This window comes from Mesorhizobium sp. WSM1343, assembly GCF_055901535.1.
Window position 1 is genome coordinate 5,065,806 of the sequence record NZ_CM148370.1, and the last position, 228,220, is coordinate 5,294,025.

Consider the following 228,220-nt stretch of genomic DNA (forward strand, 5'->3'; position numbering starts at 1 on the left):
CCGCCGTCTTGCCGTCGAACTTCTTCAACCCATCCCATGTCAACCCGACGATCTTGTCGGCGCTCATGTTCGGCTTCAGGCCGAGCGCAATCGCCGAGGAATTCACCCTGGCTGCGTGGAAGTCGAGATCCGGCGCCACGCCTTCGAACCAGCGGCCGCCGTCAAAGACGCTGGTGCCGAGCCACATGGCGTGGCTGCGCGGCCCCAGAATGGCGACGTTGCCTTCGTGCCAATCACCGTCGACGAAAGTCCATGTCGTGGATTGCGCCGCAGCCGCCAGTGTCATCATCTCGTCCCGTCTCAATCGGTCTCGTGTGACAGCCATTGGAAGATGCTTTGGCGGGCGCCGTCAACCGGCATCATGGAGTTTTGTTGGGGCCAGTGCCGGGGCGCAATGCAATCAAAGCTTGCACCTTGTCGCGCCTGCCCTCAAAACTGCTGTCATGCAATACGCCGCCTATGTCTTCGACGCCTATGGCACGCTGTTCGACGTGCATGCCGCCGTGCGCCGTCATGCCGACCGGATCGGGCCGGACGGCCAATTGTTGTCCGAGATCTGGCGCGCCAAACAGCTCGAATATTCCTGGGTGCGCACGCTGATGGGCGCCTATGCCGATTTCTGGCAACTGACCGAACAGGCGCTCGATTTCGCCTTGCGCAAGGTTCCCTCGGCCGACCCCGGTCTCAAGGCGATATTGCTGGATGCCTATTGGCGGCTCGATTGCTATCCGGAAGTGCCGGCCGTGCTCAAGGCGCTCAAGGCTTCGGGAGCGAGGCTGGCGATCCTGTCCAACGGCTCGCCCGAAATGCTGCAGGCGGCGGTCAAATCCGCCGCGCTCGACCAGGTTCTGGACGATATCTATTCCGTCGATACGGTGCGGCGCTTCAAGACCGATCCGGCGGTCTACGACATGGTCGCCACCGGCTGGCGCCTCTACCCCGGCGCGGTTTCCTTCCAGTCGTCCAATCGCTGGGACATTGCAGGCGCCACCAAATTCGGCTTTCGCACGGTGTGGATCAACCGCTCCAACCAGCCCGAAGAATACCGGGACTTCCCACCGGCCCTGATCCTGCCGTCGCTCGAAGCCCTTGTGCCCGGCAGCTAAGAGACCTGTGTCTCTGGCGCCACAGTAGCAGCCTGGTCACAGCTTCGCCTTTCTTTGCCCACGTTCGGGCCAGAATCGGAACCGCCTATCGCCCCAGGTGTTGTCAGGCACCCGCGTAACTGTCGGCGAATTCACGCCTTGTTGCGATTTGAGACTTAAAGAAGGCAACCATGTCCATAACCGAAATCGAATCTTTTCGCCTGAGCCGTCGCGGCTTTCTCAATGCCGCAGCCCTGGGCGCCGCTTCGATCGCGGTTTCCGCATGCGCCACCACCGGGCCGGGTCCGGTCGAGCCGCCGCCACCAACCTATGTCGAGCCGCCTCTGGCGGACTATGTGACGATGTATGCAGCAGTCAGCGACGGCGGCTTCGATTTGCCGGCCATCCCAGTCGACAAGATCGATCCGCAATTCCTGCGTCAGATCGTTCCCGACCCGACGGGACAGAAGCCGGGAACCATAGTCGTCGATACGACCGGCCACTTCCTTTATCTGGTTCGTCCAGGCGGTCAGGCGATACGCTACGGTGTCGGCCTTGGCCGCGCCGGCTTCGAATGGTCCGGCGACGCCGTCGTTCAGTGGAAGCAGAAATGGCCAAAATGGACGCCGCCGGACGAAATGATAGCCCGCCAGCCGGAACTGAAACCCTACAGCGCCGACAATGGCGGCATGCCCGGCGGCCTGAAGAACCCGCTCGGTGCACGCGCGCTCTATCTGTTCCAGGGCAATGTCGACACGCTCTACCGTCTGCACGGCTCGCCGGAGTGGCGCTCGATCGGCAAGTCGGTGTCGTCAGGCTGCGTGCGTCTGATGAACCAGGACATTATCGACCTCTATGATCGCGTGCCCTCGAAGACGCCGGTCATCGTGACCAGCGACGCCAGCCAACCCATGGTGGCGACGGCCAACCGACAGGCGATCCCGATCGATGCCGGCGTGCCGGACGGTTCGGTGCTGCTTGGACCGGTCAAGGCGATCACGAATTCGATTTTCTGAGCTGACTAGGCAGCGGCGCCCGCTGCCTCCAGTCACCGCCCGCGCGACAAGCTCCCCAGAATGCCGCGCACGATTGCCCGACCGACCGAGGAGCCGACCGAGCGCACCACCGACTTGATCGCCGCCTCTGCGACCGTCTGGCGGTTGGACGGGCGCGGTGCAGATGTGCGCCTGCCACCGGATTGCGGCGCGGGATCGTCATTGCCGAAGCCCGGAATGGTCCAGCGCGAGCCGCCGCTGCCGGCCTGCTGGGCCTGCTCTTCGGCATCCTGCGCGTCCTTGGCCTTTTTCTGCAGCATTTCGAAAGCCGATTCGCGATCGACGGCCTGATCGTACTGGCCGGCGACCGGGCTTTCCTGGATCAGCTTTTGCCGCTCAGCGGCCGTTATGGGCCCAAGCCGCGAGGATGGCGGGCGGATCAGTGTCCGCTGCACCATGGACGGAACACCCTTGGCTTCCAACGTCGAGACCAGCGCCTCGCCAGTGGCAAGCTGTGTAATGGCGGTCATGCAGTCGAAATCGGGATTTGGCCGGAACGTTTCGGCCGCCGTCCGGACTGCCTGCTGCTCGCGCGGTGTATAGGCGCGCAGCGCGTGCTGGACGCGATTGCCGAGCTGGGCCAGGACTTTTTCAGGGATATCCAAAGGGTTCTGGGTGACGAAATAGACGCCGACGCCTTTCGAGCGGATCAGTCGGACGACCTGCTCGACGCGATCGATGAGCACCTTGGGTGCTTCGTCGAACAGAAGATGCGCCTCGTCGAAGAAGAACACCAGCTTCGGCTTGTCGGGGTCGCCGACTTCCGGCAGCACCTCGAACAGCTCCGACATCAGCCATAGCAGGAAGGTCGCGTAGAGCCGCGGATTCATCATCAGCTTGTCGGCGGCAAGCACGCTGATGGCGCCGCGTCCGTCGCGGGTGGTGCGCATGATATCGGCGATACGCAGTGCCGGTTCGCCGAAGAAGTTTGCGGCCCCCTGCTGTTCGAGGACCAGCAGCGTGCGCTGGATAGCCCCGACCGATGGCTTCGTCACGTTGCCATAGCGCGAGCCGATCTCGTCGGCGCGCTCGGCGATGTTGGCGAGCAGCGCCTGCAGGTCCTTCATGTCGAGCAGCAGCAGACCTTCCTCATCCGCCAGGCGGAAGGCGATGTTCATGATGCCTTCCTGCGCCTCGGTCAGGTTCATCAGGCGCGATAGCAACAACGGCCCCATTTCCGAGACCGTGGCGCGGATCGGATGACCCTGCTCGCCGAACAAGTCCCAGAAGATAACGGGAAATTCCTGGAAGTCATACGGATCGAGCTTGACCTGTTCGGCCCGCTTGACGAGGAAATCCTGTGCCGTGCCCATCATCGCGATGCCCGACAGATCACCCTTGATGTCCGCGCAGAACACCGGCACGCCGGCGTTGGAAAATCCTTCGGCCAGGATCTGCAAGGTGACGGTCTTGCCGGTGCCGGTGGCGCCGGTCACCAGGCCGTGACGATTCCCATATCGCAGCAACAACTGCTCGGCACGCTGATAGCTGTCGTCGGGCTTTCGGCTGGCGCCGATGAAAATACTGGTCTCGTCAGCCATATGTCCGGTCTCCGCAAACTGATGTGTCTAAAGCCAGTGGCCTTGCCGCAGGTATAGTGAGGCCATTGCACAGCGACAATGCCATTCGTCCAAATCGGGGCCATTCGTCCAAATCGGGGCCATTCGTCCAAATCCGGGCCATTCGCCCAAATCGGCCCCATTCGTTCAGATCGGGTTTTTGGAGCTTGCGGATTTTGCCGCTGTTTGGCAATCGTCGTCCACGCGGACTGACCTATATCTGATGGATCGAATCCGGTCTCTGAAAGCGCATTGCATTGCGATATCGGACCGGGGACCGTAGACTGAACCGCTCCCGGCTGGTGCGGCCGCATGAAACGAGGAGGACGGATGGGCGCCGGAGCCTTGATCCAGGACGTGGAACCCGAGAACGCCGAGCGTCAGCGATGGCTCGCCTTGGCGGAAAAGGCATTGGCAGGCGCTTCCTTCGAGGAAAAGCTGGTCTCGCACAGCGACGACAACATTCGTATCGAACCGCTCTACGACCGCAGCACCGCGGCGGAACCGATCGTGCGTACAAACCCGAAATCGCCATGGATCGTCAGCCAGCGCATCGACGATCCGGACATCGACCGTGCCAGAAGCCAAGCGCTGGAGGATGTTGCACAGGGTGCCACGGGATTGTCGCTGGTCTTCGAAGGGGCGCCCAACGCGTTCGGCTACGGCTTGCCGAGAACGGCGGAGGCGCTGGAGGCGGTGCTGGACGGCATACCGCTCAACCGCATCCAGGTTCGCATCGACGCCCATCCCTGGAGCCGCGCCGTGGCCGACTGGCTGGTCGCATTCCTGAGCAAGCGGCGGTCGGACCCGGCAAAACTCAACCTCTCCTTCGGCATCGATCCAGCGGCGATCTTCGCGGGAACCGGTCGGCTGCGCATGTCGATCGAGGCGCTGCAGGCCTCTATGCCGCAGTCGCTGGCGCATTTCTTCGCGATGGGCGTTCCGGGCGTGCTGCTGGAAGCTGACGGGCGCGTGTTCCACAATGCCGGCGCGACGGAAGCGCAGGAACTTGGCATCATGCTGGCTTCGGCTGTCTCCTATCTCAGAATGTTCGAGACGGCGCGGCAGCCGCTTGTCTATGCCGCACCGCATATCGGTTTTGCGCTCAGCGTCGACCAGGACCAGTTGCTGTCGACGGCCAAGATGCGAGCACTGCGCAGGCTATGGGCGCGGGTGCAGGAGGCTTGTTCGATCCCGACATCCACCGCCAATATCCATGCCGAGACGTCCTTTCGCATGATGACGGCGATGGATCCGGAGACCAACATCCTGCGCACCACCATTGCATGCTTTGCCGCGGCGTGCGGCGGCGCCGATTCGATCTCCATCCTGCCGCACACGATCGCGCATGGTCTGCCGGCGGGTTTTGCCCGTCGTGTTGCCCGCAACACGCAGCTGATCATGGCCAATGAAAGCCATATCGATCATGTCACCGATCCCGCCTATGGTTCCGGCGCCGTCGAGGCGTTGACCGCGGAGTTGTGCGAGTTGGCGTGGGCGGAATTGCAGACGATCGAAGCCGAGGGCGGTGTCCTGTCCAGCCTTCAGGACGGACGCATCCAGAAGCGCGTCCACGCAGCTGCGGAGCAGCGCAATGCAGCCTACCGCACAGGCCAACGGGCCATCATCGGCACCACGCTCTATCCATCGAAAGACGAACGTCCGGTCGAGACGCTGGCGGCGGAACGGCGGCCGGCCTTCACCGAAGGCGTTGCCGTCTGCGAGGCGCTGTTTCCAGTCCGCATCGACCAATCGATCGGAGCCGGCTCTTGATCCCGGACTTCGGCCAGATCGGCTGGGTCCCGCCACGCCGCGCTCCCGTCGAGGTCAAAGGCCAGCGGACCACGCCGGAAGGGCTCGTCGCCAAGCATCTGTACAATCAAAGCGACCTCAAGGGGTTGCCGCATCTCGACACCTATCCCGGCCTGCCGCCCTTCGTGCGCGGCCCCTACCCGACCATGTATGTCCAGCAGCCCTGGACGATCCGGCAATATGCCGGCTTCTCGACGGCCGAAGAATCCAACGCATTTTACCGACGCAACCTTGCCGCTGGTCAAAAGGGCCTGTCGGTCGCCTTCGATCTCGCCACGCATCGCGGCTATGACAGCGATCATCCGCGCGTTGCCGGCGATGTCGGCATGGCTGGCGTCGCCATCGATTCCATTCTCGACATGCGGCAGCTCTTCGACGGCATTCCGCTCGGCGAGATGACGGTATCGATGACGATGAACGGCGCGGTGCTGCCGATCATGGCGCTCTACATTGTCGCGGCGGAAGAACAGGGCGTTGCGCAGAAAGATCTCGCCGGCACCATTCAGAACGACATTCTGAAGGAGTTCATGGTCCGCAACACCTACATCTATCCACCAAAGCCCTCGATGCGGATCGTGTCGGACATCTTCTCGTACACATCGAAGAACATGCCGAAGTTCAATTCGATATCGATCTCCGGCTATCACATGCAGGAGGCCGGCGCGACGGCCGACCTTGAACTCGCCTATACGATCGCCGATGGCATCGAGTATGCTCGCGCCGGCGTCGCGGCCGGCCTCGACATCGACCGCTTCGCGCCGCGCCTGTCCTTCTTCTGGGCCATCGGCATGAATTTCTTCATGGAAGTCGCCAAGCTGCGGGCCGCGCGCCTGTTGTGGGCGACCCTGATGCAGAAGAATTTTTCGCCCAAGGACGAGCGCTCGTTGTCGCTGCGCACCCATTGCCAGACTTCTGGCTGGTCGCTGACGGCGCAGGATCCCTACAACAACATTGTCCGCACCATGATCGAGGCAATGGCTGCAACGCAGGGCCACACCCAATCGCTGCACACCAATTCCTTCGACGAGGCGATGGCGCTGCCGACCGACCATTCGGCGCGGATCGCCCGCAACACCCAGCTCATCCTGCAAAAGGAATCCGGCACCACGCGCATCATCGACCCGTGGGGCGGTTCGGCCTATCTTGAACGGCTGACGCATGATCTGGCGGCGCGCGCGCTTGCCCATATCGAGGAGGTCGAGGCGCTCGGCGGCATGGCGGCGGCGACCGAACAGGGCATTCCCAAGCTGCGCATCGAGGAAGCTGCCGCGCGCACGCAGGCGCGGATCGATTCCGGCGAGCAGATGCTGGTCGGCGTCAACGCCCATCGGCCCGAGACCGACATCGAGGTCGACGTGCTGAAGATCGACAATGCCGAGGTCAGGGCCCGGCAATTGTCGAAGCTGCAACGGCTGAAGGGCACGCGCGACGTCGCCGCCGTCGAAAGCGCACTCGATGCGCTGACCCGTGCCGCGCAAGGCAATGAAAACCTGCTGGAATTCGCCATCCGAGCCGCGCGCGCCAATGCAACGGTCGGCGAGATTTCATTCGCGTTGGAAAGGGCGTTTGGGCGCCACGTCGCTACGGTGCAGACCATTTCCGGCATCTATCGCAAGGCGCTTGGCGATCATCCCGTGGTCGACGGGCTGCAGGACAAGCTTGACGCCTTCGAGAAGAAGACCGGCGGCAAGCCGCGCATTCTCGTCGCCAAGATGGGCCAGGACGGCCACGACCGTGGCCAGAAGGTCATCGCTACGGCCTTCGCCGATCTCGGCTTCGACGTCACCGTCGGCGCGATGTTCCAGACACCGGATGAGATCGCCAGGCTGGCGGTCGCACAGGACGTCCACATCGTCGGCGCCTCGTCGCTGGCGGCGGGACATCTGACGCTGATCCCCGAACTGCGCGACGCGCTTAAAAAGCTCGGCCGCGGCGACATGCTGATCGTCGCCGGCGGCGTCATCCCACCGCAGGACTATGACGCGGTGCGGCAAGCCGGCGCTGCCGAGATCTTCCCGCCGGGCACAGTCATTCCAGAGGCAGCGGATCGCCTGCTGGACCGCCTCCTGGCCACGGACTAGGACTGCTGTATCTCTGAAAAGGTTGTGCTAGACTGACACTGCAACCAAGGTGCGGTAACCGTGAAGACGACCATCCACAAGCTCGACGACGGATCAGATGCCCTGATCTTGCCACGGGAAATGCTGGACAGCTTGAATCTGCAATCGGGCGATCAGCTCCAGATCATCGAAACTGATCACGGCATCATTTTAAGACCGGTGGCCGACAGGTTCGAACGGCAGATGAAGGCCGCGCGCGAGGTCATGGACAAATATCAGGTCGGGCTTCAGAAACTCGCCAAATGACCCGCCAATCAGTGCGGCGGATTTGAGACGTCCTAGCTCTCGGACAACTTGACGATTTCCCACTCCTTGCCGTTGACGCTGGCCAAGTCGCCGATCTTCTTGCCGAACAGGGCGACAGCCATTGGCGAAACATGCGAAATGCTGCCCTTGGTGGGATCAGCCTCGTCCTCGCCGACGATCTTCCAATGCACCTTCTTGCCGTCATCGCTCTCGATCGTGACGCCCATGCCGAAGCGCACAACGTCACTGCCCGGCTCCGGCACCGAGAGTTCGGCGCTTTCGCGCCGGGCGGTCCAGTAACGCAGATCGCGCGACACGACCGCTATGCGCTCGCGGTCGGCTTTGCGTTCGGCCTTCGCCAGTATGTCGCGCAGATCGGCCAGATTTTCCTCGATCTGCGCCAGGCCGCGTTCCGTCACCAGATTGCGATGCTGGCTGACCGGCCGCTCACCGACACCGGCGATGGCATTTTCGCTGTCTTCCTCGCGGGTGAAAGCTCTGCTCATTTCCTGAACTTAGGCCCGCAGAGGCTGCTCGACAAGCCATTGTCGTTTCCGTCCCGAGGAGAGGCAAACCGTCTGGCACGATTCCTGCGACGCCAAGGTTGAACGCTGGGATTTTGTGCCGATGTTGAACAGACGAACGCTGCTGACTGGAACCGCCGGCTTTGCCGTCATGGGGCTTGCGCTCGGCAAGGCGGTAGCCGCAAGCTTGAGCGGCATCGAGAAAGCCTCGATGCGCGGCTCGATCAATGCCACCGAACTCGGCGTGCAGCCCGGCACATCAGACGATCAGAGCAAGGCCTTCGCCAAACTGCTGCGTGACGCAAACAGCCGCGACATGCCGGTGTTCCTGCCGCCCGGCACCTATGTCGTCTCCAATCTTTCGCTGCCCGGCCGCGTACGTCTTTCCGGCGTGCCGGGCGCGACGCGCATCGTTTACGGCGGTGACGGCCACCTGTTCATGGCCGAACAGGCCGACCATATCGAACTGAGCGGGCTGGTCTTCGATGGTTCGAACCGCGCGATGGGCGATTACACGCAAGGGCTGCTCGATCTGCGCCGTGTCGCGCACCTCGCCATCGACAATTGCCAGATCACCGGCAGCGGCAAGAACGGGCTGGCGCTGGAACACGCGATCGGCCGGATCGAGCGCTGTGAGATATCGGGCGCCGCCGATGCCGGCATCTATTCGGTCGAAGCCGGCGGGCTGGCCATCACGGGCAACACCGTTTCCGACTGCGCCAATGGCGGCATCCTCGTACACCGCTGGCAGGTGGCCGAAGACGGCACCATGGTCACCGGCAACCGCGTCCAAGGGATCCAGGCACGCAGCGGCGGAACCGGGCAGAACGGCAACGGCATCAATGCCTTTCGCGCCGGCAATGTCGTCATCTCGGGCAACATCGTCTCGGACTGCGCCTTCTCGGCCATCCGTGCCAACAGCGCCAGCAACCTGCAGATATCGGGCAACACCTGCTCGCGCTCTGGCGAAACGGCGATCTATTCCGAGTTCTCGTTCGAAGGCGCCATCATCAGCAACAACATCGTCGACGGCGCCGCCAACGGCATCTCGATCGTCAATTTCAACGAAGGCGGCCGCATGGGCGTCTGTTCCGGCAACATCGTGCACAATCTGTCGACCAGCGGCCCCTACCCCGCCGACTCGCCGGGATTTGGCGTCGGCATCGGCGTTGAGGCCGACACCACCGTTTCCAACAATGTCATCGAGAACGCGCCACTCTATGGCATGCAGATCGGCTGGGGCCCGTACCTGCGCAATGTCGTCGCCACCGGCAACATCATCCGCAAGGCAGGAACCGGGATCGTCGTATCCGTGGTCGAGGGCGCCGGTACGGCCGTCATTTCAGACAATGTCATCGACGGCGCCCTGAACGGTGCGGTTGTCGGCCAGCGCTGGGCGGAGCCCGCGACAGGCGATCTCGCCTCGTCAAACGGTAGCGGCTACGCGCATCTGACCGTCGAGCGCAATCACGTCACTTGAGAGTTGCCGTCGGCCTCAGCGCTCCGACTTTGGCACCGTTGCGATTTTCGATGGGCGTGTTTGCCAATTCGAGCAGCTTCGCCGCCAAGGCCTCGTCGGCACGCAACAGTTTGGCAAGGACGGCGGCAACCATGGCTTCGCCGGCGCGGCCGGCGCCATCATCGCATTTGAGTGCGATGCCGAGGCCAAGTTCCGGAATTGCGGCACAATGGACGCCTTCGGCGCCGCCCTTCGTGAAAATCCGCCCTGGTGCGGCCTCCATCAACGCGACGTCTTCGCGGCCGCTGCCGGAAACGAAGAAGGGCTCGGCCATGCAGGCGGAAAGCAGCCGCTTTGCAGCCTTGGCTCGCTCTGGGCCAAAACCTGATGTCGTGGCCATGCGGGCAAAGCCGAGCGCGAAGCTCCTGAGCGGCACCGCGTAGGTCGGGATCGAACAGCCGTCGATGGCACGCTGGTCCTCACCATGGACAGCGCCCGTCACCGACTGCATGGCGTCGCGCACCATGTCCTGCAGGCCGTGTCCCGGCTTGACATAGCCGCGATGCGCAATGCCGGCGTGGACGCAGGTGCAGAGGAAGCCGGAATGTTTGCCGGAACAATTGTTGTGCAAGGCGTTCGGCGAGCCGCCGGCGCGGGCGAGCGCAATCTCGGCGTCATGATTGGATGGCCAATGCGTGCCGCATTCGAGCGCCGATCCGTCCAGCCCAGCCTTGGCCAGCATGGATCGCGCAAGGTCGACATGTGCCGGCTCGCCCGAGTGGGAGGCGCAGGCGAGCGCCAGTTCGCGGTTGCCGAAACCATAGGCATCCGCCGCCCCGCTTTCGACCAACGGCAAGGCCTGGATCGCCTTGACCGCCGAGCGCGGAAACACCGGCTTGGCCGTATCGCCGATCTCCCACACGGGCTTGCCGTCGCCATCGAAGACCGCGACTGAGCCGCGATGCGCGCTCTCGACGATCGCGCCGCGCAAGACTTCGATCAGAACCGGATTTGTCATGTCACCTCCCGCAAATGCGGGCGGTTTATCTGATCCGGTCGAGAATGGAAACGTAGTTGGCGACCGCCGCACCGCCCATATTGAAGATGCCGCCCAGTTTTGCGCCCGGCACCTGGATGCCGCCGGCCTCACCGACAAGCTGCATGGCGGTCAAGACATGCATGGACACGCCAGTGGCGCCGATCGGATGGCCCTTGGCCTTCAGCCCGCCGGATGGATTGACCGGCAGGCGACCATCCTTGGCCGTTGTGCCGTCCAACGCCAGCTTCGCCCCCTCTCCCGGCTTGGCAAGGCCCATCGCCTCGTACTCGATCAGTTCGGCAATGGTGAAGCAGTCATGCGTTTCGACGAAGGACAGATCGTCGAGCGTCACGCCGGCCGATTTCAGCGCCCGGTTCCAGGCCTGCTCGCAGCCTTCGAAGGTCAGAATGTCGCGCTTCGACATCGGCAGGAAATCCTGCACATGTTCGTTGGCGCGGAAGGCAACGGCACGGCGCATCTTCAGCGCCGTGCCGGTGTCGGCAAGGATAAGGGCGGCGGCGCCGTCGGAGACCAGCGAGCAGTCGGTGCGCTTCAGAGGACCGGCAACGAAGGGGTTCTTCTCGCTCTCCTGGCGGCAGAACTCATAGCCGAAATCCTTGCGCATCTGCGCATAGGGATTGTCGACGCCGTTCTTGTGGTTCTTGGCGGCAATCATGGCCAGCGCATCCGACTGATCGCCATAACGCTGGAAATAGGCCTGCGCGATCTTGCCGAAGACGCCGGCGAAACCCGCGGGTGTCTCGCCGTCCTCGGGCAGATAGGACGCCTTGAGCAGGTTTTTGCCGATCTCCGGCCCCGGCGTCGTCGTCATCTGCTCCGCGCCGACCACCAGCACGATGCGAGCGGCATTCGCGTCGATGGCGCGGATGCCCTGGCGGACCGCCGCCGATCCGGTGGCGCAAGCGTTCTCGACACGCGTCGCCGGCTTGAAGCGCAGCCGGTCGTCGGCCTGAAGCACCAGACTGGCGGTGAAATCCTGCGCCGAAAAACCGGCGTTGAAGTGGCCGAGCACGATCTCGTCGACCTCGTCGGGACCGATGCCGGCATGGTCGAGCGCGTCCGTTGCCACCTTGACGATGAGGTTTTCGAGCGTTTCGCCCTCAAGCTTGCCGAAGCGCGAATGCGCCCATCCGACGATGCATGCGGTCATGGCGGTCTCCATCCTTGGCGCCGGCCTGGCATGTCGGCTCACGGCGCATTTCGCATCTATTGTTCAAAGATAAACAATCGTGCCGGTTTCGTGAAGGGCTGGAGGCCTACAATCGCTTGGTACAGCCGAGATCGGGGCCGATTTTTTTGTTGATTGACGCGTCAATAAAAAATAATCCTGTTTTCTCAAAGGATCATGGCGAGATGCCGAAAATCGGAATGGAACCGCTGCGCCGCAAGGCGCTGATCGACGCGACGATCTCGGCGATCGGCGAGCGCGGTTCGCTCGACGTGACCATGTCCGAGATCGCCGGACGCGCCGGCGTGTCGTCAGCCCTTGCCCATCATTATTTTGGCGCCAAGGACGAGCTGCTCTTGGCGACGATGCGGCACATACTGGCGGAGCTTACAGCCGATACGTTGCGCGCCCTTGGCTCGGCCAATAGCGCGCGCGAAAGGGTCTCGGCGGTGGTCGCTGTCAATTTCTCCGACATCCAGTTCCAGCCGGAAACCATCGCCGCCTGGCTCGCCTTCTATGTCGAGGCGCAGAAATCATCGGCCTTGCGCCGGCTGCTCAAGGTCTACGCGCGGCGGCTGCACTCGAACCTGATGAGCGGGCTGACCGGGATCTTGCCCAGAGCCGAAGCCGACCGCGCCGCCGAAGCGACCGCGGCGATGATCGACGGGCTCTACATCAGGCGGGCGCTGAAAGACGGCGTGCCCGATGCCGCGACCGCGATCGCGCTGGTCGAGGACTATCTCGAAACCAAACTTGGCGAGCGGCGCAAACAGTGACAATGAAGCGAACCAATTTCCTGATCGTCATGGTCGACCAGCTCAACGGAACCCTGTTTCCGGACGGACCGGCGGAGTTTCTGCATACACCGCATCTGAAAGCGTTGGCCGCGCGTTCGGCGCGCTTTGCCAACAACTACACGGCCTCGCCGCTCTGCGCGCCGGGCCGTGCCTCGTTCATGAGCGGGCAATTGCCGTCGCGCACCGGCGTCTATGATAATGCCGCCGAATTCGCCTCGTCGATCCCGACCTTTGCCCATCATTTGCGCGCCGCCGGCTACTACACCTGCCTGTCGGGCAAGATGCATTTCGTTGGGCCGGACCAGTTGCATGGTTTCGAGGAGCGGCTGACGACCGACATTTATCCAGCCGATTTCGGCTGGACGCCGGATTACCGCAAGCCCGGCGAGCGTATCGACTGGTGGTATCACAATCTGGGCTCGGTGACCGGTGCAGGCGTCGCCGAGATCACCAACCAGATGGAGTATGACGACGAGGTCGTGTTCCTGGCCACGCAGAAGCTCTATCAGCTTTCGCGCGAACAGGACGATGCGAACCATCGGCCTTGGTGCCTCACTGTCTCGCTGTCGCATCCGCACGATCCCTATGTCGCGCGCAAGCAGTATTGGGATCTCTATGAGCATTGCCAGGCGCTGGACCCGGAAACCGGGTTCATCGCGTATGACCAGCAGGATACGCATTCCCGGCGGCTGTACCACGCCAGTGACTACCCCTCTTTCGAGATCACACCGGAGCAGGTGCGTCGTTCGCGGCAGGGCTATTTCGCCAACATCTCCTATGTCGACGACAAGCTTGGCGAGATCCTCGACGTTCTCGAGCGTACACGCATGGCGGACGACACAATCATCCTGTTCTGCTCGGATCACGGCGACATGCTCGGCGAGCGCGGCCTGTGGTTCAAGATGAGCTTCTTCGAGGGTTCGGCGCGGGTGCCGCTGATGATCGCCGGCAAGGACATTCCTGCCGGGCTGATCGAGGCGCCGGTCTCCAATCTCGATTTGGCGCCGACGCTTTGCGATCTCGCCGGCATCGACATCGCTGCGATCGCGCCGTGGACCGATGGCCAGTCGCTGCTGCCGCTCACCGAGGGCATCGAGCGCACCGCACCGGTGTTGATGGAGTATGCGGCCGAAGGGTCCAACGCGCCGTTGGTGGCGATCCGCGACGGCAGATACAAATTCGTCCACTGCGAGCTCGATCCGCCGCAACTGTTCGATCTCGAAGCCGATCCGCTCGAGCGAAACAATCTGGCCGACGACCCCGCCAATGCCGGCTTGGTGGCGGCATTCATGGACAAGGTCCAGGCGCGCTGGGACATGGCCGGCTTCGACGCCGCTGTCCGCGAAAGCCAGGCGCGCCGCTGGGTCGTCTATCCGGCGCTGCGCAACGGCGCCTATTACCCCTGGGATTTCCAACCCCTGCAAAAGGCGTCCGAGCGTTACATGCGCAATCACATGAACCTCGACAATCTCGAAGAGAGCAAACGGTATCCGCGAGGCGAATGATGTCAGACCTTCTCGTCCCCTCCCTTGACCATCTCAAGCAGGCCTATGCCGTCACCTCCAGGGCGACGCAGATCACGCCGCTGCTGGAATCGACGGCACTAGCCCGCGAGACCGGCGCCGCCCGCGTCTTCATCAAGCCGGAATCGCTGCAATGGGCCGGCTCATTCAAGGTGCGCGGCGCCTATTGGCGCCTGAAGCAGCTTTCAGTTGACGAAGCGAAGAAGGGCGTCGTCGCCTACTCCTCCGGCAATTTCGCGCAAGGGCTGGCGGCTGCCGGCCAGGCGCTTGGCATTCCCGTCACCATCGTCATGCCGATCGACGCACCGGCCGCCAAGCGTGATGCCACGGCGGGCTATGGCGCCCGCGTCGTGCTGACCGACCATGGCGAGCGCGCGCGGGAGGAAGTCGCCGCCGCCAAGGCGCGCGAGATCGCCGAGACAGAGGGCCTGGCGCTGCTGCATCCATTCGACGATCCGGAGATCGTCGCCGGCCAGGCGGGCGCCGGCCTCGAAGCGCTTGACCAACTCGAAGCCAAAGGTGCCAGCGCCGACCTCTTGTTCTGCTCGGTCGGTGGCGGTGGGTTGATCGGGGGCGTTTCGCTCGCCTTCCATTATCTGTCGCCCGCCACAGAGATCATCGGCGTCGAGCCGGAAGGTTTCAATGGCATGGGCTCGTCGCTGGCGCATGGCAGCATCGAGACGATGCCGATCGGGCCGAAATCGATCTGCGACGGTTTGATGTCACGACGGCCGGGCGATGCTCCGTTTGCCGCGGTCAAGACGGCGGGTGTTCACGGCATCACCGTCGACGACCAATCGGTGCGGCGCGCGATGCGGATCGCCTTCGAGCGCATGAAGCTGGTGCTCGAACCGTCGGGGGCGGCGTCGATCGCGGCATTGCTCGGCGGCAAGGTGGATGTGAAGGACAAGACCGTCCTTGTTGTGGCTACCGGCGGCAATGTCTCGCTCGCCGATTTCATGGCGCATATGAACCATGCTTGAAGCGGATTTCGTCATCATCGGCTCCGGCTCGGCCGGCTCGGCCATGGCCTATCGCCTGTCGGAAGACGGCAAGCATTCGGTCATCGTCATTGAATTCGGCGGCAGCGATATCGGGCCGCTGATCCAGATGCCGTCGGCGCTGTCGATCCCTCTCAACATGAGCCTCTACGACTGGGGCTTTGCCAGCGAGCCGGAGCCGCATCTCGGCGGCCGTGTGCTGGCGACACCGCGCGGCAAGGTTATCGGCGGCTCGTCCTCGATCAACGGCATGGTCTATGTGCGCGGCCACGCCCGCGACTTCGACCATTGGGCCGAAGAGGGTGCGGCCGGCTGGGGCTTCGCCGACGTGCTCCCCTATTTCAAGCGCATGGAGGATTCGGATGGCGGCGAAGATGGCTGGCGCGGGCACGGCGGCCCGCTGCATGTGCAGCGCGGCTCGCGTAAAAATCCGCTCTATGGTGCCTTCGTCGAGGCTGGCCGCCAGGCCGGGTTCGAACTGACGGAGGACTATAACGGTTCCAAGCAGGAAGGTTTTGGGCCGATGGAGCAGACCATCAGCGGCGGCCGCCGCTGGTCGGCGGCATCGGCCTATCTGAAGCCGGCGCTGAAGCGCAAAAACGTCAGTCTGGTCAAGGGCTTTGCGCGGCGGGTGATCATCGAGAATCAGCGCGCCATCGGCGTCGAGATCGAAGCTCACAAACAGATTCAGGTCGTTAAGGCGCGACGTGAGGTAATCGTCGCCGCATCGTCGATCAATTCGCCCAAGATCCTGATGCTGTCCGGCATCGGTCCGGCCGAGCATCTGCGCGAAAACGGCATTCCGGTGGTGGCCGACAGGCCCGGCGTCGGCCGCAACCTGCAGGACCATATGGAGCTCTACATCCAGCAGGAATCATTGCTGCCGATCACGCTCAATTCGGTGCTGAATCCGTTCTCGAAAGCGCTCATCGGGGCGCAGTGGCTGTTCCTCAAGAACGGGCTAGGCGCCACCAACCATTTCGAAGCGGCGGCCTTCGTGCGATCGCGTGCCGGCGTCGACTACCCCGACATCCAGTACCATTTCATCCCCGCGGCAGTCCGCTATGACGGCAAGGCGGCGGCCAAGTCGCACGGTTTCCAGGCGCATGTCGGACCGATGCGCTCGAAGTCGCGGGGGTCGGTGACGCTGCGCTCGCCGGACCCGAAATCGAAACCGATGATCCACTTCAACTACATGTCGCATCCGGACGACTGGGCGGAGTTCCGCCACTGCATCCGGCTGACGCGCGAGATCTTCGGCCAGTCGGCGTTCGATCCCTATCGGGGCAAGGAGATATCGCCGGGCAGCCACGTGCAATCGGACGACGATCTCGACATCTTCATCAGGGATCACGCGGAGAGCGCCTACCATCCTTGCGGCACCTGCAAGATGGGCCGCGCCGACGACATGATGAGCGTCGTCGATCCGGAGTGCCGGGTCATCGGCGTCGAAGGATTGCGGGTCGCCGATTCCTCGATCTTCCCGCGCGTCACCAACGGCAATCTCAATGCGCCGTCGATCATGACCGGCGAGAAGGCATCCGATCACATCCTTGGCCGCACGCCGCTGGCGCCGTCCAACCAGGAACCATGGATCAATCCGCGCTGGCAGGCGTCGGACAGATAGAGCATGATCGTGTGACTGCACGATCCGCATGCCGCGAAAGACAATCTGGAGACTTCCATGCGCGCTCAGCCCACGGCATCGCACTATGTCAACGGACGCTACATCGAGGACGAAGGCGGCGCCCCGCTGCCGGTCATCTATCCGGCAACCGGCGAGACCATCGCCATGCTGCGTTCGGCAACGCCGAACGTGCTGGAACTCGCCGTCGAGGCAGCACGAGCGGCGCAGCCCGCCTGGGCGCGGCTGAAGCCGGTCGAGCGCGGGCGCATCCTGCGCCGCGCTGCCGACATATTGCGCGCCCGCAACGCCGACCTCGCTCGCATCGAGACGCTGGATACCGGCAAGGCGATCCAGGAAACGTTGGTGGCGGATGCGCCCTCGGCTGCGGACTGCCTTGAATATTTCGGCGGTGCCGTTGCCGCCTACAACGGCGAGTCGGTCGATCTCGGCGGACCCTTCGCCTACACAAGGCGCGAAGCGCTCGGCGTCTGTGTCGGCATCGGCGCATGGAACTACCCGATCCAGATCGCCGGCTGGAAATCGGCACCGGCGCTCGCCATGGGCAATGCCATGGTGTTCAAGCCGTCGGAAAACACGCCGCTGTCGGCGCTGGCACTGGCCGAGATCTACAGCGAAGCGGGGCTACCCGACGGCTTGTTCAACGTTGTGCAGGGCTATGGCGATGTCGGCGCCGGGCTTGTCGGCCACGATGTCGTCGCCAAGGTCTCGGTGACCGGTTCGGTGCCGACCGGCCGCAAGGTGCTGTCGCTTGCCGGCTCGAAGATGAAGCACGCGACGATGGAACTCGGGGGCAAGTCGCCGCTGATCGTGTTCGACGATGCCGACATCGAGAACGCCATTGGCGGCGCCATGCTCGGCAATTTCTATTCGACCGGACAGATCTGCTCCAACGGCACGCGCGTCTTCGTGCAGAGCGGCATCCACGACCGCTTTGTCGACCGTCTGATAGAGCGGACCAAGAAAATCCGCATCGGCGACCCGCTCGATCCCGAAACCCAGATGGGACCGCTGGTCTCCAAGGCGCAGCACGACAAGGTGGTCGGCTATATCGAGATCGGCAAGCAGGATGGAGCGACGCTTGCTTGCGGCGGCAATGTGCCTTCGCTGCAGGGCTTTCAGGGCGGCTTCTTCGTCGAGCCGACGGTGTTCACCGGCGTGACCGATGGCATGCGCATCGCCCGTGAAGAAATTTTCGGACCAGTGATGAGCGTGTTGAAATTCGACGGTGAGGACGAGGTGATCGACCGCGCCAACGACACCGAATTCGGCCTCGCTGCCGGCGTCTTCACGCGCGACCTGCCGCGCGCCCACCGCGTCATCGCCGAACTGCAGGCCGGCACCTGCTGGATCAACGCGTATAATCTGACGCCGGTGGAAATCCCGTTCGGCGGCTTCAAACAGTCAGGCATCGGGCGTGAGAATTCACTGGCCGCACTGGCGCTCTATTCGCAGCTGAAGTCGATCTATGTCGAGACGGGTGACGTGGCGAGCCCGTACTGATCCAGCCCTCTACGCCTTCAGGTCGGCCGTGCTGTCCAGATATTGCGTCAGCGCACAGACCAGATGATAGAAGATGCTGGCCGGAACGTCCGATGCCAGCGAGCGGCCGCGTTCATCGATGCGGTCGATCCACAGTCCGAGCGGCGCCGGGTCGATGTGCCAGCGGAACAACCGGCCGACACGCGCTTCGATCTCGGGCTTGAGATCGGGCCCGCCCGAACCATCCAGCGCGATCGCCGCCTTCACCGCTTCGGCCTGCGGCCAGCTGCGCGATATCAGGTCGAGCGGCAGGCCCTGTCGCGAGACGGCGCCATAGGCAAGGCCGGTGGCGCGGTTGAGGCCATTGGCGATGGCCGAGGCGTAGAGTTTCCTGGCAAAGCCGCTCAACTCGGCCTGGCCGCTGCGCCCGGCGAAATCGACCAGCAAAGAGGCCCATTCGAAATGGTGGCCAGGCTCGGTCCACGAGCCTTTCTCGCCGGCGGATGGTTTCCATTCGGCATCGAAATACTCGCCAAGCGTCCAGCTTTCCGGATCGAAGAAATGACTGCGGAAGAGGTCGATGATACGCGCTGCGCGGCGCAGATGGGCGCGCTCGCCGGTCGCCTGGTGCCAGGCCAGGAAGGCCTCGAGCAGGTGCATATGCGGGTTGGAGCGGCGCTCGCCTTTGCCGTCCGATGTCTCAAGGAAGCCGGTCATGCGGCTGTCTTCGAGATGCGCATCTAGAAAGGCGAAGGTTTCCTCGCCGAGGCGCAAAGCGTCGGGATTGCCAGACATATGCGCATGCGCCAGTGCCAGGAGCACGCAGGAATGATCGTAGGCATCCTCGGTGGCGTCGGCAACCGAACCGTCGACATTCAGCGTCCGAACCCAGCCGCCCTTGTCGGTGCGGCCCTTGCCGGCCATGAAGGCGATGCCGTGGCTGATCAGCCGGTCGGCCGGACCGTCCCAGCCGCGCGCCCGGGCGACGGCGAAGGCATAGACCTGCCTTGCCATGGTGCGCATGCGCTTGGGCTTCATCAACGGCGAAGCGTCCAGGCCAAGCGCTTCGTGAAAGCCGCCATGGCGTTCGTCGACGCCCGATGTCGACCACAGCGGCAAGGTCTCCTGAAACAGCCAGTGATGCACGCGCCGCCGCCAGGCGCCGCTTTCGATGACGCGGTCATGCGCCGGCGTGAACCTGGTTTCCAGGCGACCCGATTTTTCGAGCTGCTCGACGATCTTCTTGACGTGCTGGCTGTGGCTGACCGGAGCGACGAAGGTGGCATCCGATGTCGAAACGATGGCGATGTCCTTCATGCCGATCGCCGACAGCAGGCGGCCGTCACTGCGAATGTAGGAATTCTCGCAATCGATGGAGACGACATCGCCGATGATGACATTGCCCCGGTCGTCGGCGGGGCCGACATCGAGCAGCGACTGCCATGAGCCGAGATCGTTCCAGCGGAAGCCGGCCGGCACCATCGCGATGTCTTTTGCCCGCTCCATGATGGCGTAGTCGATCGAGTTCGACGGAATGGCGGCGTAGAGTTCTAGCGGCATGTAAAGGCCGGACAAATCCGATGTCGCTGCCTTGTAGGCTGCTTTGGTGGCCTGCCAGATATCCGGCTGGAACGCTATGAAGGCATCACGCATGGCGCTGGCGCGAAAAAGGAAGATACCGGTGTTCCAGTAGAAATTTCCGGCCTTGAGATAGCTTTGCGCAGTCGCAAGATCCGGCTTTTCGACGAAGCGCGACACGTCGAAGATGCCGCCGCTTTCGGCCGCAACCTCGATATAGCCGTAGCCGGTCTCGGGCTGTGTCGGCCTGATGCCGAACACCACCAGCCGGCCGCTACGCGCTGCCTCGGTGCCGGCTTCGACGCTCTGCCAGAACTGGCGCGGGGTCGATATCTCATGGTCCGACGGCACCACCAGCACCAGGCTGTCGCCGAACTCGGACATTGTGCGCAGTGTCGCCAGTGCGACGGCGGCGGCTGTGTTGCGCCCGGTCGGCTCGAACAGCGGCCCGCCGCCGGCGAGGTCGAGGCCGGCAAGATCGGCGTGAACGCGGTCGGCATGGCGCTCCGCGGCAATCAGGAAGATCGGCGTTTCGCCTTCCGGCCGGGCCGTCAGCCGGCGCAAGGTCTTGGCCAGCATCGAGCCGTCGCCGGACAGATCGTGGAACTGCTTGGGATTGTCCTCGCGCGACAGCGGCCACAACCGCGAGCCGACGCCGCCGCTCATGACAAAACTGACAATCCGCTCGGTCATTCGACCACCATTCAAAAGGTCTGGTTGTAGGCGCCCACCTCGGGGCTGCGGCGCAGCACGGTGTCGACAGCCTCGAACATCTCCCGTCGACGCTGCGACGACACCGGGCTTTCGACGACCACGACCAGTTCCGGCTTGTTCGACGAGGCGCGCACCAGTCCCCAGGTGCCGTCTTCGGCGACAACGCGCGCACCGTTGACGGTGATGAGGTCGGCGATCTTCTGGCCCGCAAAAACCGTTCCATCCCGCTTCATGGCCTGAAAGTCGGCAACCACCCGCTCGACAACGCCATACTTCACATCGTCCGCGCAGTGCGACGACATGGTCGGCGTGCCGAAGGTCAGCGGCAGCGCGCGGTAGAGATCGGCCATCGAACTGCCGGGGCTGCGGTCCAGCATCTGGCAGATGGCGATGGCGGTGACCAGCCCATCGTCATAACCCCGCCCGACTGGCGGGTTGAAGAAGAAATGGCCCGACTTTTCGAAACCGGCGACGGCGCCAAGCTCGGCGACGCGGCGCTTGATGTAGGAGTGGCCGGTCTTCCAGTAGTCAGTGACGGCGCTGTTGGCGCGCAGCACGCTGTCCGTGTTGAACAGGCCGGTCGACTTGACGTCGACGACGAAGGTCGAGCCCGGATGCTGGCTGGAGATATCGCGCGCCAGCATCACACCGACCTTGTCGGCAAAAATCTCATTGCCCTCATTGTCGACGACGCCGCAGCGGTCGCCGTCACCGTCGAAGCCAAGGCCGACATCGGCTCCAGTCTCAAGCACCTTGTCCCTGATGGCATGCAGCATCTGCATATCCTCGGGATTGGGATTGTAGCGCGGAAAGGTGTGGTCGAGTTCGACATCGAGCGGGATGACCTCGCAGCCGATGCGCTGCAGCGCTTGCGGCGCGAAGGCGCCGGCGGTGCCGTTGCCGCAGGCGGCGACCACTTTCAGCTTTCGGGTGATGCGCTTGTCCTTGGTCAGATCGTCGAGATAAGTAGCGCGAAAATCGCGAACGAAATCGTAGGAGCCGCCGCCGACGAGATCGAAATCGCCGGCCAGTACAATCTGCTTCAGCGCGCTCATCTCTTCCGGCCCGAAAGTCAGCGGCCGCGCCGCACCCATCTTGACGCCGGTCCAGCCATTCTCGTTGTGCGAGGCGGTGACCATAGCGACCGAAGGCACGTCCAGTGCGAACTGGGCGAAATAGGCCATCGGCGACAACGCCAGTCCGATGTCCCTCACCCGAGCGCCTGCAGCCATCAAACCGGACACCAGCGCCAGCTTGATGCCAAGCGAATAGGAGCGGAAATCGTGCCCGGTGACGATATCGGGACCGGCACCGACACGGCGGATCAGCGTGCCAAGCCCCATTCCGAGCGCCTGGACGCCAATCAGATTGAGCTCCGGCAGTTGCGCGGAGCCGGGATGGCCAAACCACCAGCGCGCATCATATTCTCGAAAGCCGGATGGCTTGATCAGCGCTTCGGTTTCGAACTCGAAACTGTTGGGCCGGGCGTCGCCAACGATGCTGAAGGACAAGACTGGAAAACTCCGAGTGGCGGAAATTACGAGTTGTCGAGGACTGCGGCTTAGCACAGAAGGCTTTAAGCCGCGTTTATCCCAGGAGGGAATCCGAGCCTTTCGGGCTATGCTCGACGAAAGCCGATGAAATGCGACAGAAGTGCTGCCATGCCGCTTGCAGGAACGAAGTGTGGCGGCTATAAGCCCGCGGTCTGGTCACGGAGTGTAGCGCAGCCTGGTAGCGCACCTCGTTCGGGACGAGGGGGTCGCAGGTTCAAATCCTGCCACTCCGACCAGAAAAAACAAAGAGTTAGCGCATCCCGACTTCGGCGCTCCACCTGCCCCTCAAGCGAGATTACTCGCGTCTCCCCGCCGGCCGACAGCGATGCCTGTTGCACTGAACAGCAACCAGACGGTCAACCGGCCGCTTTATGCCTTCATGCGTGCGCTCGCGGACAGATTCCGGAAAACATCTCAACTGGTACGCGCGTCCGGCTAGCGGAGGCCAAAAAAGCTCAAGATCGCTATCACGATGACCACAGCTCCAACGAGCCAAATGATATTGTTCATGATCTCTCTCCTGTTGCCTGGGGGAAGCCCGCGCCTCTGGCGGAGAACGCGGGCCGACCAGTCTTTGCCGACTGATCCGCAGCAGACACCAAATCGTGATCCCGGCTGCGAGAAATAAAACCATCAGGCACGTCTAATGTTCCGTCGTTGACGAGATCCGGCGGTGACAGTGAACGTTCGGGCCGATGCCGGACCACCGGAACCAAAGCGATCAGGGGCAGTTAATCCAATGAAGGGCTAATTAAGAAAACGGAGAAATTGCAATGAAAACAATGATCATGTGCGCGTTGGCGCTTTCCATTGGACTGCCCGTCGTGGCTTCGGCAGCCGAAGCCGATGTGGTTGTTAGAACCCATCATCGACATCACGGCAGCGTCAAGATCATCAACGAAGACGGTCAGCGCTTGCACCACCGCCGCCATGGTACTGTGGCGTTCTACGACCATGGGCGCCGGCATCATCACCGCGATACCGTTGTCGTGACAGGTTCCGTCTCCACCCATCGCCACCACCATCGGCACCATCCCGTGGTGATCGAGAACGACGGGTACTGACCACAGATCTCCGGCCCGATTCTTGAAGGAATCGGGCCACGAGAGGCCCTTTGATCATGCTTTTGGCAGCACCGTCGGCAAGACAATTGCCCCTAGCCAGACTTAGGTCTGACCCCTGCCCGACCGAAGTCCAGGTTGGAAACGCATGCGCTTGCCCCAAATTCGGGGTGGCGGGCAAAAATGATCGATGAAACCAAGAGCAGCAGCATGTCGAACCGTGAGACCAAACGATCCGATGCCCTGAGCACGCGAGTAACAGAGATCAAGGCCAGGATGCAGCAAGCCCAGATTACCGAAGACGAGATGAAGACCTTCCAGAAGGTCGCGGCCATCATGGAGGGCGGCGAGGGCCGAATCGAGGTTGACGACCTGATTGCCGCGTCATTCCTCACCGACACGCTGCTGAACAGCCCGAAGCGTTAAGCGACCATGCCGACGATTAGCAGACTTTTTGATTCCCACGCCGATGCGACGCGGGTCGCTAGCGACCTGGTGGCGGCCGGAATTCCTCGCGTACAGATCGCGATCATCGGGCCTTACAATGACGGGGCAGGATCTGTTTGGGTTTCCGCTTTGGGATCGGTACTGGGCGCTGCTGCCGGCGGGTTGGCATGTCTGAGCGCCGTTGCGGCAGTTGGCATCAATCCTGTTGCTGCGAGCGTATTGCCAACAGCGGTGGCTGGCGCGGTCTGTGGCGGCGTTGCCGGCGGTCTGTTTGGAACATTCGCCCTGCGCGCCATGAAGGCGGATGATGAGGACGTGGCCGAGGGGGTCGTCCTGGTGACGGCGCATGTCGATGAAAATGACGCCGAGATCGCTCAGACAGTGCTCGGCGGTCCCCCGTCGACGTGGGTGGCCGAAGCAGCTTAGGAAAGCCGCCTCGACGTCGCCGGAACCGGCACTCTCCGTTCGCCAGCGATTGAACTCCACACTCGGCAAATAGCAATTCAGACTGGGGATGTCCCTGCCGTCGGCCGCATGGCCGAACCCTGTGGCAGGTTCCTTCGCGGCCGCATATTTTGACGAAAAGGCCCGTCGGCTCTAGGGTCGATGGACCTGATGGAATGAGTGAAACGGCGGGCCGAGTGCGACATGAATTTGAATTCAACCACAGCCCCGCCCTTGATTCTTGTGATGACGCTGGTTCTCGTCGCTGGCTGTTCATCGCTCGGCAGAACCGTCGATCCGGCGAAATACGATTCAATGACGTGCACCGACCTTAACAGCGCGATGGGAGACGTCGCCCGTGACATCTCGCAAACGGCAATCACGCGCGGCAAGGTCACCAACACCAATGTTCCACGCTGGCTGCTCGGCGGCTCACGCGTGAAGACCGCGGTAGCCAACCGTGAAACAGCCAGGATCGACCGGCTTAAGCAGCAACAGGATGCCATTGCCGCCGTGCGAGCGCGCAAGTGCCAGAGGTCCGCGAATTGAGCGGACAGCCAACGCCTCGGTGCAGAGCCCGGTTCAGGCGCTCAGGCGAAATCGCGTCACGTCGATCGCGGCGGCCATCAGCGTCTGTGTGTAGGCGTGCTGCGGATTGCTGAAGATCGCCTCGGTCGGCCCTTCCTCGACGATCTTGCCCTGTTTCATGACGATGATGTAGTCGGCCATGGCGCGCACGACCGACAGATCGTGGCTGATGAAGAGATAGGACAATTCGTGGTCCGCCTGCAGCTTGCGCAGCAGTTCGACGATCTGTTTCTGCACAGAGCGATCGAGCGCCGAAGTCGGCTCATCCAATACCACCAGCCTGGGCTTCAGGATCATGGCGCGGGCAATGGCGATGCGCTGCCGCTGACCGCCGGAGAATTCGTGCGGGTAGCGGTTGCGGGCGTTGGGGTCGAGGCCGACCTCGCGCAATGCCTCGACCGCGCGTTGATCACGCTGCTTGCCCGAAAGGTCAGGCTCATGCACCAGAAGTCCTTCGGTGATGACCTGGCCGACAGTCATGCGCGGCGACAACGAGCCGAACGGGTCCTGGAAGACGAGCTGCATCTGGCGCCGCAGCGGCCGCATCGCCTGCCGGTCGGCTTGGGAAATGTCGCGATCGCCGAAACGGATGAGCCCGTCACTCGGCAACAGCCGCAGCAAGGCGCGGCCAAGAGTCGATTTGCCCGAGCCGGATTCACCAACGATGCCGATGGTCTGGTTGCGCTGCAGCCGGATCGAGATGTGATCGACTGCACGCAGCATCAGCGGTTCGCCAGCAAGAAACCCGCCGCCGATCCTGAACGTCACTTCGACATTCCTGCCTTCGAGCAGCACTGGGGCGTTGGCGGGCGGCGGCGCCTTGCTGCCGGTCGGCTCGGCCGCCAGCAGCATTTTCGTGTAGGCATGCTGTGGGTTGACGAAGATGGTCTCCGCCTCCCCCTCCTCGACAACCTCGCCCTGGCGCATGACATAGACCCGATCGGCAAAGCGGCGGACGATGCCAAGATCGTGGGTGATGAAGACGATCGCCATGCCGAGCTTGCGCTGCAATTCGGCCAGAAGCATCAGGATCTGCGCCTGTATGGTCACATCGAGCGCCGTCGTCGGCTCGTCGGCGATCAATATGTCAGGGTCGTTGGCGAGCGCCATCGCGATCATCACACGCTGGCGCTGGCCACCCGACATTTCGTGCGGATAGGATTTCATCCGCCGCTCGGGATCGGGAATATGCACCAGCCGCAGCAGTTTGAGCGCTTCTTCACGTGCCTCGGCGACATTCAGGCCCCGATGCCGGCGGATCGGTTCGATCAACTGGTTGCCGATTGAATAGAGCGGATCGAGCGAAGTCATCGGCTCCTGGAAGATCATGCTGATCTTGCGGCCACGGACCTTGTTGAGCTCGGATTTGCTGAGCGTTAGAAGATTGCGGCCACGATAGTCGACGCTGCCTGTCGCTTCGCCATTCGACGCCAGCAGGCTCATCGCCGCCATCATCGTCTGGCTTTTGCCGGAGCCGGATTCGCCGACCACGGCAACGGTCTCGCCCGATTTGACATGGATGTTTATGCCCTTGACCGCCTCGACGGCGCCGTCGAGCGTGCGGAAGCGGACACGCAAATCCTTGACGCTGAGGATCGTTTCGGAAGCAGCCATCTCAGCGGTTTCCCTCTTTATCGATCCCCATCTTAGCGATCCCCATCTTAGCGATCCCTCGGGTCGAGTGCGTCGCGCAGGCCGTCGCCGACGAAGTTCAGCGCAAACAGCGTCGAGACGAGGAAGAAGGCGGGGAACAGGAGCAGCCAGTTGGCGGTGCCGATGTTCTTGGCGCCGACCGAGATCAGAACGCCCCAGCTGGTCATCGGCTCCTGCACGCCGAGGCCGAGAAACGATAGGAAGCTTTCCAGTATGATCACCTGCGGCACCAGCAGCGTCATGTAGATGACCACCGGGCCGAGCAGGTTGGGGATGACGTGGCGCAGCAGGATGCCGCGCTGGCCGACGCCCATGGCTTCCGCCGCCTGGACATATTCCTGGCGGCGGATCGACAGTGCCTGGCCGCGCACGATGCGCGCCATGTCGAGCCACAGCACGGCGCCGACGGCCAGGAACATCAGCACGAAGTTGCGGCCGAAGAACACCACCAGCATGATGACGAAGAAGATGAAGGGCAAGGAATAGAGCACGTCGACGATGCGCATCATCACCTCGTCGACCTTGCCTCCGGCAAAACCGGCAGCGGCCCCGTAGACCACGCCGATGACCACCGCCACGACGCCCGCGAGCAGGCCGATGGCCAGCGATATACGCCCGGCCATCAGCGTGCGCGACAACAGGTCCCGTCCGGTGTTGTCGGTGCCGAACAGGAAATATTGCTGCTTGATCGAGGCGCTCATCGTCACTTCGAGACCGTCCGGCGACTTGCTCTCGATCTTGGTGTCGTCAAAGGCATCGGATCGGTCAAGATAGCGGATGTTGCGATCGTCGATCGGCCTGGTCGACTTGACGGTGACGAAGACCTGGTTGCCTTCCTGCCGCCATTCCTTGATGTCGACCCGCATGCGCTTGATCGCTTCGGTGAGCGCCGTCTCGATCATGTCGGCCTTCGGATAGGCTGACAGGCTTGGCGGCATGCGCACATAGTCGGCATAGATGGTGGTGTATTGATGCGGCACGAACCACGGCCCGAACACGCTGACGACACCGATCAGGGCAAGGTAGTACAGGCTGAACATGGCGGCGCGATTGGCCTTGAGCCGCGCCCAGGCATCCCCCCAGAGCGAACGGCCGATGACGGTGGGGGCGACTGTGGCCGCGATGTCAGTCATAGCGCACCCTCGGATCGACGACCGCGTACATGACGTCGACGATCAGGTTGAAGACAATGGTAAAGATGGCGATCACCACCACCGTTCCCATCACCAGCGTGTAGTCACGATTGAGCGCGGCATCGACGAAATAGCGGCCGACGCCTGGGATGGAGAAGATCGTCTCGACGATGACCGAGCCGGTCAGCAGTGCCGCCGCCGCCGGACCGGTGAAGGAGACGATCGGCAGGATGGCGCCGCGCAACGCATGCTTGACCACCACCGACCAGTCGGACAGGCCCAGCGCGCGCGCCGTGCGGATGTGGTGGGACCGCAAGGATTCGATCATCGAGCCACGCATCAGCCGGGCGACGATGGCGATCTGCGGCAGGGCGAGCGTCAGCACCGGACCGACCTTGTTGATGAAAGCGCCATCGCCCCACCCACCGATCGGCAGCAGCCTCCAGGTCAGCCCGAACAGGAGTTGGATCACCGGCGCGATGACGAAGGTTGGGATGGTGCTGCCGGCCGTCGCCAGCGCGATCACCGTATAGTCGCCAAGCTTGTTCTGATTGAGCGCCGCAATGGTGCCGAGCACGGAACCGAGCAGCAGCGCCAGGACGAGCGCCGAGGCGCCGAGCTGAACCGAAATCGGCAGCCCCTTGGCGAACAGTTCGGTGACGGTGAAATCCGGCATGTTGTAGCTCGGGCCGAAATTGCCGCGCAACAGATTGCCGAGATAGTGGACGAATTGCAGCCAGAGCGGGTCGTTGAGGCCGAACTGGGCTTCGAGATTGGCCCTGATCTCGGGACTGAGCCCCCGCTCCTGGTTGAAAGGACCGCCCGGCGCGACGCGCATCAGGAAAAACGCCATTGTCACGATGACGAACAGCGTTGGAATGGCGGTCAGAAGCCGCCGTAATACGTATCGCAGCATCGGTGCCCCGCTTGATCCAGAGCCGCGCGCGTCCAGTTGGACGGCCGCGCTCCAGCTTTCAAATCTTCGCACCGACATTTGCCGAAATCGAATTCCGGTACCCGGGCCGATGCGATGGCAAACCATCGCCACCGCGCCTGGAGGGCGCGGTGGCTTGGCCAGGGTTAGTCCTTGCTGACGAAGCGCGACGGATGCACGTCCATCACGTTGTCGACGAAGCCATGCAGCTTCGAGGAGACGATATCGTGGTAGCTGTAATAGAGGAGCGGTATCTGGCCGACGTCGTCGACCAGGATACGTTCGGCGTCGGCCAGTTCCTTCATGCGCTGTTCGGGGTTGCCGCCGGCGGCGGCCGCCTTGTCCATGGCCGCTTCATAGGCCGGGCTGTTGTAGTCCGAATAATTGTTGCCGCTGGCTTTGCGCGAGATGCCGAGGAAGGTTTCCGGATCCTTGTAGTCGGCGATCCAGGCGGCACGTGCCAGATCATAGTTGCCCTTCTGCTCGAGGAAGGAGTAGTGGGTCTTGGTGTCGGTGTTGAGCAGCGTGACGTCGACGCCAAGCGGCTTCAGCTGTTCCTGGATCGCCACCGCAGTGTTCTTGTGGTTTTCCGACGTGTTATAGCGGATTTCCATCTTCAGCGGCTTTTCGGGCGTATAGCCGAGTTTCTCGAGGATCTTCTTGGCCGCATCCTCGCGGTCGATCTGCGGCATGTCCGCATATTTGGCCATTGCCGGCGTGTAGCCTTCGATGCCGGGAGGCACCATTGAATAGCCGGGCAGCATCGAGTTCTGCCAGACTTTTTCGGCGAGGAAGTCGCGGTCGATCGCCATCGAGATGGCATTGCGCAGCTCTACATTATCCCACGGCGCCTTGTCGGTCTTGATCGCATAATAATAGGTGCCGAGATACGGTCCGACGTGGATCTGGTCGCCAAACTTGGTCTTGAGATCGGCGAGCTGTTCAGTCGGAAGGTCGTCGTAGCTGTCCAGTTCGCCTGCCTCGAAGCGCTTCATCGCCGAAGAGCGGTCCTCGGTCGGGATGTAGTTGACGACGTCGAACTTGACGGTCGCCGCATCCCAGAATTTCGGGTTCTTGACCAGCTTCATATGATCGTTGGGAACCCATTCGGCCAGCGTATAGGCGCCGTTCGAAACGAGATTGCCGGGCTTGATCCAATCGGCGCCGAGCTTTTCGATGGAGGCCTTGCTCACCGGATAGGTCGCCTGGTGGGTCAGCATCTCCAGGAAGTAGGGCGTCGGCGCCTTCAGCGTGACCTCCAGGGTATTTGCGTCAATCGCCTTGACGCCCATGTCCTCAGGCTTGCCCTTCTTGGTGTTGACGTCCTCCGCACCCTTTACCGGATAGAGCATCGAGGCGTATTCGGCGCCGGTCGCCGGATCCTCCAGCCGGTGGAAGGCATAGACGAAATCGTCCGCCGTAACCGGGCTGCCATCCGACCACATGCCGTCCTTGCGCAGCTTGAACGTATAGACGGTTCCGTCGTCCGAAACCGTCCAGCTCTCGGCGGCACCAGGAATGAGATTGGCCTTCTGGTCCTGCATGACCAAGCCCTGGAACAGGTCGCGCAGGACATTGGCTTCGTAAACCGTCGAGGTCTTGTGCGGATCGACCGACTCCGATTCAGCGGCGGTGCCCCTGTTATAGACGGTCTCGGCAAAGGCCTGCGTGTAGAACGTCCCGGCGGCCAGCGTCATCGTCGTGGCGAACACAGTCGCCTTCAGCATGTTTTTCAGCATGAAGTTCTCCCTGTCGGCGCCGCCGTTGGCGCGCCTATTAAGTGTTGACGCCCTGGAGCCGATATCTGACCCCTTTGAGCGCGCCGCTGGTCCCGTCCTGCGGCTCGTGCCCAGACACTAACGCGGAGAATTTTTATTTCAACAGACTCTCTGGGTCACCCAAAGTAAGGCCGACGAAAGCTATGGTGTGGCCGCTGAAACACCAGCCGAAACCAAAAGCTTGACTTGGTTTCTTCACCTCGACGCTATTTTTCACCGCGAATCGGGAGCCATGCCAGTTTGCCGGAATGTCTTAATGCGTTCTTAAGCAACCTGAGGTTACATTACGAGTACCTTCTATACAGTTCGAGCTTCAGACGCGCGGCGGCTATGAGTAACGGAGCAAGTAAATTGCCCAAAATCCGTCAACTAATGCGGAAATTTCAAGAAGAGCGCGGTACCTCTGCGGTTGAGTTTGCCTTACTTTCACCGATTTTCATTCTTCTTCTACTCGGAATGGTTGCATACGGTATATACTTCGGCGCCGCCAACTCGATCCAGCAGATCGCAGCGGATGCCGCCCGCACGGCAATTGCCGGGTTGAACCAAACCGAACGTCAAACGCTCGTAGCCAGCTTCGTCACCAACAATGCCGGCGGATATCCCTTCGTGGATGTCAGCAAGTTGACCTACCAGGCCAACGACAGCTCGGCCGATGGAAGCCAGTTCGTGGTGTCCATACAATACGACGCCCGCAACCTGCCGATCTGGAACCTTTTCCCGGGCATAGCCATGCCCGGGACCACGATCAGGCGCCAGTCAACGATCAGGGTCGGGGGCATTTGAATGCTGCTGCATGCGTGCAATGGGATCGGTCGGCTTGCCCGGTTGATGCTGAGTGACAGGAAAGCAAACTTCACCGTCATGGCGGCATTGAGCGCGCCGGTGGCGCTGGCGCTGGCCGCAGTGGCCATCGACGAAGCCTCGATCTACACCGAGCGCCGCGAAGCGCAGGCAATGGTGGATCTGGCGGCGATCACCGCCGCCTCGAACATGACCAATGTCAATACAGCGGTCGTTACCACGCTGACCGACAACGGCATGCCAGGGGTTGTCGTTCAAAGCTCGGGACAGACGATCGAGCCGGCGGTCGGCAAAACCGTCGTGACGGTCACGCCCGGGCGATATGTGGCATCCGGGGCCAATGTGGGCCAGCGTTTCCAGGCCAGCATAACCCCCTACAATGCCGTCCGTGTCACCCTGAAGAAGATCCCCGCCCGCTATTTCGCGAGTTCGCTGATCCCCACTCCCGTCATCGGCACCCAAGCCACCGCCAGCATGACGCCACAGGCGACGTTCTCGGTCGGATCGAGGCTCGCCAGCCTCGATGGCGGTATCCTCAACGCGCTTCTCGGCGGACTGCTCGGCAGCAACATCTCGCTCAGTGTCATGGACTACAACGCGCTGATCTCCGCGGATGTGAGCGTGCTCTCCTTCGTGGACGGCCTTGCCACACAGCTGAACCTAACTGGCGTCTCGTATTCGGATGTGTTGGCATCGAAGGCGACCGTCGGCCAGATCGCCACGGCCATGGCCAATGTGCCTGGGCTTGGCAACACGGCCAAGGTCGCCCTGCAGACGATCGCGTCCAAGTCGACCAGCACGGTCCAGATCCCGCTCAGTCATCTGGTCGATCTCGGCTCCGTCGGCAAGTTGGGCCTCGGCCAAAGGCCCGCCGGCCTCGGCGTCGACGCCAGCGCCTTGGGAATGCTGACGGCCGCCGCCGGACTGGCAAACGGTTCAAAACAGGTCGACGTCGCCCTCGGCGCCACCATTCCCGGGGTGCTGTCGACCACGCTCGCCATCGCCATCGGCGAACCGCCGCAATCCTCGCCATGGCTGGCGGTTGGAGAAGCCGGCACCGTGGTGCGCACCGCGCAAACGCGCATCAAGCTGCTGTTCACCCTTGGGGTCGGCAGTAATCCGAACCTGAGCGGCGGCATCAGCCTGCTGTCGGTCAGGTTGCCACTGAATGTCGAAGTGGCCTATGCCGAGGCCAAGCTGACCGACATCAGCTGCCCGACCGGCCCCGACAGCCTGAAGGTTACCATTGCCGCGAAGCCTGGCGTCGCCGCGCTGAAACTTGCGGCCAGCGATACCGATAACAACCCCACTGCCTTTGCCGATTTCAGCAACGAACAGTCGTTCTCCGACGCCAACATCGCGGATGCCAGCCTCAATCTGCTGCTGCTAAAAATCCCGCTGCTACAGGTGAAGGGTTCGGCTGGGGCCGACGTCACCAACGTCAACCCGACCAACCTGGTCTTCAATAAAACCGAGATCGCTGCCAAGATCATAAAGGCGACGCCAACACGGGACCTGACCCAGACGCTGACCGCGTCACTTGTCAACGATCTGTCGCTCTACGTCGGTCCGCTTGGCATCATCGGGCTTGACCTAACCGCCATACTCGGCGTCGTAAAGCAGCCGGTCTTAGCGCTCTTGAAAACCGTGACCGCACCAGTCGACACATTGCTTTACAGCCTGCTCGATACGCTCGGCGTGCATCTCGGCGTGGCCGATGTCCGGGTCACCGGCGCGACATGCGGACGTGCCGTGCTGGTGCAGTAACGTCGGGATATCAGTCGAGCCTGCCCAAAAAGGCTCCGAGCGCTGGCAGCAAAAGCTCAGTCTCGACGACCGCGGCATTGCCATCCAGCTGCGCAACCGCTCCGATGTCCCCCGGCAACGGCCAATTGGCCGGTCCTCCGGCGAAATTGAAGACACAGAGCAGTCTTTCACCGCCGCCGTCGCGGATGAAAGCGAGCAGGTCACCCTCGGCGTCGAGAAAGCGGATCGAGCCGGATATCAGCGCCTCATGCTCCCCGCGCAAGGCCAGCGCAGCCCGGTAGGACGCGAGCACAGAGACCGTGTCGGCATTCTGGACGTCGACGGCGCGAGCGCGATGGCTGGCCGGTATCGGCAGCCAGGGCCTGGCCGTGGAGAAGCCTGCATTGTCGGCGCCGGCCTCCCACACCATCGGCGTGCGGCACCCATCCCTGCCCTTGACGCCTGGCCAGAAGCGGATGCCGACGGGATCGCGCAGATCTTCATAGGCCAGCTCCGCCTCCTCCAGCCCGAGTTCCTCGCCCTCATAGAGGCAGATCGAGCCGCGCAGGCAGGCGAGCAGCATGATCGAGAATCTTGCGACCGCGTCGGGCTCGCTGTCCGGCCTTGTCCAGCGGCTGACATGGCGCGCCACGTCATGGTTGGAGAAGGCCCAGCAGACCCAGCCGTCGGAGACGGCCGCCTCGAAGGCTTCGACGCAGCCACGCACATGCGCGGCCGAGAACTGCGGACCGAGCAGGTCGAAGGTGTAACACATATGCAGCTTGTCGCCGCCTGAGGTATAGGCGGCGAGCGTCTGCAGCGAGCGGCCTTCATCGCCGATCTCGCCGACGGCAGCACGGTCGTCATATTCGTCGAGCAGCGCCCTGAAGCGGCGCAGGAACGCCAGGTTTTCCGGCTGCGTCTTGTCGAACAGGTGCTCCTGGTAAAAGTAGGTGTTGGTCTCGCTGTTGGTGCCGGCGACGCTTGATGCCAAGGGTGGATTGCTGCGCAGCCAGCGGTCGTGGACATAGTAATTGACCGTATCGAGCCGAAAACCGTCGACGCCGCGCTCCAGCCAGAAGCGCACGGTTTCCAGAAGCGCGTCCTGAACCTCCGGATTGTGGAAATTCAGATCGGGCTGCGAGGGGAGGAAATTGTGCATGTAATACTGCCGACGGGTCGAATCCCATTCCCAGGCCGGGCCACCGAAGACGGAGAGCCAGTTGTTTGGCGCGCTGCCATCTGGCTTGGTATCGGCCCAGACATACCAGTCGGCCTTGGGGTTATCGCGGCTGGCGCGGCTTTCGACAAACCAGTCGTGCTTGTCGGATGAATGCGACAGCACCTGGTCGATGATGATCTTCAGGCCGAGACGATGCGCCTCGGCGACCAGCGCATCGAAATCCTCGAGCGTGCCGAACATCGGATCGACATCGCAGTAGTCCGACACGTCGTAGCCCATATCGGCCATCGGCGACTTGAAGAAAGGCGACAGCCAGATGGCGTCGACACCGAGCGAGGCGACATGGGCGAGCCTCGATGTGATACCGGCGAGATCGCCGCTGCCATCGCCGGTCGTGTCCTGGAAGGAGCGCGGATAGATCTGGTAGATGACGCAACCGCGCCACCATCCCTTCTTGTCACTCGCCGCCATTGCGCTTCTCCCTTGTGCCGGCCTGCGCTCGTTCGATCATGAAGATCATCGTCCGCCCGGATATTGGCCGCGAGATATCCGCCGCATCCGGCGCTTCGATATCTGGGGCCCAGAAGAATCCGTCTCGTTCAGGCAAGGTGAACATGCAGGCCCGGCGATCGCCGTTGATAAGCACCGCAAGACGGCGGCCGTCATCGCTGGCGCCACTCAGGACCATGACAAGACGGTGCCGCTGCGGATCCTGCCAGCTCTGTTCATCGAGCGGCGCGCCCGTCTCAGCAAGCCATGCGACGTCCGGTATCTCCGAACCTGCCGGCGGCTGGCCAGTGAGGAAGCTTGTGTCGGAAAGCGCCGGCATCGATCGGCGCAGCCTCGAGAGTGCCGCTGTGTAGCGCTCCAGCGCCTGGTCGCGGCCGGCCCAGTCGAGCCAGGTGATCTCGTTGTCTTGGGCATAGGCGTTGTTGTTGCCTTGCTGGGTGCGGCCGAATTCGTCGCCCGCGGTCAGCATGATGATGCCGCGCGAGGCAAACAACGTGGCGAGCAGCGCGCGCTGATCGTTCTGGCGAGCCGCTGCCACGGCCGGGTTGTCCGCATCACCTTCCACGCCGTTGTTCCAGGACAGGTTTTCATTGTGGCCGTCGCGGTTCTGCTCGCCATTGGCTTCGTTGTGCTTGCGCTCGTAGCGCACGATGTCGGCGAGCGTCATGCCGTCATGGGCGGCGATGAAATTGACACTGCGGCTGGCGCCTTGCCCGTTCGCGGCAAACACATCTGACGAACCGGCGAGCCGGGTCGCCAGGGCGCCGACCATGCCGGCGTCGCCGCGCCAGAACCGTCTGACATCGTCGCGATACTTGTCGTTCCATTCGAGGAAGGGCGCTGGAAAATTGCCGAGCTGATAGCCGTCGGGGCCGATGTCCCACGGCTCGGCGATCAACACGCGATCGGCCAGCAGTGCGTCATCGCGCATCGCTCTCAGCAGCGGCGCCTCGGCATCGAATGTGCCCTCGACCCGCCCCAGAATGGGAGCGAGGTCGAAGCGGAAGCCATCGACACCGGCATCCCTGACGAAATGGCGAAGCGTGTCGAGGACCATCTCCTGGACCACAGGATGGTCGCAAGCGACTGTGTTGCCGGTACCGGTGTCGTTGGCCAGCCTGCCATCAGGTGTGTGCCGGTAGTAGGCCTGGTTGTCGAAGCCGCGCAGCGACAGCGTGGGACCAAGCCTGTCGCTCTCGCCGGTGTGGTTGAAGACGAGGTCGAGGATGACGCCGATACCAGCCTGGCGCAGCACAGCGACCGTGTTTCGCAGTTCCATGATGCCGCCCGGCGCAAGGCGCGGATCGAGGGCCATGAACGTCACGGGATTGTAGCCCCAGGCGTTGCGCAGCCCGAGCGGCGGCAGATGCCGTTCGTCGATCGACGCGGTCACCGGCATCAGTTCGACCGCGCCAACGCCGAGTTTTTTCAGGTGCTCGACGATCGCCGGTTGAGCAAGTGCGGCGACTGTTCCGCGCAATTTTTCGGGAACGTCCGAATGCAGCATGGTGAAGGCGCGCACCGGAATTTCGTAGACCAGGCCGCCGGCGCGGAAGAGCGGCGGCGCAGCCTGCACAGGCTTCGGTAGCGCAGCCGCGATCGCCTTCGGCATCAGCGACGCGGTATCGCCCCCCTCGCCCCGGCGATCGGCCAGCCGCCAGTCGTAGGCATAAGGCCTGTCAATCTCGACGGCGTAGGGATCGGTCAGCAATTTGTCGGGGTCGAACCACAGTCCATGCTCCGGCGCATAGTCCCCGTCGGCGCGGAAACCGTAGCGGGTTCCGGAGCCAAGACCTGCAACGAACAGCGCGTGGACGCCCTCGCCTTCCCGCTGCAGTTCGAGCCGTTCGATTTCCCGCATGCCCTGCTCCTCGAAGATCGAGACCCAAAGCCGACGGGCGGCCTGCGACCAGGCGGCAAAGCGGATGCCTTCGCGGGTGACTGTGGCGCCGAGCTGGGTCATGCCCGCGCCTCACCTTCTCCCCTTGCGGGAGAAGGTGGATCGGCGCGCAGCGCCGAGACGGATGAGGGGTGTTGGAAGGACCGCGGCGTTGGTGATCTGGACATCGGTTTGCGCCAAGCTGGAGCACCCCTCATCCGACCGAGCTTCGCTCGGCCACCTTCTCCCACAAGGGGAGAAGGTGAAACGCGCGCAGCCACTCTCAAGTGATCACGCTCGGCTTGGGGCGGCCGGTATGGCTGTGAATCCCGGCAATATCGTCAGCCGCGGCAATCAGATCGGCAAGGGCGGCCTGGGTGTCGAGATCGTGCCGAGACTTGTCCGGCTCGTAGCGCTCGATGTAGACGCGCAACGTCGCGCCCGACGTGCCGGTGCCGGACAGCCGAAAGACGACCCGCGAACCACCTTCGAACAGAACCCTGATGCCCTGATGCTCGCTGATCGAACCGTCGACCGGATCGTGATAGGCAAAATCGTCGGCGCTGGCGATTTTCAGGCCGCGCACGCTGGTGCCAGGCAGCGAGCCGAGCTTGGCACGCAGTTCGTCGACCAGCGCGTTGGCGCGGTCGCTCTCGACCTCTTCATAATCGTGCCGCGAATAGTAGTTGCGACCGTAGGTCGCCCAGTGCTCGGTGACGATCTGCTTGCAGCTTTCGCCACGCGCGGCAAGGATGTTGAGCCACAAAAGCACCGCCCACAGGCCGTCCTTTTCGCGGACATGGTTGGAGCCGGTGCCGGCACTCTCCTCGCCGCAGATCGTCGCCATGTCGGCATCGAGCAGATTGCCGAAGAATTTCCAGCCGGTCGGAGTCTCATAGATGCCGACGCCGAGTTTTTCAGCAACGCGATCGGCCGCGCCACTGGTCGGCATCGAGCGTGCAATGCCTTTCAAACCGGCCTTGTAGCCGGGCGCCAGACGCGCATTGGCGGCGAGCATGGCGACCGAATCCGACGGGGTGACGAAAATGCCCTTGCCGATGATCAGATTGCGGTCGCCATCCCCATCCGAGGCGGCACCGAAATCCGGCGCGTCCGGTCCCATCATCTCGTCATAGAGGTGTTTGGCGTGGACAAGGTTCGGGTCCGGATGGTGGCCGCCGAAATCCGGCAGCGGCTTGAAATTGCGGCAGGTGCCATTGGGCGCGCCGAGCCGGTTTTCCAGGATCTCCTTGGCGTAGGGACCGGTCACCGCGTGCATGGCGTCGAAGCGCATGCGGAAGCCGGACTTGAAGAGTTTGCGCAGGGCGTCGAAATCGAACAGGCTTTCCATCAGCGCGGCATAGTCCACGACCGGATCGATGATCTCGACCGTCATGCCGGCGGCCTTGACCGTTCCCGTTATGTCGATGTCGATCGGATCGATATCGGCGATCTTGAAGCTCGAAATCGCCTTGGTCTTTTCGAAGATCGCGTCGGTGAGCTTTTCCGGCGCCGGGCCGCCATTGCCGGCATTGTACTTGATGCCGAAATCCTCATGCGGGCCGCCCGGATTGTGGCTGGCCGACAGGATGATGCCGCCGAAGGTCTTGTATTTGCGGATGACATGCGAAGCGGCTGGCGTCGACAGGATGCCGCCCTGCCCGACCATCACCTTGCCGAAGCCGTTGGCGGCTGCGATGGCGATGGCCTTCTGGATGACCTCGCGGTTGTAGAAGCGGCCGTCGCCACCGATCACCAGGGTCTTGCCCTTGAAACCGTCGAGCGCGTCGAAGATCGACTGGATGAAATTCTCGGCATAGTGCTCCTGCTGAAAGACAGGCACCTTCTTGCGCAGGCCCGACGTGCCGGGCTTCTGGTCGGAATAAGGCTTGGTGGGAACGGTCCGTATCATGCTTCAGGCAACCCTTTTCGAAAGCAGCGAACGATAGAGTTCGACGTATTTTTCCGCGCTCTTGTCCCACGACACATCGGCTTTCATGCCCTGGCGCTGCAGCGATTCCCAGACCGTCGGACTGGCATGGGCGTCGACGAGGCGGCGGATAGCGTGCAGCAAGGCGCCGCCATTGTTGGGCGCGAACTGGAAGCCGGTGGCGACGCCGGCAGAGACGGCAGCCTCATTGGCGTCGATGACCGTGTCGGCGAGGCCGCCGGTGCGCGCGACCACCGGCACGCAGCCATAGCGCAGGCCGTAAAGCTGCGTCAGCCCGCACGGTTCGAAGCGCGAGGGAATGACGATGGCCTCGCAGCCGCCCTGCATGATGTGCGACAGCCCCTCGTCGTAGCCGACGACCACACCGATGCGGCCGCGATGCCGGGCGGCAGCGGCAAGCAGCGCGCCTTCGAGACCGGCATCGCCCGATCCCAGGATGGCGAGCCGCGCACCCGTCGCGACAATGCCGTCGACCACCAGCGCCAATATGTCCATGCCCTTTTGCCAGGTCAGGCGGCTGACCACGCAGACGATCGGGCTGTCATCGCGCTCAAGGCTGAAGCGATCTTCCACGGCAGCCCTGTTGGGTGCGCGCGCCTTCAGCGTGCTGCCCGTGTAGTTGGACACCAGATGCTTGTCGGTTTCCGGATCCCAGATGCCGGTGTCAATGCCGTTGACGATGCCATAGAGATCGCTGGAGCGCATGTTGACGAGGCCGTCGAGGCCCATGCCGAATTCGGGCGAGCGGATTTCCTGCGCGTAGGTCGGACTGACCGTGGTGATCGCCCAGGCGGCCTGCAGGCCCGCCTTGAGGAAGCCGACACCACCATAATATTCGATGCCGTCGAGCGCCATCGCCGCCGCCGGCAAGCCAAGCTCGCCGAAAATGCCGGCGCCGAACTGGCCCTGGAAGGCGAGGTTGTGGACGGTCATCATCGAAGGCACGCCCACCGCCTTGCCATAGCGCATATAGGCCAGCGTCATCGCCGACTGCCAGTCATGGGCGTGCACGATGTCGGGCTGGTAGCCCGAGATGGCGCCGCCGGCGATGTCGCCGCCGACCTGGCTCAGTGCCGCGAAACGCCGCCAATTGTCTGGCCAGTCGACGCCAGTCGCATTGCCATAGGGGCCGCCGGGACGGTCGAACAGATGCGGCGCATCGAGCACGAACAGTTCGAGCCCGGCGAGTTGGACGGAATGGACAGAGGCCTTGCCGCCCTGCAGCAAGGGGTATTGCAGAACCGCCCGCTTTTTCTTGAAGGCAGCCATGACGGTCGGAAAGCCGGGAATGAGCGTGCGCACGGTCACGCCCTTGGCCGCCAAGGCAATGGGCAGCGCGCCGGTCACGTCGGCAAGCCCACCGGTCTTGATGAGCGGGAAAATTTCCGGCGTGACCGACAGAACCTGCATGCGTCAGAGCCCCAGCTTGTCGATCATGTCCTGGGTGACCAGGCAGATGCCCTTTTCGGAAACGCGGAAGCGCTTGGCGTCGAGAATAGGATCTTCGCCGACCACCAGCCCTTCCGGTATCCTAACACCATGGTCGATGACCACGCGCTTCAACTTTGCGTTCCGGCCGACATGAACGTCGGGCAGCATGACGACTTCTTCGAGCGTCGAATAGGAATTGATGCGCGCGCCGGTGAAGATCAGGCTTTTTTTCAGCGAAGCCCCCGAGACGATGCAATCACCCGAAACCAGCGAAGACACAGCCGAACCGCGGCGGCCATCCTCGTCATGCACGAACTTTGCCGGCGGCTTCAATTCGGCATAGGTCCAGATCGGCCAGTCGCGGTCGTAGAGGTCGAGCTCCGGCGTGATATCGGTCAGGTCGATATTGGCTTCCCAATAGGCGTCGACCGTTCCGACATCGCGCCAGTAGGCCTCGTTCTCGGCGGTCGAGCGGACGCAGGACTTGGCGAAGCGGTGCGCGATCGCCTTACCGTGCTGGACGATATAGGGGATGATGTCCTTGCCGAAGTCGCGGCTCGACCCCGGCTCGGCCGCATCGCGGCGCAACTGCTCCATCAAAAACTTGGTCTTGAAGACGTAAATGCCCATCGAGGCCAAGGCAAACTCCGGCTTATCGGGAATGCCGGGCGGATCGGCGGGCTTTTCGACGAAGGCGATGATGTTGTCCTTGCCATCGACATGCATGACGCCGAAGCCGGTGGCTTCCATGCGCGGCACTTCGAGGCAGCCAACGGTGACGTCGGCATTGGCGTCGACGTGCTGGCGAAGCATCATCTCGTAGTCCATCTTGTAGATGTGGTCGCCAGCCAGGATGACCATGTATTCGGGTCCGTAGGCCTCGATGATGTCGATGTTCTGATAGACGGCGTCAGCCGTGCCCTCATACCATTGCGTTTCCGAGACGCGCTGGCTGGCCGGCAGGATGTCGAAGCTTTCGTTTCGCTCGGGGCGCAGGAAGTTCCAGCCGCGCTGCAAATGACGGATCAGCGAATGTGCCTTGTACTGGGTGGCAACGCCGAGGCGTCGAATGCCGGAGTTAAGCGCGTTGGAGAGCGCGAAGTCGATGATGCGCGTCTTGCCGCCGAAATACACGGCCGGCTTGGCGCGCCGGTCGGTCAGTTCCTTGAGGCGGCTGCCACGGCCGCCGGCCAATACATAGGCCATGGCATCGCGCGCCAGCGGCTGGGTCCGTTTCAAGTCTGCCATTTCTACCCTCCCAAGTTACTCGATCTCGACATGTTACTCAGTGTCGATGGGTTCAGTCGGCGACGAGCTCGAGCATGATCGTGGACAGCGGCGGCAAGAGCATCGTCGCGGCGATGCTTCCTTCCTCCGCCCGCGCCTCGACCATGCCGCCATTGCCCTTGCCGGAACCGCCATATTCAGAAGCGTCGGTGTTGATGATCTCGCGCCATTTGCCTGATGTCGGCAACGGCACGCGATAATTATCGCGCGGCACCGGCGTGAAATTGGAAATGACGGCCACCGGGCTGCCGCCCGGCGCGCTGCGCAGCCAGGCAAAAACCGAATTCTGGCTGTCGTCGACGATCAGCCAGGAGAACCCTTCCGGTTCGCAGTCGCGGCCATGCAGCGCCGGGCGCGAACGGTAGAGATAGTTGAGATCGCGCACCGTCTGCCAGACGCCGCGATGCGGCCTGAACTCCAGCAGATTCCAGTCCAGCGCGCGCGCCTCGCTCCATTCTCGGCGCTGCGCGAACTCCTGTCCCATGAACAGCAGCTTCTTGCCGGGATAGCCCCACATGAAAGCGTAGTAGGCACGCAGCGTCGCAAACTTCTGCCAGTCGTCGCCGGCCATCTTACCGAGCAACGTGCCTTTGCCGTGCACGACCTCGTCATGCGAGAGCGGCAGCACGAAATTCTCCGAGAAGGCGTAGGTCAGGCCGAAGGTGAGGTCGTTGTGGTGGTGTTTTCGGAAGATCGGCTCCTTGGAGAAATACTCCAGCGTGTCGTGCATGAAGCCCATATTCCACTTGAAGCCGAAGCCGAGGCCGCCTTCATGCACCGGTGCCGAGACCTTCGGCCATGAGGTCGATTCCTCGGCGATGGTCATGACGCCCGGATGATGGCCATAGACCTCCTTGTTCATCTTCTGCAGGAAGCTGACCGCCTCGAGATTCTCGCGGCCGCCCTTCTCGTTGGGGATCCATTCGCCGGCTTTGCGCGAATAGTCGAGGTAGAGCATCGAGGCGACCGCGTCGACGCGCAAACCGTCGACATGGTATTTCTCGGCCCAGAACAGCGCATTGTTGACCAGGAACGACACCACCTCGCGGCGGCCGAAATTGTAGATCGCGGTGTTCCAGTCGGGATGAAAACCCTTGCGCGGATCGGCATGTTCATAGAGCGCGGTGCCATCGAAATTGGCCAGGCCATGCGCGTCGACCGGGAAATGTGCCGGCACCCAGTCGAGGATGACGCCGACGCCGGCGCGGTGGGCGCCATCGACGAAACGGGCAAAGCCGTCCGGGTCGCCAAAGCGGGCCGACGGCGCGTAAAGGCCGGTCGTCTGGTAGCCCCAGGACGGGTCGTAGGGATGTTCAGAGATCGGCATGAATTCGATGTGGGTGAAACCGGTCTCAACCACATAGGGGATCAGCCGGTCGGCCAACTCGTCCCATGACAGGAACGTTCCGTCGTCGCGAAGCTGCCAGGAGCCGGCATGGACCTCGTAGATCGAGATGGCTTCTCGCCGGTGATCGGCATTGCGCCAGAAATTGCGATGCGCCTCGTCGCCCCACTCGTGCGCCGGCGGCACCGCCACGACCGAAGCAGTAGCCGGACGCAGTTCGGATTTGAAGGCGAACGGGTCGGCCTTCAGCGGCAGCCTCACACCATCGGGGCCGATGATCTCGTATTTGTAGGGTCGTCCGGCACCGATGTCGGGTACGAACAGTTCCCAGATACCGGTGTCGCGGCGGTCTCGCATGGTGTGCCGGCGGCCGTCCCACTCGTTGAAGTCGCCGACCACAGAGACGCGCCGCGCATTGGGAGCCCAGACGGCGAAATGCACTCCGGTGGCGCCTTCGTGATCGATGACATGGGCGCCGAGTTTGTCGAACAGCCTTAGATGCGAGCCTTGGGCGATGTAGTAATCGTCCATCGGGCCCAGCACCGGACCGAACGAATAGGGATCGGTCAGCCACCAGTCGCCGCCGGCGTTCCTGGCATGATAGCGCAGGGGTTGCCGCTTCTTGATCGAGAGCTTGCCTTCGAAAAAGCCGCCATCGTCGCGCCTGGACAATTCACCCGCGATGGTGCCGGTCAGCGTGTAGGCGGTGACGAATTCGGCATTCGGAACAAAGCACCGGGCATACAGGCTCTTGCCGACCTCATGGACACCAAGGACGGCGAAGGGATCTCCGTGCGTGCCGGCAACAATCGCCGCGACATCGCCGGCTGGCGCCAGTCCATCCGGCCCGCTTGTCGCAGCGGTCGCGCGCGGCTTCTTCATCAGGCAGTGTCCCTCCCCGGGCACCAAGTGTTTGTTTCTAGTGATGTGAATCCAACATTCAAATTCACATCACCGGGACCACATTGTTTGCGGCCTCATGCAATCACATCAGACAGGCACGTTCCAGATTTCTTTCGCATATTGGCGGATCGTGCGATCGGAGGAGAACCAGCCGACACGCGCAACATTGCGGATTGCCCGGGCGTACCAGTCGGGACTGTTGCGCCAGACCGCATCGACCTCGCGCTGGGCGGCGGCATAGGCATCGAAATCGGCGGCAACCATGAACCAGTCGCTGTTGTAGAGACCGTTGATGAGATCGCGGTAACGCTCCGGATCGTCCGGCGAGAAGACGCCTGACGAAACAGCCGCAACCGCTTGCGCCAGCTCAGGCGAGCCTTCGATGACGGCGCGCGGATCGTAGCCGTTGTTGCGCCGCTCGGCGACCTCGGCGGTGGTCAGGCCGAAGATGAAGATGTTGTCGTCGCCGACGCATTCCTTGATCTCGACATTGGCACCGTCGAGCGTGCCGATGGTCAGCGCACCGTTCAGCGCGAACTTCATGTTGCCGGTGCCCGACGCTTCCATGCCGGCGGTCGAGATCTGTTCGGACAGATCGGCGGCCGGCATCATGATCTCGGCAAGGCTGACATTGTAGTTCGGCACGAACACCACCTTCAGCAGACCGCGCACGGCCGGATCGCGGTTGATGACCTTGGCGACATCGTTGGCGAGTTTGATGATCAGCTTGGCATTGTGGTAGCTGGGCGCCGCCTTGCCGCCGAAGAATTTCACGCGCGGCATCCAGTCGCGCTCGGGATGCGAGCGGATCTGGTCGTAGAGGGCGATCGCCTCGAGGATATTCAGAAGCTGGCGCTTGTATTCATGGATACGCTTGATCTGGATGTCGAAAAGCGCCGAGGGATCGACCTTGATGCCGAGCCGGTCGGCGACGAGGTTGGCCAGCCGCGCCTTGTTGGCTCGCTTGACGGCGGCGAACTTGTCGCGAAAGGCGGCATCGCCGGCGAAACCGTCGAGATCCTTGATGGCGTCGATGTCATCGAGAAAGCGGTCGCCGATCGCCTCGCGGGCAAGCGACGTCAGCCCGGGATTACACTGGATCAGCCAGCGCCGCGGCGTGATGCCGTTGGTCTTGTTGTTGATGCGATCGGGATAGAGCTTGTGCAGATCGGCGAACACCGTCTCCTTCATCAGGTCGGTGTGAAGCGCCGAAACGCCGTTGATCGAGTGCGAACCGACAAAGGCCAGATTGCCCATGCGCACCCGGCGGTCGCCATTTTCCTGGATCAGCGAGATGCGGCCGATCTGCTCGTCCGAGAACTGGTTGGACGCACGCGCCTCCAGAAGCACTTCAGCGTTGATGGCATAGACGATCTGCATGTGGCGCGGCAAAAGCCGCTCGAACAGCGGCACCGGCCAGCTTTCCAGTGCCTCGGGCAGCAGCGTGTGGTTGGTGTAGCCGAAGGTGCGCTGGGTGATGTCCCAGGCCTGATCGAAGTCCATGCCGTGGACGTCCATCAACAGGCGCATCAACTCCGGCACAGCGATGGCCGGATGGGTGTCGTTCAGGTGGATCGCAGCCTTGTCGGGCAAGGACTTCAGGTCGCCATATTGGCTGAGATGGCGCTGGACGATATCCTGCAGCGATGCGGTGGAGAAGAAATATTCCTGCCGAAGCCGCAGTTCCTGCCCGGCCTTGTGGGAATCGGCGGGATAGAGCACGCGCGACAAGGCATCGGCCTTGTTGCTTTCGGCGAGCGCGCCGATGTGGTCGCCGGCATTGAACTTGTCGAGCAGGATCGGATCGACCGGCATGCCCGACCAGAGCCGCAGCGTGTTGACGCGGTTGGCCCGCCAGCCGACGACGGGCGTATCATAGGCGACGGCCAGCACATGCTCGGTCGGCTTCCAGACATGGCGTTCGAGGCGGCCGTCCTTGGAGGTGATCGATTCCACCGAACCGCCGAAACCGACCTCGAACGAGCGCTCACGGCGTTCGAATTCCCACGGGTTGCCGTGATCGAGCCAGGTTTCAGGCAATTCGACCTGCCAGCCGTCGTGAATCTCCTGGCGGAACATGCCGTTGGCGTAGCGGATGCCGTAGCCATGCGCGGGAATGTCGACGGTCGCCATGCTTTCCATGAAGCAGGCCGCAAGCCGCCCGAGGCCGCCATTGCCAAGTGCGGCATCCGGCTCGAGTGCGGCGATGAGATCGAGATCGACGCCCAGGGACGACAGGGCCTCGCGCATGTTGTCCATCAGGCCGAGATTGGAGAAGGCATCGCGCATCAGGCGGCCGATGAGGAACTCCAGAGACAGATAATAGACGCGTTTTTCCTTCTGATCGTACGCCTCCTTCGTCGCCTGCATCCAGCGATCGACGATCCGGTCGCGCACGACCTTGATCGAGGCGGTCAGCCAGTCGTACTGGGTCGCAACGGTGGTATCCTTGCCGACCCGGTATTTGAGGGCCACCAAGACTTCACGTGCGAGTGTCTTGGGATCAGGATTTTCGAGCAGTGGAGGAAGGGGTTCGGATGTCATCGCGCTCGTCATGATGCCTCTCGTGCGGTTGCCATGATCATACCGGCTTTCATCGCTCCTCCCAGCCCATGCTAGCTGATACCGCTATATATTCAATCGATTTAAACATGCCCGAACCGGCATGCCCCCTGCGGCAATTTGGCAATTCGCAAGTGTGACGCGCCAAGACGGTCGCGCGACGCGCTTCAAATTCCTGTTCCGTGCTTGCCGTGCCGCCAACCCTCCAGCACTTGGGCGACATGTATCAGGCCGCCAGCGCTGCCTCGGGCGGAACCTTTGCTCCGGTCATGAAGGCCACGGCATCGGACATCGTATATTGCTTGGGATCGATGACGCAGAGGCGACGGCCGAGCCGGTGGATGTGAATGCGGTCGGCCACTTCGAAGACATGCGGCATGTTGTGCGAGATCAGCACGATCGGCAGGCCGCGCTTCTTGACGTCGAGGATCAACTCGAGCACGCGGCGGCTTTCCTTGACGCCAAGGGCGGCCGTCGGCTCGTCCATGATCACCACACGACTGCCGAAGGCGGCCGCGCGCGCCACCGCAACGCCCTGCCTCTGGCCGCCCGAGAGCGTTTCCACAGCCTGGCTGATGTTCTGGATGGTCATCAGGCCAAGCTCGGTAAGCTTGTCGCGGGCGCGCTTTTCCATCGCCGGACGGTCGAGCATACGCAGCCAATCGCCCAGAAAACCCGGTTTGCGGATCTCGCGGCCAAGGAACATGTTATCGGCGATCGAGAGCGCCGGCGACAGTGCCAGATTCTGGTAGACGGTCTCGATGCCGGCTTCGCGTGCCTCCATCGGCGATTTGAAGGCGACGGGTTTGCCTTCAAGCCGGATCTCGCCTTCGTCGGGCACGGCCGCGCCGGAAATCGCCTTGATGAGCGACGACTTGCCGGCGCCGTTGTCGCCGATGACGGCGAGGATTTCGCCGGGATAAAGGTCGAAGTCGGCATTGTCGAGGGCGGTGACACGGCCATAGCGCTTGATCAGGCCACGCGCGGTGAGGATGGGTTCCTGGGTCATGGTCATGCCGACACCTTTCTGATCCATTGGTCGACTGCCACGGCGCCGATGATCAGCACACCGGTGAGCAGCACCTTCCATTGCGGATCGGCGCCCAGCATGTTGAGGCCCATGGAAACGACGCCGACGATCATCGCGCCGAACAGCGTGCCCAGGATGGAGCCGCGTCCGCCGAAGAGGGAAATACCGCCGATCACCGTCGCGGTGATGGCCTGCAGATTGTAGTCGGTGACGGCAGCCGACGGCGAGATCGAGCCGTTGCGGCCGATGGAGACCCAGGCCGCGAAAGCGGCGATCAGGCCGGCCAAGGTGTAGACCGTCATCAACACCTTCTTGGTCTGGATGCCCGACAGCTTCGCCGCCTCCTGGTCATCGCCAACGGCGTAGACATGGCGGCCCCACGCCGTGTGATTGAGCACGTACCAGAGGATCATCACGAGCAGGACCGTGGCAATGACGCCGAGCGTCAGCACCGCAGTGCCGACCTTGAAACTGATGGCAAAGAGATGCAGCAGCGGCGCCTGGGTATCGACGTCGGTGTCGCGGATCGTCTCGTTGGCCGAATAGATGAAGTTCGTGGCCATGACGATGTTCCAGGTGCCAAGCGTCACGATGAAGGGTGGTAGCTTCATGTAGGCGACAAGCACCCCGTTGAGCAGCCCGCAGGCGGCGCCGGCGGCAAGCCCGATCGCCACTGCGAGCGCGCTCGGCATGCCGTAGGAGACCGCGCAATTGCCCATGATCACCGCTGAAATCACCATGATCACACCGATCGACAGGTCGATGCCCGCGGTCAGGATGACCAATGTCTGCGCAGCCCCCAGAATGCCGATGATGGCGATCTGCTGCAGGATAAGCGTCAGCGTGTAGGACGAAAAGAAACGCCCACCGATGGTGATGCCGAAGACGATGATCGCCAGAACCAGGACGATCAGCGGCACCGCGGCCGGCGTCGAATGCAAGAAATGCTGGATACGCTTGACGGCCGATTTGTGCTCGTCAAAAGCAGCAACGCTGGTGTCGCTGCTCGAGAGAACCTTCTCGAATTCCTGAGCTTGAGCCATGTTTTCTCCCCGTAGGCTTCAGCCAAACGCCGACGCCAGTCCACGCCTTTCCGGTCTGCTGCCGGGATTGTTCGCGGTCACGCGAGCCATCGTCCACCCGAAGCGGCCGGGGATCAAGCCCCGACCGCTCAGGTTCCTTGGATGCCGGTCAGAACGGCATCAGCCCCAGCACTTGGCGAGGCCTTCCTTGGTGTCGATGGACTTGACGCCGGTGGCCGGCTTGTCGGTCACCAGGTTGACGCCGGTGTCGAAGAAGTTCTTGCCTTCGGTCGGCTTCGGCTTGGTTCCGTCCTTGGCAAAGGCGGCGATCGCCTCGATGCCGAGTGCAGCCATCTGCAGCGGGTATTGCTGCGAAGTGGCGCCGATGACACCTTCGGCCACCGACTTCACGCCGGGGCAGCCGCCGTCGACGGAAACGATCAGCACCTGGCTTTCGAGGCCGACAGCCTTGAGCGCCTGGTAGGCGCCGACAGCGGCCGGCTCGTTGATGGTGTGGATGACGTTGATGGTGTTGTCCTTCTGCAGGAGGTTCTCCATCGCCTTGCGGCCGCCCTCTTCGTTGCCGTTGGTGACGTCATGGCCGACGATGCGCGGATCGGTCTCGTCGCCGATCTTGTTGGGATCCTTCACGTCGATGCCGTAGCCCATCATGAAGCCTTGGTCGCGCAGCACGTCGACAGTCGGCTGCGAAGGCGTCAGGTCAAGGAAACCGATCTTGGCGTCCTTGGCCTTGTCGCCGAGCGTGGCGGCGGCCCAGGCCCCGATCAGCTTGCCTGCCTCGAGATTGTCCGTCGCGAAGGTCGCATCGGCGGCGTCGATCGGATCGAGCGGCGTGTCGAGCGCGATCACCAGCAGGCCGGCATCACGCGCCTTCTTCACGGTCGGCACGATGCCCTTGGTGTCGGATGCGGTGATCAGGATACCCTTGGCGCCGTCGGCGATGCAGCTTTCGATCGCCGCGACCTGGCTCTCGCTGTCGCCGTCGATCTTGCCGGCATAGGTCTTGAGGTCGACGCCGAGCTCCTTGGCCTTCGCGGTCGCGCCTTCCTTCATCTTGACGAAGAAGGGATTGGTGTCGGTCTTGGTGATCAGGCAGGCGCCGACACCGGCCGCGGATGCGGACGAGGCAAACGCCATCAGCCCCAGAGCCGCGGCGGCAAACACGGTCGATTTCAACAATTTTGTATTGGTCACGATTTTCCTCCCAGTGGAACCATTCCGATGCCGGCCAACCGGCACCTGCAGCGCATCCAACGAAATTCTCCCAGCGTGGACGCTGCCTTAACAGACACCAGGCCGAAGCCCCTGTCAATAATTAAATCACTCTTATTTATTATTGACAGCATTGCTTCGTTCACCCATTCTGGCCCAAAAGCATTGAGGGGAAACGACGGGAGGAACAGGGTGGAAACGGCCATTGCGAGGCACGGTTCGCCCGAGGTGAATGACAGTCTCATTCACCGCGGCACCAACCAGAGCGGCATGCGCGATCACAATGAGCGGTTGGTGCTGTCGCTGGTGCGTCAACACGGCAGCCTGGCAAAATCCGACATCGCCCGCATGACCGGACTTTCGGCGCAGACGGTTTCCGTCATCATGCGCGAGCTGGAGGAAGAAAGCCTCCTGCTGCGTCAGGCGCCGTTGCGCGGCAAGATCGGCCAGCCTTCCATCCCGATGGCGCTCAATCCCGAAGGCGCTTTCTTCATCGGCCTGAAGATCGGCCGCCGCAGCGCTGAACTGGTGTTGATCGACTTCCTTGGCAATGTCCGTTCGATGCTGCAGCATTCCTATCGCTACCCGGCGCCGCGCGAGACGGTGGACTTCGTCAGCAACGGCATGCGGCAGATGCGCGGCGAGCTGACGCCCGCGCAAGACAAGCGCATCGCCGGGCTGGGCATCGCCATGCCGTTCGAATTGTGGAACTGGGCCGATACCGCCGGCGCCCCGCGCGACGTGATGGACGAATGGCGTCACCGCGACATCAGGGCCGACATCCAGGCGCAATGCGATTTTCCGGTCTATTTGCAGAACGACGCCACGTCGGCCTGCGGCGCCGAACTCGTCTTCGGGCAGGCGGGCGCTGCGCGTGACTTCGTCTATTTCTATATCGGCGCCTTTGCCGGTGGCGGCATCGTGCTGAACGGCCGGCTTTTTGGCGGCCCGACCGGCAATGCCGGAGCGCTCGGCTCCATGCCCGTGCCCGGGCCGGACGGCAAGCCGACCCAACTGATCGATGTCGCTTCCATCGCCATGCTCGAAAAGGCGCTCAATGCGCGCGGCATCGAGGCCTCGCATCTGTGGACCTCGCCGGAAGACTGGGGCGAGATCGGACCCGAACTCGACGGCTGGATCGCCAGCGCCTCAAGGGCGCTCGCTTACGCCATCGTCGCCGCATCCTCGATCATCGATTTCGAAGCGGCGGTGATCGACGGCTGGATGCCGAAGGCGGTGCGCCGCCAGCTGGTCGACGCCATCATTGCGGCAATCGCCACGATCGACGGCGAAGGCTTGAAGCTGCCCGCCATTCGCGAGGGAACCGTCGGTATCCATGCCCGGGCGCTCGGCGGCGCCAGCCTGCCGCTTTCCGAACGCTTCCTGATCGGCTCGACGACGATTTCCAGGAGCGCCTGATGCTGGTCGGAATCCCGGCGCTGCTCGGTCCGGAGCTTCTGGCGATCCTGCGCGGCATGGGCCATGGCGACGAAATCGCCCTTGTCGACGGAAACTATCCGGCGGAACAGCAGGCAACCCGACTGGTACGCGCCGATGGCCACCCTCTTATCCCGGTACTCGACGCGATATTGAGTGTCCTGCCTGTCGATGACGCCGTGCCGGAGGCGCTGTTTCGCGCCTCGGTCCGAGGCGATCCCTCGCTTGCCGATCCTGTCCATCATGAGATCGAAGCGATCTGCGCCAAACGGGCGCCAGGCCGCAAGGTGGTTGCGCTGGCCGGCGCCGACTTCTATGCACGGGTCAAATCGGCGCATGCCATCGTCGCGACAAGCGAGCCGCGGCTCTACGCCAACATCATCATACGCAAGGGCGTGATCTATCCGCCGGAGACCAAGAAGCCATGATCCTCTGCTGCGGCGAAGCCCTGATCGACATGCTGCCGCGCACGACGACAGCGGGCGAGCCGGCCTTTGCGCCTTATGTCGGCGGCGCCGTGTTCAACACGGCAATCGCACTTGGCCGGCTCGGCGCGCCGGCCGGCTTCTTTTCCGGCCTGTCGTCGGATCTGTTCGGCGGCCAATTCCGGGATGCGCTTGGGGCGAGCAAGGTCAGTTCCACCTATGCACACACCTCGCCACGGCCAACCACGCTGGCCTTCGTCAAGCTCACCAACGGCCAGGCGACGTACACTTTCTATGACGAGAACACCGCCGGACGCATGCTGACGATCGACGATTTGCCGCAGCTCGGCAACGAGATCGAAGCCATGCTGTTCGGCGCCATCAGCCTGATTTCCGAGCCCGCCGGCAGTGCCTATGAAGAGTTCATGCGGCGCGAGCATGAAAGCCGCGTCATGATGCTCGACCCCAACATCCGGCCGAACTTCATCCCGGACAAGGCCAAGCACCTCAAGCGCATTCGCACCATGATGGCGATGGCCGACATCGTGAAACTGTCGGACGAAGACCTGAACTGGTTCGGCGAAGCCGGCTCGCATGAGGATGTCATCCGCAATTGGCTGGACCGCGGCCCGAAGCTGATCGTCATCACCCATGGCGGCGAAGGCGCGGTCGGCTATACCAGGGAACATGCGGTTGCCGTCGTGCCCGAAAGGGTCGAGGTGGTCGACACGGTCGGCGCCGGCGACACGTTCAACGCCGGCATCCTCGCCTCGCTGCACGAGCAAGGCCTGCTGACGAAAGCGGCGATTTCCGGACTGTCGGAAGACGCCATCCATAAGGCGCTGGCGCTCGGCGCGAAGGCGGCGGCAGTGACCGTGTCGCGGGCCGGCGCCAATCCACCCTGGCGACATGAAATCGCCTGAGCAACGCTCAACATAAGTTGAGCCCAATCGATCACTTTATGTTTCGCAGGGGCTCTTTCCAAGGCTATAAGGGCCGGATGGCGCCCGACGAAGCCCGGATTTCCGGCATCTGACTGACATTCGCCGGGAAAACTGGTAACGGGCTGCGACACTTCCGCAATTTAGGGCTCCGCCTGCCCGGCTTTCTCGGCAAGCGCAACTCTGGTACCAGCGGCCGATTATCTGGCTAACCCATTTTGAGGCCGACATGCAGTTCATCGATCTTGGCGCGCAGCGCGAACGAATCCGCGACCGGCTGAAGGCCGCGATCGACCGTGTCGTTGACGAGGGCCGCTATATTCTTGGCCCGCAAGTCACCGAATTCGAGAACAAGCTTGCCGCCTATATCGGCACCAAGCATGTCGTGGCCTGCGCCAACGGCACCGACGCGCTGCTGTTGCCGCTGTTTGCGGCCGGCGTCGGCCCGGGTGACGCGGTGTTCGTGCCGAGCTTCACGTTCGCCGCCACCGCCGAAGTGGTGGCGCTGGCCAAGGCCGAGCCGGTGTTCGTCGATGTCGACCCGCACAGCTACAACATCGACATTGCCAGCCTCGAAGCGGCCATTGCCATGATCAAGAAGGAAGGAAGGCTGAAGCCGAAGGCAATCATTCCCGTCGATCTGTTTGGCCTTGCCGCCGATTACGAGGCGATCATGGCGATCGCCAACCGCGAAGGCCTGATGGTGATCGAGGATGCCGCCCAGTCGATGGGCGGTTCGCTCGACGGCAAGATGTGCGGCTCCTTCGGTGCGGTCGGCTCGACCAGCTTCTATCCGGCAAAACCGCTTGGCTGCTACGGCGACGGCGGCGCGATGTTCACCAATGACGATGCGCTGGCCGAACAGCTTCGCTCGTTCGCCTTTCATGGCAAGGGCGAGACGCAGTACGACAATGTCCGCGTCGGCATCAATTCGCGGCTCGACACGATACAGGCGGCGATCCTCATCGAGAAGCTGGCCATTCTCGAAGACGAGATGGTCGCCCGGCAGGTCGTGGCAAAGCGCTATGCCGATGGGCTTGGCGACGTCGTTACCGCCGCCCGCAATCTGGACGGCAGCCGTTCGGCCTGGGCGCAATACGCCATCGAGACGCCGAAGCGCGACGGGCTGAGGGCGCATCTCGGCGAAAAGGGCATTCCGTCTGTCATCTACTATGTGAAGCCGCTGCATGCCCAGGTCGCTTATCGCGACTATCCGCGCACGCCGACCGGCCTTGCCGTTTCGGAAGACCTGCCGAAGCGGATCCTGTGCCTGCCGATGCACCCTTATCTCAGCGAAGCCGACCAGGACCGCATCATCGAGACGATCCGCAACTATATAGGCTCGAATTCGGCGCAGGCAGCGGCCGAGTAAGCTACCGGGCCTTCTCAGGCGGGGCTGACCCCTGCCCCGCCGCTGGCAATGAAATGCGGATTGGCGAAATCCTCGTCGTCGCTTTGCCGGCGCTTCCCATAGACCAGAGGCTGGCCATCGAGCGTGCGCGTCATGCCACCGGCGGCGCGCAGGATGGCGTCGCCTGCCGCCGTGTCCCATTCCATGGTGCGGCCGAAGCGCGGATAGACATCAGCCTCGGCACTGGCGAGAAGGCAGAATTTCAAGGACGAACCGACCGAGACGATTTCGGCGGCACCAAGGTCGCGAATATAGGCCTCGGTTTCCGGCGTGTTGTGGGAACGGCTGGCGACGACGGCCAGAGGCGCCACGGCCGTTCTCACCGAGATCGGCTGTCGGCCGACGATCTGGTAGCCGCCATCGATTTCGAGAGATTCCGCCCTTCCCGGCAGGCCGGAAAAGAAGCGGCCCGTGCAGGGCGCATACACGACGCCGACTTCCGGCACGCCATCGCGAACCAGCGCTATGTTGACGGTGAAATCGGTGCGGCGGTTGACGAATTCCTTGGTGCCGTCGAGCGGATCGATCAGGAAGAAAGCCCCATTTAGGTCGGGCGGCACGATACCGGCGGAAGCTTCTTCCTCGGCCACGCAGGGGATATCGGGAAATGCGGCACGCAGTCCGGCGAGAATGATCTTTTCGCTCTCGCGGTCCGCCTCGGTCACCGGCGAGGCGTCGGACTTGCGGTCAACCGCACAGCCGGCGTGGAACACGCGCATCACCTCGCGCCCGGCCGACAAGGCCAGGCGCTCGAAGATTTCGAGCATCAGCCTGTCGTCAGATGCCGCCGCCGCTATCGTATTGGTCTTCGGCAATGTCGCGCTCGTTCAGCCAGTGTTCCAGGGCGTCGACCATCTCTTCGGCCGATTTGCCGAGTGTCTGCAGATGGATCTCCGGGGTTTCCGGCGCTTCATAAGGGGAATCGACGCCGGTGAAATTCTTGATCTCGCCATTCAGCGCGCGCGCATAGAGGCCCTTCGGATCACGCCTGGCGCATTCCTCGAAGGGCGTATCGACGAACACCTCGACGAATTCTCCGTCGGCCATCAATTCACGTGCCATGCGCCGTTCGGCGCTGAACGGCGAAATGAACGAAACAATGACGATCAACCCGGCATCGGCCATCAAACGCGCCACCTCGGCGACGCGGCGGATGTTCTCGACGCGATCGGCATCGGTGAAGCCAAGATCGCGATTGAGACCGTGACGGACGTTGTCGCCGTCGAGGATATAGGTATGACGGCCGGTGGCGAACAGCTTCTTTTCGAACAGGTTGGCGATGGTCGACTTGCCGGATCCCGACAGCCCGGTGAACCAGAACACGGCGGGCCGCTGGTTCTTCATGTCGGCGCGCACGCGCTTGCCGACATCGAGCGACTGCCAATGGATGTTTTCGGCACGACGCAGCGAGTGCAGGATCATGCCGGCGCCGACCGTGGCGTTGGAGATGCGGTCGATCAGGATGAAGGCGCCGGTTGTGCGGTTTTCGGCGAAGGGATCAAAGGCGATCGGCGTCCGCGTCGAGATGTTGCAGATGCCGACTTCGTTCATTTCGAGCGACTTGGCCGCTTCATGGGCAAAGTCGTTGACGTTGATCCGGTATTTCAGGTCGGTGACGGTGGCGCTGGTCTGGTCGGTCTCGGTGCGCAGGATGTAGGAGCGGCCCGGCAGCAGCGCATGCTCGTCGAACCAGACGATGTTGGCGGCGAACTGGTCGGCGACCTGCGGCCGTGCGGCAGGCGAAACCAGCATGTTGCCGCGCGAGATTTCGACTTCGTCGTCGAGGACGAGCGTGACGGCCTGTCCGGCAGCCGCCTGGGCGAGATCGCCGCCATACGAGACGATCCGCTTGACGCGCGAGGATTTGCCCGACTTGGCGACAACGACCTCGTCGCCGGGCGCAACCGAGCCGGAAGCGACCGTGCCGGCAAAGCCGCGAAAGTCGAGATTGGGACGATTGACATACTGGACCGGGAAACGGAACGGCAGTTCGACCATCGCTTGGTCGACCGACACGGTTTCGAGATGCTCGATCAGCGTTGGGCCGGAATACCATTCCATGCTTTCCGACCGACGGCTGACATTATCGCCATAACGGGCCGACGTCGGGATCGGCACAATGGTCTGGAAGCCGAGATCGCGCGAGAATTGCCCGTAGTCTTCGACGATCCGGTCGAAAACCGTCTGATCGAAATCGACAAGATCGATCTTGTTGACGGCCAGCACGACGTGGCGGATGCCGAGCAGCGAGGCGATGATCGAATGTCGCCTTGTCTGGCGAAGCACACCCTGCCGGGCATTGATCAGCACGATCGCCAGGTCGGCGGTCGAGGCGCCGGTGGCCATGTTGCGGGTGTATTGCTCGTGGCCAGGTGTGTCGGCGACGATGAATTTGCGCTTCGGCGTGGCAAAGAAACGGTAGGCGACGTCGATGGTGATGCCTTGCTCGCGCTCGGCCTCGAGGCCGTCGACCAGCAGTGCGAAATCGATGTCGTCGCCCGTCGTGCCATGCTTGCGCGAATCGCGTTCGAGCGCGGCGAGCTGGTCCTCGAAAATCTGCTTGGTGTCGGACAGCAGGCGCCCGATCAGCGTCGACTTGCCGTCATCGACCGAGCCGCAGGTCAGGAAGCGCAGCAGCGACTTCTTCTCCTGCGCCGCCAGATAGTCGCGAACGCCGTCGGTGGGGGCGAGGCTCTTTGCCATGATGTGGCGCATGGTCAAAAGTACCCCTCGCGCTTCTTCTTTTCCATCGAGCCGGCTTCATCGCGGTCGATCAGGCGACCCTGCCGTTCGGATGTCCGTGCCGTCAGCATTTCGCCGACGATGGCTTCCAGCGTGTCGGCTTCCGATTCGATGGCGCCAGTCAGCGGATAGCAGCCAAGCGTGCGGAACCGCACCAGCCGGTTCTCCACTGTCTCGCCGGGGCGGAGTTTCATGCGCTCGTCGTCCCGCAGGATCAGCATGCCGTCGCGTTCCACCACCGGCCGTTCCTTGGCGAAATAGAGCGGCACGATCGGGATACTTTCCTGCAGGATGTACTGCCAGATATCCAGCTCGGTCCAGTTCGACAGCGGAAAGACGCGGATCGATTCACCCGATGCGATGCGGGTGTTGAATATCTTCCACATTTCGGGGCGCTGGTTCTTCGGATCCCACACATGCTGGGCATTGCGGAAGGAAAAGATGCGCTCCTTGGCGCGCGATTTCTCCTCGTCGCGACGTGCGCCGCCAAAGGCCGCGTCGAAGCCGTATTTGTCGAGCGCCTGGCGCAGCGCCACGGTCTTCATGACATGGGTGTGGGTGTTCGAACCATGGTCGAACGGATTGATGTTGTCGCGCACGCCGTCTTCGTTGACATGAACCAGGAGATCGAAGCCGAGTTTCTGCGCCATCTGATCGCGAAAGGCGATCATCTCGCGGAACTTCCACGTCGTGTCGACGTGAAGAAAGGGAAATGGCGGCTTGGCGGGATAAAACGCCTTCATCGCCAGATGCATCAACACGGATGAATCCTTGCCGACCGAATAGAGCATGACCGGCTTGGCAAAGGCGGCCGCAACCTCGCGGAATATATGGATGGACTCGGCCTCAAGCCGCTGAAGATGCGTAAGCGCTGTTGTCATGGACCGTGGGCGTTCTTTCGTATTTCCAACAGAAGACCTTGCCTCAAATCATCGAGCTTTTGCGCCCGGTTCGAGCCTTGTTTCTGGACAATCTTCCTCGTGCCGGCGTTCTAGCAGATCGCCGTTGCCAAGAACAATGCAAGACTGGCCCGGCCGCACATGGTTCGAGAATGAATTTTCCACAGATACCATCAAACCCGGAAATTCCTGCCCGCAAGCTCAACAACCGAGAAAACGCGGGGAAAATATTGCTTGAATGACCGGCTACGGCTTTCAAGCGACTTCCCTTGGCCGACCGTCGCCTGCCGCCGATTTTCGGGGGCAATCCACCAGATACACTATCGAAAACGGGGGGCGGCCGCTATACCAGCTTCGGCAGCGGGCAAGCGCTTTATGAGGCCTGGGCAATTTCGAGGCGAGCGCATTCAACTTCGCTAAACAAGATCCGCCGCATGAAACTTGCCGAAAACAGCGAGCCCGAAAATTGAGCCGGCTTTCATCCCTCACACAGCAATTCTCGCCTTCGCGGATCAACAACTACTTCTCCATCCTTTGCTTCTTTTTTCCACCGGTTCTGGGGTCGGTGGTCAGCTTTGTGTTCAATGGCGGAGGCCTTTCGTCCGCCCTGCTGATTGCTTTAGGGAAAAGGCGCTTCAACGCCGACCGGCCCATGATCTGGATGACGGTCGCGATCTATGCCTACTGCGCCGCCAATCTCCTGGCGTCCATCGTCAACAACTCGTTTGTCCGGGATGCGCCGCATCTTATCCCGCTCGTCACCTTCCTGTTTTTTCCCGTGTCCTATTCGACCTGGAGCAACACGCAGAAAACCAAGCTTGCCCGCATCGTCGTGCTTTCCAGCATGGCCGCCTGCTTTGTCGCGCTGCTCATGGCCGTCATCCAGCAATATTGGATTGGCGTCAGGGCGGAGGGGGGAGCCGGAAATCCGATCGTCTTCGCAACCGTCGTCTGCCTTGCCGTGGTGATGTGTGTGGCTGGCGTCTTGTCCAGTATTGAGCAAGCCCGGACCCCCCTCTTCTACGCGACACTGGCCGGGACGATCGCCGTGATCTATTCCGGCTCGCGTACCATCTGGCTGGCACTGCTGATCGCCGGCATAGCCGTCATGTTGATCAACCGGCACAGGCTCAGGGGCAGGAATGCCGTTCGCCTGCTGCTGCTGCTGGCGGCAGTCGGCGTCGTGATCGCCGCTTCCAGCTTCCAGGCGATATCCGGGCGAGTCGACTTTTTGCGCTCCGATTGGGGTGCGCTTGGAGCTAGCGGCAACTACGACACCTCGTTGGGAATACGTGTTGCGCTTTGGGAGATCGGCCTCAAAGCATTCCATGACATGCCACTGTTCGGGCACGGTGTGGGTGCAACCCAGCTTCTGATCAAACAGGGCTTTCATGAGCAGTTCGCGATGGACACAGGCTTCAACCATTTCCACAACGGCTTCCTGACCGCCTTGGTGCAAGCAGGAATTCTGGGCGCCGTGACGCTGGCAGCGATCTTTATCGTTGCTGCTGGAAATGCCGCCCGGGTCTTGCGAAACAGCAGCGATCCGAACGAGCGGTTCGGCGCCACCATGATTATCGTTGTGGTGATCACCTATCTGACGGCCGGAATGACAGGCATCCTGGTCGGCCATGACATTCTGGACTCGGTGCTGATGGTCTTCCTGGTGAGCGGAACATATCTCGCCTCCGGACGTCATGTTCCTTTGCTGGACGAACCGGCACTTGCACCAGTCACGCAAGACCTGTCTCGGGCAAGGCCATGAAGGTTCTGGTCACGGGCGCGACAGGTTTCATCGGGCGTCTTGTCGTGCGCCACTTACGCGAAGCCGGTGCCGAGCTTCGCCTCGCCTCCCGCCATCCCGAGAGGCTTGGTTCGGAGAACGAGACTGTGCCGATGCCCGGCTTCGATGCGCCGGCCGCCGCCTTCCTGGAACTGACCCGGCATATGACTGACGTCGTCCATTGCGCTGGCCTCAACAATGATCGGGGAAATGCAACCGAAGCCGATTACCAGGCGGCCAATGTGGAACTGAGCGCAAGGCTGGCGCATGCAGCGGCGGCCCAGATAAGCGGACGTTTCATTCATCTCTCCTCGATCCGGGCGGTGATCGGCGCGCACGTCAGCGCAACGATCGACGAGGACACGCTTCCTGCCCCACAATGCGCCTATGGACGCTCGAAGCGCGAAAGCGAGATCACGGTTTTGGACGCCTATGCGTCGCATGGCCGCTCCGACGCCGCCGTGTTGCGCCTGCCTCCGGTCTATGGAAGCGGCATGAGGGGAAATCTGGCAACGCTGATGCGCCTTGCCGATACGCCGCTGCCGCTGCCGACGGGTGCCCTGACCGGAATCCGCTCGCTGATGTCTTCCGAGGCCGCGGTGCGAGCAGTGTCGCACCTGCTCAGCCATTCCGGGCCGCTTCGCCCGATCTATGTCGGCGCCGATGTGCCGCCGGTCGCCGTCGACGCCGTCATCACCGCCTTTCGCAGAGGTTTGGGGCGGCCTGTGCGCCTGATGGCGGTGCCGGCCGGGCTGATACGGCCGGTGGTGGCCGCACTCGGCAGGCGGGCGTTCTGGGACAGCCTGACCGCCACACAGATATGCGACCCCGCCCTGCTGGTATCGCAGGGGTGGACGCCCGAAGCCGGCACGCTTGAGCGGCTGGCCGAGCTGGCGCGGCTCAGCAGATCCTGACTTTCTTGCTTGACCATGATCTTTTCATGGTCTGCTCAGCGGTAGAGCGTTCCAAACAGGATCCGAAGATCGAGCCAGAACGACGCGGTGCGGAGGTAGGCAGCATCCGTTTGCGCCAAGAGTTCCGGGTTAGACATGTCGATGCCCCTGATCTGGGCCAGGCCGGTTATGCCCGGCAGCGCCGCCAAAACCCCCAGCCGCCTGCGACACTCGATCAATTCCGTCTGGGTCGGCAGGCAGGGCCGCGGCCCGACCAGGCTCATTTCGCCCTTCAAGACGTTCCAGAATTGCGGCAGCTCATCCAGCTTGAACTTCCGCAAGACCTTTCCAACCGATGTCACGGAATCCGCCGGCGCCTCATGCGAGGGTAGCGACGGCGTCCCGACATACATCGTGCGCAACTTGTGGCAGCGGAAAAGCCGACCGTCACGGCCGACCCGCACCTGTGAAAAAATAGCCGGGCCCGGCGACGATGCCCGAACGGCAAGGACGGTGAGCGCCAAGACAGGAGATGTCGCCACCAGCAGCAGAGCCGCACCGGCAAGATCGAAGATTTGCTTGGCTGCCTTCATGAACGGCCGATAGTGCTCCCTGCCGAAGTCCCGAGGCAAAGCCGCAGGCCAATGCCGTCAATCCGGTCGACGTAGCATGAGCCGATCTCTTGACCAAGCGCGCCACGCAGCCGTCGCAATGTTCAGATGCGCCCCAGGATGAAGGCGAGATAGAGCCCCAGGTTTCCGGAAACGGTCTGCCGATAGACGCCGCTTCGGCGCAAGCCTGCCAAGCGGCGGAAAAGGCCGCCGTCGCGCCCGCGGGTGAAAAGGTCGAGGCACACCATCGCGTCCTCGGTCAGGAGGTCGCGATTGACGGCAAGACCGTCAAGGTTGAGGTCCGTCCAGCCGGCGAATTCCCCCTTGAACAGGCGGCCAAGCCGGGACACCCTTGCTTTCCAGGATACGTTGGCGCCGACCAGGTTTGCCGCATGCTGCCGGTAGCGCACCAGCGGCCGCGGATCGTAGCGGACGATGCCGCCGGCAGCGGTCACGATGAGATAGGCCCACCAGTCGTGGCTGACGAACCCGGTCCGCATGCAGGCCCTGGCCAGCAGGTCGCGTGCCGCTGCGTTGAGCAGGATGGTGTTGCCGCCGGCGATGCTTTGCACAAGCGCGTTGCGAAAGGTTGGCGGCCGGGCAAACAAAGGCGAATGGCCGACAAGGCTTCCTGTTTCCGTCATGGTCGCGGTTCGCGAACAAAACATCAGCGGGATTTTCGCATCCTGGGTCCGCATCCAGTCGATAGCGCTCTCCAGCCTGTCGGGCTCCCAGATATCGTCCTGGTCGCAGAAGGCATAGCAGTCCGCCTCGATGCGTCGATCGACGATCATCGAGCGGAAATTGGCGGCGAAGCCTTGCCGCGGCCCCTCGACGAGCGTCATTCGACCCTTGGGCCGCCAGCGGGATTTCCATGTCTCGATGATGGCGGTCGTGCCATCGGTGGAGCCATCGTCGGATATCCACAGGTCGACCAGAGGGTGCGACTGCTCGAGCAGGGACTGCAGCTGCTCCCCGATGAAGGCGGCGCCGTCTTTCGTGCCCATCAGGACCGCGATGCGCAGATCATCTTTGCTCACGAGCAAGATCGCTTTCTGATTCTGATTGGATCTATCTCTTTGATTTGGCGCAATTCCCAAGCGCCGTGCGCTTTTCCCGGAATTGTTCTAGGTCGCCTGCCCGGCCGTCTTCGGAATCACGTCTTGACGTGCACTTGCCCTGGCCTTCTTGGCGCGGTCGAGACCTGCCAATGCGGCGAGCGCGGCAGCCTTGTCCTGGTTTTTCGCCGACTGCTGCAGCGCCGTGAGCGCGACCTGGACATCCGACCATTCCACGACGTCCGTGCTGAGGCCGAAAATCTTCGAGATGCCGAGTTCGACGAGTTCCTCGTCTTCGCCATGCAGCGTTTCGTGGAGTTTTTCACCCGGCCTTATGCCGGTGAACCGGATCGCGACGTCCTTGTATGGGCTCTTTCCGGACAAGCGGATCATCGTTTCGGCCACTTCAAGGATCGGTACCGGCTTGCCCATGTCGAGCATATAGACGGCATAATCGTCTCCGCTCTGCCGCGACGCGGCATCGGCCGCCGACATGATGACGAGATCGACGGCTTCGGCCACGGTCATGAAATAGCGCGTCATGCGCCGGTCGGTGATGGTGACGGGCCCTCCGGCCTCGATCTGCGCCTGGAATATGGTCGCCACCGAACCATTGCTGCCGAAGACGTTGCCGAACCGCACTGCAATGAACTTGGTGGCCGGGCGACGCCCGCTTGTCTCGCCTGCCGGCGTGCCATGCAAGGCGCTGATGATCTGTTCGGCGGCCCGCTTCGTCATGCCGAGCACTGACGAGGGATCCACCGCCTTGTCGCTCGATATCAGGACAAATTGCGCAACCCCGCACTTGGCAGCAACCTCGGCACAGACGAGCGTTCCGAAGATATTGGTCTGGATGGCCGAATCCCAGTTTTCCTCGAGCAGCGGAACATGCTTGAGGGCCGCGGCATGAAAGATGATGTCCGGCCGGAATTCCGTGACGACACGCGTTATCTGGCGCCGGTCCGCGACATCGACGATGCGGACCTTGAGGCGGTCGTGGTCCTTCTCGTCAACATACTGGCTCAGCTGGAAAATGCCGAACTCGGAGTTGTCGGCGACCAGCACCGCCTCGGCTCCGAGTTCCAGCGACCGCCTGACCAGCGTCTGACCGATAGAACCGGCACCGCCGGTCACCAGAACGCGTTTGCCGCCGACAAAGGCGCCGATACGCTGGATATCGGACGCGACCGTCGGCCGGCGCAGGATCGTTTCCATCTCGACGGTGTCGAGAACCAGCTTTCCGTGCTGTTCCAACTCCGAAAGGCCTGAGAACTGCACCACATTTATGTCGCCGTGCCGGGCAATGCGCACAAGTTCCGAATAGTCCTCGATTTCGTGCTCGGCGCCGCTACCGAAAATCAGCAAGTCCAGGCTCTTGGTGCCGGTCGCATAGTCTTCCAGGACATCGATCAGGCGCGGCATTGTCGCCACCACGGGAACACCTTGAATCCGCGTGCCCAACGGTGCGCCGCGCTCGGTGGCCATGATGCCTGCGATGGAATAGTCCGCCGGTTGCGCCGTGCGGGTGAAGCGAATGATCAGGTCGGCCTCGCCGAGCCGGCCGACGAACAGAGCGCGCTTGGCCTGCTGGTCGGTCTTGCGGCTCAGAATCCCCCAGCTCGCGCCGTCACGCAGGAAGCGGTAGAACAGCCGGGGTGCCGATATGATGGTGAAGGAGACGAGGAAGAAGACGATGAACTGACGCTCGTTGAGCCCCGCCACCGGCCGGTAAAAACGCAGCAGCAGCGACGCCATGTAAAGAGTGAACGTCAAAATCGCGCAGCTCTTCAGGATGTTGAAAAAGTCCGGCGTCGAGGCGAAGCGCCACACGGTGGTGTAGAGGCCACTGTAGCGGAACAGCAGATGGCTGATGACGACGATGCCCGCCCATGTCGCCAGACCCTCGTTGGAGAACGCTTCGAACGAAAGATTCGACCGCGAAAGAATAAGGCTGAGTGCCACGGCGACCAGGACCATGACCACGTCCTGGACCATGATGAAGGCGCGCCGCATCTGTGGCCTGAGCCCGAACACAGCTTCAAGGTGGGAATTCATTGGACGGCACTAGACTCCAGGCTCAAGGGCATCGACACCAGCGAAGTGCGAACACGAAGATACTTCGCGACCAATCACCTTACTCAAGTGCCATCCCCGGCCCCCGCCGTCCTGTATCGCATACTGCGGGGGCGAGGGCATAGCTAGAGGTTTTTTCGGGAAGAGGCGTCCAGTGGAGAACATGGATCATGCTCGGGCGATTGCCGTAAAGTCAACATTACCAAACGCTAATAGATAAGCCGCACAGCATCAGCATGCGTTCAGTTTTGCCGCAGTTGACTCTGCTCTCGACCTCATTACGACGCAATGCGTTGCCATATGCCCCTCGAAATGGCTATTAGAGAGGGGCTTGGTGGTTCGCTATGGCCAGCGAAGGACAATGCGCCGGAACAACAGATTGCGATACTCCCAACATGATTGCGGCACTAAACGGCGCTTTTGACGACATCTCAAAGGCCATGAGATTACACCGTGTCTGGATCGCGCTGGCCCATGAGGACATCGGCGACCAGCATAGACGCACGACGCTCGGTCCACTTTGGATGCTGGTCAATTATTTCGCTTTCGTCGGCACATTTGCCTTTGTTTTCGTAACCAAGGACGCAAGCAACCCAAGCTATATAGCATATGTGGCCATCGGCATGCTGGTGTGGTTCTACCTCACCGAGACCATCACCATGAGCGTGTCTCTCTTCCAGCGCGAAGCGAGCTTCATTCAAGGCACGACGCTACCGTTGTTCGTATATGTGATGCGATTGACGATGCAATGCATCATCAGGGCTGGTTATTCGCTGGCGGGTTGCGTTCTTATTTTGCTTTTGAGCGGTTACGGAACCAACACAAACTGGCTGCTGTCCTTGGTGGGACTGTTGCTCCTCATCCTGGCAACCCCTGCATTTGTGGTGGTTTTTGCGTTCCTGGGCGCTTTCTTTCCCGATAGCGAATTCATCGTTGGCAACCTGATGCGGGTGGGTATGTTCTTCACACCGGTCTTCTGGGTCTATAGTGGGCAAGAGGGCGTTCAAAAATATGCCTATCATTGGAACCCGTTCACCTATTTCCTGGAGGGCGTGCGTGAGCCGATCACGGCGGGCATATTTCCGGGGCATGCCTTGATGGTGACAGGTTATTTCTGCCTCGGCCTGTGGGCTATTGCGTTGCTGCTGCTGGGCCTTTATCGCAAGCGCATCGTTTTCCTGATCTGAGTTCCATGACCTCCATCACACTGAACAATGTCAGCCTTGTCTATCGCCTGTTTGAAAAGTTGACGCTTTCGGCGCCCGGCCGGCGTCGCAGCGCTCTCGGCGGCAATATAGCCAAGTCGGGCACCAAGCAGGTCGTGCAGGCGCTCGACGATGTCAGCTTTGAACTCAAGGCGGGCGACCGGCTGGGGCTTGTCGGCCCGAATGGCGCCGGCAAGACCACCCTGCTCAAGGTTCTATACGGAATCTACCAGCCATCGGGTGGCACGATATCGATCACCGGCAAGGTCGATGCCCTGTTCAACATCCATATAGGGTTTCGTCCCGAGGCCACCGGGCGCAGAAACATCGTGCTGAGGGGGTTGATCAGCGGTTGGACGGCAGCCGAGATCGAAGAGAAGATGGAAGAAATAATCGATTTCAGCGAACTGGGCGATTTCATCGACCTGCCGTTCAAGGCGTACAGCCAGGGCATGGCGGCACGCCTGGCATTTGCAGCGGCGACCACGCTTGAGCCTGAAATTCTGCTGATGGATGAATGGATTGGCGCCGGCGACGCGTCATTCAAGGAAAAGGCCAAACGACGGATGGACCAACTGGCGGAAAAGGCCGGCATCATCGTGCTGGCCAGTCATGACGATTCGCTCATCCAGCGCGTCTGCACGAAGAAACTCACACTTCGAGCCGGCCGGGTGGAATCGCTGACTTAAAGGCGCCCTCGCCGCCGCTGGGCGATGACGGCGAAATGCGCAGATGGAACAAACCTGTATGACTATCTCACTATTCTTAAGCCAATGGTAGGTATCATGAAACTTAACGATCATGAATACAAAGTAGCTGTTCTTATCCCCTGCTACAATGAGGCCTTAACCATTTCTGATGTAGTTAGCAAATTTAGATCGTATCTACCGTGCGCCGATATATATGTATATGATAATAACTCAAGTGATGGAACGCATGACGCGGCTGTTCGATCCGGCGCGATAGCACGCAAGGAAAAAAATCAAGGGAAGGGCAACGTCGTTAGGCGAATGTTCAGCGATATTGACGCTGATATTTATGTTATGGTCGATGGCGACGGCACTTATGATCCGTCTGTGGCCCAGCGCCTAATTGATGAGCTTCGTTCCGGCCCGTATGACATGGTAAATGTCGCGCGCATACCTGAGAATTCCGACGCATATAGAAGCGGCCACGAATGGGGGAACAAGCTCCTGACCGGCCTCGTTCGACGAATCTTCGGCGAGGCAACTACAGATATGCTATCGGGATACAAGGCGTTTTCGCGACGTTATGCCAAATCGTTTCCTGCCCTATCAAGCGGATTCGAGATTGAAACCGAACTCGTAGTTCATGCACTCGATCTGCGTTTACCTCAATCAGAGATCGCAGCGCCATATCGCGAACGACCAGCCGGCTCCACGAGCAAGCTACGGACCTACAGTGACGGCTTGCGAATACTGCGCTTGATCGGTTTTCTGGTAAAGGAAGAGCGGCCGCTTGCATTCTTCTCTATTGTCGCGGGCATTTTGGCGATGCTCTCCCTGCTTGTTGGCTGGCCTGTCCTCTTCGAGTTTATGGAAACCGGCCTCGTACCCCGCTTGCCGACAGCGGTCCTTGCGACGGGCATCATGGTGTCCGCGTTGCTCTCGCTATCCAGCGGCTTCATTCTTGACACCGTTACTCGCGGCCGGCGCGAGGCGAAGCGCTTGGCCTATCTGCGGTATTCGGCGCCGTGATCGACCGAGGGCGTGCGCAAGCAAATCGGACGAAGCAGCGCATCCGAATGTTCCCCAGTTTCCTCGGCGTTGGGGCTTTGGGGTTCATAGTTGATGCCATCGTGTTCTTCGGGTTGACGCTGACCTTTTCCACTCAGTACTGGCGCGCGCGGATCATAGCCTCCCTAGTCGCGATCGCAGCAACATGGGCAATCAACCGAGTTGCCACTTTTTCGGCATGGCGCGGCTATACCGCGTTTGCCGAGTTTTTGCGCTACTTGGTGGCAAGCTCTGTCGGAGCAGGAGCCAACCTTACCGTGATGTCCGCAATTGCCCCCTACGACGCGAATCTACAGCACGTTCCTGCCTATTGTGTGGGCGCAGCCGTTGGCCTGGTGGTCAATTTTCTTCTCTACAACACGTTTGTCTTTCCCGGTAACAGGAAAGCGCAACGATGAACCCAGTAGATAATGGAGAGGATGTTGTGAATAAGACGGACGATAGCAGAGGAAACATTGACTCGATTTACTATCGAGACGGCGTGAATAATTCATTTTCCATGCGGCTTCTAAAACGCGCGCGCATGTCCATGATGAATTTGTTCATGCAAGCGCTATCTCCAAGTGATACTTCTAGCATCTTGGATATTGGCGTCTCTGACGACGAGAACGATGGGGCAAATTTTCTTGAGAAGCACTACCCGTGGCAACACAATATCACTTGTGTCGGCCTGGGTGACGGAAAGCAGGTCGTCTCCAATTACCCGAAAATCCAATTCAAACAAATACGCGCTGGAGAACGGTTGCCCTTCGAGGATCAAAGCTTTGACATCGCATGTTCCAACGCAGTAATAGAGCACGTTGGAGGGCCTGCACAGCGGACCGAGTTTATCTCCGAACATCTAAGGGTGGCAAAAAAGGTTTTTATTGCCTTTCCTAATCGCTGGTTTCCTGTTGAGCATCACACAGGTCTTCCGTTTTTGCACTACACCCCCCAACTCTTTCGGAGAGTGCTCAACGGAACCAGATATTCGTACTGGACGCACCCAGAGAATATGGACTTTTTAGATGGTCGATCCATTATGAAAGACTGGCCAAAAGCTGGTAAAAGTCCGGCCGCAATGGTTAATACCGGTATCTCCCTTGGTCCTTTTAGCTCCAATTGTGCCGTTATCGTACGATAACTTAAGATCCTTGCGGCGTTATGAAACGCATTCCAGCGAGAAGAGATTTGATGACCGGGGCCACTGTGGAATTACAGAAACGGAGCTTACTTGGGCTCAGTTGGACTGAAGCGCAAACCGCGCGGGTACTCCTGATTTCGCTTCTTGCAGTTGCTGCCGTCTATGTCGGATTGGCGCTCACGCCGTCGCACTATGCGATGGGCTTGCGATACCTTGGCTCGGATGCAAGTCCCTTGCTTCTGTCAGCCCGCCCCATTCGATCGGACGAATGGATCGTCCTAACGCCACTATTTCAAACTGCCGTCCGTGGCGGCTTTTCGACCTTCAACCAAATTTCCCCTTATCATGAGTCCCTGAAAGGGTTCTGGGCTCTGCCTATTCTGGATTGGTCTCTTGTCTTCAAGCCGCAGCTTTGGGGTTTTTGGGTCTTGCCGCCAGCCTATGCCTACTCTCTGTATTTTGCCGTGCTTTGGACGGCGTTTTTAGCTGGATACACCATCCTTCTGCGGCAATTTGGTGCCGATTTGTGGATTGCAGTGTTCGGTGCCGGCTGTCTTTTCTGCTCCCATTTGGTGCAAGTGTGGTGGACGTCACACGGTGCAACATTTGCTTTCGCCCCCTGGCCGCTAATAGCATTCTTGCTTCCGATTCGTCCGTGGCTGAAATTGCCGCTTCTTTTCTGGGCCTGTGCCGTCTGGGTATTCAGTTTCGTCTACCCCCCTTTCATGATCCCCGCAGCGTTTTCGCTGGGAATACTGCTCCTTGCCTTCCGACGAGATACGATCACGCTTGCGAATGTTGCTGTCGCAGTTTTGGCGGTCGCCTGCCTTGGCATCAGTTTTGTTTTGTATTTCGGCGATCTCATTCAGATCATGCAGGCCACTGTCTACCCAGGCCAACGGGACGTATCGGGCGGCGGCGTTAACGAAATGAGGTTGCTTGCCTATCTCTTTCCTTTTTTTACGACGGTGCGCTTCTCGCCGCTTCTCGCAACTAACGAATGCGAGGTTGCAGTTGTTTCGACCCTCCTGCCTCTGACAGTGCTCGTTTTTGTCAGCTATCGGTCATTGGCTAAAACCTTGAGGAACAACGTCGTTTCCTTTGGGGTGGTAGGACTGGGTTTGATTTTGATGCTAGCGTGGATGACACTGCCGATACCTTCCAGTATTGGAAAGATCTTGCTCTGGAACAAAGTTCAACCTGGACGTATGGTCTGGGGATTTGGATTGCTTCTTACTATATCTATAATTATTTTTGCGTCCAAGTGTGTCTTTATAATTTCAAAAGAGCGAATTGCAGCTTTTTTTCTAATTATGGTATCGACTTGGATTCTATCGAAGGTAGGACTTACTTGGATTTTGGGGGATTCTGATAAAAAGACCCTCGACGCCTTGGTGCATGGTTACTTCGAATGGATTGCAATCGCTCCATTTATTCTGGGCGCCGGATATGTCTGGTACCTCGGTCAACCGACAAGAAATGGTGGGAGGATATTATTTGGCTCCGCATTTCTCTCTGGCGCGATTACGTTCGGCATGTTCAACCCTTTTCAGCAGGCCTTTCCGATTTTCGACATTCCGGAAACGCCTTTTCTGACCGCGCTTCGCGAGCAGGCAAAAACCAATCCTAACGGATGGGCCGTCATGCCTGGTATGTATGGCGCTCTATTCTCGGGCGCGGGTGTGCCGGCAATCAATCACACGCTCACGGCACCGCAGCTTTCGTTCTTCCAGCGAGTGTTCCCCTCAATGCCGGAAGCAGCGTTTAATGATGCATTCAACCGGTATGCACACATCATTCCAACTGACGTCCCGGAGCCTCGTTCGCCTTCGCCCGATCAAGCTTGGGTTCCGATCAAGGCGTTTGGAGTCAAAATACCAGGCTAGCGCGGCTCATCGAGAGCCGGAGTTTGCGCCGATTTGTTAGCACTACTTTGGCAGATTTTGGCGGCGGGCGAGTTTTTGGAATTCCCAAGAGAGAGTTGGCGTGATTCATAGGAGGTCGGCTTGTGGAGGACCGATCATGGATTTGGACTGGCAAGCCGTCTCGAGCACTGGCTGAAACGATCTTCCTCTGGGCGCACTACAACAACGGCTCGCTGCGCACCCAAAAAATCTGGCGACGCAGTTCGAGATCGAGGTCGGTAGCAAGGCCTAGGCGCAACTGTCAGGAGCCGCTCAAATGGGCCGGCTTCTGCGGCGGAAAGCCTTTGGCATCCTGGCTTACCCGGGATTCCCCTGATGCGGGCGATCGTCGATTCCGGCTTCACCGTGGAGGCAATCGACCACCCCGAACATCCGAATGGCCCTGCATTGGCCGTGGTAGCTCGCAAAATGTGAGGTAAATCAAGGCTGAAGTTCAGGCGGCTTTTCCGATATCAGCATAGCGAGAAATCTTCACGCGCTTTGGTCAGATTCGGCGAGTAGAAAGGATCACGCTCGATGATCTCCTTCCATCGTCCTTGCATGTACTCGATTTCACTGTTGAAACGCGCTATTTTCTCCGGGGCGTCCTCAATACCACGAGACACGCTTTCAAGGTGATAGAGTTCGGCATAGGGCGTCCAGACGTTTGAATAACCGGCTTCCCCGACTTTCAGACAAAGGTCCACATCATTGAAGGCGACTGTCAGGTCGACCTCATTGAGGCCCCCCACTTCTTCGTACACACTTTTGCGGATCAGGAGACAGGCTGCGGTGACAGCGGAGAAATTCTGCAGGACCTTCAGCCTGCTAAAATACCCTGGATGATGGCGGGGGAAATGCTTATGCGAATGATTTGCGACACCGCCCACTCCAACAATCACCCCGCCATGCTGAATCGTATCATTGGCATAATAGAGCTTAGCGCCGACGCAACCCACATCCGGCTGAGCAGCCCAGGAGGCCATTTCCGTCAGCCAGTCCGGTGAGATCACCACGATGTCGTTGTTGACGAGGCCGATGATCGATCCCTTCGCTTTGCCTACGGCGAAATTGTTGATCGCGGAATAATTGAACGGCTTGTCGTAACGGAGTACGCGAACATTCTTCACCTTCTTCAACTCGCTGAAATAGGCAAGCGTTTCCTCTTCCACCGAGCCGTTGTCGACCACCAGAATCTCGTAATTCCCGTAGGTGGTTTTTTCGCGGATGGACTCCACACAGCCGCGAAGGAGTTCAACCTTGTCGCGTGTTGGAACGATGAGGCTTACAAGCGGCTGCGGTTCGGGGACGAAAAGCCGAAGACGGTAACAGGCTGTGCTAGGAGCGCCCTCAGCTTTCGCCGGAATATTCATGCGTTCGACATGTTCCTCCAGCGCACGCAACCCGGCCACATAGGCGTAGCTCTTCTGCGAACCGTCGAGCGCCGTCGAGCCTTCCACCGCGCGCCAATGGTAGAGCACTTTCGGAATGTGCCGAATTCTTTCAGAGTCAATGCGCTCGAAGACGCGCAGATTGAGATCATAGTCCTGGCTGCCCTCGAAGCCGGGGCGCCAGCCGCCGACGGCGCGGATATTTTCCGCCCGATGCACGGTGAGGTGGTTCAGATAGTTCTGTGAGCGGAAAAGCTCTCGCGAGAAATCCGGCTTGAAACAGGGATCGTAGCGCCTGCCTTCCGCATCGATCTTGTCTTCGTCACTGTAGATCAGTTCGGCGTCAGGATGACGATCGATTTCCAGCACGATTTCGGCCAGCGCGTGCGGGCGCAGAATATCGTCGTGGTCGAGCAACGCAACCCACTCGCCGGTGACCAGTTGCAGGGCAGAATTGGATGCATGCGAGATATGGCCGTTCTTCTCGCGAAAGACGACTTTGATGCGCGGATCGCGTTTCGCGTATTCGTTCAAAACGCGCCGCACATGCGGCTCCGTCGAGCAATCGTCCGCTATGCACAACTCCCAGTTCTCGTGGATCTGCGCGCGGACGCTCCCGATCGCTTCCCGCAGGAGCCTCTCTGGCGTATTGTAGACTGGCATCAGCACCGAAATGAGCGGCTTCCTCTCCAAGAGAGCCAACCGCCGCCTCAAATCCGCAACGTCTTGTTCCGTCGGCGTGTCGTTGAGTGCAATCCACCCGTCATACGTGACGCTGCCCAGAGCGCCTCGCGCCTCCGCCTGCCGGAGGGTGGACGCAAATCCCCGAAGGCCGCCTTCCCTCAAGATTTTCACACCACGCGCCGCAGACCGTACGAGGGAACCCGGGCTTTTCACCTGGAGGGCGACTATCCTTCCGATGAGGGAGGCATAAAATTCAACCCGCCCCAGCCGACGCAACCGAACGCGGCCGATCGTGATCTGACCGGAACGGTCGCTTGGATCGAAACGCAGTTTCAAGGTCGCCAAGTTAAGCGGGAAGGTCGCCGCGGCCAAATCTTTGCCGTTCGAACGAAACCGCAGATCGATCCGTTCGACTTCGTTGTACCCTCTACCGCTGTCGACATAGAGGCGCGCGTCAATCAACGCGGCCGGTTCAGCCGACACATGCGCGCTGAGCTGGTAATGCCCAGGAGGCAATGGCAGGGATCCCGACCAGAGGAGTTCGAACTGCGGATCGTCGCCGGTTATTGTCCACTCCGTAGCTCGCGTACCCAGCGGCACGCCTTCCAAATGATTGAGCGCGCGCAACGCGGCGGTCCGTCCGGCATAGAGAGTCGCCGCTTTCGCAATAGACGCAAGTCTTCGCAAGAACGATCTAAAACGCCAGGTTCGGCTGCTGTGAATCAATTCGATTTCGTGACTCAACACGGCCAGCTGTTGATCGCGTTCCTGCACCTTATGCTCGTGCTCCTTGAGCTCACGCTCGAGCGCCACGATGTCCCGGTCGGCTAGCTTCAGCGCTTGCTTGACCACATGGAGTTGCTCGCGCTCGACCGTCAGCGCAGCGATCTCTTCTTCGCGATTCCTAATTTGCTCGCGTATTTCGACTATCTCACTGGAAAAAGTCGCGATGCGTGCTTCCTGGCGCATCGCCAACGTCCTGTTGGTTTCAATTTCCATAGCTTGCTTGTCGGCAAGATGCCGAACCTGCGAATATCTCTCCTTATCCATAGCCGATCGAGCGCGCATCTCAGGAAAGACGGCCTCGCCGAAGATCGGACTAAATTTATTGAAGGCATCTCTTATCGCATCAAGCCGCGCCATCGCACCAGCATCGCTCGGATTCTCTTCAAGCATCATCAGCGCATTGTAGCTGTCTTTCACCCATCTCGCCGTGTGCGGATCTGTCTCGAGACTCTCTCTGCTTGCGACATGATGTTGATGCACCACAGAGAAATGCGCCGAAAGCGCCAACTGCGCCCTAGCAATTGGCCGGGGCCATTCCATCTGGAGAACATCTGTCATTCGTTCCACCCCAGATCGCCAGTCATCGAGCATAGCCTCGTATGACAAGAAAACCCGTGGCTGATCGCGCGTCGCGTACTCCGCGTCCAATTCATGACGCAGCCACAAAAGTGCGCTGAAGCCATGCGTAGAATTGTCCCGCCTTTCGAGCGAGGCAGCCACAGCGAGCGGGTTGCGCTCAGTCACCACGTAGCGAACGTCGATGCGCATGCGCTTCAAGATCTCCGCATAAAGCGGCACGAAACGTGAGATACGCGGCTCCTTGAGCACAAAAAACGGCGCGCTGCCGTATTCCTCGTCGATCAGCCGCGCGATCTCTGCTTTGTAGAAGCGCAGACGCGGCGCGCCGAGATCATTGGGATCAAAGGATCGCCAATCATACCAGCTGCTTCCCGCTTCGGTCAGCATCTGGTCGTGCAGTTTGATGAGGCGTGCTGGCTCCCAGTGCCCAGCTGGATTGGAGGGGTTGGCGCCAAGTAAATTCTTCGGCAGCTCCGCGCCAAGCAGACTGATCGCCCTCGTCAGCGCGCTGGTGCCGGAGCGATGCATGCCAAGCACCATGATGCAGACGCGTTTGGCCGTCTTCGGCTTTGCCTTGCTTGCCTTCGGCGTCGCCTCGACAACGGGCGTGGCATCGCGCATGTTTTCAGGTGCAGGGTGCCTGTTCATGCTATCAGCGCCTGTTTCGTCTCACCGACGAGAAGCCGGCGCACCACCACTTCCGTCGATTGCCGCCAAACGGGCGCATCCCAGCCGAAGACCGAGGCGAACTTCGCGCTCGATAGCCGGGAATTGGCGGGGCGGCGCGCCTTGGTTGGGTAGTCCATCGTAGCAATGTCCCGTACCCGCGCCCAGGGACCACCCAACACGCGGCTTGTGTCGAGGATATGGCGGGCAAAGCCGCTCCAGTTGGCCTCGCCGGTTCCGGCCAGATGATAGATGCCGGATGTGGCGGCGCCCTCGTGCAGCCGTGCCGCCGCATGCAGGATCGCGTCGGCGATATCAAGTGCCGATGTTGGATTTCCCCACTGATCGGCCACAACCGAAATCTCGTCGCGGTCGGCGGCCAGCCGCAGCATGGTTTTCACGAAATTCTTGCCGAACGGGCTGTAGACCCATGCCGTGCGCAGGATCAGATGGCGCGGATTGGCCGATGCAACCGCCTGTTCGCCGGCAAGCTTGGAGGCGCCATAGACGCTGCGCGGTGCAGTGGCGTCGGTCTCGACATAGGCGCCAGGGGCGGTGCCGTCGAAGACATAGTCGGTCGATAGATGGATGATGGGAACGCCAAGCTCCGCCGCGGCTTGCGCCACCTTGCCGGCGCCGACGGCGTTCACCGCGAATGCCAGATCGGGCTCGTCCTCGGCCTGATCCACCGCCGTGTAGGCGGCAGCCGACACGACGATATCCGGTTTCGCGGCCGCGATGGCTTCGATCACCGTGTCGGGTCTTGCAAGGTCGAGTTGCGGACGGCCAATGGCGATGACCTCAACGCCGGCGGCCGCCTGGCCGGCCTCCAGAAGGCTTGCCGCGACCTGTCCGTCGCGCCCGGTGACAACCAGCCTCACGCCGCCCCCTTGCGTGCTTCGCCCAGCCGTTCACCGGCATAGCGCTGCTCGCGGATCGGTCCCCACCACCATTTGTTGTCGAGAAACCAGTCGACGGTCTTGGCGAGGCCGCTGTCGAAATTCTCATTGGGCGTCCAGCCCAGGTCCCGGCCTATCTTCGAGGCGTCAATGGCATAGCGGCGATCGTGACCGGGGCGGTCGGTGACGAAGGAAATCAGGTCGCGATAGCTCTTGCCCCCTGCCCGCGGCCGCCTGCTGTCGAGGAGATCGCAGATCGTCTCGACGACGCCAAGGTTCGTCCGCTCGGAATTGCCGCCGACATTGTAGCTTTCGCCCGGCAGTCCCCTGGTCGCGACAAGTTCCAGCGCGCGCGCGTGATCCTCGACGAACAGCCAGTCGCGCACATTGGCGCCGGCGCCATAGACCGGCAGCGGCTTTTCGTCGAGCGCATTGAGGATGACCAGCGGGATCAGCTTTTCGGGAAAGTGATAGGGTCCGTAGTTGTTCGAGCAATTGGAAAGCACGACCGGCAGGCCATAGGTTTCGTGCCAGGCCCGCACCAGATGGTCCGAGGCCGCTTTCGAGGCGGAATAGGGCGAGGATGGCGCATAGGGCGTTTCCTCGACGAACATGCCGCCATCGAAAGGAAGATCGCCGAACACCTCATCGGTCGAGACATGATGGAAGCGGAAATGGCTCTTCCTGTCCTCGGGCAGGCCGCGCCAGTACTCCAGCGCGGCATTGAGCATCTTGTAGGTGCCGACGATGTTGGTCTCGATAAAAGTGCCCGGCCCATCGATCGAGCGGTCGACATGGCTCTCGGCGGCAAGGTTCATGACGATGTCGATATCGTCGCGCCGGAGGATATCGAGCACGGCCCTTTCGTCGCAGATATCGGCCTGCGCGAAGCGATAATTGTGTGCGTTCTCGATCGGCCGCAGCGAGGCGAGGTTTCCCGCATAGGTCAGCTTGTCGAGATTGGTCACCCGATAGGCCGGGTTGGCGCATAGATGCCGGCACACCGCCGAACCGATAAAGCCAGCACCGCCCGTCACCAGAAAATTCATGCCGCTGTCCTCAAATAACCCATCAGGCGAACACCTCGGCGGCAGCCAGCAGCGGCGCCTTGAGGTCCTTGTCCGAGAGCTGGAACCCGCCGGTCAATGACGGCCATTCGATGCCGATGGCGGGATCGTCGAAACGGATCGACCGGTCATGCGCCTGCGAATAGGTGTCGGTCACTTTGTACAGGACCTCGGTGTCGGGCACGAGCGTCACGAAGCCGTGCGCGAAACCTTTCGGCACCAGAATCTGGTTGCCCTTTTCGGCCGACACTTCGAGAGCGACCCATTTTCCGAAAGTTTTGGAGCTGCGGCGAATGTCGACCGCAACGTCGAGAATGCTGCCCCGGATGACGCGCAGCAGCTTGTCCTGGGCGCGCGGCGCAAGCTGATAATGAAGCCCTCGCAAGACGCCCGCCGCGGCGGAATAGGAATGATTGTCCTGCACGAAAGCCAAGTCTATGCCGGCCTGCGAAAAGCGCTCGGCATTGTAGGTTTCGACGAAGAAGCCGCGCGCGTCGCCATGTCGCTTCGGAACGATTTCCAGCACGCCATCGATGCCAAGGGGCCTGACTTCCAGCACCTAGGCCTCCGACAGGTCGACGACACGCCGGCGCAGATAGGCGGCATATTCGTTCTTGCCCAAATGATCGGCGCGACGCAGAACCTGGTCCACAGTCAGCCAACCCTGTTCAAAGGCGATCTCTTCGGGACAGGCGACCTTGATGCCCTGGCGGTGCTCGATGGTGCGCACGAAGGACGAGGCCTCATGCAGGCTGTCATGGGTGCCGGTGTCGAGCCAGGCATAGCCGCGCCCCAACCGATGCACATGCAACTGGCCGCGCTCGAGGTAGACGTTGTTGACCGCCGTGATCTCGAGCTCGCCGCGCGCCGAGGGACGGATGGCAGGGGCAATGTCGACGACGTCGTTGTCGTAGAAGTAGAGACCGGTGACCGCCCAGTTGGATTTCGGCACCTGCGGCTTTTCCTCGATCGTCAGCGCCGTTCCCGTGGCCTTGTCGAAGGAAACCACGCCATAACGCTGGGGATCCTCGACATGATAGGCGAACACCGAAGCGCCCTTTTCGCGCGAGGCAGCGTCGCGGCAAAGCTGCGACAGCCCATCGCCGAAATAGATGTTGTCGCCGAGAATCATCGACACGTTGTCCTTGCCGATAAAATTGCGGCCGATGATGAAGGCTTCCGCCAGCCCGTTGGGCTGCGGCTGCTCGGCATAGGACAGGTCGAGCCCGAACTCCGATCCATCGCCAAGCAGATCGCGAAAAACCGGCAGGTCACGCGGCGTCGAAATGATCAGAATCTCTCGGATACCCGCGAGCATCAGAACGCTCAGCGGATAATAGATCATCGGCTTGTCGTATATCGGCAGAATTTGCTTAGAGACTGCTAATGTTAGTGGATAAAGACGCGTTCCACTGCCTCCAGCAAGGATAATTCCTTTCAAGAAGCTCTCCTTGACATGCCTGAACCCCCCGGCCCTAGCCGCCCGTGCTTAGGTTCCATGCACTGGCTTGTCAATCTCGGCGTTCGTCAAATGACTGGGTCACGATCCGGCGCCAATCCATGGCCAATTCAGGCGACGCATTGCTATCGTCTTGCCAAAGCCGGCCTGACGGGAACAAGCAGATTGTCATCATGGGCGGCGGTCGACTCGCCTCTCTGGCTCAGCCGCTCAGCAAGTCCCTTGTGAAAGATAACGCCATTCATATAGGCGAAGGTCATCGCCAGTGCCGCCGTTCGCAAGGGATAATCGACCAGGGAATGAACGAGCAGAAACGATACTGAGAGAAACGCCATTTTCTGCAGCGGATCTCGCCGTGCCGTAACGGAAAACGCAAAAAGCAATATCGCGTAAGCTGCGACCAGAAAGACAACAGGAGCGCCACCTTCAAGTGCCAATTCCAGATAATCATTGTGGGCGTGATTGACGTAGGGCTTGAAGATCATCTCTCCCTTTTCGTAAATCTGATAGACCTTCGGAAAACTCCCAAAGCCGACGCCCGTCGCCCAGTTCTCTTCAATTCCCGCGATCGTCGTGCGGGCAAATTCGGCCCGTCCAAAGGCCGGGTCAACCACTTCCGCATCGATCTTCGTCCACGCCCCGATCGTGTAGAGTGAAAGCCCGATGAAGACAGCGGGTATTCCATACCCGCCCAGCCTCGAGCGCGCGGACAGAAAGACGACTGATACCATGGTGATCGCCAGCCCTATCAGAATACCGGCGCGCGAACCGGCGGCCAGAAGCAACAGCAGCAGCGTTATCAAGCCGAGCGACCCGGACAGAAGGTGCCCGCGAAACAGGCCGTAGTAGACAACGAAGGGGATGGAGACGAAGAGCAAAGCTGAAAAATGGTTCTGGTTGGCAAACAGTCCCGCATTGATCGTGAACGGCAACAAACCCTGTATGGCAACCGTATCGGAGAGTGAATACTGGATCGCCGCAGCCAATCCGTTACAGATGACACCCATGAAAAAGAAGGGCAGAAGGCCGTAGACCTGATCTGGGCGCAAGCGGGTGACGCTCAGAAAGAATGCAGCCATCGCCACGAAATACAACAGACACTCGATCGTACGTCCCACGCCGACACTGACGAAACGCAGCCGGGTTTCACCGCTCAGCCACGGATTTGCAAGTAGAACCTCAGGCCGCAATCCGCTCAACAGAGCGGCGGACAGCGGCACGATTTGAAAACAGAACACGGCAAGGCCCAGAGCAAGCAACCACAGGGCCGAGCGAGGGATGCCGCGTTCCGACGGCCCTGAAAAGACGGCCGCGGCCGAGACGATCGCCGCCACCTCGATCAGCGCTTCGGTGTAGAGACCGCTCGCGGTGCCGCCGCCAATCAGCACCGACAGGAAGAGAACCGACCCAAGCAGATATTTTTCCCATTCCGTGGTTGACCGCTCTCTCAAGATGAAACTCTTTCGATGCTCAATTTGTGCATGACCAACGTGCCAACGTACCGAAATCGCCAACTCTCAGCGATGGCAGCTGTTTCCAGCCGCAACAATTGCATGGGACACGCGCTTGGTCCGATCGCGAAATCCAGGCTCAACTCCCGCCGATCGAACGTGCCTTCCGGAATGTCGAACCGAGCTATTTCGCCCGCCGGATCCGCGCATCTGATGGACCAGAACAGCTGCTTGGGCAGCTTCAGGTTTCTCGCGGAGGCGATCAGGGAAATCCTGTAGGAGCCGGGAGGCAGTTCGACATATTGCTGGAGCGCGGCGTTCTTCACCGGCGTATTCAGGAATCGGACAGTCGCTCCGCTATCGCCTTCGCCGGCATCGCGCGCCCCGGCAAAGGTAATTTCCAGACCGGAGCGGTCGCGAACCTGCCAGTCGAATGGCTTGCCGCTGAGGATCTGTTCAAAGCCGCCGTTGAAAATGTATCCGGCCAGTGTCCGCTCCTGATCGGACAGACTGAACAGGAACAGCCGGTAGGCCGCCTCGTATTCCTTCTGCCTGATATATCCGTTGATTACGGCAGACAGTTCCTTCGACGTCGGTTGTGAGATCGATCCGGCAAGGTCCAGCAACAGTTGATTTGCGACGCGCAGGCCCCGCGGATCCTTACCAAGCGCGGTGAAAAGACTGGATCTCCACGGTGCCTCGATCGTCAAGGCTGCCAGGACAGCCTGGTATCCGTCCGGGTTTGAAAGAATAGCCGGCAAGCCCGCCGCAATGACTGGAAATCTGTCGGGCCACCGGCGCAGCAACGTGTCGATCTCGGCAACGGCCTTTGACAGATCGCCCACCTCGATCGAGCGATCGATCGATCTCTGAAGTGAATGGATTTCAGTCTTGGACAGCTTTCGAGCCTGGTCGAAGAGTTCGAAAGCCTTGTCTTTCTCGCCTTGTCGATACTCAATCTCGCCTATCAGGCTGTAGAGCCGGGCATCCGCGACATTGAAACGAAGCGCGCCCTTCGCCTTTGTTGCCAAGACATCGAGATCAGCACCGTCGCCTGTTTCGCTCAACCGACCGGCAATTTCGCCTATCAAGGCATCTACGTTGAACGGATCGAGCGCAAGCGAGACGGCCGGCGTTTCCGACTCAAGAAGCCGACTTAGCCCTACCGACGAAACCGCCAACACCAGAACGGAGGCGACGAACCAAACGCCTGAACGCCGGAGATTTCGCGTGAGCGGGCTGGCCTGCTCCGTCATCGACTTTGCCCTCAATTTTCGGGGTACTCGCGCCATAGTCGTAGTACTGATAGTTCATGTATTTATAGGCGTAATTGTAATCGAACTTGTTGACCGTAAATTTCGACATCGCCGCTCCGATCACATTCGCACCGGCTGAGCGCAGACGCTTGAGTGCCGTTTTGGCTGACTTGCGTGTGACCTGATTGGTCGAAACGACCATCAATGTGCCTTCGGCAAGCCGGCTGAGGATTGGTGCGTCGGAAAGACCGACGACCGGCGGTGCGTCGATGATGACCAGATCGAAGCGTTTGCCTAGATTGGTCAAGATCAACGCCATCTTCGGCGACGAGAGCAGGTCGGCCGGATTCGGCGGAATCGTTCCGGACGTCAGCACGGTGACATTGGGATATTTCGTCGGTCTGAAAATGCCCGGCAGATCGTCCTTGCGAACGGTATTTGTCAGCAGGTTGCTCAACCCGATCGAATTGTCGAGGCCGAACAGCCGGTGCAGGTTGGGTTTGCGGAGATCGCCGTCAACAAGCAGAACCCTTGCGCCGAGTGCCGCGAAATCCTGGCCAAGCTTGAACGACGTGGTCGACTTGCCTTCCGACGGTTCCGAACTGGTCACCAGCAGCGATCGCGGCGCGCCCTCCGCACCGGAGAACTGCAGCGATGTTCGCAGCGAACGATAGGCCTCGGAGAGCCCGGATTTTTGATCGGCGATGCTGGCTATGAGTTCGCGATCACCAACAAGCGGCAGGATGCCGAGCATCGTCAGCCCCAGCTCTTTCTCGATCTGCTCCGGATTGGTGAAAGTGTTGTTCAGCAACTCGATGATGTAGATGATCGATGCAGCCAGGGCCATGAAAAGCGCGAGAGCGACTGCAAGATTGATGCTCAGACGTGGAGAATAGGGGGCTGTGGGCAGCGAAGCGAAATCGACTATCGCAGCGCTTTGCGTCTTGAGTTCCGAGCTAACACCGACTTCATTCAGCTTGGCGATAAGGCTGTCATACTGCGACCGGTTGGAGTCGACTTCGCGCTTCAGGATCGTGTATTTGATATTCTTGTCGTTGAAGACAACCTGCTGCCTCTCCATCTCCGCGAGCTTGGACTTGAGGTCGCTTTCCTTGTTCTGCGCTTCCTGATATTTCAGCCGCAACGAATCGGTTATCGCCAGCACGCCGTTGTTGTAGAGTCGCTGCAGTTCCTTGATCTGCGATTGCAATTGCTGCATTTCCGGAAAACCGGGTTTCAGGATGCCCAATTTCTGCTGATACTGGCTGGTCAGATCCGCCAGTTTATCGCTAAGCTTCTGCAGACCTTCGCTTTCCAGAACCGGACCGAGGCTCGACCCGCGGCCCTTTTCTATCTGATCGACCACCCGTCCCGCATCAAGACGCTCCTGGATTGCGGTGGCCAGGGCGGTGTTCAGGGCTTCGATGTTCGAGCCGATCAGCGATTTGTCGTCGCCGGTAACAGTGATGCCGGCATCTTTTGCATAGGTGACCAGTTCCTTTTCGGAGGTCTGCAGCTTTTGCCAAAGCCGTAGCTGCACCGAATTCCCTTCTGGTGTGATCCAGCGGCCTCGCCCGCCGCCTGGCCACCCAAGAAGCCGATTTCGACGTCCCAGTCGGGTCGTCTCGCGAGTGCGCGCGCAACAAGTTTCAAGATGGTTTCGGCACCGCCTCTTCTGTCGAGCGGAATGGCGATCAGCGCGAGCTTCCTTTTCATGAGCCGCGGGAACTCACTGTTTTCGCCGAAAGACATAGGCGTAGGTTTCAGCGGCATCCTTGCGGAAAAGCAGGGCCGAAACGCCTAACCAGATGCGCCAGGCAAGAAAGGCCGGCACGAAAAAATAGAAGTAGGAGCTTTTCCAGAACAGACGGCGCTCGACAAGTTCCAGGTCGTTCCGTTTTGCGATTGTCTCGACGTCACTGGGCAAGCACTTGTCGTAGAAGGCCGGAAACCCGTCATGACCCATGCCCTTTTCAGGATAGATCGCAAAAAGCAGCCGTCGTTTCATCCCCTCCGGCAGGACCCGATTCAATCTGGCAAAAACGGCGTTGCGCGAGGGCGAGAAAATGGCAACCACGCCTCCCGGCTTCACGCAACTGGCAATGCCGCGCAAGGCACCCTCGCCATCACGGACGTGTTCGAGCGTTGCCTGGCAAATGACGACGTCAGCATCGCCCCTCCCCCTAAACGAGGTAAGGTCCGCTTCAATCTCCTCGTCGTATATTCCGCGCGGCGCTTTCGACAACTCTTCCGCGTCGAGGTCGAGCCCAACGACAAAAAGCCTCAGGCGCCGCTTCTCCGAAAGACTGACGAACGGCCTGGCACCCCCGCCAAGGTCGTAAACCCGTGCATTTGAGGTAAGTAAGGGAGGTGCTATCTCCGTCGCAAAGGTCCGGTTGCCGTCGATGCGAAGGCGTCGCGGCAGAGCTCTGTCCAGGAACTCGGAAACAGCCACATTCGCACGAACAAACTTTCGCAATATCGATACTGCTTCACCACCGGTTTCGTTTGGCGATCTGCGCCCACTCGGATTTGACATCCGCGCTATATCCTGTGGAAGACGTAGAGCCGCGTATGATGCGAAAATGGGCCGAGCAACCGGTCCGCGGCAGCACGCAAACCTCTCAGGATTCCATTCTTGCTGTCGTACCAGGCCTGCATCGGCTTGGAGAAAAATGTTTCGTCCTTCAGCCCCTTGAAGCCTCCCCTTGGCTGGGATCCCAGAAGCTTGAAGCCGTGCTGTTCGAAACTGGAAACAATCGAAGACGGCCCAAGAACGAACTGGTAAAATCCGGCCTGTTCACCTGAAAACCTGGGATAGAGACCCATTCTGATCTTCAACTGTCGGAGAGGAGAAATGCTCGGCACTGTCACGAAGGCAACTCCTCCTGATCGGATGATGCGCCTCATCTCCAATGCGATCTCATCGTAACCGTCGAAGAAGTGCTCGATCACCCCCAGGGACCACACCCCATCGAAGAATTCGTCCGCGAAGCCCGTTGCTCGAACATCCCCCACGGTCACTTGCAAATGGGGCGCGGCACGGTTCACCATCCCCACGGTCTTCTGCGCGAAGTCGATCCCGTAGGCGGAAAAGCCTGCCTGGTGGAGGCCATGGACCGTATTGGCCAAGCCACATCCAGCGTCCAGGACCTTGGCCGATCCGGTCAGATATCGCTTGGTGGTTTCAACGACAAAGCGATCCGGCCTCAAGACAATCCCGTCGGCCCAGTGAGAATCCCAATAGTCGTCATCGGCCACCGTGCCGACATGGACGATGCGCCTGTTTTTCTCGTCGTAGAATGCTTTCTTCTCATTCATTTCTGGCATCCGGCCCGACCATCAAAACCGTGCGCTGTTTCGCACCAGGCCCTTGGTCTGCAATCACATTCCTCAATGCGAAAAAGGAACAGGCCGCGGCAACGACATATCCGAACAAAAATGCCATTTCACTGCCAAGCGGCACCCGCCACCAAAGGCCCAATGCCGCCAGACAACAGCAAGCCAACGCCCCTATCGCGTAGGAATAGGTCAACGTCATCGCTTTGTTCGACCGAAGCGCAAACGGGTCGATGATCACTTTTTTCGTCCTGTTGACCAGAACAGCACAAGAAACGATCCCGAACACCGCAGGATCAAAAGACTTCCCCAGCCATCCGGAGGCATGGCCCGAGAAAAACAGGCCAACTATTCCGGCCGCAGCCGCAGCCGCAAAAATGAGTGCGATGGCCGCTCCTTCCAACAGTCCGCGCCGAAACTCCCTGACGTTTCCATTTGCGGCACTGAGAAACGCCCTTGGCACGAAAACGAAGCTGGCCGCATTCATGAAGAAGCCGACAGACCGTTGTGAAAGATCGACACAAAACGAGAAGACTCCGAGATGGGTCTCGGAGCCAAGCAACAAAACAATGTATCGAATGCCGACAAACACGCCGCTCTCGGCCAGATTGCTCAACACAAATCCCCAGCCTGTGACCAGAGACCCGGCAAGATAGGAAAAGCCAGGTCGTCTCAGATTCCTAGGTCCCAGCAAGGCAAATGAAATCAGCGCTCCGACGAAATAGGAGAGCGAAAAGGCGGCAAGAGCCGATCCTACTTTCGCATCGCCGACAAGCAGGATTATGGCTCCTGCCTGGTATGCTACGGCCTGGCCAATCGCCGACCAACCGTACGCCCACAAACGCAGTTGTGACCTCAAAATCTCTTGAAGTGCGGTGTGCAAGCCGAAAGAAATGATGATGGTCGCGGCAACGGCATTGCCAAATCCCAGCCACGTCAGTGCCAGCCCAGCCAGGACGACAAACAACGCCACAACTGCAAGCACGGTCAAAATGGACGACACGTACTCTCTACCCATTCCCGCGGCATGCATTTTTGCGGAAACCGGCATTATCGAATAGGTCGCGACTCCAAAAACAAGTGTCGAAATAAATGAAACTGTCGCAATCGTCGTGCTGAAAATACCGTACTGTCCAGTCTCCAGATGGCTTCCGATGTACAGCAATGTCGCTATGTTCAGAAGACCAGGAACAATTCGTATTACGATGGCTTCCACCAACTTCCACAGGCTGGCTTCTTTCATGAAGTCACCCGCACGAATGATCTCTTGAGCAAGAACGGGAAACTCAAGATACCAAAGCTCAAACAGGCAAGAACCGCCTTACCCAGGAACCGAACCGACCGATATCGTCCTAGCCAGAATGCCTTGATGTAGATCAAGTTCAGCAACAACATCGGGTATGCATTTTGTCGCTGAAGAAGCCGAATCCTTGCCGTCATCCCCTCCGGCAAATATCGTTTTCGTCCAATCTCGACATTGACACAGATAACGTCGTATTCGATCGCCAATCTGGACCAGAGAAGAGATGTTGGAACACGGCGGAACCGCCCCGCAGGGGGCACGGCAACCCGTTTAAGCAAAGGAGTTCTGATGACCTCCTTCTTGTCGCCGACCACCCGTTCGTCGGCCCGCATCTTTATCAGGTTTGTCCGCTCCAACGGAAACGGCTCTGCTGCCGTCTCTGGGTGGCCAAGAGCCATCGAGAACACAAAACCCGCAATCTTCTCATCGACACCTCTCTGCGAAAGGTGCTCACAGACTTCCGGCAAGCGATCGGCGAAGAGATCGTCGTCATCATCGAAGACCATGCAATAGTCGCCAGTGGCGGAAGCAATCGCCGAAAACATTGCGCGGCCTCTGCCGTCATTCGGGCCAGTGGTGACCACCAAACTGGAATCGCGAGACGCGATTTTCGCAAGCGCTTCGTTCGTTCCGTCGGTCGAACCGTCGACATGGACGCATATCTGCAATGGGCAGTCCGCACGTAGCAGTTGCTGAACCAGCGCGGCAACGCGATCCCGCCGATTGAACGTGGGGATGCAGACGCTCAATAGCGCCTTGGACTGCAATGGATTGCAGACTGCCTGTTTGCGAGCCGTGTCGATTCCATCTGCTCCTGGTTACGTGATCATGGAACAGCGCGGATCAGCCGAGAAACGCCGAGCCTTATCCCCGCCCGAAATAAGCCTTGTACCACTCGACGAACCGCCCGACGCCCTCGGTCACTGTCGTCGTCGGGCGGTAGCCGACCGCCTGCTCCAGCGCCGAGGTGTCGGCGAAGGTATCGGGCACATCGCCGGGCTGCAGCGGCAAGAGTTCGACGATGGCTTTGCGGCCGAGCGCGTTTTCCAGCGCCTCGACATAGGCGGTCAACTTAACCGGGTTGTTGTTGCCGATGTTGAAGATGCGCCAGGGGGCGCTGCTTGTGGCCGGATCCGGACGGCTGGAGTCCCAGGCGGCATTGCCCGTGGCCGGGCTGTCGCTGGCACGGATCACGCCTTCGGCGATGTCGTCGACATAGGTGAAGTCGCGCGTGTGGTTGCCGTGGTTGAACAGTTTGATCGGTTCGCCAGCAAGGATGTTTTTGGTGAACAGGAACAGCGCCATGTCCGGGCGTCCCCAGGGGCCATAGACGGTGAAGAAGCGAAGCCCGGTCGTCGGCAGCCCGAACAGATGGCTGTAGCTGTGCGCCATCAGCTCGTTGGCGCGCTTGGTCGCGGCGTAGAACTGCAGCGGGTGGTCGGCCGGACGATGCTCGGAAAACGGCATGTCGGTGTTGGCGCCGTAGACACTCGAGGTGCTGGCATAGGTCAGGTGCGCGACGGCGCTGTTGCGGCAGGCCTCCAGCATGTTGGTGTAGGCGATGATGTTGCTTTCGACATAGGCATGCGGATTTTCCAGGCTGTAGCGAACCCCGGCCTGGGCGGCGAGATGGATCACCCGGTCGAATGCGTGGTCGGCAAAGCAGGCGTCGACCACGCTCTTGTCGGCGAGATTGCCGCGGATGAAATGGTAGCCGGCATTGGTCTTGCGGCTCGCTTCGTCCAGGAGCCGCAGTCTCGCCTCCTTGATTTCCGGATCGTAGTAGTCGTTGACGTTGTCGATGCCGACGACCTCGTCACCGCGCTCCAGCAGCCGCTTGGCTACGTGATACCCTATGAAGCCGGCCGCGCCGGTGACCAGAACCTTCATCAGAAGCGCCCATCCGTGACATGCCTGGGAAACAGACCCTTGATGTCGTAAATGACGCCGGGGGTCTTGCAAAGAGCCTGCAGGCCGTCGACGCCCAGAGCGCGGAACTGCCTGTGGCCGACGGCCACGATAACGCCGTCATAGCGCTGGTCGGGAATGTCCTTCATGCTCGCTACGCCGAAGGCACGCGCGCATTCCTGCGCGTCGACCCAGGGGTCCCATATGTCGATGCCGGCATTGTATTCCTTCAGTTGGGCAACGATATCGGCGACCTTGGAATTCCTCAGGTCCGGACAATTTTCCTTGAAGGCCGCGCCCATCACCAGAATCCGGCTGCCAACGACAGGTATTCCCTTGCGCATCATCAGGCGGGCCGTCTGATCCGCCGCATGCTGACCCATGCCGTCATTGATACGGCGGCCGGCAAGAATCACCTCCGGATGATAGCCGAGTTCCTGGGCCTTGTGGGTGAGATAGTAGGGATCGACGCCGATGCAGTGGCCGCCGACCAGACCAGGCGTGAAGCGAAGGAAATTCCATTTGGTGCCGGCGGCTTCCAGCACTTCGGAGGTGTCGATGCCGAGCTTGCCGAAGATAAGCGACAGCTCGTTCATCAGCGCGATGTTGAGGTCGCGCTGAGTGTTCTCGATGACCTTGGCCGCTTCGGCGACCGCAATGCTCGAGGTACGGTGTGTGCCTGCCGGCACGATCGAGGCATAGAGCGCATCGATACCTTTGGCCGCTTCCGGCGTCGAGCCGCTGGTGACCTTGACGATCGTTTGCAACCGATGCTCCCGGTCGCCCGGGTTGATGCGCTCGGGACTGTAGCCGAGGAAGAACCCCTCATTGTAGCGCAGGCCCGAATGTTTCTCGATCAGCGGAGCGCACACCTCTTCCGTGCAGCCGGGGTAGACCGTTGATTCGAAGATCACCACCGCGCCTGGCGAGATGACCTCACCGACCAAAGTCGAGGCCATGATCAGCGGTTTCAGATCCGGACGGTTGGCCCTGTCGATCGGCGTCGGAACCGTAACGATGAAAATCCCGCAATCGCGCAGATCGGCCTTGTCGGTGGTGAATGTCAGCCGCGACGCAGCACTGATCTCATCGCTGCTGGCTTCCAGCGTATGGTCGTCGCCACGCTTCAGCGCGTCCACCCTCGGCTGGTTGATGTCGAAGCCGACGACATCCCTGGTGACGCCGAAGGCGACCGCCAGCGGCAGACCGACATAGCCAAGCCCGATGATTGCTATTTTCCCGGAGGCGAGATCCATCTGCTTCCTGCGCTTGCTATTCCAGAGCCATGCTTCGCATTGGTCATCTCGCACCAAAGCCTGTAAGCATCGTTTTCATTGTCTTGAGAGTTATCAAAACATCCAGCCAAGGCGAAAAGTTCTTTATGTAATAGAAATCATAGTGCAATTTTTCCATAACGTCATCGACAGCAGCCACATGCCCCTGATTTACTTGTGCCCACCCGCTTATGCCTGGCCTGACGATATGTCTGTAGCGATAGAATGGCAACTCAGCCTCGTACCACTGTGACAGCACGACAGCTTCCGGTCGCGGTCCGATCCAACTCATTTCGCCACGCAGGATGTTGATGACCTGCGGCAGTTCGTCGATCCTGGATTTTCGCAGAAAACGCCCGACTCGGGTGATGCGATCATCGTCGTGCCTGGTGATCGCCCTCTCCTTGTCGCTGCCGGCGCCAGAGTGCTGGCGCATCGAGCGAAACTTGTAGACCGTGCAGATCTTGCCCCGGTAGCCCATGCGTTGCTGGCGAAACAGCGCGGGACCATCGGAATCCAGCCGGATCAGCAGCGCAATCAACGCCAGAACGGGGGAAAGAACGATAGTCAAGACAAGTGCCGAGACCCAGTCGACCGCCTGCTTGATCTTGAGGTAGGCCTGGTTCGGATTGAGCGAACCAAGCGTGTTTTCCGACAGGTGCTCGATCTCGACCCGACCGGTCAGCGACTCGCTGACCTGCTTGACGTGGTATACGGGCGTTCCCGAAAGGGCCCGATCCGCGATGTATCGTTCCCACTCCGCGCCAAGATCGGCACGCAGATCAACGACCACGCCGCTGGCTCTTTCGATTATCGTACTGGTCGACTTGATCCAAAACCAATGCACACCCGGTAATGTCTTGAGGCGCTCGACATCTCCGCCGGGAATCACGACGAGCCGGTACGGATCGAGACGCCGCGTCAACAGGCTCAGGCCGAAATACCAGAGCGTGGACTGCGTGAAACTGGCGGCGGCCTGAAACCGGCTGTACTCGAACCGAAAAAAGAAGATGGTCAGGAAAACAGCCCCGTAGGACAGGGCAAATGTCGGCAAGATGTAACTTGCGGCGGCCACGCCCGGGAAATTTCCGATGCGGCGATAAGATAAGAAGCCCACAAGGTGAGCGATGACCGCAGCGGCTACTGTTACCTGAAGATTGGCCGAATAGATGAATTCAGGATTGAAGACAATCCGGATAATCGCCGGCGCAAAAACCGCGAATGTCAGTCCGCCAAGCAGTTGAAACCGAATCCTAAACAGGAAGTGCCGGCTTCCGACGATAGTCGACGCTGCGACATTCAATGTCTTCCCCCCTTCCCCAAGGCTGCCGTGTCGGCGACAGACCAGCGCGATAGTGGATCTGACCTGCTCGCGCACAAAAACGAATCGGACGTCTCGCCCCCCGGCGATTCGATATACAGTCGGAGACCAAGAGCTACGACAGCGCGGCTGCTCCAGCAAGCATCTATTTCTCGGATCAACAGTGCGGGAACTTTTGATCAACAGCATTGCTTGATGCGATTGAAAAGATACCGTCTGCAACGCACCAACGCCGAACGATAGGGCCAATAATGCGATGTAATTTCCAGCACCGCTTCGGCGATCAACCCCTTGGCAAGTCGCCTGGGAGCCGAGACAGATCGATCTAGAGAGCGGAGATATTGCGTTCCGAAGCAGCTGTATGTTGGTGTCGTCGGGACGGCAACCTAGTCAGATGCGTATGGCCGGCGGAAGCCGGCACGGTACCGATCATCGGCCATAAGATCGGCCAAATATCCGGGCAAATTCGAAATATATCTTTATACGTATTTAGCAGAAGCCAAGATCGGCCAGACATGGAAGAAACCGTTTCAACTACATTCACCCGTTCCCCGACGGCAATGGCCGCGTCAGGCGTTTGATGAGCCACGCCATGGCCCATGAGGCTGGGATCGCCGCGCACGGGCTGTGGTCGATCTCACGCGGTCTAGCGCGCGGCGTGAAAAGCCGCACGGACTACAAGCGCATGATGGATCATGCCGATATGCCCCGCCAGGGTGATCTCGACGGACGTGGCAACCTCTCCGAGCGCGCACTCGGCGACTTTACGCTATGGTTCATGCAGGTGTGCATCGATCAGGTGAACTTTATGACCGGCTTGTTCGATCTCGACACGCTCGCGAAGCGGCTGCGTCGCTACGTCGAGCGCAGTGGCCTCAAACCCGAAGCCGCCCGCCTCCTGGAGGAAGCGCTAATGCGCGGCGAATTTGAACGCGGCGAAGCGTCTCGCATTAGCGGACTGCCCGAACGCACGGCGCGTCGCGTGTTCAATGAGGTGATCGCGCTCGGTCTGTTGGCGTCGGAAACACCCAAAGGTCCGGTGTCGCTACGCTTTTCGGCCGACGCATTGGATTCACTGTTTCCGAAGCTGTTTCCAGAAACCTAAGTGTGATTACTTGGCAGACGCCACGCTGAAATCCGCCAATCACCCCATGCCAGCCAAGGCTTGATTGCTCAAGCCGCTGGCCTGCTCGGGCTTCAGCCGCGCTTGAGCAGCGTCCAGACGGCCGGCACCAGGCTTGCCGCGAGAGCCACCTTGATCAGGTCGCCGACGATGAACGGCACGACGCCGAACTGCCACGACTTTTCCGGACCGATGAGCAGCGCCAGCCAGGCAAAGCCCATCGCCATCATGACGACTTCGCCAACCAGCATGGCGTTGAAAAGCTTGATCGGATGGCGGTCCCAGCCGCGATCCGCCGCCCAGCCGACAATGGCCGCCATGACCACGAAGCCGGCGAGATAGCCGCCGGTCGAGCCGAGCATGTAGGCAATGCCGAGACCCTTTTCAGGCGTGCTCTGGAAGACGGGGAAGCCCATGGCTCCCTCGGCCATGTAGAGCAGCAGGGTGGCGACGCCGAGACGCATGCCGAAGGCGGCGGCGATCAGGAGGACGGCCAGCGTCTGCATCGAAATGTCGACCGGCCCGAGCATCACCTTGGTCTTGGCCGACAGTGTCAGCACAAGCGTTCCGGCGATGGCCAGGAAAAGCTGCGTTGCCAGCCGCGCCGCGCCGCTTTGCGGCAGAGCCAGAGAAACAAGCGGACGCATCGTAGTTGCAATTGCCATGGTATTTCCCCAATCCGATTGCCGCTACCAGATGTTCGCGGCCTCACATCCTCCTATATTGGCTTGCGTGTTATGCGGCAATCGGTTTTGCCGTTTCCCGAAACAAGGCACCGATGCATGGCACTGAAGTTCGATACCGGCTTCGACCCCCTCTATGGCCAGGGGGTGAGCGTCGCCCCCGATGTCCAGCGCATCACGGCCCGCAATCCAAGCCCCTTCACCTTTCACGGCACCAACAGCTACATTGTTGGCCGCGATACGCTGGCGGTGATCGATCCGGGGCCGGATGACGAGGCGCATCTGCGGACCCTGCTCGAGGTGATCGCAGGCCGGCCGGTCAGCCATATCTTCGTCAGCCATACGCATCGCGACCACTCCCCGCTGGCGGCCCGGCTGAAAGAGCGCACCGGCGCCATCGTGCTGGCCGAGGGGCCGCACCGGCCGGCAAGAGCCCTGCATATCGGCGAGACCAATGCGCTCGACGCCAGTGCAGACATGGCTTTCGTTCCCGACATCGCCCTTTCCGACGGCGAGGCGGTCGATGGCGACGGCTGGTCGATCAGGACGGTTCTGACCCCGGGCCACACCGCCAATCATGCGGCATTCGCGCTGGAAGGAACCGGCATCCTGTTTTCGGCCGATCATGTCATGGCCTGGGCAACCTCCATCGTCGCCCCGCCGGATGGAGCGATGGCCGATTACATGGCCTCGCTGGACCGGCTGATCGAACGCGAAGACCGCTTGCTGCTGCCCGGACATGGCGGGCCGGTGACGGCACCGCGCGCTTTCATGCGCGGGCTGAAGACGCACCGCAAGATGCGCGAGCGCGCCATCCTGGAGCGGGTCAGAGAAGGCGACCGGACGATTCCCGACATGGTCAGGGCGATCTACAGGGATACCGATCCGCGGCTGCATGGCGCCGCCGGATTGTCGGTGCTTGCCCATCTCGAGGATCTGACGGCGCGCGGTCTGGTTGTGACCGATGCCGCACCGGCCATCGATGGCATTTTCACGCCGGCCGGATAGGCAACGCAGCCCACTGCCAAGTGCCCGTGCCTCACTCGGCCGGCGCGGCGCCAACCTGACCGGCGACTTCCTGGTCGAGCTCGGCAAGGAAATCGACAATACGCGCGGCATTGTCGCCAAGGTCGTAGCGACCGTAGCGGGACGCCGACCGCATGTCGACGATGACCGTATCGCCATCGTCCGTCACGCGGATCGCCACATCAGCGGGAAGGCCGATCACGAAGCCCTTGGCGACGGCGGTGATGGTCACCTCGCTTTGCCCGGCGAGATCAGGATAGGGTTCCGATAGATCCCAGTCGCGCCGGTCGAGTACGGTTTCGACGGCATTGACGACAGTCTCGAACGGCAGGTCGTAGCTGCGTGCGCTGACCAGCGGATAGCTATCGGTCTGCAGCCGCTGTTCCCCAGGCGTCGACGGCGCAAGCACGTTCATATCCTTCGTGCGGTCGCTCACGTCCAGCGCCGGCGGTTCGTCGAAATCCGTCGAGATATCCCTGAGCGGCGGATAGATCGTCGCCCAGTAGGCGGCGACGCCGTAGGGTGCGAGCACCAGCAGCGCCAGCAGCGCGCCGACCGTCAGGTCGCGACCGCCGCGGTCGCCGAAATTCCAGAGCCGCGAAAAGGCAAACCCGGCAAACAACAGCGCCATCGCCGCCAGCAGCGCGACAATGCCGAGCACCCACAGAAAGACAGGTGTTTCGACGAGATCGAAGCGATGGCCGACAAAGACCGTCAGCAGCAGCACCAACGAAAAAGCGGCCGTGCGCCGCGACCATCCGGCCGCCCTCGACGTTTGCCGTTCAGGAATACTTGCCATCGATTGCCGCACCACCCCAACCCGAACGGAGACTTAGAACCTTTTTGCGATGCCATGAAGCCGAAACATGCGACATCGCGTCAATCCGTCGGCAGGCGATAATCCTTGAACTGCTGGCGCAAGGTGATCTTCTGGATCTTGCCGGTGGCGGTGTGCGGAATTTCACCGACGAAGGCGACATCGTCCGGCATCCACCATTTGGCCACCTTGCCGTCCATGAAGTCGAGAATATCGGCCTTGCTCGGTTCCTTGCCCGGTTTGCGGACGACGACCAGCAGCGGCCGTTCGCCCCATTTCGAATGGTGGACGCCGATGGCTGCCGCCTCGGCGACATCGGGGTGACCGACAGCCAGGTTCTCGAGGTCGATGGTCGAAATCCATTCGCCGCCGGACTTGATGACGTCCTTGGCGCGATCCGTGATCTGCATATAGCCGCCCGCGTCGATGTGGGCGACGTCGCCGGTATCGAACCAGCCATCCCCGTCGAACTGCTCCACGCCGGCGCCGCCATAATAGGCACGGGCAACGGCCGGCCCACGCACTTTCAGGCGGCCAAATGTCTTGCCGTCCCAGGGTTGCGCATTGTTGTCGTCGTCGGTCACCTTCATTTCGACCCCGAACGGCGGATAGCCCTGTTTCTGCTGGACATCGAGCCGGGCTTCGCCCTCAAGACCAGCATAGTCCGGCTTCAGGGTGCACAGCGTGCCGAGCGGCGACATTTCGGTCATGCCCCAGGCATGGATGACCTGGACATCGTAGTTCTGCTGAAACTTCGTCATGATCGCGCGCGGGCAGGACGAGCCGCCGATGACGACCTTATTGAGATAGGGAAGCTTCTTGCCGGTCTCCTCCAGATGCTGCAGCAGCATCATCCAGACGGTCGGCACGGCCGCACTGAAGGTCACCTTCTCGGTATCGAGCAGTTCATAGATCGAGGCGCCGTCCATCTTGCAGCCGGGCATGACCAGCTTGGCGCCGATCATCGGCCCGCTCTGGCCAAGGCCCCAGGCATTGGCGTGAAACATCGGCACGACAGGCAGGATCGTGTCGCGCGACGACAACCCCATGGCGTCGGGCATGGCGGCGATCATGGCGTGCAGCACGTTCGAACGGTGGCTGTAGACGACGCCCTTGGGATCGCCCGTGGTCCCGGAGGTGTAACACATGCCTGCGGCGGTGCTTTCGTCGAAGGTCTTCCAGGCGAAGTCGCCATCCGCCTCGTCAAGCCACTCTTCATAGGCGACCACATTGGGCAACGTCGTCTGCGGCATGTGTGCCTTGTCGGTCAGCACGATCACCTGTTTCAGCGACTTGACGGCGCCGGCGATCTTCTCGAGCAGCGGCACGAAAGTCAGGTCGACGAAGACTGCCTTGTCCTCGGCATGGTTCATGATCCAGACGATCTGCTCGGGAAACAGCCGCGGATTGAGCGTGTGGTAGATGGCGCCGATGCCCATGATGCCGTACCAGGCCTCGATGTGGCGGGCGGTGTTCCAGGCCAGCGTCGCGATGCGGTCGCCCAACCCATAGCCGTCGCGCTCCAGCCGCTGGGCGACCTTCAGGGCGCGACGATGGATGTCGGCGTAGGTGGTGCGCACGATCGGCCCCTCGATCGACCGTGACACGATCTCGCGCATGCCATGCTGCCGCTCGGCATTGTCGATGAGCTTATGGCAAAGCAGCGGCCATTCCTGCATCAGTCCCAGCATTCGGTCCTCCCTCACGCTTTTGCGTTGTGCTTTTTGTCCCATTGTGGAGCGAACCGACGGATTGTCCAGCCGCCAATACGGCCGAGCACTGCATTGGGAACAACCGCCACAATCCGGCCATCGTCGGCGTTAAGCTTCGTTAACGGGCAAAGGGGTGCGATTGGCGACTGAAAGAGGTTCGCATGGACGCGCAGCTCGACGACAAGGCTCTCGAGAGTACGCTTGCCGAAAGTCTGGCCGATCTGGTGCCGGACACAAAGACTGTTTCCGAAGATGAATTTGTTGAAGTTGTCGGCGGCGCGCTGGAAGCGGTCGGCGGCACGTTGCTGTTCAAGATGTGCGTCCAGAACCAGGGCGAGGACCAGCACGTCGCAGCCGCGTCAGTCGGCGATGGCGGAAACCGCCAGTTCCTGCTGCTCACCTTGCCGACCGGCGGTGGTTCCCTGAAGGTCGAGACCGTATCGAGAAGCAGCAACCCGGTCGCCGGTATCGCTGCCGCCTATGCCGGTCTCATGGACGTGTTCAAGGCCGCTGCCTGACAGCTGACGACAAGTATCGAGGATATTCGGAGGCGCGATCCGGCAGTGCCGGCCTGGGCAGGTGTTTGCGTGTTGCATGGCGACGGCAGGCCTTGAACAATGCGTTTGCGCGACACATCTCAAAGTCGACGCAAGGAGAGCCGCCGCATGGATCAGATCGCCAACCCCGCACCCGGTTTCCAACGCAACCCGGACAAAATCATCACCATCGAGCCCTATGCCGGCACCGTTACCGTGCGCGCCGGAGACGTGGTCATCGCTTCAACAGCGAAGGCCAAGGTGCTGACCGAAGCTCCCTATCCGGCGGCCTTCTACATTCCGTTCGCCGACATCGATTTCGGCAAGCTTGGCCGCACCGACCACTCGACCCATTGCCCCTACAAGGGCGATGCAAGCTATTGGAGCGTGCTGCCTGCCGGCGAGACCGGCCAGAACGCCATGTGGGCCTATGAACGGCCTTTCGACGAGATGGCTGAAATCGGCAACCACGGCGCATTCTACGCCAGCAAGGTCACGATCGAAGCCAAACCGGACTGAGCCAACGCCGAAGCGGGATACGCTCGGCTGGCCACTCACTCCGTGGTGCCGTTATTGCCGATGCCCTCGGCATCGTCGAGCCGCACAAAGGTCAAGCCCTTGGCCTTGAGCGCCAGCAGCCCCTGCACCACGCCTTCGCCTGCCGCATGGGTCGGCTGGTTGATGTGCGAGATAATGACGTCGCCGTCCTTGGCCGCCGCGATGCGCCGCGCGGTTTCCTTGGCGCCGAGCAAGGAGCCGCCGTCGCCGTTTATCGAGAATCCCGCGACCTTGAAGCCAAGCTTGCGGATCATGGCGATTGCCGACGGGCTGTATTCGGCGGTTGCGCCACGAAACCATTTCGGCGCCGGCTCGCCGGTCCCGGCAAGAGCGGCGGCTCCCGATTCGACCTCGGCCAGCACCGCATCCGGGCTGCCGGCGCTGCGGATGCCGTAGATTTTCCGCGGCGTGTCGACCGCCGGGATGTGGTGACCGCCGTGATTTTCCAGTTCGAACAGATCGGGATGCGCCCGCATGATCTCGACGGCGGCGGCGTTCCGCTTCAGCCAGATGCCGGTCACGAAAATGGTGGCGGGGATCTTGTTGTCCACCAGCGCCGAAAGGATCCGGCTGTCGGTCTGTCCGCCGCAGGCATCGAGCGTGAGTGCCACACGGCCGGCGCCGCTCGCCTGCGGCCTGATGTGCAGCGTCGGCTCGACGAGCGGCGCGGCATGGCCGGCGGATGCCATCGCCAACGACATGGCGATCATCCAGAGATTTTTTTGCAGCAGGCGCATCAAACCGATTTCCTGACCCGTCATTTCAAGCAGGCATCCCAAAGACCCGCATGAAGGCGGAAATCAGGATGATGCATAGCAGAAAAGCGCTCCACGCGACAATGTGACCGTGCCTGTGGCGAAGGGGTCATTCCACCGCGTCGAGAGTCGTGCATGCGACCCATGATCTCAGATGACGCATTCCAGCTGCATTTCGGTGCGCGAAAGAACCTCGCGCACCGCGTCGACCACAGGCTTGACCTCCAGGCCCCAGACGCAGCATGCCTTGCTGGGATCCGGCGCGCGGCAAAGGTCCTCGGCCATGCAGGCGCAAGGCATCGGCGGCTGGAGCGAGATGCTGGGCACGCCGACAGGACCCCAGCGCGACGGCTCCGTCAGACCGAACAGCCCGACAACCGGGGTCCCAGTGGCTGCCGCCATGTGCATCGGGCCGCTCTCATTGCCGAGAAACAGCCGGGCCTGTTTCAGCACCGCCAGCAGGCTTCCAAGCGACAGGTCACCGACGAGATTGACGACCGGCGGCGCGGTCCTGGCGACGATGCGTTCGGCGATCTCGCGCTCGTCCGGGCCGCCCACCAGCACGACGTCCAGGCCGGTCTCGCCGGCAATCTCGACGATCGCTGCTGCAAACCGCTCCGGCTGCCAACGTCGCCCCTCGAAGCTTGCACCCGCATGCACGGCGATGAAGGCATTTGGCCGCAGATGGTGCTTATCCAGCAGCGCCAATGCTTTCGCCGTCTCCAATGGCAGCGGCTGAAGGTTCGGAATCACCGTGCGAAGTTCAATGCCGAGCGCTTCGAGCGGCGAGAGGTAGCGGTACAGGAAATGCTGGCCATCAAAGCCGTAGGGCTTGGCAAGGACGTTGGCGGGCTGCCGCTCCAGCATACGCAAGGGTCTTTCGGAGGGATTGTATCCGACACGGGTCTTTGCGTGGACGAGCCCGGTGAGGATGCGCGACGTCTTCGAATCGGTCAGGTCGATGGTCAGGTCGAAGCGGAAGCGGCGCAACGCCCGCACCATGGCGTAGAGCTCCTTCCCGCGCTCCAAGGGCGTGCCGCGCATGCGGTCGCGCCTGAATGCGACCACCTCGGAAGCGATACCATGGGCGATCACGAAGCTCTCGAAGCGGGTCTCGCACAGAAAGACGATGCTGGCGCCGGGGAATTCGAGCCGCAGGTTCTTGGCGAGCGCCGAGGCGAGGACGAGATCTCCTATGAACTTGGTTTGAATGACCAGGATCGAGCGGAGCGGCGCGGGAGAGATCTGCAGCATCTGTTTCCGGGAGCAATTTGCGGATGGCCGCAAATTGGGCAGGAACAATGTCGAGATTACGCGACGCCGCCAGCACGTTCGCGTGAATTGTCTTACAAAACGGTAAGCTGGATGGATCCTATCCGCGGCCTGTTTTCGCAACCAGCACCGCTGCCTGCGCTGCCGCCAGCCTGGCGATCGGCACGCGATAGGGCGAACAGGACACGTAGTCGAGGCCGACCTCTTCGCAAAAGCGGATCGAGGCCGGATCGCCGCCATGTTCGCCGCAAATGCCGAGCTTGATGTCGGGCCGCGTCGCCTTGCCCTTTTGCGCGGCCATGCGCACCAGTTCGCCGACGCCCTCGATGTCGAGCGAGACGAACGGGTCCTGATCGATAATGCCCTTCTGGCGGTAGGTTTCCAGGAACGAGGCCGCATCGTCGCGCGAAATGCCGAAGGTCGTCTGGGTCAGGTCGTTGGTGCCGAAGGAGAAGAATTCGGCTGATTCTGCAATGACATGCGCGCGGATGGCGGCGCGGGGAAGCTCGATCATCGTGCCAGTGAGATAGTCGATCTTGACGCCGGTTTCCTCCATGACGCTCTTGGCAACCGCATCGATGCGCGCCTTGACGTAATCGAGCTCCTTCACCAGGCCGACGAGCGGCACCATGATCTCGGGGACCACCAGGGCGCCGGCCTTCCTGCCGGCCTCCACGGCCGCCTCGAAAATGGCCCGTGCCTGCATCTCGGCGATCTCGGGGTAGGAGACGGCCAGGCGGCAGCCACGATGGCCGAGCATCGGGTTGAACTCGTGCAGCGCCTCGGTGCGCTGCCTGAGCTTGTCGGGCGACACGTTCATGGCGGCGGCGACCTCGGCGATTTCAGCCTCGGTCTTGGGCAGGAATTCGTGCAGCGGCGGATCGAGCAGTCGGATCGTCACCGGCAGGCCGGCCATGATCTCGAACAGTTCGAGGAAATCCGAGCGCTGCATGGGCAGAAGCTTGGCGAGTGCGGCGCGCCGGTCCTTTTCGGTGTCGGCCAGGATCATCTCGCGCATGGCGACGATGCGGTCGCCGTCGAAGAACATGTGCTCCGTGCGGCAAAGCCCGATGCCTTCGGCGCCGAAGGAGCGCGCCATGCGCGCATCGAGCGGTGTTTCGGCATTGGTGCGCACCTTCATGCGCCGCACCGCGTCCGCCCATTCCATGATGGCGGCAAAATCGCCTGACAGTTCAGGCTGCAGCATGGCAACCGCGCCCTTCAGCACCTGGCCGTTGCCGCCATCGATGGTGATGATGTCGCCTTTGCGGAAGGTCTGCCCCATCGAGAGCAGCGTGCCGGCCCTGTAGTCGACGCGCAGCGAGCCGGCACCCGAGACGCAAGGCTTGCCCATGCCGCGCGCCACCACCGCGGCGTGGCTGGTCATGCCGCCGCGCGTGGTCAGGATGCCTTCCGCCGCATGCATGCCGTGGATGTCTTCGGGACTGGTTTCGATGCGCACCAGGATCGCCTTGCGCCCTTGTGTCTTCAAGTCCTCGGCGTCAGCTGAGGAAAAGACGATCTCGCCGGTAGCGGCACCGGGCGAGGCCGGCAGTCCGATGCCGATGACGTCGCGCGCGGCCTTGGGGTCGATGGTGGGATGCAGCAACTGGTCGAGCGAGGCCGGGTCGATACGGGCAACGGCTTCCTCTTTCGTGATCAGCCTGTCGCGCGCCATCTCGACGGCAATTTTCAGCGCCGCCTTGGCGGTGCGCTTGCCGGAGCGGGTCTGCAGCATCCACAATTTGCCGCGCTCGATGGTGAATTCGAGATCCTGCATGTCGCGGTAGTGCTTCTCCAGACTATCGGAGATGGTGACGAAGGACTGGAACGCGTCAGGCATCAGCTTCTGCAGCGACGGCTTGTCCGAGCCTGCTGCGATACGCGCCGCTTCGGTGATGTTCTGCGGCGTGCGGATGCCGGCAACGACGTCCTCGCCCTGCGCGTTCACCAGGAACTCGCCATAGAGCATCTTTTCGCCGGTCGACGGGTTGCGCGTGAAGGCAACGCCGGTGGCCGAGGTTTCGCCCATATTGCCGAACACCATGGCCTGGACGTTGACCGCCGTGCCCCAGCTTTCGGGAATATCGTGCAGGCGGCGATAGGTGATGGCGCGGTTGTTCATCCAGCTCGAGAACACGGCTGATATCGCGCCCCAGAGCTGCTCATGCGGATCCTGCGGAAACGGCCTGCCAAGCTCTTCCTCGACTTTGGCCTTGTAGAGCGCGATGACGCCCTGCCATTCGAGCGCCGTCAGTTCGGTGTCGAGCTCGTGCCCGAGACCGCCCTTCTGGTCCTCCAGGATTTCCTCGAACACTTCGTGGTCGAGACCCATGACGACATCGGAATACATCTGGATGAAGCGGCGGTAGCTGTCATAGGCAAAGCGCGCATCGCCGGAATCGGCGGCCAGCGCCTCGACCGTCTCGTCGTTCAGGCCGAGATTGAGGACGGTGTCCATCATGCCGGGCATCGAGGCGCGAGCGCCGGAACGCACCGACACCAGCAGCAGTTTCGACGGGTCGCCGAACCGACGACCGGTCAGCCGGCCGATGTGATCGAGCGCGACCGCGACATCGTCTTCCAACCCGGCCGGATAAATACGGCCGTTGGCGTAGTAGGCGTTGCAGACCTCCGTGGTGATGGTGAAGCCCGGCGGCACCGGCAGCCCCAGGCTGCACATCTCGGCCAGGTTGGCGCCTTTGCCGCCCAGGAGATTCTTGTCGCTGGCACGGCCCTCCGCCGCACCATCGCCAAAGGTGAAAACCCATTTGGTCATGCATCGCTCTCCGGTTGCAGGAGATTGGAAAGATTGGCGAAACGGAAAGTTCCGCCGGTCCGCCCTTGGAGCGATATGATGCTGCAGTGCGAAAGGCAAGGCGTCGGCAAAGCCGCCCGGCCACTACAATCGATTAAGCAAAGCCGTGCCTCAGGATGCGGCAAAAAGACTTGCTATGCCGGGGATTCTGGAGTAGAACATACAGTGAACAAAGAGATGGCTATGAAACTGTCCGGAAAACTCGACTATCTGGAAATGCCGGCTACGGGCGGGACGCTGGACCGGCTGAAGGCCTTCTACAGTTCCGCCTTTGCCTGGTCGTTCACTGACTATGGGCCGACCTATTCGGCCTTTGCCGAAGGCCTGGACGGGGGTTTTCAGGCCGACGCCGCCGAAGCGCCATCAAAGCCGCTGCCGGTGCTCTACAGCAGGGATCTGGAGGCGACCCTCGAGGCTGTCGAAAACGCCGGCGGCACGGTCGTCAAACCGATCTTCGCGTTCCCTGGCGGCCGCCGTTTCCACTTTGCCGATCCGGCCGGCAACGAGATGGCGGTGTGGTCCGAATAGCCAGCTCGTGCCGTCTGGCGGCGTTGCTTTTGCTGCCCAAACAGGCGTTCTCACCACCATTCATGGGGCATTGTGCTTTTTGGCTGCTCTGCTAATAACGCGCCGCACAAGCGACTCTGACGGCAATTGGGGCGTCGCCAAGTGGTAAGGCATCGGTTTTTGGTACCGACATTCCCAGGTTCGAATCCTGGCGCCCCAGCCATCCCGCTCAGGTCCGTTCCGGACACTTAGGACCGAGAGTACCTTTGCGATCTTCCATGAAGCCGATCGGCTAACAGTTCGATTGTGTCATAAATTCAGATGAGCCAAAGCCATCGCGGCAAATTCAGGTCTTGCACATGATCTGGACAGTGTCGCCTTGAACATCTCCTTCTTTCCATACATAGGTCGGCCGGGTGGGTGGCGGCTCAACATGGAACTTCAATGAACCTTCCTATCTTCGCCATCAACCTCGATCGCGAGACCCAGCGCTGGAGCGAATTGCTCGCAAGCGCCGAAGCGGCAGGCCTGACCTTGCAGCGCATTGCCGCCGTCGACGGCCGTGCGCTTGCCAAAGAGGCCTGGACGGAGATCGATCTGCCAGCCGCACGCAAGCTGAGCGGGCGCGACATCCTTTCCGGCGAATATGCCTGTTACCGCAGCCATATCCAGGCGCTGGAAACGTTCGTGGCCGGTGGCAGCGCCCATGGCCTGATCGTCGAGGACGACGTCCTCTTCAGAGAAGACACCATGCGGCGCATCGAGGCCATCATCGCGGCGGTGCCGGATTTCGACGTCATCAAACTGATCAACCATCGCATCAGCTTCTTCATGCGCGCCGTCGAGACGGCGGAAGGCGACGAGATCGGTCGTGCGCTGCATGGCCCGCAAGGCTCGGCCGCCGCCTATCTGGTGACGCGGGAGGGCGCGCAGGGTCTGTTGTCGGCGCTCGCCGTCATGAAAATGCCATGGGACGTCGCGCTCGAACGCTTTTGGGATACCGGCCTGAAGGTCTATTCCGCCCGCCAAAACGTGCTTGGCTTCGCCGCCAGCAGCGAGATCTCCGGCATAGCCGGTCCCTCGGGAAGCTACAAATCCGCAAGGTTGGGCGGGCCGAGCCGGCTACGTGCCGGGGTGTTGCGGGCCAGTGACGAGCTGCGCCGCCTGCATCACGTCCTGCTGCGGCCCCCTTTGCCGCGAGATACCCTGGACTATGCCAAGGACAACGCGCCGCGCCACATCTTGCTTCTGTTGCTTGCGGCACTCGCCATTCTCGCCATGGTTTCCGCGGTGTGGCGTGAGGCAGACACCTACCGCTATGCGGGCCTGGCGCTGGCCCTGGTCGCGGTCATCCGCTGGTTCAGGGTGGATCTGTGGACCTACAGCAAACCACTGATCGGTTGGGTCGGCTTCCTGTGTCTGGGCTGGTCGCTCTATGTCTTCATACGACTGGCGATCGTCTATTTCGGCACCCAACAGTTGGGTGGCGCCGAAGGCATTTACATGTTTCCGCTGTTCTATGCGACGACCGGATTCGCCTTTCTGCTGTTTGTCAGGCAGCCCGCACGGCTGGTCCTCTGGTTCATGATCCTCAGTCTTGTCTTTCTGGCGGCGGACACCGCCTGTTCGAACATGTTTCAGGATATCCAACCGGCCCCGTGGCTTTTCAACAATCCCATCCACGCGTCGGTGGCGGCCGGTTTCATCTTCCTCTGCACGCTGCAATTCATGGCTTACACGGCCCAGAGAACGGACCTCGGGAAAGCAACCAAGAACCTTTATTGGGCGCTGTCGACAGCCGTCCTGCTGCTTGCCGTCGTCAATATCATCGAGATGCGGTCAAAGGGCGTGTGGCTTGCGCTTGCGCTTGCGCTGCTCCTGTTGACGGTCATGACCCTGGCGAGAGGCCATCGCCGCGAACTGTTGGTTTCGGGTGGCGTGCTGGCGATCGTGGCGGCCGGCATTGTCGCAACACACAACATCTTCTCGTCCACCGCCGGCGACACCATGACCTTCGTCAAAACCCTGGTTCCGGATGTGTTCAGGCATGGCGTCCTTCCCGCATTCGACCGCGCCATCGCGAGCGATGCGGTTCCGCTTGCAGCCAAGGAAAGGCTGATGCTGTGGGCGGATGCGATCGATATCTGGAAACGCCACCCGATCTTCGGAGCCAGTTCCAGCTGGCTGACCGAGTGGGAGAACAGAACCTATCATCCCATGATCTTAAACGTCTTCCACAATGGTTATCTGGAAATTGCCGTGCGCTATGGTCTGGTCGGACTGGCGTTCTTTGCCTTTCTCTACACCTGGTCGGCCAGGCAGGTTCTGCTGGCCATGCGAGCCAAGCTTGTCGCTCCGGCCGCATGGTCCTGCTACATCTCCACACTGGTTTTCTTCGCCCTCAGCATCCTTACCAATTCCAACAACCGGCTGGCCATGGGTGAGGCCTTCATGTGGTTTGCCGCGGCGTTCGGCTTCTATTGTTTTTATGTTCGCCAGCAGAAGAACCTTGTCGCGCCGCGAACCTATTTTTAGGGCCTGCCGGCGCAGCACGTATCTGATCAGCCGGTTGCGGCCAATGCACCTTTGAGGCCCCGCTCAATTTCCCGATAATCGGGAAAGTCGATGCCAAAATCCACGGCTTATCGCCGGCAACCCGTTTGTTACGATCGACACAGATCACAGACGGGGGTTGTCACGGATATGCTGACGGACAGGCAGGCACGCGAAGCGGTGGAGCAGTACCGCGAGGAAGGATATGCGGTCGTTCGACAATTTGTCGACGGCGACGAGATGATCCGGCTGAAGAAGGAAACCGATGCGGTCTATGCCGAAGGCCTCAAGCATCACGCCACTTTCCGGCACGGCAACCTGAATTTCCAGATCCTGCCTGAATCGGACTTTGGCCAACGCTATGTGCTGCAGGCTTACTGGTTTTCCTGGATCAATTCCTATTTCGAGCAATTCCGCCGCAATCCCGACTATCTGAAGCTGCTCGAGGGTCTGATCGGCCGCGACATAAAACAGATCGCCCAACAGCTGCACTGGAAGCCGCCCGGCGCCAATGTCACGGGTTATCGCTTCCACCAGGATCTGCGCTTCCGTAACCAGGCCGCCTTCGACAATGTCGCCGACGCCACCGTGACAACAGGCCTCGCGGTCGATCGGGCGACGCTGGACAATGGCTGCCTTCAGGTCGTGCCCGGCAGCCACAAGCTCGGCTATCTCGGCCTGTCGGACGAGGGAACCGGCGAGCTGATGAAGGGTCTGACCGCCGAAGAAGAGTTGCGCAAGGTCGGCATCGACCCGGCGACCATCGTTCCGCTGGTGCTGGAGCCGGGCGATCTTGCTTTATGGGGGCTGCTCACCGTGCACGGCTCCTCGCCCAATAGGTCACAGCACGACCGCGCCTTTGCACTGTCCAGCTATGTGCGGGCGGATACGACGCAACGTGGCGAATGGGCGTTCAGGGACGGTGTTTCGGTGCCGCTCGGCAAGACGCCGGCACTGTGCAAATACGAAAAGCTCTTCGAGGAGCCGGGACCGATGTACGACACCACCGCCTGGTGGAAATGACGCTGCCGCGTCGGGCGACGGGGGCAGCAGGGGCCTGGCGTTCGCGCCAGGCCCCGGACGGCGTTGGCCGGCAATCGGGCAGCATTTCAGGCGGTGAAGTCGGCCGACAGTTCGCGGATCAGGAAATCGACGAACGCGCGCACCTTGGCCGCAATATAGGTGCGGTGCGGATAGAGTGCGTAGATCGGGCTGGAGCCGGGGCGAAACTCATCCAGCTGCACTTCCAGCCGGCCGTCGCTGATCGCAGCGTCGACCAGCAGGCTGGGCAGATTGCCGATGCCGAAACCGGCGGTGGTCATCTGGTAGGCGGCCTCAACGCTGTTGGTCGAGATGCGCCCGCCGACAGCCGCATCGAAAGGGCCGTCTGGTCCGATGAAAGGCCATGTGCCAAGCCGCTTGGCGAAATTGCTCAGCACGCAGGAATGGCTTGCCAGCTCATCCGGGTGGACCGGGCGGCCCTTTGTGTCCCAATAATCGGGCGTGGCGCAGACATAGTTGCGAACTTCCCCAAGCCGGCGGGCAATCAAGGCGGAATCGGCCTGACCGCCGAAGCGGATGGCGACATCGTAGCCTTCCTCGACAATGCCGACGACATAACGCGCGGTGAGGTCGAACTCGATCGTGGTGAGCGGGTTCTCTTCGAGGAATTTCGGCACCAGCTTGGTTATGCGCGTGTGGCCCAGAACATTGGAGCAGGAAACCCGGATCAGGCCGCGCGTCTCCTTGTGCAGGCCGCGCGTCGAATCCTGCAGTTCGGAAATGTCGTCGAGCAGGATGCGGGCACGCGGAGCATAGTCGCGGCCCGCCTCTGTGAGGCTGAGGCGCCTTGTGGTGCGATTGATGAGCCGGACGCCGAGGTCGTCTTCCAGTTCCTTGATGGTGCGGCTGACGGCCGTCGTCGACATGTTGAGATCGCGCGCCGCCGCCGACAGGCTGCCCAGCAGGCAGACCCGATCGAACACCCGCATCGCCGTCAGAAGATTCATCTTGCCTTCCCCTCGCCGTCGCGGCCCCGCCGCCATCGGCTGGGTCTTGTAGAAAACAGCGCCCAGCAACGACGCGGCAAGGGCATTCCACCGAATTTGGGCGTAAAATCAACAATGGGAGAACCGATATGACATCCAGACCTCTTCATCCGGCGATCGGCACATTTGCGAAAGGCGCGAAGAGCGGCGCGCTTGGCCGCCGCGAGTTCCTGGCGTTGGCCAGCGCCTTCGGCGCCAGCACGGCGATTGCCTATGGGCTCATCGGTCAACCGGTCCCGGCGCGGGCCGAGGAAGCCGCCCAACCCAGAAAGGGCGGCGTGCTGCGTGTTGCCATGCAGGTGATGGAGCTGGAAGACCCGCGCAAGTTCAAGGTTTCGCAGATGGGCAACATCGCCATGCAGTTTCTCGAACCGCTGGTGCGCTGGAAGCCGGATTTCACCTTCGAGCCGGTGCTGCTGCAGAGCTGGGAGATCAATGCGGACGCCACGGAATATGTGCTCAAGGTGCGCCCAGGGGTGAAGTGGTCGAACGGCGACGATTTCACCGCCACGGATGTCGCCTTCAACATCACGCGCTGGTGTGAGAAGGATGCCGCCGGCAACTCGATGGCGGGGCGCATGACCGCCCTGATCGATCCCGACACCAAGGCGGCGCGCACTGGTGCCATCGAAGTTCGCGACGACCACACCGTGGTCCTGAAACTGTCGCAGCCCGACATCACCATCATTCCTGCGATGACCGACTACCCGGCATTGATCGTCCACCGCACGTTCAATCCGAAGGCAGCGCCACTGTCGGCCAACCCCGTTTCCACGGGTCCATTCGAGCTTAAAAAACTCGATGTCGGCGTTGCTGCCTCGGTGCGCAAGCGGCCGGACGGGTCGTGGTGGGGCGGCGAGGTGTTCCTCGACGGCATCGACTGGACCGACTACGGCACCGACTCGGCCGCCACCGTCTCCGCCTTCGAATCCGGTGAGATCGACCTGAACGGACAGACGCAGTCCTATGATGTCGCCATGCTCGACAGGCTGGGCCTGAAGAAAAGCGAGATCGTCACTGCCGCCACCCTGGTCTCGCGCTGCAACGTCAACGCCAAACCCTATGACGACAAGCGCGTGCGCAACGCCATACAGCTTGCGGTCGATAACGAAGCGGTGCTGCAACTGGGCGCCGACGGCATGGGCATCGTCGCGCAGAACGATCATGTCGGACCGATGCATCCCGAACACGCCGACCTGCCGCCGATCAAACGTGATCCGGCCCGGGCCAGGGCATTGCTCAAGGAAGCCGGCCAGCTCGATTTCGAGTTCGATCTGATCTCGGTCGAAGCCGACTACCGCAAGGAAAGCTCCGATGCCGTCGCCCAGCAGATGCGCGACGCCGGCTTCAAGGTGAAACGCACCGTCATCCCGGAATCGGCGTTCTGGAACGACTGGACGAAGTATCCCTTCGCGACGACCAATTGGAACGCCCGACCGCTCGGCATCCAGACCTATGCGCTTGCCTATCAGACCGGTTCGGCATGGAACGAGACGGGGTTCGCCGATCCAGACTTCGATGCCAAGGTCCACAAGGCCAATTCCATCGCCGATCCGGAGCAGCGCCGTGTGGTAATGAAGGAACTCCAGGTCATGCTGCAGGATTCCGGCATCATCGTTCAGCCTTACTGGCGAAAGCTGTTCTGCCATATGAAACCTTCCTTGATGGGCTACCAAATGCACCAGGCCTATGAGCAGGATTTCACACGGGCCTGGCTCGCCGCCTGATCGCGGACGACCCCTCCGACAGGGCGGCGCATTTTCTGGCGCCGCCCTTAGAGCAGTTCACCGTTTCACGGAAACGGCGAGCTGCTCTAACTCTTTGTTTTGAGGCAATTTTGGCCGGAAAACCGCTTCACACTTTTCCTAGAATTGCTCTGGCCTGCTCACCGGGGACGTTGCGCCGAAGCGTCGGCCTCAAGGGCGTTCGAGGAGCAGTGCGGGCTTTGTATCGGGCATGATGCGCAGACACGCCCACACATGCCCTGCCTTGTCAGGTCGGCCGGGATTGCAGGCCGCCACACCGGACCGGCTGGCACATCAAGCGTGTGAAACATTCTGGTTTCTGCCTCTGTCATCATCTAGCTCCGGTTCATGGCTGGAGCTTACTTTTGACTGGGGGAAGCGAAACCCGCTTTCCCGGGCAACGACCTTCCCGAAAACCGGGAGAATTCGTGCTCTTGGTGCCGAGAGGGACCCGAAGCAGCAAGACGACCGCATGAGCGGTCTGCCGCACCGGGTTCTATTGCCGGATCTCGACAGGTCTCTGCCGCTCAGTTGAAGTGAATTCGCCTGCCTATTGTGCGGAACTCCAGCCTGTCTTGGACGTTAGACCCGCCATCTGAAAGATATTTCCTACCGACGCGATAGGCAGTATTACGAAGCGGGTGGGACGCCCCGAGCCACACGGCCTGTCGGATATGAAGCAATTTTGCGGTTGAGATCGCGGAACATGCAGCGTTATTTCCATCCGATCTGGAGATCTTAAATTGCCAGCTCGAATATGCTGCGTCTTTGGCAGCTGGCAATTGCTCAGCCTGGTTGCCTCACTTCGCCAATCAACAATGGATGGAAGCTCCCCGGCGGATCAGGAGCATGAGGACTATCTCCTGCTTTATGAAACGGCCGGCGTTTCCGAGCATTTCAAGACCGGTCTTGCTGAACTTGCGTCTAAAGTATGGACCTGGAGACGGATCATATGGGCGTACGACCTTCTGACGTCCGAGCGTAAATATGGGCAACTGCAAATTTTCCGGATCCATCGTCTGATCCGAGACACAATTGGTCTCGACGCGAGTTCCGTAGCTGAAATCTGGGCCTGCTTCGTTAACCGGCCGTCGGAAAAAATACTGCTGGATTCATACCCTGAAGCCAAGATCGTTTTGTATGAGGATGGCTTGACGTCATACCTTCCATTCGAGATGGCAACCATGTCACGGCCGCCGGGCACAAGGTTTCGACGACGCATCACCGCGGTCTTGATTGCAGGACTCTCTACAATTTCACCGGCGTTCCGATTGAGGAAAGCGGCCGACAGGATAGAAAGACACCATCTGAGACGGGTGACGAAGTTTTATTCTTTGCTTCACGAAATCCCCATTCACGATGCACTGGAGAACGTACCAAGATTTCAGGTCGGCGCTTCGCTGATGCGCGACGTAATAGATGAAGCCTGCAGGGATGCGCTTTCCGGCGGCGATGAACATTGCCGTGCGTCAGCCAACCCACGGATCCTGCTGCTCGGCCAGGCATTGTCGCGAAACCGCATAATGTCGTACGCGCAAGAGGCGGCGATCTATAGACGAATTGCGGAGCAGATCGTCGAGAGGGGATACGACGTCGTCTGGAAGGAACATCCCAGAATAAGCAAGCCCTTCTTCCCCGAATTGCTGGATACAGTTGGCAATGTGACGGCCGACGCCAACACCAGGATCATGGAAGCTAACCTGCCACACATATATCCGATAGAGCTTGTCGTATCCCGGATGAACATCGTTGGCTGCGTCTCCGGCACGTCAGCTGCCCTTCTTTACCTGAAGTGGCTTTACGGCATCAAAACATACACATTTGCGGAATCCCTGGTCCCCCTCATGACTGGCGCGGATATTCTAATGAGCGAAATGGTAAAAGCCCATGCGGAGCCCTTTTCAACGCTCCAATCTTTGAACGAGACGCAGAAAGGGATCCGTTGAAAGGCGGTAACCCGAACAGGTTGAACACGATCCTCGCTGTCCAAATTCGGACAAACTCGATCTGGGACATCATCGATGTCAAAGCCGCTTTCAGTCCTTCAACGAGCCACCAAGGCCGACGTTCGATCGGAGCCGTTTCCACACATCATCCTGCCTGACGCCCTTCCCCTCGATCTCTACCAGGAATTGGCCGGCACGTTTCCCGCTCCGGAAACGCTCGAAATCGATACACGCCGCAACAACACCAGGTGGGATTATGAGGCCCACCGCGTTCGGTCGAACGAAGCCGTGCCGCAAATATGGCGCGATTTTATCGCCTACCATGTATCGCAAGCATTTTTCGGCGAGGTCGCCGACCTGTTCTACGACGATATTCACAAGCTTTACCCTGATTATTACCCCAATTATGAACGCCTCAAGAATATGAAAGCGGGCACCAGGTTTAGTGACACCTATGCAACGCGCGACATACTGATGGATGCGATGCTCAGCGGGAACACGCCGGTGACCAATGCCGGATCGGTGCGGACAAGCCACATCGACAATGGCGACAAGCTATTTTCTGGCCTGTTTTATATGAGGCCGGAAGATTATGATGCCGTTGGCGGGGACCTGACAATTAGTCGTTTCCAGTCCAAATACGCCACGCTGAAAGCCAAAGCGACACTCTTCAATGATGCCTATGTCGACGACACCCATTTGGAATGCGTCGAAACAGTTCAATACGACAAGAACATTCTTGTATTGTTCATCAATTCGATTGAATCGGTCCACGGCGTCACAGTCCGCCAACCCACCAACAAATCCCGGCTTTTCGTCAATCTGGTTGGAGAAGTCGAAAAGCCATTCTACATCAAAGGAAAAAAGATACGGCCGCGCTACGTCCCGGCGCATCAAAATCAGGATGAGGCGGAACAGACCTGGCTGAAAAAGCTCAAGCAAAAATTGCGGCTTTAGAAGAACAACGCCGTCGATCCGAGTTTCAGCCTGAACTGCCAATACCGAGCCGGATTCGACTTTCCCGGCGGCCGGGCAAAGATTGGAACAGAATGAGATTTTATCCAGCCGTCGAACGGATCGCCTTTTTCGCCACGCTTGCCGCTGTTCTTGCCCTTGCACTGCTGCCTATACCCCGCCTCGAAGAGTACGGGATCGATATCGGTTTCCGTTCCGACAAGCTGAACCACGCCAGCGCCTTTGCCGTCATGACTTTCCTTGGAGGGCTCGGCTGGCCCGATCGAAAAGCAAGACTAATCGTCTTCCTGGCCATGATTGGAGCGGCGATCGAGGTCCTGCAGGGCACGGCGCTGATACGGCGCGATCTGGATGTGTTCGACTGGTTTGCCGATTGCGCCGGCATCGCATGTGGCCTCGTGGCCGTGATCTGTGTGAACTGGATCTTGCGGCGCAGAGGTTGAGCCCGCTCTCAAGCCTTATCTGCACGGCGCCGATAGCCACAGGAGTTCGCCCTCGGCTCCATTGACTCAGCGAAATCGGATTGCAACGATCCGATCCGAGAGTGAGCAATTTTTCTAACTTGGCCGGACAGATATTTTGGGCGCGGCACCCAGGAAGTGCGCCATCAGTATTGAGGGACGATGACGATCAAGATCAGGCTTCCGGGCGGTGTATTGAAGGTCAAGCAACGTCATGAGTTGCGGCGGCGGGAGCACAAGGGCGAAGTCCCGGTCTGGCAGTTTGGCAAATATTTCGTCATCTGGTGGCCCAGTACAATTCCTGATCGACCATCCAGGAGCTCGAATACTGATGAGGAACTTGAAATGAATCTTCCATCGTCTGGAGAAAGCACGTAAGCTCTATGCATCATGGCTTTGCGAATCAGATTGCCGGGGGGCACACTGAAGGTGAAGACCTACCGGGAACTGCGTGATCGCGAGCGGGATCGCAGGGTGCCTGTGCTGAAACTGGGCTCGCTCTATTTCGTCTGGTCCCCGGCCAAACATCATTCGCACAGGCACAGTCCGCGGCCCTGACATTTTTTGCCGGGCGAGAACCGCTTGCACCCTTTTCCTGAAATTGCTCCGGTGCGGCCCATTCCAGCCAGCGCGACCTGGGTCAGCTTGCCTCGCGCATGGCCTCGGCCGCCTGCAGGTCGACCGATACCAATTGGCTGACGCCCTGTTCGGCCATGGTGACGCCGAACAGCCGGTTCATGCGCGCCATGGTGATGGGATTGTGGGTGATGATGACGAAGCGCGTCTCGGTGGTGGCGGCCATTTCGTCCATCAGGTTGCAGAAGCGCTCGACATTGTGGTCGTCGAGCGGGGCGTCGACTTCGTCGAGCACGCAGATCGGCGCCGGATTGGTCAGGAACACCGCGAAGATCAGCGACATCGCCGTCAACGCCTGCTCGCCGCCCGACAGCAGCGTCATGGTCTGCGGCTTCTTGCCGGGCGGGCGGGCCAGGATTTCGAGGCCGGCCTCGAGCGGATCGTCGGATTCGATCAGCTGCAATTCCGCCGTGCCGCCGCCGAACAGATGCGAGAACAGCCGCTGGAAATGGCCGTTGACGACATCGAAGGCGGCAAGCAGCCGCTCGCGGCCTTCGCGGTTGAGGCTCTGGATCGCCTGCCTGAGCTTGCGGATCGCCTCGATGATGTCCTCGCGCTCCGACACGATCGCCTCCAGCCGGTCGGAAAGCTCCTTCTGCTCTTCCTCTGCGCGCAGATTGACGGCGCCCAGCCGTTCGCGCTCGATCTTCAGCCGGTCCAGCTGACGCTCGATCTCGGGCATCTCAGGCATCGGGCTGTCAGCCTCCAGACCGGTATGGCGAATAACCAGATGCGGCGGTGTGTTCAGCGTTTCCTGGATGCGCGCCTCGACCTCCAGCCGGCGTTCGTCGGCCGCGGTCAGCCGCTCTTCGGCGCGAACGCGGGTCTCGCGAGCCTCGGCCAGGAACTGGATGGCGCCGGTGGCGGCCTTGTCCAGTTCGGATTGCCGGTTCTCCGCTTCCTGCAGACGGTCGGCCGCCGCCTTGCGCAAGGTTTCGGCCTCGGTGAGCTGCGACAGCAGGGCGCGCCGCTTGGCGTCGATTTCATCGGGCGCATCCGCCAGCCGCTCGCGTTCGGCCTCGGCCTCGGCCTTGCGTTCGCCAAGCGAGGCGATCTGCGTCGAGGCGTTTTCGGCCCGCTCCAGCCAATTGCTGCGCTCGGCGCCAATGGCATCGAGCCGGCGCGCGCGCGCCTCGGCTTCGCGGCGCAGCCCCTCATGCACCGCACGCGCATCGGCAAGCGCGGCGCGGTCGCGCGCGACATTGGCCGAGGACTGTTCGAGCTGCAATTGCAGATCGCCAAGATCGGGCGCGTCCTGCAGCAGCATTTCCGCCTCGGCGAAGGCGGCCGAAATCTCCTCATGGCTGTCAACGATGCGGGCGCGCGCTTCATCGAGTGCTGCGCGCCGGCTCTGCAATTCGCCGCCGGCCCTCTCGGCCTCAGCCAGTGCATTGCGGGCGGCGTCCAGCCGATGCTGCGCGTCACGACCGGCCTGGCGCGTGTTGCGCTCGGCCTCGCTTGCCAGGCGGAGCGCCTGTTCGGCCTCCCCCAGCGCCTCCTCGGCCTGGCGCAGGACGAGCGTCGCCTGTATCGCCTCGGCATCGAGCTCAGCCAGCCGGTTCTTCTGCGCCAGCCGTTGCGCCGCGGCGGTCGGCGCGTCGGCACTGGCGGTAAAGCCGTCCCAGCGCCACAGCGCGCCCTCGCGGCTGACCAGCCGCTGGCCGGGAGCAAGCAGCGGCTGCAACCGGCGGCCATCGCCGGCGGCATCGACGATACCGATCTGCGCCAGGCGGCGGGCGAGCTGTGCCGGCGCGTGGACCACGCTGGCCAGGCTCTTCACGCCTTCCGGCAGAGCCGCGTCGCCGGGTTGGATCGCGCCTTCGCCCCAATGCACCGGCGCGCTGCGGTCGAGCGGCACGTCGAGGTCTTCGCCAAGGGCTGCACCCAGCGCCGTTTCGAAACCGCGATCGACGCTGATCTGCTCCAGCACGGCCGGGAAGAGATCGCCGCTGGCGGCATTGAGGATTTTTGCCAGCGTGCGCGCTTCGGTTTCGATCCTTGCCAGCTCGGCCCTGGCATCCTGAAGCGGTGGCCGGGCAGCGCTTTCGGCAGCGCGGGCATCGATGACCGACTGCTCGGCCTCGGACACGGCAGCCTCGGCCTCCTCCAGCAGCGCCATGGCCTGTTCGACCAGCACGCGCTTCTCGGCCGGATCGGGCAGGCCAGCGACCTTGGAGAGTATCTCCGACAATTCCCGGTCGACATCGGCAAGCTGACGCGCGAAGCGGTCGCGGCGCTCGGCGGTATCGCGCAGCGTCCGTTCGATCTGGTTGCGCGAGGCGGCAGCCTCGGCCCGCTCGGCAGTCAGCGCGGCGAGTTTGGCTTCGCTTTGTGAAAGCGTAGATGCCGCTTGTTCGAAAGCCGCGCGGGTGGTGGCCTCGCGCTCGGCGGCACCAGCATTTTCCGAATTGAGTGCCGCCTCTTCGGCGCGCAGGCGCTCGAGAATGTCCGCGTTGTCGCGGACCATGCGCTCCTCACGCGCGATATCGCCGTCGAGCTGCTGCAGCCGGCGCTCGAGTTCGCTCTGACGGGCGCGGATGCGGCCGGCTTCCTCTTCGATCTGCGACTTGGCGATCGAGAGGCGCTGGAAGGCAGCGGCGGCGGCGGCTTCCGCGTCGCGCAGGTCCGGCAGCCGATGGGCGCCTATGCCTTGCTCCCTGGCGGCGGCCATCTGGGCCGCGGCGCGGTCGCCGACCAGTGCCGTGGCAACCGCCAGCGCCGATCGCGCCTCGCCTTCCTGGGTTTTGGCCAGCGTCCAGCGCAGATGCAACAGCGTTGCTTCGGCCTTGCGGATATCGGCCGACAGGTTCTTGAAGCGGGAGGCCTGGCGCGCCTGGCGCTTCAGGCTTTCGATCTGGCTTTCCAGCTCGCCGACGACGTCGTCCAGTCGTTCGAGGTTCTGCTCGGCCGCCTTCAGCCGCAGTTCTGCCTCGTGGCGGCGGGTGTGCAGGCCGGAAATGCCTGCCGCCTCTTCGAGCAGGGCGCGGCGTGCCTGGGGCTTGGCCTGGATCAGTTCGCCGATGCGGCCCTGGCCGACCATCGACGGGGAACGCGCACCGGTCGACTGGTCGGCGAACAGAAGCTGCACGTCCTTGGCGCGGGCCTCCTTGCCGTTGATACGGTAAAGCGAGCCGGCCTCGCGCTCGATGCGGCGCGACACCTGCAGTTCGTCGGCATCGTTGAAGGCAGCAGGCGCCGAGCGGTCACTGTTGTCGAGGAAAAGCGTGACTTCGGCGGTGTTGCGGGCGGGCCGAGTGCCCGAGCCGGAAAAGATGACGTCGTCCATGCCGGACGCGCGCATGTTCTTGTAGGAGCTTTCGCCCATCACCCAGCGCAGCGCCTCGACAAGGTTCGACTTGCCGCAGCCATTCGGTCCGACAATGCCGGTCAGGCCGCGTTCGATGACGAACTCGCCGGGCTCGACGAAGGACTTGAAACCGAGGAGGCGAAGGCGCGAAAACTTCATTCGCGCCGCCCGCTAAGCGGATTTCGGTGGTTTTGCGAAAGGAAGTCGCGGCACGACGAGAAGCCGCGCACGCCGAAGCGCCGCCGCCTCAGGGCTGACTGGGCGTCAGAGCAGAGGGTCGATGATGGCCGACATTTCCTCAATCGACATCGCCCCCTTGTAGGTCTTACCGTTGATGAAGAAGGTCGGTGTCGAGTCGACCTTGAATTCATTGGCGCCGCGCTTCTGGACCGATCTCACATCGTCCAGAAGTTTCTGGTCCGTCAAGCAGGCCTCGAAGGACTCCTGTGTAAAACCGGCGAGCTTCGAGATTTGCAGCAGCGCATCCTTGGTATTCTGGACGCCAACCCAGTTCGCCTGCTGCCGGAACAGGACGTCGACCATGGGGTAATAGTTATCCTTGGCGCAGCGCGCCAGCATAAAACCGGCTTCGGCGCTCGGGTCGAACGGGAATTCGCGCAGGATGTAGCGAACCTTGCCGGTGTCGATGTACTTGGTCTTCAGGTCCGGAAAGGTGGTCTCGGCGAAATGCGCGCAATGCGGGCAGGTCATCGAGGCGTATTCGACGATGGTGACCTTGGCGTCGTCCTTGCCAAGCTGCTTGTCGGGCAGCGCGCCAGGCTTCATCAGTTCCGTCATGTCCACGGTGCCCTGGGCTTCCGGCGCGGTGGCGGCGGCCGGCGTGGCCGGCTTTGCGGGAGCGGCCGGCTCAGCGGGCTTCACATTCGCAGCCTTCGCCTCCTCGCCAGAGTCGCTGCAGGCCGCGAGCAGGGCCACCGCCGGAATGGCGGCCAGCGAAGACAGGACGTTTCTGCGAGACAAGCTTTGGCCAAACGGGGGACGGTTCATACGAATCACCTGACAAGGGTTGGATTTTGCAATGCAAAGACACGAAAAGGCGAGAGTTGGCGCGAATTAAGGCATCTCGATCCCCAATCCAATCGCGAAACCTGACAAGGGCGATCACGAAAGCGAGATATTGACGACGAATCCATGACTTTCTTCAAGACGCCTATGATTTTCTCTCCCCAATAATGGTCGCGCCAAGTTTCTCCAGCGAGGCGCGCAGTCCTTCATTATCGACCAGGCCGACAGTCCCCGACAATTTCGTCTTCTCAGCCGCGGTCAGCGGTCTCAGGGCCGGTCTGCGCTTTCCTTTGTCGGCTGTCACCGGCTTCTGCAGGATCCGGATGCGGTTGATGGCGGTGAAGCCGAGGAAGGCGTTGACCCGGTTGATGATCTCGCCCGTCTCGTGCTGCAGATGAAGTGCCGCCATGCCTTCGCAGGCAATGACCAGCACGGCCGGCTCGAACGGATCGTCCTCATGCATACGGCGCGGCCACTGGATTTTTTCGGGACGCGAGTGGCTGGCCAGCCGTGGACCAGCGATCTCGTCCCATGACTGGACGAGGCCGATCGAAATGCCGGCCCGCTTGCGCAGCACCGGATCGAGGATCCTGGTCGCGAGATCGCTGACCGGGACGGGATTGCCGTAGGGCGTTCTCCCTGCCATGTACGTCCTCCAGCGACGACCCAGCAGATACCGGCCAGGCCAATACAAGATCAATGGCACCAGCAGACCAGACCCGCAAGACCGCATCCTGGGATAGTGGCAAAGCCACATCCGGAGATAGCAGCATAGCTGCATCTGGAGATAGCAGCACAGCTGCATCCGGTGTCAGCGACGATATCGCATCCCGCCTGCTCGGCTGGTATGATGTGCATCACCGTGAATTGCCGTGGCGCATCACGCCCCGTGAGCATGCACGCGGCGTGCGGCCTGATCCCTACCGCATCTGGCTCTCCGAGGTCATGCTGCAGCAGACCACCGTCGAAGCTGTGAAGGCTTATTTCCGGATTTTCGTCGAGAAATGGCCCGATGTCGAGGCGCTGTCCGCGGCGCCGGCGGAGGACGTGATGAAGGCCTGGGCCGGGCTCGGTTACTACTCCCGCGCCCGCAATCTCAAGGCTTGTGCCGATCTTGTGGCCGAGCGTGGCGGCCGGTTTCCCGACACGGAGACGGGTTTGAGAGAGCTGCCCGGCATCGGCGCCTATACGTCGGCGGCCATCACGGCGATTGCCTTCGATCGCCCCGCCGCGGTTGTCGACGGCAATGTCGAACGTGTCATCTCCCGGCTGTTTTCGATCACAACCCCGCTCAGCGAAGCCAAGCCCGAGATCCGCGCCCATGTCGAGCGCATGGTGCCCGGGATAAGGCCTGGCGACTTCGCCCAGGCGATGATGGATCTCGGCGCCACCATCTGTACGCCACGCCGGCCGCGCTGCATGCTGTGCCCGCTACGCGAAGACTGCAGCGCGGTCGTTTCAGGCGATCCCGAGCACTTCCCGGTGCGCCTGCCCAAGGCCGACAAGCCGCAGCGGCACGGCGCGGCCTTTGTCGCCGTACGGGCCGACGGCGCCATCCTTCTGCGCAAACGGGCCGAGAAGGGCTTGCTCGGCGGCATGACCGAGGTGCCGACGACAGGCTGGACCGCGCGGATCGATGGGGCAACCACGCAAGCGGCCGCGCCGTTTCCCGCCGACTGGCGGCATGCGGGCCGCATTGCGCATGTCTTCACGCATTTCGCTCTCGAACTCGAAGTCTTTCACGCTCACATCAAAGGTGATGCGCCAGACGGGCATTTCTGGTCGCTCGCTCACGAGATTTCCGGCGAGGCGCTGCCGACTGTCATGAAAAAGGCAATCGAGGCTGCGATACCCGGCGCGACGAAAAAGCCGTCGCCACACAGTGCAAAGAGGCCCCATGACTGAAATACGCCACATCGTTTTCGACATCGGCCGCGTGCTGATACACTACGATCCCAACATTCCGTTCAGCCGCCTCATTCCGGATGCCGAAGAGAGAAAGTGGTTTTTCGACAATGTCTGCACGCATGATTGGAACATCGAGCAGGATCGCGGCCGGACCTGGGCAGAGGCCGAGGCGCTGCTGATCGCGGACCACCCCGATCACGCGGAAAACATCCGCGGTTTCCGCCGCCACTGGCACGAGATGGTGCCGCATGCCTATGAGGACAGCGTCGCCATCATGGTCGGTCTGATCGAGAGCGGCCACGACGTGACCATGCTGACCAATTTTGCCAGCGACACGCTGGCCGAGGCACGCGAACGCTTCGATTTTCTCAATCGTCCGCGCGGCGTGACGGTGTCGGCTGACATCCGCCAGATCAAGCCCGACCGGGCCATCTACGATCACCACGTCGCCGCGTTCGGCCTCGAGCCGTCGGCCACGCTGTTCATCGACGACAGCCAGAAGAATGTCGACGGCGCCAGAGCGGCTGGCTGGCAATCTGTGCTGTTCACCGACGCAAGGACGCTTCAAGCAGACCTTGAACGTCTCGGAATCAAGGCCTGATTTGAATCGCTTCGCGCGATCCGTTGAGCCTTTGAATCAACGGCATTCGAAGCAATTGGCAGGGGCTCAGGCCCCTGCCCGCTCCATGCCGAGCCGCGCGATGCGGCGAAGCTCGTCGATCGGGGTCAGGCCACCGCTGCGCTCATAATGCCAGAAGGTCCAGCCGTTGCAGGCATCCAGCCCCTGCACTTCGGCGCCGACCTTGTGGATCGAACCGGCGCTGTCGCCGATCGCCACCGTGCCGTCGGCCCGCACCTTGGCCGCCCAGCGCTTCTTGGCATCGTAGAGCGTCGCACCCGGCATCATCAGCCCGTTGTCGATCAGGCTGACGAAGGCAACGCGCGGCTCGGCGCGCTTGCCCGTGAGAACGGTCAAGTCGGCCTCTTCCAGCGGCCGCACTGCGTCGATGCGCTCGTTGGCGGCGTCGATATAGGCCTGCTCGCGTTCGATGCCAACGAAATGGCGGCCGAGACGCTTGGCCACCGCGCCTGTGGTGCCGGAGCCGAAGAAGGGATCGAGCACGATGTCGCCCGGTTTGGTCGAGGCCATCATGATGCGGGCAAGCAGCGCTTCCGGCTTTTGGGTCGGATGCAGCTTGTCGCCATTGTCGTTTTTCAGCCGCTCGCCGCCGGTGCAGATCGGAAACAGCCAGTCGGAGCGCATCTGGATGTCGTCGTTGGACGCCTTCATCGCTTCGTAGTTGAAGGTATAGCCCTTGCCCTTCTGATCGCGCGTGGCCCAGATCATCGTCTCATGTGCGTTCTGGAAGCGGCGGCCGCGGAAATTCGGCATCGGGTTGGTCTTGCGCCAGACGACGTCGTTAAGGATCCAGAAGCCAAGATCCTGCATCTTGGCGCCGACACGGAAGATGTTGTGATAGGAGCCGATGACCCAGATGGTGCCGTTGGGCTTCAGCACCCGGCGCGCCGCCAGCAGCCAGGCACGGGTGAAGGCGTCATAGGCCTCGAAACTCTCGAACTGGTCCCAATCGTCGTCAACGGCGTCGACCTTCGACTGATCAGGGCGGTGCAGGTCGCCGTCGAGCTGCAGATTGTAGGGCGGATCGGCGAAGATGACGTCGATCGATTTTTCGGGCAGCCGGTCTAGCGCGGCGACGCAGTCGCCCTTGAGGATCGTGTCCAGCCATTCGGATTGCTGGGGAGCGTGGGAAAGCTCGTCGAGAAGACGCACGGCAGACATTCTGACACCCAAGGCACGCGTTACTGTTTACTCCTGGTTATGGTTACCGATCAGCGTAAATATTCCGTGAAGGCCAAGGGACGGGTGTGGCGAATTTGCGAAGGCGGCCCTGTTGGTGTATGCCGCGCCGCCTGAGCCTTCCGAGGCCACTTCGCCCTCCCATTGTCCGGATCACCATGCCCCAGCCAGACCTTGTCATCTTCGATTGCGACGGCGTGCTCGTCGATTCCGAGATCATCGCCGCCCGCGTCGACGCCGAGCTTTTGACCTTGGCCGGATACGAGATATCGGCTGAGGAGATTTCGGAGAGCTATGCCGGCCTGACCTTCAAGGACATCATGCTGCGGGTCGAGGAAAAGTCCCGCATTCCCTTCCAGGCCTCTCTTATCGACAGGGAGGAACAATTGGTCGACCGCAAACTGCGCAGTGACGTCCGCGCCATCGATGGCGCGCGCGAGGCCGTTGCCGCGGTAACCGTGCCGCGCTGTGTTTGCTCGAATTCACGCTCCGAGAGGATCGAATTCATGCTGGAGAAGGTGCATCTTCTGCCGTTTTTCACCGACCGGATTTTTTCGGCGATGGAAACACCGACCGGGAAAACGAAACCGGCGCCGGACGTGTTCCTGTTTGCGGCGGAGAAACTCAGCGCCAACCCGGCGAACACTTTCGTTATCGAGGATTCCGTGCACGGCGTCCACGGCGCAAGGGCGGCGGGCATGCGGGTGATCGGCTTCACCGGCGCGGGACACAGTTATCCCGGCCATGCCGACGCGCTCACCGAGGCCGGCGCCGAAACGGTGATCCGCCGCTGGGCAGAGCTGAAAAGCGTGATCGCCGCGCTGTCGGAGTGGTCGGACGCCTGAGAAGCGTGCGCCGCGACGCACGCCTCATGCAACTGCCGAGACCTAGTTCGTCGCGGCAGCCCTCTTGCGGCGGGTCTTCTTCGACTTGTCGGCCGTTGCCTGATGCGCGGTTTCGTCATAGCCGGCAAAGGCCTGATAATCCTGGGCCGTCGGCTCGGGCACGACGACATTGGAATCGGTGAAGACGAACTGCGTGGCAACCGAAGGATCGGTGACCTGGACCTGATACTGGTGGAGCTGCGAGTAGAGGACCTCGGTGCCGTGCATCACCGCCGTTCGGATCGGCATGGTGATCGTGCCTGGAGAAAACTTCGGTCCGGGGACAATCTTGCCGGCGACCGCAATCTTCATCGTCAGTTGGCCGTTGGCACGGCTGCAGTCGCGTGTCACGTCGCTGACCGACGCCTGGTAGATGATGTTGGCCGATTCGTCGGGCGGCGTTGCAGCAGCGGCGTCAGCCTCGGCCTGGGCCGCGGCATCCTGCGCGGCATCGCCGGTCTTCTTGATCCTGGGCTTGGGCTTCTGAGCTTCCCTGGAATAGGTGTTGAAGAAGGCCGTGCCGTCCCGCACCGTCACCCTGGGACAATAGGCCTGCAACTGGCTGGCCAGGATCTTCGGATCCTGCGGCGGCGGTGGCGCCGTCGGGTCCTCCTTCTTGCCGATGCCGAGGTTCAGGATGCCATTGTCGCCCGATTGGCAGCCGGCGGCGGCAAGCATAAAGCCGGTGAGCGCAAGACCCGCCAAAAAGCGACCACTGAATGTACGAAACGCCATGAAACTGCACTTCCCTCTCGCAAAGCTGGTGACGTATATCAACCGCGCGGCAAAAATGCGACTGAGCCAGTGCAGAATTAACCACCTTGCGGTGGACGGAAAAAGCCAGGCAGTAACGGAATTGTGACATGCACTATGTGAGTACCCGCGGGGAAGCCCCCGTTCTTGGATTTTCCGACGCCGTGCTGGCTGGGCTGGCGCGCGACGGCGGGCTCTACGTGCCGCGCGAGTGGCCACAGTTTTCCGCCGCCGAGATCCGCGCCATGCGCGACCTTGCCTATCCCGACCTTGCCATCCGCGTGCTGTCGCCGTTCCTTGGCGGCGAAATCCCAGCGCCCGTCTTCGAGCGGCTGGTCCGCGAAGCCTATGCCACCTTCCGCCACGAGGCTGTCTGCCCGCTGGTGCAGACCGGCCCCAACACCTTCGTCCTGGAACTCTTCCACGGGCCGACGCTCGCCTTCAAGGACGTGGCGATGCAGCTTCTGGCCCGGCTGATGGACCATGTGCTTGCCGAACGCGACCAGCACGCCACCATCGTCGGCGCCACCTCGGGCGATACCGGCGGGGCTGCCATCGATGCCTTTGCCGGTCGCAGCCGGACCGACATCTTCATCCTTTTCCCGCATGGCCGCGTCTCGCCGGTGCAGCAGCGGCAAATGACGACGTCGACGGCTGCAAATGTCCATGCGCTGGCGATCGAAGGCAATTTCGACGATTGCCAGGGCCTGCTCAAGGACATGTTCAACGATCACGGCTTTCGCGACCGGGTGGCGCTTTCGGGCGTCAATTCGATCAATTGGGCCCGCATCATGGCCCAGATCGTCTATTATTTCTCCTCGGCGCTGTCGCTCGGCGCGCCGGACAGGCCGGTTTCCTTCACCGTGCCGACCGGCAATTTCGGCGATATCTTTGCCGGCTATGCCGCCAAGAAGATGGGCTTGCCGATCGATCGGCTGGTCATTGCCACCAATGACAACGACATCCTGGCGCGCACTTTTTCGACCGGCGAATACCGCACCAAGGGCGTCTTTGCGACCACGTCGCCGTCGATGGATATCCAGGTGTCGTCGAATTTCGAACGCTTGCTGTTCGAGGCCTCCGGCCGTGACGCCGCGACCGTGCGGCGCTACATGGACGGCCTGAAGCAGTCCGGTGCTTTCACCATCGAACCCCACCAAATCGCCGGGATGCGGTCCGAATTCGACGCCGGCCGCGCTGATATGGACGAGGTCGCCGCCACCATCCGCTCGACGCTCGCGACCAGCAACTATCTGCTCGATCCGCACACTGCGGCAGCCGTGCATGTCGCCGCAGGCAAGGCGTCAGGCGCCGTGCCGATGGTGGTGCTGGGTACAGCACACCCGGCAAAATTCCCGGCCGCCGTCGAAGCCGCCAGCGGCGTGTCGCCCGCACTGCCCGCATGGCTAGGTGGGTTGATGACATCGGAGGAAAAATACACGGTACTTCCATCCGACCTGAAAATGGTGGAAGATTACGTCGGCCGCCGCGCGCGGGCGGCGCGTTAGGGAGTAGTAGCCATATGGGTGTTGAGGTAAGCCGTCTGTCGAACGGCCTGACAGTCGCCACCGAAACCCTTCAAAGCATCGAATCGGTTGCCCTTGGTGCCTGGGTCAAGTCGGGTGCCCGCAATGAACGTGACGACGAGCATGGCATGGCCCATCTGCTCGAGCACATGGCGTTCAAGGGCACGAAAAGGCGGAGCGCCTTCGAAATCGCCTCGGAGATCGAGGACGTCGGCGGCGAAATCAACGCCGCCACCAGCGTCGAGACCACCTCCTACTATGCCAGGGTGCTCTCCGACGACGTGCCGCTGGCCGTCGACATTCTTGCCGACATCCTGCAGGAGTCCGAATTCGACCCGCAGGAACTCGAACGCGAACAGCATGTGATCCTGCAGGAGATCGGCGCCGCGCACGACACGCCCGACGACATCGTCTTCGACCGTTTCACGGAAACCGCCTATCGCCATCAGACGATTGGGCGCTCCATTCTCGGCACGCCCGAAACCGTCAAATCCTTCACCTCGAAACAACTTCACGACTTCATAGAGCGGCAATATGGCGCCGAGCGCATGGTGATTGTCGCCGCCGGCGACATCAAGCATGACAATTTCGTGCGCGAGGTCGAAAAGCAGCTCGGCGGCTTCCGCAGCAAGGCCGACAGCACCATCCCGCAATATGCGCAATATGTCGGCGGCGATTTTCGCGAGGACCGCGACCTGATGGACGCGCAGATCGTGCTGGGGTTCGAAGGCCGCGCCTATCATGTGCGCGACTTCTACGCCTCGCAGGTGCTGTCGATGATCCTCGGCGGCGGCATGTCGTCGCGCCTGTTCCAGGAGGTCCGCGAGAAGCGCGGCCTGTGTTACTCGGTCTATGCCTTCCATTGGGGCTTTTCCGACACCGGCGTCTTCGGCGTCCATGCAGCGACCGGCCAGAGCGACATCGCCGAACTGGTGCCTGTCATCATCGACGAACTGCAGAAGGCCGGCGAGAAGATCCTGCAGGAAGAACTCGACCGGGCGCGCGCCCAATATCGCGCCGGACTGATCATGTCAGCCGAAAGCCCGGCCAGCCGCGCTTCGCAGATCGCACGGCAACTGCTTCTGTTCGGCCGGCCGATCGCCAAGGAGGAACTGATGGAACGGCTGTCGGCGCTGACGATCGAGCGGCTGACCGATCTATCGTCGCGTTTGTTCTCGACCAAGCCGACGCTTACCGCTGTCGGGCCTGTGGGCACACTGGCGCCCTATGAGGCGATTCTCGAATCGCTGGCGGGCACGCAGACCGCGGCCCGCAAGCTCGCCGTCTAAGCCCCTCAAAGCGCCATGTTCGCGCTCCCTTTCTTTCGCCGTGACCTGCCGGCACTGAAGGGCGACCGTGTCACGTTGCGCGTGCCGTTCACCAACGACTATCGCGAGTGGGCGGCGGTGCGCGGGGAAAGCCGCGCCTTCCTCGAACCATGGGAGCCACGCTGGACTCCCGACGAACTCGACCGCAACGCATGGCGGCTGCGCATCAGCCGCTACCGCGAGGATTATGCTCAGGGAACCGCTATCGCCTTCTTTATCTTCGAGAGGAGCAGCGGCAAGCTTGCCGGCGGCATCACGCTCGGCAACATACGCCATGGCGTCTCGCAAAGCGGCCATGTCGGCTACTGGATCGGCGAGCGCTTCGGCGGCCGCGGCCTGATGACCGACGCGGTCAAGGTGGTGACCCGCTTCGCCTTCGATACGCTGAGGTTGCACCGGATCGAAGCGGCCTGTATTCCCGACAATATCAGGTCGATCCGCGTGCTTGAAAAAGCCGGATTTCGGCGCGAAGGACTGCTGCGATCCTATCTCAGGATCAACGGCATCTGGCAGGACCACTACCTCTACGCCCGGATCGCGGACGATCCGCCGGGCGTTGGAACGAAGGACTGATTTTTGACGAAATTCCTGCGCAACGGGCCGCTGTTCGCCATTGTCCTCGCGACACTCCTGACGCTGTGGGCGGCATCGTCGGCCTTCGCCGTCGAGCCGATCAAGATCGCCCGCGACGACGTCGCGCTCGACCTTTCCGGCGCCGTCGAGATCTACCGCAACCAGGGCGAGAATTTCCAGGTGTCGACCGCGCCGGGTCCGGACGGCATCGTGCGGCGCATCGAGGTCGAGGCCAATGATGCCCGTTCGACCGGTGACTGGGCTGTCTTCGCGCTCGCCAACACCACCGACCAGCAGCTCGACCGGCTGATCGTCGCACCGCATTTCCGCCTGGTGAATTCCGGCATCTTCTGGCCGGATCTGGGCTCGACCCGCATCGCTGCCATCACGCCCAGCGAAGGCTTCGCGCTCGACCGCCAGACCAGTCCCGACGCCGACGTTTTCCGGGTGACGCTGAACCCCGGCACGGTGATCACCTTCATCGCCGAACTGGCCTCGCCGAAGCTGCCGCAGGTCTACCTCTGGGATCCCGAATCCTACAAGGACTCGGTCAATTCCTACACGCTGTTTCGCGGCATCGTCATCGGCATTGCGGGCCTGCTGGCGCTGTTCCTGACCATCCTTTTCGTGGTCAAGGGGACCTCGATGTTCCCCGCGACCGCCGCGCTTGCCTGGGCGGTACTGGCCTATATCTGCGTCGATTTCGGCTTCCTCAACAAGGTCATCGAGATCTCGCCCGGCAATGAGCAGATGTGGCGGGCGGGAACGGAGGTGGCGCTGGCGGGAACCTTCGTGGTGTTCCTGTTCGCCTATCTCAACCTCAACCGATGGCACGGCCATTTCAGTTATGGCGCGCTGGTCTGGATACTCGGGCTGGTGCTGATCGCCGGCGTCGCGATCGTCGATCCCGCGGTCGCCGCCGGCATCGCCAGGCTGTCCTTCGCCGCCACCGCACTGACGGGGCTTGGCCTGATCATCTTCCTCGGGATTCGTGGTTATGATCGTGCGATCATGCTGGTGCCCAGTTGGGTCATGGTGCTGTTGTGGTTATGCGGGTCGTGGATGGCGATCACCGGCATGCTCGACAACGACATCGCCCAGCCGGCCCTGGGCGGCGGGCTGATCCTGATCATCCTGCTGATCGGCTTCACTGTCATGCAGCATGCCTTTGCCGGCGGCGCGCTGCATCAGGGCCTGTTCTCCGATCTGGAGCGGCAGGCGCTTGCCGTCGCCGGATCGGGCGACACGGTGTGGGACTGGGACGTGCTGCGCGACCGCGTCGTCACCAAGCCCGATGTCAGCATCCAACTCGGGCTGGCGCCGAACAGCCTCGGCGGTGCGGCGCGTAACTGGCTGCCGGTGCTGCATGCCGACGACCGCGACACGTTCCGCACGACGCTCGACGTCGTGCTCGAGCACCGGCGCGGCCGGGTGTCGCAGAACTTCCGACTGCGCGGCGCCGACGGCCACTATCACTGGTTCTCGCTGCGTGCGCGCCCGGTCATCGGATCCGACGGCGAAGTCATCCGCTGCGTCGGCACCATGGTCGACGTGACGGAGCAGAAAAAGTCCGAGGAAAGGCTGCTGCACGATGCCGTGCACGACAACCTGACCGGCCTGCCGAACCGCGAACTTTTGATGAACCGGCTGGAAGCGATCATCTCGATCGCGCGCACCGAAGAGAAGGTGCGCCCGACCGTCTTCGTCATCGACATCGACCGTTTCAAGCAGGTCAACGACGGGCTCGGCATCTCGGCCGGCGACACCATCCTCTTGACCATCGCGCGTCGCCTGCACCGGCTGCTCAAGCCGAAGGACTCGCTGTCGCGCTTTGCCGGCGACCAGTTCGCGCTGATGCTGTTGTCCGAACAGGACCCGGCCCGCATCGCCGCCGTGGCGGATGCCATCAAGCATGCCATCAACAATCCGATCACCTTTGCCAAGCGCGAGATCGTGCTGACCGCCTCGATCGGATTGATCACCTGGAATTCGCCACAGATGTCGGCCGAGGACATGGTCAAGGATGCCGAGCTTGCCATGCATCAGGCCAAGCGCTTCGGCGGCGACAGGATCGAGCCGTTCCGTCCGGCTTTCCGCACTGTCGGCACCGACAGGCTGCAGTTCGAATCCGACCTGCGCCGCGCCATCGAGCGACGCGAATTCACCCTTGCCTACCAGCCGATCGTGCGGCTCGAGGACGGCAGTGTCGCCGGCTTCGAGGCGCTGCTGCGCTGGGACCACCCGCGCCGCGGCATGATCCCGCCGGCGGATTTCATCCCGGTCGCCGAAAGCTGCGGCCTGATCGTGCAGCTCGGCCTGTTTGCCATGCAGCAGGCGGCGGAAGACCTCGCCAGCTGGCAAAAGCAGATCGGCGACGCGCCGCTGTCGGTCTCGGTCAATCTGTCCAGCCGGCAGTTGATCCGCCGCGACCTGGTCAGCGACGTCCGCTCGGTCATCGCTCGGGCCAACCTGAAGCCGCGCTGCTTCCGGCTCGAACTCACCGAATCGCTCGTCATGGACAATCCCGAGCAGACCGCCCATGTGTTGACCAAGCTGAAGCAGCTCGGCATCGGCCTGTCGCTGGACGATTTCGGCACCGGCTATTCCTCATTGGCCTATCTGACGCGTTTCCCCTTCGACACCATCAAGATCGACAAGAGCTTCGTCGACGACAACACGCCCAAGCGCGCGGTGCTGCTGAAATCGATGGTCAACATGGCGCATGAACTCGGCCTGTCCGTCGTCGCCGAGGGCATTTCGGACGAGAGCGACGCGCTGGAACTGCGCCAGATGGGCTGCGAATATGTCCAGAGCTTCATGTTCGGCGCGCCAATGCCGGGCGACCAGGTGCTGAAGACGCTGAAAGAGCAGTATCCGCTGACGCAAGCGTAAACGGATCAGGCGTGTCCGGCAGCGAGGCTGAGATGCGCAAGGTCGATACCGATCGAGGCGAGGATCCGGTCGTATTTGCGCTCGATATCGGTGTCGAACAGAAGCTCGGCACTGGCCGGACAGGTAAGCCAGCCATTTTCTGCGATCTCGGTCTCCAATTGGCCGGCACCCCAGCCGGAATAGCCGAGCGCCATCAGCGCATGACGGGGTCCGCGGCCGGACGATATGGCGCGCAATATGTCGACGGTCGCCGTCAGGCAGATGTCGTCGGAAACGGTCAGCGACGATTCCACCCGATAGTCGCCCGAATGCAGGACGAAGCCCCGGCTGCGATCCACGGGGCCGCCATTGCGCACGACGAAATCGCGGGCCTGAGCCGGCAAGCGGATTGCCTCCTGCTCGTTCATGATGCCCAGTTGCACGAGCAAGTCCGGAAACAGCATCTGCTGCGTCTGGTTGATGATCAGGCCCATGGCGCCTTCATCGGAATGGGCGCAGACATAGATGACCGAGCGCGTGAAACGGTCGTCCTTCATGCCGGGCATGGCAATCAGGAACTGATCGTCGAGAAAGCCGCGACTAGCGACCGTCTTCTTGTGGCGCAACAAGTCCATGAAGGGAGCGTAACGCGTTTCCAAAGCGCCGAAAAGATGCGCCGTGCTGGATTCGACCAAAGCCTGTGGCGGCGGCTCGAACATTCTTCTCCCTCGAAGTCACGCAAATATGATACCGGCAAGGCCATGAAATCATTGCGCGGCCACGAACGGACGATCAAATCACCGCCATGCGAACCTTGAAAATCCTGCTGCTCGGCGCCGCCATCGGATCGGCCACCGCTCTTCCCGCCGCCGCCTCTTCGTCGGCGTGGTACAACAGCGAAGGCGGCAAGGTCCGGCTGGTTACATCAGGCAAAGCCGACGATGCCGGCCGCATACAGGGCGTTCTCGACATAGCGCTCAAGCCCGGCTGGAAGACATATTGGCGCGATCCGGGAGACGCGGGCGTGCCGCCGCAACTCGACATTTCGGCCAGCACCAACATCGCCGACGCCGCTCTGTCGTTTCCGGCGCCGCAGCGCCATGACGACGGCTATGGCAAATGGGCGGGCTACAACTATCCGGTCTCTCTGCCGGTGACATTCACGCTGGCGACGCCGAACCAGCCGGCGGTGATCGATGCCGACATCTTTCTCGGCATCTGCGAAACGATCTGCATTCCGGTGCAGACGCGGCTGACCGTCGACCCCGCCTCCGATCCGGACAATGCCGAGGACGCGGCGCTGGTGAAGGCGAGTTTTACGGCACTGCCAGCGCCCGCGAGGTCCGATTTCGGCATCAATGTGCTGCCGGGCGACCATGAGACGCTGATTGTCGAGGCGAGCTTTCCCGGCGATCCGGCGGCGGCGGATTTCTTCGTTGCCGGCGAGCGGGATTACATGTTCGGCACCCCGGCCCGCAGCGAAAAGGACGGCAAGCTGATTTTCACCGTGCCGATCCTCGACCGCCCCTCGACGACGCCGACCGATGGCGGGCTTCACTATACGCTGACGAGTGCGGCGGGCGCTGTCGAAGGGGTTCTGCCTTTCCCTTGATCCAGCCCATCGCAACGGTTGCAGGAAGCCGTTGGGTTCGCTACGCAAAGACACGCCCTTCCCCATTTTCCCAAGCGAGGAATCCATGACCATTTCCGTTGGCGACAAGCTGCCTGACGTGACCTTCAAGACGATGACCGACGACGGCGCCAAGCCGATCACCGGGGCCGAGATCTTCCCGGGCAAAAAGGTCGTTCTGTTTGGAGTTCCCGGCGCCTTCACGCCGACCTGCAGCAACAACCACTTGCCCGGCTATCTCGAGAACCATGACGCCATCCTGGCGCGCGGCGTCGACACCATCGCCGTCGTTTCGGTCAATGACGTCCATGTCATGGGCGCCTGGGCGCGCTTCACCGGCGGCGAGGGCAAGATCCTGTTCCTGGCCGACGGCAGTGGCGATTTCGCCAAGGCAGTGGGCCTCGACAATGACCTTTCCGCCAGCGGCATGGGGCTGCGTTCGAAGCGATTTTCGATGATCGTCGACGACGGCAAGGTCACCGCGCTCAATGTCGAGACCAAGCCCGGTGTCGACGAGTCCGGCGCGGCCCATATTCTGGGACAGCTCTGAACTTCAGTGCGCCTTCGGCCGCAACGGCGATGGCGCTTGTGGTTCATGGGTTGCTTTGGGGGGATCCTAGCGATGTTTGACATCTTCTGGCGCGCTATCGCGATCGGCGTCGGCGCCACCGTGCTGATGGATCTCTGGGCCATCTTCCTGCACAAGGCGTTCGGCCAGCCACGGCCGAACTGGGGGCCGGTCGGCCGCTGGGTCTGGCATCTCCGTGACAAGGTCTTTCACGACGATATCGGCGATACAGCACCATACGCGCATGAAAAGGCGCTGGGTTGGGCCTTTCACTATTTTGTCGGCATCATCTACGGCATCATCCTGGTGGTGCTGGCCGGAGCGGGCTGGCTTGCCGCGCCGACATTTCTGCCGGCCTTCATCCTCGGCATTGTCACCGTCGGCGCCGGCTGGTTCCTGCTGGCACCCGGCATGGGCGCCGGCTGGGCCGCCTCGAAGCGGCCCAACCCGATGCGGATCCGGGCGCTGAACCTGGTGTCGCACACGGTGTTCGCACTTGGGCTTTGGGGCACGGCGCTGCTGATACGATAAGCGCTTACGGCTGTGTCGGCCTGTCGATCGGCTGCCAGCCGTAGACAACGGAATGCGCGCCGATATCGTAGTAGTTGCCGCCGCCCGCTGGCTGATCCGCTTCTTCGTACCCGAGCCGCGCCGCTCCTGAAATTCAATAGCTCTGGGTCGAGCGCCGCACCTTCGCGATTGCCGGCGCAGCAGGCTTTGGCGCTGCTGCAGGCTTGAACGGGCCTTTCTTGAACGGCGCCATGCCTTCGCGCGCGAGTTCGTCGGCGCGCTCGTTCTCGACATGGCCGTCATGGCCCTTGACCCAGTTCCAGGTGACCTTGTGGCGCTTGTTGGCCTCGTCGAGCGCCTGCCAGAGTTCACCGTTCTTGACAGGCTTCTTGTCGGCGGTCTTCCAGCCGTTCTTCTTCCAGCCGTGGATCCACTTGGAAATGCCGTCCATGACGTATTTGCTGTCGGTGTGAAGCTCGACCGTGCACGGTTCCTTCAGCGCGTTCAGCGCCGAGATAGCGGCCAACAGTTCCATCCGGTTGTTGGTCGTCTCGGCCTCACCGCCGGAAAGCTCCTTGGTGGTGCCGTTGAAGCGCAGGATCGCGCCCCAGCCGCCAGGGCCGGGATTGCCCGAACAAGCGCCGTCGGTGAAGATCTCAACCTGTTTGCTCATGATATCAGGCCAATCCATATTCCGAAGGAGATTTGATCGCCCGGTGGAACCGCATCCTTCTGATGTATTCGGTCGGATCGCGTTTCATCACCAGCCCGCCATCGGGGACGGTCAGCCAGTCGTATAGCCGGGTCAGCATGAAGCGCAACGCCGAACCGCGCGCCAGCATCGGCAGCGCAGCCTTTTCCTGATCGCTCAGGGGCCGGACGCTCTGGTAGCCGGCGAGCAGCGCTTTGCCCTTGGTCAGGTTGAAGGAAAAATCCTTCTCGAAGCACCAGGCGTTGAGGCAGGTGGCGACATCGTAGGCATAGAGGTCGTCGCAGGCGAAATAGAAGTCGATCAGGCCGGAGAGCTTTTCGCCGAGGAAGAAAACGTTGTCCGGGAAAAGATCGGCATGAATGATGCCTTGCGGCAGGTCTTTGGGCCAGTTGCGCTCAAAATCGGCAAAGTCGGCATCAACCTCGGCCGCCAGGCCCGGCTCGACCTCGTCGGCGCGGTCGCGCGCTGCGTCCCAGAGCTTGCGCCAGCCGTCGATGGCCAGGGCATTCGGACGCGTCATCGAAAAATCGGCGCCGGCCAGATGCAATTGCGCCAACGCCTTGCCGACCTCGGCACAATGCGTGGCTGTGGGCCGCCGCAACGAAAGCCCTTCCAGGAAGGTGATGATGACCGCCGGCCGGCCGGCGAGCGTGCCGATGACGCTGCCGTCATGGGCGGTCACCGGCAGCGGGCAGGACACGCCCTTGTAGGCGAGATGGCCCATCAGTCCGAGGAAAAACGGCAGATCCGCCTTCTCGACGCGTTTCTCATAGAGCGTCAGGATGTAGGAGCCGCTCGAGGTGTGCAGCAGGAAGTTCGAGTTCTCGGTGCCTTCGGCGATGCCCTTGTAGGACAGGAGATCGCCGACCGGATAGTGCTTCAGGAATGCGCCGAGTTCGCCTTCCGCGACGTCAGTGTAGACCGCCATGTGCCTTACGCGGCTCCATTGACGAAGGCCATGTCGGCCCGCGTCAGTTCGACATCGCGCAGTACCCGCATGACCGGAAAATCCTCCGTTTCCGTGGCCGTGATGGCCAGATCGATCGTGACATCGAAGCGCTGCCGGAACGCGTCGATGATCTCGTCGACGATGATTTCGGGCGCCGACGCGCCGGCCGACAGGCCGAGCGTCGAAATGTTGCCGATGTCATTCCACGGAATCTCGGCGGCGCGCTGCACGAGAAGCGACATGGTGGCGCCTGCACGCTCCGCCACTTCGACAAGTCGTCGCGAATTGGATGAATTCGGCGCGCCGACGATCAGATAGAGATCGGCGCCCGGCGCGGTGTCCTTGACGGCTTCCTGGCGGTTGGTGGTGGCATAGCAGATCGATTCCGCCGCTGGCGCCTGCAGCGCCGGAAAGCGATCCTGCAAGGCGCGGATGATGCCGGCGGTGTCCTCGACCGACAATGTGGTCTGGGTAACGAAGCCTAGCGCCTGCGGATCGACGGGCGAGAGCTTTGCGGCATCGGCTTCGGTTTCGATCAGGGTCACCGCTCCGTCCGGGAGCTGGCCCATGGTGCCGATCACCTCGGGATGTCCGGCGTGACCAATCAACAGCACATGACGGCCGAGCCGCTGATGGCGCATCGCCTGCTTGTGGACCTTCGACACCAGCGGGCAAGTGGCATCGAGATAGAAGAGATTGCGCGCCTTCGCATCCGCCGGCACCGATTTCGGCACGCCATGCGCCGAGAACACGACGGGCGACTGCCGATGTTCGGCCGGGATCTCGGAGAGTTCCTCGATGAAGACGGCGCCAAGGCTTTGCAGCCCCTCGACGACGTAGCGGTTGTGCACGATTTCATGGCGGACGTAGACCGGCGCGCCATATTTCTTCAGCGCCAGCACGACGATCTGGATGGCACGGTCGACACCGGCGCAAAAACCGCGCGGCTGGCAGAGCCGGATCGTCAGAGGTGGTTTGGTGGTTGTCTGAAGCATTAAATCCGGGCCGGTTGATCAAAGCCGAAATGAGGTGCGCACCCCTGCCCTGTCAAGGGCATCGGTAGAAAGGGGGCGTCGCTCGCGTTCATTCCTTTTTCGCGGGGCGACGAAGCCGCAGGATGAGCACGGCGGCGAGCGCTGCGGCAAGCCCGTACCAGGTGACGGCATATTGCAGATGGCTGTTCGGCAGGTCGATGATGGTGACGCCGCCAACCGGCAATCCGCCTGGATTTGGAGTCTTGTCTGCGTCGATGAAGATCGGCACCAGCGTGAACCCAGCCGGCAGGCCCGCGCTCGCCGCCATGACGTCGCGGTCCTTCCAGTAGAAGATGTTCTTCGCCACATCGTTGTCGGGCAGCATCATCGACGGCTTTGCTGGCAGGGGGTTGCGGGCGAGCCCCGTGACCGTCACTCTGCCAGTCACCTGTCCCTTGGCGCGCTTGGCGGCATCCTTCAGATCGTAAGGCACGAAGCCGCGATTGATCAGGACGAAGCGGCCGTCGTCGAGCGCCAGCGGCGTGTAGACATTGAAGCCGGCATCGCCTTCCCAGGTCGCGTAAAAATGCCGTTCGCCTTGATGCAGGAACGTCCCGGTGACGGCGACGGGCGTATAATCGACGTCCCCGGTGGCTGCGAATTCTTTCTCGACCTCGGCCAGCGGCCGCGGCGCTGAATGAGTGCGCCGGTCGATGGTCTGCAGAAGGCCTTCCTTCCAATAAAGGCGCTGCACCTGCCAGGTGCCGAGCACCAGCAGGATCAGGAACAGCACAAGGCCAAGGCCGAGCAGCAATGCCGTCCTAGGCCGCGATCGGCCATCGGCTTTAACGGTTGCCTCGCTCATTCGCCGCGATCCAACCGGCCTTCGGCCGCCTTGTTGCGGTATTGCAGCGTCAGCAGCACGCCTTTGATCAGCCGCAGCGCCGCCAGGCACAGCACGACAGCCAGCGGAATCCAGACCAGCAGATGCAACCAGAGCGGCGGGCTAAGCGTGACTTCAACCCAGAGCGCCAGGCCGACGATAAGGAAGCCTATGATCAGGATGACGAACACCGCCGGCCCGTCGCCGGCATCGGCGTAGGAATAATCGAGGCCGCAATTGACGCAGCGCTTGCCGACAGTGAGGAAGCCGGAGAACAACCGCCCCTCGCCGCAGCGCGGGCAGCGGCCATGCAGGCCGGCCGAGATCGGATCGATCGGCGGCCAGATCGCTCTGTCTTCACTCATAGGAGCGTCGTCGCTCATTGCTTACCGCTCGATTTCGATCGGTGTGCCATCGGCCACCAGCGCCCAGATTTCGTCCATGTCGGAGTCCGTAACCGCAATGCAGCCGTCGGTCCAGTCGACCAATTGAAGCAGCCAGCCCCACCAGCCATAACCATTCGGCTGGCCGTGGATCATGATCATGCCGCCCGCGCCGACATTGCGCGCCTTGGCGGCGGCCTCATCATCGGCATTGGGGTACGAAATATGGATCGATTTGTGCGCGATGCTGTTCGGGTTGCGCCAGTCGAGGACATAGTTCCCCTCGGGCGTGCGCTGATCGCCCTCCTGGTGCTTGTGCCCGACGGGATCGCCGCCGAGCGCGATGCCGTAGTTTCGCAGGACCTTGCCGTCGCCGATCAGTTCCAGCCGGCGTTCGGCCTTGTGAACACGCACCAGGCCCACCTTCTCGCCGGCAAAGGCCGGGAGTGCCCCGATCATCAATGCGCAAATAGCCCGGAAGATTGTCAGTCGCATTGGCTATCGATCAGCGATCATTGCGCCAAAAAGAAGAAGGCGGCCACGTTGCCGCGGCCGCCTCCAGAAATGAAAATCCCTCAGGCCTGGATCAGTGGCCCTCGATCACCGCGCCGACCGATCCCCAGACGTAGATCGAGGCGAACAGGAACAGCCAGACCACGTCGACGAAGTGCCAGTACCAGGCGGCCGCCTCGAAGCCGAAATGCTGCTTGGGGGTGAAATCACCCTTCATCGCCCGGATCAGGCAGACCAACAGGAAGATGGTGCCGATGATGACGTGGAACCCGTGGAAGCCGGTCGCCATGAAGAAGGTGGCGCCATAGATGGAATCCTTGAAAGCGAACGGAGCGTGCATGTACTCGTAGGCCTGCACCATGGTGAACAGCATGCCGAGGCCAACGGTCAGCACCAGGCCGTTGATCAGCCCCTTGCGGTCGCCGTGAAGAAGCGAATGGTGCGCCCAGGTCACCGTGGTGCCCGACAGCAGCAGGATGACGGTGTTGTAGAGCGGCAAATGGAAGGGATCGAGAACCTCCATGCCCTTCGGCGGCCAGACGCCACCAGTAAATGTGGCGCGCGCGTAGTTCTGTGCCTCACCGGCAAAAAGGCTGGCATCGAAATAGGCCCAGAACCAGGCAACGAAGAACATCACCTCCGAGGCGATGAACATGATCATGCCATAGCGCAGGTGCAGCGACACGACCCGCGTATGATGACCCTCATGCGCTTCCTTGATCGTGTCCGACCACCAGGCGAACATGGTGTAGAGGACGATCACGAGGCCGATGAAGAACAGCCACGGATTGGCGATGTTGAAGCCGAAGACCGGGAACGACCCGCCCTTCAGATATTCCATCAGGGCGACACCGCCAAAGGCCATGACGAGCGCCCCTACCGAGCCTAGGAAAGGCCATGGGCTCGGGTCGACGAGATGATAGTCATGCTGTGGTTTTGCGTGCGCGTCTGCCATATCAACCCCCGAGATTTGCTTCGGTATTCGAAATTGTCTTGCTGTTGCCATCGGCCGGCGCCGAGGAGGCGACCGGCTTGGTCTTCTCGACCGGGAACATCGTGTAGGACAGCGTGATCGTCTTCACGTCCTTGAGCTCCGGCACATTGACGATGTCGGGGTCCACATAGAACAGGACCGGCATGTCCAGCGTCTCGCCGGGCTTCAGCGTCGTGTCGGTGAAGCAGAAGCACTCGACCTTGTTGAAATAGGGTCCCGCCAGCTCAGGCTGCACGTTGAAGGTGGCGCGGCCGGTCACGGGACGATCGAACTTATTGGTAGCCTGATAGTGCGCCTGCACGGTCTCGCCGATCTTCATCGTCATCGAGCGCTGGACCGGCTGGAACTCCCACGGCACGCCGGCGACGTTGGCATCGAAGCGGACGGTGATCTCGCGGTCGAGCACGCGGCCGGCATACTGCTTCTCGGCACGTTGCGTCGTGCCGCCATAGCCGGTCGCCTGGCAAAACATCTTGTAGAGCGGCACCGCGGCATAGGCCATGCCGATCATGCCGGTGAAGAAGGCGAGGCAGACAGCCGCGACGATGACGTTGCTGTTCTTGCCCGCCGCTTTCCTGGACTTCTCGACGCTCATCACATCGTGCCCAGATTGTGGCCGAACTTCACGATCGTCGCGATGTAGAAAATGACCACCAGCAGCGCCAGCGCCACGCCGATGGCGATAGAACGGCTGCGCTGCGCCTTCTTCTGACGCTCGGTCAACGTGACGGTCTCGAGCTTTTCCTCGATCATGGTCATGCTCCACCCATGGCAAGCGCGCGTTCGACAACGCTGTCGGCCAGATAGGCAGCGAAGATGGCGAAGAGATAAAGCAGCGAATAGGCGAACAGGGCCTTGGCCGGTTTCATGACGCGGTCATCGTCGGCCATGCCAAGCACTTTCCACGCGTACCAGGCAAAACCGACCCCGAGCAGCAGGGCGGCCACGCCATAGAAGGGCGTGGTGTAGCCGAGCAGCCACGGCAGCACGCCTACCGGGGCCAGCACCAGGGCATAGGCGAAGATCTGGCGGCGGGTCGAAGCGTGGCCGGCGACGTTGGGCATCATCGGAATGCCGGCCTTGGCATAGTCCTCGGACTTGAACAGCGCCAGCGCCCAGAAATGCGGCGGCGTCCACAGGAAGATGATCAGGAACAAGACAACGCTTTCGAGGCTGACCGTCCCGGTCACCGCGGCCCAGCCGATCACGGGCGGAATGGCACCGGCGGCCCCGCCGATGACGATGTTCTGCGGCGTCCAGCGCTTCAGCCACATCGTGTAGACGACGGCGTAGAAGAAGATGGTGAAGGCCAGCAGCGTCGCCGCCAGCCAGTTGACCAGCACGCCGAGCGTCATCACCGACAGCACCGACAGCACCAGCCCGAAGGTCAGCGCTTCGTGCGGCTGGATGCGACCGGCCGGGACCGGGCGGCTGGCGGTCCTGGTCATCACGGCATCGATGTCGGCATCGTACCACATGTTGAGCGCGCCGGAGGCGCCAGCACCTATCGCAATAGCCAGGATGGCGATCACCGCCAGCAGAGGGTTGATGGTCACGGGGGCGGCGACCAGGCCGACAAAGGCGGTGAACACCACCAGCGACATGACGCGCGGCTTCAGCAGCGCGAAGAAATCGCCCGCCGTCGCTTCCGACATGCGAAAGCCCGCTTCGTCAATCAATGGGTCGTCGACAAGGGCCATGCGTACTTAAGTCCATCATCCGTTGGCCAAAACCGCCGGCGGACCGGCGGTTTCGTATTCGAGCGGGCAGCCGCCTTACTTGATCTTCGGCAGCTGTTCCCACTGGTGGAAGGGCGGCGGCGAAGGCAGCTGCCATTCGAGCGTCGTTGCGCCCTCGCCCCATGGGTTGGCGCCGGCGATCCGCTTCTTCTGGAAGGCCTCGAACACGCCATAGAGGAAGATCAGGACGCCGACGGCCGAGATGTAGGAGCCGATGGACGACACATAGTTCCAGCCGGCAAACGCATCGGGGTAGTCGATGGTGCGGCGCGGCATGCCGGCGAGACCGAGGAAGTGCTGCGGGAAGAAGATCAGGTTCACGCCGACGAAGGTGACCCAGAAGTGGGTGTTGGCGATGACGGGCGAATACATGTAGCCGGTCATCTTCGGGAACCAGTAGTACCAGCCGGCGAAGATGGCGAACACCGCGCCCAGCGACAGCACGTAGTGGAAGTGGGCGATGACGAAATAGGTGTCATGCAGCGAGCGGTCGAGGCCGGCATTGGCCAGCTGGACGCCGGTGACGCCGCCGATGGTGAACAGGAAGATGAAGCCCAGCGCCCACAGCATCGGCGTCTTGAACGAGATCGACCCGCCCCACATCGTCGCGATCCAGGAGAAGATCTTCACGCCTGTCGGCACCGCGATGACCATGGTGGCGAAGACGAAGTAGCGCTGCGTGTCGAGCGACAGGCCGGTCGTGTACATGTGGTGCGCCCAGACGATGAAGCCGACGGCGCCGATCGCCACCATGGCGTAGGCCATGCCGAGGTAACCGAACACCGGCTTCCTCGAGAAGGTCGAGATGACGTGGCTGATGATGCCGAAGCCCGGCAGGATCAGGATGTACACTTCAGGGTGACCGAAGAACCAGAACAGGTGCTGGAACAGGATCGGGTCGCCGCCGCCATCGGGCGCAAAGAAGGTGGTGCCGAAATTGCGGTCGGTGAGCAGCATGGTGATGCCGCCGGCCAGAACCGGCAATGACAGCAGGAGCAGGAAGGCGGTGATCAGCACCGACCAGGCAAACAGCGGCATCTTGTGCAGCGTCATGCCAGGCGCGCGCATGTTGAAGATGGTGGTGATGAAGTTGATGGCGCCGAGGATCGACGAGGCACCGGCAATGTGGATCGACAGGATCGCCAGATCCATGGCCGGCCCGGGCTGGCCCGAAGTCGACAATGGCGGATAAAGCGTCCAGCCGCCACCGACGCCATAGGCACCCGGTGCGCTCGGCATGAACATCGAGGTGAGCAGCAGGATGAAGGCCGGCGGCAGCAGCCAGAAGGAGATGTTGTTCATGCGCGGGAACGCCATGTCGGGCGCGCCGATCATGATCGGGACCATCCAGTTGGCGAAACCGCCGATCAGCGCCGGCATGACCATGAAGAAGATCATGATCAGGGCGTGCGCGGTGGCGAAGGCATTGTACATGCTCTTGCCGCCGTCGATCGCGGCGTCACCGTTCATGCCGTAGACCATCTGCGCCAGACCGCTGAAGATCTGGATGCCAGGCTCCTGCAGCTCCATGCGGATGGCGACCGACAAGGCGCCGCCGATGATGCCGGCCATGATCGCGAAGATCAGGTAGAGCGTGCCGATGTCCTTGTGGTTGGTCGAATAAACCCAGCGCACCCAGCCGTGATAAGGCTTGTGGTCGTGCCCGTCGTGAGCTGCAGCGTCTGCCATGTTCCGCTCCGTTCCCTAAATCTTGCTAACCCGCGGCATCAGTTGCCGGCGGCCGCTACCTTGTTCTGGCCGTCGACCTCGGCCATCAGCGTCTTGTTGGCGCCGGGCAGATCGGTCTTGGCTGCCGCCAGCCAGGTCTTGAACTGCGCATCGGAGACGACGCGGATGGCGATCGGCATGAAGGCATGGTCCTTGCCGCAGAGCTGCGAGCACTGGCCGTAAAAAATACCTTCCTTCTCCGCCTTGAACCAGGTCTCGTTGGTGCGACCCGGAACGGCGTCGATCTTGATGCCGAACGACGGCATGGCGAAGGAGTGGATCACGTCGGTCGCGGTGACGAGCACGCGGGTCATGGTGTTGACCGGCACGACCAGCTCGTTGTCGACGGCCAGCAGGCGCGGGTAGACCTTGCGGTCCTCCTTGCCGGCAGCGGCGCGTTCGGCGTCCTGGAGGATCGCGGAGTTGAAAGAGAGCGTGTTGTCGGTCTGGTACTCGTAGTCCCAGTTCCACTGGTTGCCGGTCGCCTTGACGGTCAGCTTTGCTTCTTCCGGCGGCGTGTATTGCGCGGTCAGCAACTGGAACGAGGGGATAGCGATGAGGAGCAGGATGACGACAGGTCCGATCGTCCAGATCAACTCGATCCACGTGTTGTGGCTGGTCTTGGACGGAACCGGGTTGGCGCTCGCGCGGAATCTGATGATGCAATAGGCGAGAAGAATCAGCACCAGGATGGTGATCGGGACGATGAACCACATCGTGTAGTTCCCGAACCACTCGATCTGCCGCATCATGTCGGTCGCCGGCGCCTGGAAGGTTGTCTCCCAGTTCTTGGGCTGGTCGGCATGGGCGGATGCGCCGGCGAAAAACGTGATAGCGGCACAAGCACTTAGAAACTTGGCACTTGCTGGAACCTTGGCGTTTGCCAGGAAATTTCTCATCGCCCTCATCGTCTCCCAGTTCCTCGCTGTGGTACCCACGAGAATAACGAACAATGCCGGGACGGGAATCCCGACAGTTTCAAGCTGGTTCAAACCATACTCTTTTTCCCTCCGCAAGAAAGGAGCGGACGAAACCGTGCGGCATTTTTGCGCGCAAGCCCGGATGTGCCTTTGGAGGCAGCCGCGGCAGCCCCGAATCGCCTACATTGAACCCACAGCGGCATTCCCGCGGCGCGCACGTGCCGAACGTCGCAATTCGGGCGAAATTGGCAGGGAAAAGCGCCGTATTGGCTTTTTCGGGGCAGACCTGGTGCGGTCTCGTCCTTTACTTGGCTTTGGCGCGGCTTAAAGTGCCGTGATTCGCAATGGAGCCGTCATGAATTACTGGCTTTCGAGAAACTCTCGGTTTTCGAGAAACTGGGCGAAGGTCATCTTTTTCGCCGCCCTGTCTGGCATCGGCTTATCCGCGATCGTGTCCGGCACGGCGAACGCCGCGCAACCGAGCGGTACCGTTCGCTCGACGCATGGCGCATGGTCGATCATCTGCGACACGCCGGCCGGTGCCACCTCGGAACAATGCGTGATGATGCAGAACGTCGTCGCCGAGGACCGTCCGGAGATGGGACTGTCGGTCGTCGTGCTGCGCACCGCCGACAACAAGGCGGAGATCCTGCGCGTGCTGGCGCCGCTCGGCGTGCTTTTGCCCAACGGGCTTGGCCTCAATGTCGACGGCAAGGACATCGGTCGCGCCTATTTCGTGCGCTGTTTCCAGGACGGCTGCTATGCCGAGGTTATCCTCGAAAAGCCGCTTCTCGACACGCTGAAGACCGGCACGTCGGCCACCTTCATTGTCTTCCAGACCCCGGAAGAAGGCATCGGCATCCCGGTCGACCTCAAGGGTTTTGCCGACGGCTTCGCCGCCCTCCCCTGAAAGCCCGGCGACATCACCGGCTTCATCAACCAGAAGTGACGTCGACGGTCTGCTGGCAAACCGCTTTTGTCTTCACAATGCGGCTGAGCGATTGTCTCGGCGCACCTTCGCGCCTACATCGTGGCAAAGACCCATTCCTCCTGTGAACGGACGCGCCATGAACAGCCTGATCGGCCAATTCGACATTTCAGACGATCGCATCAAGCAGATCGTCGCCGAAACCATCAACGGCGCCGATGACGGCGAGCTGTTCCTCGAATACAGCGAGAGCGAAGCGCTGATGTTCGACAATGGCCGGCTGAAGACCGCCAACTTCAACACCGACCAAGGGTTTGGCCTGCGCGCGGTTGCCGGCGAAGCCAGCGGCTATGCCCATTCCAGCGATCTCTCCGAAGCTTCGCTGCTGCGCGCGGCCGATGCCGTTTCGACCGTCAAGGGCGGCTATTCCGGCACGCTTGCCGCCGCACCCGCCCGCACCAACCGCCATCTCTATGGCGAAGAGAATCCGATCCCCTCGCCCTCCTTCGAGGCCAAGGCAAAGCTCCTGCAGGAAATCGACGCCTGGCTGCGCGCCGAGGACCCGCGCGTGCGGCAGGTTTCGGCATCGCTCGCCGCATCCTGGCAGCATGTCGAGATCGTGCGCGCCGACGGCCAAATGGTGCGCGACATCCGCCCGCTTGTCCGCGTCAACGTCTCCGTCGTTGTCGGCAATGGCGACCGCCAGGAGAGCGGCTCCTACGGCATGGGCGGCCGCAAGGCGTTTGGCGAATTCCTGGTCGAGGACAGCTGGAAGCACGCCGCCAAGGAGGCGCTCAGGCAAGCTCTGGTCAATCTCGAGGCGATACCGGCGCCGGCCGGCACTTTCGACATCGTCTTGTCCAGCGGCTGGCCGGGCGTCATGCTGCACGAGGCCGTCGGCCATGGGCTGGAAGGCGATTTCAACCGCAAGAAGACCTCGGCCTTCGCCGGACTGCTCGGCCAGCAGGTCGCCGCCAAGGGGGTGACCGTCGTCGACGACGGCACGATGCCCGAGCGGCGCGGCTCGCTGACAGTCGACGACGAAGGCACGCCTTCAGCCCGCAATGTGCTGATCGAGGACGGCAAGCTGGTCGGCTACATGCAGGATCGCCAGAACGCCCGGCTGATGGGCATGAAGGCAACCGGCAACGGCCGCCGCGAAGGCTACGCACACCAGCCGATGCCGCGCATGACCAACACCTATATGACGGCGGGCGACATGGAGCCGGACGAAATCATCGCCTCGGTCAAGAACGGCATCTATGCCGTCTCCTTCGGTGGCGGCCAGGTCGACATCACCTCGGGCAAATTCGTGTTCGGCTGCACCGAGGCCTACATGATCGAGAACGGCAAGGTGACGCAGCCGATCAAGGGCGCGATGCTGATAGGCAACGGTCCGGACGCCATGCATCGCGTCTCGATGATCGGCAACGACATGAAGCTTGACACCGGCATCGGCATGTGCGGCAAGGCCGGACAGGGCGTGCCGGTCGGCGTCGGCCAGCCGCATCTGCGCATGAACCAGATGACGGTGGGCGGCACGCGGGTCTGAGCGAACGGCCCCGATGGCCGGGCCGTTATGCCTTGCCGATAGACCGGCGCGAAGTCGTGTAGAGAATCAGGAAGGCGATGACGCCACCGATCGCATATTTGACCCAAGCACTCAGGCAGTCGACGGTCCCGTCATGGCCGGAGACATACAGCGCAGCTGCGACAAACGTCATGGCCGCGATGCCAAGTGCATAGGACGGCAATAGCCCGGTTCGAGCGATCTTTCGCAAAATCCAGGCGACGAGCGCACCCGAGAGCGCCATCATGAGAGTTGCGCCGGCGCTTACGTTATGCGGCGCCTGACATCGCGCTGCGGACATTTGGCGGGCTCTCAACAGTAGAGGTCGCGGACAGCGCGGTGGTGTCGTCCGCACTCGACCTCGCGAAGAAGGGAATGGATTTCGCAGATGCTCTGCATCTGGGGAAATCAGCTCATTGCGCTGGCTTGCAACCTTTGATCGTAATTTCCCAAGGCTGCAAAGACGGCGGGATATGACAGCTTGCAGGAAGCATGACAAAGGTCCGTCGCTGGCGCCTGATGGTCGCGTCAGACCGAATGCGCCCGCTGATGCTTGCGTTTTCCAGTTTGAATTCCCGGCTGCACCTTGAAGTGAACACAATCGGCATTAGGAAATTGTTAGGTGTTTAACTGCCTGGGCTGCCGTTTCCGCACGAACGCAGTGCCGGCCCTCTGGTTGCGGTGGTGTTGGCAATGCGGCATTTCCCCGGCGTCCTGACCTCCTCTTTCCTGCTTGGCTTCGTTTCGTTGATTGGCGCGACATGGTTGCAAGCCAGTCCAGCGGCGGCACAGTCGACATCGTTCAAGTCGCGATCGACGCAATCTGCCGCAGTTGGTGGAAGCACCAGCGTCCCCTACGGTTGGGTCGATTTCTGCCATCGCCGGCCAAAGGAGTGCAAGGTGCCCGCTCTGCCGGCGGCGAATGTCAAGCTGACCGCGCAGAACCTACGCATCCTCAAGCGGATAAATCACAAGGCGAACAGCGCCATCAAACCCGTCAGCAATTTCGATCACTGGGGTACGATGGCGGATCACTGGGACTATCCGGTGGACGGCAAGGGCGACTGCAAGATCTACGCGCTCTACAAGCGCAAGCTTCTTCTGGCAGCGGGATTCCCCCGGCAGGCGTTGCTGATGACCGTGGTGCGCGACCTGGACAATGAAGGCCACACCATTCTGACGGTGAAAACCGACAAGGGCGATCTTGTCCTGGACAATCTGGTCAATGAGATCAGGCCCTGGAACGCGACGGGCTATTACTTCGTGAAACGCCAGTCGCAGCAGAACCCAAACACCTGGGTGTCGATCAACCAACGCGGCGGCACGTCGAAACGACTGTCGCCAAGTTCGTAGGGCCGAAGCCTCCAGGCTATCGCCGCTTCTTCGGCTTCTCCAGCAGTGCCACCGCTTCGACATGCGGCGACCACAGGAACTGGTCGATCGGCGTCACGCTCTTCAAGGCGTAGCCGCCGTCGATGAGGATGCGCAGGTCGCGAGCCAGCGTCACCGGATTGCAGGATACCGCAGCAACGTAGGGAACATCCGAGCGGGCGATCTGCTTCGACTGGTCCTCGGCGCCGGCGCGCGGCGGGTCGAACACCACACCGTCGAACGCATTCAACTCCTTGAACGTCAGCGGCCGGCGGAACAGGTCGCGGCGTTCGCCCGTCACCCGCTTCAAGCCGGTGGCGAAGCGCGATCCACGGTCGAGCGCTGAAAGCGCTGCCGCATCGCCTTCCACCGCATGGACTTCCGACTTCGCGGCCAGGCGCAGAGCAAAGCTACCGCAACCGGCGAAAAGATCCGCCACCTTCTTGGCACGCTTCAGATGTCCGCCGACGATGTCGGCCATCGCCTGTTCGGCGGCCTCGGTTGCCTGCAGGAACGCGCCCGGGGGCAAGGCGACAGCGACGCTGCCGAACATGACCACCGGCTTTTTCGGCTCGATGATGATTTCGTCATCGATGGACAGCCTGGCAAAGCCCTGCGCCATGACGAAGTTAGCCGCGATCCGGCGCTGGTGCTCCCCGAGCTTGCCGGATTCGTGAACCGCGACATCAAGCCCCGAACCGGTCACGGTGACCGCCAGCCGGAACGATTTGGTGGTTGCGCAGACCAATTCGGCGAGCGCCTTCAAGCGATCGAGGGCGGCAACGATCTCCGGCAGCGAGATCGGGCATTCCGATATGGCGACGATCTCCGGCGACAGATGGCGATGGAAGCCGAGCAGCATGCCTGTCTCGGTGCGCCGGGCGGCAAGCACGACACGGCGGCGCGTCTGCGGTGCGCAGGCGACCAGGTCACCGATCTCGCAATCGATGCCCTTGCCCTTCAGGATGTGCGCCACTTTTTCGCGCTTCCACCGGCGATAGGCTTCGGCTTCGAAATGCTGGAGCGCGCAACCGCCGCATTCGGTGAAGTGGCGGCAGGCGGGATCGATGCGCAGCGGCGATGCTTCCAGCACCGCCATCAGCATGGCGCGATCCCGTTCGCGCGCGGCGGTGACCGTTTCACCGGGCAGTGTGAAGGGAATGAACAGATCGCCTGTCTCGGTCTCGGCGACACCGTCGCCCTGAGCGCCAAGTTTCCTGATGCTGAAGCGCGCGCTCATCGGTCCTTGATCCCACCGAGCAGGAATTCGCGATTGCCGTCGCCGCCATCGATCGGCGACAGATGCAGCCCCAGCGAGCGCCAGCCGGGAACGGAGTCCAGCCAATCCTGCAGCAGGCCGGCGACACGGGCGGCATCGAAGGGATCCTTCAACAGACCACCCTTGCCGATCGCTTCCCTGCCGGCCTCGAATTGCGGCTTGACCAGAAACATGGCCTTTGCGCCAGCCTTGGCCAGACCAAGGGCCGGCGGCAGCGCCAGTTTCAGCGAGATGAAGCTGACGTCGGAGACGATGAAATCCGGAATACGCCCGCCGAGATCGGTGACGGCGAGGTCGCGGGCGTTCAGCCCTTCGATCACCGTCACACGCGGGTCGCCGCCGATATCAGGATGCATCTGGCCACGACCGACATCCACGGCGGTGACATGGGCCACGCCGCGCTCGAGCAACACCTGGGTGAAGCCGCCGGTCGAGGCGCCGATGTCGAGCGCTTCACGGCCGGCAGGATCGAGGCCGAAATGATCGAGCCCGCCGATCAGCTTGAGTGCCGCGCGCGACACATAGCCTTGCGCCGGATCATCGATGGTAACGTGACATTGCGGCAAAACGCTCTGGCCGGGCTTGCGCGCAATGACGCCGTCGACGGTCACAGTGCCGCGCTCGACCGCGTCGCGGGCACGCGAGCGGCTGGCAAACAGCCCGCGCTGGACGAGCAGGTCGTCGAGCCGCTGGCGTGCGCTGGCTGGCAGAGGCGAATTCATCGGCCTTCATGGCCAAAGCCGACGACGATGGCAAGAGCGCCAGCTGGAAGCATTTCGTCTCCCGTTCCCATCATCATGCTCAGCATCTTGCACGGCGACGATGGTGAGGCGTCCCGTCCCGCCGACCATCCTTATGAATACCCATGCGTTACGCCCGTTGAGACGGATGACCGCCGAAGCATGAGGTCTCACCGCCTGCGGGTAAATACCAACAATCTAGAAAGCCTCATGATTTCTTAACCAATTTTCATCGCATTTGCTTGAGGACTTCAATGTTATGACCGCGACGACGGGAAAACCCGGATGGAGAGGCGGCAACTTTGGAAATGGCCAGCGACATCGTCTACAAGGTTCTTGACCGGATTTCCGGCGCCGGCCTGCTGGCGACCGGACTTCTGTTGCTGACTGCTTTGGCCAGTGCCCTGGTCGCCTATTGGCGCACGGTCGAGAAAAAGAGCTGGAAAGAGTTCTTCGAGTTCGCGGTCCCGCATGAGGTCATCACGCATCCTTCGGCGAAAGCCGACCTTTTGTTCTGGGTGACGCGGAAGGCGCTGATGCCATTCCTCATGCTGCCCGCCGGCGTCGTCTTCGTCAGCGCCGTCGGCTATGCGACGAACTGGTTGCTCTCCACGCTGCTGGCAATCCAGCCGCCTCTGATCGAGGGGCCGGCGGGGCCTGTGACGGTGACGATCTTCACCCTCACCATGCTGCTTGCCTACGACATTTCGTACTATCTCTATCATGTCGCCCAGCACCGCTACCCGGTGCTCTGGGAACTGCACAAGGTGCACCATTCGGCCGAGGTGATGGTCGGCATCACCAAAGATCGCGTCCACCCGCTCGACGAATTGATGAACCGGGCCTGGGACGGCGTCATTCCCGGCATCTGCTTCGGCATCTGGTCGCTGGTGTCGCTGAACCTGGTTGAACTGACGGTCTTCGGCGTCAACGTCTACATCATACGCAACATCCTGATGATGGATTTCGTCAGGCACACGCATTTCAAGATCTCGTTTGGGCCGTTGAACAATCTGATCCTGTGCCCACACTGGCATCAGTTGCACCACAGCACCGACCCGCGCCATTACGACAAGAACTTCGGGCTGCTCTTCTCGTTCTGGGATCGGCTCTTCGGAACTCTGTGCGTTCCGAGACCCGACGAGGACTTCAAGTTCGGTTTGATCGAACGCAACGTGCGCGACTACCAGTCGCTCGCAGGCCTCTATGTCATGCCGCTGCAGCGGATGTGGCGGCAGATCGCCAGACATTTCCGCGCCGACAAGCCCGAGCCACAGCAATCGCCGCAGGGGGGCAAGCCATGAACGGACCGGCCGTGTTCCGGATGCAGCAAGCGCACCGGATCGAAATTGCAACCTCGCCAGAGCGACTGGCAGAAATCGCGCCCGCCTGGGCAGCGCTCTGGCAACGCGCCGGCGGCCTCGTTTTCCAGCATCCCGACTGGATCTCGGCCTGGTGGCACACCACACCGCATCAGGACCGCCGCGGCCTCAGGATCGGCCTGGTCTGGAGCGGCGAGCGCCTCGAGGCGGTCATTGCGCTCGCGACCTTCTGGCGCTCGGGCATCCGTATGCTGGAATGGGCGGCGAAGGATCACTGCGACTATGGAGATGTCCTGCTTGCTCCCGATGCAGAGCCACAGATCCTGCCGCAACTCTGGCAACATATCCTCGACGATGGCGGCTTCGATCTTGCGTATCTCAATCGGCTGTTGCCCGATGCTCGATTCCGGACCCTGCTTGGTCCCGCCGCCCCAGGCCAGGGCAGCATTTTGCAGCCGAGCCACCGCAGCGAGGTCAGCTACCGAGTTTCCAGCGCCGGACAACGCGGCGCACAATGGTTTGAAAGCCAGTCGAAGAAAACCCGGCAAAACTATCGCCGTGGTTACAAATTCATGGAGGAAGGCGGCGCGCTGCGTTTCCGCCTGATGGATGCGCACGAAGCCCGCGAGCCGGTGCTGGAACGCGTCGCCGCGCTGAAGCGGCTATGGCTCGCAAAACACGGCCGCGTTTCGGACCTGTTCGACGAAGGTTCCCCCGCGCTGCCGGCACTGATCTCGGTTCTGGCCGGGCTTGGGTTGCTGCGCATTTTCGTGCTCGAACGCGAAGACGAGATCATCGCCATATCGATCAATTTCGAGCAGCATGGAACGATGATGGCTTTCGTCACCACCTATGATCCGGCCTTCGAACGGGCCTCGCCGGGCATGGTCTTGATGATGGATTACATCCAGTGGTCGTTCGACAGGGGCTTGACCACGATCGATTTTCTCTGCGGCGGCGAGGATTTCAAGCGCCGCTTTGCGACGCATTCGGTGATCTTGTCGTCAGTGGTGGGTGGACGAAACCTGCGCGGACGCCTTGCCGCCCTGGCAGACCGCGCCCGCCACGCGGCGCAATCCTGGCGCCCCGAGAAACCGGCGCAACAAGCGGAGCTGGTGGCGGCGGAGTAGCAGTGCCGACGCCTTTAGATCACCCGCACAGCGGCAAAGCACGATGAAACGATCGGGCAATCCCGATCAGGGCTTGCTGGTCTCTAGCTCAGAATACGCTTCGCGAAACCGGGCGCTCGACGGCCGGAGACAACCCATCCGCACGCCCTCCCGATGCTTGCTCGCGTGAAGGCTCGATGGCAAGCGCAGGTGCGGGAACGGGGGCCGGCAGAACCACCAGTTGCGGCACCTGCTTGAAGGAAAAGCCGCCGCGGATGTCGCCCATCTTGCCGGCGACGATGCCCATGGCCGCCTTTTCGAGGCTGCGATCATAGCGCGTTTCGGCTGTGGCCGGCGCGACGATGACGGCGCAAAGCGCTGCGCCGCACAGAAGCGTTTTCATTGTTGCTGTCTCCCTGCCTGATCACGATCTAGCAGGGCGCCGTTGAAAAACGGCCAAGAGACACGGTAAGCAAAGCGCCAAACGGCAGCGTAAACAACGCGTTAAGAACGTTGGCCGGCAAACTGATTCAAGTCACTGAGACTTTGATTCAGGCGCGCTGGGCGCGAACCGTATGCCCGAGCGCGACGAACACGGTGCGCACGATGCCGGCAGCATCGAGCCCGGCATCGGCATACATCTTTTCCGGCTTCGCGTGGTCGGTAAACACGTCGGGCAGCACCAGCGGGCGCACCTTCAGGCCGCTTTCCAGCAGGCCTTCATGGGCGAGGAACTGCAGCACATGGCTGGCGAAGCCGCCGACGGCGCCCTCCTCCACCGTCACCAGAACCTCATGCGAGCGGGCCAGCCGCCGGATCAGATCCTCGTCGAGCGGCTTGGCGAAACGGGCGTCGGCGACCGTGGTGGAAAGCCCGGCAGCCCCTAGCTCCTCGGCGGCGATCAGGCAATCCTGCAGCCGTGTGCCGAAGGACAGCAATGCTACCTTGGTGCCCTCCCTGACGATGCGGCCCTTGCCGATTTCGAGCACGGAGCCACGCTCCGGCATGTCGACGCCAACGCCATTGCCGCGCGGATAGCGAAAGGCGATCGGGCCGTCATCATAGCTTGCCGCGGTGCGTACCATGTGGCGCAGCTCCGCCTCGTCGGCCGCCGCCATCACCACGAAGCCCGGCAGTGTCGCCAGGAAGGTGGTGTCGAAGGCGCCGCAATGGGTGGCGCCATCGGCGCCGACGAAGCCGGCGCGGTCGATGGGAAAGCGCACCGGTAATTTCTGGATGGCGACGTCGTGGACGACCTGGTCGTAGGCGCGCTGCAGGAAGGTGGAATAGATGGCCGCGAACGGCTTGTAGCCTTCGGTGGCGAGGCCGGCGGCGAAGGTCACCGCGTGCTGTTCGGCGATGCCGACATCGAAGGTCCTCGACGGGAACGCTTCGCCGAACAGGTCGAGGCCGGTACCGCTCGGCATGGCTGCGGTGACGGCGACGATGCGGTCGTCCTCGCGGCCCTCCTGGACCAGGCTTTCGGCGAACACCTTGGTGTAGGCCGGTGCGTTGGCCGGCGCCTTGGCCTGCGCGCCGGTGATGACGTCGAACTTGTTGACGCCGTGATATTTGTCGGCGGCGGCTTCCGCCGGCGCATAGCCCTTGCCCTTCTGGGTGACGACATGGATGAGCACCGGGCCTTCGCCATTGTCTCGGACATTTTTCAGGACCGGGATCAGATGCTCCAGATTGTGGCCGTCGATCGGGCCGATGTGATAGAAGCCGAGTTCCTCGAACAGCGTGCCGCCGGTGACGTAGCCGCGTGCATGCTCGACCGCCCTTGTGATCGCACGATCCGCACGCTTGCCGAGATAAGACGTCAGTTTTTTGCCGAAATCGCGCAGGCCGATATAGGCCTTGCCGGAGGCCAGCCGCGCCAGATAGGCGCTCATGGCGCCGGTTGGCGGCGCGATCGACATGTCGTTGTCGTTGAGAATGACGATCAGCCGTGCATCGAGCGCGCCGGCATTGTTCATCGCCTCGTAGGCCATGCCGGCAGACATGGCGCCGTCGCCGATGACGGCGATGACATTGTTGCGGCCGCCGGAGAGATCGCGGGCCGCGGCCATGCCGAGGCCGGCCGATATCGATGTCGAGGAGTGGGCAGCGCCGAAGGGATCGTACTCGCTCTCGGCGCGGCGGGTGAAGCCGGATAGGCCGCCTTCCTGGCGCAGCGTGCGGATACGGTCGCGGCGGCCGGTCAGGATCTTGTGCGGATAGGCCTGGTGGCCGACATCCCAGATCAGCCGATCATCGGGGGTGTTGAAGACATAGTGCAGCGCCACTGTCAGCTCGACCACGCCAAGGCCGGCGCCCAGATGACCACCCGTGCGGGATACCGCGTCGACCAGCTCGGCGCGAAGCTCGGACGCCAGTTGCGGCAGCTCACTCTCGGCAAGCATGCGCAGGTCGGCCGGGATGCGGGCCTTGTCGAGAAGCGGCGTATGCGGCGTTGCGTTCACGGTGCTCAGGCTTTCGGTTGATGGGCGAAATAGGCCGCCGGCCGGCGAAAGTAAATGCGTGTCAGTGACGCGGATCAGACTGTGGTCTTTTGCTTCTATGCAGGTCGTTTCCCCAAAACCGGGCCACTTTGGGCGACAGGCATCAGCTTTCCGGCAGCGGAATGAACTCTTCCTCGTCTCCTGGAACGATGTCGAAGCGGCCTGTCTTCCATTCCTCTTTCGCCTGTTCGATACGCTCTTTCGACGACGAGACGAAATTCCACCAGATGTAACGCTTCGAACCAAGAGAGGCGCCGCCGAACAGCATGAAATGCGCCCCGGTCTGCGACGACACGACGATCTCGTCACCGGGACGGAACACCAGCAGCCGTTCGGCTGGGAACACATCGCCCGAAATCGAGACCTCGCCTTCCAGCGTGTAAATGGCGCGCTCTTCCGCATCGGCAGGGATTTTCACGCTGGCGCCGGGCGCCAGGCGCAGGTCGGCGTAGAGCGTCTCCGAATCGGCCCTGACCGGGGACCGTAATCCTTGGAAATCGCCGATGATGAGGCGCCCGTTGACGCCTTCGGCATCAATCTCGGGAAGCCTGACCGCTCCTGTGTTCTCGAACACAGGAGCCACCTCTTCCTTGTCGTCCGGCAGCGCCAGCCATGTCTGCAGGCCGGATACCGACATCGGCGCGCCACGCAGTTCCTCCGGCGTACGCTCCGAATGGACGATGCCGCGGCCGGCGGTCATCAAATTCACGTCGCCGGGCTGAATGACCATTTCGGTGCCGAGGGAGTCGCGGTGCCGGATCTTGCCGTCGAACAGATAGGTGACCGTCGACAGTCCGATATGCGGATGCGGACGGACGTCCAGCGCCTGGCCGGCCCGCAGGATCGCGGGACCCATGCGGTCGAAGAAGATGAACGGACCGACCAACCGCCTTTTTGCCGTTGGCAGGGCACGGCGCACCTGAAAACCACCGATGTCCTTGGCGTTCGGAACGACCATCAATTCGATCTGATCGCTGGCGAACGCATCGCCCACCTCAGGGTCTTTCCCGGGGAAGAAGCTCATGGACTCTCCTTGTCGGTGGTCGAAGGCCGCCTGGCCGCATCAGGCAAAGCGGATGGCCGCCTTTGCCCGCAGCTTGGCCGCCACCTCTTCGCGATTGCGCGGATGCTGATGGGTTTCCAGGGAATCGAGCAGTTCGCGCGCCGAGGCCGCGATGGCGTCGACGGCATGATCGAAGGCGTGCTGGTTCTGCTTCGAGGGTCGCGTCGTTCCGCTCAGCTTGCGGACGAACTGAAGGGCCGCGTCGCGCACCTCGTCATTGGTTGCCGGCGGATCAAAATTGAACAGGGTCTTGATGTTTCTGCACATCGCTTCCGTATCTCCTCTTGTCCTTGAGCTGTTTCAATCGCAACGAGTTATAGCCTCGATCATGATCATGTCCAAAAACCGGTGAGGCGAGGCCATCGTTCGGACCGGCCTCAATCTGCGTCGAGCGGCTCCGTTCCAACCGGCTTGCCGTCGCGCGACAGCCTGATCTTCTCGACCTTGTCCTCGGCGGCCTTCAGCAGCCGGTCGCAATGCGCCTTCAGCGCCTCGCCACGTTCATAGATCCTGATCGACTGGTCGAGCGGCACGTCGCCACGCTCCAGATCATCGACGATCTTCTCCAGCGCATCGAGTGCCTGCTCGAAGCTCATCGCCTTGACGTCTTCGTTGGTCTCACCAGCCATCATTCATCCTTTCATCAGTCGCCCGACATGGGCGGCGACCGAAAATGCCAATCCCTGCAGATCGTAGCCGCCCTCGAGCAGGCTTACGAGCCGGTTGCCGCTGTGGCGTGCCGCGCGCTGCATCAACTGGCCGGTCGCCCAGTCGAAATCATCCTCGGTCAGATTGATCTCGGCCAGCGGATCGCGGTGGTGCGCGTCGAACCCAGCCGAAATGATGATCAGGTCGGGCGCGAAATTGTCGAGCGCGGGCAGGACGCGCGACAGGAAGGCATCGCGAAATACTTCGCTGCCGGTCTGCGGCGCCAGCGGTGCGTTGACGATGTTGCCGGCGCCCGTTTCGGTCTTCGCTCCGGTGCCGGGATAAAGCGGCATCTGGTGTGTCGAGCAATAGAGCACCGAGGGATCGTCCCAGAAAATATCCTGCGTGCCATTGCCGTGATGCACGTCCCAGTCGACGATGGCAACGCGCTCGACACCGTGTTTCTTCTGCGCATAACGCGCCGCGATCGCCGCCGTGTTGAACAGGCAGAAGCCCATGGCCGTGGTCTTTTCGGCATGATGGCCGGGCGGCCGGGCGGCGACGAAGACGTTGTCGGCGCGGCCCGAAAAGACATCATCGACGGCGGCGTTGGCGGCGCCGATCGCGGTGATCGCCGCTTGCCAGCTCTTCGGACTGGCAGTGGTGTCGGCATCGATGCGGGCAATGCCTTCGTCGGGAATGGCGGCGCGCACGCGGGCGACGAAATCGGCGGGATGCGCGTAGAGGATGGTGGCCTCGTCGCCTTCCGGCGCCTGGATACGATCGAGCCCGGCAAAGGCTTCCTCATCGAGCACGCGCTCGATGGCGCGCAAGCGGTCGGGCCGCTCGGGATGTCCGGGCGGCGTGAGATGCTCGAGGAAGATCGGATGCGTGTAGAGACGGGTGGTCATCGTCCTAATCTAGTGACCCGGATCGACAAAGGCCATGCACGGGCGGCCGATGACTGGGGAAAATCGCGCCTGCGTCCATTCGCGTCGCCGCGGGCATTGGCCTCGCCGGCGCTTCGGCGTAAGGTCCCTGGGTACTGCCTGGTGCCCGCCGCAAGCGGGAGAATCGGGAACACGGTTGAATTCCGTGGCGTGCCCAACGCTGTGAGGGGGACCGCGCCGGTAAATGCCACTGTCGATGACGGGAAGGCACCGGACGCGGGTTGATCCCAAGCCAGAAGACCGGCCTGGCAGGCATCGTCATCCGCATGGTCGGGCGGATGGCATCAGAGCGACGTGCGTCCATTTGGACGCACAAAGTACGCTCTGACCGTTTTGAATCTGCAATCGCAAGGGGACAAGCGATGCCGGAACATATGACCGCTGCCATTGACGATGGATTCGACCAGAATGCGCGCGATGCGGTCTATCGCGCCATGTTCACGCGGCGCGACGTGCGCAGCCATTTCCTGCCCACCGCGATCGATGACGACGTGCTGGCGCGGCTGCTGCTTGCCGCTCATCATGCGCCATCGGTCGGCTTCATGCAGCCATGGAATTTCATTGTCATTCGTGACATCGAGCGACGCGAAAGGGTGCGCGACCTGTTCCTGGCCGCGCGCGAGCAGGAACTGCCGGCGATCGAGGCGGAAAAACAGGCGCTGTACCGCAAGCTCAAGCTGGAAGGCATCTGCGAAAGCGCGCTCAACATCTGCATCACTTGCGACCGGCAGCGCTCGAAAGGTTCGCCGCTGGGACGCTGGCACAATCCGGAGATGGATCTCTACAGCACCGTCTGCGCGGTGCAGAATTTCTGGCTGGCCGCGCGTGCCGAGGGCGTTGGCGTCGGCTGGGTGAGCATCATCGAGGCTGAGGCGCTGAAGCGGCTGTTGGCCATTCCGGATCACGTAACGCCAATCGCCTATCTCTGCGTCGGCCGTGTTTCCGAGTTCGCTTCCAAACCGGACCTTGAAACGCATGGTTGGGGACGGCGGCTGCCGCTGCCGGAACTGATCATGAGCGAGACGTTTTCCGGGCAAGGCGAGACACAGCTCAAGTCCACCGTGGCGCGCCTCAACACCGTTTCTGCCTCACCAGACACCATCTGCCCGGCCGATCAGGGTGTGGCGCCGGCCGTACCCCAGCGCGAACCGCCGAAGGAGGCGAGCGCCTTGTCCTTGAGCTCCCTGAACTTCGACGACGCCTCGGCCAGCCGGGCGTCCCAGGCCGGATCCGGCACCTGGCCCGCGATGGTCTTGAAATAGACCTGCATCAGGCAAGCGATGGCGAAAGGCTCGATGAAGGCCGCCTTGAACGCCCAGGCGAAGACGATGGCGAGCACGAAAGCCCAGCCGGCGAGCTGGCCAGGCATCAGGAACAGAATCGCACCAGCAGGCGCCAGCATCATCAGAAAGATGACGAACGAAACGCCCCACATGATGACCGCCAGCCAGACGGCGTTCTTGACCATGACCTTGCCGTTCTGGGCATAGAGCACGACGCCTTGGCGCGCCGTCTCGAAGGGTGAGGCTGAATTGATGCGGATGTTGTAGCCGAGGATGATCTCGTCGACATAGGTCAGCGACAGGCGGATCACCGTGTTGATGAAGGAGACCAGGCCGCTCAGGCCCGGTATAGGCAGGAAGGCGGCGATGCCGCCGAGCAGGCCGGTGATGGCGCGGATGGCACCCTTGACGAGTTGGTCGACGACGAAAAGGATGTTGGCCTCGGCAAAACGCTGGGTCACGATATCCCTGGCGTAGGCGATCTGGTCCTGACCTGCGGGAATGTCGCGGCCGTCGATCAGATGAACCATGACGGCGATGTGGCCGGCCTTGACGATATAGAGGATGTATTCGCGGATCCAGTAGACCGCGATCGAGACGATGCCAAACCCGACCACGCCGCCCCACAGGGCAAAGGACATGGGCCCGTCGGGATCGGTGGAGATATGGCCGACGCCATAGCCGACCGAGGCACCGGTGCCGGTCGCCATGATGTAGGCCAGCGTGATGCCGAAATAGACGATCATACGAAAGACGATGAACGGCCAGGTCCGCATCATGATGGACACCGACCGGCCGATCTCGAAATCCCACATGTGCCCCGAATCTCCGCCTCAGAGATGGTGGAAGAGGATGAACTCAACCCGGCGATTGTCAATTGCCGGCCCTGGCACCACAGGGCGACGAATTCTGGGCAACGGTTTTCTTTCGCAGCCTTTCGCCGGCGCGTTGTCTGACGGAGCATCAAACGAAAAACCCGCCTGTGCGGCGGGTCACCGGCGCAAATCAGCACCATGGACGAATATGTACCTTAGCTGAGGGCAGGTGTCAAGAAAAAATTCCTATCGGGAACAGCTGCCGGCACGAAAAGCTCCGGTGGGAACTTCAATTCGACTGCGGATCCGGCTTCTTGAGCAGGCCTTCGAGCAGTTGCTTGAACGCCGTCACCACCTTCTTCGACGTCGCTTCGGGGTCGTCCGAATTGGCGATCCGTTGCGCTGCCTGGCTGCTCGCTCCGTTGATCAGTCGCGAGGCCGTCTCGGGGTCGAGGCTCGAGACAACGACCCCCTCCTCCTGCAGCGCGGTCAGATGGTCGGTCATTGACACGATGCACGCACTGGCATTCGGCCATTGCGCTGGATCCCCCAGCACGGCCGGGCCATCCCGGAACATGATGCGCTGGATTTCCGGCTCCAGCGCCATCTCGATATAGGTCGAGCACTCGTCGACGAAATGCTGCCAGCGGGTCGGCGCTCTCGACGCGACCTCATTGATGCGCGCCGCCATCTCGCCGTCGATCTGGGCTATGACCGCCTGCAGCAGCCCCTTCTTGTCGCCGAAATGATGATAGAGCGCGCCGCGCGTCAGCCCGGCCGAAGCGGTGAAATCATCCATCGAGGCTTCCGCATAGCCTGTTGTGCCGAAGGCATGGCGGGCCGCCGCGATCAGCTTTGCGCGCGTCTCGGCGATCATCTCCTTGCGGGGTCTGTGCATGGCTTCTGGCCCTATTCACATACGTAACGTATGCCAATTGACATACGCGGCGTATGCTCTATTTAACAATCATACGCTTCGTATGTAATTGCCGAATCGTCCTTTGTCGAGGAACCACCCATGCAAAATCCCTATTCGGAAATCTTTCGTGCCCCCGGAGCCAAGGGCTTTGCGGCCGCCGGATTCATGGCGCGCCTGCCGATCGCCATGGCGCCCATCGGCATCGTGGCGATGCTGTCGCAGACGCGTGGCGAATACTGGCTGGCCGGAGCCGTCTCGGCAACATACGCGCTGGCCAACGCTTTCGTTGCGCCGCAGATATCCAGACTGGTGGACCGCCTGGGCCAGACACGGATCGTCGTGCCCACCACCATCATCGCGGTGCTGGCTTTCGCCGTCCTGATAGCGGCGGCCAACCAGGACTGGCCGGTGTGGACGCTGTTCGTGTCGGCCTTACTGGCCGCGGCCATGCCAAGCATGCCGGCGATGGTGCGGGCGCGCTGGACAGAGATTTTCCGCGGACGGCCGCAGATGAACACCGCATTCGCCTTCGAGTCCGCGGCCGATGAACTGGTCTATATCGCCGGGGCATCGCTATCGGTCGGTCTCAGTGCTGCCCTGTTCCCGGAAGCCGGCATTCTGGTGAGCACATTATTTCTCGCATTCGGATCAGCGGCCTTCATCCTGCAACGTTCGACGGAGCCGCAAGTGCGGCCGGTGGACCATGGCTCAAGCGGCTCGGCGATCCGCCTGCGGCCGGTTCAGATCATCACCTTCGCCCTGATCTTCATCGGCGCGACCTTCGCGACGACGGAAGTCAGCACCGTGGCGATTACCAAGGAGCTTGGCCAGCCCGGCGCCGCCAGCCTTGTCATCGGCGTTTACGCGCTGGGATCGTTCGTGCTCGGCATCATCGTCGGCGCGCTCAGCCTGAAGGCGCCGCTGCAACGCCAGTTGGCCATCGCGGTCGCCCTCGTCGCGCTCGGCACGCTGTTGCCGCTCACCGCCGACACCGTGCCACTGCTGGCGCTGACCGTGTTCATCAGCGGCGTGGCGATCTCGCCGACCTTCATCACCGCCTTCGGCCTGATCGAGCGGCATGTGCCGGAGGCGATGCTGACCGAAGGCATTACCTGGGTCATGACCGGCATCGGCATCGGCATGGCGCTCGGCTCGTTCGCGGCCGGCGCGGTGGTCGATGCGTTCGGTGCCCAGAACGGGTTCTGGGTCTCTGTGGCTTCAGGCACGATCGCGCTGGCCACGGTGCTGCTTGGCCAGCGCAGCCTTGCCACGGCTGAGTGCGAGATGGACGGATGCGAAGCAGCCGCGATTGCTGCGGAATAGTTCCGGCGCGCCCGGGCCTTAGGCCGGGCGCGCCGCTCTAGGCGGCCGGGCCTGAAAATATTGACTCTTCTTGGGTGCGCCAATGCCAAAACTATCGTTGGCGCCCCATGCAACATCACCTCTTTTTCGAAGACGAAGCCACATTTCTCCAGCACCCGTCGCGAAGCCGGATTGGCGGGGCGGACGAGGCCGACAACCCGATCGGCACGCAAGGGGCCGAACGCGGTGCGCAGTGCTTCCATCACCAATTCCGTGGCATAGCCATGTCCCCAGCTCGCCGGATGAAGATGATAGGACAGGTTCAGACCGTCGAAATCCGCCGATACCGTGACGCCGCCGAAGCCGACCAGCTTTTCGTCCGCCTCGACCGCCCAGCGGCCAAAGCCGTGCTTGTCCCAATGGCCGATGTCGCGCGTCAGCCGCGTGGCGCTCTGCTGGGGTGTATCCGGAACAGGGTCGGGGCGATGCGCAACAAGTTCCCGGCGCGAAAAGAGATCGATCAGGAAATCCAGATCAGTCTCTTCTGGGCGGCGCAGCAAAAGCCGCTCGCTGCGCTGGCTGGTAGGCAGAGACGCATTCATCCGTCTTCTCCGGCAACCGGATCGGCGGGAGGCTCAGAGGATCTCCGTCTTGGCGATGTGGATGCCAAAACCTTCGAGGCCGACATAGTGGCGTTCGCGCGAGGCGATCAGGTTGATCGAGGAGATGCCGAGATCCTTGAGGATCTGGGCGCCTAGCCCGATCTCGCGCCACTCGTTTTCGCGGCGGCGCGCCTCTTCGTGATCCTCGCGGTCGCCGCTTGCCGGCCGCTTGCGCTCCTGATGCGCAACGCCGACGGAGCCTTCTCTGAGATAGACGATGACACCGCGCCTGCGCTCGCCCATTGTCTTCATGATGGCGTCGAGCCGGTGGCTGGTGCCGAAGACATCGGTCACCACATCCTCCGAATGCAGACGCACCGGCACGTCCTCGCCGTCACGAATGTCGCCGAAGACGATGGCGACGTGATGCATGGAGTCCCACGGCAGCGTGTAGGTGAAGACCTGTGCCTTGCCGCCGAGCGTGTCGATTTCCGAGCAGGCGACGCGTTCGACCAGCGTTTCCTTGCGCTGCCGGTAGGCGATGAGGTCGGCGACCGAAACCTGCTTGAGGCCATGCTCCTCGGCGAAAGCCTGCACCTGCGGACCGCGCTTGACGGTGCCGTCATCATTGACCAGCTCGGAAATGACGCCAACCGGCGGCAGGCCGGCGAGCTTGCACAGATCGACCGCTGCTTCGGTATGGCCTGAGCGCATCAGCACGCCGCCTTCGCGCGCGATCAGCGGGAAGATGTGGCCGGGGCGGACGAAATCCGAGCCACCGACATTGCCGTTGGCAAGATTGCGAACGGTCAAAGTGCGATCTTCGGCCGAGATGCCGGTCGTGGTGCCATGCTTGAAATCGACACTGACGGTGAAAGCGGTGGTGTGGGCGGAATCGTTGTCGGCGACCATGGGGGCAAGGTTCAGCCGCTTGGCTTCTTCGCGCGGCATCGGCGTACAGACGATGCCGGAGGTGTGGCGAACGATGAACGCCATCTTTTCGGGCGTGCAGTGGACAGCGGCGACGATCAGGTCGCCCTCGTTCTCGCGCCCGTCATCATCCATGACGACGACGATCTCGCCGCGTTCGAAAGCACGCAGGGCTTCGACGATTTTCTTCTGGTCGTAAGGCATAAGTGCTCGCTTTGCTCGCAGGGGAATAAGGGAGTAGGGCAGTAAGGGAGTAGGGAAAAGCAAAAAGATTTGGCCGGCCGGGCTAAGAGCGCAACATATTCCCCTATTCCCCTATTCCCCTATTCCCCTATTCCCCTCCCCGTCTGTCCCCGATGCCGCAGATAATGATCGGCGATCGCACAGGCAACCATTGCCTCGCCGATCGGCACGGCACGGATGCCGACGCATGGATCGTGGCGGCCCTTGGTCATGATCTCGACGTCCTTGCCGTCCTTATCGATCGACTTTCGCGGGGTCAGGATCGACGAGGTCGGCTTGACGGCGAAACGGGCGACGATTGCCTGGCCGGTCGAGATGCCGCCGAGGATGCCGCCGGCATTGTTGGACAGGAACACCGGCTTGCCGTCATTGCCGATGCGCATCTCGTCGGCATTCTGCTCGCCGGTGATGCGGGCGGCCTCGAAGCCGTTGCCGATCTCGACGCCCTTGACCGCGTTGATCGACATCAGGCCGGAGGCGATGTCCTGGTCGAGCTTGGCATAGATCGGCGCGCCGAGGCCCGGTGGAACGCCGTCGGCGACGATCTCGATCACCGCACCGACCGAGGAGCCCGCCTTGCGGATGCCGTCGAGATACTGCGTGAAGACAGGAACGGAAGCCGGATCGGGGGTGAAGAACGGATTTTCCGCATCGCCGATGAAATTCCAGTTCCAGTTGGCGCGATCGATGGATTTCTCGCCCATCGACACCAGCGCACCGCGCACCACCACGCCGGGCACCACCTTGCGCGCCAAGGCACCGGCCGCCACTCTGGCTGCCGTCTCGCGGGCCGAGGAGCGGCCGCCGCCACGATAATCGCGCACCCCGTATTTGACGTCATAGGTGTAGTCGGCATGGCCGGGCCGGTACTGGCGGGCGATCTCGCCATAATCCTTTGAACGCTGGTCGACATTCTCGATCAGCATCGACACCGGCGTGCCGGTGGTGATCATCGTCTCGCCGTCCTCGTCGAGGATGAAACCTGACAGCACCTTCACTTCATCTGGTTCACGGCGCTGCGTCACGAAACGTGACTGTCCCGGCCGGCGCTTGTCGAGTTCGGCCTGGATCTCGTCGCGCGTAAAGCGGATGCCGGGCGGACAGCCGTCGACCACGCAGCCGAGCGACGGGCCATGGCTTTCGCCCCAGGTGGTGACGCGGAAAAGGTGGCCGAACGTGTTGTGAGACATGAAATGACCCTGCCCGGCATCGGAGCCGGCTGAAGATTGCGTTCTATTGGCGTTTTTCACAGGGGTCAAACTGTGATCTGGCGGATTTAGTTTTGACACATTCGGTTGGTTTCTGCTCTGCTCCATCCGCTGTTGAACAGCCCGCCGCCATGCCGGTGCAATGATAAAGAGGAACGATTATGCGTACCCTGATTAGCGCCGTTGCCGCCACGCTGCTGCTTTCCACCGCCGCTTTCGCCGGCCAGACCGAAGGCCTGATCAAGAAGATCGACAAGGACACGGCGACGCTGACGCTGGATGACGGCAAGTCCTACAAGCTGAACGCAGAGACCGATCTCGACGCGCTGAAGCCGGGCATGGACATCGTCATCGCCTACGATGTGACCAATGGCGAAAACGTCATCACCGACATGGAACTGCCGGACAGCTCAGCCAACTAGAGCTTCCAACCTCAATTGAATGCAGTGTTTGCGGTTCAGCTTTCGCCGAGCCGCCTGCGAAATGGCCTAGAGCGTGTCGCGTCTGAACGGATTTCAGGCGACCCGCTTTAGGTCTTTGTTTTATGTATGTCGTTCTCCCAAAACCGGGGCCACTTTTGGGCGACATGCATTAAAGCCACTCCAGACTCTTGCCTTCGAGCTTGAGCAGGCGATCCTGCGGTATTTCCAGGTTCGCTGCCTCGTCCTCGGCCAATCCCAGAACGAAACGAAACAAGGTGCGCATGACGCCGCCATGGGTCACGCATATCGTCTGGCGTTCGATCGCGTCGAAGCATGGCCTCACCCGTTCGAGCAGCATCTGATAGCTCTCGGCGCCTTCGCCGGGCGGCTGGAAGTTCCACTTGTCCAGAGCACGCCTCCCGCTTGCTCCGGGATACCGCGTCTCCAGCTCGGGAAAGGTAAATCCCTGCCAATCGCCGAAATTGACCTCGACGAGGCGCGGATCGGTTCGATAGGCATCCGGATCCAGCTTCATCGCGGCGCGAATACGCTGCATCGTTTCGCGCGTCCGTTTCATCGGACTGGCGACGAAGTCGAATTCCCAGGGATCTGGAACCAACGCAGCTAGCCGAAGCCCGTTGCCGGTCGCCTGTTCGCGGCCAAGAGCATTGAGATCGGTGTCAGCCTGCCCCTGAAGCCGCATTTCGGCGTTCCACGCGGTCTGGCCGTGGCGCGCGATATAAACCAGCGGGTACATCAGGTCTTCCGGTGCGGATCGGGACGGACGACGGTTGGGGGGTGCTAGTCCTTGACCGTCGAAATATCAGGCGCGTCGACCGCCTTCATGCCGACGACGTGGTAGCCCGAATCGACGTGGTGCACTTCACCGGTGACGCCGCGCGACAGGTCGGACAGGAAATAGACGCCGGAATCGCCGACTTCCTCCTGCGTCACCGTCTGCTTCAGCGGCGAATTGTACTCGTTCCACTTCAGGATGTAGCGGAAATCGCCGATACCGGAAGCGGCAAGGGTCTTGATCGGGCCGGCCGAAATGGCGTTGACGCGGATCTTCTTGGCGCCGAGATCGACCGCCAGGTAGCGCACGCTGGCCTCGAGCGCCGCCTTGGCGACACCCATGACGTTGTAGTGCGGCATCACCTTTTCGGCGCCGTAGTAGGTCAGCGTCAGCAGTGAGCCGCCATCGGTCATCAGCGCCTCGGCGCGCTTGGCGATGGTGGTGAAGGAATAGACCGAAATGTCCATTGTGCGCAGGAAATTGTCGCGTGACGTCTCGACATAGCGGCCAGTCAGCTCATCCTTGTCGGAGAAGGCAATGGCGTGGACGAGGAAATCAAGCTTGCCCCAATGTTTGGCGACATTGGCGAAAACCTCATCCAGGCTCGCCGGATCGGTGACGTCGCAATGGCCGGCGACAAAGGCGCCCAGTTCCGCCGCCAGCGGCTCGACACGCTTCTTGAACGCCTCGCCCTGATAGGTCAGCGCTATCTCGGCGCCATGATCGACGCAGGCCTTGGCAATGCCATAAGCGATCGACCTATTGTTGGCGACGCCAAGAATGAGGCCGCGCTTGCCGGCCATTAGGCCCTGTCCACCCGCCATGTGAGCGCTCTCCGCAAGATTTCAGCTTTGTGGGTTGCCCTATCGCACAGGCACAGAGCCCCTTCAAGCGCTCAAAACGGACAGTTCAGGGGACAAAAGCCGCCGATCAGCCTTTTTGGCTGCGCAACAGCGCTTCGAGTGCGCTATCACCGCCTTCCGGCAGCATGATACGCACATGAGCGTAGAGATCGCCGTGACCGCCGGCCTTTTCCGGCAGGCCTCTGCCCTTCAGCCGCAGGACCTTGTCGGAGCTCGACCAGGCCGGAATGTTGACGGCGAGCCTGCCGGTCGGCGTCTCGACAGGCACCTTGGCGCCGAGCACGGCATCCGCCAGTGCCACCGGCAGATCGGCGTGCAGGTCGCGGCCTTCGATGCGGTAGCGTGGATGCCGGCGCAGATGGATCTTGACCAGCGCGTCGCCTGGCTGGCCCGGCCCCTGCTCGCCTTGGCCCTTGAGGCGGATGGTCTGGCCATCCTCGACATAGGCCGGCAGCTTGACCGCCACCTTGCGGCCGTCGGGGAACATCGCCGTCACCTTTTCAGCGGTCGCCGCTTCCTCGATGGTGACGTCGAGCGTCACATTCAGATCGGCAGCGGTCGCCTGCTGGCGGCGATCGCCCATGCCGGGACCGCGCGCGCCAGAAAAAGTGTCGCCAAAAATCTGGCTGAAGATGTCGCTGTTGCCGTCGAACGGATCGCCACCGGGTCGACCGGAGCGGAACTCGAACCGCGAGCCGCCCGGACCTTGCTGCCGGCGAAAGCCGCCAAACGGATCGCCGCCACCGGCAGCGCCCTCAAAGCCCTGGAATCGCGGCTTGCCGTCGGCGTCGATCTCGCCGCGATCGAAAGCGGCGCGATTCTTTTCGTCGCCGACGATCTCGTAGGCCTGGTTGGCTGCGGCAAAACGGTCCTTCGCCTTTGGATCATTCGGATTCTGGTCCGGATGATGCTTTTTGGCGAGTTTCCGGTACGCCGACTTTATGTCTTTGGCCGATGCGTTCCTGGCAACGCCCAGCACCTCATAGGGGTCGCGCATGCTTACTGCCCTGGAGAAGAGTTGAGTCTCTGGTTGCCTCTTATATGCGCCCCCATAGGAAGAAATTCCAGTGCTGGAGCCGCATATCAGACGCGGAAAATCAGAGCGCCTTGAAGTCCTGCATGCGCCAGCCGCCGGCGCTGGCCAGGCACAGTTCGCCTTCGAACATGGCAACGCCGTCAAAGCTTTCGCGCGAGGCCTTGAAGCGGCGGCAGGTCTGGCCGTTGTCCTTCAATTCCGCCAGATCGGTGATGGAACCGCGCGAGCCGGTACCGGCATTGGCCCATGGGACGGCCTGCCCGCCGAGTTGCTCGATGTCGGCCGAGGAGACTGCATTGCCGATCGTCGTCTGGTCGGAATCGCGATCCAGACTGGCCGGCGCGGCCGAGGCCGATGTGCTACTGGTCAGGATCGAGCGGTCGACTTCGGCTTTTTCCAGGCTGAAGCCGCCGGCGCCACAAGCGGCAAGCGGCAAGGCGACCGCCACGATCGCGGCTTTCGCGCTGGCCGAAGCGATAACGCTCCATTGCCTGCTGTCAAAAGCTTGCGCGATAAGCGACAATCGGCAGCCTCCCCCTTGCTTCGTTAAGAATCTTGGCTTTGTAAGAATCTTCGTGACAATTTGAGAAAAACTATGAGTGACACTGAGTTAACAAGCGGTGACTTTACCGAGGCTGCCGAGCCGTTTCGCCTGTTTGCCGCATGGCTGGACGACGCCACGAAAAGCGAGCCGAACGATCCCAACGGCGTGGCCCTGGCGACCGTCGATACCGACGGCATGCCGGATGTGCGCATGGTTTTGCTCAAGGGGTTCGATGAAAGCGGGTTTGTCTTCTACACGAATTTCGAGAGCGCCAAGGGCCAGGAGATTCTTGGCAGCATGAAGGCGGCGATGTGTTTCCATTGGAAATCACTGCGCCGCCAGGTACGCATTCGCGGACCGGTGGAGATCGTCAGCGACGCCGAAGCCGACGCCTACTATGCGACACGGCCGCGCGGCAGCCGCATCGGCGCATGGGCCTCGAAACAATCGCGGCCGCTGGAAAGCCGCTTTGCGCTGGAGAAGGCAGTGGCCGAATACACGGCACGCTACCCGATCGGCGAGATCCCGCGGCCAAAGCACTGGTCCGGCTTCCGAATCGTGCCCACGACAATCGAGTTCTGGCACGACAGGCCGTTCCGCCTGCACGACCGGCTCGTCTTCAGCCGCAACGCGAAAGGCGCCTGGGACAAGACGAGGCTTTATCCCTGAAGAAGAGGCTCAGGCCTTCTTTCTCGTCATGAACGCGGTGAGCGCGGCGCGCGCCTCATCGGACTTCAGGCGCTCGCGAAAATGCTCGCTTTCCTCGCCGATGCGGGTGACGAGGTCGTCGCGCGAGCCGCGCATCAGGTCGCGCGCGATCTTCAACGCCTGCGGCGGCTTGGCCGCGATCTGGCCGGCGGCCGCCAGCACCGAGGCCTCCAGTGCTGCTTCCTCGACCACCTCGTAGATCAGGCCGGCGGCCTTCGCCCGTTCAGCCGAAAAGCCCTCGCCGAGGCCGAGCAGCGCGAAAGCGCCTTGCTGGCCCAGTATGCGCGGCGCCAAAAGGCTCGATCCCGCCTCAGGCACCAGGCCAAGGTCGACGAAAGGCGTCCTGAACACGGTGCGCGGCGTGGCGAAGGTCAGGTCGCAATGCAGGTTGAGCGTGGTGCCGATGCCGACCGCGATGCCGTCGACGCCGGAGACCATGGGTTTCTCAACCTTTGCCAGCGCCATCAGGAAGTCCCAGACTTCGGTGCCGCCGTCACCGCCGGTGGCGATGATCATGAAGTCGGCAAGGTCGTTGCCTGAGGAGAAGGCGCCGGGCACGCCGAGAAAGACATGGACGCGGATCTCCGGGTCGGCGTCGCCTTCGGCCAGGCTTTTTGACATTTTCGCATACATGGCGCGCGTCAGCGCGTTCTTCTTGTCCGGCCGGTTCATGCGGATGATCTGGATGGCGCCCTGGCGCTCGACGAGGATATGGTCTGTCACGGTTCTTTCCTTGTGAACGTCAGGCGGAAATCAGCGTTTTTCCGGCAGCGGCGAGGCTTTCGGCGCCATCGATGACGCGCGCCCGCAAAGCGCTGACCTCGCCGAGCAGGTTTTCGGCGAAGAAGCGGCAAAGGGGAATACGGCCTTGGTCGGCAAGAGCGCCGCGCGCCAGATAGGCGCCGCCGGCGGCAAGCGAGATCAGCCTGAGATAAGGCGTCGCACCCGCCAGCGCCTCGTCCGCCCGGCCTTCGGCCGCCAGTTTCTGCAGGAAGCGGGTCGCTTCGCCGAGATCGCCAAGTGCCGCGTCGAGAGCGTCGGCGGTGCGGCCGAAACCCTGCAGGTTCGAGGTCCGCACCGCTGCGGCCATATCAGCCAGTTCGGCGATATAACCATGCACATGGTCGCCGCCGCCGAGCGGCAGCTTCCGCATCACCAGATCGATCGCCTGAATGCCGTTGGTGCCCTCGTAGATCGGGGCGATGCGCGCATCACGATAGAAGGCGGCCGCTCCCGTCTCCTCGATGAAGCCCATGCCGCCATGAACCTGGAGGCCGAGTGAGGCAACCTCGACGCCGATATCGGTCGAGAACGCCTTTGCCAGCGGCGTCAGCAGATTGGCGCGGTCGCGCCAGTGGGCCGCCTCGTCACCGGCGGAGACACGGGCCATGTCGATGGCGTGGGCACAGGAATAGCTGATGGCGCGCGCGGTTTGGGTCAGCGCCTTCATGGTCAGCAGGTTACGCTGGACATCGGGGTGATGGACGATCGGCGCCATACCCGTGCCAGTGTAGCTCGCGGCCTTGCCCTGCCGGCGCTCATTGGCATAGGCGATCGCCTTCTGCGTCGCGGCTTCCGCGACCGCTACCCCCTGCATGCCGACACAAAGCCGCGCATTGTTCATCATCGTGAACATGCAGGCGAGGCCCTTGTTCTCCTCGCCGATCAACCAGCCGACGGCGCCCGGCTTGGCGCCCTGGAAACCATCGCCATAGATCATGGTGCAGGTCGGCGAGGCATGGATGCCGAGCTTATGTTCAAGTCCGGAACAAAAGACGTCGTTGCGGGCGCCGAGCGCGCCATCGTCGCCGACCAGGAATTTCGGCACAAGGAACAGCGATATGCCGCGCGTGCCGGCCGGCGCATCGGGCAGCCGCGCCAGCACCAGATGGATGATGTTGTCGGTGAAGTCGTGCTCGCCATAGGTGATGAAGATTTTCTGGCCGAAGATGCGGTAGCTGCCGTCACCCACCGGCTCCGCGCGGGCGCGCAAGGCGGCGAGGTCCGAACCGGCTTGCGGCTCGGTCAGGTTCATCGTGCCCATCCACTCGCCGGAGACGAGCTTTTCGAGATACTTTGCCTTGAGGTCTGTGGAGGCGTGTTTGTCGAGCGCTTCGACAGCGCCCATGGTCAGCGTCGGGCCGATGCCGAAGGCCATGGCGGCGGAGTTCCACATTTCGAGCGCGGCAACGCCAAGCATGGTCGGCAGCGCCTGGCCGCCATATTCCTCAGGCCCGGAGAGCGCGTTCCAGCCGCCATCGATCCAGCGGCGATAGAGTTCCTTCCAGCCGGGTGGTGTGGTGACGGCAGCGTCCTTCAGCACGGCACCTTGCCGATCGCCGATCGTGTAGAGCGGTGCGACCTCTTCAGTGGCGAAGCGGCCGGCCTCGCCAAGAACGGCATCGACCAGGTCATCGCCGAGATCGCCGAACCTGCCGGCATCGAGCGCCGATTTCATGCCGGCGACGTGCTTGAGCGTGAAAGCAATATCCTCGACCGGTGCCCTATACATGGCGCTCACTCCTCCTGATGCATCGGCCCGCCCAACCCTAGAGCCGGTGCCGCTGCAAAACCACCCGCCGTATCAGCGGTCTCCCATCTTCTTTTTACGTAAACGTCAAATTTTGTCACGCGGATTTTGCAATCGCGGCGGCGCGTATTAAGTTCAATCCATGCCGGATCAAGTCGACCGGCGACGGATCAGAACCAGCCAACCGGAACCGCCCATGCTTGCCAGACCCGACGCCTATCGCTGCGTCGAATGCGGCCTGCCCTATCGAGCGGAGGGGTTCTGCTACCATGGCGGCAGACTGGACCACGGGGCCGCCTACTGGTCGGATCGCGGCATATTATGCTCGCCGCAATGCTCACTCGCCCACCACCGCAAACGCGCCGCCGAGGGCACGCTGCGGCAAGAGCCGGCTCCGGACCCGTTTGAATTCTAGCAGCTGATGCGTCGCCAGCTTTTCTGAAGTCAGCCCCGAAAGTACTTCCTTAACCATAGCCGTTCAGGATTTGTCTTTGATCAACGGGGATTCCCTGTTTTGAAAAGGACGGCGCGTCTCCTTCGCCGCTTGAAGAGTGTCGTGCCGACGCCCTTCAAGCCATTGTTTCCTCCGCATGTCGTTGCCCCAAAACCGCTGCACACTTTTGGGCGACATCCGCTGGCGCTTCTCGCCTTGGCGGCGACGATGGCGCTGTCCACGGCGGCAAAGGCTTCGGATTTTTCCGAACCCTGGAAGAACGCCGACCGCGCTTTGGTGGTCGATGCCTACGAATACAATTCCATCGGTTGGGCCCAACTCGCCACCGACAAGCGGGTCGTCGGCTTCATCAACAAGGCCTCCGACGGCATGCCGCCGCCCTATTTCTGCCTGGGCAACGACATTGAGGTGAAGCTTTGCAAGGCGCTGTGGAAACGCCATGCGGTGACGCGCGAACTGTTCCAGACGCGCCGGGTGGTGGCCAAGGCACTCGGCCTGAAATGGGGCGCCTATCACCTTGCCCGCCCGGGCAATCCGGTCGAACAGGCCAACAATTTCCTCGATTTCGCCGAGCCTGCGCCCGACGATCTCATGGCTCTCGACATTGAGGGCAATGATCCCTCGCAATGGATGTCGCTCGACGATGCCGAGGAGTTCGTCCGCCAGGTGCATCGGCGCATCGGCCGTTTCCCGGTGCTGTACACCAACGGCAAGACCGCCCAGTACATTGCCGACAACAGCTACCGATACCGGCTCCTGTCGCGGCTGCCGCTCTGGTATGCCCGCTATAAGTCCGACATCGACGTGCATTTTCCGATGGGCAACTGGCAAGGCTACGCACTGTGGCAGTTTTCGGCGCAAGCCAATTGCGGCCGTTTCCGCTGCCCTTACAGGGTTGCCGGCACGCCTAACGACATAGACGTCAATGTCGCGCCGACAGACGCCGCAACGCTGCGCGCGCAATGGCCGTTCGGCGGGCTTATCGACGTGCCGCCGGACTATCTCGCCTCCATACCGCTACCGGTTTCACGCGAGGCCGGCCTCGCCGGCAATGTCACCATCACCTATGCGTCTGTGGCCGCGCCGCCGACTTTCGAGGACATGGTCGCAGCGTTGGGCACACGCTGGTCCCGTTTCCGCGACGGCTTCCGCATGCCGGTCGTGAAGACGGTGCCCCGGAGACCGAGTTTCGGCATTGTACAATATGTCGCCTGGAAGCGGACCGAGCGGCGTTCGCCCGCACAACTCGACGCTGCCTTTGCCGCTGCCGATCCGCTCAGCACCGCTTCCACCGAACTCGATCGCGGCCAGCGGTAAGCCAACGCGGACTTCAGTTTCCCTGTTCGCGCGCCACCGCCTGCCAGCCGATATCGCGGCGGCAGAACCCGTCCGGCCAGTCGATGCGGTCGAGCGCGGCATAGGCTCGTTTCTGCGCCTCGCCGACCGTGGCGCCTGATGCCGTCACGTTGAGGACGCGGCCGCCATTGGCCACCAGTGCGCCGCCATTGATGGCGGTGCCGGCGTGGAAGACCTGGACGCCGTCGCTTGCCGCGTCTTCGACGCCGCGGATGACCGAGCCTTTTTCCGGCGTGCCGGGATAGCCTCTCGCCGCCATCACCACGGTCAATGCCGCCTCGTCGCGCCAGCGCACCGAGGTATGTGCCAGTTGGCCGTCGGTTGCCGCGTTGAGCAGGACCAGCAGATCATCGTTCAGCCGCATCATCAGCACCTGGCATTCCGGATCGCCGAAGCGGGTGTTGTATTCGATCAGCTTCGGCCCCTTGTCGGTGATCATCAGCCCGGCAAACAGCACGCCGGAGAAAGGCGCGCCCAGTTCGGCCATGCCGCGCATGGTCGGCTCGATGATCTCACGCATGGTGCGCTCGACCAGTTCCGGCGTCATCACCGGTGCCGGCGAATAGGCCCCCATGCCGCCAGTGTTCGGACCGGTGTCGCCGTCGCCGACGCGCTTGTGATCCTGCGCGGTGCCGAAGGGCAGTGCGGTGGTACCGTCGCAGAGGCAGAAGAAGCTCGCCTCCTCGCCGGTCATGAATTCCTCGACCACAACTTCCGCGCCGGCGGCGCCGAAGGAACCATCGAAGCAGGCATCGAGTGCTGCCTGTGCTTCACTGAGCGTCATGGCGACGGTGACGCCCTTGCCGGCAGCGAGCCCGTCGGCCTTGATGACGATCGGCGCCCCGGTCTTTTCGACATAGGCTTTGGCCGAGGCCAGGTCACTGAAACGGCCATAGGCGGCGGTCGGGATGTTGTAGCGGGCGCAGAGGTCCTTGGTGAAACCTTTCGAGCCTTCCAGCTGTGCCGCTGCCTTGGAGGGACCGAAGACGCGGATATTTTCGGCGCGCAGATCGTCGGCAATGCCGGCGACCAGGGGGCCTTCCGGACCGACCACGACGAGGTCGATTTTTTTCTCCCGGCAGAATGCGGTGACCGCGGCGTGATCGGCGATGTCGAGCTTGACCAGTTCGGCCTCGCCGCCAATGCCCGGATTGCCGGGGGCGGCAAAAAGCTTCGTCAGCAGCGGCGACGCGGCGATCTTCCAGGCGAGCGCATGTTCGCGGCCGCCGGAGCCCAGAAGAAGAACGTTCATGGCCACCTCTTGATGCCTATTTCCCTTGGAGCACCCGCTATTGCTCTCTGGGCGACGGGTCAAGGCATCAGGGTGCTTTGATGGGAATTGCACGCGGGAACGTCACCAGCCGAATATGGGCGCCGAATACCAGCGCCCTTGTTCTGGCCCCTGCTCAGCCCTGGTAGACGACCGGAAACCAGTCCTCGCGCAATCTCTGCCCCGGCTGCATGCCATGGCCGTGATAGGGCGGCGAGGTACGGCCCGGCCGCTCGACATAGCGCGCATCGTCACCGACCCAGCGCAGCGACAGCGCCCGACGCCGCGCCGCGGTCATATTGCCACGCGCGCCATGCGCGGTCCTGAAGTCGAACAGGATGGCGTCGCCCGGCTCCATTTCCCATTCGAGCACCTTCATCGAAGGGTCCTTATCGGGATCGGGCACCGGCAGATAGTCGCCCTCGCCGGCATAGAAATTGCTATCGTCGAGCCAGCGCACCGGCAGGATCATCTTGTCCCATTTGTGCGAGCCGGCGATCAGCCGCAGCGTCGCCTCTTTCACCGGGTCGATGGGTATCCAGAAGCTCACCGTCTGTTGGCCATCGACGAAATAGTAGGGGATGTCCTGATGCCAGGGCGTCGGCTTCTGCGTGCCGGGTTCCTTCACCAGCACATGATCATGGAAGAACTGCGCGGTGCGCGACTGCATCACCGCCGCCGCCAGTTCGGCGGCGGGTGAGTCCCGTACCAGGCTGACGAATTCGGGGATGCGCTCCCAGTTGCAGTAGTCATCGAAGAAACTACCGCGACCATTGGCTATGTCGGATGCGGTGGCGCTGCGGTTCTGCATGTTGCGTTCGATGCCGGCGGCAATCGTGTCGACCCAGCCCTTGAAGGCGCCGCGAATGCAAACAGCGCCGTCACGCTGATAGTCGGCAATCGTGGACGCGCCGATCCTGGTGGCGTCGAGGGTGGCAGTCCGGGAAGCCATGGCGTTCTCCTCTTGGAATAAAGCCACTATCGCAACATCTATTCATTCGGTAAAATAATAACTTTCGATCTGACATATAGAGTGCCTCTATGAGTGTGACTCTCACGCAGCTACGCTATCTGGTTGCCGTGGCGCGTCACGGCAGCGTCACCGGCGCGGCAAAGATGCTGAACGTCTCTCAGCCGTCGATCTCGGTGGCCATCGACGCGGTCGAAAAGAATTTCGGCCAGAAACTGTTCGTCCGCCAGCGGGGAAGCGGCGTGTCGCCGACATCGTTCGGCCGCGCCGTCGTGGCCAAGGCAAGGCAGGTTCTCACCGAAACGGAGGAACTCATCGGCCTGGGTTCAAGCAAATCGGCTGTCAGCGGCGAGTTGGTGTTGGGATGCTTCGAGGATCTGGCGCCTTTCTTCGCGCCGGCTTTGATCCGCGCCTTCTCCGAACGCTATCCGGCCGTCAAGATCGTCGTTCGCGACGAGACGTTCGAGACGCTGGGTCGACGGCTGGGTGACGCGGCCATCGATCTCGGCCTGACTTATGATCTCAGCCTGCCGACGCATTTCGCCCGCATCCTGCTGCGTGAACTTCGCCCGCATCCTGCTGCGTGAACTTCGCCCGCACGCGCTGTTGCCGGCAGGCCATGCCCTGGCGGATCGCCCGTCGGTCAGCCTTGCCGATCTGGCCGCCTATCCGCTGATCACCACCGACCAGCCGCACAGCTGGCAGCATATGCTCGACCTGTTCCGCAGCCGCGGCCTTTCGCCTGTGGCCGACATGACGACAAGCTCGTTCGAACTGCAACGGAGCATGGTCGCCAACGGCTTCGGCGTTGCGGTCAGCTACACCCGCCCGCATGGCGACCGCAGCTATGACGGGCTGCCGCTCATCTGCAAGCCGCTGTCCGATCCGCTGCCCATGCAGCGGATCCTGCTCACCTATGACACGCATCAGCGTGTGTCGAATGCAGCGCTGGCCTTCGTCGAGGTGGCCAAGGACTGGTTCGCCACCCGCGACATCTTTGCCTCGTGAAAGGCTGACGGGCGCCGCGTCTCCGCTTGCCGCTTGACGGTTTCCGCCGCTGCTGCCACTCCATGGGCATGGAAACCATCCAGTCGAAAACGGCCCAGGGCCGTGTCGCCGATGCGCCGAACGGCCATTGGGTCTACCGCGTGCTGCCGCGCTCGATATGGCCCTATGCGCAGCTTGCGCGGTGGGACAGGCCGATAGGCTGGCAACTGCTGCTGTGGCCGTGCTGGTGGTCGGCGGCCTTGGCGGCGAGCGCCTATCCGCGTCCGGGCGACCCGCTGCTCTCGCTGCTGCCGGCGCCTTTGTATCTCGTGCTTTTCCTGGTCGGGGCCATCGCCATGCGCGGCGCCGGCTGCACCTACAACGACCTCGTCGACGAGGACATCGACAACCAGGTGGAGCGCACGCGCTCGCGACCGCTGCCGTCAGGCAAGGCGACGCGCCGGCGGGCATGGCTGTTTCTCGTCCTGCAAGCCCTGGTCGGCCTCGTCGTGCTCATCCAGTTCAACAGCTTTGCCGTCCTGCTCGGCATCTGCTCACTGGCGGTCATAGCCATTTACCCGTTCATGAAGCGGATAACCAACTGGCCCCAACTTGTGCTCGGCCTTGCTTTTTCCTGGGGCGCGCTGATGGGATGGGCGGTCGAGTTCGGCGATCTCGATGGGCCTGCTGTCATGCTCTATATCGGCTCGATCCTGTGGGTGATCGGCTACGACACGATCTACGCGCACCAGGACAAGGAAGATGACGCCATTGTCGGCGTGCGCTCGACGGCACGCCTGTTCGGCGACAACACCAAGGCCTGGCTGGCCGGACTTTATGGCGGCGCGCTGATCTGCTTCGCCATCGCCTTCGCGTCGGCGCAGGCGCCGGTGGTGGCGCTGGCCGGGCTGATCGCCGCCGGCGCCCATATGGCGCGGCAGATCGCCGTGTTGGACATCGACAATCCGGACCAATGCCTGCGCCTGTTCAGGTCGAACAACCAGGTCGGCTGGCTGATCTTCCTCGGCCTGATCGGCGGCGCTGTGTGGGTGGCTCTGAAGCCGCTGGTTTAGCGGCGCTTCTTCCTTCTCCCCTTGTGGGAGAAGGTGGATTGGCGCGCAGCGCCAAGACGGTTGAGGGGTGCGTGACGGAACGCCGGCATTGCCAAGCTGGAACACCCCTCATCCGACCGAGCTTCGCTCGGCCACCTTCTCCCAGGGGGAGAAGGAAGAACCTTCCTACTCCCGCGAAATAATCTCCTGGCCGTCGATGACCAGCCTGAGACCGAGGTCGCCAGCTCTGCGGCGAGCGAGGAAACGCGGGCGGCGCGTGTTCGAAATCCGCCCCTTGCGCCGATCCTGCGGCGGCAGCGTCTTGATGGCGGCACCGAGCGATTCTTCCAGGGTGCGGGCAACGCCGTCCGATTCGATCAGCAGCATCGGCAGGCGGTATGCGTCGGCCCAGGCGCGCCAGTCGGCTGCGACATCGTCGAGATCGTCGGCCACCAGCAGCGGCACCGACAGCATCGGGTCGTTGTGCAGGAGTTCCAGGGTCACCGTGACGTTGCCGTCCGGGTCCTCCATGGCGCGGGCGGCGACGCCGCGGAACGCATTGGAAGGCAGAACGATGATCGCGGGCAGGCCGCTCATCTCGAGCAAGCGGCGGATCACGGCGCCGCGCTGGTCGATGGTGAAGGTTACATCGCCGTAGTCGTCGCGAGTCGCGTAGCTCACCACTTGCGGCAGGCGAAATGGGTCGAGACGCATGTTGCGTCCCGCCCAGACTGGCTTCAGTCCGGTGTTCATAGAGTGGCCTTCCTGTCTGTCTCCTGAGAGCCGGTGTCCGGTTCTCTCCGGGCCGGTTTTTCCAGCCTCGTTTGTATGGAGACAGTAGCGCGGGCTCCTTACCGCCCCGCTTAAGAAAGTCGGTTAAATTTTGCTGATCTCAGGGATGGTTATCGGAATCCCACCAACCACAAGATGTCGAAAGGATCAGATAACCTTACCCGGATTCATGATGCCGGCCGGGTCGAAAGCGGCCTTCACCCTTCGCATCAGATCGATCGCCGTCGGCGGCGCGGTGGCGATCAGTTCGTCGCGCTTCAACTGGCCGATGCCATGCTCGGCCGAGATCGAACCGTGCAGGCTGCGCACCACATCGTGCACCGCCTTGTTCATGGGGTGATAGAGAGCGAGGAACGCCTCATCGTCGCCGTCGACGGGCCGGGAAATGTTGTAGTGGAGATTGCCGTCGCCCATATGGCCGAAGCAGACCACGCGCGCGCCGGCGCTCACCGACGCCACCGCGCCGGCGGCTTCTTCGATGAAACGCGGGATCGAGGCAATAGGCACCGAAATGTCGTGCTTGATCGAGGCGCCCTCCGGTTTCTGCGCCTCGGGCAGCAACTCACGGAAATTCCAGAAGGCATCGCCCTGCGCGAGACTCGCGGCAATGACGGCGTCGCCGACGAATTCCTGTTCGAGGCCAGCCGACAGCACATCCTCGATCAACGCTCTCGAATCCTCCGACGAACGGCCTGATGAAATCTGCATCAGCACGTACCACGGCCAGTCCTCGATCAGCGGCCGCACCACACCCTGGGCATGCGCCAGGGTGAAATCATATGGCCGCCTGCCGATCAGTTCGAAAGCGGTGAGTGCTGCCCCGGCACGGTCCATGGCCAGGCCGAACAGCGAAAGTGCCGCCTCGGGCGACGACAGGCCGACGAAGGCGACTTCGCGCCCCTTCGGCTTCGGGAACAGCTTCAGCACGGCGGCGGTGATGACGCCGAGCGTGCCTTCGGCGCCGACGAACAGGTTTTTCAGATCGTAGCCGGTGTTGTCCTTCTTCAGCTTGCGCAGGTCGTCGAACACCTCGCCGGTCGGCAGCACCACCTCGACACCGAGGCAAAGTTCACGCGCATTGCCATAGGCAAGCACGCCGGTGCCGCCGGCATTGGAGGAAAGATTGCCCCCGATCTGGCAGGAGCCTTGCGCGGCCAGCGACAGCGGGAACAGCCGGTCGGCGGCGTCGGCTGCCTCCTGCAGCGTCTGCAGGATGACACCGGCCTCGACCGTCACCGTGTTGGACAGGATATCGATCTCGCGGATGCGGTTCAGCCGCGACAGCGACAGGACGATTTCGCGCCCGGACCTGTCCGGCACCTGCGCGCCGACCAGCCCGGTGTTGCCGCTTTGCGGCACGATCGGCGTTCCCGTCTCGGTCGCCAGCCGCATGATCCGGCTGACCTCGTCGACGCTGCCCGGCCGCAGCACCAGCGACGTCGCGCCGTGCCAAAGCCCACGTCGCTCAATGAGGTAGGGCGCGATGTCCTGCTGATCACGCAGTGCATATCTGTCGCCGACGATCGCCGTGAAGCGATCGATGAGGGCGGGATCGAGTGTCTTTGTGATTTCGATCATGGGGGAAACTATGTTGCGGGTTGCGTGATGTCACGAGGGGCGGCTGCACGCGACAGCCGATCGTTGATCGCTTCGCCGAGCCCGTCGCAGGGAATAGGCTCGACGGCGATGGTGCGCGCGCCGCTGCGGTCGAGTGCCTGCATACAAGCGAACAGATTGCTTGCCGCTTCGCGCAGGTCCCCGGTTTCGGACAAATTGAGGAAGGCTTCGGCGCGGCGCCAGCCGTCCGCCCGTTGGCTGCCGAAGCCGAGCAAAGCCTCGCCCTCGCCGACCGTGCCGGCATTGAGCCGCATCGCGGCACCTGGCGCATAATGCGAGGCAAGCATGCCCGGCGCCTCGATACTGGCGGTGCCGCCGCGCAACAGTTCCATGCCGATGGCCGCCTCGATCTCCTCGGCGGCGATGCCGCCGGGCCTCAGCAGCCGCATTCTTTCCCCCTCGGCCTTGAGAATCGTCGATTCCAGCCCGACCGGGGTCGCGCCGCCATCGACCACCAGCTTTATCCGCGCACCGAGATCGGCTGCCACCGCTTGCGCGGTCGTTGCGCTGATCCTGCCGGATGAATTGGCGCTGGGCGCGGCAAGCGGGCGGCCGAGCCTGGCGATCAGATCGCTACCAAAGCCCCTCGGCATGCGCAAGGCGATTGTATCGAGCCCGGCGGTGACCAGCGGATGGATGCCGTTGCCGGGCCGTTGCGGCAGCACCAGCGTCAGCGGACCGGGCCAGAACGCCAGCGCCAGTTTCCTGGACAGCGGATCGAACAGCGCGAGGCGCTCGGCCATCGCCATGTCGGCGACATGGGCGATCAGCGGGTTGAAGCGCGGCCGCCCCTTGGCTTCGAAGATGCGCGCGACGCCGATGCCGTTGGTCGCGTCGCCGGCCAGCCCGTAGACGGTTTCCGTCGGGATGGCGACGACATCGCCCTCCCTGAGCAGCGCCAGCGCCCGCTCCAGCGCCTCGCCCGAGCCAAGTATTTCAGCCACTCTCGTCACCTCACAGATGCGGGGTGCGTAGTACGATGGCGGCCATTGGGCAAGTCGGCTGTTGGGTAACCGTTTGTTGGCGAGCAGGAGCATTGGCGATTTATCAATCCCTAAAATGCTATGTTTCCACGAAAGCCGGCATCAATTCCGGCCTGCTATCGAACAGCTTCTGGGCAAAGGGGAGCGACATCAGTGTCTGCGCGTATCCTGCTGGGTATCATTCTTGCTGTTGCGGCCGGCGAAGCCCAGGCGTCATCCCTGGTTTTTCCAGGCGCGCCATCCTCCACACCATCGATCGTCAGGATCGGCGCTCCTAACCAGCCTGGAACCGCCGATGCAGTCAACGCCAGCGATGCGCTGTCGGTGGTGGCAAAAGGGGAAGCACAGCCCGACGTCACCGATGAAAAGGTAGCGGCGATCCCGGACAAGCCCGCGACCGGGCACGGCTTCCAGCCAGGCCCGATGGTCATTCGTGGCGGCGTTACCGGTCCCGATTTCCCGGCACCCGCGCCAACCTCTGCACCAGCGACCGGTGCCGCGCCGGCCGCTGGCACCGCGCCGGCAACGGCCACCGCTTCCGCTGCCCCCTCAGGGAACGCCGAGAACCAACCCGCCCCGCCGAGCGCTCCGGCCCCGGCAGCAGGGCAGCGCATGCCTCCCAACGGCTACACCAAGTAGCCCCGCCTCAAAGACAGCCGACATCGAAGGCGTGACTTGACGGCGATCTGGCGCCCGGCGCACGATTGCCAAACAAACTCGGTTTCGGTTTATTTCAGCCGCCAGACGCCATCGCCTGTATTTCGTCAGGCGGTTCTGGCAGACGGGATTTCATCGCTAAGGGGTAAAGGGGGAAAGCATGAGAAAATCTGGAATCGTGACCGGAGCAGGCCTATTGCTGGCGTCACTGCTTGGCGTCGTCGCGGCTCATGCCGACGACATGCTGGGATCCTATGTCGCGCGCATTTCCGATCGCGACCATCAGGCGAGTGACGGCTATGCGCTGGACAATGCCGCGCAGATGGTGCGGCAGGACCGCGCCAACTGGCACAAATTCCACCGCCGTGACAGCGACGACGAGGCTGATGGCTGGTTCAGGACCAACGACCAGCGCGCCGACCTGCAACGCATGCTGGAGCGTGGCGGCGCGATGAGTTCCTCGACCAAGCGCGCCATCGTCAATGGCGAACCGCTGATCCAGGTCGATGTCTACGAAAACAGCGTGCGCGTCAGCATTCTTGAGAACTGACGGGCCGTCGCCGGGGCGGCTGACAGTCGGCTTCGGGGACGGCTGATAGCAAAGGGCGGCGCCTCAGCGCCGCCTTTGCCATCGACGGAATCGGCGGCTGAAAAGATCAGGCCGCTTCTTCCTTGTCGTCGTCGTCTTCTTCTTCGGACTCGTCGCCTTCAGCCTTCACGCTGTCCTCGGCGTCGTCTTCGTCCTCGTCTTCATCTTCGTCGTCATCCGAGAGCGTGGCAGCTTCGGTGGACTCTTCGCCTTCTTCATCGTCGCCGTCTTCGTCGTCATCAGACAGGTCAGCGGCTTCGATCGCTGCGGCGGCGGCATGATCGAGAATGGTTTCGGAAGCGGATTCAAGCGCCTCGGCGGGAGTTTCTTCTGTCACTTCGATTTCGTGATCGGAATTCATGGAAGCCTCCGTGGGGTTGGGGAACATGTCCCTTTTGCCACGGAGAGATCATCGCCATATGACTGTAAGCCGGCTCGAACGGCCGGTAGCAGAGAATATTTTCTTCACCTTAACCTGCGATCCTGGAGAAATCCGCGACCTGACCGGTGGCCGTGCGGATGCGGGCGAGCAGCGCCAGGCGGTTGGCACGCACCGCCTGATCCTCATCGTTTACAAGAACATGCTCAAAGAATGAATCAACCGGCTCGCGCAACACGCTAAGCGCCAGCAAGGCGCCGGAAAAATCATCGTTTTGAATCGCTTCGCCGGCTTGCTTCTCAGCCTGGTTCACCGCCGCAAACAGCGATTTCTCGGTATCCGCGCGAAACAGCGCCGGCTCAACGGTTTCGGCGACCGCCGTTTTCTTTTTCTCCTCGGCAGCCAGAATGTTGGCCGCGCGCTTGGTGCCGGCGAGCAGGTTCTTGCCGTCCTCGGTGTCGAGGAAGGAGCCGAGCGCCTCGACGCGGCGGACGATCTGCAAGAGGTCGTCGGACTGCGGCGTGATGACGGCATCGATGAGATCGTGCCGGGCGCCCTGATCGCGGAGGTAGACTTTCAGGCGGTCGTGGAAGAAGGACAGAAGGTCAGACGCTTTCCCGACGATGGCTGCCAGCGCCAGTCGAATATCATTCTCGACCAATATTCTAACCACACCCAGCGCCGCTCTACGCAGCGCATAGGGATCCTTCGACCCAGTCGGCTTTTCGTCGATTGCCCAGAAACCGACCAGCGTATCGAGCTTATCGGCAAGCGCCACTGTGATCGAAACCGGATCGCTCGATACGCGATCGGACGGGCCTTGCGGCTTGTAGTGTTCCTCCGCTGCAGCGGCGACCGATGCGTGCTCGCCCTGAAGCAGCGCATATTTGCGGCCCATGGCGCCTTGCAGTTCCGGGAACTCGCCGACGACTTCAGTGGTGAGATCTGCCTTGGCCAAGACGGCAGCGCGGCGCGCGAGTGCGGGATCGGCGCCGACGATCGGAGCCAGTTCTTCCGCCAATCGCTTCATCCGCTCCACCCGTTCGCCCTGCGTGCCGAGCTTGGCGTGGAAAGTCACGCCGAGATGGTCGAGGCGGGCCATGCGCTGGTCGAGCGGCTTCTTGAGATCAAGCCCGAATTTTTCCGCCGATGCCTCGAGCTCAGCCAGGTCAGGCAAATCGCCCTGGTCGGTCGTCCAGAAATAAAGCGCGTCGGACAGGCGGGCGCGCACCACCTTGCCGTTGCCGTGGGCGATCTCCTTGCCGCCATCCCTGGCTTCGATGTTGGCGGTTAGAATGAAGCGATTGGAAAGCGCGTCGTCGACACCCTGCGGCCGTGTCACAAAGCACTTCTGGTTGGCGCGGATGGTCAGTCGGATCACTTCGGCTGGAATGGCGAGGAATGCCTCCTCGAACTCGCCCATCAGCACGACAGGCCATTCGACCAGCCCGGACACCTCCTCCAGCAGCCCTTCGTCCTCGACCAGGTCGAGCCCGTTGGCGAAGGCGAGATTGCGGGCGTCGGCAAGGATGATCTCCTTGCGGCGGTCGGCATCGAGCACGACCTTGGCCGCTTCCAGTTTGGAAACATAGTCGTCGAAGCGGCGCACCGTGATCGCATCAGGCGCATGAAAACGGTGGCCATAGGTGATGTTGCCGGAGCGGATGCCGTCGATCTCGAAATCGACCACGACAGGCTCCTCGGTCTCCGGGCCGAAGGTGCACAGGATCGATTGCAGCGGGCGCACCCAGCGCAATGAACCGGGCTTGGCCGAGGCCGGCCCCCAGCGCATCGATTTCGGCCACGGGAAATTGCGGATGATATCAGGCACCAGGTCCGCGATGATCTGTTCGGCCGCCCTGCCCGGCTTCGAAATGTGGGCGACATAAAAATCGCCCTTCTTCGGATCGGAATGGACATGCGCCTCGGCGATCGAGGAAAGTCCGGCCTTGCGCAGGAAGCCCTGGACCGCCTGTTCGGGCGCCGATGTCGAAGGCCCCTTGATCTCTTCGTTTATATCCTTCGAGCGCGCGGTGAGACCCCTGATGTCGAGGGTCAGCCGCCGCGGCGTCCAGTACTCGCGCGCGGCCTCATAGGTCAGCCCCGCCTCGACCAGGCCGTCAGTCAGCATCTTCCTGAGATCGCCAGCCGCCTTGCGCTGCATGCGGGCGGGAATCTCTTCCGAGCGGAGTTCTAGAAGCAGGTCAGGCATGGATGGGGCTCACGCGGCAAAATGGTCCGGGCGGGGCATAGCAACTCGGCTGGCCGCTGTCACCCTTTCCGCACGGGGATCGCCGATTTGCGCCCGTTTCCAGAAATTTTGGCCATCCTGTCGGGACGAGACCGCGCCACCCGTCCTTGGATCAAAGATTTCCATGAACCGAACGCAGCGCTGAAGCGACCCACGCTCAGGCAGGGAACATTTGGCTCAACGACCATGAAAACGGCATCCAGACTTCTGCAGATCCTCGCACTCGGCGCCTGCTTCACCGCGCAGGCTCACGGTGCCTTCTCGATGCCGGGCGTTCGACAGGCATTGCGCACAATCGACGGTGCCAGCAGCCAGAACATATTGCCGATCAAAGTTTCCTTCGAGATGACGAAGCGGGCCTGAGACTCAGGCCGCCAGGCCACCCGCCTGCGTCTTCAAAAACGCCTCACCGCAGGCCTTCGCCAGATTGCGCACCCGCAGGATGTAGCTCTGTCGTTCCGTGACCGAAATCACGCCGCGCGCGTCAAGCAGGTTGAAGACATGGCTGGCCTTGATGCACTGATCATAGGCCGGGAAAACCATGCGGTGCATCGGCAGATTGTCGTTCGATGCCGGCGCGCCGGCATCGAGCAGCGCCTTGCATTCGGTCTCGGCGTCCTCGAAGTGGCGCAGAAGCATCGCCGTGTTGGCGTGTTCGAAATTGTGGCGCGAATATTCCTGCTCGGCCTGCAGGAAGACATCGCCATAGGTGACTTTGTCGGCGCCTTCCCGGCCGTTGAAGTTGAGGTCGTAGACATTGTCGACGCCCTGCACATACATGGCCAGCCGCTCCAGCCCGTAGGTGAGTTCGCCGGCCACCGGCGCGCATTCGATACCGCAGACCTGCTGGAAATAGGTGAACTGCGAGACTTCCATGCCGTCGCACCAGCATTCCCAGCCGAGACCCCAGGCGCCCAGCGTCGGGCTTTCCCAATCATCCTCGACGAAGCGGATGTCGTGCAGCAGCGGATCGACGCCGATCGCCGCCAGCGAGCCGAGATAGAGCTCCTGCAAGTTGGGCGGGTTCGGCTTCAGGATCACCTGGTACTGGTAATAATGCTGCAGCCGGTTCGGGTTCTCGCCATAACGCCCATCCTTGGGGCGGCGCGATGGCTGGACATAGGCAGCGTTCCAGCGTTTCGGGCCGAGCGCGCGCAGCGTCGTTGCCGGATGAAAGGTGCCGGCACCGACTTCCATGTCGTAGGGTTGCAGGATGACGCAGCCATAGGCCGCCCAATAGTTGTGCAAGGTCAGGATCAGCCCCTGGAACGAGCGGCTGGGATGCATATGGGCGGGGATTTCAATTGTCACGGGTGGCCTCGACAGCACAGGCTAGCTTGCCGGCACGTCCTAGAGACACGGCGGCGAAGCGTCAAGCAAAGCACGCCGATGCGGTCGCGCCGACATTATGGACAATGTTGAGAGCTTTGCAGGGGCTGGCCCATTGCCCATCTCTCGGGCCTGCGCTCTGTTCGCCTGTGCAGCAACGACAACAGGTTCCAGCCATGCCCAGCCCGATCGTCATCCGCCCCGTTGCGCGACAGGATTTCGAGCAATGGCTGCCGCTGTGGGACGGCTACAATGCATTTTATGGCCGCTCGGGCGAAACGGCCCTGCCGGGTAAGATTACCCAGATGACATGGTCGCGTTTCTTCGATGCCTATGAGCCGGTCCACGCGCTGGTGGCCGAAAGCGAGGGACGGCTTTTCGGCCTCGTGCATTATCTCTTCCATCGCAGCACAACGGCGATCGCGCCCAATTGCTATCTGCAGGACCTTTTCACCACGCAGGCATCGCGTGGCAAAGGCATCGGACGGGCACTGATCGAGGGCGTCTACGAGCGTGCCCGGGCGGCCGGCTCAGGCCGGGTATACTGGCTGACGCATGAGACCAATCACACGGCGATGAAGCTTTACGACAAGGTCGCCGAACACTCCGGCTTTGTCGTCTATCGCAAGCTCTTCTGAGGCAGCCAGCCGAATACGCGGTTCAAACGAAAACGGGACCCTGAAAAGAGCCCCGTTTGCGTTGAATTCAAATGGCTGACTTCATCCCTTCGGGGCGGGCACCGGCTCCGGCTTGACCTTCGGGGTCTCCTGCGCCGTGTTGGATTCGATCGGCGGCAGGCCCTTCATCAGCTTCTGCTGCAAGTTGGCCAGCACATCGGGATCCGGCTTCAGGTCGCGAGCCTGGTTCCACTGGAAGGTGGCTTCCAGCTTGCGGCCGACGCGCCAGTAGGCATCGCCGAGGTGGTCGTTGAGAACCGGATCTTCCGGCTTCAGCGACACGGCGCGTTCCATTTCGCGCACCGCGTCATCGAACCTGCCGAGGCGGAAATAAGCCCAACCCAGCGAATCGACGATGTAGCCGTCGCTCGGCCTGAGGTCGACGGCCTTCTGGATCATCGCCAGCCCTTCCTTGAGATTCATGTTCATGTCGACCCAGGAATAGCCGAGATAATTCAGCACCTGCGGCTGGTCGGGGAACAGTTCCAGCGCCTTGCGGAAGTTCGGCTCGGCCTTGGGCCATTCCTTCAGGCGCTCATAGGCGATGCCGCGCTGGTAGAAGATGTTCCAGTTGGCTGCGGTCGGCGTCTTCAGCGCCTCGACAGCCTTGTCGTAGAGTGTGGCGGCCGAACGGAAATCCTCCTTCGAGGAATAGACGCCACCGAGCGCCAGATAGGCGCGCATGTCATTGGGATGGGCGTCGACGAAAGCCTTCAGATGAGTGATCGCTTCTTCGTGACGGTCGAGATCGGCAAGGTTGAGGCCGAGTTGCAGGTCCGAAAGCTCCTTCAGCGGCGAACCGGCGGGAATCCGGCGATAGAGCGCGATGGCGCCTTCGCCGTCCTTCAATTGCTCGGACACGGCAGCGAGTTGCACAAGGGCAGCGTCGCTATCAGGCTTCAAAGCAAGCGCATATTGCAGATAGAGGCGCACGAACGGCTCGCCGCCGCCACGGTTGAGCGCGGTGGCGAGGTCGAGCAGGATTTCGGAGGCGCCATCGGATGGGCCGGCCACCAGGGGCGCAATCTTGTCGCCTTTTGCAATTCGGTCGCGCAAGGCGACGATTTCCAGCTTGCCAGGCGAAAACGCCTCGGCCTGGTCGAGCACCGACAGCGCCTTGGTCTTGTCGCCCTTGCGGGCCAGGAACGAGGCGTAGGCCTGGGCATTGCGCATCCAGGTTTCGGGAGCGGCACCACCGGCGGCGGTATCCTGCATGGTCGCGGCGTAGATGGCCTCGGCCTTTTCGGGCATGCCGGATGCATCAGCGATCAGGGCGCGGTGGAACGACTTGAACAGGCCGAACCAATCCGGCCCCTGCAGCTTGTCGATGGACGCCATCGCATCGGCAGGCTCGCCGGCGCCTTGCTGCGCCCAGCCGGACATCACCCCGGAGATCAGCCGGTCGAGATCGGATTCCAGCGACAGCTTGAGCCAGTACTGCGCCTTGGTGAAATCCTTCTTGTGGAAGGAATCGACGGCGAGCGCCAGCCGCGAGAAACGCTCGACGTCAGGCACTTCCTTGAGCTTGTCGGCATAGACCAGGGATTCGTCGAAGCGCCCTTGCGCGATCAGCGACAGCATCAGGCTCTGCTGCAGGCCGGTGTCGCTCGGGTCGAAGGCCAATGCTTGCTTGTAGTAGGCGATGGCGCTGTCGAGGTCGTTATCGCCTTCGGCGATCCGGGCCGCCAGATAGGCGCCCGAAAACGACGTGATCTTGACCGGTTCGGTGGTTTGCTTGGCATAGGCCGGCAAAGCCGAGATCGCCATGCCTGTCACAATTGCCAGCCTTGTCAGCCAGCGCGCACGTCCTTGCCGCATCGTATCCCTTTCAGCCAGGCGCCATCTCCGCGTCAGCGGGATCGGCGTAGACTCGATCTTTCCAGGCAAAGCATGGCCTTTTTGGGGTCGCGCTTCAATCCGCCTCGAATTCACAATCCGGGCACCCGATTAACAAATCATGGCGACAGGCACCAATTTTCCGCTCTTGGGATTTCGGCCATGGCCCTACGCGGCGCCGAATATATCACAGATTCGACGCTGAGGCTCCGCTTCGACCGCTAAGGCTCGGGCCAATATCAGCCCTCGCCTGGCGAGGCAGACCGTTGCACCAGCGTGTCGCTGTAGCCGCCGGCCGCTATCGTGCTGCACAGTTCGTTCCATTCGCAGCCGCCGCAGGCCTTGCGTACAAGGCCAGCCGAAAACGCCTGCCGCATCCGGCCCAGCATCGCAGGATCGAGATCAAGACGGGTGCCGACGCGGATTGGCCGCGCCAGCAACTCGCCCACATCCTGCGTGGCAAGCCGGTCCCGCTCGACGACACTCTCGTTGAGGCAGTGCGGTTCCGGCTCATCAAGCAACGGGGCGCAGACATCGTCCGGGCCGGAAACGAGGAGGATGTCCTCGCCCCGGCTCAGGCGCACCGCGACGAGATCATAATTGGCGGTGAAGGCGGGGCTGTATCCTTTGCCCACATAGGTGAGCAGGCAAAGGAGGTGATGGGCGCGCAGCCTGATCGTCACGGATTGACCGGCTTGGCCTTACCGCCGCGAAGCGCCATGAGGGTCGCGGCACCCAGCGCCGACTTGAGCAAGCCGCCGACGATGAACGGCAGGAAGCCGAAGGTAACGGCCTGTTCGGCTCCAATCATGACGGCAAGCCATGCTGTGCCCAGCACAAGGCAGGCAAGGTTGCCAAGCAGCATGGCGACGAAGGCAAGCATCACCCTTTTGCCGTTCCAGCCGCGTTCGGCCAGCCAGCCGACCATTGCGCCGACAAGCGGGAAGGCGAAGAGATAGCCAGCCGTCGGCCCGACGAAATGCGCCGCACCCGCTGCCCCTCCGGACAGAACGGGAAAGCCGACAGCGCCCTCGACCAACCAGGCGGCAATGGTGAGCGCGCCAAGCCGCCAGCCATAGAGCGCGCCGACCAATGTCACGGCGAAGGTCTGCATCGTCACCGGGACCGGCACCATCGGCACTTCGACGTAGGATGACAGCGTCAGGAACAGGGTGCCGAGCACAACGGCTCCAATCTGCCAGGCAAGAGAACGATCCTGGAGCCGGAGCGGGCTGAACGACGGCTTGCTGGACGAGAATGCGACGTCTGTCATTGGGATTCCTTCGATCGATTTCAAATTATAGATAATTTCTGTTTTCGATCTATTATCGAATCCACACTTCCCTGGAGATTGCAAGCCCTGGCTTTGGCGGAGGCCGTCTAACCTACGATGGCGAAGGCTTCGCGCGTCGTTCCGGAAGCCGTCCTGACCGGCTTGCGGCCAATCCATTGGACGTGCCGCCCCAGTGTGACGGCCGCCGATTCGGTGTTTCCCTGCCGCAAGGCGGCGAGGATCGCGCGATGGTCCTGATCGGTGCGTGTCTCCCACTCCGAGCGCCATGCCGCGAACAGGAAACGGGCGCTTGCCGCGTGCAGGTCGTCGATGGTGGCGAGCAGGCGCGGCATGCCGCATGGCGCGAGGATCAAGCGGTGGAAGGCGCGGTTGGCTTCCTCCCAGGACCTGACATCGCGGGACTTGTCGCCGGCCTTGGTCGCCTCCTCGGCGAGATCGAGAATGGCCGATGTCAGATGCGGCGCGGCGTGGCGCAGCGCCAGCACTTCAAGGGCGGCGCGCATTTCGGCGACTTCCTTGACCTCGCCCAGATCGAAAGACGCGACACGCACGCCGCGGCGCGGCTCGCCGATGGCCAGCCCTTGCGCCTCGAGGCGGCGGAAGGCCTCGCGCACCGGAACATGGCTGGTTTGGAATTCTTCGGCGATGCGATCCTGCCGAAGCCTGGCCCCCGGCTCGATCGCACCGGAGATGATGCGGTCCGCCAGAACCTTGCTGATGCGCACCGCGATGGTGTCGTCTGTGCCCTTTGCCATGTTTTATAGATAATTTGCGGCAGGGCGGCTTGTCGAGACGGCGGGACCGAATTCCTAAACTTCCTCTTAGCCCAGGCCAGAGATAGCGTCGCGAAAGTCCAGCCTTTAGTTGACCCGGCTGATGCAGAAATCGATGACGTCGATCAGCGCCGATTTCTGCGGCGTCGCTTCGAGCGGCGCCAGCGCGTCGCGGGCAATCTCGCCGAAATGGCGGGCACGCCCGATCGTGTCGGCAATGGCGCCGTGGCGGGTCATCAGGCCGGTCGCCTTTTCCAGGCCGGCGTCATCGGCGACATTGTCCTCGATGGCGCGCTTCCAGAAGGTGCGCTCGGCCTTGGTGCCGCGCCGATAGGCGAGAATGACCGGAAGCGTCACCTTGCCCTCGCGGAAATCGTCGCCAACGTTCTTGCCAAGATCCTTGCTGGTGCCGCCATAGTCCAGCGCGTCGTCGATCAGCTGGAAGGCCAGGCCGAGATTCATGCCATAGGAGCGCAGCGCGGCGCGATCGTTGCGCGTCGCCTGGGCGATGACCGGGCCGACCTCGGCAGCAGCCGAAAAAAGTGCGGCGGTCTTGGCCTTGATGACGGCGAAATGCTCGTCCTCGGTGGTTTCGAGGTTCTTGGCGGCGGCAAGCTGCATGACCTCGCCCTCGGCGATGATCGAGGCCGCACTCGACAGGATATCGAGCGCTTCGAGCGAGCCGACATCGACCATCATGCGGAAAGCCTGGCCGAGCAGGAAGTCGCCGACCAGCACGCTTGCCTGGTTACCCCAGATCATGCGGGCGGTCTTCTTGCCGCGGCGCATGCCGCTCTCGTCGACGACATCGTCGTGCAGAAGCGTCGCGGTGTGCATGAATTCGACGGAGGTGGCGAGCTTGACGTGGCCCTCGCCGGCATAGCCGAACATCTGGGCTGCGGCCAGCGTCAGCATCGGCCGCAGCCGTTTGCCGCCGGACGAGATCAGATGGTTGGCGACCTCCGGGATCATCTCGACGTCGGAGCCGGCCTTGGACAGGATCAATTCATTGACGCGCCCCATGTCGGCGGCAGTCAGATCGATCAGATCCTTGATGGAGGCGGGCTCCCGCTTCCCGTTTTCGATGTTGAGAACGACACCCACGACAATCACTCCCGTCTTGGTATAGAGCGTGCGACGGCACCCTTAGTCCCTGTATGGACTCTAGGGCGGCGGACATGGGCACGGCAAGTGGCGAATTGGCGCGGCGGCGGCGACAGAATGTCAACGACCCCCAAGGGAACGGCTCTGCCCCGGAATCCCCTGCCCGTTTACATCAATAGCGCAAACTGCGAGTTTCATACGATGATAGAACTAGTCCGCACCAACGATGCCGTGATCATTTCCTTTGTCGAATCGCTGATGCGCGACGCCGGCATTGCCTGCTTTGTCGCCGACCAGAATATGAGCATTCTCGAAGGGTCGATCGGCCTTTTGCAGAAGCGCGTCATGGTCGACGCCGACCAGGCCGACGCGGCACGGCGCATCCTCAGCGATGCCGGCATCGCCAACGAAATCCGCGGAAGATAATGTCCGCCGCGCCCGCCGCCCTTGTCCCGGACACGCCGGCCCATACGGTCGACGCTTTCCATCGCGGCCGGTTCTGGCTGGTGCAGCCCAAGCAAGGCGGTCATCGCGCCGGCATGGATGCGATGATGCTGGCGGCCTCCGTGCCGTCCTCCCTTGCCGGTCGTCTCGCCGATTTCGGTGCCGGTGCCGGGGCCGCCGGCCTGGCGGTGCTGTCGCGCTGCCCGGCCGCCGAGGCGGTGCTTGTCGAACGCGCGCCGGAAATGGCGGCCTTCGCGGCAGCCACCCTTGCCCATCCCGGCAATGCCCATCTGAGCGATCGCGCCTCCGTTCTGGTCGCCGATGTCACCGTATCGGGCCGGGCGCGGGCGGCCGCCGGCCTCGCCGACAATGATTTCGACTTCGTCATCATGAACCCGCCCTTCAACGCTCCCCGGGACCGCGCCTCCCCCGATCGCCTCAGAAAAGAGGCCCATGTCATGGAGGACGGGGTGTTCGAGAGCTGGATCCGCAGTGCGGCGGCGGTGGTCAGGCCGCGCGGCGGGCTTGCCGTCATCGCCCGCCCCGAACAGCTCGGCGCCATTCTCGATGCGATCGCAGGGCGCTTCGGCGATGCCGAAATGCTCGCCGTCCACCCTCGCCCAGACGCCGCGGCAATCCGCATCGTTGTGCGGGCAGCGCTCGGGGCACGGGGAAAGCTTGCCATCCGCCCGCCCCTGATGCTGCACGCGCAATCAGGCAACGGCCCTGACGAGCGCAGCGAAATGATTACCAACGGCCTCGCCTCGCTGTTCGGAGATTGAGCTAATCTGCCTGGCCACATTGCCGTTGGCCGGGAAATCCCTACATGCCTGCAACCTATCGACCGGAGACCGCGCCCTCGTGAAACGCCTTATCAACCGTCTGCTGCCGAAATCCTGGCGCTCCACCGTCGTCACCATTCCGGTCATCCGGCTGCACGGCACCATCATGGCAGGCGGTGGCCAGTTCCGGCCGAGCCTGTCGCTGGCCTCCACCGCTGGCCTCATTGAGAAGGCGTTTTCCTACGACGCCCCGGCAGTCGCCATCTCGATCAATTCGCCCGGCGGCTCGCCGGTGCAGTCGCGGCTGATCTTCAAGCGCATCCGTGACCTGGCCACGGAAAAGAACAGAAAGGTACTGGTCTTCGTCGAAGACGTGGCGGCGTCGGGTGGCTACATGATCGCGGTTGCCGGTGATGAGATCTTCGCCGACCCATCCTCCATCGTCGGGTCGATCGGCGTGGTCTCGGCTTCGTTCGGCTTCCCGGAACTGATGAAGAAGATCGGCATCGAGCGACGCGTCCACACCGCCGGCCAGAACAAGGCGGTGCTCGACCCGTTCAAGCCCGAGAAAAAGGAAGATGTCGAGCGGCTGAAGGCGCTGCAGCTCGAGGTGCACGGCACGTTCATCGACCTCGTCAAGGAGCGGCGCGGCGCGAAACTGAAAGACGACCCGGACCTGTTCACCGGCCTGTTCTGGACCGGCATCAAGGGCCTTGAACTCGGCCTGGTCGATGCGCTCGGCGACATGCGCACGGTGCTCAAGACCCGTTTCGGGGCGAAAACCCAGCTCAGGCTGATCACGACACCGCGCGGTTTCCTCAGCCGCTTCGGCCTGTTTGGCTCAAGCAAGGGCTTTTCAGCGCCCGATATCGCAGGCGCTGCCGCCAGCGGCCTGATCGATGCGGCGGAAGAGCGCGCATTGTGGTCTCGCTTCGAGCTTTGAAAACACGGCAAAAGCGTCTAGCATGAGAGCTTAACCGACCCGACCGGCCACCTTCGCCGGCCCAGCGTGGGAGGAGTTTTGGTATGCCGCAGATCATTTTCTTCGCCGTCGTTGGCGTCGCCGCCTATTTCGGCTACCGCACCTTCATCAGGGAAGCCGAACGCGTGACCGCCAAGGTGCGGCGTACCGAAAAGCAGACGGCCAACGGCGCGATGGGCACTTTGGTCAAGGATCCGAAGACCGGCGAGTACCGGCTGGCCAAGGACTGAGCACCATTTCGCAGACCATTGTGGACACCGACATCGGGTCGCGTAGCTGGCACGCGCACGCCAAGATCAATCTTGCGCTGCATGTCACCGGCAGGCGACCTGACGGCTATCATCTGATCGAAAGCCTGGCGGTGTTCACGCGGTTTGGCGACAGGATCGAAATCGCGCCCACCGACAGCGATGAATTTACCGTGTCCGGCCGCTACGCCCCGGCCGTTCCTCTCGACGCCTGCAATCTGGTGCCTAGGGCGCGCGATGCCCTGCGACAGGCGGTCGGGCACGAGAGAACACCGCCGGTCGCTATCCGGCTGGAAAAGAACCTGCCGGTCGCCTCCGGCGTCGGCGGCGGTTCGAGCGACGCGGCGACCGTGCTGCGCGGGCTGGTGGAGACATGGGGCCTGGATATCGACGGCGCAGAGCTGGCGCGGATCGGCATTTCGCTCGGCGCCGATGTGCCGATGTGCCTGGCGGCAAAGCCCCTGGTCGCGCGCGGCATCGGAGATGAACTGTCGATGGTGCCGGATTTTTCGGCGCTTGGCCTGGTGCTGGTCAATCCGGGCACCCCGGTCTCGACGGCGGACGTCTTTGCGGCGCTTTCCCGGCGCGACAACGAGGCCTTGCCGCCGCTGCCGCGCAGCATCGATTTTCATAGCCTGCGCAACTGGCTGGAGATCACCCGCAACGATCTCGAGCCCGCCGCGCTGGCGATGCAGCCGGCTATCGGCAGGGCGCTTTCCTGGCTGAACAAGGCCGGATCGGGTTTTTCACGGATGTCCGGGTCCGGCGCCACCTGCTTCGGCCTGTTCGAGACCGGCAATGTCGCCAAGCGCGCCGCCGCCGAAATCCGCGGCCGCCAGCCCGACTGGTTCGTCGCGGCGACGCGCAGCATCGCATCGGAGGGATCTGATGGCCAGAATTGACGAGAGCCGCTCCTTCATTCCCGTGCGCATCGCGGTGCTGACCGTTTCAGATACGCGCAGCCTCGCCGACGACAAATCCGGCCAGACCCTGGCCGACCGCATCACCGAGGCCGGCCATATGCTGGCGGCCCGCGATATCGTCACCGACGATCGGGAAAAAATCCGCGACACGGTTCTGGCGTGGTCGCGGGACAAGAATATCGATGTCGTCATCACCACCGGCGGCACCGGTTTCACCGGGCGTGACGTGACGCCGGACGCGCTGGAGCCGATCTTCGAAAAGCGCATGGATGGCTTTTCGGAAGTGTTCCACCGGATCTCCTACGACAAGATCGGCACCTCGACGATCCAGAGCCGGGCGACCGGCGGCGTCGTCAACGCCACCTTCGTCTTCGTGCTGCCGGGTTCGCCGGGAGCCTGCAAGGATGCCTGGGACGGCATCCTGAAGGCACAGCTCGACTACCGGCATATGCCGTGCAACTTCGTCGAGATCATGCCGCGCCTGGACGAGCATTTGCGGCGCGGCAAATCAGCTCCGTAAAGCCGAGGCAAGCGTCGCTCTCAGCGGATGACCGGCTCGCCATGAAACCGCCGGCGCGACGGCGGCGAGACGCCGAAGCCGACTTCCATCATCAGTCGCGGCGTGCGTGCCGGCACGGTGCCCATATGGAAGCCAAAAGGGTCCTCGACGAAACCGAGACCGGCCTCGCCGGTCAGCGTCACCGGGCTCTGCTCGCCATAGACATCCAGGACCTGTTGCGCGGGGTGGCCAACCAGAAGCGTGAGCTGGTGCTTGAGGCTGCGGCGCTTGTGGCTGCCCCTGACATAGACATGCGGACCGGTGTCGGCGTCGACCGGCTTGAGGTAGAAGAAGAATTTCAGCATGCGCCAATCATCGAGGTCGAAATGATACTTGCCGAGCGAGGCGAGGTTCTTGTCGGCATCCGAAGCGGCACCGGTTGGAAAACTCCACCAGACGCGCGTCGTGATCAGTTTTGCCTGGCCGCCGAGATAGTGCGCGGCAATATCCAGAAGCAGCGGATCGCGCTGGATGGCAAGCGCCGCCGGGCAGTCGAGGATGCGCTCGAAAAAATGCCCGCTGAGCAGCGAGCGGCCAAGGCGTTTCTCGGCCTCGGCATGTTCCCCCGGCATGAATTCGAGACGGCGGTCGAAATTGCCGAAGCAAGGCGTGCGCCCGGCGAAGTCGGCGATCTCTTCATGGATATCAGGCGGCAGGACCAGGCCTGAGAACAGCCCGTCGGAGCGCAACGCATCGACGACCGCTCCCCGTTCGACACCGGCAAACATCGTATCCCCGGCATTGGCGACCGGGCGGGCGCGTTTTGCGCCCAGCCAATGCATGCGGCGTCCAGGCATTGTGCGCGCCAGCACGAACATCGGCAGCCAGGCGGGGTTTTCGCGCAGGTCCTTGAGATAGGTCGGAATGCGCACCGCGATGCGTCGCAACAGACTGCCGTCGCGCGCAATAGCCTCGAGACTGGCCGCGCCGGATGTGTCGGGGGTTGAAAGCTTCATTGGGTCCTCGGCTATGAGAGCACCACCGATGCCGCATCGGTGCTCGCCACTCGGCATGTCCCAAACCCAATTCCCGCTTGAACGGAAGCTAACCCCGCGTCAGATTTTGTGCAATGCACAATGGCCTGAGCAGCTGCAAAAAATCATGTCGAGGAGCGGCGTTCCTGCTTGGCGGGCGCCATCCAGATCTCGGCGTCGAGCCGCTTCGTTGCGAGGCCGCGGGCGATGGCCTCAGCACTGCCGGCACTCTTGGCCGCGGCCGCCGCCTGACGCTTGCTGATCAGCAATCCGTCGGCCAGGGCGCGGTTTCCCGAAAAGACCCGTGCCAGGAATGGCGTGCGGCTGGCCCGCGTGCGCGAAAACCGTGCCGCCATGGTCTGCCTGGCCGTATGCGCGACAACCTCATCGATCCAGCCCTCCACCAACCGCGCGCCCGGTTCCAGGAGCAGCAACCAGTCCCCCTTGGCCTGGCGGATGCCGGCAGCGACACCGCCGGTCACGTACTGACAGCCGGCATGCTCGGCCACACGATGCGTCTGGTCGGTGGAGCCTGTGTCGCAGACGATGACTTCACGCACCACGCCTTCGACCGCGCCGCCAATCAGCGAGGCGAGCGTGCGGGCGAGGCCCTCCTCGTCATTGCGGGTTTCGATGAGAACACTGAGCATCCTTAGCCGAATAGCGGAAAGCGCCGCACAGCGCCAGTTTTGCATCGCACCATAGAAAGTTCTTGCTTTGTTCTCATCGATGAAATAGGAATAATTTCATGAACAGAGCGATTCGACATAACACGGACAGTCCCTGGGAGCGGGCGAAAATGGAACAGATCGTGCGCGCCGACATTGCAGCTTTCGGAGCAGGAAGAGCCGAGATGGCCAATGCGATGGTCGAGCAGAGCGGCATGCGTGTCCGCCCGGACCGCAACCGCGGCAGGTCGGCCGGCATCAACCCGTCCGGCCGATTCGAGCCAGTCAGCCGGCACGTGTTCGACGATGGCTGGAATTCGCTGGAAGAACTGCCCCCCTTCAAGACCGAAGTGCAGGTCGAGAAGCCGCGCAGCATCATCACCCGCAACGAATCGCCCGACATTTCCTTCGACCGTTCCATCAACCCTTATCGCGGCTGCGAGCATGGCTGCGTCTATTGCTTTGCCCGCCCGACGCACGCGTTCATGGGCCTGTCGCCGGGTCTGGATTTCGAATCGAAGCTGTTCGCCAAACCTGATGCGGCGCGCTTGCTCGACAAGGAGCTTTCGAAGGACAGCTATCAGCCGCGCACCATCGCCATCGGCACCAACACCGACCCCTACCAGCCGATCGAGAAGCAGTACCGGATCATGCGCGAAATCCTCGAAGTGCTGGAAGCGCGCGGCCATCCGGTCGGCATCGTGACAAAGTCCGCCCTGGTGACGCGCGATATCGATATCCTGTCGCGCATGGCCGAACGCGGGCTCGCCAAGGTGGCGCTGTCGGTGACGACGCTCGACCGCATGCTGGCGCGCACCATGGAGCCGCGCGCGTCGACACCGATCAAGCGGCTGGAAGCGATCCGGCAGCTTTCGGATGCCGGCATTCCGGCGTCGGTCATGGTGGCGCCGATCATTCCGGGCCTGACCGATCCGGAGATGGAACGCATCCTCGATTCGGCAGGTGCGGCCGGCGCGCGCGAGGCGGGTTATGTGATCCTGCGGCTGCCGCTGGAAGTCAGCCCGATCTTCAAGGACTGGCTGCTGCGCCATTATCCCGACCGTTACCGCCATGTGATGTCGCTGGTCCGCTCCATGCGTGACGGCAAGGACTACGATTCGGAATGGGGCAAGCGCATGAAGGGCGCCGGTCCCTATGCCTGGCAGATCGGCCGGCGCTTCGAGATCACAGCCAAGCGGCTTGGTCTCAATGCCGAACGGCGCACGCTGCGGACCGATCAGTTCGTTGCCGCCGGGAAAGACCAGGTGCAACTGACGCTGCTTTGAAGAGACAATTCGTCGCGATGGTTTGATCCGTCGCGCACCAAGAATCCCGTCCGGCCTGCCCCGGCCTGCAGACGGTGCCCTCCCGGTCCGGCGCCCCACCCGACCCGGAGGGACTTGCGGAGAATCGGAGCCGATGCGAACCTCGCCGCAACATGGCTCGCGCGCGTTCTGATTCTCCGCCTCTCTTTGAGATCATCGAGAAGCCCGACTTCTCCTTCGAGACGAAGGCGATGGCGGAGGGGCTGTGGCCGGTCGCCGGGATGGACGAGGCAGGCCGCGGCCCCCTGGCCGGGCCGGTGGTCGCCGCAGCGGTGGTGCTCGATCCCGCCAACATTCCCGACGGCCTCGACGATTCCAAACGCCTCAGCCATTTGCAGCGTGAGGCCCTGTTCCTGCGCATTCTCGGCTCCGCACAGGCGGTCTCGATGGCCTCCATCAGCGCCGAGGGCATCGACGGCAGCAACATCCTCAAGGCAAGCCTGGAAGCCATGCGGCGCGCGCTGGTAGGGCTGTCGGTCCGGCCGAAGCTTGCGCTTGCCGATGGACGCGACGTGCCGCCGGGACTGCCTTGTGAAGGGCGCGCGCTGATCAAGGGCGACCAGCGTTCGCAGTCGATCGCCGCCGCCTCGATCGTTGCCAAGGTCATGCGCGACCGCATGATGTGCGGCTGCGGCAACCATCACGACCGCTACGGGTTCGAAGTCCATATGGGCTACGCCACGGTTCGTCATCGCACCGCGATCGAAGCGCATGGCCCGGTGGCGCGGCTGCACCGCGTGTCGTTTGCGCCATTCCGGCTGGGTGGGGCCGAGGTGGACGTGGTGGAAGAAGAGAGCTTCGCCGGGCTGGATTGAGCGACGACGACGACAAGCCAATCTCCCCCCTTGTGGGGGAGATGTCCGATAGGACAGAGGGGGCGCTGTCCCGCCGGCCTCTCAATCGATTGCAGTTATGCCCTCAGGCTTGTCCCGATAGACCGTAGGACAACAAAGGTTAGCGTTCCTTCACGCCCCCTCTGCCCTGCCGGGCATCTCCCCCACGAGGGTGGAGATCGGCAGCATTGGTATCAGCGCCACAACAAACAAGCCGCCAGGTTGCCCGGGCGGCTTTGATTGTACTGCGTGTGCCAACGCTCAGTTCAGCTTCGACTTCACGTCCGCGAGCGAAGCCTTGAACAGATCTGCACCGGCCTTGGCGTCGATCTTGCCGGCAAGCAGCGCGCGCGCTGCCTCGACGGCGATATCGACGGCGCTGGCGCGCACTTCGCTGATGGCATCACGCTCGGCCTGACCGATCTTCTGTTCGGCAAGCGCGGTGCGCCTGACGACATAGTCCTCGGTCTTCTTATGCGCGTCGGCGGCAAGCATGTCGGCTTCGCGCTTGGCGGCAGCGACGATGTCGGCGGCCTCCTGCTCGGCTTCCTTGCGCTTGCGCTGGTACTGGCCGAGCAGCTGCTGGGCCTCCTCGCGCAGCCGGCGCGCTTCGTCCAGTTCATTGCTGATCCTGGCGGCACGGGCGTCGAGCGCCTTGGCGATCATGCCAGGCACCTTGATGTAGACGGCAACGCCGAGGAAGATGATCAGGGCTATCGTGGCCCAGAGCGTCGCGAGAGATGTGTAATCCATGATGCGCTCCTCACCGGGCCACGGATTTGACCGCAGCCGCGATCTCGGCCTTGCTGGCCTTGCCGCCAACCAGAGCCTCGACGATCGCCGAAGCGGTGTCCTCGGCGATGCTGCCGACTTCCTTCATGGCATTGGCCTTGATGGAAGAAATGCGGGCTTCGGCTTCGCCAAGCTTCGCGTCGAGCGCAGCCTCGACCTTCTTGCGAGCGGTGTCGGCCTCGGCCTTGGCAGCGTCGTTGGCCTGCTGGCCGATCGCGTTGGCCTTGGTCTTGGCTTCCGCCAGTTCCTGCTCGTAGGCAGCAACGGCGGCGTCGGCCTCGCCCTTCAACCTGGCCGCCTGGTCGAGGTCCTGCGTGATGCGATCGTTGCGGACATCGATGATGCCGCCGACGCGCGGCATCACCACCCGCTTCAGGAAGAGATAGAACAGCCCGAAGGTGATCGCCAGCCACAGAAGCTGCGACGGGAACGTCGCCGGATCGAATGGCGGAAACGTGCCATGCGCTTCAGCAGGCACGCTGGTGCCGGAATGCGTGTCGCCTTCCGTCGCAGCGTGGCTGGTATCGGCTGATGGCGCGGACTCTTGCGCAAAGGCAGATGTCACGAACATGGACTATCCCCGAAATTCAGGCCCGCCGCTTGCGCGGCCGGCCTGTCCAATCTTCCCGAGTGCTCAGCCGAACAGGGCCAGAAGCGCGATGAGAAGCGAGAAGATGCCCAGAGCTTCGGTCACGGCAAAGCCGAAGATCAGACGGCCGAACTGGCCATCGGCGGCCGACGGGTTGCGCAGTGCGCCCGCCAGGTAGCTGCCGAAGATGTTGCCGAGGCCAATGCCCGCGCCACCCATGCCCAGGCAAGCGATGCCGGCGCCGATGTACTTTGCTGCTTCTGCGTCCATTTGTTCAACTCCTTTGGATCTAAAATTCCGTTGCGATTCCATCCGGCGCCAATGTTGGAAATCTTTGGGCCGGAAACTTTTGGACCTAGTGCCCTGGATGCAGGGCGTCGTTGAGATACATGCAGGTCAACACGGCAAAGACGTAAGCCTGCAGGAAGGCGACCAGCAGTTCCAGTGCCGTCAGCGCCACCGCCATCGCCAGAGGCAGGATCGAGCCGGCGACGCCAACCGCGCCGAGCGCGCTCAGGCTGACGACGAAGCCGGAGAACACCTTCAGCGTGATGTGGCCGGCGAGCATGTTGGCGAACAGACGAACCGAGAGGCTGACCGGGCGCGACACGAAGGAGATTACTTCGATCAGCACCACGAGAGGCAGCAGGAAGACCGGCACGCCGTGCGGCACGAACAGTTTCAGGAAGCCAAGACCATGCTTCATGAAGCCGTAGACGACCACGGTTGCGATCACCAGCACGGCAAGGCCGAAGGTGACGATGATGTGGCTGGTGACGGTGAAGAAATAGGGGAACAGGCCAAGCAGATTGGCGACGAGCACGAACATGAACAGCGAGAACACGAGAGGGAAGAACTTCATGCCCTGCGTGCCGGCGGCGTCGCGCAACATGTTGCCGACAAACTCGTACGCCATCTCGGATACCGACTGAAGCCGCCCGGGAACCAGGCTGCGGCTCGACGTCGTGAGAAACAGGAATCCAGCCGCGACGATCACGGTTGCGACCATGAACAGCGCCGAATTGGTGAAAGACAGGTCATAGCCGCCGATGTCGATCGGAATCAGCTTGTTGATATGGAACTGGTGGATCGGATCGACCTTGTCAGCTGCCACGTTCAAACCCCGTCAATGCCGCGTACGGCCTCGTTACCATTACCGCACATGGTGCGCGGTCATTTCTTGTCGTCTTGGCCACGGCGCGATTTATCGCCCTGTCCAAATTCTGCCACGACGCCGGCGGAACGCATCACATTGAGCACTCCGGCGCCAAAACCAAGCAGCAGAAACACGATCAGACCCCATGGCGATGTCCCCGCCAAACGGTCGATGACCCAGCCGATGCCGGCACCCACCACCACCCCGGCGATAAACTCGCTGGAGAGTTTGAGCGCCTGACCATAACCGGCCACACTGCCCGCTTTCGCGTCGTCTTTCCCCTCGAGCCGGCCCGGCCGCCTTGTCGCAAGCGAAGCTTCAAGGTCACGGCGGCGGCGCTCAAGATCGTCGTCGCGGATGTCGGGTTCATGCTGATTGCCGCGGCCGGTTTCTCCGGTTCCGTCTGGCCCATTCTTGTCGGCCATCGCAACCCCCCTGCCCGGTCAGACCGTCACCGTCCGTCCGCTTCTAAAGTCGCCGGCAACATAGTTAGAGGGTTTGCGCCCGTCAAGCCACGGGCGGAAGTTCATTGCCATGTATTTTAGGCAATGAAATCAATGAATTACGAAGGTGCGACATCGTGCCCGCCAGGATGACGAGGATGCATGGCGCGAATCCCCCGCGCAATGGCTCTTTGATCGGCTGCGCGCCACATCAAGGATCAGCGGCTGCTCCGCACTCAGCTCCAGCCGCCGCCATAGGTCCGATAGAAGATATGCAGGCCGATCTTGGTCATCTTCTGCATCGTGCGCGCCCAGCCGGGATGGACATATTGGGCATAGTAGTGGGTCGACGATCCGACTTCCGGAATGAAGATCTTGCCGGCGGTGACGGCCATGGCGATCTCCTGGGCGGTCTTGTAGGCGGCTGGGCTATCGATGCGCTTCTTCCTGCCGTCGCAGGCGAAGGAGAACTGGCAACGGTTGAACCAGCTGTCGTTCTGGTAGACGACGCCGCAGATCGAATTCGGATAGGTCGGATTGCGGACGCGGTTGAGGATGACCTGGGCGACAGCGGCTTGGCCGCGCACGGATTCGCTCCTCGCCTCGAAATAGATTCCGTTGGCAAGGCATGCCTGCTCCTTCTTGGAGAAGACACTCGCCGGCAGCGGGTTCTGGATCCACGAATGATCGCCCTTGGCCATCGGCGGAATGAAGCGGCCCTCATTGGGCTGCTCGTCCTGAAGCAGGGCCTCGAAGGGCGATGCCTTGGCATAGTCCGGCTCGGATTGCGCATAGGCGGTGGCCAGCACATCCGGATGGTCGTTGTTGACCAGCGCCGCCAGCATGGCCGGCACGCCGGGATCCGGCTTCTTGTCTTCGCGCGCATGGAATGCCGCGGCGATCTGGATTTCCTTCCCTTTGATCTGCGGCTTGGCGAAAGCCATTTTCAGGCCGCTGTCCATGCTGGGCCGCAGCAAGGAGGAGGTGCGCTCGAAGATCGAGCCGGCGTTGAAGTTCTTTGGCGGTGCGACGGGAGACATCTGGACGATGCGCCCTTTCTTCTCGGCACGCACGACGCGGTCCTCATCGGGTGTGGCGCTGACCTTGCCGCCCTTGCCGCGAAACGACACGTTGCCGACACCGGCCAGATGGACGCCCGATCCGGAAATGGAGCCGGTGACATCGGAATCGACAAAGGGCATCTCGGCCGCGTGGGTCGAGCCGGCAACGGATTTCTCGACATAGGAATTCCAGCGCGTGCTCGATGCTTCGAGGCCGGAAACGAGGCTCGTCATGTCCTGATAGGCGGCGACGGTCGGAAAGCCGATCCAGATGCCGAAACCGATGACGAGCGGACCCAGAAAGCCACGTTTTCTCTCACCGGCGGCGGCAACCAGCCGCTTCAACACACGTCGATGCACGGAACTCTCTCCAGGAACGCTACAGACCCCACTGGAGAGCAAAATGATGCATTAACCTTGATGGGACGTTAACGGATTCGATCGGGTTTTCCCGGTCGGCCCGAGGTCGTGGTTGCGAAGTCGGGCGATTTTGCGGCCGACCATTCAGGCCGGGCGCAGGAAGATCGGCCGGGCGATCAGCGCGCAGATGGCGGCCGCCAGCCAGACGCCGGACCAGGACCAGAGGTGCAAGAGCCCCGGAATGGCCACCGGCACCAGGAAGAAGCCGACGAAAACAAAGGTGTTGGCAAGGCTGAGCGCGGTTCCGACATGGCCGGCGCCGGCAAGGGTGGCAAGCTCGGTGTAGGCGACGCCGTGCCAGGCGGAGACAGAGATGCCTGCGACAATAAGCACGACCGGAAGAACCGCCGACCAGATGAGCTGGCCGCCCGGAATGGTTGGGCCGAACAGGACCAGCAGCCAAAGCATGGCGAAGGCAAGGGCGCTGAACGCGCTGCACAGGCGAAGAAATTGGCGGCGGTTGCCATAACGGTCGGTGAAGCGGCCGCTCCAGATGCGCATGACCATGGCGCCGATCTGCACCGCGGCGAGGCTGGCACTGATTGCCGCCGTTCCCAACCCAACGAAGTCGTGCAGGAATACGGAGGCGAAGGTGAGCACGGCCACCTGCGGAAAGCAGAGCAGGCCGATGGCGGTCGCGATACGCCAGACGTCGCGATTGCGCAGCGGCGCCGGTCCGGCCACAGCCGAAGCGGGATGGCCCTCGCCTGCCGTCGGCGGCTCGTGCAGCCAGCGCCAGGCGAACAGGGCAGACAGAGCGGATGCACCCGCCAGGACTCCGAACACCGCGGCAAAGCCGAAAGCCAGCGCAAGCGAGGGCAGCACGAGCGCGCCAAGGCCGCCGCCAAGCGGCACCGCCGTCTGCCTGATGCTCATGGCGAAGCCGCGCTCGTTTTCCCGAAACCAGCCCATGATGGCGCGGCCGCTCGAACCGTTGACGCTGCCGCCGAGCAATCCGGTGATGAATAGGCTCGCGGAGAGCAGCGTGACATCGGGAGTACCGGTCCTTGTCGGCACGACCAGCATCGCCATGACCAGGAGCCACGCCGCCGTCGCGCCGAGCCCGATCAACAGCACGCGGCGGTCGCCCCAGCGATCGGTGAGCAAGCCCCAGGGCAGTTCGCTGAGCGCGACCCCAAGCCCGAGAAGGCCGAGCGCCAGACCGAGTTCGGCATTGCCTAGGTGATAGCCCTGGCGAAGAACGACCGCCGTCGCCGGGATGCCGGAGAACGTAGCCGAGAAGGCGGCATTGGCGGCAACGCCGATGCCCAGGACTTTCCAGCGATGGCCCGGCGTGAACACCCTCCCGGTGGAACCGGTATCTTCCAGAAGTTCCGACGGCTGCCGGTCGGTGCAATTGACAATGGCGGACATGACTTCATTTCCCGTGCTGGCCAGCGGTCCGGCCTTGACGATCTGTCCCTACCGCCATAATTTCATCCTGAAAATCAGGAAGTTTTGAACTTACAATCCTGAAAATCGGGACTTCCAACATGCGACGTATAACATTCGACCTCGACGTCCTGCGCAGTTTCGTCACCGGCATGGAGCTGGGTAGCTTTGCCAAGGCCGCTGACCGGCTTGGCCGGTCGACGTCGGCGGTCAGCGCGCAATTGAAGAAACTGGAAGAACAGGCGGCGACGCCGATCTTCCGCAAATCAGGACGGGGCCTCGCTTTGACCGAGGCCGGCGAGACCATGCTCGGCTATGCGCGCAGGCTGATCGAATTGAATGACGAGGCGGCATCCGCCATCCACGGTGTCGAGCTGGAAGGCTGGGTACGGCTCGGCTTGCAGGAAGATTTCGGCGAGGCGGTGCTGCCGGACGTGCTCGGCCGATTTGCCCGGGCGCACCCCAAGGTGAAGATCGAAGCCAGGATCGCACGCAGCCACGACCTTGCCGAAAGGGTCTTGTCAGGCAGCCTCGATATCGCGCTCGCCTGGCACTGCGGCGAAACGCTGCCCTACAGCCAGCATGTCGCCGATGTGCCGATGCGCTGGATCGGGCCGGCAAAGCGTATCGAGACCAGCCTGCGCAACAGTGAGCCGCTGCCGCTGGTGGCGCTCGAAGCGCCATGCCTTCTGCGCACGGTGGCAACCGAAACGCTCGACCGCGCCGGCCTGTCGTGGCGGATGGCCTTTTCCAGCCCGAGCCTTGGCGGCATCTGGGCAGCCGTGGCGGCGGGGCTGGGGCTGACAATCCGCACCGACATCGGCCTGCCGGCCAGCGTCAGCGCGATGACGCCGGAGATCGCCGGGCTGCCGGCATTGCCCAAAATGGCCTTGGTGCTGCACCAGAAGGATGCTGAACTGGATCCGGTGGCAGCGCGGCTGGCCGACATATTGCTGCAGGCGGCGTTGCAGGCGCTGCCACGGGACGAGCGGTTGAAGGAGGTCGCTTAGACAGCCGGAACAGGTATCCAGCGCCCGACCGCTTATTTGCGCTTGTTCGACCTGCCGGCGAATGGATTGTCCGACGTACGCAGCGCGATGCGGATCGGCACGCCGGGCATGTCGAAGGCTTCGCGCAGGCTGTTGGAGAGATAGCGGACATAGGATTGCGGCATCGCATCGGGCCGCGAGCACTGGACAATGAAACCCGGCGGCCGGGTCTTGGCCTGGGTGACGTATTTGACCTTCAGCCGGCGCCCTGCCACGGCAGGCGGCGGATGGTGTGCCAGGATGCCTTCCAGCCAGCGGTTGAGCTTGCCAGTCGAGACGCGGCTGTTCCATACCTTGTGGGTCCTGATGACGGCATCCATCAGCTTGTCGAGGCCGCGCCCGGTCTCGCCGGAGACAGGTACGGCCTGCAGGCCGCGCGCCTGGGGAAGAAGCCGTTCCGTCTTCTCGCGCAGTTCGGCCAGAAGCTCCTGGGGATGGTCGATCAGGTCCCATTTGTTGAAGGCGATCACCGGCGCCCGCCCTTCCCTGATGATCAGGTCGGCGATCTGCAGATCCTGCTTCTCGAAGGGAATGGTGGCGTCGAGCACGATGATGACGATCTCGGCGAAGCGGATGGCGCGCAGGCCGTCCTGCACCGACATCACTTCGAGCTTTTCGTGAATCCTGGCCTTGCGGCGCATGCCGGCCGTATCGAACAGCTTCAGGCGGCGGCCATGCCAATCCCAATCGACCGAGATCGAATCACGGGTGATGCCGGCTTCCGGTCCGGTGAGCAGCCGTTCTTCGCCGATCAGCGCGTTGATCAGCGTCGACTTGCCGGCATTGGGACGGCCGACGACGGCGATGCGCATCGGCTTGGTGTCGTCATAGGTGTGCTCGGCATCCGGATCGGCGATATCCTCGCCGATCAGCACCTCGCCGGCAGCGATCTCTTCGTCTTCGCCATCTTCGTCTTCGCCGAAGGCGCGCGCTTCGCCGAGCGCGCCGATCACGGCGTCGCGCAAATCGGGCATGCCCTGGCCATGCTCGGCCGAAACCGGGATCGGCTCGCCAAGGCCGAGCTCCCAGGCTTCCAGCATACCGCCCTGGGCGCCCTTCGCCTCGGCCTTGTTGGCGACCAGCACGACCGGCTTGCCGGACTTGCGCACGATCTCGGCGAAGGTCCTGTCGTCAGGCAAAAGGCCGGATTTGGCGTCGATGGTGAAGAAGATCAGGTCGGCCTCGCGGATAGCGATCTCGGTCTGCGCACGCATGCGGCCGGGCAAGGTCGAGGCACCAGCGTCCTCGAAGCCGGCGGTGTCGATGACATCGAAATGCAGGTCGTAGAGCTTGGCGGCGTGGACGCGACGGTCGCGGGTGACGCCCGGCGTGTCGTCGACAAGCGCCAGCTTTCTTCCCACCAGCCGATTGAAGAGAGTCGATTTGCCGACGTTAGGTCTGCCGATGATGGCGACTTTGAAGGTCACGACGCACTGCCCGACCCGCGGATCAGCTCGGACATCAATGTTGCGCGCTCGCGGGTGTTGCGCGGGGCGCCGTCATCGGCGGCGATCTGGTCGAACAGTTTCAGCGCGTCCTGCGTCTTGCCTTCCTTCCAGGCGGAAAGGCCGAGCGCCTCGCGCGCCGTGTGGCGCAGCGTGTTGGTGTCGGATGTCAGCGCTTCGACACGGCTGGACACGTCGGCGAACGAGCCATGGTCGACGAGCAGCAGCGCTGCCCGCAGCCGCGCCATGTCGCGAATGCTCTGAGGAATGGCCGTGTCGGCGGCGACTTCGTCGAAATCCTTGACGGCGGCGGGAACGTCGCCCTTGTTCGCCTTGACGGTCGCGCCGCGCATGCGTGCGAGCAGCGGATAGGCGCCGTAGCCATCCTTCTCCAACTGATCGAGCGCGGTCAGCGCCTCATCGTTCTTGCCGTCATTGGCAAGCTTCAGCGCCTGCGAGAACGCATCGCCCGAGCGGTTGGCGCGCGTCTCGTCCCAATAGCGATAGCCGACGAAGGCTGCGGTGCCGAGCACCACGAGGATCGCAACGACAATCAGGGCTGGGCCAAAACGGTCCCACAGCGCCTGCGCCTGTTCGCGACGGATCTCGTCGTTGACTTCACGGATAAAACTGTCGTCGGACATCAAATCAAACCATTCCTGCCCGGTCGGGCCTTTGTCAGCCCGCGTTTTAGCGAAATTTTGCCGGCATGGAAGGGGTTCGACCGGAAAATCGCCTATTGTCCGGGGCAAACGGATGTTTGCCCCGGACGAGCAGCCGAAGAGGCCCATCGCACCCGCGCCACATTTAGGCGATAGCCGGCTTGCAGACGTTCCCCGAGTTAAGATCAGATTTCCTATGCTTCGTCCGTTCCGCGTTGTTGCGTTTTCGCTTGCCGCGCTCGTCACTGCCGGCGTGGCTCTGGCCGACCCGCCCGCGCCACCGGTGCCGGCAAAGCCCAAGCAGGTCGTCATCATCTCGTTCGACAGCGCCCGCGACATTTCGCAGTGGAAGCGCAGTCGAGCACTGGCTGAGCGCACCGGCGCACATTTCACCTATTTTCTGTCCTGCGTCTTCCTGCTGTCGACGGAAACACGCAAGGAATACACCGCACCCGGCAGAAGCGCCGGGAAATCCAATATCGGCTTTGCCGCCTCGAAACAGGAAGTCACCGACCGGCTCGAGCAGATCGGGCTTGCCGCGCATGAGGGCCACGACATCGCCAGCCATGGCTGCGGCCATTTCGACGGCAAGGACTGGAGCAAGGCCGACTGGCTGAAAGAGTTCGGTTCGTTCGAGCACATTCTCGAGAACGCCTATGCCATCAACGGCATTGCGCCCGAGCCTGAGGGCTGGCGCGATTTCGCACGGCATGCGGTTGTCGGTTTTCGCGCGCCGTATCTGTCGACGGGCAAGGCGCTCTATGAAGCGCTGCCGGCCGCCGGCTATCAATTCGACGCCAGCGGCGTCTCGCAGGGCCCCGCCCGACCGACGGCCAGCAACGGCGTCATGCACTTTTCGCTGCCGCAGATTCCAGAAGGACCGAAGTCACGGCCGGTGATCGCCATGGACTACAATCTCTATGTCAGGCATTCCGGCGGCTTCGAACGGCCAAGCCAAGCGGGCGAGTTCGCCAACCGGACCTATGATGCCTTCCGCGCCGCCTTCGACAAGCAGTATGCCGACAAGCGTATTCCGCTGGAACTCGGCTTCCACTTCGCGCTGATGAATGACGGCGCTTACTGGAACGCGCTGGAGCGCTTTGCCGGCGAGGTCTGCGTCAAGGCCGATGTCGAATGCATCAGTTTTCGCGATTATGTTTCGCGGCAGGATGCTTCCCAGAAGCAAGCTTCGGTCGGCGGCTGAGCCGCCAACCCGGTTCGTTTCCAACCTCGATCTTTAGGCCGGATCCTCAGCGCCCTGCCTTGCCAGATAGCGCTGGTCGATATCGGGCAGCGGCTCGCCTTGCAGCGTCGCCTCGAAGGCGCGCAGGCGCTTGTGGACCGATTGCAGCTCGACGATGGTCGACCAGGAGGTGAGCAGAAACTGCAGCGAACCGGTCACCTTGCCGAATGCGTTCGAAATCTGGTTCAGCGCGCCGAACGTGATCTTGTGCGCCACCAGCGAGGGACCGAGGATCAGCAGCGAGAAAATGTTGTCGGCCTGCAGGTACGTGTAACGGACGACGTTGAAATAGATGTAGTGGAAATAGAGCCTGAAATAATTGTGGCGAACATTCTCGAACAGCTCGGCCGTGGTGGCCGGCTGGGCCCGGTCCGCGTGATCCTCGCCGTAGACGAGTTCCTTGCGGTAGGCTGCCTCAACGCGCTGGTTGCGGAACTGCAGCCCTGGAAGTTTCAGACCTGCAACCATGACCGAGATCGTCCCGAACAGACACCAGGCAAGGGCTGCGACAACCAATGGCTGTGGAATCGCGCCGATAATCGGCAACTCGGTGATATGGGCCTGCAACTGGATCATGACCGGCAGGAATGCGATCAAGGTCATGATCGACTGGACGAAGCTGGAGCCGAGATCTTCCATGATCTGCGAGAACCGCATCGTGTCTTCCTGGATGCGCTGCGAGGCACCCTCGATGTGGCGTAGCCTGCCCCAATTCTCGACGAAGTAGTTGTTCATCGCCGTGCGCCAACGGAAGATCCAGTGACTGACGATGAAGGCGTTGACCACCTGCACATTCATGCCGACCAGGGCGAGCCACGAAAAATCAGCCAATCCGATATAAAATTCGCTGTTGGTCGACTTTCCAGTCCCCGACATCAGGCCCTGCACATAGTCGAAGAAAGGCCCATACCAGGCGTTGACGGCGACGCTGACCTGCACATTGAAATAGATGAAGAACAGGATGACCGCGGTCATCAGGATCGACCAGCGCTGCCATGGATGCGGCGAATACCAACTCCAGAATGCGTAGAAGACGAGCACGCAGAACGCGAAATAAAGATAGAACCAGAGGAACGGCTTCGATACGAGGATGGCGATGCCGATGATGGGCGGCGCGCCGGCCGCGGCGGGCGGCAATCCGAAAACCGCACCCAATTGTTCACCACCGAAGAACCAGAACAGGATCGCCGCAAGGCTCCAGACGGCGGCCGAAGTGAAGAACAACTTCGGCTGCGGGAAAAAGGATACGAACACTGTGGCGAATTCCTCGATCTAGGCGCAAATCAGCTGACGACAGCGGGCATAAAGTCACACATTAGTGGGAAAGAAAATGCCCGTGCCCGATGCCCGGCACAGCAAGCCCACAATCATGGCGATTTTGGCGCAGCCGACCATGTGATGGCGCCGGAGACGACCAGCACGATCGCGGCTGTGATCGAGGCGAGGAAGAAATCGCCGGACATCTGCGCCAGAAACCCGGCGGCGACCGGCCCGATGATCTGGCCAAGGCCGAACGCAGCCGTCATCAGGGCGAATATCCGCCGCGGCGCGCTTGGCGCCTGCTGCCGGGCGGCCTGCAGGCCAAATGCGGTGATGGCAATGAAGGTGCCACCGAGCAGCACGCCGGAAAGCAGCGGCCCGGTGGCGCCGCCGATGGCGACGCTGGCGGTGACGCCGGCAACTTCGATGAAGCACGCCAGCGCATAGGCGGCATAGAGGCCGGTGCGGGCCGCGATCTTCTGCCAGAGCCAGACTGAGGGAAAGCCCGCAAGACCGGCGACCATCCACACCATGGCCTCGAAGACGCGGCTGCCGCCGCCTTGCCGGACGATGGCGACCAGGAATGTCGCCGTCACCACATAGCCAAAGCCGAACAGGCCGTAGGCGACGATGACCTTGACCAACGACCGGTCCATCCGCAGTGCCGGCTCGCGGGTGACTTCGCCGTTGCCGAGCGGACCCTCATTGGCCAACAGCGCAACGAGGACGAAACCACAGGCCGAAATCGCCGCCGACCACAGCCAGCCTGCAGCCCAGCCCGAATGCTCGGCGACCAGCACCGCCATCATCGCCGCCGACACAGCGATGCCCAGGCCAACGCCACCGAAATGCCAGGCCTGCAGGTCGCTGCGACCGGCAGCGTTTATGTGGCTGAAAACGATACTGGCCATGAACACCATGACGAAGGCGCTGGCCAGACCGGCCAGAAAGCGGATGACGAGAAAGCCGGCCATCGCATCGGTCAGCCCCATCAGCGCGGCAAGGACCGTACTGGCGCCAAGCCCCGCCAGCATCAGCAGGCGCTCGCGCCCATGCGCCCAGCCGCCCGCCGCTGCCAACGCGCCGACGAGGTAGCCGAGATAATTGGCCGACGCGATCCAACCGGCATCGGCAGGCGACAGATGCAATTCCTGCATCATGCCGGGCAGGATCGGCGTGTAGACGAAACGGCCGATGCCCATGGCAACCGCCATGGCTATCATGCCGGCGAAGGCGAAACGCAGCGCTGTCGAGGTGGCTGATGTCATTGCACTGCACAATAAGTGCAGGGATCGCTGAAACAATCGCCATCTGTTGGGCCAGTGCGTGCGCGGGACGTGGTGCTCGCCTCGACTTTCCTCAAGCCGGAACGCTTGGCGCCTGCTCAGCAGCGGCCGCCGGCGTGCAACGGGGCCGTCTCGTGCACTGTCCGCCGTGCCGTCAGCCTGAACGGCACATCGCCCAGTTCGCGTTCCGACATGGTGTTCAGCACCGGATGCGAAAGCGGATCGGTCAGCCATCTCTGCGTTTCGCCGTCCGGGTGCGGCTCATACGGCGTACTCGCAGCGAAAAAGACCTTCAGCGACGACGACAAGATCCTCAGCATTTCCGGCTCCACAGGTCTGTCTCTTCCGATAAAATCCGCCGTTTCGACATGCCTTTCAATTGAGATTTCAGCCGGATCAGTTTAGAAAAACTCAATGGCCATGCTCAACCGCGTCCACCTCAACGGCCTGCGCGCCGTCGAAACCGTTGCCCGTCTCGGATCGCTGGCGGCGGCCGCCGGTGAGCTCAACGTTTCCGTCAGCGCCGTCAGCCAGCAGATAAGCCGTACCGAAAAACAGCTCGGCCAGGCGCTGTTCGAGCGAACGGCGAGCGGTCTGGTGCTGACCGAATTCGGCGCCGTCTTCGCGGCCCGCCTTGGTGCTGGATTTCGTGAGCTTTCCCAGGCCGTGGCGCTGGCCGACGAGGCTACGCAATGCACATTGGTGGTTTCGGTGGCGCCGGCCTTTGCCTCGAAGTGGCTGTTGCCCAGACTATCTCGCCACTTCGACCGGCATCCCAACGTGCTGCTGCGCATCGACGCTTCGGTGCGGCTGGCCAATCTCGATCACTCAGACATCGACATCGCCATCCGGCTTGGCGACGGCAAATGGCCGGGCGGGCGCACGGAACTGCTCTTGGCGCAGGAAGTCTTCCCGGTCTGCGCGCCGGCGATTGCCCAAAAACTGAAGTCGATCGAGGACCTTGCCCAGACCTGCGCGATCACCGACGAGCGAGCAATGATCAACTGGGAAAGCTGGTTCGAGACGGCCGGCGTCCCACCTGTCAGCTTCCTCAAGGGTGCGCGTTTCACCGACCCGATGCTGTGCCTGGAATCGGCGATTGCCGGCCACGGCGTGATGCTGGGCTGGCAATTGCTCGCCGCGGATGCGCTGGCCGACGGGCGGCTGGTGGCGCCTTTCGGCATCCGCGCCCAGAGCGGGCTCGGCTATTGGCTGGTGACCTCGTCCGTCAAGGCGGAAAGCCGCAAGGTCCGGGATTTCAAGGTCTGGATCAGGGAAGAGATCGAAGCAACCATGGCGCGGTTCGGGTCCGCAAACCCAAAACCCGCCGGCGCGATCGCGGTGGAAAGCGCCGCGCCGCCGCTCTATGGTAGGTCGGACATCAAACTACGACAGGCAGGATCATGACCACACATTCGCGCGGCGTTTCCGCATCGATCGACCCGGTGAAGCTCGACAGGCTGGCGGAAGTCGCCATCAAGGTCGGGCTGCAATTGCAGCCAGGCCAGGATCTGGTGCTGACGTCATCGATCGCGGCGCTGCCGCTGACCAGGCGGATCGTCGAGCATGCCTACAAGGCCGGCGCCGGCCTGGTGACGCCGATCTTCAACGATGACGAGATGACGCTGGCGCGCTACCGCTTCGGCGCCGATGCCGGTTTCGACCGCGCCGCCGGCTGGCTCTATGAAGGCATGGCGAAGGCCTTTTCCAACAATGCGGCCAGGCTTGCGGTGCGCGGCGAGGATCCGTCGCTGCTCTCCGCACAGGATCCGGCGAAAGTGGCGCGCGCCAACAAGGCCAATTCGATGGCTTATCAGCCGGCGCTGGAAAAGATCACCGGCTTCGACATCAACTGGAACATCGTCGCCTATCCGGACCTCGCCTGGGCCAAACAGGTCTTCCCCGGCGATGCCGACGATGTTGCGGTCGTGAAGCTCGCCGACGCCATCTTCGCCGCGTCGCGGGTCGATGTGGAGGATCCGATCGGCAACTGGAAGGCGCACAATGCAGCGCTGCGCAGCCGCACCGAATGGCTCAACGGCCATAATTTCCATGCGCTGCACTTCACCGGACCGGGCACCGACCTGACGGTTGGACTGGCGGACGGCCATGAATGGATGGGCGGCGCCTCGACCGCCAAGAACGGCATCACCTGCAACCCCAACATCCCGACCGAGGAGGTCTTCACCACGCCGCATGCGAGGCGGGTCGAAGGCCATGTCTCCTCGACCAAGCCGCTGTCCTACCAAGGCACGCTGATCGACGACATTTCGGTGCGTTTCGAAGAAGGCCGGATCGTCGAGGCCAAGGCATCGAAGGGCGAGGATGTGCTGAAGAAGGTGCTCGACACCGACGAGGGCGCGCGCCGTCTCGGCGAGGTGGCGCTGGTGCCGCACTCATCGCCGATCTCGGCCAGCGGCCTGCTGTTCTTCAACACGCTGTTCGACGAGAACGCCGCCTGCCACATCGCGCTCGGCCAATGCTATTCGAAGTGCTTCGTCGACGGCGCCTCGCTCAGCCAGGACGAGATCGCGGCGCGCGGCGGCAACAAGAGCTTCATCCACATCGACTGGATGATCGGCTCGGACAAGATCGACATCGATGGCGTCCACAAGGACGGCGCCCGCGTGCCTGTCATGCGCAAGGGCGAGTGGGCCTGAGGGTTCCAGCCAGGAGGTGTGATGGCCTTCAAGATCGCGGTCAAGCGTATCTACGAGCCACCCGCTGCCGATGACGGGCAGCGGGTTCTGGTCGACCGCATCTGGCCGCGCGGCGTCAGCAAGCAAGACGCCGCGCTGACGCTGTGGTTGAAGGACATCGCGCCGAGCGACGAGTTGCGCAAATGGTTCGGCCACGAGCCGGCGCGCTGGGCGGAGTTTCAGGAGCGGTATCGCGCTGAGCTGGATGGGAATGGCGCGGCGGTGACGCAGTTGCGAGGCCTGCTGGGTAACGGCAAGGTGACGCTGCTCTACGGCGCGCATGACGAGGCGCACAACAATGCGGTGGCGCTGGCGGGGTATTTGCGCGGACGCTGAGATTTTATGGCGGTCGGCGGGACAGCGCCCCCCCTCTGGCCTGCCGGCCATCTCCCCCTCAGGTGGGGAGATCCGCTGTCATCATCTTCTTCGCAAATCCCGAACGTGACAGGAATGGCGGAGCGGCGAAGCTGCCAATCTCCCCACTTGAGGGGGAGATGTCCGGCAGGACAGAGGGGGGGCGCCACGGAACACCGTGGAACGAGAGGCAGCTCTACTTCCCCACCGCCGCCTCATAGAGATCAGCCTTGAACCCGACCATAACCCGGTCGCCTACCTCCAGCACCGGCCGCTTGATCATGGTCGGCTTGGCCAGCATCAGCGCCTTGGCGCTCTTCTCGTCGAGACCCTGCTTTTCCTTGTCCGGCAGCTCGCGGAACGTCGTGCTCGCCTTGTTGAGCAGCTTTTCCCAGCCGACCTTGCCCGCCCAACCATCCAGCCGCTTCGCGTCCAGTCCCTCGGCCCTGAAATCGTGAAACCGGTAGGCTACGTCATGGCCTTCCAGCCAGACGCGCGCCTTCCTGACCGTGTCGCAAGTGGTGATGCCGTACATGGTGATCGTCAAAAGCGTGCTTCCTTGGCTGACTGTCGAATCCGTTCCACAGACTAAACCACCCTTTCCGCTTTGCCAGAGCCGTTGCCATATCTCCGTTCCACATGACGGCCAGGACAATGTCCCGGCCATCTAATTTCCTGATCCTGCAGCGACGTGAGCCGGAAGCCGGGGTTCGGCCCTAGTAGTAGAAGCGCTCTTCGGTGATCTTGCCGTTTTTGACCGTGTAGAGGCCGACTTCATCCATGGTGACACGCTCGCCGGTAGCCTTGGGCGTTATGTCGAACTTGAAGCGCACCGCGAACTGGTCGCCATTGACATAGGGGCCTTCGACAGAGCCGCCATGGACTTCATTGTTCTCCTGCCACCACTGGCCCTTCTGCCTGAGAGCCTCCTTGCCACGGGAGATGGCCATCGGCCCCTCCATGGCTTCGTAGCTCACGATATCGTCGGAATTGTACTTCTCGGCGGCAGCTTCGTTCTCGCCCTGCTTGAGCAGCTCGGTAAAATCCTTGGCAATTTCCGCGATGGTCATTTTCGTTCCTCCTGTTCAGACGCATTTAGGTAGGGAACAGCCTGCTGGCCTGCCATCGTCGGACCGCGCCGTAGCTGACAAGCCATGTCAGGATGATGGTCCCCGCGGACATATGACGATGATTTGAGGCGTTTACATCGCGGGCCGGGCATCGTCCTGGCCCGTCAATTGCCAACGGTGAGGCACCTCATAGCGACCTTCCTGGATGAAGCTCTGGACGAGCGCGAAATCCCGCACTGTCCAACTGATGGGCTCAATCGCCCTTTCGCGAATTTTGGGCACTCCCACTTTGTCGCGAAGCAGCGTGACATGCGGTTCAATGGATTTTGTGAGAAAGAGCTTTAACGGGCTATCCGAAATCACTGCCGTCAGGTTTCGCCAGAATTCTTGCAGCGAAGGATTGCCGTCGCTGTTGCGTAAAACAAGCGCGCCACCGCCAAAAGCGCACAAACGATCAAAAGAAACGTCGAATGGTTTTGCGACAATCATCGAGCCTATGTGGTGAGCGAGTTCTACCAAGCCCTCCGGCAATCCGTCATGGTCGCCGAGTCCAACAAGCGAGATGTGATCGGCAATTGTTTTCCCTTTCAGCCCGAGTTCCTGGCGCCAAGCGGTTGCTTGTAAAGCGATAGGGTCGGCGATGGTGCCATCCATCAGGTGACAGAAGAACAACCGATCAGTGCGACGACGCCTGTTCCGCTCATGCCAGTTGAAAGATGTTTGACCGTTTTCGGCTGTGTTGAATGTGGGCAGTTCGTTCATGTCCTTCCTCCTTTTGCGCCACCCATCCCCGCCAAGCCGGAGATTTTAGAACAAAACGGGAACATGGCAAGCGGAAATGAGCGAACGGTCGGTCGTGCTTTCCGGATCATCGCCCGCGAGTTCAACAGTCGAAGAAGCTCTGCTGAGGGTGGCTTGAAACCTACGTCCTTGAGAAATCGTCGATCGCCCGATCGGCATAGTCGCGACCGTTGCCCGACTGCTTGTGGCCGCTGAACGTGCGACGTGTGCTCCGTTTCAGGTATCGATGAACTAACCTGGCAGCACTGGGCAGTTGGCGCCACGGCGCAGGCTGATATGCGCCACGTCGCCGACCTGGAAGCGAAAACCCTCGGCCTGGCGCGGCGCGTCGATGACGACAGGCGCGCCCTGCCCGAGTTCGGCATGCAGGCGCAGCGTGCGGCCGTGAAAGACGACGCTGTTGACGCGCGCCGGTGCGGTGCCGGGCGCCGCCTCGGCCATCGCCAGCAAATCCTCCGGGCGCACGCCGATGGTGCGGGTAGCGCCCTCGGCAGGTGCCTCGCCGGTTTCAGAAATAGCCTCCAGCGGCAGGGTGCCGGCGGTGAAACGCAAGCGATCGCCATCGCGGCCGACAAACCGTGATTGCAGGAGATTCATGGTGCCGATGAAGCTCGCCACAAACTTCGTGGCAGGCCGGTCATAAAGTGTGGCCGGCGGTGCGATCTGCTCGATGCGGCCCTTGTTCATGACGACGATGCGGTCGGAAATCGACAGCGCTTCGGTCTGGTCGTGGGTGACCATGACGAAGGTGGTGCCAAGCCGCGACTGCAGCCGCTTCAGCTCAACCTGCATCTGTTCGCGCAGATGCGCGTCGAGCGCCGACAGCGGCTCGTCGAGCAGCAGCACGCGCGGCTCGCAGACGATGGCACGCGCGAGCGCGACGCGTTGGCGCTGGCCGCCCGACAGTTCGGAGACGCGGGCGCCAAGCTTGTCGGCGAGACCGACCATGTCGAGCGCTTCGCCGGTGCGCTTAGCCTGTTCGGCTCCAGACAGTTTGCGCAGCGACAGACCGAAGCCGACATTTTCTGCAACATTCATGTGCGGGAACAGTGCATAGTCCTGGAACACGGTGTTGACCGGCCGGTCGAACGGTCGAAGGGCCGTGATATCGCGGCCGTCTAGCAACACCTTGCCGCTCGACGGGCTTTCGAAACCGGCGATGACGCGCAGGCTGGTGGTCTTGCCGCAGCCCGACGGCCCGAGCAGCGTGATGAACTCGCCGCTGATAATGTCGAGATCGACGGCGTCGAGCCCAACGATGCCGCCGGGAAAAATCTTCGAGACCGCCTGCAGCCGGACGAGTGGATCAGGCGCCATCGCGAACCTCGGACGGCTTCGTGGTGTTGACCCAGAGGATCTGGCAACGCTCGGCGCCCGGATTGCGGAAGGCATGCAAAAGCGTGCTCTTGAAGGCAAAGCTGTCGCCCGCCTTCAGCCCGTATTTCGTCGAATCCACCACCAGTTCGACCTCACCGGCCAGCACGAAGCCGAATTCATGGCCGGCATGCGCATAGGCCTCGGCCGTGCCGCCTTTGGCTTCCACCGTCACCAGCATGCCGGTCAGCGTCGCGCCCGGGGGTGACAGCAGCGCCTTGGCAATGCCTTCCGATTTCACCGGGATTTGCCGCCGCTTGTCGGCACGCACGCAATAGAGGTCGTTCGCCGTGTCGCTGCCGTCGGCGATCAGCGCCGACGGCTCGATGTCGAGGGCGGCGGCGAGCGGCCAGATCACCTTGACGCGCAGCGAGGACATGCCGCGCTCGATCTGGCTCAATGCACCGATCGACACGCCGGCCTTTGCCGCAAGATCGGCCAGCGACAGATTGCGCTCCAGCCGCAGCGCCCGCACGCGCCGGCCGACGCGAACGTCGGCATCGTCCTTCGGCTTCCCAGCCGCTTCATCCAGCATGTCCATGCATTCGTCCTCGTTTGCTTTCCCTTCTCCCCTTGTGGGAGAAGGTGGATCGGCGCGCAGCGCCGAGACGGTTGAGGGGTGTTCCAGCGGAGTGAGACGCTGGTGTTCCCTGGAGCACCCCTCATCCGTCGCCTTCGGCGACACCTTCTCCCACAAGGGGAGAAGGGGGAGCTTTATCCCCCCGCCTTCACCTTCTCGAACATCTTGGCGAGGTCGTCATTCTGTTTCATCGGTCCGGTGAAGATGGTGGTCTTCAGCATCACCTCCGGGTCGGACGGCAGCTGCAATTTCTCCAGTTCCTCCTTCGGCACCGCCGCGAAGGCCGAACTGGTCGAGCTGCCATAGCCGTAGGCCTCGATCAGGTATTTGCCGGAATCCGTCTCCAGCCGGCTGTTGATGAAATCATAGGCGAGGTCGACATTCTTGGCGTCCTTGAGCATCACGAAGCCGCAGGCCCAAGTCAGCATGCCCTCCTTGGGCTTCATGAACTCGACCGACACGCCCTGCTTCTTGAGCGAGGTGGCCGACGCGTTCCAGGTCATGGCGGCGACCAATTGGCCGCTGGCCAGCGCCTGTTCGACGGAGGTCATGTCGGTGGTGTAGTTGGAGAGCAGCGGGCGCTGCTCGCGCAGCTTCTCGGCCACCTTGTCCATTTGCTCCGGCGTCATGTCGAACGGATTGACGCCGGCGAGCAGCGCCGCCACGACAGGCGTGTCATGCACCGCGTCGATCGTCGCCATGCGACCGGCATACTGCTTGTCCCACAGAAGGTTCCAGCTCGCTTCCGGGTTCTTCACCAGATCGGTGCGGTAGAGGATCGAGGTGTTGCCCCAGTCCCACGGCACCATCCAGACCTTGCCGTCGCCAGCCTGCAGGTCTGGCAGGTTCTTGAACACCGGGAAGATCGAGTCCCAGTTCTTGATGCGCTTGGTGTCGATCGGCTGCAGCAGGCCTTCCTTGTTCCAGCGCGCCACCTTGTCATAGCAGGGATGCGCAATGTCTGGGCGGAAGCCGGCCTTGACCTTGGTGAAGGCGTCATCGTCGTCACCGAAGATCGAGGCCTCGACGCCATCGGGATGCGCGGCAAGGAAGCTATTGTTGAAGTCGGGCAGTTCATAGCCCGACCAGGTGAAATATTGCAGCTTGTCGCCGGCGAAAGCGACGGTCGACGACAGCGCCAGCGCGAACGCCGTCAATCCAGCGCAAACAGTCTTTGCAGAGATCGATTTCAGGTCGAATGCCATTGCAGTTCTCCTCTCTTGGTTTGTTTTGGTTGTGATGGATCCGCGGGCTTTGGCGCCGTGGCGGACAAGCCGCGATGGCGCAGGATTTCAGCTGCTGCAGCGATGACGAAGGACACCGCCAGGATCGAAGTGCCGAGCGCCATGACCGTCGGCAGCGACCGGGGAAAACGCAGTTGGCTCCAGATGTAGAGCGGCAGCGTCGGCTCGGTGCCGGCCAGGAAGAACACGACGATGAATTCATCGAAGGAGATCAGGAAGGCCAGCATGAATGCCGAGACGATGGCCGGCAGGCTGAGCGGCAGCATGACCCGCCGGAAGGTCGTCCAGTCGGAGGCGCCGAGATCGAGTGCCGCCTCGCGAATGGTTTTCGGGATGGCGGCGAAGCGGCTGCGCATGATCACCACGGTCGTCGGCAGCGCCACCAATATATGGCCGAGAACGATGGCGACGCGCGATGGCCCCAGACCAACGAGGTTGATGAGGATCAGCAGCGATATGCCGACGATGACGCCCGGGATCAGGATCGGCAGCCTTGCGATGGCGCTGATGGTGGCGGCCAGCGGCGAGCGGCCGTAGAGGTCCATGTAGGATACGGTGATGCCGCACAGCGTCGCACCCGTGGCGGCGATGGCGCCGATGGCGAGGCTGTTCAAGAGTGCACCGGTCAGCGCCGAATTGCCGAACAGCGTCGCGTACCATTGCAAGGTAAAACCTTGCAGCGGAAACGCTGCCTGGATCGAGTTGTTGAAGGAAAACAGCGGGATCAGCAGCACCGGCAGATAGAGAAAGACCAGATAGGCGGCGACATACATGCCGAGCCAGCGGCCACCTCCCTGCGTGCGTGCAGTGCTCATGTGCGGCTGCCAAATCTGCGGTCGGCGAAGCGGGCGACCAGCACCACGCACAGGATGACCAGCATGACGGCGACGGAGAGTGCTGCGCCAAACGGCCAGTCATTGGCCTTGCCGAATTGCGCCTGGATCAGCGTGCCGATCATGGTGCTGGCCGGGCCGCCGACGAGCGCCGGCGTGACATAGTCGCCGACCGTCGGCACGAAGACGACGAGGGCTGCCGCCAGCACGCCCGGCATCGAATTGGGCAGCACGATCCGGCGGAAAGAGGTGAATGGCCGCGCGCCGAGATCGGAAGCGGCCTCGATCAGCGATTTCGGGATGGTGTCCAGCGCCACGTAGATCGGCAGGATGGCGAAAGGCGCATAGGCGTGCGCCAGCGTGACGACGACGGCGGCCGGCGTGTTGAGAAAGGCCAATGTCGGCTCGGACCAGATGCCGCTTTCGATCAGCGCCGAGTTCAAAACGCCATTGTAGGCGAGCACGATCTTCCAGGCGAAGACGCGCAGGAGATAGCTGGTCCAGAACGGCAGCGTCACCAGGAACAGCAGCAGGCCGCGCCGCCGGCCGGTATGGAAGGCAAGGTAGTAGGCGACGGGATAGGCAGTGACGACCGTCGCCAGCGTGACCAGAGCGGCAATGATCAGCGAGCGCAGCGTCACCGTCCAGTACAGCGGATCGGACACCACGGTGGCGAAGTTCGCGACGGTGAAACCGGCGCCGAGCAGCGAACCGTCATTGCCGCGGAAGGCGAGGAAAAGCACGAGGCCAAGCGCAAACAGGATCAGCAGCAAGGTGACCAGCGCGCCCGGCAGCAGCATGGCGACCCGGAAGCCCTGGGAAGACCGGGCCTCTGGCGCTGATGTGGCAACTAGGGTCGACATCGACCTGCCTATTGGAGATTTGAAATTAGCCTAGAGTTTTTCATATCCATGAAACTGTCAAGCAGAATCCCCTAACGGAACTCCAAGGAGATAAAGCGCCCTGGTCAGCGCTCCAACGCATCGAGCAAGCGATACCAGGCGATGGTCGCGGCGACGCCGACCTGGCGGAAGGCGTGAAACGGGATCGGCCGGATCGGCGAGACCGGGAAAGGCAATTGCCTGGCGTCGCCACTTTGGAGGTAGCCGGCGATGCGCTCGCCAAGCGCAGTCATCAGGCCGACACCACGACCCTGGCAGCCGACCACGGCGAGCAGGCCTTTCTCCGGCTCGTGGATGTGCGGCAGGTGGTCCGGCGTCATCGCAACCCGGCCGAACCAGCGCTTCTCGATGGGAACGCCGGACAGCGAGGGATAGAGCCGTACCAGCGCACGCTCGAGATGCGCCCAGTCGCCGGCGCTCGTCGGCAGCGCCATGCGGCCCCGTCCGCCAAGCACCAGCCGGCCGTCGGCGCTCTTGCGGTAGTAGACGAGGATGCGCCTGGAGTCCGACACCGCCTGCCCTTCCGGCAGGATCGTGGCCGCCAGATTGGACGGCAGCGGCGCCGTGGCGATCTGAAAGGAATGCAGCGGCACGATCGTCTGGGCGAGACCGGGGATCAGACCGTCCGTATAGGCGTTTGTCGCCAGCACGACCGCCTTTGCCTGCAATTCCAGGCCATTTTCGATCAAAATACGCCAAACACCGGCGGCATTGGCGAGCCGCACGACCCTTTGGCGCTCTGCTATCCTCACGCCAGTCGCGGTCCCGACCCGGGCAAGTTCAGACGTGTAGGCGAGCGGATCGATCACACCGGCGCGGCGGTCGAGCCAGCCGCCGAGATAACCCTGTGCGCCGGTCCTGGCTGCGGTCTCCTCTGCGTTCAGCAACCGGACGTCGGCACCGCGCGCGTGCCATTGCCGGTCGCGGTTCGTCGCCGCCTTCAGCGCGGCCTCGGTGTGCGCCGCCTGGATCCAGCCATTTCGAACGAACGGCACCGCCAGCTTCTCGTCGCGGATCAGCTCGAACACCGCGTCGGCGGTCGACGCCGCGAAATTGACAAGCGCCTCGCCGCGCTCCGGGCCAAAATGCTCAAGCAACCATTCCGGATCGTATTTCAGGCCGGGAATGACCTGGCCGCCATTCAAGCCTGATGCGCCCTGGCCGATCTCGCCGGCGTCCAGCACCTGCACCGACAGGCCAAGCCGGGCGGCATGCAAGGCAGTCGACAAGCCCATGATGCCACCGCCAACGATGGCGAGATCGACCCGTTCGCCATTGGGAAGCGATTGAAACGTGGAAGCTGCCTGCGGCCTGCGCCAGATGGGATCGGAGAATGCTGTCGCCAAGGGTCACCTGAATGCGCTGCGATTGGTGAAAATCCTAGTCAGAATTTCACAATTTTGAAAGAGCACCATGGCTTTCGCCTGTGGACTGCCGCCGAGACGACCGGAGACCCAGAGTTCCGATCGCCTGCGACGGGATAGACCTTTGATGGGAATCCGGTGAAAGTGCCACGCCGATCCGGCTAGCCCACATTGTCGATCACTTCACCACATTGTCGATCACTAAGAGGACAGAGCGCCATGACGAACCCGACCCACCTGCCCAGCGAGGGCCTTTTTGTCGGACGCGCCAGAAGCAGCGGTGCTGCATACCCGCTGGTCGTCACGGTTCGCGATGGCATGGTCTTCGACATCACCTCGCGTACGGCACCGACCATGCGCGACCTTTGCGAGATGGCCGACCCGGCTGGGCATGTCCGCTCGGCCGAAGGCAGACCGATCGGTTCGCTCGATGACATCGCCGCCAACAGTTTTGAAACCGGGCGCGATCCAGCAAAACCCTACCTGCTCTCCCCGGTCGACCTGCAGGCGGTCAAGGCATCGGGCGTCACCTTCGTCGTCAGCCTGCTGGAACGGGTGATCGAGGAACAGGCGCGTGGTTCGGCTGAAAAAGCCGATGCCATCCGCGCCGACATTGCCGGACTGATCGGCCACGACCTGTCGAAGCTGAAGCCCGGTTCGCCCGAGGCGATGGAGATCAAGGCCAAGCTGATTTCGCGCGGCGCCTGGTCGCAATATCTGGAAGTGGGCATCGGCCCCGATGCCGAGATCTTCACCAAGTGCCAGCCGATGGCCTCGGTGGGCTTCGGCGCCGATGTTGGGCTGCACCCGGTGTCGACCTGGAACAATCCGGAACCCGAGATCGCCATGATCGCCGCCTCCAGCGGCAGGATCGTCGGCGCCACTATCGGCAACGACGTCAATCTGCGCGACGTCGAAGGGCGTTCGGCGCTGCTGCTCGGCAAGGCCAAGGATAACAATGCCTCGGCCTCACTCGGCCCCTTCATCCGCCTGTTCGACGACAAATTCTCCATCGATGACGTCAAGCGCGCCGTCGTGCGCCTGAAAGTCGAGGGCGAGGACGGGTTCTCGCTGGAGGGCGCAAGCTCGATGGCCGAGATCAGCCGCTCGCCGGAGGAACTGGTCGCCGCGGCCATGGGGCCGCACCACCAGTATCCGGACGGGCTGGCGCTCTATCTCGGCACCATGTTCGTTCCATCCAAGGATCGCGGCGAGAAGGGCAAGGGATTTACCCACAAGGTCGGCGACATCGTCACCATCTCGTCGGAAAAATTCGGCGCGCTGGTCAATCGCGTGCAGCTGTCGCCAGACTGCCCGCACTGGACCTACGGCGCCAGCCATCTGATGCGGGAGCTGGCCAGAGCCGATCTGATCTAGCAACTGATATCGTCGGCGCCCTGCCAGTGCGCTGCGACCTGGTCCCGTGGGCCTGGGATGGTCGTCGGCGTGCCCTTGTCGGCGCAGGCCGCGTTCGCGCGAACGAAACAATCACACCAATTATCCGACAGTCGGAAAATCACCTCAACTGATGCAATCTGATGGGACGGCTGATGACGCCCCGTCAGGCGCCCACTACACCTGCAGATGGAGGCCTGGCAGATGGAGGCTTGCCATCCGTCGAAAAAGGGGATGCTCTGACGCATCCGATCGGCACTGGCAAAAGACGCAGAACAAGGGACGGATTTTGAACTGACGATCTACAAACGGGAGGAAATCAAATGCTGACACGGCTAAGACTCGTTCTATACGGCCTGTTGGTGGCGCTGATGGTGGTACCGGCAGCGGCACAGGCCAAGACGTTCTACTGGATTTCGCATGGCGGTCCGGCCGATCCGGTCTGGACCTACTTCCTGGCCGGCGCCAAGCAGTGGGCCAAGGACACCGGCAACACGGTCAACACCTCGTTCCACAACGGCGATGTCGCCTCGCAGCAGGAAGCGGTTCGCGCCGCCCTCTCCGCCAAGGCCGATGGCATCGTCACCACGAGCCCCGATCCGGGCAGCCTGATCGAGATCGTCAAGGAAGCGCGTGCGGCGAAAGTGCCGATCATCAATTTCAACACGCCTGATCCGAAAGCCGACTTCAACGCCTATGTCGGCGGCGACAATGTCACCTTCGGCAAGCATTGGGCACAGTATCTGGTCGACAAAGGCCTGGTGAAGAAGGGCGACTTCGCCTGGATGCCGGTCGAAATCCCCGGCGCCACCTATGGCGTGCAGGAAGAGGAAGGCATCAAGAGCGTCTTCGAGCCGCTCGGCATCACCTATGAAATCACGGAAGCGACGCTTGATCAGGCTGAAGTGATCAACCGCATGGTCGACTACCTCACGGCGAACAAGGCCAAGGTCAAGGCGATCATCGGCCTAGGCGACCTCGTCACCGGCTCGATCAAGCGGGTGTTCGACCAGGTCGGCATCAAGCCGGGCGAAATCCCGGTCGTCGGCTGGGGCAATTCGCTCGACACCACCCAGGAAGTGCTGAACGGCTATGTCAATGCCGGCCAGTGGCAGGACCCGCAGGCGACCAGCTATGTCGCGCTTTCGCTGGCCAATATGGCCGCCGGCGGCATTCCTCCGGGCTTCAACGTCATCACCGGCGCGCTCTATGAAAAAGACACCGCGCAGATCTACGACGACATCCTGTCCGGCAAGTAACATCCAATCTCAACAGTCGCGGCCGCCCAACGGTCGCGACTGGCTCTCCATTTCGCCGAGCCCTTCGCACGCGATGTGCAACGCTCAGCCTTCCACTCATGTCGCGGATTGCCTGTGGAAAATCATTCGCTCGTCCCACGCCTGATCGCACGGCCGGAATTCGGCCCTTTCGTGCTGCTCGTCGTCGAGATCGCCGTTTTCTGGAGTTTCAACCACGACTTCCTGTCGCCGCAGAACATCTCCAACACGCTGGCTTTCACGGTCGAGCTCGGCCTGATCGCGCTGGCGATGACGCTGTTGATGACGTCCGGCGAGTTCGACCTCTCGGTCGGCTCCTTGTTCGGCTTCTCGCCGGTCTTGATGTGGACCCTGTTCAACAGCGGCCTGACCTCGCTCGAAGTTGGCTTTGTCGCCGCGCTGCTGGTCGCCGCCTTCATCGGGCTGGTCAATGGCTGGTTCGTGACGCAGCTCAAGATCCCATCCTTCCTGGTGACGCTCGGCATGCTGCTGGTGGTGCGCGGCACCGCCCTTTTCGTCACCGACGGTTTTCCCCAGCGCACCTGGAGTGCGGAGGGCAGCTGGCTGGCGGAAGCGCTGGTCGGCGACTTCTTCATCGGCCCGTTCCGCATCTACATGTCACTGTTCTGGTTCATCGCCGCGGCGATCGCGCTCGGCTACGTACTGACGCAAAGCCGCACCGGCAACTGGATCCAGGCGGCCGGCGGCAACCCGAGCGCGGCGCGGGCGCGCGGCGTCAATGTCAGCGGGGTCAAGATCGGCCTGTTCGTGCTGTCGTCGGTCATGGCCTCGCTTGCCGGCGTCATCTCTTCGTTGCGCACGTCCGCCGCCAACCCCAACAGCGGTACCGGCTATGAGTTGGAAGTCATCGCCATGGTGGTGATCGGCGGTACCGCACTTACCGGCGGGCGCGGCACGATCATCGGCACCGTGCTCGGCATCCTGATCCTGCGCGTGATGCGCAACGGCATCGTGCTGATCGGCGTGCCTGGTCTTGCCTACAACATCTTCATCGGTGCCATCATCCTCGGCATGATGGCACTGCATTCATGGCTGGAACGCCGGCATCAGGCGGGGACTTGAACCATGCCCGAACCACTGATCCGCATGACGAACATCCGCAAGTCCTACGGCCGCGTGCAGGCGCTGGAGGATGCCAATTTCCATGTCAATGAACGGGAGATCGTCGGCTTGCTCGGCGACAATGGCGCCGGCAAGTCGACGCTGATCAAGGTGCTTTCGGGTGCCGTTCCGCTGACCAGCGGCGATATCTTCATCCGTGGCAAGAAGGTGAGCCTGCGCAGCACCAGCGACGCCATCGCCCATGGCATCGAGACGATCTACCAGGACTCCGCACTGGTCACGCAACTGTCGATCGCCCGCAATCTGTTCCTCGGACGCGAGCCGATCAAACCGCCGCGCTTCCTCAACCGGATGGACCAGGACGCCATGAACACGGTTGCCCGCGATTTGCTCAAGCAGGTCGGCATCACGAAGAACATCCCGCCGACGACGCCGATCGGTTCGCTCTCCGGCGGCGAGCGTCAGGCGGTGGCGATCGCGCGCGCCATGCATTTCGACAGCGACCTGATCATCCTCGACGAGCCCACCAACAATCTGGGCGTCGCCGAAACACAGGGCGTGCTGAGTTTCGTGCGCAGCGCCCGCGATTCCGGCCATTCCTGCATTTTCATCGCCCACAACATCCACCATGTCTTCCAGGTGGTCGACCGCATCGTCGTCATGCGCCGGGGCAAGGTGGTCGCCGACGACATCGACCCGAAGACGACCAGCGTGGCGGAGGTAGAGCGGATCATCACCGGCATGTCGGACAAGGAAATCCGCGATGCCATCACCGATGGCAAGCCGTCGCACTGACTGTCGGGTGATGGCGGCAATCACCGCCGCCTCAGATCGCATCGCTTGTCTGGCGCGGCATCGCATGGCGAACAGGATTGCAGCATGAAAGCCACCGTCTCGGATATTGCCCGCAATTGCGGGCTGTGGGTAGCGGCATGAAAGCCACCGTCTCGGATATCGCCCGCAATTGCGGGCTGTCGACAGCAACGGTCGACAGGGTGCTGAACAACCGGCCGGGTGCGAGTGCGGCCAACCGCCAGCGCGTCATGGAGGCGGCCAAGCAACTCGGCTACCTGCCGGTCGCCGATCAGGTGACGCTACCCTCGCGGCCCGCCCACCTCGAATTCCTGCTGCCGATCGGCAGCAATGCCTTCATGCGCGATCTCGCCGGGCATATCGAGGACTACGCCGCGCGTCTGCCGCTTGTCGCCTCGTGCCGAATCCACAATCTCGCCGGTATCTCGCCGAACGCGCTGCAGAGCGCTGTCGAAAACCTGTCGCTCAGGGCCAATGGCGTCGGCGTGATCGCTGTCGATCATCCGCGTACGCGCAACATCCTCCGCGACATCGTCGAAGCCGGCATGCGTCTGGTGACGCTGGTGTCCGATGTTCCGACGGCACCGCGCGCGGCCTATGTCGGCATCGACAACCGGGTGGCGGGACGAACGGCGGCGCTGCTGATGGGACGCTTCCTTGGCGGCCGCACCGGCCATCTGGCGATGGTCGTCGGCTCACGTTCCTATCGCGGCCACGAGGAACGCGAGATGGGTTTCCGCTCGGTGCTCAATGAGGAGTTTCCCAATCTGACCGTCAGCAGCGCCGTCGAGATCAACGACGAGCCCGATGCCGGCTACACCGAGACCATGAAGGCACTGCACGACGAGCCGGAGTTGCTCGGCGATCTATTGCGTCGGAGCCGGACATTCGGGCGTTGCAAAGGCGATCCGCGAGGCCAGGCCGAACCGCAAGCCGGTGTTCATCTGCCACGACCTGACCAAGGACACGCGCGGTCATCTCGTCGACGATCTCGCCGATGTCGTCATCGACCAGAATGCGCGGCTGATCGCCGAGCAGTCGGTCATTCGCCTGCTCGGCTCGATTGCCTCCTCCGCACCCTATCTGACGCGCAAGTTCATCGAACCGCGCTTGATCTTCAGGGAAAACGTCCCGGTGCAATGAAGCAGGCGGCCTGCAAAAATGCCTGTTGCCGGATTTGTATGATAATTGGCACGGCAAATCTGCACAGCAGCTATGCAAGTTTCTTTGTTGCCGAATCGTTGGGCAACTCGTAGGTTCTGGTTGTCGGCCATCTACTCCTCCCAGATGCGATGCCGACGCTGAATGGGGTGCACCTCCTCCCGCGCCACATTCGAAAATCGAGCCCGCTGCCACCTCCTCCCGGCAGCGGGCTTTTTTCGTTTGGCCGCCGGAGTTTCCATACCGCCTGGGTCAAAGGCGTACGCGGCCCTCCGTCATAGAGCCGTAACCCGCCAACAATCGTGGCGAATCTCAACCGGCGGCAGCGCCCCGGAACGAAACGATCAGCCCTTCGGCCATGCGCACGAACTGGGTGCTCGGACCTTCGGTACCCACGGTCTGCACGCTGACACGCGCGCCCTCGAACAGCAGCGACAGCGTATCGGCGAGCAGTTCGGCCTGACCAATGCCGGCATCCCGACATAGCGTCACAAGGCGCGCGCGCTGGGCTTCCTTGAGCTCCTTGATCACCAGCCTGGCCGGATGGTCCGGCTCGGTCAGCTCAGCGGCGGCGTTGGCCATGTCGCAGCCGCGGCCGTCCGCATTGAGCATGGCAGCCGCCTTGCGAACCCAGGCATGCAGCTGGGCAAGCTTGTCACCAGGGAATTCGGCCTCGAATGCTTCCCACATAGCGCCGGCCTTGGCCGCATTGGCGCGCAGGCATTCGACGATCAGTTCGTCCTTGGATTCGAAGTGACGATAGAGCGTCATCTTGTTCGTGCCGGCAGCTTCGGTGATGGCGTCGACGCCGACGCCCTTGATGCCATGCTTGTGGAACATGTCGCGTGCCGTCTCCAGGATCCGATCCCGGGGACGAGAGCGCTCCACGATGCCGTCTGCCATCATGATCTCCTTTCGTTTCCAAAAAACCCTCGGCCACCTCTTGACTAGGGTGTTACCGGTCTGTAACTTCCAGAATGTTACTTACTGGTAACACCTATATCGTCCACCGTCAATAACAAGGCCGTGAACGGCCCTGCCAGACGAGAGGGGCGAGAAACTGCCAATCATGCGGCCTCGGCCGGTGAAGAGATGAAAACGGTTCGCGAGCACGGGCTGCGAATCGACAGACAAGGAGCCGGCCATGCCACAGCGCCGCGATCTTACCATAGATGAAGCCGTCCGGGATCCGATGATCCGGCTGGTCATGAAAGCCGATGGCGTCGACCCGCGCGCCTTCGAGACGATGTTGCGCTCGCTCGCCGATACGCAGCGTGGCGAGGTGCCGTTGCTGCGTTCGCGGGACGGCCTCGGTGACAAGCGCGGCCAAAGGCTGTCCAGGGTTGCCAGCGCCTTCGGGCGGGCAACAGCAGCCGGAGAGGCGTGCGTGTCGTGGTAAACTTTTTCATTCACCGTCCGATCTTCGCCTCGGCGATCGCCATCATCATGGTGCTCGCCGGGTCGATTTGTTATTTCCTGCTGCCCGTCTCGCAGTTTCCCGACATCACGCCGCCGCAGGTCGTGGTCAGCGCCCATTATCCGGGCGCCAGCGCACAAGTGGTGGCCGACACGGTGACGACGCCGCTGGAGCAGCAGATCAACGGCGTGCAGGGCATGACCTACATGTCGTCGACGAGTTCCAATGACGGCTCCTCGACCATCACCATCACCTTCGATGTCGGCTATTCGCTGAGCACCGCCGCCGTCGACGTGCAGAACCGCGTCTCGCAGGCCGCCTCGTCGCTGCCGGCGATCGTCAACCAGGGCGGCGTGACGATCAAGAAGCAGAATCCGAACTTCGTCCTCATCGTCAACCTGACTTCGCCCGACAGTTCGGTCGATCCGGTGGCGCTGAGCAACCTTGCCTATCTGCAGGTGGTCGACCCGCTGAAGCGGCTGCCCGGCGTCGGCGACGTGCAGATCTTCGGCGAGCGGCGCTATTCGATGCGCGTCTGGCTCGATCCCGACAAGCTCGCCAATCTCGGCATCACCGCCGTCGATGTGCAAAACGCCATCGCCGAACAGAACGTCCAGGTGGCGGCCGGCAAGATCGGCCAGTCGCCGGCACCCGCCGGCACCGCCTTCGAGATGCAGGTCAACGCCGTCGGCCGCTTGAGCGATCCCAAGGAATTCGGCGACATCGTCGTGCGCGCCAACACCGATACCGGCTCGCTGGTCAGGCTGCGCGACGTCGCCCGCATTGAACTCGGCGCGCTGCAATATTCGTCGTCCGCCTTCTTCGGCAAAGACCCGACCGTGGTGCTTGCCGTTTACCAGATGCCCGGCTCCAACGCGCTCGATCTGCAGCAGCGCGTCAAGGACAAGATGCAGGAGCTGTCGGGCCGTTTCCCGAAGGGCGTGTCCTATGCGATGCACTACGACACCACCCGCTTCGTCTCGGCGTCGATGCATGACGTGCTGATCACGCTCGGCGAAGCGCTGGTGCTGGTCGTCGCCGTGGTGTTCCTCTTCCTGCAAAGCTGGCGCACGACGATCATCCCGACCATCGCCATTCCGGTGTCGCTGGTGGCGACGCTGGTCGTCATGGAGATGCTCGGCTTCTCGCTCAACATGCTCTCCCTGCTCGGCATGGTGCTGGCGATCGGCCTCGTCGTCGACGACGCCATCGTCGTGGTCGAGAATGTCGAACGACAGCTGGAGGCCGGGCTCAAACCGCTTGCGGCGACCAAGGCCGCAATGACCGAGGTCACCGGCCCGATCATCGCCACCACCGCGGTGCTGATGGCGGTGTTCGTGCCGGTCGCCTTCATTCCCGGCGTCTCCGGCAAGCTCTACAATCAGTTCGCACTGACGGTGGCGATCTCCGTCGGCATCTCCGCCTTCAACTCGCTGACGCTGAGCCCCGCGCTCAGTGCCGCCTTCCTGCGGCATCGCGGCGAAACGCAGTTCGCCCCGTTCCGCTGGTTCAACACCGGCTTCGACAGGCTGTCGCACGCCTATGCCAATGGTGTGCGCATCCTCATCCGCTTGCGCTGGATCATGCTCGGCCTGTTCGCGGCGGGGCTGGTCGCCACCTACTTCGTCTGGCAGCGGCTGCCC

Annotated in this window: 212 protein-coding genes, 2 tRNA genes, 2 pseudogenes and 1 riboswitch (2 of these 217 only partly in view); of the genes and pseudogenes, 92 read left to right on the top strand and 124 right to left on the bottom strand. The window is 62.1% G+C overall.

Annotated elements, in window-relative coordinates:
* Positions 1-286: the start of a branched-chain amino acid aminotransferase gene (locus AC0NIL_RS24910; protein ID WP_024505546.1), read on the bottom strand. 593 nt of this gene lie to the left of the window's left edge; 286 of the gene's 879 nt are visible here — the first part of the coding sequence; it begins with the start codon at positions 284-286; the stop codon falls past the left edge of the window.
* A 157-nt stretch (positions 287-443) separates the two neighbouring features.
* Between AC0NIL_RS24910 and AC0NIL_RS24915 the strand changes: the two genes are divergently transcribed.
* Entirely contained in the window at positions 444-1,106 is a 663-nt protein-coding gene (locus tag AC0NIL_RS24915) for a haloacid dehalogenase type II (RefSeq protein ID WP_024505547.1), read from the top strand.
* A 170-nt stretch (positions 1,107-1,276) separates the two neighbouring features.
* Positions 1,277-2,101 carry a L,D-transpeptidase gene (locus AC0NIL_RS24920; RefSeq protein WP_013532670.1) on the top strand — a complete coding sequence of 275 codons (825 nt, stop codon included), beginning with the start codon at positions 1,277-1,279 and terminating at the stop codon, positions 2,099-2,101.
* A 32-nt stretch (positions 2,102-2,133) separates the two neighbouring features.
* Here AC0NIL_RS24920 and AC0NIL_RS24925 read toward each other — a convergent pair whose 3' ends face one another.
* Positions 2,134-3,681, bottom strand: a complete 1,548-nt coding sequence (locus AC0NIL_RS24925) for a helicase HerA-like C-terminal domain-containing protein (RefSeq protein WP_013532671.1) — start codon at positions 3,679-3,681, stop codon at positions 2,134-2,136.
* 348 nt (positions 3,682-4,029) lie between these two features.
* Here AC0NIL_RS24925 and AC0NIL_RS24930 point away from each other — a divergent pair, with 348 nt between their 5' ends.
* The 3 genes from AC0NIL_RS24930 to AC0NIL_RS24940 are packed head-to-tail and all read left to right on the top strand — an operon-like array spanning position 4,030 to position 7,877.
* Positions 4,030-5,472, top strand: coding sequence for a methylmalonyl-CoA mutase subunit beta (locus AC0NIL_RS24930; protein WP_024505548.1), 1,443 nt, complete (start codon positions 4,030-4,032; stop codon positions 5,470-5,472).
* The gene (scpA, locus tag AC0NIL_RS24935; protein ID WP_013532673.1) at positions 5,469-7,592 is read left to right on the top strand and encodes a methylmalonyl-CoA mutase; all 2,124 of its coding nucleotides are present in this window, start codon (positions 5,469-5,471) and stop codon (positions 7,590-7,592) included. Before AC0NIL_RS24930 ends, scpA begins: the two co-directional genes overlap by 4 nt.
* A 60-nt stretch (positions 7,593-7,652) precedes the next feature.
* The gene (locus tag AC0NIL_RS24940; RefSeq protein WP_024505550.1) at positions 7,653-7,877 is read left to right on the top strand and encodes an AbrB/MazE/SpoVT family DNA-binding domain-containing protein; all 225 of its coding nucleotides are present in this window, start codon (positions 7,653-7,655) and stop codon (positions 7,875-7,877) included.
* A 32-nt stretch (positions 7,878-7,909) separates the two neighbouring features.
* On the opposite strand, the gene greA is transcribed toward AC0NIL_RS24940, so the two are convergent.
* Positions 7,910-8,383 (bottom strand): transcription elongation factor GreA, encoded by a 474-nt coding sequence (gene greA / locus AC0NIL_RS24945; RefSeq protein ID WP_013532674.1) that lies wholly within the window; start codon positions 8,381-8,383, stop codon positions 7,910-7,912.
* Between the two features lie 121 nt (positions 8,384-8,504).
* Here greA and AC0NIL_RS24950 point away from each other — a divergent pair, with 121 nt between their 5' ends.
* The gene (locus AC0NIL_RS24950; RefSeq protein ID WP_275953685.1) at positions 8,505-9,881 is read left to right on the top strand and encodes a TIGR03808 family TAT-translocated repetitive protein; all 1,377 of its coding nucleotides are present in this window, start codon (positions 8,505-8,507) and stop codon (positions 9,879-9,881) included.
* Here AC0NIL_RS24950 and AC0NIL_RS24955 read toward each other — a convergent pair.
* Both AC0NIL_RS24955 and AC0NIL_RS24960 read right to left on the bottom strand, forming a co-directional pair.
* Positions 9,874-10,878 carry an asparaginase gene (locus AC0NIL_RS24955; RefSeq protein ID WP_013532676.1) on the bottom strand — a complete coding sequence of 335 codons (1,005 nt, stop codon included), beginning with the start codon at positions 10,876-10,878 and terminating at the stop codon, positions 9,874-9,876. The genes AC0NIL_RS24950 and AC0NIL_RS24955 overlap by 8 nt on opposite strands.
* A gap of 25 nt (positions 10,879-10,903) precedes the next feature.
* Positions 10,904-12,070 (bottom strand): acetyl-CoA acetyltransferase, encoded by a 1,167-nt coding sequence (locus tag AC0NIL_RS24960; RefSeq protein ID WP_473573890.1) that lies wholly within the window; start codon positions 12,068-12,070, stop codon positions 10,904-10,906.
* Positions 12,071-12,273: 203 nt separating this feature from the next.
* On the opposite strand from AC0NIL_RS24960, the gene betI reads away from it, so the two are divergent.
* Genes betI through betB form a run of 5 tightly spaced genes read left to right on the top strand, consistent with a single transcriptional unit; the run spans position 12,274 to position 18,557 of the window.
* Entirely contained in the window at positions 12,274-12,864 is a 591-nt protein-coding gene (betI, locus tag AC0NIL_RS24965) for a choline-binding transcriptional repressor BetI (RefSeq protein ID WP_013532678.1), read from the top strand.
* A gap of 2 nt (positions 12,865-12,866) precedes the next feature.
* Positions 12,867-14,390, top strand: a complete 1,524-nt coding sequence (gene betC / locus AC0NIL_RS24970) for a choline-sulfatase (protein WP_473573891.1) — start codon at positions 12,867-12,869, stop codon at positions 14,388-14,390.
* Positions 14,390-15,391 carry a threonine/serine dehydratase gene (locus AC0NIL_RS24975; RefSeq protein WP_473573892.1) on the top strand — a complete coding sequence of 334 codons (1,002 nt, stop codon included), beginning with the start codon at positions 14,390-14,392 and terminating at the stop codon, positions 15,389-15,391. Before betC ends, AC0NIL_RS24975 begins: the two co-directional genes overlap by 1 nt.
* Positions 15,384-17,036, top strand: coding sequence for a choline dehydrogenase (gene betA / locus AC0NIL_RS24980; protein ID WP_275953687.1), 1,653 nt, complete (start codon positions 15,384-15,386; stop codon positions 17,034-17,036). The genes AC0NIL_RS24975 and betA overlap by 8 nt, the downstream gene beginning before the upstream one ends.
* 57 nt (positions 17,037-17,093) lie before the next feature.
* On the top strand, positions 17,094-18,557 hold the full coding sequence (gene betB / locus AC0NIL_RS24985) for a betaine-aldehyde dehydrogenase (protein WP_275953688.1): 1,464 nt from the start codon (positions 17,094-17,096) through the stop codon (positions 18,555-18,557).
* Between the two features lie 9 nt (positions 18,558-18,566).
* Here betB and AC0NIL_RS24990 read toward each other — a convergent pair whose 3' ends face one another.
* Both AC0NIL_RS24990 and AC0NIL_RS24995 read right to left on the bottom strand, forming a co-directional pair.
* Positions 18,567-20,807: a mannose-1-phosphate guanylyltransferase/mannose-6-phosphate isomerase gene (locus tag AC0NIL_RS24990; RefSeq protein ID WP_275953689.1), complete on the bottom strand. Its 2,241-nt coding sequence runs from the start codon at positions 20,805-20,807 to the stop codon at positions 18,567-18,569.
* Between the two features lie 11 nt (positions 20,808-20,818).
* Complete coding sequence (locus AC0NIL_RS24995) at positions 20,819-22,339, bottom strand: phosphomannomutase/phosphoglucomutase (RefSeq protein WP_224674112.1); 1,521 nt, start codon at positions 22,337-22,339, stop codon at positions 20,819-20,821.
* Between the two features lie 201 nt (positions 22,340-22,540).
* Between AC0NIL_RS24995 and AC0NIL_RS25000 the strand changes: the two genes are divergently transcribed.
* The 5 genes from AC0NIL_RS25000 (at position 22,541) to AC0NIL_RS25020 (ending at position 24,882) form a co-directional block, all read left to right on the top strand.
* Positions 22,541-22,617: transfer RNA gene (locus AC0NIL_RS25000), tRNA-Pro, on the top strand.
* Positions 22,618-23,154: 537 nt separating this feature from the next.
* Entirely contained in the window at positions 23,155-23,445 is a 291-nt protein-coding gene (locus AC0NIL_RS25005; RefSeq protein ID WP_024503706.1) for a hypothetical protein, read from the top strand.
* A gap of 207 nt (positions 23,446-23,652) precedes the next feature.
* Positions 23,653-23,868, top strand: coding sequence for a hypothetical protein (locus AC0NIL_RS25010; RefSeq protein WP_024503705.1), 216 nt, complete (start codon positions 23,653-23,655; stop codon positions 23,866-23,868).
* Positions 23,869-23,874: 6 nt separating this feature from the next.
* A complete protein-coding gene (locus AC0NIL_RS25015; protein WP_473572674.1) occupies positions 23,875-24,315 on the top strand; it encodes a hypothetical protein in 441 nt (146 codons plus the stop codon).
* Between the two features lie 222 nt (positions 24,316-24,537).
* Positions 24,538-24,882 (top strand): hypothetical protein, encoded by a 345-nt coding sequence (locus tag AC0NIL_RS25020; protein ID WP_064995176.1) that lies wholly within the window; start codon positions 24,538-24,540, stop codon positions 24,880-24,882.
* Positions 24,883-24,915: 33 nt separating this feature from the next.
* Here AC0NIL_RS25020 and AC0NIL_RS25025 read toward each other — a convergent pair whose 3' ends face one another.
* The 4 genes from AC0NIL_RS25025 to AC0NIL_RS25040 all read right to left on the bottom strand — a co-directional run bounded on the left by AC0NIL_RS25025 (position 24,916) and on the right by AC0NIL_RS25040 (position 30,380).
* Complete coding sequence (locus AC0NIL_RS25025) at positions 24,916-26,535, bottom strand: ABC transporter ATP-binding protein (RefSeq protein WP_473572675.1); 1,620 nt, start codon at positions 26,533-26,535, stop codon at positions 24,916-24,918.
* 47 nt (positions 26,536-26,582) lie between these two features.
* Complete coding sequence (locus tag AC0NIL_RS25030) at positions 26,583-27,707, bottom strand: ABC transporter permease (RefSeq protein ID WP_013532690.1); 1,125 nt, start codon at positions 27,705-27,707, stop codon at positions 26,583-26,585.
* Positions 27,700-28,623 carry an ABC transporter permease subunit gene (locus AC0NIL_RS25035; RefSeq protein WP_013532691.1) on the bottom strand — a complete coding sequence of 308 codons (924 nt, stop codon included), beginning with the start codon at positions 28,621-28,623 and terminating at the stop codon, positions 27,700-27,702. Before AC0NIL_RS25035 ends, AC0NIL_RS25030 begins: the two co-directional genes overlap by 8 nt.
* 164 nt (positions 28,624-28,787) lie before the next feature.
* Positions 28,788-30,380, bottom strand: a complete 1,593-nt coding sequence (locus AC0NIL_RS25040; protein ID WP_013532692.1) for a peptide ABC transporter substrate-binding protein — start codon at positions 30,378-30,380, stop codon at positions 28,788-28,790.
* A gap of 411 nt (positions 30,381-30,791) precedes the next feature.
* On the opposite strand from AC0NIL_RS25040, the gene AC0NIL_RS25045 reads away from it, so the two are divergent.
* Together AC0NIL_RS25045 and AC0NIL_RS25050 are read left to right on the top strand one after the other, a co-directional pair.
* Positions 30,792-31,205 (top strand): TadE family protein, encoded by a 414-nt coding sequence (locus AC0NIL_RS25045; RefSeq protein ID WP_174564973.1) that lies wholly within the window; start codon positions 30,792-30,794, stop codon positions 31,203-31,205.
* Positions 31,206-32,990, top strand: coding sequence for a TadG family pilus assembly protein (locus AC0NIL_RS25050; RefSeq protein WP_473572676.1), 1,785 nt, complete (start codon positions 31,206-31,208; stop codon positions 32,988-32,990).
* Positions 32,991-33,000: 10 nt separating this feature from the next.
* On the opposite strand, the gene bglA is transcribed toward AC0NIL_RS25050, so the two are convergent.
* The 10 genes from bglA to AC0NIL_RS25100 form a co-directional block, all read right to left on the bottom strand.
* Positions 33,001-34,623 carry a beta-galactosidase BglA gene (gene bglA / locus AC0NIL_RS25055; protein ID WP_473572677.1) on the bottom strand — a complete coding sequence of 541 codons (1,623 nt, stop codon included), beginning with the start codon at positions 34,621-34,623 and terminating at the stop codon, positions 33,001-33,003.
* Positions 34,610-36,625, bottom strand: a complete 2,016-nt coding sequence (gene glgX, locus AC0NIL_RS25060) for a glycogen debranching protein GlgX (protein WP_224621063.1) — start codon at positions 36,623-36,625, stop codon at positions 34,610-34,612. The genes bglA and glgX overlap by 14 nt, the downstream gene beginning before the upstream one ends.
* Before the next feature lie 199 nt (positions 36,626-36,824).
* Entirely contained in the window at positions 36,825-38,453 is a 1,629-nt protein-coding gene (locus AC0NIL_RS25065; RefSeq protein WP_473572678.1) for an alpha-D-glucose phosphate-specific phosphoglucomutase, read from the bottom strand.
* 3 nt (positions 38,454-38,456) lie between these two features.
* The gene (glgA, locus tag AC0NIL_RS25070) at positions 38,457-39,902 is read right to left on the bottom strand and encodes a glycogen synthase GlgA (RefSeq protein ID WP_473572679.1); all 1,446 of its coding nucleotides are present in this window, start codon (positions 39,900-39,902) and stop codon (positions 38,457-38,459) included.
* 3 nt (positions 39,903-39,905) lie between these two features.
* Complete coding sequence (glgC, locus tag AC0NIL_RS25075; RefSeq protein ID WP_013532699.1) at positions 39,906-41,171, bottom strand: glucose-1-phosphate adenylyltransferase; 1,266 nt, start codon at positions 41,169-41,171, stop codon at positions 39,906-39,908.
* A 52-nt stretch (positions 41,172-41,223) separates the two neighbouring features.
* Complete coding sequence (glgB, locus tag AC0NIL_RS25080) at positions 41,224-43,437, bottom strand: 1,4-alpha-glucan branching protein GlgB (protein ID WP_063171712.1); 2,214 nt, start codon at positions 43,435-43,437, stop codon at positions 41,224-41,226.
* 108 nt (positions 43,438-43,545) lie between these two features.
* Positions 43,546-46,014 carry a glycogen/starch/alpha-glucan phosphorylase gene (locus AC0NIL_RS25085; RefSeq protein ID WP_024503694.1) on the bottom strand — a complete coding sequence of 823 codons (2,469 nt, stop codon included), beginning with the start codon at positions 46,012-46,014 and terminating at the stop codon, positions 43,546-43,548.
* 232 nt (positions 46,015-46,246) lie between these two features.
* Positions 46,247-47,056 (bottom strand): ATP-binding cassette domain-containing protein, encoded by an 810-nt coding sequence (locus AC0NIL_RS25090; protein ID WP_224621066.1) that lies wholly within the window; start codon positions 47,054-47,056, stop codon positions 46,247-46,249.
* Positions 47,032-48,093, bottom strand: a complete 1,062-nt coding sequence (locus AC0NIL_RS25095; protein WP_013532703.1) for an ABC transporter permease — start codon at positions 48,091-48,093, stop codon at positions 47,032-47,034. The genes AC0NIL_RS25090 and AC0NIL_RS25095 overlap by 25 nt, the downstream gene beginning before the upstream one ends.
* Before the next feature lie 159 nt (positions 48,094-48,252).
* Complete coding sequence (locus AC0NIL_RS25100; RefSeq protein WP_395316708.1) at positions 48,253-49,230, bottom strand: sugar ABC transporter substrate-binding protein; 978 nt, start codon at positions 49,228-49,230, stop codon at positions 48,253-48,255.
* A 267-nt stretch (positions 49,231-49,497) separates the two neighbouring features.
* On the opposite strand from AC0NIL_RS25100, the gene AC0NIL_RS25105 reads away from it, so the two are divergent.
* From AC0NIL_RS25105 to AC0NIL_RS25120, 4 genes are all read left to right on the top strand, one after another.
* Entirely contained in the window at positions 49,498-50,724 is a 1,227-nt protein-coding gene (locus AC0NIL_RS25105; RefSeq protein WP_024503692.1) for an ROK family transcriptional regulator, read from the top strand.
* On the top strand, positions 50,724-51,170 hold the full coding sequence (locus AC0NIL_RS25110) for an RbsD/FucU family protein (RefSeq protein WP_275953698.1): 447 nt from the start codon (positions 50,724-50,726) through the stop codon (positions 51,168-51,170). Before AC0NIL_RS25105 ends, AC0NIL_RS25110 begins: the two co-directional genes overlap by 1 nt.
* The gene (locus AC0NIL_RS25115) at positions 51,167-52,090 is read left to right on the top strand and encodes a carbohydrate kinase family protein (RefSeq protein WP_473572680.1); all 924 of its coding nucleotides are present in this window, start codon (positions 51,167-51,169) and stop codon (positions 52,088-52,090) included. Before AC0NIL_RS25110 ends, AC0NIL_RS25115 begins: the two co-directional genes overlap by 4 nt.
* A gap of 247 nt (positions 52,091-52,337) precedes the next feature.
* On the top strand, positions 52,338-53,480 hold the full coding sequence (locus AC0NIL_RS25120; protein WP_024503690.1) for a DegT/DnrJ/EryC1/StrS family aminotransferase: 1,143 nt from the start codon (positions 52,338-52,340) through the stop codon (positions 53,478-53,480).
* Between the two features lie 14 nt (positions 53,481-53,494).
* Here the strand turns inward: AC0NIL_RS25120 and cysQ are convergent, their stop codons facing one another.
* From cysQ to cysD, 3 genes are read right to left on the bottom strand one after another with little or no spacing between them, the layout of a single operon-like run.
* Positions 53,495-54,286, bottom strand: coding sequence for a 3'(2'),5'-bisphosphate nucleotidase CysQ (gene cysQ / locus AC0NIL_RS25125; protein ID WP_473572785.1), 792 nt, complete (start codon positions 54,284-54,286; stop codon positions 53,495-53,497).
* A gap of 10 nt (positions 54,287-54,296) precedes the next feature.
* Positions 54,297-56,234, bottom strand: a complete 1,938-nt coding sequence (gene cysN, locus AC0NIL_RS25130) for a sulfate adenylyltransferase subunit CysN (RefSeq protein ID WP_473572681.1) — start codon at positions 56,232-56,234, stop codon at positions 54,297-54,299.
* Positions 56,235-56,236: 2 nt separating this feature from the next.
* Positions 56,237-57,142 carry a sulfate adenylyltransferase subunit CysD gene (gene cysD / locus AC0NIL_RS25135; RefSeq protein ID WP_024503687.1) on the bottom strand — a complete coding sequence of 302 codons (906 nt, stop codon included), beginning with the start codon at positions 57,140-57,142 and terminating at the stop codon, positions 56,237-56,239.
* Positions 57,143-57,626: 484 nt separating this feature from the next.
* Here cysD and AC0NIL_RS25140 point away from each other — a divergent pair, with 484 nt between their 5' ends.
* The gene (locus AC0NIL_RS25140; RefSeq protein ID WP_473572682.1) at positions 57,627-58,925 is read left to right on the top strand and encodes an O-antigen ligase family protein; all 1,299 of its coding nucleotides are present in this window, start codon (positions 57,627-57,629) and stop codon (positions 58,923-58,925) included.
* A complete protein-coding gene (locus tag AC0NIL_RS25145; protein WP_473572683.1) occupies positions 58,922-59,857 on the top strand; it encodes an NAD-dependent epimerase/dehydratase family protein in 936 nt (311 codons plus the stop codon). The genes AC0NIL_RS25140 and AC0NIL_RS25145 overlap by 4 nt, the downstream gene beginning before the upstream one ends.
* Positions 59,858-59,892: 35 nt before the next feature.
* On the opposite strand, the gene AC0NIL_RS25150 is transcribed toward AC0NIL_RS25145, so the two are convergent.
* The 3 genes from AC0NIL_RS25150 to AC0NIL_RS25160 form a co-directional block, all read right to left on the bottom strand.
* Positions 59,893-60,429 carry a sugar transferase gene (locus AC0NIL_RS25150; protein ID WP_013532714.1) on the bottom strand — a complete coding sequence of 179 codons (537 nt, stop codon included), beginning with the start codon at positions 60,427-60,429 and terminating at the stop codon, positions 59,893-59,895.
* Between the two features lie 122 nt (positions 60,430-60,551).
* A complete protein-coding gene (locus AC0NIL_RS25155) occupies positions 60,552-61,487 on the bottom strand; it encodes a glycosyltransferase family 2 protein (protein ID WP_473572684.1) in 936 nt (311 codons plus the stop codon).
* Between the two features lie 87 nt (positions 61,488-61,574).
* On the bottom strand, positions 61,575-63,560 hold the full coding sequence (locus AC0NIL_RS25160; RefSeq protein ID WP_473572685.1) for an SDR family NAD(P)-dependent oxidoreductase: 1,986 nt from the start codon (positions 63,558-63,560) through the stop codon (positions 61,575-61,577).
* A 362-nt stretch (positions 63,561-63,922) separates the two neighbouring features.
* Here AC0NIL_RS25160 and AC0NIL_RS25165 point away from each other — a divergent pair, with 362 nt between their 5' ends.
* From AC0NIL_RS25165 to AC0NIL_RS25190, 6 genes are all read left to right on the top strand, one after another.
* Positions 63,923-64,765 (top strand): ABC transporter permease, encoded by an 843-nt coding sequence (locus tag AC0NIL_RS25165; protein ID WP_473572686.1) that lies wholly within the window; start codon positions 63,923-63,925, stop codon positions 64,763-64,765.
* 5 nt (positions 64,766-64,770) lie between these two features.
* Complete coding sequence (locus tag AC0NIL_RS25170) at positions 64,771-65,472, top strand: ABC transporter ATP-binding protein (RefSeq protein WP_473572687.1); 702 nt, start codon at positions 64,771-64,773, stop codon at positions 65,470-65,472.
* Between the two features lie 96 nt (positions 65,473-65,568).
* Positions 65,569-66,501, top strand: coding sequence for a glycosyltransferase (locus AC0NIL_RS25175; protein WP_473572688.1), 933 nt, complete (start codon positions 65,569-65,571; stop codon positions 66,499-66,501).
* 47 nt (positions 66,502-66,548) lie between these two features.
* Complete coding sequence (locus AC0NIL_RS25180; RefSeq protein WP_473572689.1) at positions 66,549-66,938, top strand: GtrA family protein; 390 nt, start codon at positions 66,549-66,551, stop codon at positions 66,936-66,938.
* Positions 66,935-67,663 (top strand): methyltransferase domain-containing protein, encoded by a 729-nt coding sequence (locus AC0NIL_RS25185; RefSeq protein ID WP_473572690.1) that lies wholly within the window; start codon positions 66,935-66,937, stop codon positions 67,661-67,663. Before AC0NIL_RS25180 ends, AC0NIL_RS25185 begins: the two co-directional genes overlap by 4 nt.
* A gap of 50 nt (positions 67,664-67,713) precedes the next feature.
* The gene (locus AC0NIL_RS25190; protein WP_473575050.1) at positions 67,714-69,549 is read left to right on the top strand and encodes a DUF7657 domain-containing protein; all 1,836 of its coding nucleotides are present in this window, start codon (positions 67,714-67,716) and stop codon (positions 69,547-69,549) included.
* Between the two features lie 491 nt (positions 69,550-70,040).
* Here AC0NIL_RS25190 and AC0NIL_RS25195 read toward each other — a convergent pair whose 3' ends face one another.
* The 15 genes from AC0NIL_RS25195 to AC0NIL_RS25265 all read right to left on the bottom strand — a co-directional run bounded on the left by AC0NIL_RS25195 (position 70,041) and on the right by AC0NIL_RS25265 (position 88,932).
* Positions 70,041-73,655 (bottom strand): glycosyltransferase, encoded by a 3,615-nt coding sequence (locus tag AC0NIL_RS25195; protein WP_473572692.1) that lies wholly within the window; start codon positions 73,653-73,655, stop codon positions 70,041-70,043.
* Positions 73,652-74,554, bottom strand: coding sequence for a dTDP-4-dehydrorhamnose reductase (rfbD, locus tag AC0NIL_RS25200; RefSeq protein WP_473572693.1), 903 nt, complete (start codon positions 74,552-74,554; stop codon positions 73,652-73,654). The genes AC0NIL_RS25195 and rfbD overlap by 4 nt, the downstream gene beginning before the upstream one ends.
* Complete coding sequence (gene rfbB, locus AC0NIL_RS25205) at positions 74,551-75,621, bottom strand: dTDP-glucose 4,6-dehydratase (RefSeq protein WP_024503667.1); 1,071 nt, start codon at positions 75,619-75,621, stop codon at positions 74,551-74,553. Before rfbB ends, rfbD begins: the two co-directional genes overlap by 4 nt.
* A gap of 22 nt (positions 75,622-75,643) precedes the next feature.
* Positions 75,644-76,198, bottom strand: coding sequence for a dTDP-4-dehydrorhamnose 3,5-epimerase (gene rfbC, locus AC0NIL_RS25210; protein WP_013532726.1), 555 nt, complete (start codon positions 76,196-76,198; stop codon positions 75,644-75,646).
* Positions 76,199-77,080, bottom strand: coding sequence for a glucose-1-phosphate thymidylyltransferase RfbA (rfbA, locus tag AC0NIL_RS25215; protein WP_013532727.1), 882 nt, complete (start codon positions 77,078-77,080; stop codon positions 76,199-76,201).
* 143 nt (positions 77,081-77,223) lie between these two features.
* Entirely contained in the window at positions 77,224-78,549 is a 1,326-nt protein-coding gene (locus tag AC0NIL_RS25220; RefSeq protein ID WP_473572694.1) for an O-antigen ligase family protein, read from the bottom strand.
* Complete coding sequence (locus tag AC0NIL_RS25225; protein ID WP_473572695.1) at positions 78,546-79,805, bottom strand: tetratricopeptide repeat protein; 1,260 nt, start codon at positions 79,803-79,805, stop codon at positions 78,546-78,548. The genes AC0NIL_RS25220 and AC0NIL_RS25225 overlap by 4 nt, the downstream gene beginning before the upstream one ends.
* Positions 79,693-81,345, bottom strand: a complete 1,653-nt coding sequence (locus AC0NIL_RS25230) for a polysaccharide biosynthesis tyrosine autokinase (protein ID WP_473572696.1) — start codon at positions 81,343-81,345, stop codon at positions 79,693-79,695. Before AC0NIL_RS25230 ends, AC0NIL_RS25225 begins: the two co-directional genes overlap by 113 nt.
* Before the next feature lie 189 nt (positions 81,346-81,534).
* Entirely contained in the window at positions 81,535-82,344 is an 810-nt protein-coding gene (locus tag AC0NIL_RS25235; protein ID WP_473572697.1) for a class I SAM-dependent methyltransferase, read from the bottom strand.
* A 5-nt stretch (positions 82,345-82,349) separates the two neighbouring features.
* Positions 82,350-83,126 carry a class I SAM-dependent methyltransferase gene (locus tag AC0NIL_RS25240; RefSeq protein ID WP_032899285.1) on the bottom strand — a complete coding sequence of 259 codons (777 nt, stop codon included), beginning with the start codon at positions 83,124-83,126 and terminating at the stop codon, positions 82,350-82,352.
* Positions 83,119-84,387 (bottom strand): MATE family efflux transporter, encoded by a 1,269-nt coding sequence (locus AC0NIL_RS25245; RefSeq protein WP_473572698.1) that lies wholly within the window; start codon positions 84,385-84,387, stop codon positions 83,119-83,121. The genes AC0NIL_RS25240 and AC0NIL_RS25245 overlap by 8 nt, the downstream gene beginning before the upstream one ends.
* Positions 84,384-85,214, bottom strand: a complete 831-nt coding sequence (locus AC0NIL_RS25250) for a glycosyltransferase family 2 protein (protein ID WP_473572699.1) — start codon at positions 85,212-85,214, stop codon at positions 84,384-84,386. Before AC0NIL_RS25250 ends, AC0NIL_RS25245 begins: the two co-directional genes overlap by 4 nt.
* Before the next feature lie 97 nt (positions 85,215-85,311).
* Entirely contained in the window at positions 85,312-86,337 is a 1,026-nt protein-coding gene (locus AC0NIL_RS25255; RefSeq protein WP_473572700.1) for an NAD-dependent epimerase, read from the bottom strand.
* On the bottom strand, positions 86,337-87,611 hold the full coding sequence (locus AC0NIL_RS25260) for a nucleotide sugar dehydrogenase (RefSeq protein WP_127365517.1): 1,275 nt from the start codon (positions 87,609-87,611) through the stop codon (positions 86,337-86,339). The genes AC0NIL_RS25255 and AC0NIL_RS25260 overlap by 1 nt, the downstream gene beginning before the upstream one ends.
* A 43-nt stretch (positions 87,612-87,654) precedes the next feature.
* Positions 87,655-88,932: a sugar transferase gene (locus tag AC0NIL_RS25265; RefSeq protein WP_245458898.1), complete on the bottom strand. Its 1,278-nt coding sequence runs from the start codon at positions 88,930-88,932 to the stop codon at positions 87,655-87,657.
* A 610-nt stretch (positions 88,933-89,542) separates the two neighbouring features.
* On the opposite strand from AC0NIL_RS25265, the gene AC0NIL_RS25270 reads away from it, so the two are divergent.
* Positions 89,543-90,055, top strand: a complete 513-nt coding sequence (locus tag AC0NIL_RS25270) for a Fic family protein (RefSeq protein WP_473572701.1) — start codon at positions 89,543-89,545, stop codon at positions 90,053-90,055.
* 92 nt (positions 90,056-90,147) lie between these two features.
* On the opposite strand, the gene AC0NIL_RS25275 is transcribed toward AC0NIL_RS25270, so the two are convergent.
* A complete protein-coding gene (locus AC0NIL_RS25275) occupies positions 90,148-90,738 on the bottom strand; it encodes a biotin transporter BioY (RefSeq protein WP_027164125.1) in 591 nt (196 codons plus the stop codon).
* Between the two features lie 117 nt (positions 90,739-90,855).
* Between AC0NIL_RS25275 and AC0NIL_RS25280 the strand changes: the two genes are divergently transcribed.
* Complete coding sequence (locus AC0NIL_RS25280) at positions 90,856-91,764, top strand: MBL fold metallo-hydrolase (protein ID WP_473572702.1); 909 nt, start codon at positions 90,856-90,858, stop codon at positions 91,762-91,764.
* Between the two features lie 31 nt (positions 91,765-91,795).
* Here the strand turns inward: AC0NIL_RS25280 and AC0NIL_RS25285 are convergent, their stop codons facing one another.
* Positions 91,796-92,581, bottom strand: coding sequence for a DUF1499 domain-containing protein (locus AC0NIL_RS25285; RefSeq protein ID WP_024503644.1), 786 nt, complete (start codon positions 92,579-92,581; stop codon positions 91,796-91,798).
* An 80-nt stretch (positions 92,582-92,661) separates the two neighbouring features.
* Complete coding sequence (locus AC0NIL_RS25290) at positions 92,662-94,290, bottom strand: fatty-acid--CoA ligase (RefSeq protein WP_063167687.1); 1,629 nt, start codon at positions 94,288-94,290, stop codon at positions 92,662-92,664.
* A 182-nt stretch (positions 94,291-94,472) separates the two neighbouring features.
* On the opposite strand from AC0NIL_RS25290, the gene AC0NIL_RS25295 reads away from it, so the two are divergent.
* Positions 94,473-94,829, top strand: coding sequence for a hypothetical protein (locus tag AC0NIL_RS25295; protein ID WP_013532740.1), 357 nt, complete (start codon positions 94,473-94,475; stop codon positions 94,827-94,829).
* Between the two features lie 147 nt (positions 94,830-94,976).
* Positions 94,977-95,366, top strand: coding sequence for a DUF427 domain-containing protein (locus AC0NIL_RS25300; protein ID WP_013532741.1), 390 nt, complete (start codon positions 94,977-94,979; stop codon positions 95,364-95,366).
* A gap of 35 nt (positions 95,367-95,401) precedes the next feature.
* On the opposite strand, the gene AC0NIL_RS25305 is transcribed toward AC0NIL_RS25300, so the two are convergent.
* The 3 genes from AC0NIL_RS25305 to ppdK all read right to left on the bottom strand — a co-directional run bounded on the left by AC0NIL_RS25305 (position 95,402) and on the right by ppdK (position 100,211).
* The gene (locus AC0NIL_RS25305; RefSeq protein WP_013532742.1) at positions 95,402-96,142 is read right to left on the bottom strand and encodes a polysaccharide deacetylase family protein; all 741 of its coding nucleotides are present in this window, start codon (positions 96,140-96,142) and stop codon (positions 95,402-95,404) included.
* 168 nt (positions 96,143-96,310) lie between these two features.
* On the bottom strand, positions 96,311-97,414 hold the full coding sequence (locus AC0NIL_RS25310) for a glycosyltransferase family 9 protein (protein ID WP_473572703.1): 1,104 nt from the start codon (positions 97,412-97,414) through the stop codon (positions 96,311-96,313).
* A gap of 118 nt (positions 97,415-97,532) precedes the next feature.
* Positions 97,533-100,211: a pyruvate, phosphate dikinase gene (ppdK, locus tag AC0NIL_RS25315; RefSeq protein WP_473572704.1), complete on the bottom strand. Its 2,679-nt coding sequence runs from the start codon at positions 100,209-100,211 to the stop codon at positions 97,533-97,535.
* A 222-nt stretch (positions 100,212-100,433) separates the two neighbouring features.
* Here ppdK and AC0NIL_RS25320 point away from each other — a divergent pair, with 222 nt between their 5' ends.
* The 4 genes from AC0NIL_RS25320 (at position 100,434) to AC0NIL_RS25335 (ending at position 104,333) form a co-directional block, all read left to right on the top strand.
* Complete coding sequence (locus AC0NIL_RS25320; protein WP_013532745.1) at positions 100,434-100,778, top strand: VOC family protein; 345 nt, start codon at positions 100,434-100,436, stop codon at positions 100,776-100,778.
* Positions 100,779-100,905: 127 nt separating this feature from the next.
* Positions 100,906-100,980, top strand: a tRNA-Gln gene (locus tag AC0NIL_RS25325).
* A 221-nt stretch (positions 100,981-101,201) separates the two neighbouring features.
* Positions 101,202-103,292 (top strand): O-antigen ligase family protein, encoded by a 2,091-nt coding sequence (locus AC0NIL_RS25330; protein WP_473572705.1) that lies wholly within the window; start codon positions 101,202-101,204, stop codon positions 103,290-103,292.
* A 168-nt stretch (positions 103,293-103,460) separates the two neighbouring features.
* Complete coding sequence (locus tag AC0NIL_RS25335; RefSeq protein ID WP_024503632.1) at positions 103,461-104,333, top strand: phytanoyl-CoA dioxygenase family protein; 873 nt, start codon at positions 103,461-103,463, stop codon at positions 104,331-104,333.
* A gap of 86 nt (positions 104,334-104,419) precedes the next feature.
* Here the strand turns inward: AC0NIL_RS25335 and AC0NIL_RS25340 are convergent, their stop codons facing one another.
* The gene (locus tag AC0NIL_RS25340; RefSeq protein WP_473572706.1) at positions 104,420-105,319 is read right to left on the bottom strand and encodes a LysR family transcriptional regulator; all 900 of its coding nucleotides are present in this window, start codon (positions 105,317-105,319) and stop codon (positions 104,420-104,422) included.
* A 128-nt stretch (positions 105,320-105,447) separates the two neighbouring features.
* On the opposite strand from AC0NIL_RS25340, the gene AC0NIL_RS25345 reads away from it, so the two are divergent.
* From AC0NIL_RS25345 to AC0NIL_RS25365, 5 genes are all read left to right on the top strand, one after another.
* On the top strand, positions 105,448-107,085 hold the full coding sequence (locus AC0NIL_RS25345; protein ID WP_473572707.1) for an ABC transporter substrate-binding protein: 1,638 nt from the start codon (positions 105,448-105,450) through the stop codon (positions 107,083-107,085).
* 761 nt (positions 107,086-107,846) lie between these two features.
* Positions 107,847-109,049, top strand: coding sequence for an alpha-2,8-polysialyltransferase family protein (locus tag AC0NIL_RS25350; RefSeq protein WP_244506925.1), 1,203 nt, complete (start codon positions 107,847-107,849; stop codon positions 109,047-109,049).
* A gap of 75 nt (positions 109,050-109,124) precedes the next feature.
* Positions 109,125-110,006 (top strand): hypothetical protein, encoded by an 882-nt coding sequence (locus tag AC0NIL_RS25355; protein WP_275953724.1) that lies wholly within the window; start codon positions 109,125-109,127, stop codon positions 110,004-110,006.
* A gap of 92 nt (positions 110,007-110,098) precedes the next feature.
* Positions 110,099-110,467, top strand: coding sequence for a VanZ family protein (locus AC0NIL_RS25360; RefSeq protein WP_013532752.1), 369 nt, complete (start codon positions 110,099-110,101; stop codon positions 110,465-110,467).
* A gap of 180 nt (positions 110,468-110,647) precedes the next feature.
* A complete protein-coding gene (locus tag AC0NIL_RS25365; RefSeq protein WP_127365665.1) occupies positions 110,648-110,863 on the top strand; it encodes a hypothetical protein in 216 nt (71 codons plus the stop codon).
* 262 nt (positions 110,864-111,125) lie between these two features.
* On the opposite strand, the gene smc is transcribed toward AC0NIL_RS25365, so the two are convergent.
* The 3 genes from smc to AC0NIL_RS25380 all read right to left on the bottom strand — a co-directional run bounded on the left by smc (position 111,126) and on the right by AC0NIL_RS25380 (position 116,100).
* Positions 111,126-114,587, bottom strand: a complete 3,462-nt coding sequence (gene smc / locus AC0NIL_RS25370; RefSeq protein WP_275953726.1) for a chromosome segregation protein SMC — start codon at positions 114,585-114,587, stop codon at positions 111,126-111,128.
* 105 nt (positions 114,588-114,692) lie between these two features.
* Entirely contained in the window at positions 114,693-115,436 is a 744-nt protein-coding gene (locus AC0NIL_RS25375; RefSeq protein WP_013532754.1) for a DsbA family protein, read from the bottom strand.
* 163 nt (positions 115,437-115,599) lie between these two features.
* Positions 115,600-116,100, bottom strand: coding sequence for a DUF721 domain-containing protein (locus tag AC0NIL_RS25380; RefSeq protein WP_013532755.1), 501 nt, complete (start codon positions 116,098-116,100; stop codon positions 115,600-115,602).
* 53 nt (positions 116,101-116,153) lie between these two features.
* On the opposite strand from AC0NIL_RS25380, the gene mutY reads away from it, so the two are divergent.
* Positions 116,154-117,359 carry an A/G-specific adenine glycosylase gene (gene mutY / locus AC0NIL_RS25385; protein ID WP_275953727.1) on the top strand — a complete coding sequence of 402 codons (1,206 nt, stop codon included), beginning with the start codon at positions 116,154-116,156 and terminating at the stop codon, positions 117,357-117,359.
* Entirely contained in the window at positions 117,352-117,963 is a 612-nt protein-coding gene (locus tag AC0NIL_RS25390) for an HAD family hydrolase (RefSeq protein WP_473572708.1), read from the top strand. The genes mutY and AC0NIL_RS25390 overlap by 8 nt, the downstream gene beginning before the upstream one ends.
* Before the next feature lie 66 nt (positions 117,964-118,029).
* Here the strand turns inward: AC0NIL_RS25390 and AC0NIL_RS25395 are convergent, their stop codons facing one another.
* Positions 118,030-119,163 carry a site-specific DNA-methyltransferase gene (locus tag AC0NIL_RS25395; protein ID WP_275953729.1) on the bottom strand — a complete coding sequence of 378 codons (1,134 nt, stop codon included), beginning with the start codon at positions 119,161-119,163 and terminating at the stop codon, positions 118,030-118,032.
* 176 nt (positions 119,164-119,339) lie between these two features.
* On the opposite strand from AC0NIL_RS25395, the gene AC0NIL_RS25400 reads away from it, so the two are divergent.
* A complete protein-coding gene (locus tag AC0NIL_RS25400; protein ID WP_275953730.1) occupies positions 119,340-120,026 on the top strand; it encodes an HAD family hydrolase in 687 nt (228 codons plus the stop codon).
* Between the two features lie 42 nt (positions 120,027-120,068).
* On the opposite strand, the gene AC0NIL_RS25405 is transcribed toward AC0NIL_RS25400, so the two are convergent.
* Positions 120,069-120,800, bottom strand: a complete 732-nt coding sequence (locus AC0NIL_RS25405; RefSeq protein ID WP_063171665.1) for a hypothetical protein — start codon at positions 120,798-120,800, stop codon at positions 120,069-120,071.
* Between AC0NIL_RS25405 and AC0NIL_RS25410 the strand changes: the two genes are divergently transcribed.
* From AC0NIL_RS25410 to AC0NIL_RS25430, 5 genes are read left to right on the top strand one after another with little or no spacing between them, the layout of a single operon-like run.
* Complete coding sequence (locus AC0NIL_RS25410; protein WP_263499029.1) at positions 120,799-120,927, top strand: hypothetical protein; 129 nt, start codon at positions 120,799-120,801, stop codon at positions 120,925-120,927. The genes AC0NIL_RS25405 and AC0NIL_RS25410 overlap by 2 nt on opposite strands.
* Position 120,928: 1 nt before the next feature.
* On the top strand, positions 120,929-122,326 hold the full coding sequence (gene thrC, locus AC0NIL_RS25415) for a threonine synthase (protein WP_013532761.1): 1,398 nt from the start codon (positions 120,929-120,931) through the stop codon (positions 122,324-122,326).
* Positions 122,327-122,340: 14 nt separating this feature from the next.
* Positions 122,341-123,633: a M16 family metallopeptidase gene (locus AC0NIL_RS25420; RefSeq protein ID WP_013532762.1), complete on the top strand. Its 1,293-nt coding sequence runs from the start codon at positions 122,341-122,343 to the stop codon at positions 123,631-123,633.
* 15 nt (positions 123,634-123,648) lie between these two features.
* Positions 123,649-124,245, top strand: coding sequence for a GNAT family N-acetyltransferase (locus AC0NIL_RS25425; RefSeq protein ID WP_013532763.1), 597 nt, complete (start codon positions 123,649-123,651; stop codon positions 124,243-124,245).
* A gap of 3 nt (positions 124,246-124,248) precedes the next feature.
* The gene (locus tag AC0NIL_RS25430) at positions 124,249-127,137 is read left to right on the top strand and encodes an EAL domain-containing protein (protein ID WP_013532764.1); all 2,889 of its coding nucleotides are present in this window, start codon (positions 124,249-124,251) and stop codon (positions 127,135-127,137) included.
* A gap of 5 nt (positions 127,138-127,142) precedes the next feature.
* Here the strand turns inward: AC0NIL_RS25430 and AC0NIL_RS25435 are convergent, their stop codons facing one another.
* A complete protein-coding gene (locus AC0NIL_RS25435; RefSeq protein WP_013532765.1) occupies positions 127,143-127,751 on the bottom strand; it encodes a YqgE/AlgH family protein in 609 nt (202 codons plus the stop codon).
* A gap of 170 nt (positions 127,752-127,921) precedes the next feature.
* On the opposite strand from AC0NIL_RS25435, the gene AC0NIL_RS25440 reads away from it, so the two are divergent.
* From AC0NIL_RS25440 to AC0NIL_RS25450, 3 genes are all read left to right on the top strand, one after another.
* On the top strand, positions 127,922-128,728 hold the full coding sequence (locus AC0NIL_RS25440; RefSeq protein WP_013532766.1) for a protein-disulfide reductase DsbD domain-containing protein: 807 nt from the start codon (positions 127,922-127,924) through the stop codon (positions 128,726-128,728).
* Positions 128,729-128,813: 85 nt separating this feature from the next.
* The gene (locus AC0NIL_RS25445; RefSeq protein ID WP_027164142.1) at positions 128,814-129,296 is read left to right on the top strand and encodes a peroxiredoxin; all 483 of its coding nucleotides are present in this window, start codon (positions 128,814-128,816) and stop codon (positions 129,294-129,296) included.
* A 72-nt stretch (positions 129,297-129,368) separates the two neighbouring features.
* The gene (locus AC0NIL_RS25450) at positions 129,369-129,845 is read left to right on the top strand and encodes a DUF2938 domain-containing protein (protein WP_013532768.1); all 477 of its coding nucleotides are present in this window, start codon (positions 129,369-129,371) and stop codon (positions 129,843-129,845) included.
* A gap of 133 nt (positions 129,846-129,978) precedes the next feature.
* On the opposite strand, the gene rnhA is transcribed toward AC0NIL_RS25450, so the two are convergent.
* The 12 genes from rnhA to coxB form a co-directional block, all read right to left on the bottom strand.
* On the bottom strand, positions 129,979-130,497 hold the full coding sequence (rnhA, locus tag AC0NIL_RS25455; protein WP_027164143.1) for a ribonuclease HI: 519 nt from the start codon (positions 130,495-130,497) through the stop codon (positions 129,979-129,981).
* A 4-nt stretch (positions 130,498-130,501) separates the two neighbouring features.
* Complete coding sequence (locus AC0NIL_RS25460) at positions 130,502-131,464, bottom strand: homoserine kinase (protein ID WP_024503619.1); 963 nt, start codon at positions 131,462-131,464, stop codon at positions 130,502-130,504.
* A gap of 5 nt (positions 131,465-131,469) precedes the next feature.
* On the bottom strand, positions 131,470-132,480 hold the full coding sequence (gene ispH / locus AC0NIL_RS25465; protein WP_013532771.1) for a 4-hydroxy-3-methylbut-2-enyl diphosphate reductase: 1,011 nt from the start codon (positions 132,478-132,480) through the stop codon (positions 131,470-131,472).
* 88 nt (positions 132,481-132,568) lie between these two features.
* Positions 132,569-133,324 (bottom strand): SURF1 family protein, encoded by a 756-nt coding sequence (locus AC0NIL_RS25470; protein ID WP_275953735.1) that lies wholly within the window; start codon positions 133,322-133,324, stop codon positions 132,569-132,571.
* A complete protein-coding gene (locus tag AC0NIL_RS25475; RefSeq protein WP_024503617.1) occupies positions 133,321-133,707 on the bottom strand; it encodes a DUF983 domain-containing protein in 387 nt (128 codons plus the stop codon). The genes AC0NIL_RS25470 and AC0NIL_RS25475 overlap by 4 nt, the downstream gene beginning before the upstream one ends.
* Before the next feature lie 21 nt (positions 133,708-133,728).
* Entirely contained in the window at positions 133,729-134,220 is a 492-nt protein-coding gene (locus AC0NIL_RS25480) for a L,D-transpeptidase family protein (RefSeq protein WP_013532774.1), read from the bottom strand.
* A 91-nt stretch (positions 134,221-134,311) separates the two neighbouring features.
* The gene (locus AC0NIL_RS25485) at positions 134,312-135,193 is read right to left on the bottom strand and encodes a cytochrome c oxidase subunit 3 (protein ID WP_013532775.1); all 882 of its coding nucleotides are present in this window, start codon (positions 135,191-135,193) and stop codon (positions 134,312-134,314) included.
* A gap of 1 nt (position 135,194) precedes the next feature.
* Positions 135,195-135,827, bottom strand: a complete 633-nt coding sequence (locus tag AC0NIL_RS25490) for a cytochrome c oxidase assembly protein (protein ID WP_224674071.1) — start codon at positions 135,825-135,827, stop codon at positions 135,195-135,197.
* Positions 135,827-135,985 (bottom strand): hypothetical protein, encoded by a 159-nt coding sequence (locus AC0NIL_RS25495; protein ID WP_013532777.1) that lies wholly within the window; start codon positions 135,983-135,985, stop codon positions 135,827-135,829. The genes AC0NIL_RS25490 and AC0NIL_RS25495 overlap by 1 nt, the downstream gene beginning before the upstream one ends.
* A gap of 2 nt (positions 135,986-135,987) precedes the next feature.
* A complete protein-coding gene (locus tag AC0NIL_RS25500; protein ID WP_127365999.1) occupies positions 135,988-136,932 on the bottom strand; it encodes a heme o synthase in 945 nt (314 codons plus the stop codon).
* Between the two features lie 75 nt (positions 136,933-137,007).
* Complete coding sequence (gene ctaD, locus AC0NIL_RS25505; RefSeq protein WP_013532779.1) at positions 137,008-138,660, bottom strand: cytochrome c oxidase subunit I; 1,653 nt, start codon at positions 138,658-138,660, stop codon at positions 137,008-137,010.
* Between the two features lie 38 nt (positions 138,661-138,698).
* Positions 138,699-139,598: a cytochrome c oxidase subunit II gene (gene coxB / locus AC0NIL_RS25510; RefSeq protein WP_013532780.1), complete on the bottom strand. Its 900-nt coding sequence runs from the start codon at positions 139,596-139,598 to the stop codon at positions 138,699-138,701.
* Positions 139,599-139,974: 376 nt separating this feature from the next.
* On the opposite strand from coxB, the gene AC0NIL_RS25515 reads away from it, so the two are divergent.
* Together AC0NIL_RS25515 and tldD are read left to right on the top strand one after the other, a co-directional pair.
* The gene (locus AC0NIL_RS25515; RefSeq protein WP_013532781.1) at positions 139,975-140,529 is read left to right on the top strand and encodes an invasion associated locus B family protein; all 555 of its coding nucleotides are present in this window, start codon (positions 139,975-139,977) and stop codon (positions 140,527-140,529) included.
* Between the two features lie 157 nt (positions 140,530-140,686).
* The gene (tldD, locus tag AC0NIL_RS25520) at positions 140,687-142,099 is read left to right on the top strand and encodes a metalloprotease TldD (protein ID WP_024503610.1); all 1,413 of its coding nucleotides are present in this window, start codon (positions 140,687-140,689) and stop codon (positions 142,097-142,099) included.
* A gap of 25 nt (positions 142,100-142,124) precedes the next feature.
* On the opposite strand, the gene AC0NIL_RS25525 is transcribed toward tldD, so the two are convergent.
* A complete protein-coding gene (locus tag AC0NIL_RS25525) occupies positions 142,125-142,364 on the bottom strand; it encodes a hypothetical protein (protein ID WP_275953737.1) in 240 nt (79 codons plus the stop codon).
* A 446-nt stretch (positions 142,365-142,810) separates the two neighbouring features.
* On the opposite strand from AC0NIL_RS25525, the gene AC0NIL_RS25530 reads away from it, so the two are divergent.
* Positions 142,811-143,470, top strand: coding sequence for a transglutaminase-like cysteine peptidase (locus AC0NIL_RS25530; protein ID WP_275953738.1), 660 nt, complete (start codon positions 142,811-142,813; stop codon positions 143,468-143,470).
* 16 nt (positions 143,471-143,486) lie between these two features.
* On the opposite strand, the gene AC0NIL_RS25535 is transcribed toward AC0NIL_RS25530, so the two are convergent.
* Both AC0NIL_RS25535 and AC0NIL_RS25540 read right to left on the bottom strand, forming a co-directional pair.
* The gene (locus AC0NIL_RS25535; protein ID WP_224674069.1) at positions 143,487-144,728 is read right to left on the bottom strand and encodes a class I SAM-dependent RNA methyltransferase; all 1,242 of its coding nucleotides are present in this window, start codon (positions 144,726-144,728) and stop codon (positions 143,487-143,489) included.
* The gene (locus AC0NIL_RS25540) at positions 144,725-145,489 is read right to left on the bottom strand and encodes a TlyA family RNA methyltransferase (RefSeq protein ID WP_275953739.1); all 765 of its coding nucleotides are present in this window, start codon (positions 145,487-145,489) and stop codon (positions 144,725-144,727) included. The genes AC0NIL_RS25535 and AC0NIL_RS25540 overlap by 4 nt, the downstream gene beginning before the upstream one ends.
* 326 nt (positions 145,490-145,815) lie before the next feature.
* Between AC0NIL_RS25540 and AC0NIL_RS25545 the strand changes: the two genes are divergently transcribed.
* Positions 145,816-146,811: a sterol desaturase family protein gene (locus tag AC0NIL_RS25545; protein ID WP_032809851.1), complete on the top strand. Its 996-nt coding sequence runs from the start codon at positions 145,816-145,818 to the stop codon at positions 146,809-146,811.
* Entirely contained in the window at positions 146,808-147,959 is a 1,152-nt protein-coding gene (locus tag AC0NIL_RS25550) for a GNAT family N-acetyltransferase (protein WP_013532787.1), read from the top strand. Before AC0NIL_RS25545 ends, AC0NIL_RS25550 begins: the two co-directional genes overlap by 4 nt.
* A gap of 88 nt (positions 147,960-148,047) precedes the next feature.
* Here AC0NIL_RS25550 and AC0NIL_RS25555 read toward each other — a convergent pair whose 3' ends face one another.
* The 6 genes from AC0NIL_RS25555 to AC0NIL_RS25580 form a co-directional block, all read right to left on the bottom strand.
* Entirely contained in the window at positions 148,048-148,341 is a 294-nt protein-coding gene (locus AC0NIL_RS25555; protein WP_473572709.1) for a hypothetical protein, read from the bottom strand.
* A 148-nt stretch (positions 148,342-148,489) separates the two neighbouring features.
* A complete protein-coding gene (gene dxs, locus AC0NIL_RS25560; RefSeq protein ID WP_245265335.1) occupies positions 148,490-150,343 on the bottom strand; it encodes a 1-deoxy-D-xylulose-5-phosphate synthase in 1,854 nt (617 codons plus the stop codon).
* A 202-nt stretch (positions 150,344-150,545) separates the two neighbouring features.
* The gene (locus AC0NIL_RS25565; protein WP_064995138.1) at positions 150,546-151,466 is read right to left on the bottom strand and encodes a pirin family protein; all 921 of its coding nucleotides are present in this window, start codon (positions 151,464-151,466) and stop codon (positions 150,546-150,548) included.
* Between the two features lie 39 nt (positions 151,467-151,505).
* The gene (locus tag AC0NIL_RS25570; RefSeq protein ID WP_013532791.1) at positions 151,506-151,772 is read right to left on the bottom strand and encodes a DUF2277 domain-containing protein; all 267 of its coding nucleotides are present in this window, start codon (positions 151,770-151,772) and stop codon (positions 151,506-151,508) included.
* Between the two features lie 110 nt (positions 151,773-151,882).
* Positions 151,883-152,134, bottom strand: coding sequence for an exodeoxyribonuclease VII small subunit (locus AC0NIL_RS25575; RefSeq protein ID WP_013532792.1), 252 nt, complete (start codon positions 152,132-152,134; stop codon positions 151,883-151,885).
* Positions 152,135-152,137: 3 nt separating this feature from the next.
* A complete protein-coding gene (locus tag AC0NIL_RS25580; protein WP_063167671.1) occupies positions 152,138-153,064 on the bottom strand; it encodes a histone deacetylase family protein in 927 nt (308 codons plus the stop codon).
* Between the two features lie 122 nt (positions 153,065-153,186).
* Positions 153,187-153,366: riboswitch (cobalamin riboswitch) on the top strand.
* A gap of 171 nt (positions 153,367-153,537) precedes the next feature.
* On the opposite strand from AC0NIL_RS25580, the pseudogene bluB reads away from it, so the two are divergent.
* Positions 153,538-154,047, top strand: a pseudogene (bluB, locus tag AC0NIL_RS25585) (5,6-dimethylbenzimidazole synthase); the annotation flags it as partial.
* A gap of 170 nt (positions 154,048-154,217) precedes the next feature.
* Here bluB and AC0NIL_RS25590 read toward each other — a convergent pair.
* Together AC0NIL_RS25590 and AC0NIL_RS25595 are read right to left on the bottom strand one after the other, a co-directional pair.
* Entirely contained in the window at positions 154,218-155,201 is a 984-nt protein-coding gene (locus tag AC0NIL_RS25590; RefSeq protein ID WP_013532795.1) for a hypothetical protein, read from the bottom strand.
* A 289-nt stretch (positions 155,202-155,490) separates the two neighbouring features.
* A complete protein-coding gene (locus AC0NIL_RS25595; protein ID WP_013532796.1) occupies positions 155,491-156,099 on the bottom strand; it encodes a TetR/AcrR family transcriptional regulator in 609 nt (202 codons plus the stop codon).
* Positions 156,100-156,219: 120 nt separating this feature from the next.
* Between AC0NIL_RS25595 and AC0NIL_RS25600 the strand changes: the two genes are divergently transcribed.
* Positions 156,220-157,443, top strand: coding sequence for an MFS transporter (locus AC0NIL_RS25600; protein WP_473572710.1), 1,224 nt, complete (start codon positions 156,220-156,222; stop codon positions 157,441-157,443).
* Between the two features lie 71 nt (positions 157,444-157,514).
* On the opposite strand, the pseudogene AC0NIL_RS25605 reads toward AC0NIL_RS25600, so the two are convergent.
* The 3 genes and pseudogenes from AC0NIL_RS25605 to aroC all read right to left on the bottom strand — a co-directional run.
* Positions 157,515-158,024: pseudogene (locus tag AC0NIL_RS25605) on the bottom strand (GNAT family N-acetyltransferase); the annotation flags it as partial.
* Positions 158,025-158,057: 33 nt separating this feature from the next.
* The gene (gene ribB / locus AC0NIL_RS25610) at positions 158,058-159,158 is read right to left on the bottom strand and encodes a 3,4-dihydroxy-2-butanone-4-phosphate synthase (RefSeq protein WP_013532799.1); all 1,101 of its coding nucleotides are present in this window, start codon (positions 159,156-159,158) and stop codon (positions 158,058-158,060) included.
* A gap of 119 nt (positions 159,159-159,277) precedes the next feature.
* On the bottom strand, positions 159,278-160,387 hold the full coding sequence (gene aroC / locus AC0NIL_RS25615; protein ID WP_013532800.1) for a chorismate synthase: 1,110 nt from the start codon (positions 160,385-160,387) through the stop codon (positions 159,278-159,280).
* 179 nt (positions 160,388-160,566) lie between these two features.
* On the opposite strand from aroC, the gene AC0NIL_RS25620 reads away from it, so the two are divergent.
* Complete coding sequence (locus tag AC0NIL_RS25620) at positions 160,567-160,827, top strand: DUF1344 domain-containing protein (protein ID WP_013532801.1); 261 nt, start codon at positions 160,567-160,569, stop codon at positions 160,825-160,827.
* 169 nt (positions 160,828-160,996) lie between these two features.
* On the opposite strand, the gene AC0NIL_RS25625 is transcribed toward AC0NIL_RS25620, so the two are convergent.
* The 4 genes from AC0NIL_RS25625 to AC0NIL_RS25640 all read right to left on the bottom strand — a co-directional run bounded on the left by AC0NIL_RS25625 (position 160,997) and on the right by AC0NIL_RS25640 (position 164,045).
* Positions 160,997-161,584, bottom strand: coding sequence for a histidine phosphatase family protein (locus tag AC0NIL_RS25625; protein WP_473572711.1), 588 nt, complete (start codon positions 161,582-161,584; stop codon positions 160,997-160,999).
* Positions 161,585-161,628: 44 nt separating this feature from the next.
* Positions 161,629-162,447 (bottom strand): enoyl-ACP reductase FabI, encoded by an 819-nt coding sequence (gene fabI, locus AC0NIL_RS25630; RefSeq protein ID WP_013532803.1) that lies wholly within the window; start codon positions 162,445-162,447, stop codon positions 161,629-161,631.
* Between the two features lie 106 nt (positions 162,448-162,553).
* Positions 162,554-163,483: a DnaJ C-terminal domain-containing protein gene (locus AC0NIL_RS25635; RefSeq protein WP_024503598.1), complete on the bottom strand. Its 930-nt coding sequence runs from the start codon at positions 163,481-163,483 to the stop codon at positions 162,554-162,556.
* Positions 163,484-163,583: 100 nt separating this feature from the next.
* Positions 163,584-164,045 carry an RT0821/Lpp0805 family surface protein gene (locus AC0NIL_RS25640; RefSeq protein WP_013532805.1) on the bottom strand — a complete coding sequence of 154 codons (462 nt, stop codon included), beginning with the start codon at positions 164,043-164,045 and terminating at the stop codon, positions 163,584-163,586.
* A 72-nt stretch (positions 164,046-164,117) separates the two neighbouring features.
* Between AC0NIL_RS25640 and pdxH the strand changes: the two genes are divergently transcribed.
* On the top strand, positions 164,118-164,735 hold the full coding sequence (gene pdxH / locus AC0NIL_RS25645) for a pyridoxamine 5'-phosphate oxidase (protein ID WP_013532806.1): 618 nt from the start codon (positions 164,118-164,120) through the stop codon (positions 164,733-164,735).
* 9 nt (positions 164,736-164,744) lie between these two features.
* Here the strand turns inward: pdxH and AC0NIL_RS25650 are convergent, their stop codons facing one another.
* A complete protein-coding gene (locus AC0NIL_RS25650; protein WP_473572712.1) occupies positions 164,745-165,497 on the bottom strand; it encodes a crotonase/enoyl-CoA hydratase family protein in 753 nt (250 codons plus the stop codon).
* Positions 165,498-165,516: 19 nt separating this feature from the next.
* Positions 165,517-167,286, bottom strand: coding sequence for an acyl-CoA dehydrogenase (locus AC0NIL_RS25655; RefSeq protein ID WP_473572713.1), 1,770 nt, complete (start codon positions 167,284-167,286; stop codon positions 165,517-165,519).
* Between the two features lie 214 nt (positions 167,287-167,500).
* On the opposite strand from AC0NIL_RS25655, the gene AC0NIL_RS25660 reads away from it, so the two are divergent.
* Both AC0NIL_RS25660 and AC0NIL_RS25665 read left to right on the top strand, forming a co-directional pair.
* The gene (locus AC0NIL_RS25660; protein ID WP_473572714.1) at positions 167,501-167,719 is read left to right on the top strand and encodes a hypothetical protein; all 219 of its coding nucleotides are present in this window, start codon (positions 167,501-167,503) and stop codon (positions 167,717-167,719) included.
* Positions 167,720-167,965: 246 nt separating this feature from the next.
* The gene (locus AC0NIL_RS25665; RefSeq protein ID WP_032809930.1) at positions 167,966-169,075 is read left to right on the top strand and encodes a glycoside hydrolase family 25 protein; all 1,110 of its coding nucleotides are present in this window, start codon (positions 167,966-167,968) and stop codon (positions 169,073-169,075) included.
* Between the two features lie 13 nt (positions 169,076-169,088).
* Here AC0NIL_RS25665 and purD read toward each other — a convergent pair whose 3' ends face one another.
* Together purD and AC0NIL_RS25675 are read right to left on the bottom strand one after the other, a co-directional pair.
* Positions 169,089-170,366 (bottom strand): phosphoribosylamine--glycine ligase, encoded by a 1,278-nt coding sequence (gene purD, locus AC0NIL_RS25670; protein WP_473572715.1) that lies wholly within the window; start codon positions 170,364-170,366, stop codon positions 169,089-169,091.
* Positions 170,367-170,520: 154 nt separating this feature from the next.
* Positions 170,521-171,336: a phytanoyl-CoA dioxygenase family protein gene (locus tag AC0NIL_RS25675; protein WP_473572716.1), complete on the bottom strand. Its 816-nt coding sequence runs from the start codon at positions 171,334-171,336 to the stop codon at positions 170,521-170,523.
* 89 nt (positions 171,337-171,425) lie between these two features.
* Here AC0NIL_RS25675 and AC0NIL_RS25680 point away from each other — a divergent pair, with 89 nt between their 5' ends.
* The 3 genes from AC0NIL_RS25680 (at position 171,426) to ubiA (ending at position 173,414) form a co-directional block, all read left to right on the top strand.
* A complete protein-coding gene (locus AC0NIL_RS25680) occupies positions 171,426-171,941 on the top strand; it encodes a LysR family transcriptional regulator (protein WP_473572717.1) in 516 nt (171 codons plus the stop codon).
* Positions 171,913-172,362 (top strand): LysR substrate-binding domain-containing protein, encoded by a 450-nt coding sequence (locus AC0NIL_RS25685; protein ID WP_473572718.1) that lies wholly within the window; start codon positions 171,913-171,915, stop codon positions 172,360-172,362. Before AC0NIL_RS25680 ends, AC0NIL_RS25685 begins: the two co-directional genes overlap by 29 nt.
* A gap of 68 nt (positions 172,363-172,430) precedes the next feature.
* Complete coding sequence (gene ubiA, locus AC0NIL_RS25690) at positions 172,431-173,414, top strand: 4-hydroxybenzoate octaprenyltransferase (RefSeq protein WP_275953902.1); 984 nt, start codon at positions 172,431-172,433, stop codon at positions 173,412-173,414.
* A gap of 165 nt (positions 173,415-173,579) precedes the next feature.
* Here the strand turns inward: ubiA and AC0NIL_RS25695 are convergent, their stop codons facing one another.
* From AC0NIL_RS25695 to AC0NIL_RS25705, 3 genes are all read right to left on the bottom strand, one after another.
* Entirely contained in the window at positions 173,580-174,146 is a 567-nt protein-coding gene (locus tag AC0NIL_RS25695) for a DUF6101 family protein (protein ID WP_127368712.1), read from the bottom strand.
* 186 nt (positions 174,147-174,332) lie between these two features.
* Complete coding sequence (locus AC0NIL_RS25700; protein ID WP_224674060.1) at positions 174,333-175,763, bottom strand: FAD-binding oxidoreductase; 1,431 nt, start codon at positions 175,761-175,763, stop codon at positions 174,333-174,335.
* 8 nt (positions 175,764-175,771) lie between these two features.
* A complete protein-coding gene (locus tag AC0NIL_RS25705; RefSeq protein WP_224674059.1) occupies positions 175,772-176,746 on the bottom strand; it encodes an L-threonylcarbamoyladenylate synthase in 975 nt (324 codons plus the stop codon).
* 192 nt (positions 176,747-176,938) lie between these two features.
* On the opposite strand from AC0NIL_RS25705, the gene AC0NIL_RS25710 reads away from it, so the two are divergent.
* Both AC0NIL_RS25710 and AC0NIL_RS25715 read left to right on the top strand, forming a co-directional pair.
* On the top strand, positions 176,939-177,424 hold the full coding sequence (locus AC0NIL_RS25710) for a hypothetical protein (RefSeq protein WP_224674176.1): 486 nt from the start codon (positions 176,939-176,941) through the stop codon (positions 177,422-177,424).
* A gap of 178 nt (positions 177,425-177,602) precedes the next feature.
* The gene (locus AC0NIL_RS25715; RefSeq protein ID WP_024502648.1) at positions 177,603-177,992 is read left to right on the top strand and encodes a hypothetical protein; all 390 of its coding nucleotides are present in this window, start codon (positions 177,603-177,605) and stop codon (positions 177,990-177,992) included.
* 106 nt (positions 177,993-178,098) lie between these two features.
* On the opposite strand, the gene AC0NIL_RS25720 is transcribed toward AC0NIL_RS25715, so the two are convergent.
* Complete coding sequence (locus AC0NIL_RS25720; protein WP_063171642.1) at positions 178,099-178,392, bottom strand: hypothetical protein; 294 nt, start codon at positions 178,390-178,392, stop codon at positions 178,099-178,101.
* Positions 178,393-178,501: 109 nt separating this feature from the next.
* On the bottom strand, positions 178,502-180,622 hold the full coding sequence (glyS, locus tag AC0NIL_RS25725; protein WP_275953752.1) for a glycine--tRNA ligase subunit beta: 2,121 nt from the start codon (positions 180,620-180,622) through the stop codon (positions 178,502-178,504).
* A gap of 87 nt (positions 180,623-180,709) precedes the next feature.
* Between glyS and AC0NIL_RS25730 the strand changes: the two genes are divergently transcribed.
* Positions 180,710-181,024, top strand: coding sequence for a hypothetical protein (locus AC0NIL_RS25730; RefSeq protein ID WP_145923741.1), 315 nt, complete (start codon positions 180,710-180,712; stop codon positions 181,022-181,024).
* A gap of 3 nt (positions 181,025-181,027) precedes the next feature.
* Here the strand turns inward: AC0NIL_RS25730 and AC0NIL_RS25735 are convergent, their stop codons facing one another.
* Complete coding sequence (locus tag AC0NIL_RS25735; RefSeq protein ID WP_174299093.1) at positions 181,028-181,948, bottom strand: glycine--tRNA ligase subunit alpha; 921 nt, start codon at positions 181,946-181,948, stop codon at positions 181,028-181,030.
* A gap of 218 nt (positions 181,949-182,166) precedes the next feature.
* Between AC0NIL_RS25735 and AC0NIL_RS25740 the strand changes: the two genes are divergently transcribed.
* The gene (locus AC0NIL_RS25740) at positions 182,167-182,628 is read left to right on the top strand and encodes a GNAT family N-acetyltransferase (RefSeq protein ID WP_275953753.1); all 462 of its coding nucleotides are present in this window, start codon (positions 182,167-182,169) and stop codon (positions 182,626-182,628) included.
* Between the two features lie 81 nt (positions 182,629-182,709).
* Here AC0NIL_RS25740 and AC0NIL_RS25745 read toward each other — a convergent pair whose 3' ends face one another.
* From AC0NIL_RS25745 to AC0NIL_RS25765, 5 genes are all read right to left on the bottom strand, one after another.
* The gene (locus tag AC0NIL_RS25745; protein ID WP_013532826.1) at positions 182,710-184,485 is read right to left on the bottom strand and encodes a tetratricopeptide repeat protein; all 1,776 of its coding nucleotides are present in this window, start codon (positions 184,483-184,485) and stop codon (positions 182,710-182,712) included.
* A 257-nt stretch (positions 184,486-184,742) separates the two neighbouring features.
* Positions 184,743-185,186, bottom strand: coding sequence for a DUF1284 domain-containing protein (locus AC0NIL_RS25750; RefSeq protein WP_275953754.1), 444 nt, complete (start codon positions 185,184-185,186; stop codon positions 184,743-184,745).
* Positions 185,183-185,776 (bottom strand): biotin transporter BioY, encoded by a 594-nt coding sequence (locus tag AC0NIL_RS25755; RefSeq protein WP_275953755.1) that lies wholly within the window; start codon positions 185,774-185,776, stop codon positions 185,183-185,185. The genes AC0NIL_RS25750 and AC0NIL_RS25755 overlap by 4 nt, the downstream gene beginning before the upstream one ends.
* A gap of 107 nt (positions 185,777-185,883) precedes the next feature.
* Positions 185,884-186,552: a GntR family transcriptional regulator gene (locus AC0NIL_RS25760; RefSeq protein ID WP_275953756.1), complete on the bottom strand. Its 669-nt coding sequence runs from the start codon at positions 186,550-186,552 to the stop codon at positions 185,884-185,886.
* A 105-nt stretch (positions 186,553-186,657) separates the two neighbouring features.
* Positions 186,658-187,674: a polyprenyl synthetase family protein gene (locus tag AC0NIL_RS25765; RefSeq protein ID WP_013532830.1), complete on the bottom strand. Its 1,017-nt coding sequence runs from the start codon at positions 187,672-187,674 to the stop codon at positions 186,658-186,660.
* A 201-nt stretch (positions 187,675-187,875) separates the two neighbouring features.
* Between AC0NIL_RS25765 and AC0NIL_RS25770 the strand changes: the two genes are divergently transcribed.
* From AC0NIL_RS25770 to moaB, 6 genes are all read left to right on the top strand, one after another.
* A complete protein-coding gene (locus AC0NIL_RS25770; protein ID WP_275953757.1) occupies positions 187,876-188,100 on the top strand; it encodes a putative signal transducing protein in 225 nt (74 codons plus the stop codon).
* Positions 188,100-188,900, top strand: coding sequence for a tRNA1(Val) (adenine(37)-N6)-methyltransferase (locus AC0NIL_RS25775; RefSeq protein WP_013532832.1), 801 nt, complete (start codon positions 188,100-188,102; stop codon positions 188,898-188,900). The genes AC0NIL_RS25770 and AC0NIL_RS25775 overlap by 1 nt, the downstream gene beginning before the upstream one ends.
* Before the next feature lie 79 nt (positions 188,901-188,979).
* Entirely contained in the window at positions 188,980-189,843 is an 864-nt protein-coding gene (locus AC0NIL_RS25780; protein WP_063171637.1) for a S49 family peptidase, read from the top strand.
* A gap of 83 nt (positions 189,844-189,926) precedes the next feature.
* Positions 189,927-190,112: a membrane protein gene (locus AC0NIL_RS25785; protein ID WP_013532834.1), complete on the top strand. Its 186-nt coding sequence runs from the start codon at positions 189,927-189,929 to the stop codon at positions 190,110-190,112.
* A gap of 20 nt (positions 190,113-190,132) precedes the next feature.
* Complete coding sequence (locus AC0NIL_RS25790; protein WP_473572719.1) at positions 190,133-191,032, top strand: 4-(cytidine 5'-diphospho)-2-C-methyl-D-erythritol kinase; 900 nt, start codon at positions 190,133-190,135, stop codon at positions 191,030-191,032.
* Positions 191,019-191,573, top strand: coding sequence for a molybdenum cofactor biosynthesis protein B (gene moaB, locus AC0NIL_RS25795; protein ID WP_024502637.1), 555 nt, complete (start codon positions 191,019-191,021; stop codon positions 191,571-191,573). The genes AC0NIL_RS25790 and moaB overlap by 14 nt, the downstream gene beginning before the upstream one ends.
* Before the next feature lie 20 nt (positions 191,574-191,593).
* Here the strand turns inward: moaB and AC0NIL_RS25800 are convergent, their stop codons facing one another.
* Complete coding sequence (locus AC0NIL_RS25800; protein WP_013532837.1) at positions 191,594-192,568, bottom strand: hypothetical protein; 975 nt, start codon at positions 192,566-192,568, stop codon at positions 191,594-191,596.
* Positions 192,569-192,711: 143 nt separating this feature from the next.
* Positions 192,712-193,236: a glycosyltransferase gene (locus tag AC0NIL_RS25805; RefSeq protein ID WP_013532838.1), complete on the bottom strand. Its 525-nt coding sequence runs from the start codon at positions 193,234-193,236 to the stop codon at positions 192,712-192,714.
* 149 nt (positions 193,237-193,385) lie between these two features.
* Here AC0NIL_RS25805 and AC0NIL_RS25810 point away from each other — a divergent pair, with 149 nt between their 5' ends.
* Both AC0NIL_RS25810 and AC0NIL_RS25815 read left to right on the top strand, forming a co-directional pair.
* Positions 193,386-194,540, top strand: a complete 1,155-nt coding sequence (locus tag AC0NIL_RS25810; RefSeq protein ID WP_275953761.1) for a PA0069 family radical SAM protein — start codon at positions 193,386-193,388, stop codon at positions 194,538-194,540.
* Positions 194,541-194,692: 152 nt separating this feature from the next.
* Positions 194,693-195,394 (top strand): ribonuclease HII, encoded by a 702-nt coding sequence (locus AC0NIL_RS25815; protein WP_027164182.1) that lies wholly within the window; start codon positions 194,693-194,695, stop codon positions 195,392-195,394.
* Between the two features lie 279 nt (positions 195,395-195,673).
* Here the strand turns inward: AC0NIL_RS25815 and AC0NIL_RS25820 are convergent, their stop codons facing one another.
* The 7 genes from AC0NIL_RS25820 to AC0NIL_RS25850 form a co-directional block, all read right to left on the bottom strand.
* Positions 195,674-196,165, bottom strand: a complete 492-nt coding sequence (locus AC0NIL_RS25820; RefSeq protein ID WP_013532841.1) for a F0F1 ATP synthase subunit B — start codon at positions 196,163-196,165, stop codon at positions 195,674-195,676.
* Positions 196,166-196,175: 10 nt separating this feature from the next.
* Entirely contained in the window at positions 196,176-196,775 is a 600-nt protein-coding gene (locus AC0NIL_RS25825) for a F0F1 ATP synthase subunit B (RefSeq protein WP_013532842.1), read from the bottom strand.
* Between the two features lie 63 nt (positions 196,776-196,838).
* Complete coding sequence (locus AC0NIL_RS25830; protein ID WP_006206606.1) at positions 196,839-197,063, bottom strand: F0F1 ATP synthase subunit C; 225 nt, start codon at positions 197,061-197,063, stop codon at positions 196,839-196,841.
* 85 nt (positions 197,064-197,148) lie between these two features.
* Positions 197,149-197,907, bottom strand: a complete 759-nt coding sequence (locus AC0NIL_RS25835; RefSeq protein ID WP_013532843.1) for a F0F1 ATP synthase subunit A — start codon at positions 197,905-197,907, stop codon at positions 197,149-197,151.
* Positions 197,908-197,966: 59 nt separating this feature from the next.
* A complete protein-coding gene (locus AC0NIL_RS25840) occupies positions 197,967-198,374 on the bottom strand; it encodes an AtpZ/AtpI family protein (RefSeq protein WP_013532844.1) in 408 nt (135 codons plus the stop codon).
* 254 nt (positions 198,375-198,628) lie between these two features.
* On the bottom strand, positions 198,629-199,813 hold the full coding sequence (locus AC0NIL_RS25845; RefSeq protein WP_063167648.1) for a cell wall hydrolase: 1,185 nt from the start codon (positions 199,811-199,813) through the stop codon (positions 198,629-198,631).
* Positions 199,814-199,957: 144 nt separating this feature from the next.
* Positions 199,958-201,247, bottom strand: coding sequence for an MFS transporter (locus AC0NIL_RS25850; RefSeq protein WP_275953762.1), 1,290 nt, complete (start codon positions 201,245-201,247; stop codon positions 199,958-199,960).
* 119 nt (positions 201,248-201,366) lie between these two features.
* On the opposite strand from AC0NIL_RS25850, the gene AC0NIL_RS25855 reads away from it, so the two are divergent.
* The gene (locus AC0NIL_RS25855) at positions 201,367-202,275 is read left to right on the top strand and encodes a LysR substrate-binding domain-containing protein (RefSeq protein ID WP_275953763.1); all 909 of its coding nucleotides are present in this window, start codon (positions 201,367-201,369) and stop codon (positions 202,273-202,275) included.
* Between the two features lie 32 nt (positions 202,276-202,307).
* On the opposite strand, the gene der is transcribed toward AC0NIL_RS25855, so the two are convergent.
* Complete coding sequence (gene der, locus AC0NIL_RS25860; RefSeq protein WP_063171633.1) at positions 202,308-203,741, bottom strand: ribosome biogenesis GTPase Der; 1,434 nt, start codon at positions 203,739-203,741, stop codon at positions 202,308-202,310.
* Positions 203,738-204,403 carry a tetratricopeptide repeat protein gene (locus AC0NIL_RS25865; RefSeq protein WP_013532849.1) on the bottom strand — a complete coding sequence of 222 codons (666 nt, stop codon included), beginning with the start codon at positions 204,401-204,403 and terminating at the stop codon, positions 203,738-203,740. Before AC0NIL_RS25865 ends, der begins: the two co-directional genes overlap by 4 nt.
* A gap of 214 nt (positions 204,404-204,617) precedes the next feature.
* Here AC0NIL_RS25865 and AC0NIL_RS25870 point away from each other — a divergent pair, with 214 nt between their 5' ends.
* Positions 204,618-205,625, top strand: a complete 1,008-nt coding sequence (locus AC0NIL_RS25870; protein WP_024502629.1) for a polysaccharide deacetylase family protein — start codon at positions 204,618-204,620, stop codon at positions 205,623-205,625.
* Positions 205,626-205,658: 33 nt separating this feature from the next.
* Here AC0NIL_RS25870 and sbmA read toward each other — a convergent pair whose 3' ends face one another.
* The 3 genes from sbmA to AC0NIL_RS25885 form a co-directional block, all read right to left on the bottom strand.
* Entirely contained in the window at positions 205,659-206,918 is a 1,260-nt protein-coding gene (gene sbmA, locus AC0NIL_RS25875) for a peptide antibiotic transporter SbmA (protein WP_275953764.1), read from the bottom strand.
* Positions 206,919-207,031: 113 nt separating this feature from the next.
* On the bottom strand, positions 207,032-208,192 hold the full coding sequence (locus AC0NIL_RS25880) for a YbfB/YjiJ family MFS transporter (protein WP_127385296.1): 1,161 nt from the start codon (positions 208,190-208,192) through the stop codon (positions 207,032-207,034).
* Between the two features lie 116 nt (positions 208,193-208,308).
* Positions 208,309-208,530 (bottom strand): hypothetical protein, encoded by a 222-nt coding sequence (locus AC0NIL_RS25885; RefSeq protein WP_024502627.1) that lies wholly within the window; start codon positions 208,528-208,530, stop codon positions 208,309-208,311.
* A gap of 94 nt (positions 208,531-208,624) precedes the next feature.
* Between AC0NIL_RS25885 and AC0NIL_RS25890 the strand changes: the two genes are divergently transcribed.
* From AC0NIL_RS25890 to AC0NIL_RS25900, 3 genes are read left to right on the top strand one after another with little or no spacing between them, the layout of a single operon-like run.
* Entirely contained in the window at positions 208,625-209,617 is a 993-nt protein-coding gene (locus AC0NIL_RS25890) for a LysR substrate-binding domain-containing protein (RefSeq protein ID WP_013532854.1), read from the top strand.
* Positions 209,614-210,870 (top strand): aminopeptidase, encoded by a 1,257-nt coding sequence (locus tag AC0NIL_RS25895; protein WP_027164189.1) that lies wholly within the window; start codon positions 209,614-209,616, stop codon positions 210,868-210,870. Before AC0NIL_RS25890 ends, AC0NIL_RS25895 begins: the two co-directional genes overlap by 4 nt.
* Before the next feature lie 21 nt (positions 210,871-210,891).
* The gene (locus AC0NIL_RS25900) at positions 210,892-211,245 is read left to right on the top strand and encodes a DUF488 domain-containing protein (RefSeq protein WP_275953766.1); all 354 of its coding nucleotides are present in this window, start codon (positions 210,892-210,894) and stop codon (positions 211,243-211,245) included.
* 214 nt (positions 211,246-211,459) lie between these two features.
* Here AC0NIL_RS25900 and AC0NIL_RS25905 read toward each other — a convergent pair whose 3' ends face one another.
* From AC0NIL_RS25905 to AC0NIL_RS25945, 9 genes are all read right to left on the bottom strand, one after another.
* On the bottom strand, positions 211,460-211,810 hold the full coding sequence (locus AC0NIL_RS25905; protein WP_275953767.1) for an ArsC family reductase: 351 nt from the start codon (positions 211,808-211,810) through the stop codon (positions 211,460-211,462).
* Between the two features lie 169 nt (positions 211,811-211,979).
* Positions 211,980-212,333 carry a nuclear transport factor 2 family protein gene (locus AC0NIL_RS25910; RefSeq protein ID WP_013532858.1) on the bottom strand — a complete coding sequence of 118 codons (354 nt, stop codon included), beginning with the start codon at positions 212,331-212,333 and terminating at the stop codon, positions 211,980-211,982.
* A 132-nt stretch (positions 212,334-212,465) separates the two neighbouring features.
* Complete coding sequence (locus AC0NIL_RS25915) at positions 212,466-213,095, bottom strand: 2'-5' RNA ligase family protein (RefSeq protein WP_024502624.1); 630 nt, start codon at positions 213,093-213,095, stop codon at positions 212,466-212,468.
* Between the two features lie 270 nt (positions 213,096-213,365).
* On the bottom strand, positions 213,366-214,451 hold the full coding sequence (locus AC0NIL_RS25920) for an ABC transporter ATP-binding protein (RefSeq protein ID WP_275953768.1): 1,086 nt from the start codon (positions 214,449-214,451) through the stop codon (positions 213,366-213,368).
* Positions 214,441-215,049: a cupin domain-containing protein gene (locus AC0NIL_RS25925; RefSeq protein WP_027164194.1), complete on the bottom strand. Its 609-nt coding sequence runs from the start codon at positions 215,047-215,049 to the stop codon at positions 214,441-214,443. Before AC0NIL_RS25925 ends, AC0NIL_RS25920 begins: the two co-directional genes overlap by 11 nt.
* Before the next feature lie 173 nt (positions 215,050-215,222).
* Positions 215,223-216,293: an ABC transporter substrate-binding protein gene (locus tag AC0NIL_RS25930; RefSeq protein WP_473572720.1), complete on the bottom strand. Its 1,071-nt coding sequence runs from the start codon at positions 216,291-216,293 to the stop codon at positions 215,223-215,225.
* Positions 216,278-217,147 (bottom strand): ABC transporter permease, encoded by an 870-nt coding sequence (locus tag AC0NIL_RS25935; RefSeq protein ID WP_027163814.1) that lies wholly within the window; start codon positions 217,145-217,147, stop codon positions 216,278-216,280. Before AC0NIL_RS25935 ends, AC0NIL_RS25930 begins: the two co-directional genes overlap by 16 nt.
* Positions 217,144-218,028 carry an ABC transporter permease gene (locus tag AC0NIL_RS25940; protein WP_027163815.1) on the bottom strand — a complete coding sequence of 295 codons (885 nt, stop codon included), beginning with the start codon at positions 218,026-218,028 and terminating at the stop codon, positions 217,144-217,146. The genes AC0NIL_RS25935 and AC0NIL_RS25940 overlap by 4 nt, the downstream gene beginning before the upstream one ends.
* A gap of 104 nt (positions 218,029-218,132) precedes the next feature.
* Positions 218,133-219,413 carry an NAD(P)/FAD-dependent oxidoreductase gene (locus AC0NIL_RS25945; protein WP_473572721.1) on the bottom strand — a complete coding sequence of 427 codons (1,281 nt, stop codon included), beginning with the start codon at positions 219,411-219,413 and terminating at the stop codon, positions 218,133-218,135.
* Between the two features lie 237 nt (positions 219,414-219,650).
* On the opposite strand from AC0NIL_RS25945, the gene AC0NIL_RS25950 reads away from it, so the two are divergent.
* From AC0NIL_RS25950 to AC0NIL_RS25970, 5 genes are all read left to right on the top strand, one after another.
* A complete protein-coding gene (locus AC0NIL_RS25950; RefSeq protein ID WP_473572722.1) occupies positions 219,651-220,808 on the top strand; it encodes a fumarylacetoacetate hydrolase family protein in 1,158 nt (385 codons plus the stop codon).
* 341 nt (positions 220,809-221,149) lie between these two features.
* On the top strand, positions 221,150-222,085 hold the full coding sequence (locus AC0NIL_RS25955; RefSeq protein ID WP_473572723.1) for a substrate-binding domain-containing protein: 936 nt from the start codon (positions 221,150-221,152) through the stop codon (positions 222,083-222,085).
* Between the two features lie 114 nt (positions 222,086-222,199).
* The gene (locus tag AC0NIL_RS25960) at positions 222,200-223,186 is read left to right on the top strand and encodes an ABC transporter permease (RefSeq protein ID WP_024502616.1); all 987 of its coding nucleotides are present in this window, start codon (positions 222,200-222,202) and stop codon (positions 223,184-223,186) included.
* 3 nt (positions 223,187-223,189) lie between these two features.
* Positions 223,190-223,981, top strand: a complete 792-nt coding sequence (locus AC0NIL_RS25965; RefSeq protein ID WP_473572724.1) for an ATP-binding cassette domain-containing protein — start codon at positions 223,190-223,192, stop codon at positions 223,979-223,981.
* A gap of 137 nt (positions 223,982-224,118) precedes the next feature.
* Complete coding sequence (locus AC0NIL_RS25970; RefSeq protein WP_473572725.1) at positions 224,119-225,255, top strand: LacI family DNA-binding transcriptional regulator; 1,137 nt, start codon at positions 224,119-224,121, stop codon at positions 225,253-225,255.
* A gap of 217 nt (positions 225,256-225,472) precedes the next feature.
* On the opposite strand, the gene AC0NIL_RS25975 is transcribed toward AC0NIL_RS25970, so the two are convergent.
* On the bottom strand, positions 225,473-226,063 hold the full coding sequence (locus AC0NIL_RS25975) for a TetR/AcrR family transcriptional regulator (RefSeq protein ID WP_013532873.1): 591 nt from the start codon (positions 226,061-226,063) through the stop codon (positions 225,473-225,475).
* Between the two features lie 241 nt (positions 226,064-226,304).
* Here AC0NIL_RS25975 and AC0NIL_RS25980 point away from each other — a divergent pair, with 241 nt between their 5' ends.
* Both AC0NIL_RS25980 and AC0NIL_RS25985 read left to right on the top strand, forming a co-directional pair.
* On the top strand, positions 226,305-226,559 hold the full coding sequence (locus AC0NIL_RS25980) for a hypothetical protein (RefSeq protein WP_024502614.1): 255 nt from the start codon (positions 226,305-226,307) through the stop codon (positions 226,557-226,559).
* Positions 226,553-228,220 carry the 5' portion of an efflux RND transporter permease subunit gene (locus tag AC0NIL_RS25985; protein ID WP_224619736.1) on the top strand. Its footprint extends 1,509 nt past the window's final position, so 1,668 of the gene's 3,177 nt are visible here — the first part of the coding sequence; the start codon lies at positions 226,553-226,555; its stop codon lies off the right edge, out of view. Before AC0NIL_RS25980 ends, AC0NIL_RS25985 begins: the two co-directional genes overlap by 7 nt.

Bases quoted from the DNA above. Each gene is read 5' to 3' on its own strand.
- AC0NIL_RS24915 (WP_024505547.1), top strand. From the start codon at position 444: ATGCAATACGCCGCCTATGTCTTCGACGCCTATGGCACGCTGTTCGAC.
- AC0NIL_RS24920 (WP_013532670.1), top strand. From the start codon at position 1,277: ATGTCCATAACCGAAATCGAATCTTTTCGCCTGAGCCGTCGCGGCTTT.
- AC0NIL_RS24925 (WP_013532671.1), bottom strand. From the start codon at position 3,681: ATGGCTGACGAGACCAGTATTTTCATCGGCGCCAGCCGAAAGCCCGAC.
- AC0NIL_RS24930 (WP_024505548.1), top strand. From the start codon at position 4,030: ATGGGCGCCGGAGCCTTGATCCAGGACGTGGAACCCGAGAACGCCGAG.
- greA (WP_013532674.1), bottom strand. From the start codon at position 8,383: ATGAGCAGAGCTTTCACCCGCGAGGAAGACAGCGAAAATGCCATCGCC.
- AC0NIL_RS24950 (WP_275953685.1), top strand. From the start codon at position 8,505: ATGTTGAACAGACGAACGCTGCTGACTGGAACCGCCGGCTTTGCCGTC.
- AC0NIL_RS24955 (WP_013532676.1), bottom strand. From the start codon at position 10,878: ATGACAAATCCGGTTCTGATCGAAGTCTTGCGCGGCGCGATCGTCGAG.
- AC0NIL_RS24960 (WP_473573890.1), bottom strand. From the start codon at position 12,070: ATGACCGCATGCATCGTCGGATGGGCGCATTCGCGCTTCGGCAAGCTT.
- betI (WP_013532678.1), top strand. From the start codon at position 12,274: ATGCCGAAAATCGGAATGGAACCGCTGCGCCGCAAGGCGCTGATCGAC.
- betC (WP_473573891.1), top strand. From the start codon at position 12,867: ATGAAGCGAACCAATTTCCTGATCGTCATGGTCGACCAGCTCAACGGA.
- AC0NIL_RS24975 (WP_473573892.1), top strand. From the start codon at position 14,390: ATGTCAGACCTTCTCGTCCCCTCCCTTGACCATCTCAAGCAGGCCTAT.
- betA (WP_275953687.1), top strand. From the start codon at position 15,384: ATGCTTGAAGCGGATTTCGTCATCATCGGCTCCGGCTCGGCCGGCTCG.
- betB (WP_275953688.1), top strand. From the start codon at position 17,094: ATGCGCGCTCAGCCCACGGCATCGCACTATGTCAACGGACGCTACATC.
- AC0NIL_RS24990 (WP_275953689.1), bottom strand. From the start codon at position 20,807: ATGACCGAGCGGATTGTCAGTTTTGTCATGAGCGGCGGCGTCGGCTCG.
- AC0NIL_RS25005 (WP_024503706.1), top strand. From the start codon at position 23,155: ATGAAAACAATGATCATGTGCGCGTTGGCGCTTTCCATTGGACTGCCC.
- AC0NIL_RS25010 (WP_024503705.1), top strand. From the start codon at position 23,653: ATGTCGAACCGTGAGACCAAACGATCCGATGCCCTGAGCACGCGAGTA.
- AC0NIL_RS25015 (WP_473572674.1), top strand. From the start codon at position 23,875: ATGCCGACGATTAGCAGACTTTTTGATTCCCACGCCGATGCGACGCGG.
- AC0NIL_RS25020 (WP_064995176.1), top strand. From the start codon at position 24,538: ATGAATTTGAATTCAACCACAGCCCCGCCCTTGATTCTTGTGATGACG.
- AC0NIL_RS25025 (WP_473572675.1), bottom strand. From the start codon at position 26,535: ATGGCTGCTTCCGAAACGATCCTCAGCGTCAAGGATTTGCGTGTCCGC.
- AC0NIL_RS25030 (WP_013532690.1), bottom strand. From the start codon at position 27,707: ATGACTGACATCGCGGCCACAGTCGCCCCCACCGTCATCGGCCGTTCG.
- AC0NIL_RS25035 (WP_013532691.1), bottom strand. From the start codon at position 28,623: ATGCTGCGATACGTATTACGGCGGCTTCTGACCGCCATTCCAACGCTG.
- AC0NIL_RS25040 (WP_013532692.1), bottom strand. From the start codon at position 30,380: ATGCTGAAAAACATGCTGAAGGCGACTGTGTTCGCCACGACGATGACG.
- AC0NIL_RS25045 (WP_174564973.1), top strand. From the start codon at position 30,792: ATGCGGAAATTTCAAGAAGAGCGCGGTACCTCTGCGGTTGAGTTTGCC.
- AC0NIL_RS25050 (WP_473572676.1), top strand. From the start codon at position 31,206: ATGCTGCTGCATGCGTGCAATGGGATCGGTCGGCTTGCCCGGTTGATG.
- bglA (WP_473572677.1), bottom strand. From the start codon at position 34,623: ATGGCGGCGAGTGACAAGAAGGGATGGTGGCGCGGTTGCGTCATCTAC.
- glgX (WP_224621063.1), bottom strand. From the start codon at position 36,625: ATGACCCAGCTCGGCGCCACAGTCACCCGCGAAGGCATCCGCTTTGCC.
- AC0NIL_RS25065 (WP_473572678.1), bottom strand. From the start codon at position 38,453: ATGATACGGACCGTTCCCACCAAGCCTTATTCCGACCAGAAGCCCGGC.
- glgA (WP_473572679.1), bottom strand. From the start codon at position 39,902: ATGCAGGTTCTGTCGGTCACGCCGGAAATTTTCCCGCTCATCAAGACC.
- glgC (WP_013532699.1), bottom strand. From the start codon at position 41,171: ATGGCAGACTTGAAACGGACCCAGCCGCTGGCGCGCGATGCCATGGCC.
- glgB (WP_063171712.1), bottom strand. From the start codon at position 43,437: ATGAAGAAGCCGCGCGCGACCGCTGCGACAAGCGGGCCGGATGGACTG.
- AC0NIL_RS25085 (WP_024503694.1), bottom strand. From the start codon at position 46,014: ATGACGAGCGCGATGACATCCGAACCCCTTCCTCCACTGCTCGAAAAT.
- AC0NIL_RS25090 (WP_224621066.1), bottom strand. From the start codon at position 47,056: ATGGATCAGAAAGGTGTCGGCATGACCATGACCCAGGAACCCATCCTC.
- AC0NIL_RS25095 (WP_013532703.1), bottom strand. From the start codon at position 48,093: ATGGCTCAAGCTCAGGAATTCGAGAAGGTTCTCTCGAGCAGCGACACC.
- AC0NIL_RS25100 (WP_395316708.1), bottom strand. From the start codon at position 49,230: ATGGCGTTTGCCTCGTCCGCATCCGCGGCCGGTGTCGGCGCCTGCCTG.
- AC0NIL_RS25110 (WP_275953698.1), top strand. From the start codon at position 50,724: ATGCTGGTCGGAATCCCGGCGCTGCTCGGTCCGGAGCTTCTGGCGATC.
- AC0NIL_RS25115 (WP_473572680.1), top strand. From the start codon at position 51,167: ATGATCCTCTGCTGCGGCGAAGCCCTGATCGACATGCTGCCGCGCACG.
- AC0NIL_RS25120 (WP_024503690.1), top strand. From the start codon at position 52,338: ATGCAGTTCATCGATCTTGGCGCGCAGCGCGAACGAATCCGCGACCGG.
- cysQ (WP_473572785.1), bottom strand. From the start codon at position 54,286: ATGCTCGAAATCTTCGAGCGCCTGGCCTTGTCGGCCGGGCGCGAGGTG.
- cysN (WP_473572681.1), bottom strand. From the start codon at position 56,234: ATGCGCCACATCATGGCAAAGAGCCTCGCCCCCACCGACGGCGTTCGC.
- cysD (WP_024503687.1), bottom strand. From the start codon at position 57,142: ATGACAACAGCGCTTACGCATCTTCAGCGGCTTGAGGCCGAGTCCATC.
- AC0NIL_RS25145 (WP_473572683.1), top strand. From the start codon at position 58,922: ATGAAGGTTCTGGTCACGGGCGCGACAGGTTTCATCGGGCGTCTTGTC.
- AC0NIL_RS25150 (WP_013532714.1), bottom strand. From the start codon at position 60,429: ATGAAGGCAGCCAAGCAAATCTTCGATCTTGCCGGTGCGGCTCTGCTG.
- AC0NIL_RS25160 (WP_473572685.1), bottom strand. From the start codon at position 63,560: ATGAATTCCCACCTTGAAGCTGTGTTCGGGCTCAGGCCACAGATGCGG.
- AC0NIL_RS25165 (WP_473572686.1), top strand. From the start codon at position 63,923: ATGGCCAGCGAAGGACAATGCGCCGGAACAACAGATTGCGATACTCCC.
- AC0NIL_RS25170 (WP_473572687.1), top strand. From the start codon at position 64,771: ATGACCTCCATCACACTGAACAATGTCAGCCTTGTCTATCGCCTGTTT.
- AC0NIL_RS25175 (WP_473572688.1), top strand. From the start codon at position 65,569: ATGAAACTTAACGATCATGAATACAAAGTAGCTGTTCTTATCCCCTGC.
- AC0NIL_RS25180 (WP_473572689.1), top strand. From the start codon at position 66,549: ATGTTCCCCAGTTTCCTCGGCGTTGGGGCTTTGGGGTTCATAGTTGAT.
- AC0NIL_RS25185 (WP_473572690.1), top strand. From the start codon at position 66,935: ATGAACCCAGTAGATAATGGAGAGGATGTTGTGAATAAGACGGACGAT.
- AC0NIL_RS25190 (WP_473575050.1), top strand. From the start codon at position 67,714: ATGACCGGGGCCACTGTGGAATTACAGAAACGGAGCTTACTTGGGCTC.
- AC0NIL_RS25195 (WP_473572692.1), bottom strand. From the start codon at position 73,655: ATGAACAGGCACCCTGCACCTGAAAACATGCGCGATGCCACGCCCGTT.
- rfbB (WP_024503667.1), bottom strand. From the start codon at position 75,621: ATGAATTTTCTGGTGACGGGCGGTGCTGGCTTTATCGGTTCGGCGGTG.
- AC0NIL_RS25225 (WP_473572695.1), bottom strand. From the start codon at position 79,805: ATGACGGAGCAGGCCAGCCCGCTCACGCGAAATCTCCGGCGTTCAGGC.
- AC0NIL_RS25235 (WP_473572697.1), bottom strand. From the start codon at position 82,344: ATGTCAAATCCGAGTGGGCGCAGATCGCCAAACGAAACCGGTGGTGAA.
- AC0NIL_RS25240 (WP_032899285.1), bottom strand. From the start codon at position 83,126: ATGAATGAGAAGAAAGCATTCTACGACGAGAAAAACAGGCGCATCGTC.
- AC0NIL_RS25245 (WP_473572698.1), bottom strand. From the start codon at position 84,387: ATGAAAGAAGCCAGCCTGTGGAAGTTGGTGGAAGCCATCGTAATACGA.
- AC0NIL_RS25255 (WP_473572700.1), bottom strand. From the start codon at position 86,337: ATGAAGGTTCTGGTCACCGGCGCGGCCGGCTTCATAGGGTATCACGTA.
- AC0NIL_RS25260 (WP_127365517.1), bottom strand. From the start codon at position 87,611: ATGGATCTCGCCTCCGGGAAAATAGCAATCATCGGGCTTGGCTATGTC.
- AC0NIL_RS25270 (WP_473572701.1), top strand. From the start codon at position 89,543: ATGGCCCATGAGGCTGGGATCGCCGCGCACGGGCTGTGGTCGATCTCA.
- AC0NIL_RS25275 (WP_027164125.1), bottom strand. From the start codon at position 90,738: ATGGCAATTGCAACTACGATGCGTCCGCTTGTTTCTCTGGCTCTGCCG.
- AC0NIL_RS25280 (WP_473572702.1), top strand. From the start codon at position 90,856: ATGGCACTGAAGTTCGATACCGGCTTCGACCCCCTCTATGGCCAGGGG.
- AC0NIL_RS25285 (WP_024503644.1), bottom strand. From the start codon at position 92,581: ATGGCAAGTATTCCTGAACGGCAAACGTCGAGGGCGGCCGGATGGTCG.
- AC0NIL_RS25290 (WP_063167687.1), bottom strand. From the start codon at position 94,290: ATGCTGGGACTGATGCAGGAATGGCCGCTGCTTTGCCATAAGCTCATC.
- AC0NIL_RS25295 (WP_013532740.1), top strand. From the start codon at position 94,473: ATGGACGCGCAGCTCGACGACAAGGCTCTCGAGAGTACGCTTGCCGAA.
- AC0NIL_RS25300 (WP_013532741.1), top strand. From the start codon at position 94,977: ATGGATCAGATCGCCAACCCCGCACCCGGTTTCCAACGCAACCCGGAC.
- AC0NIL_RS25305 (WP_013532742.1), bottom strand. From the start codon at position 96,142: ATGCGCCTGCTGCAAAAAAATCTCTGGATGATCGCCATGTCGTTGGCG.
- AC0NIL_RS25310 (WP_473572703.1), bottom strand. From the start codon at position 97,414: ATGCTGCAGATCTCTCCCGCGCCGCTCCGCTCGATCCTGGTCATTCAA.
- ppdK (WP_473572704.1), bottom strand. From the start codon at position 100,211: ATGACCAAATGGGTTTTCACCTTTGGCGATGGTGCGGCGGAGGGCCGT.
- AC0NIL_RS25320 (WP_013532745.1), top strand. From the start codon at position 100,434: ATGAAACTGTCCGGAAAACTCGACTATCTGGAAATGCCGGCTACGGGC.
- AC0NIL_RS25330 (WP_473572705.1), top strand. From the start codon at position 101,202: ATGAACCTTCCTATCTTCGCCATCAACCTCGATCGCGAGACCCAGCGC.
- AC0NIL_RS25335 (WP_024503632.1), top strand. From the start codon at position 103,461: ATGCTGACGGACAGGCAGGCACGCGAAGCGGTGGAGCAGTACCGCGAG.
- AC0NIL_RS25340 (WP_473572706.1), bottom strand. From the start codon at position 105,319: ATGAATCTTCTGACGGCGATGCGGGTGTTCGATCGGGTCTGCCTGCTG.
- AC0NIL_RS25345 (WP_473572707.1), top strand. From the start codon at position 105,448: ATGACATCCAGACCTCTTCATCCGGCGATCGGCACATTTGCGAAAGGC.
- AC0NIL_RS25355 (WP_275953724.1), top strand. From the start codon at position 109,125: ATGTCAAAGCCGCTTTCAGTCCTTCAACGAGCCACCAAGGCCGACGTT.
- AC0NIL_RS25360 (WP_013532752.1), top strand. From the start codon at position 110,099: ATGAGATTTTATCCAGCCGTCGAACGGATCGCCTTTTTCGCCACGCTT.
- AC0NIL_RS25365 (WP_127365665.1), top strand. From the start codon at position 110,648: ATGACGATCAAGATCAGGCTTCCGGGCGGTGTATTGAAGGTCAAGCAA.
- smc (WP_275953726.1), bottom strand. From the start codon at position 114,587: ATGAAGTTTTCGCGCCTTCGCCTCCTCGGTTTCAAGTCCTTCGTCGAG.
- AC0NIL_RS25375 (WP_013532754.1), bottom strand. From the start codon at position 115,436: ATGAACCGTCCCCCGTTTGGCCAAAGCTTGTCTCGCAGAAACGTCCTG.
- AC0NIL_RS25380 (WP_013532755.1), bottom strand. From the start codon at position 116,100: ATGGCAGGGAGAACGCCCTACGGCAATCCCGTCCCGGTCAGCGATCTC.
- mutY (WP_275953727.1), top strand. From the start codon at position 116,154: ATGGCACCAGCAGACCAGACCCGCAAGACCGCATCCTGGGATAGTGGC.
- AC0NIL_RS25390 (WP_473572708.1), top strand. From the start codon at position 117,352: ATGACTGAAATACGCCACATCGTTTTCGACATCGGCCGCGTGCTGATA.
- AC0NIL_RS25395 (WP_275953729.1), bottom strand. From the start codon at position 119,163: ATGTCTGCCGTGCGTCTTCTCGACGAGCTTTCCCACGCTCCCCAGCAA.
- AC0NIL_RS25400 (WP_275953730.1), top strand. From the start codon at position 119,340: ATGCCCCAGCCAGACCTTGTCATCTTCGATTGCGACGGCGTGCTCGTC.
- AC0NIL_RS25410 (WP_263499029.1), top strand. From the start codon at position 120,799: ATGAAACTGCACTTCCCTCTCGCAAAGCTGGTGACGTATATCAACCGC.
- AC0NIL_RS25405 (WP_063171665.1), bottom strand. From the start codon at position 120,800: ATGGCGTTTCGTACATTCAGTGGTCGCTTTTTGGCGGGTCTTGCGCTC.
- thrC (WP_013532761.1), top strand. From the start codon at position 120,929: ATGCACTATGTGAGTACCCGCGGGGAAGCCCCCGTTCTTGGATTTTCC.
- AC0NIL_RS25420 (WP_013532762.1), top strand. From the start codon at position 122,341: ATGGGTGTTGAGGTAAGCCGTCTGTCGAACGGCCTGACAGTCGCCACC.
- AC0NIL_RS25425 (WP_013532763.1), top strand. From the start codon at position 123,649: ATGTTCGCGCTCCCTTTCTTTCGCCGTGACCTGCCGGCACTGAAGGGC.
- AC0NIL_RS25435 (WP_013532765.1), bottom strand. From the start codon at position 127,751: ATGGACTTGTTGCGCCACAAGAAGACGGTCGCTAGTCGCGGCTTTCTC.
- AC0NIL_RS25440 (WP_013532766.1), top strand. From the start codon at position 127,922: ATGCGAACCTTGAAAATCCTGCTGCTCGGCGCCGCCATCGGATCGGCC.
- AC0NIL_RS25445 (WP_027164142.1), top strand. From the start codon at position 128,814: ATGACCATTTCCGTTGGCGACAAGCTGCCTGACGTGACCTTCAAGACG.
- AC0NIL_RS25450 (WP_013532768.1), top strand. From the start codon at position 129,369: ATGTTTGACATCTTCTGGCGCGCTATCGCGATCGGCGTCGGCGCCACC.
- rnhA (WP_027164143.1), bottom strand. From the start codon at position 130,497: ATGAGCAAACAGGTTGAGATCTTCACCGACGGCGCTTGTTCGGGCAAT.
- AC0NIL_RS25460 (WP_024503619.1), bottom strand. From the start codon at position 131,464: ATGGCGGTCTACACTGACGTCGCGGAAGGCGAACTCGGCGCATTCCTG.
- ispH (WP_013532771.1), bottom strand. From the start codon at position 132,480: ATGCTTCAGACAACCACCAAACCACCTCTGACGATCCGGCTCTGCCAG.
- AC0NIL_RS25470 (WP_275953735.1), bottom strand. From the start codon at position 133,324: ATGAGCGAGGCAACCGTTAAAGCCGATGGCCGATCGCGGCCTAGGACG.
- AC0NIL_RS25475 (WP_024503617.1), bottom strand. From the start codon at position 133,707: ATGAGTGAAGACAGAGCGATCTGGCCGCCGATCGATCCGATCTCGGCC.
- AC0NIL_RS25480 (WP_013532774.1), bottom strand. From the start codon at position 134,220: ATGCGACTGACAATCTTCCGGGCTATTTGCGCATTGATGATCGGGGCA.
- AC0NIL_RS25485 (WP_013532775.1), bottom strand. From the start codon at position 135,193: ATGGCAGACGCGCACGCAAAACCACAGCATGACTATCATCTCGTCGAC.
- AC0NIL_RS25490 (WP_224674071.1), bottom strand. From the start codon at position 135,827: ATGAGCGTCGAGAAGTCCAGGAAAGCGGCGGGCAAGAACAGCAACGTC.
- AC0NIL_RS25495 (WP_013532777.1), bottom strand. From the start codon at position 135,985: ATGATCGAGGAAAAGCTCGAGACCGTCACGTTGACCGAGCGTCAGAAG.
- AC0NIL_RS25500 (WP_127365999.1), bottom strand. From the start codon at position 136,932: ATGGCCCTTGTCGACGACCCATTGATTGACGAAGCGGGCTTTCGCATG.
- ctaD (WP_013532779.1), bottom strand. From the start codon at position 138,660: ATGGCAGACGCTGCAGCTCACGACGGGCACGACCACAAGCCTTATCAC.
- coxB (WP_013532780.1), bottom strand. From the start codon at position 139,598: ATGAGAAATTTCCTGGCAAACGCCAAGGTTCCAGCAAGTGCCAAGTTT.
- AC0NIL_RS25515 (WP_013532781.1), top strand. From the start codon at position 139,975: ATGAATTACTGGCTTTCGAGAAACTCTCGGTTTTCGAGAAACTGGGCG.
- tldD (WP_024503610.1), top strand. From the start codon at position 140,687: ATGAACAGCCTGATCGGCCAATTCGACATTTCAGACGATCGCATCAAG.
- AC0NIL_RS25525 (WP_275953737.1), bottom strand. From the start codon at position 142,364: ATGATGGCGCTCTCGGGTGCGCTCGTCGCCTGGATTTTGCGAAAGATC.
- AC0NIL_RS25530 (WP_275953738.1), top strand. From the start codon at position 142,811: ATGCGGCATTTCCCCGGCGTCCTGACCTCCTCTTTCCTGCTTGGCTTC.
- AC0NIL_RS25535 (WP_224674069.1), bottom strand. From the start codon at position 144,728: ATGAGCGCGCGCTTCAGCATCAGGAAACTTGGCGCTCAGGGCGACGGT.
- AC0NIL_RS25540 (WP_275953739.1), bottom strand. From the start codon at position 145,489: ATGAATTCGCCTCTGCCAGCCAGCGCACGCCAGCGGCTCGACGACCTG.
- AC0NIL_RS25545 (WP_032809851.1), top strand. From the start codon at position 145,816: ATGGCCAGCGACATCGTCTACAAGGTTCTTGACCGGATTTCCGGCGCC.
- AC0NIL_RS25550 (WP_013532787.1), top strand. From the start codon at position 146,808: ATGAACGGACCGGCCGTGTTCCGGATGCAGCAAGCGCACCGGATCGAA.
- AC0NIL_RS25555 (WP_473572709.1), bottom strand. From the start codon at position 148,341: ATGAAAACGCTTCTGTGCGGCGCAGCGCTTTGCGCCGTCATCGTCGCG.
- dxs (WP_245265335.1), bottom strand. From the start codon at position 150,343: ATGCTTGCCGAGAGTGAGCTGCCGCAACTGGCGTCCGAGCTTCGCGCC.
- AC0NIL_RS25565 (WP_064995138.1), bottom strand. From the start codon at position 151,466: ATGAGCTTCTTCCCCGGGAAAGACCCTGAGGTGGGCGATGCGTTCGCC.
- AC0NIL_RS25570 (WP_013532791.1), bottom strand. From the start codon at position 151,772: ATGTGCAGAAACATCAAGACCCTGTTCAATTTTGATCCGCCGGCAACC.
- AC0NIL_RS25575 (WP_013532792.1), bottom strand. From the start codon at position 152,134: ATGGCTGGTGAGACCAACGAAGACGTCAAGGCGATGAGCTTCGAGCAG.
- AC0NIL_RS25580 (WP_063167671.1), bottom strand. From the start codon at position 153,064: ATGACCACCCGTCTCTACACGCATCCGATCTTCCTCGAGCATCTCACG.
- AC0NIL_RS25590 (WP_013532795.1), bottom strand. From the start codon at position 155,201: ATGTGGGATTTCGAGATCGGCCGGTCGGTGTCCATCATGATGCGGACC.
- AC0NIL_RS25595 (WP_013532796.1), bottom strand. From the start codon at position 156,099: ATGCACAGACCCCGCAAGGAGATGATCGCCGAGACGCGCGCAAAGCTG.
- AC0NIL_RS25600 (WP_473572710.1), top strand. From the start codon at position 156,220: ATGCAAAATCCCTATTCGGAAATCTTTCGTGCCCCCGGAGCCAAGGGC.
- ribB (WP_013532799.1), bottom strand. From the start codon at position 159,158: ATGCCTTACGACCAGAAGAAAATCGTCGAAGCCCTGCGTGCTTTCGAA.
- aroC (WP_013532800.1), bottom strand. From the start codon at position 160,387: ATGTCTCACAACACGTTCGGCCACCTTTTCCGCGTCACCACCTGGGGC.
- AC0NIL_RS25620 (WP_013532801.1), top strand. From the start codon at position 160,567: ATGCGTACCCTGATTAGCGCCGTTGCCGCCACGCTGCTGCTTTCCACC.
- AC0NIL_RS25625 (WP_473572711.1), bottom strand. From the start codon at position 161,584: ATGTACCCGCTGGTTTATATCGCGCGCCACGGCCAGACCGCGTGGAAC.
- fabI (WP_013532803.1), bottom strand. From the start codon at position 162,447: ATGGCGGGTGGACAGGGCCTAATGGCCGGCAAGCGCGGCCTCATTCTT.
- AC0NIL_RS25635 (WP_024503598.1), bottom strand. From the start codon at position 163,483: ATGCGCGACCCCTATGAGGTGCTGGGCGTTGCCAGGAACGCATCGGCC.
- pdxH (WP_013532806.1), top strand. From the start codon at position 164,118: ATGAGTGACACTGAGTTAACAAGCGGTGACTTTACCGAGGCTGCCGAG.
- AC0NIL_RS25655 (WP_473572713.1), bottom strand. From the start codon at position 167,286: ATGTATAGGGCACCGGTCGAGGATATTGCTTTCACGCTCAAGCACGTC.
- AC0NIL_RS25660 (WP_473572714.1), top strand. From the start codon at position 167,501: ATGCTTGCCAGACCCGACGCCTATCGCTGCGTCGAATGCGGCCTGCCC.
- AC0NIL_RS25665 (WP_032809930.1), top strand. From the start codon at position 167,966: ATGGCGCTGTCCACGGCGGCAAAGGCTTCGGATTTTTCCGAACCCTGG.
- purD (WP_473572715.1), bottom strand. From the start codon at position 170,366: ATGAACGTTCTTCTTCTGGGCTCCGGCGGCCGCGAACATGCGCTCGCC.
- AC0NIL_RS25675 (WP_473572716.1), bottom strand. From the start codon at position 171,336: ATGGCTTCCCGGACTGCCACCCTCGACGCCACCAGGATCGGCGCGTCC.
- AC0NIL_RS25680 (WP_473572717.1), top strand. From the start codon at position 171,426: ATGAGTGTGACTCTCACGCAGCTACGCTATCTGGTTGCCGTGGCGCGT.
- ubiA (WP_275953902.1), top strand. From the start codon at position 172,431: ATGGAAACCATCCAGTCGAAAACGGCCCAGGGCCGTGTCGCCGATGCG.
- AC0NIL_RS25695 (WP_127368712.1), bottom strand. From the start codon at position 174,146: ATGAACACCGGACTGAAGCCAGTCTGGGCGGGACGCAACATGCGTCTC.
- AC0NIL_RS25700 (WP_224674060.1), bottom strand. From the start codon at position 175,763: ATGATCGAAATCACAAAGACACTCGATCCCGCCCTCATCGATCGCTTC.
- AC0NIL_RS25715 (WP_024502648.1), top strand. From the start codon at position 177,603: ATGAGAAAATCTGGAATCGTGACCGGAGCAGGCCTATTGCTGGCGTCA.
- AC0NIL_RS25720 (WP_063171642.1), bottom strand. From the start codon at position 178,392: ATGAATTCCGATCACGAAATCGAAGTGACAGAAGAAACTCCCGCCGAG.
- glyS (WP_275953752.1), bottom strand. From the start codon at position 180,622: ATGCCTGACCTGCTTCTAGAACTCCGCTCGGAAGAGATTCCCGCCCGC.
- AC0NIL_RS25735 (WP_174299093.1), bottom strand. From the start codon at position 181,948: ATGCATCCCAGCCGCTCGTTCCAGGGGCTGATCCTGACCTTGCACAAC.
- AC0NIL_RS25740 (WP_275953753.1), top strand. From the start codon at position 182,167: ATGCCCAGCCCGATCGTCATCCGCCCCGTTGCGCGACAGGATTTCGAG.
- AC0NIL_RS25745 (WP_013532826.1), bottom strand. From the start codon at position 184,485: ATGCGGCAAGGACGTGCGCGCTGGCTGACAAGGCTGGCAATTGTGACA.
- AC0NIL_RS25755 (WP_275953755.1), bottom strand. From the start codon at position 185,776: ATGACAGACGTCGCATTCTCGTCCAGCAAGCCGTCGTTCAGCCCGCTC.
- AC0NIL_RS25760 (WP_275953756.1), bottom strand. From the start codon at position 186,552: ATGGCAAAGGGCACAGACGACACCATCGCGGTGCGCATCAGCAAGGTT.
- AC0NIL_RS25770 (WP_275953757.1), top strand. From the start codon at position 187,876: ATGATAGAACTAGTCCGCACCAACGATGCCGTGATCATTTCCTTTGTC.
- AC0NIL_RS25775 (WP_013532832.1), top strand. From the start codon at position 188,100: ATGTCCGCCGCGCCCGCCGCCCTTGTCCCGGACACGCCGGCCCATACG.
- AC0NIL_RS25785 (WP_013532834.1), top strand. From the start codon at position 189,927: ATGCCGCAGATCATTTTCTTCGCCGTCGTTGGCGTCGCCGCCTATTTC.
- moaB (WP_024502637.1), top strand. From the start codon at position 191,019: ATGGCCAGAATTGACGAGAGCCGCTCCTTCATTCCCGTGCGCATCGCG.
- AC0NIL_RS25800 (WP_013532837.1), bottom strand. From the start codon at position 192,568: ATGAAGCTTTCAACCCCCGACACATCCGGCGCGGCCAGTCTCGAGGCT.
- AC0NIL_RS25805 (WP_013532838.1), bottom strand. From the start codon at position 193,236: ATGCTCAGTGTTCTCATCGAAACCCGCAATGACGAGGAGGGCCTCGCC.
- AC0NIL_RS25810 (WP_275953761.1), top strand. From the start codon at position 193,386: ATGGAACAGATCGTGCGCGCCGACATTGCAGCTTTCGGAGCAGGAAGA.
- AC0NIL_RS25815 (WP_027164182.1), top strand. From the start codon at position 194,693: ATGGCTCGCGCGCGTTCTGATTCTCCGCCTCTCTTTGAGATCATCGAG.
- AC0NIL_RS25820 (WP_013532841.1), bottom strand. From the start codon at position 196,165: ATGGATTACACATCTCTCGCGACGCTCTGGGCCACGATAGCCCTGATC.
- AC0NIL_RS25825 (WP_013532842.1), bottom strand. From the start codon at position 196,775: ATGTTCGTGACATCTGCCTTTGCGCAAGAGTCCGCGCCATCAGCCGAT.
- AC0NIL_RS25830 (WP_006206606.1), bottom strand. From the start codon at position 197,063: ATGGACGCAGAAGCAGCAAAGTACATCGGCGCCGGCATCGCTTGCCTG.
- AC0NIL_RS25840 (WP_013532844.1), bottom strand. From the start codon at position 198,374: ATGGCCGACAAGAATGGGCCAGACGGAACCGGAGAAACCGGCCGCGGC.
- AC0NIL_RS25850 (WP_275953762.1), bottom strand. From the start codon at position 201,247: ATGTCCGCCATTGTCAATTGCACCGACCGGCAGCCGTCGGAACTTCTG.
- AC0NIL_RS25855 (WP_275953763.1), top strand. From the start codon at position 201,367: ATGCGACGTATAACATTCGACCTCGACGTCCTGCGCAGTTTCGTCACC.
- AC0NIL_RS25865 (WP_013532849.1), bottom strand. From the start codon at position 204,403: ATGTCCGACGACAGTTTTATCCGTGAAGTCAACGACGAGATCCGTCGC.
- AC0NIL_RS25870 (WP_024502629.1), top strand. From the start codon at position 204,618: ATGCTTCGTCCGTTCCGCGTTGTTGCGTTTTCGCTTGCCGCGCTCGTC.
- AC0NIL_RS25880 (WP_127385296.1), bottom strand. From the start codon at position 208,192: ATGACATCAGCCACCTCGACAGCGCTGCGTTTCGCCTTCGCCGGCATG.
- AC0NIL_RS25885 (WP_024502627.1), bottom strand. From the start codon at position 208,530: ATGCTGAGGATCTTGTCGTCGTCGCTGAAGGTCTTTTTCGCTGCGAGT.
- AC0NIL_RS25890 (WP_013532854.1), top strand. From the start codon at position 208,625: ATGGCCATGCTCAACCGCGTCCACCTCAACGGCCTGCGCGCCGTCGAA.
- AC0NIL_RS25895 (WP_027164189.1), top strand. From the start codon at position 209,614: ATGACCACACATTCGCGCGGCGTTTCCGCATCGATCGACCCGGTGAAG.
- AC0NIL_RS25900 (WP_275953766.1), top strand. From the start codon at position 210,892: ATGGCCTTCAAGATCGCGGTCAAGCGTATCTACGAGCCACCCGCTGCC.
- AC0NIL_RS25910 (WP_013532858.1), bottom strand. From the start codon at position 212,333: ATGACCATCGCGGAAATTGCCAAGGATTTTACCGAGCTGCTCAAGCAG.
- AC0NIL_RS25915 (WP_024502624.1), bottom strand. From the start codon at position 213,095: ATGAACGAACTGCCCACATTCAACACAGCCGAAAACGGTCAAACATCT.
- AC0NIL_RS25920 (WP_275953768.1), bottom strand. From the start codon at position 214,451: ATGGCGCCTGATCCACTCGTCCGGCTGCAGGCGGTCTCGAAGATTTTT.
- AC0NIL_RS25925 (WP_027164194.1), bottom strand. From the start codon at position 215,049: ATGGACATGCTGGATGAAGCGGCTGGGAAGCCGAAGGACGATGCCGAC.
- AC0NIL_RS25930 (WP_473572720.1), bottom strand. From the start codon at position 216,293: ATGGCATTCGACCTGAAATCGATCTCTGCAAAGACTGTTTGCGCTGGA.
- AC0NIL_RS25935 (WP_027163814.1), bottom strand. From the start codon at position 217,147: ATGAGCACTGCACGCACGCAGGGAGGTGGCCGCTGGCTCGGCATGTAT.
- AC0NIL_RS25940 (WP_027163815.1), bottom strand. From the start codon at position 218,028: ATGTCGACCCTAGTTGCCACATCAGCGCCAGAGGCCCGGTCTTCCCAG.
- AC0NIL_RS25950 (WP_473572722.1), top strand. From the start codon at position 219,651: ATGACGAACCCGACCCACCTGCCCAGCGAGGGCCTTTTTGTCGGACGC.
- AC0NIL_RS25955 (WP_473572723.1), top strand. From the start codon at position 221,150: ATGCTGACACGGCTAAGACTCGTTCTATACGGCCTGTTGGTGGCGCTG.
- AC0NIL_RS25965 (WP_473572724.1), top strand. From the start codon at position 223,190: ATGCCCGAACCACTGATCCGCATGACGAACATCCGCAAGTCCTACGGC.
- AC0NIL_RS25970 (WP_473572725.1), top strand. From the start codon at position 224,119: ATGAAAGCCACCGTCTCGGATATCGCCCGCAATTGCGGGCTGTCGACA.
- AC0NIL_RS25975 (WP_013532873.1), bottom strand. From the start codon at position 226,063: ATGGCAGACGGCATCGTGGAGCGCTCTCGTCCCCGGGATCGGATCCTG.
- AC0NIL_RS25980 (WP_024502614.1), top strand. From the start codon at position 226,305: ATGCCACAGCGCCGCGATCTTACCATAGATGAAGCCGTCCGGGATCCG.